We start from the raw sequence: 230,686 nt of genomic DNA on the forward strand, positions 1-230,686 counted from the left end.
AAAGGAAATCCACCGGTTCTCCCTCTCTGATCCTTCTTCGGATGTCGGTGCTGCTGATATCGAGCAACGGGGCCGAACTAAAGCGGATATGTCCGGACCAGGGTTGTAAAAAACCGGGCAAAACCAGATCTGAATAATCCTTTCTGAAAACAATCAAACGGGATTGTTCTATCAACTGCTGCCAGGATTTCCAGGTCGACAAAGAGGCCAGATTATCGGAACCCATCATCAGAACCGGTGCTTCGATCGGATACACCGATTTCAGAATGGCGATGGTGTCGATCATGTAAGATGGCCCCTGACGATCCGTTTCGATGGTGGATATGAAAAAACGGGGCTCGTGAGCGATTGCCAGACCCAGAAGTTCCAGACGAATCGCTGCCGGGGATACACTCTGATTCAGTTTATTCGGGGGTTGCCCGGATGGAAGAAATCCGATTGAATCCAGTTGGAATTCCTCAAGAATATGGGAAGCTACCCTGAGGTGAGCCAGGTGAACAGGGTCAAAGGTTCCGCAAAACCAGGCTGTATTCACTGATCCTTGGCTGCAGCCTCAGCTGCTTCTCTGGCTTCTTCTGCTTCCTTTGCCTTCAGTTCCTCTGCACGTTTCAGAAAGGTATCCAGTGTTGCAAGATTGGCCGACTCGGGATACCGGGTGCGGAAACGTTCCACTTCCTGGTTGAATTCATCCCATCGTCTGCGCTCGAGAAGTGCTTCACATTTTCCCAATGCAGCCTGTTCGGCGAACGGAGAGTCATAATAACGATCCATGACGTACTGAAAATAGACAGTGGCTGATTTATAGTACTCCATTTTCATGTACGTTTTGGCATTCATGTACTCTTTTTCGGCGAGTTTCAGCCTGAGTTCACCAATTTTCTCAACCGCATCGCGAACGTTCGCATGTTTGGGGTAGTAATCAATAAAAGTCTGGAAATCGCTGATAGACTGAAGTGCATACGTCTGGTCCAATGCAGGACGCGGACTCATTTTGTAATAGCAGACGGCTTTGTAGTAGGAAGCATCGGGGACCAATTCGCTGCCCGGAGTGGTTCTGATCATGATATCAAACTGATCAGCTGCATTCAGATATTGCTCGAGCTTATAGTAGCACATCGCCAGGTAAAATTTGCTCTGATCATCGAATTCTCCACCAGCTGCCAGGTAGCTCAGATTTTTGAATTCACGGATGGCATCGGTGTATTCCTCGGCTTTATAGAAACCGACTGCCTTTTCAAACAATTCTTCCGGACTCAGTTGCCGGGTGGCATCATCCGAGCAGGAAATGAAAAAAATGAGGGGAATGGTAAAAAGAAGACTACGCTTTTTCATGTTTTTTTCGATTAGGACCCGCAAAGATACCTTCCGGTTCCACCGGATGCCAACCAGGGAATTAAAAGCGGATGGTAAAAAAGGCAATCATGGTACCAGTGACCACCAGGGCAAGGGCCCAGGGGATCCAGGTTTTTTCCTCATCTGAGGAATGAAGGATCTTCTCTGTTCCCTCCCGGTCTGAGCGGATCAGCTGACGGGATCCATCGGCGATTCGGATCCGGATGGAAGGAAAATTTGATTCAGGGGTAACAACCAGGACATGTTCAGCCGACAGGACTTTCAACTCATCGCTGGTCAGGGACCTGATCTGATCAGGCATCAGGTAAAGTGTGTCGGCCAGAAACGACTCCGGCGGAATTCCTTCCGCCGGATAAGAGAACAAGAACAGCAGACCAAGGAAAAAGATACGGAGACCAGATTTTTTCTCCCGTCTTTTCATCCGTAAATACCACGGATTTTTAAAGCCGTTGCCACCTTGCTGATTGCAAGAATGTAAGCACCGATGCGCAGGCTTTGGTTATGGGTGGTTGCCGTATCATATACATCATTGAAAGCAGCACGCATGGCACGGTCGAGACGGCGGTTCACTCTTTCAAGTGACCAGAAATAGCCCTGTTTATTCTGTACCCATTCAAAATAGGAAACAGTTACCCCACCCGCATTGGCAAGGATATCGGGTATCACCATGATTCCCTTGCTGTTCAGAATCGGGTCGGCTGCTGCCGTTGTCGGGCCATTGGCGCCTTCTGAAATGATCTTTGCACGGATTTTATCCGCATTTTTCTCGGTGATCTGATCTTCCTTGGCCGCGGGAACCAGAACGTCGACTTCGAGGGTCAGCAGTTCCTCATTGGTGATCGGTTCACCACCGGTCCAGCCATGAAGCGTTCCTTTATTCTTCTCGGAATAACGCATGGCATCGTAGACATCGATTCCCTTTTTGTTAAAGTACGCTCCGGATACATCTGAAATGGCAATGACTTTACAGCCCTGGTCATACAGCAACTTGGCGCTGATGGAACCGACATTTCCAAATCCCTGAACGGCCACGGTTGAATGGTTCGGATCGAGATTCAACCGCTCCATGGCTGCGAGCGTTACATCCATCACGCCGCGTCCGGTGGCTTCTTTGCGTCCCAGAGATCCGCCGAGAATAATGGGTTTTCCGGTTACCACACCCGACACCGTCTGGTGTTTATGCATAGAATAAGTATCGACAATCCATGCCATAACCTGTTCGTTGGTTCCCATATCAGGGGCCGGAATATCGCTATCCGGTCCAAAAATATTGATCAGGTTTGCGGTATACCGTCTTGTGATCTTTTCAAGCTCGGTCTGGGTCAGCTCGCGGGGATTACAGATGATACCGCCTTTTGCTCCACCAAAGGGAACATTGACCACGGCACATTTCCAGGTCATCCAGGCGGCGAGTGCTTTTACTTCGTCAAGTGAAACGTCGGGAGCATATCGGATTCCTCCCTTTCCCGGTCCCATGACATCATTGTGAATGACACGATAACCTTCAAACACTTTAATGGTACCATCGTCCATCTGAATGGGGATCGAGACGATGTGCTGACGCATGGGGGTTTTGAGAAATTCACGGATTCCCGGTTCGAGGCCAAGAATATCGGAGGCCACTTCAAAGCGGGCAAGCATATCCTGAAAGGGATTATGCGGAGTGGGAGCAGTCATAGGAAACCTTCATGATAGTTAGTGAACAGAGGTGGCCTTACTGGTCAGTGAAAGGCCATTTTCTGACTTGTGAAGATAGTAATTCGGGTTCATTTATCAACATCCGGCCAAACAGCGCACCCATTTCCAATCAAACTCTCATTAAATAAAAAAGGGCCGGAAAACCGGCCCTTTTAATGGAATCCAAGATTACTCAGGGAAAAACGCCACGTAGTTTAACCGCTTCAGCCACGCGCGCAATGGACAGCGCATATGCTCCGTTCCGGTTATGAACCCGATGTTTTTCTGCAGTGGCAATAACAGCATCGAAACTGTCGTCCATGATTTCCTTCAGGTACTTAAGGATATCAGGGGTTTTCCAGAAGAAACTGTAATTATCCTGTACCCACTCAAAATAGGATACGGTCACCCCACCTGCATTTGACAATATATCCGGAATGACAAAAATCCCTTTATCAAACAAAACAGGGTCAGCATCAGGTGTGACTGGGCCATTCGCGGCTTCCGCGATTATACGAGAACGGATTAAGGAAGCATTTTCTTCTGTTATCACGTTTTCCAGGGCGGCGGGAATAAGGATGTCGACTGCCAATTCTAACAGCTCCTCGTTCGATATTTTTTCGGATCCCTTATAACCAATGACGCTTCCTGTTAGTTCTTTATGAATGGAAACATCGGTGGGATTTAAACCGCGTGTATTGAGAATCCCTCCCTTTGAATCGCTGACAGCAATGACTTTGGCACCCAGTTCATACATAAGACGTGCGGCAATCGCACCGGCATTACCGAAGCCTTGAACAGCAACTGTGGCTCCTTCCAGATTAAGACCAAGCTTTTTTGCAGCTTTCATAATCGTATAAACACATCCCTGTGCGGTTGCTTCATTACGGCCCTGCGATCCACCCAACGGGATTGGTTTGCCAGTTACGACGCCCAGAGAGGAATGACCTTTAATCATTGAAAAGGTATCCATGATCCAGGCCATGGTTTGTGAGTTTGTGTAAACATCGGGTGCAGGAATATCACGGTCAGGTCCGATGATAACGGCTATCTCGCTGGTGTAACGACGGGTTACCCGTTCCAATTCAGTCTGGGAGCATTTCTTCGGATCGATAATCACACCGCCTTTTGCACCGCCAAAAGGAATTCCAACCACTGCGCATTTCCATGTCATCCAGGAGGCTAGTGCCTTTACTTCATCAAGAGTGACCGATGGGTGGAACCGGATTCCGCCTTTTCCGGGTCCGCGGGCCGTGCTGTGCTGAACCCGGTAGCCGGTCACAGAAATCACCTTTCCATTATCGAGTCTGACCGGAAAATTCACGGTTAATTCGCGTTCAGGCAACCGGATGTGGTTCCGGTAATTGTCATCAAGATTGATCAGATCAGCCGCCTGGTCAAAGTTCCGCAGAGCACTTTCAAACGGGTTTATCACGGTACGGGTTTCCATAGTCTTTCCTTTCGGCAGGTTAAATTAATACGGCGTAAACGTACCAAAAAACCCACACCCTGACAACAGACCCAGAACCCGAAAATCATCTCTAATTATCTTTTAATGACATTTTCTTGACTTTACTTTTTTAATAAAAACATTAAGCATTTACAATATGATGGGGGGGGTTTATTCACAATGCAATCAAATCACCCCGGACCAGATAGTCCGGGATTAATTTGTAAGGTGAAAGAAAGGAAAATTGGTGTATAAAGTGGTTTCGGTCGCAGAAAAAATTTGGTATGAACGACCGGTATTGCGGTCAGTCGCGGATGATGGATGACCAGGTACCACCCGTCATCACGTCCTTTACACCCTCACCCGACAGAAAATCATGAGGAAAACCGAGGGGAATCTGACTGACCTGATTCAGAGCAGTCATGTCCTCATCATCCAGAGAAACCGACAGGCAACCCAATGCATCTGAAAGCTGGTCAGGGCGACGGGCCCCCACGATGGGAATGGATTTTTTCACTTGTTGTCTGATCCAGGCCAGCGCAACCTGAGCCGGGGTTACGTTCCATTTTTCAGCCACGGAAAGCACCTGTCTTGCAATGGTCTGATTCCGTTCATTCAGCCGTTCGCTGGTTGGTGCGAGACGACCCGGCTTTTCCTCACCCTTAAGGTATTTTCCAGTTAAGGCACCACCGGCCAACGGGGCCCAGGGTGTCAGGGTCATTCCGAAGCCAGCGGCCATCGGGATGAGCTCTCTTTCGGGTGTTCTCTGTATCAGGCTGTACTCGACCTGAAGCGCCGCAAAGGAAGTCCAGCCCTTTAATTCTGCCAGCACATTTGACCTGGCCACCACCCAGGCGGGTGTATCAGAAATACCCAGATAATGGACTTTCCCTGACCGGATCAGATCATCCAGAGCTCGCATGATTTCCTGTTCAGGGGTTGTTGAATCCCAGGCGTGGACCCACAACAGATCAATAAAGTCGGTTTTCAGTCGTTTCAGACTTCCCTCGACCGACCGGATCAGGTTTTTTCGGTGGTTTCCCGAGAAATTCGGATCGCCTTTGCGGTCATAGAGTGTGTATTTGGTCGCCAGGACAAAATGATCACGGTCGGATGCGATAAAATCGCCCACCAATCGTTCACTGGTTCCTTCTGTATATCGGTTGGCCGTATCAATAAAATTTCCACCCGCCTGTGCATAGACTTCAAAAATGGACCGGCTGGTGATTTCATCGGCCCCCCAACCCCACTCGGTCCCGAAAGTCATGGTACCCAGCGCAAGTTCTGAAACCCGGCAACCGGTTTTTCCTAATAACTGATATTTCATTGTTACCACTCTATTGGTTTTCTATCGCGGAAAAATCCGCCGGTGGGGGGATTTTCCATGGTTGCCAGCCAGATGGCCGTATCAGCACCGGTTTCCACAGACCGGTGAGCCCCTGCTCCTCCCATGTCGGTTTTTACCCAACCCGGGCACATGGAATTGATACTGATGCCATCGCCTGCAAGTTCTCTTGAAAGGATTTTAGTCATCCCGTTCAAGGCCAGTTTGGATAACCGGTAAGCCATGTGTCCTGTTCCCATTCCGTGAAGTGCTCCCATTCCACTTGACAGATTCACCACACGCGGATCGTCAGACTGGCAAAGCAGCCGGTGGAAAGTCCGGATCATCATCCAGCTTCCTGAAACATTCGTGTCATGGGTATCGTTGAGGATTCCCCGTGTAATGGTAATAGAGGACGATTCATCCACCATGATGCCAGCATTGTTTATCAGGACATCCAGATGTCCGAATCGGGTTTCCACCTGTTCTGCAGCCCGCAGGATGCTTGTATCATCGGTCAGGTCCAGTTGAATCGGGATAATGGATTCGCTTTGAAATTGTCTTTCAGAAGGCTGACGCATACCGGCAAGGACTGTAAATCCGGCCAGGGCCAACCCATCGGCAATTCCTTTTCCGATTCCACGGTTCGCACCGGTTACCAGGGCAATTCTAGTTTTCATTCTGCTCCTTATCCATGGGCGGCGGCCAGATCGGCCTGCCGGATAAATTCCATGGCTTGTTCAACATCCCTGGTGGACCCGATCAAAAGGGGAACCCGCTCGTGCAATTCTTTGGGGTGAATATCCAGAATACGCTGATATCCGTTGGTGGCTTTTCCACCGGCCTGCTCAACCACCATCGCCAATGGATTGCATTCATAAAGAAGGCGCAACTTTCCATTGGGTGATTTGGCCGTGCCGGGGTAAATGTAAATTCCTCCGTAGAGCAGGTTTCTGTGAAAGTCGGCCACAAGCGATCCGATATACCTCGAAGAATAGGGACGGTTGGTCTGTTTATCGGATTGTTTCAGCCAGGTAATGTAAGCCTTTGTAGGTTCGTTAAATGAATCCCAGTTGCCTTCATTGATGGAATAGATGGCCCCCTTTGCCGGCGTCTTCATATCGGGATGGCTGAGCAGGAACTCACCGCAGGTGGGGTCATAAGTAAACCCGTGAACCCCATTGCCGGTGGTGTATACAAACATGGTGCTCGATCCGTACAACACATATCCTGCACCCATCTGCTTATAACCCGGCTGAAGAATATCGCGCATTTCGGCAACATGCCCAATGGGACTCTGGCGTTTAAAAATGGAAAAAATGGTTCCGATTGACACGTTTGCATCGATATTGGAAGAGCCATCCAACGGATCAAAAATGACGACATACTTTCCGTTTCTGGATTTCTTATCCAGCTTAATCAGATCATCTTCCTCTTCGCTTGCCATGGCACAAACTACGCCATCATGACTGAGGACCGACTTGAAAACCTCATTGGCGTAGACATCGAGCTTTTTCTGAACATCCCCGGTGGCATTCTGTTCGCTGGTCACTCCCAGAATATCCACCAGACCTGCTTTTCTGACATCGCGGGTGACAATTTTTGCCGCAAGGGCCAGATTATAAAGAATTTTAGTAAACTCTCCGGTTGCTGCCGGAAACCGGCGTTCCTGTTCAATAAAATGCCGGTCAATGGTAACAATACTCTGAAATTTCATGGTTGGTCCTTTTTTATTGCAATATACTCACATTCCCGGCTGGTTGTCAGTAGCTGCGGATCACGACAGATGGATGATAATCAATGAGATAGAGGAAGAAGCGCTTCCAACACGTTGACGGAAAGGATTTCCTGCAGAAATCAGGACCTGCCTGCTTACCGGTTCCCCGATTCCTGATCCTGGTATTGTAACTGATAGAGGCGGTGGTAAATTCCGCCAGCCGTCATAAGTTCACGGTGAGTTCCCGTTTCTTTCAGTTCACCTTTATGCATTACAAATATGCGGTTACAAATACGGACCGTGGAAAGTCTGTGTGCAATGATGATGGCGGTCCGTCCGGTCAGAATGGTTTCGGTGGCCTGCTGAATACGGTGTTCGGTATCGGTATCGACTGAACTGGTCGCTTCATCCAGGATCACCACCGGTGGATTAAACAGCAGGATCCGGATAAAACTGATAAGCTGTCTTTGTCCGGCCGACAAATTTCCTCCCCGCTCGGTCACCTGAAACTGATAACCACCAGGAAGGGCTTCAATAAAGGAATGAGCCTGCACCCGCCCGGCTGCCCGGTAAACTTCTTCTGGCAGAAAGTCATCCCGGCCCAGAGTCAGGTTTTCATATACAGTCCCCGAAAACAGAAAAACATCCTGCAGCACCACTCCGACCGAGGCGCGGAGTGATTTCAGGTCATACGCTTCAAGCGGGTGACCATCCAGATAAATCTGACCCTGCTGATAGGGATAAAACCGGTTTATCAGACTGATTATGGTTGTTTTTCCTGCACCTGTTGCACCCACAAGCGCAATTTTCTCGCCAGGTGCCACATGAAAACTGACATCTTTCAATATCCAGTCATTCTCATTATACCGGCTCCAGACATTCTGAAAACGGATATCACCTTGCCAGGAGTCCGGTTTCAGTGTCCCTGACTGGCGTTCGACATCCTCCTGACGGTCAAGCAGCTTAAAGATCCGTTCAGAGGAAGCCATGGCCCTCTGTAAAATGTCATACTTTTCACTCATATCGCGGATCGGTCTGAAAAACATTTCCACGTACTGAATGAACATAAAAAGGATTCCGAAAGTAAGGGAGCCCTGAACCACTTCTCCTCCCCCGTACCAGACAATGAGTGCAATGGCCAGCGCGGAGAGGAAGTCGATAGCCGGGTAAAAGACACTGTAATAATAAATTCCCCTGACGTGTGCATCACGGTGATCGCGGTTAATCTGGGCAAATTTACGCGCTTCCCGTTCTTCCCGGTTAAAAATCTGGACAATGCTCATTCCGGTTATATGTTCCTGCAGAAACGACATGAGCCTTGCCACATGTCCCCTGACCTCGAGATAAGATTCTCTGGCCTTCCGGCGGAAAAGAAACGAACCATAGATCATCAGCGGGAGAACGGAAAGGGTTACAAGGGACAATTTCCAATCGGTATAGAACATCAGGATCAGAATGATGATCAGCTTGAACAGATCACCAAATACAGCCACAAGGCCCGAAGAAAACAATTCATTCAGAACTTCAACATCACTGGTAACCCTTGCGATCAGTCTTCCAATCGGGTTTCGGTCAAAGAAACGAAGATTCAATGTCTGAAGAAATGAAAAAACCGTTTCACGTAACCCAAAAATGGCCTTTTGGCCCAGTAATTGAGTCAGATAAGTGAGGGCGTACTGAGCAATGACATCGAGAATCAATAAAAGCAGAATCAGTGAACCAATCAGGTGCAGGCCTTCCCAGTCTGCTGTTGCAATGTGCTGATCGATGGCAATCTGAGCAAGCCATGGCCTTAGCGGCCCCAGCACACTGCCGGCAACCGAAATCAGAACACCGGCCACCACCAGTTTTTTGTACGGAGCAATAAAAACCAGGAGCCGGCGTAAAAGGGACAGGTCGAAGGATTTTCCTGATACTTCGTCATCACTGACCGGCTGGCTCATGGTTGATGCCCTCCCAGAGTCAGTTTCATGAAATCATCCCCCAACCGCGTCGTTGGAAATTCAGACCGGGCTTCGTTGAGCAGAGGAGTCAGATCCTGATACCGTGCACTGTAATGGAACAGAACCAGTTCTCCTGCAGAGGCTTCCCTTGCCACTTTTCCAGCCTCGCGGGCGGTCGAGTGACCCGTTTCTTTGGCTTTTTCGGTCAATTCATGAAGATAGGTTGCTTCATGCATCAGCAGGTCGGTTTCCCTGGCCAGATCAACCGACCGGCTGCAATACCGGGTGTCGGTGACATAGGTGAAAGATAAACCCGGCAGATCTGGGCCAATGACTTCACGCGGAGAAACCCATTCACCCTTTTTATTCAGTACCGGCTTCCCCTCTTTCAGGTCCTTAAAGCTGGGGCCCGGTATCAGTCCCAGAGCCTCGGCCTTTACCAGGTCGATATGACCGGGCCGCGTCTTTTGCTGAAATCGGTATCCGAAAGCTGGCACCCGATGGTCCAGACTGACCGTCAGAAGCTGCCAGAAAGGTGTATCCAGGATGACAACAGGTTGGTTGGTAAATTCCAGTTCTATGATGTCGATTGGAAAATCCGCAAAAAATTGCTGATGCCGCTGAGCCGTTTCCAGAATGTCGGCAATTCCCTTTGGCCCGATGACCGTCAGCTTATCGGACTTATTCGAATAATTAATGCTGCTGATCAATCCCGGAAGTCCGAAACAGTGGTCACCGTGGAGGTGAGTGATGGCAATGGTATGGATTTTTGTGGGATGAAGCTTGATTTTTTTCAGTTGAAACTGAGTTCCTTCCCCGCAATCAAACAGGATGTATTCATGGTCCAGACCCAGAACAGTGGCCGACAGATTCCGGCGGAGCAACGGTACAGCAGAACTGGTTCCTAAAATGGTTACTTCCATCAGGTTATGGCCTTCAGTTCATCTTCAAGTTTCTGTTTTTCCCAGGTGGCGGCATACAATCCGTTTGCTGCCAGAAGTTCGCTATGTGTTCCCTGTTCAACCACTTCACCGCCAGACAGGACCAGAATGTGGGTGGCATTCCGGATGGCACTGATACGATGGGAAACAATAATGGTCAGCCGTGACTCTGCATGTTCCTTCAGCCTGTTCAGAATCAGGTCTTCGGTCTGCGTATCCACCGCTGAGAGGCTATCATCCAGGATTAAGACAGACGGTTTTCTCAGCAGAGCACGTGCAATGGCAGTTCTTTGCTTCTGCCCGCCAGACAGGGTAATTCCCCGCTCACCTACAAACGTATCATACCGCTGGGGAAAATCCTCAATATTTTCCCTGATGGAAGCCAGATCGGCAACCAGTCGAATTTCTTCCTCACCAGCCGATTCAACTCCGAATCCGATATTATTGGCGATGGTATCACTGAAAAGAAAAGTATCCTGAGGCACATATCCAATGTGTTTCCGAAGGACCTTGAGAGGAATTTCACGCAGTGGCCGGCCATCCATCAGAATCGTTCCACTATCAGGATCAAACAGACGCATCACCAGGTTGACCAGCGTTGATTTTCCTGATCCGGTCTCGCCGGTAACAGCAAGTACCTGTCCGGGTGTGACCGAAAAGGAGATGTCTTTCAGGACAGGCCGGTCGGGCTGATAACCAAAGGAAACGGATTTGAAAGTCAGAAACCCTTTAACTGATTGAATTTCAGGATCGGTTTGGGGTGTATCCCTCACCTCAGGAACCTCATCCAGAATTTCATTGATCCGCTTCTGACTGGCCGAAGCCTGCTGAATAATGTTAATAACCCAACCGAGTGCAATCATTGGCCAGATCAGCATTCCGACAAAAATGACAAACTGAGTCATTTCACCCAAAGTGAGTTTACCTGCGATGACCAGACTTCCGCCATACCAAACCACCAGCACGACACTCAGCCCGATCAGAAGTGACATCAGGGAGTAAAACAATGCCTGATATCGGACGAGCCGCAGATTTTTCAGCATGTAAGTCCGGTTTAACCTGGTGAAGGTCATGATTTCCCAGGCTTCTCTCACATATGCTTTAACCACCCGTATTCCGCTCAGATTTTCCTGAACCCGTGTCGTCAGGCTTGAATAGTGAGATTGTATATGGGTGTACTGGTGATGAATTGATTTTCCCATTCTGAACACCATATAGGACATGACCGGCAGCGGAAGCAGGGCGACGAGTGTCAGTTCCCAATTTACGTAAGCCATTATTGGAATGATAAACAAAAAGGTGGCCAGTGTATTCGCCGAATACATGATACCCGGGCCCAGAAAACTTCTGATTGCATTCAGATCATTGGTGTTTCGGGCCAGAATATCGCCGGTGGAACGGGTTTTATAATATCTGGTGGATAGTCGCTGGATATGCTGATACAAATCGTTCCGGATATCCTGTTCGCAATCCCGGCTGACAACAATGATGGTTTGCCTGACCATAAAGAGAAACAATCCGCGACCAGCAGCCATGAGGATGATTAACAGCCCATAACTGACCAGTTGAGCAGAAGAAAAATCCGATTTCAACCTGTCAATGGCCGAACCAATCAGCAGGGGACCAAGAACATTAAACAGATTGGTCAGTAAGACGAAAAGGAGTCCAAGCAGGAGCTTGTTTCGGTAGGTCAGTAAATAAGGAAAAAGACGGGCAAGCGGATTGGGAGTATTCAGAATATCCATCCTTCTGATTACAGGGAGGTCATCTTCTGATCTTCCTTTTCCCGGTGGGCAATCGACTTTCTGATCGAATCCCCCAATTGGCGGAACTGATCAGGACCCAGCTTATCTTTTAAGATCTCCAGGTGACGGTCGATACCTTCGACCAGCAACACCAGATTGTTCTTCTCTGCCAGTGAACGCGACAGAAGATAGTATTTCAGAGCATCGCCGAATTTACCGGTTTCGGCCTGGAAAAAGGCGATATGCGAAAGGGTGAGTGAAATCCCCTGCTGAAAGGATAGTTTCTTAAACAAGTCGAGTGATTTTTTAAACGATTCGTAGGCTGCGCCAGAATTGCCGGTTTGCTGATAGACCACACCTGAATTCAGTATGGCCATGGCTTCCAGCTCGACTTCTTCAATTTCGCGGGAAAACTGGGTTGCCTGCTTAAGAGACTCAAGGGATCTGTTGAGCCGGCCGAGGGACATCTGAATCACACCAATGGTAAGAAATGAGATGGCCAACCCTTTTTTGTCATCCAGTTCCTTCCGTATCCTCAGGGCTTCTGCAACCATATCCAACGCCTTGTCATAGCGGTTCCAGTACAGATAAATCAAAGCCATCTGATTCCGGTATTCTGCCACGGTGTAGATATTGGTTTGCCCTGACCGGATACACTGTTCGTAACATTCGAATGCTTTTTCATACTGCATGTGATCGAAATAATTACGGGCAAGTGTCTGAAGAACATTGATGTACTGATAACCACCCAGGACCGACAATTTTTGTTCGGTAAGCTGGTTTTCAAGGATCGAAATCGTATGAGTACGAACCTTTTCAGGGGTGGGAGGATGTAATTGGTGAGGAATTGCAACCGGCAGGTTAAACTGGTCCTCGAACCGGATATGCTCCCAACATGCTTTCAGCAGCGCAGGACCATCCTGGTAAAGGGCGTCATAGATATATCTGGAAACCCAAAAGACGAAGGGAAACCGTTGAATATGAAAAACGGCCACCGACCGTTCCAGAAAGGCTGCAGCTTCCTTCTCGGATGAAAACTCGCTGAAAAATGCTTCGGTATCGGTGAACTGAAGCACAAGTTTATGATCAGGATTGCGGCTGCAAATCTCTTCCAATTGCCGGTCGAGCGGTTTCTTACTCGTCAACCTGATTTCAACCGGCAGGTAACCAAAGCGCAGGACGCGTTCATTAAACAGGTCTATTGCTTTTTTCCGCTGAACCGGGCTGCTGATTTCAATCAGAACCCTGGTTCCAAGTGGCTGGGCCTTAAAAACCTGCAGTACTTTATCGGAAACCCGGTTGAACTGATAATTGAACATCAGAGTTAATTGGTGGACTTGGTGGCGTAGGGTGAGTTGTCTTTCCTGTATTTAAATCCACCGGAAACCGTCCGGAACACTTGCCGGTTAGAGGTGACGAGCGTTCCGGTATAGGAATTATAGAAATGGGAGCCAATCACCAGGTCAGAGGTAAAGACCTGCTGAGGATCCCAGCTTGCTCCGCCGGTTTTCGTATAGAGAACCATGCCATTATTTCCAGTCACAATCCCGTTGGTGGCATCCTGGAAGAATAAACTGATCAGGTTGGCATTGGTCACACTCGCCTGCCGGGTCCAGGTCAGTCCGCGGTCATAGGAGACGGCAATCAGTCCATTTCGGCCACAGATAAAACCAGTCGAATCATTCACAAAAGTCATGTCATTGATTTCATCGGTGAATCCGCTCGGAATAAACCGCCATGATTCCCCACCATCCTGAGATTTCAGCATGGTTCCGCCGGTTCCAAACGCATAGACAGTTAACTGATCAATAAACCGGATTCCATTGATGCGGGTCCTGGACGTAGAGGCAACCTTTTTCCAGGTTTTACCTCCATCAGAGGTTTTAAACACAATTCCATCATCGGTCACGGTGACCCATGTCTGGTTGTTCAGGGCCCCAACTGACTGCAACCCAGAGGTGGTTCCGGGAGACAACCCGGACCAGGTATCACCCGCATTGGTTGAAACCAGTAACATTCCCTTTTCGGCTGCACCGATCACCGTATTCCCAAATCCGCTCAACTGATTAATCTGAACTGACAGACCAGTATTGACCGGAATAAAAGTCAGCCCACCATCGGTAGACTTCATAACCGATCCGTTGTTTGTAGAAACCAGAATGGCACCGTTTTCGGTGGCACGGAAAGAGGTGTATTGAAGGTCCGAAATCAGCGGAAAGTACTTCCAGTCCTGATTGCCGGTATTGGTGTAAAACACGGCATTTCCATCTGTCAGCAGCCAACCCCGTTTCCGGCTTGTGTAGTCGGCCTGCAAGACGGTTGTGTTAGGTGTGGTGGTGACCCTTTCCCAACTGTAAGCACCATCGATGGACTCATAGATCATTCCGTTGCGTGCAACCAGGATCACATGACTGGAACTGAATGCCTCGGCATGGACCAGATCGGGTACCACGAAACCTGAATCCTGTGGATTGGGCAGTGGAACTGCATTCCAGGTAACACCAGCATCTTCTGAGAAGTAGGCCGCATTCATATCGCCGGCAACCAGAATTTTGTCTTTATTCAGAAAGGTCAGTGCATGCAGTTTCACCGGAACAGGTAAATTGGTTTTATTCCAGAATGATCCGCCATTGGTGGTCCGCAACACCGCGCCGCCATCGGTCAGGGCAAAGCCCAGATCCTGGTTCATAAATCTGATCTTTTGTATCCGTTCTGAGGTAGCAGACGCCTGAGGCATCCAGGTAAGACCTCCATCGGATGATTTGGCAATAAATCCGTTGGTTCCACCGACAAAAATGGTCCGTGAGTCGAGCATATCAATGGTGGTGAGGGTGGCATTAAACAGTCCGGATTGTTTCCAGGTTTTACCCTGGTCGGTGGTGATAAACAAACTTCCATCCATTCCGCCAACCATTCCCAATGTGGTATCGCAGAAGGAAACGGTATATAAATCATTTTTGGTCGGAGCGGACCGGTTCACCCAGGTCTGTCCGCGGTCCGAAGTAAACAGGACCATTCCCTCTGATCCGACAGCCCATCCAAGGTCTGCTGTGAAAAATTGAATGGCTCCGATGGTGGCCAGACTTTTTCCGGTCAAAAGCAGCCAGTTTACGCCGCCATCGTTGGTTTTAAGCATGGTACCGTTCCGTCCGAAGGCATAGCCAACCAGCGGGTTCATCATCTGAATCGATTCGATTGTATTCTGAGTCGGGCTGTTCTGGATGGTCCAGGTGGCACCACCATCGTTCGTAAACAGAATGGTTCCGTTAGAACCAGCAACCCACCCGGTATTCGAATCAAGGAAATGAGCAGCAAGCATATTTTCATTCACTGGAAGGGACAGTACTTCCCAGGCTGTGGCCCCCGGACGCATGGCGATGGCAAATCCATTATTTCCAAAGGCAAAGGCGGCTCCGAAAGAGGGGGTAACCAGTACCCGGACGGCCTGATCAGGAACGGGGGATTCTTCAGGTGTGAAGGAAAGACCACCATCGGTGGTGCGGGAAATCAGGCCCGCTCTGCCAGCAATCCATCCGCTGAGGGAATCGGTAAATCCAAGAGACAAAACATCGTTGTAGACATCAGTAGCAAGCAGCGTCCAGGAGTTTCCACCATCATTGGTTTTTGCAACTCCACCCTGAGGAAGAGAGATCAATGCACGGTTGTAATCAAATACTCTCACAGAGTAAACCGGACTTTGTGTCCCACTCTGGACTCTGGTCCAGCTTGCACCACCATCGGTGGTCCGGAGAATGGTACCCAGATTTCCGACTGCAAAGCCAAACTGCCGGTCCACAAAGTGAACATCAAGTAAACCTTGTGTGGTGCCCGAAGTCTGTTGTTGCCAGGTAAGTCCACCATCATTGGTTTTCAGAATGGTACCGAATCCGCCAACCAACCATCCCTCCATTTCTGATACGAACCAGGAAGAGGTGAAATGCACACCGGTCGGTCTCGGCGAGACCCATTCCCAACCCAGTCCTTCTTCAGGCGCTGAGGCAGGCAGCGCACTCATAAAAGGAAGCCGGGGAACTTCCACTTTTACGGGTCCGGAGGCGGTTCCACAACCATAGAGAACATAACCGATCACTAAGACGGGCAGAAGGCGGAGGGAGTTCAGTTTGAAAGACACAGTGTTTCTCCGGGAAATACTAAAAAATTTTAAGTATAATTGGCTAATAATACAGCTAAATTCATGCTTTTTCAAATCGGGTCCACTCTTCTGTGCTATGATTAATCACTACGTCACACTGGTAAAAATCGTTGGTGAACTCGGCAGCCACCTGCCCGGAAGCCGGTTTGTGGGGGCCATCAGTTTCAGGAAAAATGAATTTCATCTTCTTTTTTCGGGGAACCGGTCTGTCGGCGTGTACCTGTACCCTTCCCGCCCTTTTCTGTTTCTGGATGCTCATCCCGGACTCCCGGGTAAAAATGTGGCTCATTTCTTTGAAACGGCCATCGGTCAGGAAGTTCAATCGGTTTCCATCCATGAATCGGACAGACAGGTTGCCATCCACCTCAGCAATGGATTCACGCTGGTCATCCGCGTATACTCTGCCTCAAGCGGAACCGGACTTTATCAGCAAAATCAGTTAATTGAAAGCATCCGGACCGTTGAACCACTTTTATTGCCGGATGTCTGGATCAATCCTCTGGATCACCAGAATCTTTGGCCATTTCTTATCACCAGTTTCCAGAATCTGTTAAAACGATTCTCGCCAGCAATCACCGGTGAAACACCCCCTCTTTCCGATCTGAGACCTTGGGATCATTACCGGATCTATGGCCACCCCGATAAACCCGATTCCCTTTTGATTTCGCCTTTGGGAATTTCGGGGCTCAGGGAAATCCGGTTAATTACTGATGGCAGCCGTGAGCTCAGGAAGGCTGAACTGGGACGACGTCAGGCCGATGAATTCAAGAACCGGAAAGCACAGGCCATCAGGCAGGTACAGGATCGGTTAAGCCGGCTCAAACAAACCATTCTTCAGCTTTCATCTTTTCTGGAAGATGATTCAAAACATACTGCTGAAGCTCACCTGGGACATTTGCTTCAGTCCTTTCCCGATCAGGAACTCCGTGGACTTGAATCGGTCCGCATTTCTGACTGGACCACTGACCAACAGGAACCCAGGCTGATCAGACTGAATCCGACCCTAACCATCCGTGAAAATGCGGTACGGTTTTTTGACCGGTCTAAACGGATGAAGCAAACCCTGGGGGAAAAAAAACTGATTCTGAAGAAAACCATTGAGTCGGTTTATCAGATTGAACAGCTTCTTGCTCAACTGAACAATACTGAAAATGGACGGGAACTTCAGTCATTGCTCAAACAACTCCCCATGCAAACCGGTCCGACACCTTCAGGAGATGCACCGGAACCTTTTCACCGGTTTCCATCGAAATTCGGATATGAAATACTGGTCGGCAAACATGCGAAGGGCAATGATTTTCTGCTGAGCAAAGTGGCTGGTAAGAATGACATCTGGTTTCATTGCCGCGGTGATTCGGGAAGTCATGTGATTCTGCCCAACCGGCAACCCGTCTATCCGGGAAAAGCACAACTTGAGGAAGCAGCCGCGTTGGCCGCCTGGTTTTCCAGACAGCAAAAGTCGGATTGGGTTCCGGTCAGCTACACATTTGTCAAATACGTCAGAAAACCCAGACAGGCGGCACCGGGTGCCGTGATTATTGAACGGGAAGAAGTGCTGTTCGTTTCTCCCCGTGCGTCCTCCTGAGTGTTACTTCTGGTTTGAGGAATAATAGTAGTAGTAGTTCCCCTGACTGGACAGGTGGTTTTTCCTGACTTTATTCAATACAACACCCAGAACCTTCGGTCCAAACCGGTTTGCGATAGTACGGTATTGCCGGATAAAATCACGCTTATTCACCAGCTCGGCACCACTCACATAGATCAGTCCATCGGCATGCTCTGCATAGATGTACACATCACCCACCGAGAGGGATGGAGGCGCATCCATGATGATATAGTCGTACTGGGCCCGGAACTTATTAATATGGCTCATGAACTCTTCACTTGAGATCAACGGAACCGGAGAAACCGGAATCGTACCGGAAGCGATGACATCAAAAGTAGCTGAGTGAAAGGATTCTACTTTCTGAACGCCGGACAGGTCACCGTTAAGAATAAGCTCGGTCAGACCGGGGAATTTACGGATTGGAAGGTGTTTGTCAACCGTCGGACGGCGCAAGTCACCATCAATCAAAAGAACTTTATAACCCAGGTCAGCCAGTGAGCCAGCCATGAGGATTCCGGTAAAGGTCTTCCCTTCCTGCGGAATGGTACTGGTGGTCAGCAGGAAAAGGCCATTTTCGCGACCTTTACGGTTCAGAATATAATTGATATTAATCGATATCTGACGGTGCATTTCCTGAACAATGGCAGAGATATCCTTAATGAGGTTGCCGGTAGCCAGGCGTTCCTCATCCACTGGCACCTGACCCAGAATCTGAATGTTCAGTTTTTCAAGATCATCCAGTTTGTGAATCCGGTTATCCATCTTTTTAAGACCGATCGACAGACCCAGTCCAACCAGTAATCCAAGAACCGTCAGTAAGGAAACCATTCTGGCGCGCTGAGGCTCAACAGCAACAAAATCGGGGATGGCAAGGTCAATCACCTTGATATTGGTGTTGATCTGCAATTCAGAAATGATGGCTTCCTGATATTTTTTCTCCAGGATCAGATACAATTCTTCGGCAGACCGTCTTGCTCTTTCCAGGCGGGCATACTCAACATTTTTTGTCGGAATGGCCTGAAAACGTTTTTCATAATCGGCTAACAGGGTCTGTAATTTTTCAATCTTAAAGTTCTCAATGACGATTGATACGGTTCCAACAGCGATTTTATTCTGATTTTGCCGAACCAATTCCATGGTATTGCTGCCTGGCAACTCACTCTGGATGGATTCTTCTATACGTTTTTCCAGCAGTTCACGAAGATTTTTGGCTTCACGCTCAAGACGTTCCATTTCGGCTTTTGCGGCTGGAGCGGCCGTATCAAGCGTCGCACGCTGTATATCGCGACGGCTTTCCGTTTCGGCAATTTTTTGCTGAAGGATTCTGATGTAGGAATCAGAATAGCCGCTGAATTCAACCGAACTTGATGGTTGAAGCGTTTTAAGTTGTTCACGGGCTATCCGGATTTCTTCCTCAAAAATTCCAATCTGTAAACGGGACTCATTGATGCGGGCTTCAAGAGAAGCAATGTTGCTCACCACATTTTGTGATTCACTCGAAACGGTCACAATCCCACTCTGGACCATGTAGGTCTGAATATCATTCTCACTTTTCCGGAGGTCCTGAGCTTTTTCATCCAACTGTGTTTTGATGAAGTTTTTCACAATGGATTGAGTGGTCCGGTTGTTGGTAAGGTCATTGACGATATACACATTCGCAAGAATGTTCGCGATGATGGCTGCCTCTTCCGGATCGGAACTCATGAAGGAAATATTGATAATGTCGAGTGCCCGGGGAGAGGTGGCGTTTCTGTTAAGAAGGACGGTTCCGAGTACTGAATAGGGGTTCCCTGTTCCCTGAATGGTTGAAAAAAGAGGAAAACGGGCGAGGGCCGGATTAACCCGAAGGCTTTCTGCCATGGCTGTCACCACCAGTTCGCCGAACTGGCGGGACCGGATCAGTTCGAGTTCATTGCCAAGCGCCCGGCTTTGGTTTGATCCGAAATTGCCCGAAAACAAGGACACTTCCTGAGTGGTTTTTCCATACAGCAACCGGACCGTTGATAAGTACACGTTCGGCTGATAGTAGTAGTAGATATAGCTGACGGTAAATGCCAGAACGGTGGAGGAAATGATAATCCATTTCCACCTCCTGACAGAATCCAGAAAATCTTCAATGGTAAGAAATTCGGTTCCGGTGGTCTGGTTTGTCGGTATTTGTTCGTTACGTTGTTCCATCAGCTCTTAAGATATTGGTTCAATTTCCTGTTGATTCAACCGGTAGGCCTGACCGCAGGACCTGCAGGTCGCCGGGAAGGTTTCCGGTAATTTAACTCCGCACTGGCACATCCATCCGCGCTGTCTGGCCGGATTTCCGGTCATTAGTGCATAGGCAGGCACTGACCGTGTGACCACAGCCCCGGCTCCGATAAAGCAAAAACGACCCAGCGTTATGCCACAAACAATGGTCGCATTGGCACCGATACTGGCCCCTTTCCGGACCAATGTGGTCTTATACTCTTCCTTTCGGGAAACGGCAGATCTGGGGTTGATCACATTGGTGAACACCATGGATGGTCCCAGAAACACGTCATCCTCACAAATAACACCGGTGTAAACAGATACATTGTTTTGAATTTTAACATTCCGTCCAAGTCTGACACCGGGAGAAATCACCACATTTTGACCGATATTACAATTCTCGCCGATCACCGAATCCTTCATTATATGACTGAAGTGCCAGATTTTGGTTCCGGGGCCGATTTCACAAGGCAGATCGACATAGGAGGACTCGTGAATAAAAACCTGATCCAATTGGGGTGATTTCATGACATTGGGTGCAAAACTGTTAAAGTTAGCCGATGAATCAGGCAGACTCAACCGGACCGGTGGTTCTGTGCGCCTGATCAAAAAGGAAACAACCGGCTCCGGCCAGGGTGGAAAAGCCAAGATTGAGCAGGTGAACCAGGGTTGCAAAGCTGACGGCCTCGGCCTGATTCACCCCGAAAATCTGAATGAGAGCCATGCTGCAGAACCAATGATAGGTACCGGTTCCACCCGGTGATGGAATCACCATTCCGATCGCAGCTATGGCCATAACAGCCATTCCTGCAGGGAATCCCAGATTGGCCGATTGCTGAAAGGGAAATGCAAACATCGGCAACCAGGTTCCTGCAATGTAAAGAAGGAAAATCAACAGGGATGATACCAGAATGGCTGGTAAGAAATGACCATTCCGCAGGGCAGAAACACCCTCAAGAAACCTTCCGGAAAGGTCACCGATTTTTGCACTTAGTCTGCTGCCCAACCATCTGGTAAACCAATGAATCAACACTTTCGATTTTTCAACCGGGAGCAAGGTGAGAACCAGCAGCATTCCGACCAGCGAGACAGTTAACACGCCGGCTCCGACACCCAGACCGGGAAAATGGCGGTCAATGTCCTCGGAAAACCACAGCATGGAAAGACCAAACACGACAAGAAGAATCAATGAATCGATCAGGCGCTCCAGAACAACTGTACCGAGTACATGAGTCTGGGACCGGTTGGTCATTCTTCCAAGATAAATGGCCTTGGCCAGTTCCCCGCCCCGGGGCAATGCATTATTGACTGCATACCCCACCATGGTGGAACTGAAATACGGATAGAGCCTATCCGATTCCGCATCGTGCCCGAAAAACAACCGCCACCGCCACGCCCGGACGTAATGACTGAGAACCATCACCACAGTGGTGGGTACCAGCCACCACCAGTTAACCGAACTGAGGATATTGGTAATGGTGGATAAATCCATGCCATAAAAGGCCGCATAAAGCGTAACCGCTGAAATGAGGGCTCCCAGGAGGAGTTGAAACAGGCGGTTTTTCATTCAGCGGAGATCAATCACATCAACGCCTTTGGGCGGTGTAAACTGAAACCACTGATCGGGCAGTCCGGAGTTGATCTGCAACTGCCTGAGGCGGTAAGTGGTGGTTGACCCGTTAATATCGGTCACTTCCACCTGACGAATAAACCATTCCTTCTCATCTGCCCAAAGGGACATGGCCTGAATAAAATTGTCGGGATTTTTCGGAGTGAGGTTCAGCTTCCATGTCACCATGCCACCAATGGTTTCCCGGCCAACGACAGTCATGATAAAGTCCTTTGGGAATTCCAGAAAAAACCGGGAAGGAGACAATTCAGAGCTGGTTGGATCAAAATGATCAATGATCACTTTCTCATTAAAAACCGAATAAGTCCAGGCAGTTTTTCCATCGGTCACCAGAATCTGTTCTTCGGTTTCAAGCCTGAGCTTATCCTGTTTCTTGACCGAGATCCGGCCGGTGAGTTTCTGGTTCAGCCGGGTAACCTTATAACTGACCATCTGGTCAAAGTCTGCAGACGCATCTTTGATGGAATCATAGGCTTTTCTGACTTTTTCGAGAACATCACTGGCATTCTGAGCCTGAAAGAAGGCCAGTACACCCGAGATCATTAAAGTGGTAAACATGGAAATCATCTGGCTTCCGCTTTATTTAATATTCAGAATATCGTTTAGAGTGTCGGGGTCATCAATCATCACCTGACGTGCTTTGGATCCATCGGGAGGTCCCACGATGCCCAGGATTTCGAGCTGGTCAATAATCCGTGCGGCCCGGGAATAACCGATTTTCAGTTTTCGCTGAAGCAGGGATGTGCTTCCCTGATTGTGCTGTACAATTACCTGTGCGGCTTCTTCAAGCATATCATCCCAATCATCCGTCTGTTCAATCTCCCCTTTTTTACCCGATGTCTTTCCGTTTTTATCGGGCGGAATGGGCAGGCGGTAGGCCGAGATGAAACCTGGCTGCCTGGCAATGTGCTCAATAATGGCCTCGCATTCCTCAGTTGAGACGAACGCATTCTGAATCCGTTCAGGTTTGGGAGATCCGCTGGGCAGGTAAAGCATATCACCATTCCCCAGCAACTGTTCGGCACCATTCATATCCAGAATGGTACGAGAATCAATTTTGCTGGTCACCTGATAGGCGATCCGTGCCGGGAAATTGGCTTTGATAATACCGGTAATCACATCAACCGACGGTCGCTGAGTGGCCACCACCAGGTGAATACCCACTGCACGGGCCAGCTGAGCCAGGCGGGCAATGGGCTCCTCCACCTCTTTTCCCGATGTCATCATCAGGTCGGCCAACTCATCAATAATCACCACAATAAATGGCAATTTGGTGTAAGGATCCCCCGCATGTGATTTTATTTCACCCGATTCCACCTTCCGGTTAAAGTCCTTCAGGTGACGAACGCCGACTTTGGCAAGCAACGTGTACCGGTCATCCATTTCCCGTTCAACTGCCCGCAGCAAGGTCACGGCCTTTGACGTATCGGTCAGAATGGGTTCATCCAGCTCGGGAAGAACAGCCAGAAAGTGCTTTTCCAACCGGCGGTAAATGGAAAGCTCAATCTTTTTCGGATCAATCATCACAAACTTGATCGTGGCCGGATGAGCAAAATACAACAAGGAACAGATAATGGTATTGATTCCGACCGATTTACCCGAACCCGTCGTTCCCGCAATCAGCAGGTGAGGGAGTTTGGCCAGGTCTTCCAGATAAATGCCATTATTGATCGTCCGGCCAAAGGCAACCGGCAACAGCATGCCGTTCTCTGCCGCTTTCTGGAATTTTTCTGACTCAAGAATTTCCCGTAAGAAAACATGAACCGATTTTTTGTTGGGAATTTCAACCCCGACCACCGGTTTTCCCGGGATGGGCGCCATGATGCGGATTCCACGTGCAGCCATGGCCAGCGCAATATCATCGGCCAGGGCGGTAATGCGACTCACCTTGATTCCCTCTGCCGGTTTTATTTCGAAAAGGGTCACCCGGGGGCCGACGGTCACCTCTGGTTTGCCATCAATCTGAATCCCATAGGTTGAAAGTTTGTGAACAAGCTTGCGGGCATTCTCTTCGAGTTCAAGCGGATCAATAACGTTGGTAACGGTATTCGGATTGATCTGCAGGAGATCGAGTCCGGGTTTCCGGTATCCGAATTTGAAAATCGGATCGCGGGGAAGTTCTGCTTTCTGTTCCTCTACCGTGGGTTTCAGAATCAGTTCGATTTCCTGTTCGCCATCCACCGCAACCGGAATGGTTTGCACTGCACCGGGGTGAGACTCAGGTTCCGGCTCTCTGATTGGTTTGGGTTCTGATGAAAGGGGTGGCGGAACCGGGGGTTCAGAATGAACCGTTTCGGATCTGGTTACCGGCGGAGTTATCGTTTTTTCTGCGACAGGTTCTTCCCTTTTTTCGGGAGTGTGGGGAACCGAAGTTGTTTCCTTTTCGGGCTCCTTAACAAAGGCCCTGAAAAAGGTCAGACCTTGTTTTTCCTGAGAAGGAGATCCGGCGGGTGTCTCGGGACGAGAGTCCTCGGTGACCACGGGTGCCGGACCGGATTCCATTGTTCCGGATTCCTCAGGTTTTTCAGATTCCGGTCCAACCGGGATAAAATTCTCGGCTTCGGTACGAAACTCATCGGTGTGAAGCACCACTTCGGGCGGGGCAACGGATTCTTCTCTGGGTGGAAGAATCTCTTCAAGCGGTATACCAATCGGTTTTGATGCCTTGCGAACGGTGGTGACCGGTTTGGGTTCCTCCTGAATAACCGGCGGTGGTGGCGGGGCAGGCTGGGATCTGGTAACCGGTGGGTCCCATGGAGGTGACTGGTCTTCCTCCTCAGTATCCTGTTCCGTTTCATCAGCGACAGGTTCATCCTGTTTCACAACGATTTTTGATTTCGAAGTCAGCCACCCCTGTATGCGTGAAGCGGTTGCCTTCAGATCCAGATCAATAAAAAGGACGACCAGGATAAACAAACCAGTCAGAATTAGCAATGTTCCGCCGATTCCGCCCAGAATGGTATAGATCATTGAGGCGATGAAAATACCCGCCAGCCCCGACCAGGCATTTCCCAGCAGAGAATAATCGGACAGAATCGACAGAAAACCGAAAGCTGTGGAAAGGCCCAGAGAAAACAACAAGCCATAGATGGTGAAATAAACGGGCTTCGAAAGTCCGTGATGCCTTAGCATCACCCAGCCCCAGACCATAACCAGTAAACAGGGAATCAGAACCGGATAGCCCAGCAGATTGAAAATGAGGTGGTGAGAGAGGAACGCACCGATCACACCAAGCCAGTTGCCAATGAGGGAGGCAGGCGGCTGGTCAGGTGAAAAATAATCCCCGGGTCGCATGGTCGTGATGATGGAATAATCAGCTTCCTTGCTTGACAGTACCGAGAGAACCATGATGAGCCCGAAGACCATCAGGATTAATCCGGCAATTTCAATTTTTCTTTCCGGACTGATTTTCCGGTTACCCCCAGATTCAGGGGCAGGAGAGGAAGGTGTTTTTTCCTTTTTTTTCGCCATCAGACCTGGGTCCTGCCGGTAGTCTCGGTTTGCATCCGTTTAATTTTGCTCGATTCGGCCAGCACGGGAACCACATCATACTTATCGATGTCGGTGCATAAATCGATATCAGATTCGAAACCAAGAATCCTTAACGTATTGCCGTGGTCAGAATCACGAACTGCCCTCCGTAATTGATCCTTTTCCCTTTGCCAGGTGAACAGAGAGACCTTGGCCGCATCGTTTAACTGAGGAGTCGGTGTGCCCTCTCCTTCCGTGAGACGATCGATGAGAGCGCCGGCACAGAGGCTGTCTTCCAGACTGAAGTGATGTTCCCTTCCCCCGCAGATGATGTACAACTGTGAGGGAGACACCGACTGAAGAACCGATGTAATGGCTCCCAGATTCAGGAAGCCGGTGATCAGGACCTTTTCTGCATGCCGGGCTTTAACGATGGCACCCGTTCCGTTGGTGGTGGCAAAAACAATCGACTTTCCCGACACTTTCTCTGCCGTGTATTCTCTTGGTGAGTTACCCAGATCAAAGCCTTGAATCCGCTTCCCACCGCGTTCACCACCCAGAAGAAACTGACCATCGAATAAGTTGGAGGCAATCTTCATTCCGTAGTCAACCGAGGCAACCGGAATAATTTCCCGTGCACCATTCACAAGTGCCGTGCAGATGGTGGAAGAAGCCCTCAGGACATCAATCACACAGACCCATTGTCCCTTCAGGGTCGATTCATCCACCAGCCCCGAGTCGAAATAAACATCGATTTTCATCAGAATCTGTCAGGCCTTCCGGTAGAAAGGAAATTTCTGTACGGTACCCCATTGCGGCTGGTTCCGGATCATTATACCCACCACGGTTCCCTCTGCACAATACTCAGGTTTCAGATAGGCCATGGCAATTCCCTTTTCCAGTGAGGGGGAAAACGTTCCCGAGGTCACTTCTCCAATCACATCACCGTCCTGATTCACCACCTGATAGTGGCTTCGCGGAATGGCCTTTTCACGCAGGACAATGCCGGTCAGTTTTCGGGAAAGACCGTTGTTTTTTGCATCGAGAATGGCTTGCCGGCCGATAAAGTCGCCTTTATCCAGTTTGGTAATCCAACCAAGACCTGCTTCGAGCGGATGGGTGGTATCTGAAATATCATTGCCGTAAAGGGCATATCCCATTTCGGTACGAAGGGTGTCGCGGCAACCCAATCCGACTGGTTCCAGTCCGGAAGGCTTTCCTGCTTCGAGCAGGGTGTTCCAGACGGAAGCGGCATGCTGTGTATAAAAGTACAATTCAAATCCGGGTTCACCAGTATAACCGGTACGTGAAATATACATTTCCACACCAGCCAGTTTACCGATGGCAAAGCCGTAGTAAGGGATCTCTGCAAGGTTGACCGGGGTCAGTGCCTGCAGGATGGTTTCAGAAGCAGGCCCCTGAACTGCCAGCAGGGCGGTTTCATCCGATTCATCACGCAGGGAAACCGAAGAATCGGCATGGGATTTCATCCAGGCAAAGTCTTTGTCCTTGTTCGAGGCATTAACCACCACCATGTAGTATTCGGGAAGCCGGTAAATAATCATGTCATCGATGATTCCACCCTTTTCATTGCACATGGCTGTGTACTGTGCCTTGCCAACGGTGAGTTTGGTGACATCATTGGTGGAAATCCGGTTTAAAAAACCCTGGGCACCGGTGCCTTTGACTTCGATTTCACCCATGTGGCTCACATCGAACAAGCCAGCCTTTTGCCGGACCAGCTGATGTTCGTAAACAATGCCTCCTGCATACTGGACGGGCATATCCCATCCACCAAATTCAACCATCCGGGCACCTGCTTTCAGGTGCATTTCATGGAAAGGGGTTTTCTTTAACATGGTCTTTTTCCTGTATCTCTGGTCAGATTATTTTTTTCTGGACACCGCGCGTCTGGCTGCATCGGCGATATCGGAAACCGCAAGACCAAACTGTGTCAGCAATTCATCGGGAAGGCCGGATTCGCCAAACCGGTCATTAACGGCCACGATTTCCAACGGTAACGGCAGCCGGGTCGAAAGCACATGGGCAACCGCATCACCCAGTCCGATATTTTTCTGATGTTCTTCCACGGATACACCACATCCGGTTTTCGAAAAGGATGTCAGAATAGCCTCCTGGTCAAGAGGCTTGATCGTATGCATATTGATTACCTCGGCTTCAATGCCTTCCCGTGCAAGTAAGTCGGCTGCCTCCAGTGATTTCCAAACCATGATCCCACAGGCGACAATTGTCACCGAGTTACCTTCCCGCAGTTTAACCGCTTTTCCAATGCGGAAATCACGGGTCCGTTCGGTGAAATTGGGTTGGTTTGGTCGTCCGAACCGCAGATAAACAGGACCTTTGTGTTCCGCAACGGCCAGGGTGGCAGACCAGGTTTCGTTGGCATCACAAGGCACAATCACCGTCATATTCGGCAAGGCACGCATCAGACCGATGTCTTCCAGGGCCTGATGGGTGGCGCCATCCTCACCCAGCGTCAATCCGGCATGGGAAGCACAGATTTTTACATTCAGATTTGAATAGGCAACCGATTGCCTGATCTGGTCATAAACCCGACCTGTACTGAATTCAGCGAAGGTGGTGGTAAACGGAATTTTTCCGCCGATGGCAAGTCCGGCAGCCGTACTGATCATATCGGCCTCGGCGATTCCCAGGGAAAAGAAGCGATCGGGGAATTCAGATGAAAATTTTTCCAGTTTCAGGCTTCCGGTCAGATCTGCACAAAGCGCCACCACATCCGGTCGGGTTTTCCCAAGTTCAACCATGGCCTCACCAAACGCATTTCTGGTTGGTGTCTGATCATAAACTTTAAAAGACGGCATCAGTTCATCCTCCCAAACCAATCAGATGGTACCACTCTGGCTGCAGGATCATCGTAATCCTTCCAGTCTGTGGAAGGCAGGTGATCGGTCAATGCGCGTTGTTCAAGTTCCTTCGTTGGTGGTGTTCCGTGCCATTTTGCAAGGTTTTCCATAAACGGAATTCCCTTGCTCATCACCGTATTGGCAATGATCACTGTGGGCTGTCCGCTTCCCCGGTTGGCTTTTGCCTTTCTGATGGCGGTCATAATTTCCTGATAAGAATGGCCGTCGATTTCGATAACATTCCAGCCAAAAGCCATCCACTTCTCAGGGAAAGGATCCAGTCGTTTAACTTTCTCGGTGTCCCCATCAATCTGGATCCGGTTACGGTCGATAATGGCAATCAGGTTATCCACCTGTTGGTGAGGTCCATTCTGGGCTGCTTCCCATATCTGGCCCTCATTGCATTCTCCATCGCCCATCACCACGTATACCCAATCGGTGCGCTTATTCAGTTTAAGGGCCATTGCCGCCCCAATAGCCACCGACAGCCCCTGACCCAGTGAACCAGAGGCCACCCTGATGCCAGGAAGTCCTTCCTGAGTGGCAGGATGTCCCTGCAACCGTGAATGAATACGCCTGAGGGTTCCTAATTCGGCAAGCGGAAAGTACCCCGCTCTGGCCAGTGAGGCATACCAGATGGGGGCAATATGTCCGTTGGAAAGAAAAAAGAGGTCCTGACCACTGTGATCAGGCCAGGATGCCGGGTTGTGCTTCATTGCATGAAAAAACAAGGTGGCGAAGATGTCGGCCATTCCAACCGAGCCACCGGGATGTCCCGATTCTGCATTGGTGATCATCCTGATACAATCCCGGCGAAGCTGCCGGGCAAGGGTTGCTAATTCCTGTTCGATCATTAAAATCCTTTTAAAAACAGACTATAAATTTACAGTATTTCCCACGCAGAACCAATCTTGAACCTATGGCTACGCTGAAAGACCTTCCGGCAGGATCAGCCCCCGGCCGTTATACATAAAAAAAGCCAACCCGGACACCCGGGTTGGCCCAGTTCAGATTCCAGCAATTCAGGAATCAGTAGACAATCACCATTTCATCCAGCAGGTTTTTTGCACCTGAGAATTTATCAAGGACAAAAAGGACATAACGGCTGTCTACGGCAATGGTACGGTTAATGGAATTTTCAAATTTCCAGTCACCGGTGAGTGCTTCCCAAACGCCATCGAATGCACAACCGATCAGTTCACCATTTCCATTGATCACAGGACTTCCACTGTTTCCACCGGTGATATCATTGGTTGTCAGAAAGGCAACCGGAACATCCTTTAACCTGTTATCGACCCATTTTCCCAGATCTTTATTCTGATACAGGGAAATCAGTTTCGGATGGTTTTTAAATGGCTCTTCTCCAGATTCCTTATCGATGACACCTTTGAAAACGGTTTGGGATTTGTAAACCACCGCATCGCGTGGTTCATATCCTCTGACCGATCCGTAAGTAAAACGCAGAGTAAAGTTCGCATCCGGATACAGGTATTCCCCTCTGAAACCGGCAAGCGCATCGATGTACTTTTTGCGCAGGTCACTGATTTTTAAATTGAAGTCCTGCTCGAATTTGGAAAAGGCACTGGTTTCAGCATTCAGTGCACGGGCCAGACGGACAGCAACCGGAACGGCCTCGCCGCCTTTCACAACTGCATCGATAAATGATATCACTGAAACCGAATCAGCCGAAGGCAAACTTTTAACAACGGCAGATGCAAGACCGGCAACAGCTTCTTCCATGGATTTGCCGGTTCCCAGCAAGGCTTTCATGTCGGCAGACTGCTGATCGGCAGGCAGGGAATAATAAAGGGTCAGAACATTCCGAAGCACATTTTTCTCGAGTTCCTGACGCACCATGGCTGCACTGCCCGTGTATTTCGCCACCAGTGAGGATTTTTCAGCCGGAGTCATTTCCTTTCCGGTGACGGCCTTATCAAGACCATTGGCCAACGGAAACCATCTGGAACGGGTCGGCCACCTTGCAATGGTCGACTTTTTATACATCGGGCTCATTTCTTTATACAATGCATCGATATCGGAAAGAATGGTGCCATACTTTTCCTGTCTGGCCTTGTCTTTGGAAACCCACTCGCTGAACGCTTTTTCAGACTGACGTTTTTCTTCAATCAAACCGTTTTTCTTAAGACCAGCCACATTTCCCTGAAAATTCTTAATGGTGTTCAGGAATCCTTTGATGTTGCTGGCATATTCGATTTCCAATTCCACATTGTTTTTCGTGGCCTCTTCCATTCCTTTGATGGAAGCATCGAGAAGGCTGATGGTTACCGGATAGTTATAATCCAGTGCAAACGCCGTTTCAAAAGACGTCCGGTAACGGGTGGTCCGGCCAGGATATCCCATGATAAAGGTGAAATCCTCATCCTTGATGCCTTTGGCAGAGATTTTCAGGAAACGTCCGGGCACGTAAGGTACATTGTCTTTGCTGTAGGCGGCACTGGTTTTTCCATCAGGAGACATGTAGGCACGAAGGAAGGAGAAATCACCCGTGTGACGTGGCCACATCCAGTTATCGGTTTCGCCGCCATATTCACCGATCGACCGGGGAGGCGCGTACACCAGCCGGATATCATTGAAGAAGCGGTAAACCACCAGCGTGTATTCGTTGCCCTCATTCATGATCATTACATCAGCGGTGCGTTCGGGGAACGAGGTGTGAGATTTTGCCAGGCTTTCAAAAATGGCTTTTCTGGCAAGGGCTGGTGTGCTGAATGATTTGGCGGTATCGAGCGCAGCCAGCACCTTCGCTGTCACATCCTCCATCCACTCGGTAACCTGCCCGGTATAAGTCGATTTCAGTTCACCTGAAATCGTGGCGGCATGGAATCCTTCCTCGAGCAGATTCAGTGACTCGGTTGAATTTTCACGAATGGCCCCGAATGCAACGTGATGATTGGTGAGAATGAGACCTTTTGCAGATACGAATTCACCGGTTCCGCCAATGTTCAGTCTGATGATGGCGTGGTTCAACCCTTTCTGTGAATCGGAATTCATGATTTCATCGGCTTTCAGATTCAAGCCCATTTTCTTCAATTTTTTCCAATCCAGTTTATCCAGCCGGTTCGGAAGAAACATGCCCTCATCGGCCAGTGCAACAGTCAGATGCCCGACCAGAATCAACAAGAGGACCAATCCTTTTTTCATAAAACAGTCTCCAGGTTTAATAGAAAAACCGGCTCACAGATATCCTGATCTGGGTTAAAAACCGGTTTGAGCCTGTAAAATTAAAAAAAAAGGCTCATTTTAGTGGTTTATCCATCATTAAAAGATCTTAGTGTACATGGCCGGACGCACCGAAACTCCCCTGATGGCACAATATGCCTCGATCAAGGCAAAATATCCCGACGTGGTTCTCCTGTTCAGGGTGGGAGATTTTTACGAAACCTTTGAAGAGGACGCCAAAACCTGTTCACGGGTCCTTGGAATCACGCTGACCAAACGATCAAACGGGGCTGCAGGGGAAACACCTCTGGCCGGATTCCCTTTTCATTCGGTGGATACTTACCTGCCAAGACTTGTCAGTGCCGGTTTAAGGGTTGCCATCTGCGAACAGCTTGAAGATCCAAAGCTGACAAAAACTCTCGTGAAAAGAGATGTTGTGGAGGTCGTGACTCCGGGTGTTACTTTTTCAGACAAACTGCTCGATCACCGCTCCAATCATTACCTGGCTTCCCTGACTCCCGGACCTGATCGCTCGGGTCTGGCTTTTTGCGATGCCTCCACCGGTGAATTCTTCTGCTATGAAGGGACCAGCGACCAGATCAGTGGTATTCTTGAAATGCTTCAGGTCAAGGAAATTCTCATTCCGAGACGCAGCAAACTGGTTCCTTCCCTGTCTTATAAGACTGTTCAGACAGAAAGGGATGACTGGATCTTCACCCCTCAGTTTGGCAGGGACGAGTTGATCAGACATTTTAAAACGCATTCCCTGCGGGCATTCGGACTGGAAGAATTGCCGCTTGCAACCGCTTCTGCAGGTGCTATCATTCATTACCTGTATGAAAATCAGAAAGAAAACCTGGGGCACTTCAGGAAACTGGCCGTCTACCATCCGGAAGCATATATGGTGCTCGATGGTTCCACCAAACGAAACCTTGAACTGATCTCTTCCATGGCCGATGGTCAGACCTTCGGAACCCTGATTTCCATCCTGGATGAAACGGAAACCCCCATGGGTGCCCGGATGCTGAAAAAATGGCTCTTTCAGCCTCTGATTCAGACTAGCCCGATACAAGCACGTCTCGATTCGGTTCAGGCCTTTTATGAAAATAAAACCCTGAGGAATGAAGTCAGGGCTTTGCTCGCGAGCATTGCCGACCTGGAACGTTTGGCTACAAAAGTCAGCATGGGGAAAATCACCCCACGGGAACTGGTCACCCTCAAACGGTCCCTCTCCGAACTTCCCCTTCTGAAAAAAACCCTTTCAGATTCTGCGTCAGCCTTTATTTCTGATCTGGCCACTCCGCTGACCCTGTTTCCGGAACTGGTAAACCGGATCGAACAAACCCTGGTGGATGATCCTCCTGCCAGTATCACAGAAGGCGGACTGATCCGCCCGGGATTCAGCAACGATCTGGATGAAATCCGTGCCATGGCCAATGACGGGAAAGCCTGGATATCGCGGCTGCAGCAGGAAGAGCGGGACCGCACCGGCATCCAATCTCTGAAAATCAACTTCAATTCAGTTTTTGGTTATTACATCGAAATCACCAAAACCCATCTCGAGAAAGTTCCGGCCAGTTACATTCGCAAGCAAACCATGGTGAACGCAGAACGGTTTATCACACCCGAGCTGAAAGAAACCGAAGAAAAACTGCTTCATGCCGAAACACGAATGAATGAATTGGAACAGTCCCTCTTTCTTCAATTACGACAGGAAATTGCCCAATCAACAGAAGCACTTCAGCAAACGGCACATCAACTGGCCACCATCGATTGTCTGGCTAATTTTGCCCACATTGCTGTCCGTCGTCATTATACCAAACCGGTGGTTAATGACAGCGATCTCATCGACATAAGGGATGGTCGTCACCCGGTCATTGAGACCCTGCTTCCGCCCGGCGATTCCTATGTTCCCAATGATGTGATTCTGAAAGGAACGGAAGAGCAGATTCTGATCATCACCGGCCCGAACATGAGCGGAAAGTCGAGTTACCTGCGGCAGACCGGTCTGATTGTCCTGATGGCTCAGGTGGGCTCGTTTGTGCCGGCATCATCGGCCTCGGTTGGTGTTGTGGACCGGATTTTCACCCGTGTGGGAGCAAGTGACAACCTTGCAGCTGGCGAGTCAACCTTTCTGGTCGAAATGAACGAAACCGCCAATATTCTCAACCATGCCACCGACCGGTCCCTGATTTTACTGGATGAAATCGGGAGAGGAACCTCTACCTATGACGGATTGTCGATTGCCTGGAGCCTGTGCGAATATCTGCACGACCACTCCAGGGCCCGGACGTTATTTGCCACACACTATCACGAATTAAACGAACTGGCAAGCACCTTCACCCGTATCCGCAATTTTAACGTGGAAGTGAGAGAATACGGTGACAAGGTCATTTTTCTGAGAAAAATCATTCCGGGGGGTGCGGACCACTCATACGGGATACACGTGGCCCAGCTGGCTGGTCTTCCGGAGCCCCTTATTTCCAGAGCAAGGATTATTCTGCGTGAGCTGGAGGAAGGCTCTTTTATCAGTCACCAGACCTCATCAAAAAATCCCCCGGCAGATGGAGGATTTCAAATGACCCTGTTTGATGTGCGTGAAGCACCCATTATTGAAGCACTGTTAAAAACCGATGTCAACCGGTTGGCACCGGTCGAGGCATTGCTCAAACTGAATGATCTGATCTCCATGGCCCGCGCAGCCATGAAGAAAAAGCGGAGTTAAGGTTGGGCGGGTAACTGTCCGTTTGTCTGGGCTGTTCTGATCAATCCGCCTATCATGCTGAAAAATCCATATAACAATGAAAGAAACAACACCGGAATCAGGACATACGGAAAACTGAATAACTCGGCCAGGGGCGGCAATCCTGCATCTGCTCCGGTCATTAACCCATATTGAGTAAATGCCTCTTTCATCTGTGTTTCCACCTGACTGAAACCAACCAACTGCATCAGAGCAGAGGTGATTAGAGTATAGATAACGGCCGCCACCACCCCGCTTAGCACTCCGGTCAATGCACCTTCCGATAAGGATAACCGGTCACCTGTGAACCGCTCTCTGAAATAGACAGCCATGTATCCCCCAAAAATGTAGCCAGCACAAAACAGAAAGTTTATCAGGTTGATCACAGGCAAAATGGCAATCAGCGTTGAAATTCCACTACCGGCCAGGATGGCCTTGGTCTTCTGGTCAAACATAACGGACTTCCCTTTTTAAACGCTGAATAATCACCATGCCGGTTAACAGACCAAACAAACTCCCGGTCACGATTCTTAGCAGCAGATCAGGAGATTTAATCTGGAGAACATTCAGGCCGACATCCAATCCCATGAGGATGCCTGCACCTGTCATCCATGCCGGCGAAAGTAACGGCAGGTTGGCTGCAAACCAAACCACGGCCGTCCCGGTCAGAAAACCAAGATACATGGCGGTGCAGCGGCAGCAAACAGGAAGGAACACCTCATTCAGCTGGCAGCTGGCCTCTGGCAGTTGATGGCAAACCGGACTCAGAAAGAGACGCACCCAACCGGCCCATTCCGCAGAAATGAAAGGAACCGACCAGATGAGACCATTCAGAACCAACCAGGCAATGACCCAGATGGGAACCCATGGCACCATTATCTGCTTAGAGAAGTTGCCGGGCATGGATTTCCTTTTACCTTGTCTTTATACCCGAAAATAGCGAATTTGAACCTATGATTAAATCTGCACTTACCTTCAGCTTTCTGATCGCCTGCGCATCAGGACTTCATGCACAGTCTTTTACAAAATATGCCGGTGAGTTTATGGCCGGTGGCACTGGTGCCCGTTATCTGGGGATGGGTAACTCGGCCGTATCCCTTACCAATGATGCCTACGCGGTTTACTGGAATCCGGCCGGATTGATCCACGTGAACAACACCCAGCTCGCGGTCATGCATGCAGAACGGTTTTCTGGATTGGTCTCCTTGGATTTTGTGTCGGTGGCAGTGCCCTGGCAGGAACGGTACAGCATTGGTCTGGGTGTTCTCCGGTCCGGAGTGGATGATCTTCCTGATACCCGCGATGGATGGGACTTTAATCTGAACCGGCCCAAAACCGGATTTGTACCAAGTTATTTTAATGCCGCAGATTATGTATTCTATGGTTCCTTTGCTGCTCAGGACCTGATGTTCTGGCCGGTGGGATTTACCGCAAAATACATCTACCGTTCTTACGGTTCAGTAGCGGGCGCATGGGGCATCGGCCTTGATGCCGGAACCCAGAAAAAGGGCGTGTTTTTCGATAATCTCACTGTCGGTATTGTCCTGCGTGATATTACTTCAACCCTGATTGTCTGGGAATCGGGAACCAGCGAACTCATACCGCCTTCTGCTGAGACAGGCGTTTCTGCTGAATTCGACTTACCGGTTGGCTCCCTGCTGGTGGCCGCAGGTGTAATCAACCGTCTGGAAAACCGACGCTCAACTGCACAATTTAACTGGGGCGCACTTTCCCATGATTTCAAGGCCGGGGCTGAATGGCAATACAGGCAAACGCTGGCACTCCGTGCCGGATACAATGAACTTGAGCGGGTGAATTTGGGCGCCGGGTTCAGGTTGCAAACCCTTTGGATTGATTATGCCTTCGAACATTTTTCCGGTGATCTCGATCTGGGTAACAGCCACCGGATCAGCGTAACATTTGACCTGAACCGATTGGGTCCCACACGTAACGTCGAATAAAAAAAGGCCGGTTACCCGGCCTTTTTTATCATTTGTGTTTCATCACATACACGCCCGACCAATCTGCGCCCGGCGGGTTCTCCTTAAATTCCTTCGACCGTTTAATATACGTTTTTGAAGGACCATCCTCGGGTTCAATCGTTAAGGCCTCCTGGAATTTTGCAACTGCAGCATCCCATTGCTGTGAATAGTACAACCGGAGTCCATCGTTGTAAACCTTCACCAGAGCATCCATCTGAGTATATTCACCACCATCGGTCCGGTCGGCCATTAGCTCATAAACGGTAACCGGTTTGGTTTTTCCTTTCACCTGCAGCAGATCGAGCTGACGGCAGATGAACTCTTCCTTGACGTACTCATAGGTGAATTCAGAAATCATGACCAGGGTATCAAATTCCTTGTTCGCCGGTTCGAGCCGTGCAGCAAGGTTGACCGAATCGCCCATTACCGTGTAGTTAAAACGGCTCGAAGAACCCATGTTTCCAACGACCATCGCTCCCGTATTGACCCCAAAGCGTGCAATGAGACGGGGAAATCCCTGTGCCACCCACTGATCGGCAAGCAGCCTCAGTTTGGCCTGCTGTTTCATCACAGCACGGCAACAACGGATTGCATGGTCCTCCTGAGCAATCGGCGCACCCCAGAAGGCCATGATGGCATCACCAATGTATTTATCCAGCGTTCCGCCGTCTTTCAGGATGATTTCAGTCATCGATCCGAGATATTCATTCAGAAGATCCACCAACGCCTCAGGTGTGAGCATTTCAGAAATGGTGGTGAACCCAGACAAATCCGAAAACATCACCGTCAGGGTCACTTTCTCTCCGCCCAACCTCACCGCCTCTGGATTTTCCAGCATTTTGTCAACCACTTCCTTGTTCACATAATGGCTGAAAACACCTTTGATCACTTTCTTTTGCTGGCTCTCAGTCAGATACTGATAGGCAATTGACCCGACATATCCCAGAAAGATAGATGCAATAAGTGGTACAATTTTCATCATGACCAGGTATTCATTAAAAACAAACTGGGCCAGTACCATTACCAGCCAGGAAGCAAGAACGACAAACAAAATATTGGCAAACTCGGTTGTGACTTCATGGTCGAGTTTATTACGGTGAAACATCCAGGTGATAAAACCAGCCAGTACCCCTGCAACCGAATACGGGATCATAAAATACAGGAAGGATTTCAGGGTGGCTGGTTCGATCCAATAGGGGAAGAGAATCATATCCTCATACTCCATAATCATCACCAGAATGATATAGGCGGCCAGATAAATCACTGCATAGACAAAAACGAAATTGACAATATTGAAAAACCACGTACTCTTGACCTTCAGGTGCTTGATTCCGGTGGTCGCAATAAAAATCAGATAGGCGGCAATAAACAGGACCAGGAACAGGACCCAATCCGGCATCGGTCGAACATTGTTTCCATCCAGCAGATTCTGAACAGCCGTTGCGTGGATCTCCACTCCATAGGTCAGGTTGGATTGGCGTGCATCCCCTTTCCTCATTGGAATGGCAAGCATGTCCTTGTCTTCCGGATTCGCTGACCCGACCAAAACAATTTTGTTTTTCAGAACCCCCGACTGAAGAATGGCCAGCTGATCATAGGCTGCAAGATCTTCATCAGTCAGATCCTCAAGAGCCTTCAGTTCCTTCGGACGGTTGGGATTGGCATTTCGTGACGACCATTCCGGATAGAGGCTTTCATCCTGCAGAATATCAAGAACATCGGCTTCCATTTCATCGGCAAGCGCCTGGACCCGTGCCTTTTCGGCAGGCGTGATTCTTGAAGGATCGTTCAGAAAGGAATTCAGACTGTATTTTGAAGCCAGCCTTTTCATTTTGCTGTTATCGAAAAGGTCTTCGGCCCATTGGTTGTACAAGGTCTCATCGGCCAGAACAGAATCCTCGTGCACACCAAACTCATCTGCCAGAACTTCGGCGTTGATGCGCTCGTTCTTGGTAATCAGCAGAGAGTCATCCAGAACTTTATCCAGACCAATGTAGGTGAACGTCTGGGCAGGACCGTAGTAATTCAGAAAAACAGTATAGCCATCCCAGTTTGGTGCAGAATACTTGCCGACCTGAATCGTTTCATCCGTTTTATTGATGATGAATTCGTTATGATTTCGTCCCGATTCAATGTTGTCGATATATTGAACTATTTCGAAAGCAAAGGTGGGGAAAATCTGACCATTATTTGCCTGGTGAGTGATCGCATACCGCCGGTAAATGTTATCCCGGTCGGGTGGAACGTAGATCAGTCCAAGCTTGACACCAGCATCAATGTCATAAAAAATATTCCGCAGATACAAGGAATCCGAGGTCTTGATGTCATACCGGTCACCCGAAACACTTTCGGTTTCGGTCCGGCCGGCCAATACCACATTCTTATAGGACAGGAGGACTTCTCTGAGCAAGGAATCACTGGTGGTATTCGACATATCCACCCCGTCAAACAAAATATCAATTCCGATGGCAGAGGCACCAGCCCGGTTCATGTTTTGGATAAAGCGCGCATAGTAGGCGCGGGGAAACGGATAGTTATCGGGAATGTTGTCGATGGACTGGTCATCAATCCCGACAATCACCACGCGGGCCTGTTCGGTGAATCCCTGTACCGTACCCCGGCCTTCAAACCGTTGATCCACCGACTTGTTTTCAATGGTTTCAAATATGGTGGTAAAAGTAAACCAGTAAGCGATCAGGACAATTCCGATACTGATCAGCAATCCGGTAAAATATAAATTTTTAAACAGGTTACCCGGTTTTGATGCCATGGTTGTCTCCTTGGTCAGGATGAAAAAAAACCCCGGTGGTTGCCGGGGTTTCTAACTAATTGTATCAGGTCAGTAGTTGAATTGAAGTCTGAAGTTAAATAAAAGGTCGTTATCAACCCCTTCATTCAGAACCATGCTGAGGTCAGACATGGCAATCAGGTTCGGAAGTATGTTGTACTGGGCAGAACCGCCAAAAATGTATTGGTTAATGTCACTGAAGGTCATATTCGCCCTTGCTCCCACTCTGACATTATTATTGAAGAAGCTCTTAAAGGCACTGGCTTCGATAATATTGAAGGTGATTTCCCTTTCGTCTTCCGAAGCAAAGGTGGCAGATTGACCAGGATTGATCGTTCCGGCCTGTGCAGAATCTGACAACACGGTTTCTATGTTTGTGGAGGACGCAAAGTTGTAACTGACGTTCAGTGAAATATCATCGCCAATGTTGGTTCCATAGTTTGTGATGATTGAGTTACTGTTTTGCTGGTAACTTCCCAGACCATAGCGGTACAAATAAATGGCTTTATCCCGATTGTCCACTTTATCGGTGAAGGAATAGGATAATCCAAGGGTGTGGAAGGCATTCGCCAGGCTAAAACTGTAGTTTGATCCAATGATATAGGTACTTGAGGTGAAATCGGTCGATGCAGTGGCAAAGTCAGGAAGTTCGTTTTTGTTTGCTGCATTGATGTAGTCAAATGAAAGAGACGGATATTTGGCACCCGGGAAAAAGGCAAATCCGGCCCGAACGGTTCTCCGGTTGGTGGTTCCATCATATTCATTATCATTGTCATCTGTGTAGTTTTTCGATTCCCCATCCAGGTTATCCGACAACAGATCCAAACCAAGGTTCAGGAAGAGCTTATTGTCATAAAGCCGTAACCGGTCATTCAGTTTCAGCCCCTGAATATCCCCCTGATAGAATGGAAGCCCATCGGAGCGGTAGGAAGCACCATTCCGGATGTATTCAATCTTGAAATAGTTATTCCAATAATTAAGTTTTAACCCGGTCTGAATGGCAAAATAATTCATAATGACACCTATTTCCGTAGAGGCAGGTGCCTGAATGTTGGCAGAGAGGGGGAAGAAAGAGTTAAGGGCATCGTAGGTGCTCTGGCCCAATTGATTGACAATTTCTTCCTTCAGTGTTGGGTTTTGAGCTTTGGTATCCGAGTTGTAAACCGACATTGCAACGTCGCCGTATAATTCAAAACGGCCGTTGTCCTTCCGGTATTGAGCATCATAGCCGACCACGAGGTTTGCTGTCGGAAGTTCACCAAAGTCGTTCGAGGTCGTGTCGTCTTTTGAGAGAAGGAATCCAAGACCTGTATTAAATCCATCGACTTTTGAACCAAAGCTTAACTTGGCTGCCATCACTTCTTTGTCAAAGGCACCAGCATCAAGGCGCTTCTGGAAATAGGCCTTCCCGCCAGCACGCCTTACCTCAAAGTAATCCTCACCAAGCAGCACGTTGATGCTGTCAGTGTCGCTTGCATCCACTTCAATCACCTTAGCATCAAAGGAGGCATCTACTGCGCGGTTAAAATAACCGGTTGCCACATCGATGTTGATGTAGTCACTTTTAAAATTGACTTCCAAACCACGAACCCGGCTTCCATTCATAATCAAACGGCTGAAGGATGGATAAACATCACCTACGCCAAGGTCCAGGTAAGGGGTCGTCAGCTTCATGGTGTAGCGGTTCGAGGCTTGTTGTTTTTCGTCCTCTTCTGATGTCACGTAAACATTGCCACTGTAACCAAACCAGTAATAGCTTCCATTAAGTGAGGTATTAAACCGGTTGATGGTATTCGTTGTTGATGAGGCAGAATCCACACCACCAATCGATTCATACCGGAATTCATACCAGGAATTTCCGCCAAAAGTGATGTTCTCATCAGCCTGGGCTTCCTCTTCTGCTTCCTCGGCAGATACAGCCTGAACGGTCCAGGAGACGGGTCCGACGGCAGTGCCATTTTTGAGTTTTGCGGTGAAGGTGAAGGCCTGTGCACCACCGGCAGGAGCTGCCTCAGGAATCCAGGTTAACGCATCCGCGCTGACCGTGGCTTCTTTTGTAATATCTTTTCCATTCAGAGTCAGTTTAATCGATGCCACATCGATGACTTCAGAGATCTGGTAATACGATAACATGATCATCAGGTCTTCCACAGCCATTTTCTGGCCGGGTTCACCCATCAGGAATGCAACATTCTGATCGATTTTTTTAGGATTAATGGTGATCTGGGCGGGAGCATCCTTGTACCCGGCATTTGGATAGTACTGGGTTTCACCTGCCGATGTGGTGGCAATGATATAGTAATCGAGGGATGGAGCGATGGAAAATTCACTTTTTACAGCGAACACCCAGGTCCCATTCTGGAATTGCATTTCCTTTTGGTCGTATTGGTCATTGGGCTGTCTGTATCCAATGGTCATTTTGCTGAAAGTGACCGTTGGGTTAGAAGATGTGGCCTGAATGGTGAACCCTTCACCTTCCACCGGGGAATGATCCGTCCGGACGGTAAGTTGAGCGGGGGCCTGTGCGTACAGGGAACCTGCCAGCAACAGGAACAAAAAGATGGCAGCGGAGCGGATCATGGAACTGATTTTCATGAGAACTGGTCCTCGTCTGTGTTATTATTACCCCTCAAAAATACAAAACCAGGGCAGTAAAGAAACCACCCTGGTTAAAAGAATATCCGATTAAACCGGCCGATTATTCTTCGATCTCAATCTCAAGACTTTTTTTCGAGCCGTCTGGCATTTCAACATCAATCTTGAGGGTTTTCACAGCGCCATCAGCATCAGACTGAAGACCGGTGAGCTTCTGTTTATCGGCGTCTGTCATGGTTCGTTTATCGAGAACGCCACCCTTTTTATCAAGAGCACCCACCTGACCGGAGCCAACTTCCACCGATTGGTTGTTTGCTTTGTTGGTAAGGGAGGCCAGACCCGAGTTTACGAACAGCATATCAAAGTTGTCATCGATGGAATAACCGCCATCGGTTCCACGGATGGAAGCGACCGAGGTTGGAGAACTGAAGCTGAATGATTCTTCTTTCCGTTTCCGGACATCAAATCCGACAGCACCCACATCGATCTGAACCTGTTTATCGATTTTGGTCCCGGCACGGTCTGCGTAAACTGCCAGTTCGCTGTTCGGACGGATACGAAGAACCGATCCATCTTTAAATTTGAGAACAGCAGTGGCTTTTTCACCGGTTCTCAGATTATCCCCATTGGCAAGCCAGGAGGCCTTCTTTGCTTCCTGCCAGTCGCCTTTTTCTGTTTTGACTTTCACATCAGAATAGATACGGGTAATTACCGCTACTTCCTTTTCCGATCCCATGTAAAATCCGCTGAACAGGGATACAGCCAGGAAAGCGCTACCTGCAAGTATGGTTGTTTTTTTCATATTGATAACCTCTGTCTGAAATTGTGGTTAGGGTTTAACCCGAACGCTTTTAACGGTTGCCTGTCCAATCTGGATTTTCTGACCCAACTCCATGAAGTCACGGGTGGACATCCGCTGACCATCCAGTGTGGGATCGCCGATGACTTTACCACCCTGAAGTTTTTCGAACTCGCCCGCATACTGATCACCGACCAATGCCTTCAGATTTTCAAGAAACTGGCTGCTGGCCGATTCACCAGCCGATTGCGAGGCCTGTACTTTGAACTCGAGAGGAGTTGCAAATTGTTCTTCAGGCTTCTTCGATCCCATGGTGTTAACCTGGGAGGCAAGCAGAATCACATAGGTTTTACCTGGCATCAGAGGGGTCACACCTGCTGATGGGTAACGAACAAAACGAGCTTTGGTGGTGGTCTCAAAATTGGCTGTTTTCGAAAGCAGATCACCAACCGTTTTATCATTCGGACCTTTTTCAACAACCTTAAGAAGGAATCCGGGAGCATCACCAATCCAGGTAATGACCGGCTGACGGTCCATGATCACCATGGGCTCACCTGCTCCGAATGTTGATCCGGGGCCAATCAGTTCCACATATCCGGTCGGATTTGACAGTTGAATACTTGAACTGGCACCATCGTTTTGTGCCCCGGACAAGGTCAGGATGAATGTGTATTCACCTGCAGGAAGTGGTGCACCCGGGTCAATAGAGCTGAACGAAGCATCATCACCATATAAGCTCTTTACAATGGCGTTTGCATCAAAACTTCCGCCTTTGATTTTAAAACTGAAGCGTGAATCCGCTTTCAGGGCGTTCAGGTTATTCAGACTGACGACTTCACCGGCACGAAGAATGACATCGCGGCCGTTTGTAAAGCTGGTAATACCTTTACCATTAAATTTAAAAGCCAATTCCACAGCGTTTGCCTTTATGGAAACAGGCGCTGATGTGTTGGTATTTCTGATTTCGATGGAAAACAGAATGCGGGACGACCCACCACTGGCAGCCGGGTCAAACTTGGCCAGATCGGACAGTTTGATCCGGTCAACAACCGGGGGTGGGAAATTGACGTTCAAGGCGATATCCGGGTAAGTTGCAGGCTGGGCATTTGCCAATCCACTGACCAGTACCAAGGACACCACACTGAATCCGATCAGTTTGGTTAGTTTGCTTAACATGAGTTTGGTCTCCCTTTTTTCAATGACTCTGATACAAAACTATTGAGAAGCCCTGAAACCCGTCATGATAGCTGTCACAATAGGCGTTTTTAGGCCTTGATTGTGTGACTCTCATCATCCGGAGCAGAAAATCCCGCTATTTGTCGGTGAAATATGCACTCTTTTGTTCTGAAATTCAACAGGGTCGGGTGTTTAAACCCCGTTTAAATAAAAAACCCCGGCTGAAAAGTCAGTCCGGGGTTTTCAGACAAGGGTATCTGTGACGCTTACATCAGCAGACCAAGCAAGATACCTGCGGCCACTGCCGAACCGATCACACCTGCCACGTTCGGTGCCATGGCATGCATGAGCAGGTGATTTTTGGGATCATACTCAAGACCCACCTGTTGTGACACACGGGCACTATCTGGCACAGCAGACACTCCGGCATTTCCTATTAAGGGATTGATATGATTTTCCGGTTTCAGAAAAAGATTCATGATTTTCGCAAAACCGACTCCCCCTGCCGTTGCCACAATGAAAGACAATGCTCCCATGCCGAAAATCAGTATGGATTTGGCAGTCAGGAAGGTGGTAGCCTGTGTCGAAGCACCAACCGTCACTCCGATCAGAATGGTGACAATATCGATCAATGGACGTGCGGCTGTTTCTGCCAATCGTTTGGTAACTCCACTTTCTTTTAGCAGGTTTCCGAAAAAGAGCATACCAAGCAGTGGGAGTGCAGATGGCGAAATGAAACAGGTCAGAAGGATTCCAACAATAGGGAACATGACTTTTTCGAGTTTCGATACCGAACGGGGTGGTTTCATCCGGATCACACGTTCCTTATTTGTCGTCAGAAGCCGCATGATGGGAGGTTGAATCAACGGTACCAAGGCCATGTAGGAATAAGCAGAAATAGCAATTGCACCGATTAATTCTGGGGCAAGGCGTGAGGCAAGAAAAATGGCGGTTGGCCCATCAGCACCACCGATGATGCCGATGGACGCAGCTTCTTCGGGGGTAAAACCAAGGGCCAATGCCCCCATCAGCGCCGCAAAAATTCCGATCTGTGCAGCAGCACCCAGCAAGATCAGCCTTGGATTTGACAGCAAGGTAGAGAAATCGGTCATCGCCCCGATCCCCAGAAAGATCAGGGGAGGGTAGATTCCCTTAAGCACACCGAAATACAGGTAGTTCAGCACACTTCCCTGCTCGTAGATCCCAACTTGCAGATTCGCGCCTTCAAGAAAAGGGATGTTCCCGATGATGATTCCGAATCCGATGGGAATCAGCAGCAAAGGTTCATACTCCTTCTTGATAGCCAGATAAATGAAAATGATCCCGATGGTGATCATAATCAGGTGACCGGGAGTCACATTGGCGAACCCGGTCAGACTCAGAAATTTGTAAATGCCATCCATACGGGTCAGTCTCCGATTTCGATGAGAAGATCCCCTTCAAGGACGGAATCTCCCTTGCCAACATGAATGGCCTTTACCACACCAGCTTTATCCGAATTGATGGTGTTCTCCATTTTCATGGCTTCAATCACCAGAAGCTTGGTGCCAATTTTCACTGCATCACCTACACGGCAATCAATCTCAAGAATGGTTCCGGGAAGGGGTGACTTGACAGCACCCGTTCCTTTTTTCTCGGTTGGTTTTGCCGTTTTCGTGGTAGCCTTATCGATATCGGTGGACGGAACGGCATCCTTTCTGACCAGAACGGGGGTTTTAACCTGTTTGACAGCTTTATCAATTTCCACTGTGTAGGAAGTACCGTTTACTTCAACCTGAGCGGTGTTGCCTTCCACCGATTGAATGTCAACCTCGTAGTGATTGCCATTGATGGTAAACTTGAACGTTTTCATACGAATCATTGTCTCCTGTACGTTTGTTTTTGCGGCAATTGCCTCAGGTTATAAATTTTCGAATTCCATGGTGAATAGGTCCGGGCCACTTTTCTGATGGTGAGAACCAGATTTTCTTCATCATGAATCTCGTTCAGGTGCAGATGCAGGGCCATGGCAATGGCGGCATTCACCTCGCCTGAAACATCCAGGTCAGTCGATTTTACGCCAGCCCGCTCCTTTTTAGTTTTGGTCCGGATCAAATTAATCCAGGCAAGTCCTTTTCCGATTCCTTCAAAAATCAGATAGAGAAGGAAAAGAGCCAGAAACACAACACCCATGCCAACTATAAGGAACATAATGGAATTGCCATTGCCATGGATATTGACATCCGTCAACCGGGACAGATCGAAAGAAACATGAAACTCCTGCGCCTTATTAATCAGGGTGGTATCGGCCACTTGTGCGGCCGTCTGCAGGGTATCCGTTAAAAGTGAGTCAGTCATGATTGGCTCCCTTACAGCGGAATGTTTGCATGTTTCTTGGGAGGCGTGCTGTCCTTCTTGGTGGCAAGTGACTGCAAGGCCCTGATGACGCGGAACCGGGTGTTGCGGGGTTCGATGATATCATCGATGTAACCCAACCGGGCTGCCACATACGGAGTGGCAAATTTATCGCGGTACTCCTCTTCCTTTTTAGAAAGAAATTCGGCCTTCTCCTGCGGATCGGTTATCGAAGCCATTTCCTTCTGGTAGAGGATTTCGGATGCCCCTTTTGGACCCATGACCGCGATTTCTGCCATCGGCCATGCATAATTGATATCACCGCGCAGATGTTTGGAACTCATCACATCATATGCACCGCCATACGCCTTACGAAGAATAACCGTTACTTTGGGAACAGTGGCTTCGCCATATGCAAAAAGCAGCTTTGCGCCATGCAGAATGATTCCGCCATATTCCTGTGCCGTTCCGGGAAGAAAGCCGGGAACATCGACCAGAGTTACCAGCGGAATGTTAAAAGCATCGCAGAACCGCACAAATCTTGCACCCTTGCGACTGGCATTGTTATCGAGCACACCGGCCAGGTACTTTGGCTGATTGGCAACGATACCGACCGAGGTTCCGTTAAAGCGTGCGAATCCGGTTACAATATTCGGGGCATAGTTTTCATGAACTTCCAGAAACTCTGCATTGTCTGCGATGGAGTGAATCACATCTTTCACATCATAGGGTTTGCTGGGATTATCTGGAATAATGTCATTCAGATGGTCATCGAGCCGGTCAATAGGGTCTTCGGTCGGTACAAACGGGGCTTCTTCCAGACAGTTTTGCGGCAGATAGGACAGCAGTTTTCTGATGAGAAGGATCCCTTCTTTTTCCTCATCCACCGCAAAGTGACAGACCCCCGATTTGGTGGAATGAATACTGGCGCCGCCCAATTCTTCCTCATTCACATCCTCACCTGTTACCGTTTTCACCACCTTCGGTCCGGTGAGGAACATGTAGCTGGTGCCTTTGGACATGATGATGAAATCGGTCAGGGCCGGTGAATACACGGCACCACCGGCGCAGGGACCGAAGATTGCAGAAATTTGCGGAATCACACCAGAAGCCATGATGTTCCGCTGAAACACATCGGCATACCCTGCCAGACTTTTTACCCCTTCCTGAATGCGGGCGCCGCCTGAATCGTTAAGCCCCACAACCGGAGCTCCGGTTTTCATGGCTTTATCCATCACTTTACAGATTTTCGATGCAAACATTTCTGAAAGGGATCCGCCAAAAACGGTAAAATCCTGCGCAAAGACATAAACCATCCGACCATCAATGGTTCCATAACCGGTCACCACACCATCGGTCAGAAATTGTTGTTTTTCCAGGCCAAAGTCGGTCTCTCGATGCGAGACGAACATGTCAAATTCTTCAAAACTGCCTTCATCCAGCAGAAGATCAATCCGTTCCCGTGCAGTCAGTTTGCCTTTGGAATGCTGAGCTTCGATCCGTTTTTCGCCGCCACCGAGACGGGCTTGTTTACGGAGCTCTAATAATTCTTTAATCCGGTCTTGTATCGTCATAAGCTTGTTACCTTACGCTGTACTGAATGGTTGTGGTGAAAACCGCCTGAAAAACGGAACTTTTTGAAGAATCCGAATTCTCTAAGTCAGTAGTTAAAGTTACCACGAATCAGTGAAAGGGCTTGTCACGATGGCATGAGGGTTTCATTAAAAAACCGGACTAAACGATCTGCCTCTCCTTTATCACAAAAAAGGGTGACAAAAACTTAATCAGATTTTAAGAAAATGTCAGAGTAAAAAGTGGTATAGGAAGGAAAACAGAGGAAGGAACGGAATCAGGCGGCGACCGGGTACCCCGGCCGCCTCTGATTCAGAATTATTTACCAAGGATGGCGAGCAGAATACCGGCAGCAATGGCCGTACCCACCACACCTGCCACATTCGGACCCATGGCATGCATGAGCAGATAGTTGTTCGGGTTGTATTCCTGACCCACGTTGTGGGACACACGAGCCGCCATTGGAACAGCCGACACACCGGCCGACCCAATAAGCGGATTGATTTTTCCACCCGAGGCCTTATACATGAGCTTACCGATAGCAAGCCCCCCTACAGTAGACATACCAAAGGCAACCACACCCAGTCCAATGATTTTAAGAGTTTCTATTTGAAGAAACGCGTCAGCGGCCATGGTGAGTCCCACACAGGTTCCCAGGAAGAAGGTGACAATGTTAATCAATTCATTCTGGGCCATATTGGTCAGCCGTTCCACCACACCACTTTCCCTCATCAGGTTCCCCCCCATTAGCATGGCAAGCAGCGGTGCGGCTGGCGGTACAATAAAAACACCGACGACGGTCACTGCAAGCGGAAAAATGATTTTGATCTTTTTCGAAACCGGTTTAGCCGTTTCCATGACTACCATCCGTTCTTTATCGGTTGTCATCCAACGCATGATCGGGGGCTGAATCAAGGGAACCAGTGCCATGTAGGAATAGGCCGCAACGGCAATCGGACCCAACAAGTGAGGTGCCAATTTTAAGGTCAGGTAGATGGCAGTCGGACCATCTGCACCGCCAATGATCCCGATCGCTGCGGCTTCCTGGAGGTTGAATCCAAGCAAAACGGCTGCAAACAACGCAAAAAACACCCCGAACTGTGCACCAGCTCCAATCAGAAAGGTTGCAGGACGTGCCAGTAACGGACCAAAATCGGTCATGGCCCCGATACCAAGAAAAATCAGTGGTGGGAAGATTTCCAGTTCAATACCCTTTGACAGGTAATAATACAATCCACCAATGCCATGTTCACCGACAGGTGCAGTCAGCAGCCCGTTACCGGGAAGGTTGGTCAGAAAGGCTCCCAATCCGATAGGAAGGAGCAACAGGGGTTCGAATCCCTTATAAATCGCCAGCCAGATGAGCAGGGAAGCAACCCCCAGCATCAGAATCTGGCCAGGTTCCAGCATCCAGAACCCCATTCCATCGATGAAACGGGTGAAATTTTCAAACATGGTGGTAATCCTTACTCGAAGGTGACCAATGCCTGGCCCGCTTCAATGGTATCGCCGACTTTGACATGAATGGTTTTAATAACCGCTTCGAACGGACAGGCAATATTGGTTTTCATTTTCATGGCTTCCATCACCAGTAACACATCTTTTGCCTTCACTGCTTGTCCCTCTTTAATCGGAATTTCCAGCATGACACCGTTCATGGGTGACTGAAGGGTTTTGTTTTCAGCGGAAAGAGGAACGGGTTTGGCAGCTGGCCTTGGAGCAGACGGCGTTGCAGCAGGAGCAGGTCTGCCGGCAACCGGATTCACGTTGTAAGCAGTGGGAGGATACATGGGGGCGGCTTCAAGTGCGTCGTCATCGGAAACAACTTCCACATCGACTTCATAGCGTTTTCCATTCACAGTAATCAATAACTTTTTCATGACTCATTTCCTTTGATTTATAGTGTGCGAACTCATTATGGTTTGGCGACCATGCGATTTCCAGGCATTGGAACCCGGTTTTCCGAACAGGGCAATCCTGCGAATCACAATTCCCTTTCCAAAGGTAGATTCCACTGCAGCAGAGAGGACCGCAATGAGTTCATCATTGAGTTCATCTTGCTGGGCTGGCTCCTCTGCCAGTTTGGTGGCGTATTTCCTGATTTTTCTGGCATTGGAGGTTTCATCCCACCAACGGAACCCAAAAATCATGGCAGCCAGCAAAAGCAGGGAGGCAAACACACCAGCCATCCCGACCACCATCAATAGTAATGCTTCAATCAGTTTTTCAGACATGGTTCACCTTTATTACATCGGGATCAGACCGTGCTTTTTCTGAGGTCTGAGTTCACGTTTACTGCGAAGACTGGCCAGGGATACACTCAGGTAGGACCGGGTATATTTCGGTTCGATCACCGAATCTACCATTCCCTTGGCGGCCGCTTCGTAGGGGTTTGAGAATTTTTCTTTATACTCGGCAATCAGTTCGGCCCGCTTGGCCTTGGAATCAGCAGCCGACTTGATCTCGTTGCGGTACAGAACCGACACCGCACCTTCAGCACCCATAACCGCGATTTCTGCGGTGGGCCAGGCCGCAACACGGTCGGCGCCGAGGGATTTGGCCATCATGGCCAGGTAGGCGCCTCCGTAGGCTTTTCTGACGACGACGGTAATTTTTGGAACAGTGGCAGCCGACAAACTGAACAACATCTTTGCTCCGTGCCGGATAATTCCGCCAAACTCCTGTTCAACTCCCGGCAGATATCCCGGGACATCGACAAAACTGATCAGCGGAATGTTGAAGGCATTGCAGAAGCGGATGAACCGGGCCGCTTTATCGGACGCATCGATGTCAATGGCCCCGAACTTTTCCTGAGGCTGATTGGCAAAAATGCCGACCACCTGTCCATCTACCCGTGCAAAAGCTGTGATCATATTTTTTGCATAGTGGGCATGCACTTCGAACAGACTTCCCTGATCAAAAACACGATTCAGTACATCGAACATGTCATAACTGTCGCGGGGATCATCGGGAAGCAGTGTATTCAGGGTTTCATCCTCAACAAGGGTAAGACCATCGGCAGAGTAAGCGGGTGGATCTTCCATGTTATTGGAAGGCAGGTAGGACATCAATTTCTGGACAATTTCCATGGCATCAGCATCATCCCGTGCAATAAAGTGCACATTGCCGCTTTGAGCTGCCTGAGCAAAGGCACCGCCCAACTCCTCGGCAGAGATCACCTCTCCTGTGGCCTGTTTAATAACTTCAGGACCGGCAATAAACATCTGACCGGTTCCCTGCACCATCACAATAAAGTCCATCAGTGCAGGAGAATAGGCGGCACCACCTGCACACGGTCCGGCAACCACTGCAATCTGAGGAACCACTCCGGACAGCAAGGTATTGTAGTAGAAAATGCGGCCATATCCTTTGAGGGAATCCACCCCTTCCTGAATGCGTGCACCACCTGAATCATTGATCGAGATGTAGGGGGCCCCTGCCTTTAGCGCCATATCCATAACTTCACAGATTTTCCAGGCGTGCATTTCGCCCACGCTGCCACCCATGACCGTGAAGTCCTGGGAGGATGAATATACCAGTCTCTGACCGATCGCTCCCAGACCGGTCACGACCCCATCGGCAGGAATAGGCTTTCCAGCCAATCCGAAATTAACGGCCCGATGCTCAACAAACCGGAACAATTCATCATAGAATCCGTTGTCATACAGCAGATGCAGACGTTCCCGCGCGGTCATTTTACCGGCATCATGCTGCGCCTTGGTTTTATCAGGTCCGCCACCTGACAACAGCCGGTCGGTTTTATCACGTAACTGTTTGATTTTTTCATTAACACTTTTCATGGAGTTTTCCTGTGGAAATAAGAGGGGAAGGAGAAACGATTGAAGAAGAGAGACACCTGGAGGCCCAACAAAACAAACAATCTTAACAGGACTGCAAGGTCGGGATTTTCTGAATAGCTACCAAAATAAAAGAGATTAGGGTTTTATTATAAAAAACCGCTTTCACCACTCAGATTAAGGCACTTTTTCAGTTTTAAAACACCACATCAATGGAAAAATTCACAAAATCAGCCAGCCGGATCTGACCCATGGTGCAGTGAACCGATTACAGGGATATATTCACACCCATTTTCCAGCTGGAGCTATTCAGATTCATGTCCATCCATCCCATCCTTTCTGTACTCTGTTCCGGACTTGTATTACTGATGTCAGTTCGATCAGGTGCGCAAACCTCCTCACCGGCTGAACCCCTGCTTCCCCCGGTAAAAACCTGGAAAGCCAGAGACCTGGGTCACCCGGCCCAGACCTGGGCACTGGCTCAAGGATCGAACCACTTCCTTCACGCTGGCATCATTGGCGGGATTCTGACCTGGGATGGGTATCGGTGGCATTTCACACCCTCACCAGATAACCGGACGGTTCGTTCACTCGTATCGGGACCAGACGGAAAGCTTTACTGGGGAACCAACAATCAATACGGTTTTCTTGCTACGGATGCTGCAACTGGCAAGCCAGCTTTTGTCAGCGTCTCTGACAGCCTTGACCCTTCCCTGTTTCCATTCGGGACCGCATGGAAAATGGTATCCGGTACACAATCGGTTGCTGTAAAACTGAATCGACGGATTGATATCATCACCCCTGATACCATTTTCACCACTCCGTTAGCCAGAAACTACGATTTTCTTGGCTATTCGAACAATCAATTCATAGGAAATGCCGATCAGCTCGGTTTTTTCACCATTTCCGATACCACCCTGCAGTTTCTGCCTAAGACCCAAGCCCTTTCAGCCGATTACATCGAGTACATTGAACCCCAGGGGCAGGACCACTATTTTTTTGCTGGCCGAAAGACCGGATTGGGAACGATTCACACCGGTACCGGAACGATCACTTTCTGGAAGGATGGCAAACATCCGCGATTGCTGAACAGCACGCTGAACGGGGCCATCAGACTTTCTGATGGATCTCTTCTGGTTCATTCCCTCGGCGACGGGATTTTTGATTATTCTCCTACCGGGGTTCTGACAGCCCATTACGGCAAAAAAGAAGGTCTTGCGTCGGACAACATTAAACGATTGCTGGCCACCCCGGATGACAATTTCTGGGCTGCAACCGAATCGGGAATCAGTTTTATTGAACGATCCTCCCCTTTTCGTTACATCGATGAACGACTGGGGGTCGATCAATTGATTCATTCCGTGATCCGCTTTAACGGAGATCTGGTGATTGGCTCGGGGAATGGCTTGTACCGGTATGACAAGCCGGAAGGATCTTTTCGCGTTCCTTCCGGCTTTCACTATCAGGTTTTTGATCTTAAACAGGTTGGAAACCGTCTACTTGGTGCCACCGGCGGGGGAATTATTGACTTCACCACCGGAGAAAAGGTTCTGGCACCCAACCGGTCCAGATTCCTGTTTCAACCAGCAGAGGCCCCCATGTTTCTGATGGCCGGAACCATTCATGGTGTGTACACTTTCAAACAGACAGCCGGAACCCTTCAACCTCATTTCAGAATACCGGACTTTGATTTTGATACCGCCGGCTTATTGGAAACCAATGGCCGTTTCTGGATCAATACACATCAGGATGGTGCCTATGTTTATCCCCTGATCCGAGATACTCCTGATCCCTCCCGCCGGCCCTTTCGTGTGGGATCCGGACCTGGCTTTGAATCGGGTTTCAGTCATTTCTTTATCTGGAAAGACCGTTTGTTGCTGCAAAACTCAGCCGGGGTTTTTCATGTGGCCGATTCGGTGAATGTCAGCCCCATCGAGTTGTCACTTCCCGTGGACCTGAGACCAATCAGTAAAATACGCCTTTCGGCATCAAACACCTGGTTTTTGCTATGTTCGGATGGACAACGCCGGGTGAGGATGGTGATTGGTGATCCTGATTCAGGATGGGACTATATTCAACCAGAAGGATTGTCTCCCCGTCGTTACGACTTCACCTGGATTGAAAATGACTCTACCTGGTGGGCCGGTGGTGATGATGGTCTCGTCCGTTTTAACCCGGCCAGGCTGACGGGCTCTGCCTCCGCACAACGAACCGGGCTCTCCATGGTCATTCTGAACGATACCGATACCTTGTGGAATGGTCTTTTTACCGGTATTCAACCGCCGCATATCGGTCAGATTGAGAAAAATAATATCCTGACTGTTTACCCGGCCATCAGATTCAGGTTTTCGGAAGGAAGTCCGGCCGTTCAATACACCACCAGTGATGATGATCCGAGGTGGTCGGGATACCTGTCCCTTTCCTCCCTTCGCTTTCAGCCCGGGACCACGGGTCAGAAGGATCTGGCTTTTCAGGTCAGAAGTCCCGATGGCCAGGACTATCAGCCTGCCATTATTCACTATGAAGTGCCCATTCCCTTTCACCTTCGGTGGTGGGCCTGGCTTACCTACCTCCTGCTGACAGGTTGGCTGCTCTTTCTGATGCTGAAATGGCAACGTCGCAGTTATCTGAGACGGCAGGAAAAACTTGAAGCAGAAATAGCACGGCAGAGTGCTCAGCTGGCTACCCGGCAGAAACTCACCGCCATTGGCCAGATTTCGGCAGGTCTTGCCCATGAACTCAACAATGCACTTGCCATTATTCAAGCCAATATGGACCTCTCCGATCTTGCTATCCGACCTTTGGCAACCAGCGGACATCCTGATCTTTCTGCCGATGAACTTGCCGATTTTAAATCAGCTCTGGGTGGAATACGGTTGGGTGCCGAGCGGATTGAAAGTATTGTCAGAAGCATGCAGAAGGCCTCTAATCCTCATCAATCCGATGTCATTCCCTCCCAGATTAATGAAATTGTCCGAATGGTCATCGATTTTACACAGCCCCAGTATCCATCCTACGGAATCGTATTTGAACCCGATCAGACGATTCCGGTGATTCTGACCAATCCTGCAGCTGTGAATGTGGCAGTTTACAATCTGCTGATCAATGCCATTGAAGCAACTGCCCGTCGTACTCAATCAACCGGATACTGTCCCCCGGTCAGAATCCGTACACAAAAGGACGAATCTGCTCAGGAAGCACTGATTTATATTGATGACCATGGCGATGGAATTCCTGCAGGACTGGAAAACCGGGTATTTGATCCGTTTTTCACAACCAAACCAACCGGAAAAAACAGAGGAATGGGACTGAATGAAGCCTGGGAATTGCTGAAACTGGCAGGAGGAACCTTTGAGTTGAAAAACCGACCGGAAGGGGGTACCCGGGTGATCATTCAGATTCCGCTGGTCAGCCGTTCAGAATAAAAAAAGGGCGGAAATCCGCCCTTTTAATAACAAGGTACAAAAATGGTTGCTCAGGGTTTGGCGCAAAACTCGGTGAGTACACCAAAGGTAGATTTTGGGTGAAGGAATCCGATATTGAGCCCTTCTGCACCACGGCGGGGGGCCTGATCGATCAGTTGAACACCCTTTTCTTTAACAGCGTTCAGACTGTTTCCCACGTTATCCACTGCAAAGGCAATGTGGTGAATACCTTCTCCCCGTTTCTCAATAAATTTTCCGACAGGACCTTCAGGATCGGTTGATTCCAACAATTCAATTTTGGTCTGCCCGACCTGGAAAAAGGCTGTTTTTACTTTCTGGTCACGGACTTCTTCGATGCCATAACACTTCAATCCGAGAATGTCCTCATAGTACCGGATCGATTCTTCAAGATTTTTTACTGCGATTCCGAGGTGTTCAATGTGTGAAATCATACTGCTTTCCCGATAAGTTTGTCTTTTTCAAAGTTACAGAAAAAGGGGCAAACCGTTAAAAGCGCTTGCATGAGGATTTAATTAAATCTGACCTGAAGGTCCGTGTCGCAAATCAGATCTGGTCGGAAACCAGGACAAACCGGTCAATCTGAACGTCAAATTCTGACCCGTGCTGATCAATCATCCGGTAAGATCCTTCCATGGTTCCCCATTCGGTATTGAGCGGGCAGAAACTGGTGTATTCGAAGGTTTCTCCAGGTTCTATCAACGGGGTTTTTCCGACGACTCCGGGACCGGTTACTTCTTCACGGTCCCCTTCCGAATTGATAATGATCCAGTGGCGGCTCAGCAACTGAACCGGTACATTGGTTTCATTGGTGATGGCAATGGTGTAGGAAAAGAAATATTTTTCCTCTTCAGGCCGACTGTTCTCGGGTATATATGACGGGACGGCTTTCACGCGGATCCCGGAAGTCACCATTTCAGAAAGGATACATTTTGACATTGTGTTTCCGTTTTTCATCAGAAAACCCAAATCCGGTAAAAAGTTCCAACTTGTAATGGGTACTGGTTGAATTCACAGGTTTGAATCAATATTTTCACTTCGGTTAAACTTTTTCAAATACCAGTGGCAAAGAAAATACTCATTGTTGATGATGAAGAGATGATACGCGAGCTCCTCGCAGATATCATCGATTCAATGGATCTCCAGCAGGTTTCTGCCGATAATGGTCAGGATGCCATCCGGCTGGTTCAGTCCGATCCTGATATCGGTCTGGTGATCCTTGACATGAACATGCCGCTGATGGATGGAAAACAGTGTTACCAGCAGATCAGAACCACCCATTCCAGTCTCAGGATCATTCTCAGTTCAGGTCGGGATCAGTCAGACACGGAACGGCAGTTCGGGCCCGATCCGCATTTGTTTTTCATCCAGAAACCCTACTCGCTTCAGGCCATCACCGATATCATCAATCGCTTATTACCGGCTGACTGATTTCAGGAAAGTCTCCATGGTAGACGGTTCCGGTGTCAGTCCGGATAAACGGCCATCCCCCATCAGAACATCAATCAGTTCGGCAATCACCAACCCGGTCATCCCCCAGATTACTTCATTGTCATAACGCCAGAAGTACATGCGGGTGATAAATTTCTGCCGTTCCCATTGTTCCACACGCACCCGTTCCGGATCTGACAGCCAGGTGAGCGGAACGGTAAACATCCGGTCAATTTCCTCATTTGTAACCGTCAGCCAGCCGGGATCCGGATCGCGGATCCAGCCGCAAACGGGTGTGACAACAAAATCAGAGATGGTCAGACGGTCATTCAACCGGCCCAGAATCTGAATCCGGTCGGCCGGAATCCCGGTTTCTTCCTGTGTCTCCCGAAGTGCGGTCTGTTCTGACGAACCATCCATGGGGTCTTCTGCACCGCCCGGAAAGGCAACCTGCCCTTTGTGACTGTTCACCCGGTGGGTACGGCGGGTCAGCAACAGTTCCGGGCCGTCTTTTGAATCAAGAATCAAAACCAGAACCGACGCACGCCGGAATCCATCGGGTAACACATCAATTTCTGTCCGGTGGTACCGGGACAGAATCAGTTGCATCTGGTCACTTGTAAGCATGGACAAAGGTACCATGAACCCTGGTGCATAAAAAGTGGATGATCGGCCTTCATTTATCTAATTTCGGGCATGCTCACACTATCCGAACCGCTGGTCCGGCACCTTCATGATTCACTTGGTGATGACACCCGGACTGTTTTATTTACCCAACAGCTAACAACCGGACTTGAGTCCCATCCCAATCCGCAGAAAAGCCTGAATCAGTTTGAGAGAATACTGAATGCGTCCCTTTCCCGGGTAATTCTGATCAGACAACTGAGTGAACAGCCCCAGCTGCTCGATCTGTTGCTCATGATCATTCTCAAATCGGATTTCTATGTGGATAACCTCGTCAAGGATCCCCATCTCTTTTCCTGGCTGATCAATACCGGAATAGTGGGCACCGGATTCAGCCAATCCCGTCTGGAAAAGGATGCGGACCGGGCTGTGCAGGGATCGGATAAGGCAGATATGTCGATCAGGTTGCTGAAGCAATTTCAGCGGAAATATCTGGTTGCCATCGGTGTACGCGATCTGACTGGCACCGATGGGGTACGCGAAACCACCTCTTTTCTGTCGGCACTTGCCGATGTGATTCTGATCAGGGTGGCTTCGCTGGTCAACCGGGAATTTTTTGGTACGGAGGAACCGCCCCATTTCGCGGTTTTTGCTTTGGGTAAGCACGGCGGAGCAGAATTGAATTATTCATCCGACATCGACCTGATGGCCATTTGTGCCTCCCTCGATACCGTTTCCTGGCGCGGAAGTGATTTACCAGTCACCGATCTGATGGCACGCTGGGTGCAGCGATTTGTCGATATTCTGACCCGTCAGGATGATCAGGGACAATTTTACCGGGTTGATTTCCGGCTGCGACCCGATGGCGAATTTGGTCCGCTCGTACCCACCGGACAGGGTGCGCTGAACTACTATTTTTCCCGCGGCCGTCTGTGGGAACGACAGATGCTGCTTAAAATCAGACCTGTTTTCGGTCATGGGGAGTTAATCACTTCTTTTTTGGATGGTCTCCGTGGATTCATCTTTAATCCTTTACGACCGGTTTTTGGCATCGAACACCTGCACCAATCGCTTCATGCTGTTCACGAAAACCAGAAATTCAATGAACGGAATATTAAAACCACACCAGGCGGAATCCGGTCCATCGAATTCCTCTGCCAGACCATTCAGTTGGAAATCGGTCAGCGTGAACCGGATATGTGGTGCGGTAACACCCTCGAGGTTCTCGACCGGTTTGCCAGACATCAGTTTCTGCAACCTGCCGACCTGGAATCCCTGAGGGAGGCATACTGTTTTTACCGGCAACTGGAGCATCATCTTCAGTTTTACCAGAATCAGCAAACCCACGAAATTCCCAAACCCGGACCCGAGTTTGCCGACTTTGCCCGCCGGTTCTCCACAGAACCCCCTGAAACGACCTGGGAACAGATTCAGACTCACCGGAATCGGGTGACCAGTATCATCAACTATTACTTTCCGGAACCCAAAAAACCCAGCCGTCCCGACCACCCGGTGCTTAATCTGCTCAGTCCGCTGACGGATACCACCCGGCGTGTTCAGGAAACCATTCTTCAATTTCCTTATCAGGATCTGTCACGCACCACCAATTCCATTGACCGTATTTTCAAGCAGTTTCCGAATCCGGCTTCACTGGCTGCCTTGTGGGTTTCCGATCCCACGTACCTGCGCGACATGTTAACGCTGGCGGACCGGGCACCTGTTCTTATCCCAAAATTGCTCTCCATTCCTGAATTGTGGGAATTGCTTGTTTCTAAACCGGATCAGTCCGGCCTGTTGGCGCGTAACCGCTATCTCTTCCAATTCTACACCGAAACCCGGGAAGCATTGCTTTATCTGAGCGGCAGACAGCGATTTGCTGATTACGGAGAGGGTCTTGCACAAATGATGCAAACCCTCATTGCTTCAGTGTTCGATGGACTTACCGGCCTTTCGATCATTGCTGTCGGCAAGGTCGGTTCGGGAGAACCCTCACCCGGCAGTGATGCAGACCTAATTGCCCTTTCAGAAGGCACTGCCTCTGTTGATCTGGTTCAGGATTTTACTGAACGAAACCGGCAATTTTCTGTTTACACGCCCTTTGGCACTCATTTTCAGGTGGATTACCGGCTGCGTCCCGAAGGAAAATCCTCACCGATGATTCAGGACGATCAGACTTTGGAGTCCTATTTTCTTCATCGCGCCGATTACTGGGAATTTCAGACCTGGCTGCGGGCACGACTTATCACTGGTGATGAAGACCGGTTCCGATCGATTCTTCAGCACCTTTCCGATGCCTTTGAACAGCGAAAGTCGACGTTTTCGGGGCGTCATGCAGCCTTGCGGCAGAACCGGTTGGCCCAGCACAAAACTGAACCGGGGAGTGTCAACCTCAAAAAGGACCGGGGAGGCATTCTGGATATAGAAATCACCATTCAGCATCTGGCACTGATGGTTCTTCGGGATATCTTAAAAACCCCGGGCTACTCACTTCCTTTACTGACAGACCTGTTGATGAAAAAGATGGATTATAAACCACTTGCCGATCTGAAAGGTTATTATCAGCAATTCCGGTTATTTGAAACCGAGCAAAAACTTGCGGATACTTACCGCAGTGGTATTTTTTCGAACCGGATCATGCCTTCATCCGTCCATTTCAAAAATTTTGACGACCTCAGACATTGTATTCACCATTCCTCTCAACTGATTGATTCGATAACCAGGGAACATCCATGAAACGACTCCTTCTTCCTGCTCTCCTTTTTCTGACTTCCATTTCGGTAACGGCCCAGCCCTCCGACACAGTGGCTGTCCTGTTTTACAATGTTGAAAATCTATTTGATACCATCGATCAACCCAATCCGTATCAATCGGAGGGTGGTGATGATGAATACCATCCGGGAGCGAAAAAGGAATGGACAACCGACCGGTATGAAGCAAAACTGAAAAATCTGGCCCAGGTGATTAACTCGGTAAACAACGGCAAGGGACCCGATCTGGCCGGATTTTGTGAGGTAGAAAATCAATATGTTCTCTGGGACCTGATCAACCGGCATCTGGTGAACAAGAATTTTGGGGTGGTTTACAAGGAAAGTCCTGATGCAAGAAGCATCGATGTGGCCGTGATCTACCGGCTCGACCGGTTTTCGGTCCTGCAATCTACCGCTTACACCATCTCGCTGGAAGGATTCAAGCCCACCCGTGATATTCTTCGTGTCGATCTTACAGCGGGGACGACGCCTTTAACCGTTTTTGTGAACCATTGGCCTTCAAAAAGTGGGGGTGCAGAAAAATCGGATCCCTACCGGATGGCCGCCGCCAAACGCCTGAAAGAGGTAACCGCTCAGATTCAGAATGAACAACCTCTAGCGGATTTTCTCATTCTTGGTGATCTGAATTGCAATCCCGATGAAAGTCCGATCAGAGAAGGACTGGGGATCATCAAAGGCGCCACCAGCCCACTGGTCAATCTGACAGAGGCCATCTGGAATCCAGAGACAACCGGAACACTTCAGTATCGCGGAAAATGGGATCTGATTGATCAGGTGATTGTTTCCGACGGATTGTTAAATCTGTCCGGATTTTCAGTACAAACCGGCTCCCTGCGCATTCTGAATGATCAGGCCTACCGCGAACAGGAAGGCAAATTTGCCGGTTCACCCTTCCGGACGTATGCAGGAGATAAGTACCTGGGCGGATTCTCGGATCACTTTGCAGTGACTTTGAATCTGATTTTGAAGCGGTAGGAAAAGCCTGGCAACATAACCATGTGACTTGCTTGTTGGTCTGACCCGTTGCACTTTTGTGTCACTATTGTGCCACGGGAGAATAAAAATGCCAACCACTTACCTTTCGATCAGAGATTTGCGAGAACAATCATCACGAATTTTTTCGGGAAACAACACTGATGGTGAGTATATCATCACCAATAATGGTAAACCGGTAGCGGTCCTGACCTCGGTTTCTGAGGAAAACCTGGAACCGGTTCTTCAATATGTTCGTCGCGCAAAACTGACCAGAACCCTGTCCGAAATCAGAAAACGGCACCAGCAGCTACCCAGTGGGCCGCTTTCTGAATTAGAAATCGCCGAAGAAGTGAAGAAATCGCGGAAAGAACGGTGAGAATCGTTCTTGACACCAATGTTTTGATCAGCGGTATTCTGAATCCGGACGGAAATCCGGGTAAAATCCTTGGGTTGCTGATTAATGAACAAATCCGGTTGGTTACTGACAGTCGGGTCTCGGACGAGTATCACCGGGTGCTTAAGCGCCCAAGGTTCAGGTTGACAGATTCAGAGGTTTCTGTGCTCATGGATTTCATTGACTCGGTTTCGGATGAAGTGGTGACGGGTCCGTCCACTCTGACGGCAAATGACCCGGACGACCAGAAATTTCTGGAAGTGGCACAAACTGCTCAAGCCGACTATCTCGTTACCGGCAACCTGGCAGACTTCCCTGTCTCAGAAGCCACCGGATTCAGCATTGTTTCACCTGCCGATTTTATCCGGGTTTGGATTGAGTACCAAACAAAAAAGTCCGGCGACTGACCGGACTTTTTTGTTTTAACCAGTATTAAATTCTCAGTGTCCACCACCGCCACCCGAGACCACTGTTCCCCCAACGGGTTTCTTGTAGGAAACCACAGTCAGCGTCAGTACAGCGGCTAGTAACATGGAAAAGCCACCCAGCGCAAGGGCATTCATTGGTTCATTGCCCAGGAAGGTGTGAAGGACCCACCCGAGACCTGCAGAAGCGACCACCTGTGGAACAACGATAAACAGATTGAACATTCCCATCATCACTCCCACCTTATCAGCAGGAAGGGATGAAGTCAGCATGGCGTACGGCATTGACAAAATGGATGCCCAGGCGATTCCGATGGCCACCATGGAAATCAGCAACTGCTCCGGACTCGTCATCCACTGAATTGAAATCAGACCGAGACCACCGATGGCCAGGGCAACCGCATGCATCAGTTTGGCACCGGTGTATTTCGTCACCCAAAGCAGCACAAAGGAGAAGAGAAAGCATACCAGGTTATACAGAGCAAAGGAAAAACCCGCCCATTCCGTGGCAGCCGCCATTTCAGGGGAGCCGGCTGCTGCCTGATAAATTTCTTTGGTAATAGCCGGCGAGAAGTACACCCACAAGCAAAACATCCCCACCCAGGTAAAAAACTGTACGACACCCAGCTCCCACATCCGTTTTGGCAGATTCATGGCCGTTCTGAACACATCTCCCAAACCAAGTGACCAGTCAAAAGGCCGGTTTTTCATGTCTTCCAGTTCTTTATCAGAAGGCGGATACTCGGATGTACTGAAAACCGTCCACAAAACGGCCCCTAAAAAGGCCACCGCACCAATGTAAAAGGATATGGTTACCGACATGGGAATTTTCCCTGCCTCGGTGGCATCTGAAGCCAGCCCAAACCAGTTGGTCATCATCCAGGGCAGTGCCGAGGCAATGGTTCCGCCCAGACCAATAAACAAGGACTGAATGGCAAACCCCTGACTGCTTTGTTCTTCGGGTAACTTATCAGCAACCAATGCACGGAAGGGTTGCATACTGGCGTTGATGGTACCATCGAGAACCCAGAGAAGGCCGGCAGCAATCCAGATGGTTGGAGAGTTGGGCATCAGAATCAGCGCAACAGAAGCCAGAATAGCGCCAAATAAAATGAAAGGCCGGCGCCGACCAAGCCGGGTCCAGGCGCGGTCACTCCACTGCCCGACCAGGGGCTGAATCAGTACACCAGTTACCGGTGCGGCCAACCACAACAGGGCAATTTCATCGGGATTCGCACCCAGATAGTTGTAAATGGCACTCATGTTGGCCATTTGCAGTCCCCAGCCAAACTGAATGCCGAGGAATCCAAAACTCATGTTCCAGATGGACCAGAAGGAAAGTTGGGGTTTTTGCATACCAATCCTTGTTTAAAAATGAAACTTTAAGGTAACCCCCTGTCACGATTTTTTCAACCAGACCGGATAAAAAGCGGTTTCAGTCTGTTTTAGTTCTATATTTCTGAAACAATCTTAATTTTCATGCCGTAAACTGACAGGTCTCGCTTTTATTAACCATTCCGAGGTATCATTTATGCGACGATTATTGCTTGGCTGTTGTCTCCTGGTTTTTGCCGGATTGGCTTACACCCAATCGTTGACTTTAAAATTGAATCAGGTTCATTTTCAGGATGAACCCCATTTCTATAATACCGGCCATGGAATTGATCTGCTGGTTTCACTCCCCGTCAATCAAACCATCTCTGTTGATGGTGGTTATCGGTACTCAGTAACCAGCGTACATTCCGGTAATTTTATAAGAATATTTGGGATGAACCCCTCCATTTATCAGATTGAATCCTCTATACCATACACCCAACTTTACGCCGGGATTCGTTTTTCCATACCAGACAAGCCCATCCATCTCAGTGTCGGTGTTGGCAAAGACAACTTTGAGGCTTATGATATCCGCCTGAAAAACATTGAAACAGGGACAACAGGCAGCAAGACCCGGTTAACTCCGGTAACTGAAGAAAGCATGTTTTTGTATGCGGGCGCCGAATGTTACTGGAAGTCGTTTGTTGCAGGAATTAACTATAATCACTTTCTAAATAAAGATTCAGTTCCCACCGGTGTGATTAACTTTTCGATCGGGTATCAATTTGATCTTTCAGGAGTATTGAAATGAAAACGATTTTATCCATTCTGTTCCTTTGTTCACTTTCTTCCAACCTTCATGCTCAGGCTGGCGTGACCGCTGTCCCTTTTCTCACAATCAGCCAAAGTCCGCAACTCACAGCGGTTGGCAGCGCAGGAGTTGCTTTTCAATCATCCGACCCGCTGATGGCCTTGCAGAACCCCGGGCAGATTCATGCGTTTGAATCAGACCTTTCTCTGCGTCTATCCGGCTATCATTCAGATTGGATGCCAGAATTGAGCGGTGACTTGTTCCTGGATACCAAAGGTCTCTTGGTGGGCTACCGGCTGGAAGGCCTTTCCGGTCTTCCGGTAAGCGTTCAACTAACCTTGAATGAAGTATACCTTGATCTGGGTGAAGATGATGAGCACAATAACACAATAGGCCAATTCGTGTCGTGGGAACGCGCCAGAACTGCTACTGTTTCACTGAATTACCGATGGATTGCCGATTGGTCAGTGGGGTTCAGTTTGTCCAATGTGTACAGCAAACTTGGCAGGACGGAATCCGGAAAGGATAAAATAGCAGACGTCAATACAACAGGATTTGGAGTTTCAACCCGGTTGCCCATTCATGAATGGTTTGAAACAGAACGACCATCCGGCTCCTACGCCGAGTATTTTATCACGCTTGGCGGCTCTGTCATAAATATCGGCGATATGGTACATTATGTAGATGAAAATCAAAAAGATCCGCTGCCCACCCAGGCCAAGATGGGTTACAGTTGCCTGTTCAGGTATCACGAGAAAATCCGGGACCAGGATTTTACCCTGTTTGAAGGTCAGTGGACGGCAGAAGCAAGCGATTTGCTGGTTAAAAAGAAAGACTCGGTGACGGCGGTCTATGATGAGTGGCCCGGTGATTTGCGGGTGATTGACCATGTGGTGATGCTTCAGGATGGCCCCAGGGTCCGGATCAGTCAGGGATATGCATTCGGTTTGTTTGAAACGATCACTGTATTCGGTGGGCGTTACGATGAAGATGGGTATAACGGATCCGTTTATTCGGAAGGATATGAACTATCCTCCCGTGGGTTCTTCAAGTTGCTTTCCAGTTATGTCGACCAACCTGTTCTTAAACAGATACTGCTGACCACCCACGTGTCATGGGCTCAATCAAAATTAAGTCATAAGGAAGCGTATCATCCGTTGCAGGATACCCGGATGAGTGGTCTTCAATTGTCGACCGGGTTTACGTTCTGAGGGAAAGAATCTGAGAAAACCGAGCAGGCTGCCACCGAACGGAAGCAGCCTGTCATTTTTCACATGTCGTAGCGGTTCGATTCCAGTTGTCGGCGGGCAATCCGGCGACGGGCATCGCGTGTATTCACCGGTGTCCAGCGGGTGAAGCGTTTCAGGCCCGAAAGAAGCATTTTCATGTCATCCCCTTCCGACATGGATGCAATGGCGGTTTTTCCCCAGGAGGCGATCCGGTCCATGGCATCATTCACATACACACTCACTGCATCCACCAGATGAGCACAGGCTTCCCTGCCTTCGGCCGCAATCCGTTTTTCGGTGCGTAGGAGCATGGATTCCATGGCGTAGATATCCATGATGATATCGGCCACGTTCATCATGATTTCCTGTTCATCGGCAATTTTATCCATGTACTTCTGAACACCGAAACCAGCCACCATCAGAAAAACCTTTTTGGCATTGGCGATGGCCTTCTTTTCGGCTGCAAACAATTCACCCGACTCTTCTTCCAATCCACCCACCGACATCAGTTCACCTTGTACAGCCATGGCCGGACCCATCAGATTCAACTGACCTTTCATGGCGCGTTTCAGCAGCATGCCGGGAATAAGCAGCCGGTTGATTTCATTGGTTCCTTCAAAAATCCGGTTGATGCGGCTGTCGCGATAGGGTCGGTCCATGGGGTACTCGGCACTGAATCCATATCCGCCCAGAATCTGAACCCCTTCATCAGCCACATAATCCAGTATTTCAGATCCGGCCACTTTCAGAATGGAACATTCAACGGCGAATTCTTCTATTCCGCGAAGAACTGCTTCTGCTCCCTCGGGAGTGGTCGCCTGGTGTCCGTGAGTGGCCGCATCGAGGTGACCAGCCGTCCGGTACAACATGGAATCACCTGCATAATTCCGGATGGCCATTTCGGCGATTTTATGCTGAATGGCGCCGAAGGTCCCGATGGTAACACCGAACTGTTTGCGTTCATTGGCATATTTAACGGCTTCAGTCATGACGTATTTCGATGCCCCGATGGTTGAGGCCCCCAATTTGAAACGACCGACATTCAGGATATTGAAGGCAATTTTGTGGCCCTTCCCGATTTCACCCAACACACGATCAGCCGGTATCACACAATTGTCCAGCTTGACAACGCGGGTCGAGGATCCTTTGATGCCCATTTTCTTCTCTTCAGCGCCCAAAGAGACCCCGGAATCGGTGCGTTCCACAATGAAACCGGTGAACTGTTCCCCATCCACTTTGGCAAAAACCACAAATACATCGGCGAATCCTGCATTGGTAATCCACATTTTCTCACCATTGAGAATCCACGATTTCCCATCTGCCGATTTTTCTGCCTTTGCTTTTGCTCCCAGTGCATCAGACCCTGAACCCGCCTCGGTCAGTGCATAGGCGCCCAAGTATTCACCCGAGGCCAATTTTGGGATATACTTTTTCTTTTGTTCCTCTGTTCCGAAGTATAGAATCGGGAGGGTTCCGATTCCGGTGTGGGCTCCGAGTGAAACCGCAAAAGAGGCACCTTTTCCCGAATAATCCGCAATGATGATCGAGGTGGTTTTATCCACTTCCATGCCACCGTACGCCTCTGGAACCGACACCTGAAACAAGCCTTGTTCACCTGCCTTTTTCATGATACCTGCCAACAGGCCTTCTTTCATTGCATCGATATCGTCGAGGTGAGGCATGACCTCCTGCTCAACAAATCCATTCACGAGTTCGGCAATCATGTTGTGTTCATCCGAAAATTGTTCCGGTGTGAAAACTTCTCCGGCAGATACTTCTCTTATCAGAAAATCGCCGCCTTTTATTGAAGAGTTACCCATGTGGAATTCCTTTTATAAATTGTCAAAGTGTCCTGATGTCTGAATTTGTTCTGATTGGATGAAATCACTGACAGAACGAACAGTTTAACTCCACCCTTTCCGTCCGGTCAGACGCGCATCTTCCATGAAAACAACTCATTAAAAAAAGCAGGGGTTTGAGTTCATCATTCATCGCTTTTACCCAGAAAACCAGTCAACAGACCCTCACCCCTTCCCTCTCCGGCGGAGAGGGTGAATTTCCATATTCCGGTCCCTGAGCGGAGCCGAAGGGCTGAATTCTGAATTCCTTCTTCTGACTCCTGCCTTTCTCACCCCAGTCGTTCAAAAATGCCGGCGACTCCCTGTCCTCCACCCACACAGGCGGTAACCATGCCGTATTTCACCGACCGCCGCTTCATCTCATTGATGAGCTGAACGGAGAGCTTGGTGCCGGTACAACCCAGCGGGTGACCGAGAGCAATGGCTCCTCCGTTGACGTTCACTGTGTCCGGATTTAACCCTGCCTGACGGATGACAGCCAGCGATTGAGCTGCAAACGCTTCATTCAGTTCGGTCAGTCCGATATCCTGAATGGATAAACCAGCCTGACGGGTAGCCAGAGGAATGGCTTCGACCGGACCGATGCCCATGATTTCGGGATGGACACCCGCCACCTGATAACTTACCAATCGCGCAACCGGAGTGAGGTTTAATTCCTTAACGACCTTTTCTGAAACAATCAGAACGGCGGCTGCCCCATCCGAGGTCTGACTGGAATTACCTGCCGTTACGGTTCCTCCGGTCAGAAAGACCGGTTTCAGTTGGGCCAACCGTTCTGGTGTGGTATCTGCACGGGGTCCTTCATCGGTCTGAACAGTCAGTGTCTCTTTTGCCAGCTTCCCTTTGTCATTCAGCCAGGTTCGTTCAAGTGTTATGGGGACCAGTTCGGCGTTAAATACACCGGACTGAATGGCAGCAAGTGCTTTCTGATGACTCTGGAAGGCAAACTGATCCTGATCTTCACGGGAAATTCCATATTTCGCCTGAACCAGTTCAGCAGTCAGACCCATTCCGAGGTAATAATTGGGAATGGTATCAACCAATTTCGGATTCGGGGCGATTTTAAATCCGCCCATGGGAACCAGACTCATGCTTTCTGCCCCACCGGCAATAACCACGTCGGCCATTCCGGCGCGGATTTTGGCAACGGCTATGGCAATGGTCTCCAATCCGCTGGCACAGAACCGGTTTACTGTCATTCCCGGAACCGAAATCGGAAGGTCGGCCAACAGAGACACCATCCGGCCCATGTTAAATCCCTGCTCAGCCTCCGGCATGGCGCATCCGATGATGATGTCGTTGATCCGGGCCGGATCCAGTGCGGGTACCGACCGGACCAGTTGCCTGACCACGTCTGCTGCCAGATCATCCGGTCGGGCAAAACGCAGATTTCCTTTTCCCGCTTTTCCTACCGGTGTACGTAAACCGGCAACGATATAGGCTTCGGTCATGTTGATATGTGGTAAATGGTGAATAGTGATTGAATGTTACCTGTTACTGCCTGTTCGAAGGTGACCTTCAAACCCTAATTTCTGAGAGGTTTTCCTGTTTTTAACATGTGCTGAATGCGCTCGAGCGTCCGGCGGTCTCCGCATAAACTCAGAAAGGCTTCCCGTTCCAGATCGAGCAGATATTGCTCGGAGACTCTGGTTTCTTCGCTGAGGTTACCACCGCACATGATGTAGCCCAGTTTTTCGGCAACGACCTTGTCATAATCCGTGATCTGTTTGGCCATCCACATGAGATGAATACTCATTTTAACCGTTGCAAGCCCTCCCCTGCCCGGTACCCGGATATCGGTACGAGGAGCCGGTTTATGGTAACCGGCTGCAGCCAGGGACATGGCACGACTTTTTGCATCGGCCAATTGCCGGTCTGCATTCATGGTTTCACCATCCGACGGACGCAGAATACCCATTTCAAGTGCCTCTCGCGCACTGGTAGCAACCTTTGCCGTTCCCATCACCATAAAGGCATCGCGCAGATTCTGCAGATAGACACCGCCATCGGCCACTTTGTCCATGGCGCGCATCATCATTTCTTTGGTGCCACCTCCGGCGGGTATCAGTCCAACACCGACCTCGACCAGCCCGATATACGTTTCGGCCAGCGCCTGCACGTGGTCGGCATGCAGAACCAATTCACAGCCACCACCCAACGTCAGATGATGGGGAGCAACCACCACCGGAACCGACGAATACCGGACCCGCATGGTCATTTTCTGGAACTGTCTGACCATCAGATCAATTTCGTCCCATTCCCCTTCATTGGCGGCCATGAGCAGCAAAGCCAGATTGGCACCAGCCGAAAAATTCTGTCCCTGATTGCCAATAACCAGCCCGTCAAATTCCTTCTCAGCCCGGTCAATTGCCTTGATAACCATAGAAACGGTATCGGGACCAATGCTGTTCATTTTCGAATGAAACTCCAGACCGAGAATGCCATCACCCAGATCGATCATCGAGGCAGCAGCATTTTTCTCAACCACATGCGAGGAACGGCGATCATCCAGCAGGAGGTATTTTTTGGATTCCGATACCTGATGTATCGTCTTTCCGGCTGGATGGTACACAACTCTTCCCGTGCCTTCACGTCGGTAGAACGTGGTTTGTCCCGATTGGACCATGTCACGGACCCATCCGGCTGGTGTGACACCTGCCTTGTCCATATCGGCAAGCACCTTCTGAACGCCTAATACATCCCACAACTCAAACGGACCCAATTCCCAGCCAAATCCGCCCCGGAGGGCAAGATCAATATTCTCGGGTGAATCTGAGATTTCCGTAATGCGGTTCGACGCATAGGCAAGCAGGTCGAGAGTTAGTCGCCGCCAGGTTTCAGCCGCCTTGTCCATGCCACCGTAGATCATTTTCAGGCGGGTTCTAAGGTCATCCACCGGTTTGGTCATCTCAATGGTTGGAAAGCTGACTTTCTTTTTTGGATGATAGGTAAGCGTTTCCAGATTCAGGGTATGAATCTCTGATTTGCCTTCAGCCGATTTGACCTTTTTGAAAAAACCCTGTCCCTTTTTATCACCCAGCCAACCGTTGGCCACCAGGGTGGTTAAAAAGGCCGGAATGTTAAACACATCCCGCTTCTCATCATGAACCAACACCTCATGCAGGTGCGACGCAACCAATACCAGCGTATCGAGGCCGACCAGATCGGCCGTTCTGAAGGTTGCCGATTTCGGGCGTCCGGTCAGCGGACCGGAAATGGCTTCGATTTCGTCGATTCCCAAACCAGTTTCTGCCATAACCCTGAACGTATTCATCATGCCGAATACCCCGATCCGGTTTGCAATAAAATCGGGTGTATCCTTGCATTCAACCGTTGATTTTCCCAGATAGCGGTCGCCGAAGTCCAGCACAAAATCGACCACTTCCCGTTTGGTAAAAGGAGTGGGTACCACCTCGAGTAAACGCAGATACCGGGGGGGATTGAAAAAGTGAGTTCCCAGAAAATGAGCCTTAAAATCCTCTGAGCGGCCCGTCAGCATCTGATGTACCGGAATTCCACTGGTATTCGTCGAAACCAGACTTCCTGATTTGCGGTATTGATCCACCCTTTCAAAGACCGATTGCTTAATGTCGAGTCTTTCAATCACGGCTTCGAGAATCCAGTCGGACTCTTTAATCAAAGGAAAATGATCATCGAAGTTTCCGGTTTTCACCCGTGCAGCAAGGGATTTCGAGTAAAAGGCGGCCGGATCTGATTTGCGGGCATTTTCAAGTCCGGAATCAGCCAACCGGTTTCTGACGGATGGATCGGTCAGGGACAGTCCCTTTTTTTCCTCATCAGGGGTCAGAGAAGAAGGGGTGATATCGAGTAAAAGCACGTCTATCCCGGCATTGGTCAGGTGGGCAGCCAGCCGGCAACCCATCACCCCTGCTCCCAAAACGGTTGCGTGGCGGATGATCCGCTTCATGGAATCTCCATCAATTAGGTAATCTCCGGGTACTTTCCCGGAATGGTCAATCGGGTGGGCCTGTGAAATCGCAGGGCCGGAAGGGAAAAGAACCGGCTGGTAAAAACCAGCCGGTAAAAGGCAAATATACTATCGGTCCGGATTATTTACGGATGATCTTATCCGTTAATTCCATTTAATCAGTGCTCTGACTCGGATCCGGCATAAATCTCGGCTACCTGAGCGGCATATTTTTCCAGGATGACCTTGCGCCTTGGCTTCAGGGTGGGTGTCAGTTCACCACTGTCGATGGTCCATTCATGGTGCAGAAGTCGAAACTGCTTAATCCGCTCGGATTGGCTGAGGCGTTCATTCACTTTGTCAATCTCGCGCTGAATCAGGTCAATTACTTCAGGTGTATGCGTCATTTCATAATTATCAGGCAGTTTAGTGTGCTTCTTTTTCAGGTAATCGGTCAGCTGAACAAATGAAGGCACGATCAGTGCAGCAGCAAAATTCTTTCCTTCGCCGATCACCATGGCCTGTTCAATAAACCGGCTGGCTTTCAGTTCATTTTCAATGGGTTGAGGGGCAATATACCTTCCACCCGATGTTTTGAACATTTCCTTCTTTCGATCGGTGATAAACAGGTACCCATCCGAATCCAGGTGACCGATATCGCCTGTGTAAAACCAGCCATCCCTGATAACCTCGGCGGTTGCCTCTGGCTTTTTGTAATAACCCCGCATGATGTTCGGACCCCGGGCCAGAATTTCACCTTCCCCGGAAATCATCACCTCCACTCCCGGAACGACTGGTCCGATGGATCCCATTCTGTTTCGTTTAATGGTATTCACACTGATAACGGGAGAGGTTTCGGTGAGGCCGTAGCCCTGAAGCACCTTGATCTTTCCGGCTGAAAACACACGTGCCAGTTTTGGTGACAAGGCTGCTCCGCCTGCCACAATAAACCGGATGTTATCACCCAACGCTTCACGCCATTTCGAAAAGATCAGTTTATTGGCCAGGTGCAGCTGGAAATTGTACCACAATCCCATGTTGGTTTCCGGATCATACCGCTTTGCCAGATTGAGGGCCCAGAAAAACAATTGCTTTTTAAGCCCCTTCAGCGCAGCACCTTTGGCTACGATTTTGTCATAAACTTTTTCGAGTAACCGCGGAACAGTGGTAAACAAATCCGGTTTCACTTCTTTCAGATTGTCGGCAATGGTATCCATGCTTTCCGCATAATAAACACCCAGACCTGTGTACTGGTAGAAATAGTTCACCATCCGCTCAAAGGAATGGCACAGAGGCAGAAAACTGAGTGTTCGGTCCTTGCCGGGCTGAACGTCTAACACATCCTGACAGGCCAATACGTTACTGACGATATTGGCATGAGTCAGCATGACCCCTTTTGGTTCGCCGGTGGTACCAGAGGTGTAGATCAGAGTGGCCAGATCTTCGGGCGTTACCTGAGCCTTTAATTCCTGGATCAGATGAGGTTTCTCACCTGCAAGTTTTTCTCCTGCATGGAGCACATCCTTCCAGAAAGGCATCCCCTCAATGTTATTGATGGTATAAACCGTTTTGCAGGTTTTCAATTGTTTATACGAGGGGGAAAACCGTTCATGAAGCACTTCACTGCTGACAAAGAAATATTTGATTTCGGCGTCGTTTAGAATGTACTCCATCTGTTCAAGAGCCGAGGTCGGATAAACCGGTACCAGGACGGCCCCGATCGATTGACATCCCAGATCGATGAAGTTCCATTCGGGTCGGTTTTCAGAAACCAGTCCGATGGTATCCCCTTTTCTGATTCCGAGTGAATACAACCCGAGTCCGAAAAATTCTGACAATCGGATACACTCTTCGGTGGAATACCGGATCCATCGGCCATTGACTTTGTTACAAATGGCATCGAAGCGGTTGTGGCGGGTTTTTGCAAATTCGAGAAGTTCAAACAACCGGGTCGGTTGAGCAGACATACATCACCTCTGAAACAAATTCGTTACGGATTGCGATTTGCAGAAGAAAGAAAGCAACCGGAAAACCGGCAGAGGATCATCCTCTGACTTTCCATTCAGTTTCTGAGACACCGGACTGAAGATTCACGTACCGGGCGATGATGAAAAGAAGATCTGAAAGACGATTTAAATATACAATGATATTTTCAAATTCCGGAGAGGATTCAGAGAGTTGAACCACGATCCGTTCTGCCCGACGGCAAACCGTTCGGGCAACGTGAAGATGAGCAGCCAGAGGAGTTCCTCCGGGAAGGACAAAAAACCGGAAAGGCGGACAGGCAGCCTGATAAAAGTCGATTTGTTTTTCGATTTCCCTGATATGATGATCCGAGATCCGTGGAACCTGCGAGGGTCCTGAGGCGGTCACGGGTGTGGCCAGATCTGCGCCCAGAACAAACAGGTCATTCTGGATGGATTTCAGCAGTTCATCTTCCCTTTGAAAATCTGCTGCAACGGTCCGGCCCAATCCGATCACCGAATTGGTTTCATCAACGGTCCCATAAGCTTCAACACGGAGAGATGCTTTGCTGACCCGCTGCCCTCCGAAAAGTGAGGTGGTTCCCTGGTCTCCGGTTTTGGTATATAATTTCATGATCTGGTCAGGTCCGGTTTCAAATGATTCCAAATTAATAACAACCCCAGGCCCATTAAAGTTGCACCAGCCCAAAGAGGTAATCCCGGAGGTCCTGCCGTAAATGCCAGCCCACCGGTCACCGGTCCGACAATCCGGCCCAGACTTCCGAAACCCTGAGAAAGGCCAAGGATTTTGCCCTGATCATCCTGATGGGTCATTCCTGAAATCAGTCCATTCATGCTGGGCGAAAAAAGAGCCAGACCAAAGGAGTAACTCACAATTCCGATGTATAGCAACCACAGCGAATCCGGACTCATCAGGGATAAAATTACCAACGACAACATGGTAAACCACAATCCGCTGATAATTAAAAACCTGTTTCCGAAGCGCTGTGTCAGCGGACCAATCAGCACACCCTGAACCACGGCCGTAACAATGCCGATTACGGTAAAGATCAGGCCAAATTCGCGGGCACTGAATTGAAGCACCGATTCAAGTATCAATGCAAACGTTCCTTCAAACATTGCATGCCCGGTTATCACCACCCAGACAATCAGGATGAGGAAAAACACCGGATTCCGGTCCTGCCGCAACCGGAGAAAGTCGGTGAACGGCCGGTGGACAGCCAACCACTGAAAAGGTTTCTGCCGGTTTCGTGCGCGTACTGCCGGTTGCTGGGATTCCGGAAGAAACCACCAGGCAAAAACGAAATTGAGGACTGAAAGTGAGGCGGCCACCAGACCGGGGACCATGTAGCCAAAGGGAGAAAGCAGCCCTCCCAGCGCCGGTCCAACAATAAATCCGAGTCCGAATGCAGCACCGAAAAGCCCCATTCCCTTTGCCCGGTTTTCGGTGGTGGTAATGTCAGCAATATAGGCCTGAGCCGCCCCAAAATTGGCGGTAAATACGCCACCAAGCAACCGGGCCATAAACAAACTGGTAAGGGAACCTGCAACGGCAAACCAACCATAGGCACAAGCCGTACCGGCAATGGAAATCAGGAGGACCGGCCGGCGACCGAAACGGTCACTAAGCCCACCCCAGAAAGGAGAGAACAGAAATTGCATCAGCGAGTAAATGGTAGACAGGAAAGTCACCATCAGGGGTGAGGCATCAAATGCCAAGGCATAATACGGAAGCAGCGGAATGATCATTCCGAATCCGATCAGATCGATGAAGACCGTCAGAAAAATGATCAGAAGTGAAGGTTTGGACCGCATGTGTTCCCGGTTATTCAAAGGGCCAAAGATAGCCTTCCGCCTTGCTTTATAAAATTGACCAGATGGGTAACCATCCGAAGAGACCTGACGGACCATTCCGGTGGGTCTTGAAATGAAATCAGCAATTGTTCATCTTACCGGTTTTTAAGGAATGACCGATGATCAGCACGGCTCCCTCTTCAGTTTCCACCATACCCGACCTTTTCCATCAATCGGCTGCACGGTATGCAGACCGGCCCGCACTTGCCATGATTAACGGACCGACACTGACCTATCTGGATGTAAGCCATCGGGTCATGCAGCTTGCCAAAATGCTTAACGATGAGGGAATCACCTCGGGTGACCGGGTGGCCATCTATTCAGAAAATCACATGAACTGGGGCATTGCTTACCTTGCCATACAGGAGGCGGGCGGTGTGGTGGTACCGATTCTGCCTGATTTTCACACGGGTGCCGTCAGCCATATTCTCCGTCATTCCGAGGCCAGGGCTGTTTTCACTTCACCACGTCTGTTAAACCGACTCGACGAATCTCCAGCCAAATTCACCATCAACCTGGAAACCTTTCAGATATCGCGGGGAGGCAAAACCTGGGAGACTCTGCTTCGTCTTGGTGAAGCGGCCCTGACCAACCTGAAAGCACGGGCACGTCGTTTTCTTCATTCAGCGCATGAAAAGGAATCCCCCTCGCTTGCAGTGATCATTTATACGTCTGGCACCACCGGACATTCAAAAGGGGTGATGCTGACCCATCAGAACCTGATTGCTAACATCCAGAGCGTCAGGAAACTGGTCCATATTGTTGAAACAGACCGCTTTCTGTCGCTTCTGCCATTGGCACATACTTTTGAGTGCACCCTTGGATTTCTAACGCCGCTCTCTGCCGGTGCCAGTGTTCATTATCTTGACCGGGCCCCGACCGCACCTGTGCTTCTGCCGGCACTGCAAACCGTCCGTCCCACGGTGATGCTTTCTGTACCGCTGATCATTGAAAAAATTTACAAGCAAAAAATCATTCCCGCTTTCCATGGCAATTTCATCATCAGAAATGTGTATGGGTTGCCTCCATTCAGGAAACTGTTAAACAAGAAAGCCGGAAAAAAGCTCTTACAGACCTTTGGCGGAGAGTTGAAATTATTTTGCATTGGTGGAGCGGCCCTTGCCCCGGATACTGAATTCTTCTTACGGGAGGCAGGCTTTCCCTATTGCATTGGTTATGGACTGACTGAAACATCACCGCTTGTTACCGGGACTCCCCCCGAAACCACACGACTCCGGTCGGCCGGAAAAGCCATTCTGAACGTACAAGTCCGGATTGATCACCCCGATCCGGTAACAGGTGCGGGTGAAATCTGGGTAAAAGGGCCAAATGTTATGGCCGGGTATTACCGTGATCCGGAAAAAACAGCCGAGGTGCTTTCTCAGGATGGATGGTTTCACACGGGTGATCTGGGATATATTGACGAGGATGGTTACCTGTTCATCAAAGGACGATCAAAGAATATGATTCTTGGTCCTTCCGGCGAGAATATCTATCCGGAAGAATTGGAGTCCCTTCTGAATGAACATGATTGGGTCTCGGAAAGTCTGGTTCTTGAAGATGGTAAAGAAATCGTTGCAAGGGTTTTTCTTAACTCTGAAATTATAGATCAGGAATTGGCAAAGCACGCCACCAATGAAGCCGGAGCCAGGAAACGAATTCTGGCCTTTTTTGAGGAACTGAAATCTGCTGTTAACCAACGGACTTCAAAATTTGCAAAAATTGCCCGGATTATCGAACAACCAGAACCTTTCGAGAAGACCCCGACTCAGAAAATCAAAAGGTTTCTTTATACTACAAAATCGGCTGGCGGAGATCCATCAATGTAAGCCCCTGCAAAAAAAAAAGGGCCATCCGACAGAATGGCCCTTTTCATTTTTTATCAGGCAGACCTTATTTACAAACCACTGTCATGAGTGTCTCTGCAGGTTTCCCACCGAAAATATCTGCATCGGTTACCCTGAGAGTAAAGACATTTTCACCCTGTCTGACCGTGGCTGAAGCCCGTTTTCCATAGGCAACGGTCTGACCGTTCAGGATCCATTCGTAAATAACATTCTTATCTTCCGGGCGGTTGATTTCAGGTGCAACCAATTCGACAACCGGGTTGGCCGGATTCCAATCGAGATCCTTGCGTGAGCCAGCCAGTGATTTAAAGGCGAGTTGCGGCCAAACTTTTGTTTGCTTATCCACCTGTTTCAGGATTTCCTTACGTGGCTGCCAAACAATCCGGACGGTGCGGTCCCCCAATGTATCGGCCACCCAGGTAGACTGTGATTTTCCGCGGACATGGAATCCGGTAAACTTTGGTAATCCCATTGACTCGGCGGATACAATGGTTCCCTGACTGATCTCGGCAGGGAAAGCCGGATTGATGTCCGGTGCCGGGCTCACGGTAAGCACCTGCTGAATACTATCCACCGAGTTGGTTTGTCCTTTACCATCATTCTGGATGAGCGTGATGGTGTAGTTTCCACGTTCCAGATTAATGGTAGGAGAAGGAACCACTTTTCCGTTCAGTTTCCAGGTGGTGGTCAGGTTATCCTTATCACGATCAATCACTTCAACCGAACGCAGAGTAACCGATTCTTTTTCGTAAACCGGTAAATCGATGGCAAGTTTGGGAACAGGGGCTGCATTCACCAATAACCTCTGTTTAACAGAGGCCGCATTATTTTTGGTGGGCGAATTATCAAACACCCGAAGTTCCAGATCATAGACACCGAATTTCGGAGATGGAACCACCACATAAGGATCAGTTCCGACAAGACGGTTATTAATCCGCCATTCGTACAAGGTGATAATTCCATCCGGATCTACTGACGGACGTCCATCCAGAACAATCGGATCACCCTCGGCAACGATTTCAGGAACCACCCATTGAGGAACAGGGGTGGCATTGACCGTCAATTCTTTTACCGTCCGGTCATCGCTGTTCACTTTATCGAGATTGCTGATGGTCAGAATAACTTTATACTTTCCGGTATCCTTGAACACATGGCGCACAGACGGACCTGTGTACAGAACCGAATCTTTGGCTCCAGGTCCTTTAATGACCCAGCTGAATCCACGGATCGTAACAGGAGATAAAGAACCACCTCCGTCAAACGTGATAGTTTCATTCGGTGAGGCCCATTCTGGACCTCTGATCACGGCAACAGGTCCGTTCAGAACTTTAACCGTTCCCTGAATGGTACTGACAGGCTGATCGGGTCCGGGGTCACCACCTTTAATGGTGAGGGTAACGGTGTAAGAACCGGCCTTCATGTATTTGTAGGCGACAGTGGGACCATAGGCCTTATCCCCGTTCCCAAAGTCCCACTCATAGTAGGTGATCCGTCCGTTCTGATACTCGCTTTTTGCCGAGCTGAACATGAATTCCTTACCGAGAAATGCACTGGTATCTCTGAATCCCATGCTGGCAACCGGGTAGCTTTCCACTACCACCGCTACAGTGGTGATAACGGGTTTCGCAGAGAAACCATCTTCCAGACTTACATAAACCGGATAGAATCCCGGACGCTGCCATGTAAAGGCGGCTTTATTATCCTTTGATTTGAAAGGTTTCCGGTCGCCAAAGTCCCAGGTGATTGAAACCGGGTCTCCATCAGGGTCATAGGACAGGCTGGCATCAAACTCCACAGGTTTTCCGGCTTTGACCACCTTCAGGCTATCCATCACGGCAACCGGCGGACGGTTCACAACAACGGTAACTGTGTCTGATACCACGCTGTTTTTCCGACCCTGACCATCATCCAGCGTTACCAGAATTTTATGAATTCCACCTTCTGGCGCATACCATTGTACAAGGGGTTTTTCCGATTTGCTGCCATCCGGGAAGGTCCAGGAGTAAATCAATTCCTGACCATCAGGATCTGCAGACCGGGACGCATCCAACTGCACACGACGGGAATTGGATTTAATGCGTTTCTGCGTGACCAGACGCGGGCTGGTATTCACCAGTACAGTCAGGTTCTGCAAAGTTGTTACCGAATTGGAAAATCCTTCACCATCATCGACACGAAGGGTAAATTTCTGAAGTCCCGGTTTGGTAAACAGTTTGGTTACGGTGTCTCCATTCATCACCGTTCCATCGGTGAAGGCCCAGGTAAAATTCTTAATCTTTCCATCCGGATCCTTTGAACCGCGGGCATCGAGAAGCACTGGTGTCTCGGGATCTGTTACCAGAGGCACCGATGCAAACGAAGCCACAGGAGCCTGGTTAACGAAAATCCGCTTTGAGGCCACATGAACGGCGTCGTCAAAACCAGAATCATCCTTCACCTTCAGTGACAGGACATGGGCTCCTGGTGATTTTACATTGATCTGAGCACGAACCTGGTTTGAGAATGGAACGCCATTCAGGAACCATTCATACGAAATAATTTTGCCGTCTGCGTCCTTGGATTGATCGGCACTGACAACAAGTGGTTTGGATGGATCCTGACGGTCAGGCGCTGTGATCACAGCAACCGGGTATTGGTTAATCACGATGGTATGAGAGGTGGACTGAACCGAGTTGGCCAGTTTCATTCCATCATCGACTGTCAGGCTGACTGTGTAAGTTCCCGGTTTCTGGAAGGTGTGGTAAACTTTGTTTCCAATGTCTCCGCTTCCATCGCCGAAATCCCAGGTATATTTAACAATACCCTGATCCTTATCGAGGCTGGAATCGGCGCTGAACAGTTGATATCCCTTAAAATCACGCGTTTTGGCTGCAATTTTGGGTACAGGAGGGAAGTTGACCGAAATGGTCCTTTTCAATTCCTGAACTGAATTTTTTGTTCCCTCGGTATCATCCACTTTCAGGTTGATGGTATACTTTCCGGGATTGGAGAAGGTCAGCGTGGAAGTAACTCCATTCAGAGTTCTTCCATCGGAAATTTCCCAGGTGTACTTCAGGTTTTTATTATCCGGATCGGTTGTCCGCTCGGCATTGAGAACCACACGCTGATCGGTGGCCACGATTTCAGGAACGTCGAAGGACGGAACCGGTGCAGCATTGACTTTATACTTAAAGGAAGTTTTATAAGTCGAGTTTGAAGCTCCGATCGGGTCATTAATCGTCAGGGTGACTTCATAGTTTCCGAAAGCAGTATGACGGATGGAAACTTTATCTTCGATTGCACTGCTGACAATTCCCGGACCTACCCAACGGTACGCAAGTGGTTGCTGATCCTGGTCATCGGTGTTTTTGGCCTTAAACGTGACCTCTTCTCCCTGAGCAATTTTTTCCATTCCATCAATTTCAGTGTAGGGCTGTGAGTTCACAATAATCCGTTTGGCGGCTGTATCTGAGGCACAGGAGGAATTGGTGGATTGGTTGCTGACCACCAGTTTGACGATGTAGGTACCGGGAATGATACTGGAAAAATCGAAAGAGATGTCTTGCTTACGAAGCTGGTCATTGACATACCAGAAATATTTCAGACCGGCTTCCTTTCCTTTCGGGGGCTGAAGGGCCGCGAATTTGAGCACTTCGGAAGGAGCCATGCTTTCACGATCAGAGATAATTACTGCGTTCGGTTTTTCACGGATCGTCACTGTTGTCTCATAGGTCCAGTACTGAGGAACATATACTTTCTGGGTCGGATAAATCACATTGACCTTATAGGTTCCCGGACCGCCAAAATTGATGGTGGCTGATGCGCCTTCCACAAATTCATTCTCGCCGTAAATAAAAGCTGCTCGTGCTTTCAGCGCATTCTGATCGGGAGGAACCTCGAGGCTGAATGCCGTTGAAAAGCAATCCTCAACGGTTTGCTGAACCACATTAATACTGGGTTTGGTCAGAATGGAGGTTGAAATAAAATTCATATTCCAGAGAATACTTTTATCCCGACCGTAAATTCCCAGGGTGTTGCTCACATTGCTCGATCCGGTAATGGTCAGTCCCCACTGGTTCTGAATTCCGAAGGCATTCACATTCCAGGCCACTTTATCAGAACCAACCCGGAATGCATTACCGAAGTAATCCTTTACGAACACCCGGGAGTCATCTGCGCCCAGAATCTCCATAACCGGCGGCTCAAATTCGGAGTCAAAAGCAGGGATGAACTGAATCTCATCACGCGGATTCAGATTGAAAATGGTCAGTGATAAATCATTTGCCAGCAGCGTCCAGTTTGCAGAGGCATTGAAATTACCCTCGCGATCGGTTACCAACACCTTGAAGTTATTGATATCATCTCCATCGTTGGCATATACCCGTAGAATGTAGCCATTGGCATTGGCCGATACCTGTTTAAAAGTCACCCAGCGGTTGGCAAACTTACTCTCGGTCCCTGCCACCAATTGTTCAATTGGTTGCTGATTAGAAGGCTTTGGAACCAGGTCAGACCCGTTGAGGTCATACAGGGTTTCAAAATTGTAAAGTGAATAAGTGAAATTGGTATTGGCATCACCCGATACCTCATCGGTCACCCCGGCAATACCAGCGTCGAAAATCTGAATGACTGCATTGCCAGCGCCCTGTCCTGGACGGATCCAATAGTCATAAAGGTGATGTTTGTCTCCGTTGGCTGGCTTAACCTTCGAACCTGAAACAGAAAGGAACACATCGGACTGAGCAGAAGCCACAGCCGGCAGGAAAAGAATTCCGGTAAGTAAACCCATCCAGAAGCGGTTTTTTGACGATAACAGGTTATTCATAGGACCTTCAGGCATTAAGTGACAACAATGAATCTATTGTAAAATCGGGTGAGAGCGGTTTAACGCCGGTTCATCACAGACATTTTTTGACAATCAAGGCAAATAAACAAAAAATCGCCGTTGTTTTCAAAGCAAATCACCCAATTGGCCCATCAAAAAGACAAAAAAATCAATTAATTATTGATTAGCCCTCCGGGGCCCGGAGTTGGACGGACCTGAGGGATGAGCACTCAGATGAATAAAAGGGCAATTCCGGCTACTGAAATGGCTGCACCGATCATTTCCCTTCCGTTGACTTTTTCTTTCAGGAGGAACACCGAAGGTATAATAATCAGTACCGGGACCGCCGACATGATCGTGGCTGCCACGCCGGCATGGGTGGTCTGAACCGCAAGTAAGGACAGGGATACTCCGATAAACGGACCAAAGAAGGCGCCTGTGGCCATGGCACCCATTGCCGGGGCCTGTCTGATGGCAGCACCCACCGAATTCCACCTTTTCAAAACCGTCACAATCAGGGTAAATCCTGCAATACCGGTGATGATTCTGATCTGAGTGGATGCAAACGGATCATAAGTTCCCATTCCGATTTTACTCAGAATCAGTCCGGCAGCCTGGCCAACGGCCCCACCGAAGGCCAGCAAAATTCCCTTAACGGAATAATGAAAATCCAGTTTTCCGCCTTCTGTACCCGGACGTTTCAGCACCACAATGGCGATACCTGAAAGAGTCAGGGCCATACCGGTCAGTTGGATGAAAGTCAGTGTCTCTCCCAGAAACATCCAACCTGCCAGAGCCGTCATGGGAGGGACCAGGGTCATGATGAGCATGGCAATTCTGGCAGTCACCTCCAGATAGGATCTGAACAGGAACAAATCGCCCAGTACAAATCCGACCAATCCTGAAAGAGAAAGCCAGAGCCAGGCATGGGGAGTGGCATCGACCGGAAAGAACAATCCGCGGCTGGCCCAGGTAAACAGACTGATAAAAATCATCGCCATGATCAGACGAATCCAGTTGACTGCCAGCGAGCCAACGGCACGACTCGCTCTTTCAAATGCAAGGGCAGTTACCGTCCAGCATACGGTCGTTCCCAGTGCAGCCCATTCACCTGTATTTGATACTATCATGACTTTCCTGTCGGGTTAATTGATGAGTCAGTGCACAAGACGAATGCTGTCGATTCTGACATCGGCCAGCGGCCAATCGGCCGGATCCACCGGAACGGATGCAATCCGGTTAATCACATCGAGACCTTTGGTTACCTGGCCAAACACGGTATGCTCACCATCCAGGTGGGCGGCCCCGCCGGTGGTTTCATAAAAAGTGCGTTCTTCAGGTAAAAAAACCCGCTTGTTATCCTTTTCAATTTTATCCAGATCCCACCGGGTGACCGTCTTGCCATGCACCAGATAAAAATCGTAGGGAGATGAACGCTTTTCCGGATTGTTATCGTAGTCCCTTGTGGCAGCCAGGGCTCCGGGCCGGTGAATCAGACCGGGGCGGAATTCGGAAGGCAGCGTATAAACCCCGTATTTCTTTTTAAGGTCTTTTCTGGCAGGATCATCACTATCTCCTCCCTGAAGCACAAACCCGCGGATGACCCGGTAAAAGACAGTCCGGTCGTAAAAACCGAGATCAATCAACCGGATAAAATTGGCCCGGTGAACCGGTGTGTTCTCATACAACCGGATTCTGATTTCACCCATGCTTGTATAAAGAATGAGGTCATTGCCCGGATGTTTTTTTCCATAATCGAGCAGATAACTGACCGCATTTCGGTCATCCAGATACCGGAAATGGGGCTGGGTTTGAGTTGAACCGGAAATACTATCCGGAAGGACTTCCTTTGCCGAAGGGGTTCCTGGCTGGTCAGGACCGCAGGCAGTAAAAACGACCATCCAGCCTGCAAGAATCACAAAGGAGACTGATTTCACTTTTTTTCAGTTTGTGAATGAGTCGTGTCTTGATCGGGAGGTGGTGCCTGCTGGTCATCATCCTCATCAAAAACCTGATATTTGGTATCCTCAGTGTCTTCGAACTGACCAGTCCGGGCTGCCCAGATATACAATCCAAATCCTGCCAGGGCAATCAGAAGCGACATGATGATGAGGGCGTACTGTGAAGTCATAATTCTAAAATCGGCATCTGTCTTCAGGATTTCCAGCGAAGGCTGACAGAGTTTACAACCACCGATACCGAGCTGGCTGACATGGCCGCGGCCGCATAGATCGGAATCAGAACCCCTGTCATGGCAAGGGGGATCATCACCACGTTATAAACAAGCGCCCAGAAGAGGTTTTGCCTGATTTTCCGCTGGGTGCGTGCAGCCAGGAAAAGCACACGACCAATGGAATGAAGGTGGTTGTTCAGAAGAACCACCCCCGAGTTGTCGAGGGTGATCCGGTTTCCCTCGCCCATGGCAATTCCCACATCGGCCAATCCCAGCGCGGGAGCATCATTAACTCCGTCGCCGATCATGAGGATGCGGCTTCCATTCCGGCTGAATTCCCTGATCTTTTCGAGTTTATCATCAGGCGACTGTTCATACAGACAGTCCGCCCGGTCAAGTCCGAGTGAATGGGCCAGGCCCAGCACATTTTCCTTCCGGTCACCCGAAAGGACAGTGATCCTGTATCCATTTTTCTTCAGATGTCGAATGGCATCTGCTGCCTCGGGGCGAATGGAATCTTCCACCAAAAAAACAAACTGAAGGGTTCCGTTGATGGAAACAAAGACCGGTACACTTCCGGGAGCTCCGGTAAATTGATCCAATCCGTAATCCTGAGGGAACAAAACGGATTGTTCTTTCATCCAGCTCATGTTTCCAGCAGCAACCCACAGGCCTTCCACCTGAAACCGGATTCCACGGCCCGGGACACTTTCAGGATTGGAGTAATCACCATACCGGCCAAACTGCTCGAGCCCCCAGGAACTGATTGCTTTTGCAACCGGGTGAAAAATTTCCGTTTCGGCATGAGCCAATGAGGACAGGACCGGATCGGTGATGGGTCTTTCACCCACCCTCCTGACTTCAGCCACACGCATCACCCCGGTTGTTAATGTGCCAGTTTTATCGAAAACGATATGATCGACCTTAACCAGATTTTCAAGAACATCTCCCGATTTGATGAGAAGTCCTTTACCCAGGGCAACTCCATTACCCACCAGGATGGCCATGGGAGTGGCGATGGCCAGTGCACAGGGACAGGCAATCACCAGCACTGCCACAGCCGTCAGAAAAGGAGAAATTCCCGTCCCGGCCAGATGGTGATAGAAGCCAGTCAAAGCTGCAAGAGCCAGAATTATGTAAATAAACACTGCCGACACCCGGTCCACCAACCGGCTCAGGGGGGATTTGGTGAGTTGTGATTCCTCAATCAGTTCCATCACGCGACTCAGAACGGTTCCCTCTCCGGTTCCGGTTACCCGGATGGTAACCGTCGAAACCAGGTTCCTGCTTCCCGAAATCACCGCATCGCCCTTCATTTTTTCGACAGGAACCGACTCTCCGGTCAGCAGTGACTCATCGAAGGCAGACACCCCGGTCATCAGAATGCCATCCACTGGAATGCGGTCTCCGGGATAGAATTCAAGCTCATCCCCAAGACTTACCTGGTCCATGGCAACCGTTTCCCGCCCGGAACCGGAAACACGGGTGACCGATTCCACCCTGAATTCATCATACTTATCCGATTCCCGCAGCACCATCCGTTTAACTTTAATCTCTACATACCTTCCAAGCAGGATAAAAAAGATAAGCATGTTGGCTGTATCGTAATAGGTTTCCCCTTCCCCGGTGATGGTATGAACCGTACTCAGGAAAAACGCTGACAGGGTTCCCAAGGCAATGAGAAAATCCATGCCTGGTTTTCGGGCCTTAATGTTCTGCCAGGCACCGAGAATAATGGGTTTTCCTGCATAGAATACCCCTGGGATGGTCAGAACCAGGTTAATCCACTGAAGAAATCCCTTCATCACAGGGTCGATTCCCTGGAAAAAGCCGGCATATAAACCGATGGATATCAGCATGACATTCATCGAAAGGAAAGCTGAAGCCCCCAACCGTATGGTCAGATCCTTCGACTCAGCTTCCATGGTTGGTTTTTCGGCGGTCGGGTTAAAAGGATAGGCGTAATATCCGATGCCAGAAATGGTATTCAGAATGGTGGGAATGGTCACCAGCCGGTTGTCCCAGCGGACACGTGCCCGGTGGGTGGCCGGATTGATCGAAAAATCAAGCACACCGGGTAACCGTCTGACCACTTCTTCACTGGAAAACACACAGGCCGCACAGTGAATTTTCTCGATTTTAAGATAAACCAGCTTGATGTAACCGTCACCCCGGACAAATTGACGGGTCATTTCATCCAGTTTTTTTTGCTCCTCAGGGGTCAGTTCAATCGGCGAACGGTCCTCTGGAAGACCAAACTCTTTTCTCTGGAGGTTATAAATATCATCATACCCCAGGTTTTTTAAAGTTTTCCATGAAAATTCACATCCGGGGCAGCAAAAATGCCGGTCCACTCCCTGCAGACTAACGGTGGTCAGTTGTCTGGGGGCGGTCAGTTTTGAGCAGTGATCACAGTAAAAAAGGGAACCTTTCTGCATATCAGCGAATGATCATCCTGAATTCTTTTCGGAAATCGAAGGATCCGGCGGGCACGGTGGTTCGGATGAACCATTCACCTTTTTCTGTGAATTGAACAGGAATGACCCAGGTGGAGTCAGTTGAAGGAAGTTGCAGAATTTTCTGGTCAGGTGTGGTCCCGGTGGCCCTGTACAGGATAATTCTGGCGGTATCGGTTTCCAGATTCAACATTTTTGATGGATAAAACGAAAGACTCAGGGTTTGGGGACCGGTCGTCAGGGAACTGACTGCCATTTTCAGATCCAAACCCGATTTTTCCTGAATCTGGCGACGATCCGATTCGGGTTGAAAAAAGTCCTGCTGGGTCTTGTAGTCATCCTTAACCGGCGGAATGAACAACTCTTTTCCAACCCACACGATATGGACCAATCCGCCAATGAGAAGAATGAAAAAAAAGACAATGGTGGCGGGCCACCAGTTAATTCCGTTTTTACTCACGTGTAAATCCCTGATTAAAGTCTGTCGTCTGAAGTCTGGTCTGAAGTCTGATGGTCACCGTCTGAACAGAATCTGTTTCCCGGCTGCGGATCATCAGGGGCAACCGGATGCGCTCCCCTGCCTGAACCAGAACCGAATCGATGGCAGGAATCATGCTGAAGCGTTGGTCCGGAACCGAAATTCTGATCCATTCCGGGCTTTTTCCATGATTATCAGCCGAAATCCAATATCCGTTCACTCTGTCTTCACCTACCTGCCGTGCCACCATATCGGTGTTTCGGGTCACCGTCAATTCGACGGTTTGGTGGGTAACCACAAAAAAACCTGTCAAAAGTAGCAGAACCACACCACCTGCTCCAAATAAGGTGGCATTATCATGCAGCAGGGACTGACGGGTTTCCCTCGAGTGATAACTGACCAGGTTTTCTTTTCCCTTTCTGGTCATGATAGGCTCACATGCATCAATACAAGCCCCGCAGGCAATACAGGCCATCTGCAATCCATCCCGGATGTCAATTCCGGCCGGACAGACGCGTGAACACATGGTACATTGGGTGCAATCATTTTCACGGCTTTTATCAAAGCCGATAATCAGTGTGGTGGGCTTAAAAATGGCACTTTGTAACTTGGCGTAAGGGCAGATGTATTCACAGAAAGACTGCCGTACAATGGCAATATCCAGAAACAGGACCAGAAAAGTGACGATTAGCGATCCGGCAAGAAAGACAGAAACCGAACCGGATGACAAACGGTCAGAAAATTCGTATGGGCTGATAAAGTACCAGATAATATCAAGGGTCACCAGACAGATGAAAAGAAAAATGGTGAACCAGGTTCCTGCCATTCTTAAGGCACGTTCGGTTCCCCGGATTGATTGACGGGGCATCCAGAATTTTTCAAACCATCTGACGAAGTCTGTCAGAATGGTTTGCGGACAGATCCATCCGCACCAGATCCTTCCCCAAACCATGGTTACCCAGATCAGCAAAGCGGTCAGTGCCAGGGTGAGTGACAGGAAAATATGGAAATCGGTAAATGAATAAACCGAGAAAAATAAATGATATTCCATCCGTTCAACATCAAAACGGAAAAAGCTGATGCCATCGGAAACTAAAAACGGAATGCCAATCATGATCAGAAAAAACAAACTGATCGTCCACCGTCTTCTGGCTGCAAATTTGCCTTTTTCAGGGTAATAGTAAGGGACCTTGCGCATGTTATTTTCCTCTGTTTTCTTTCAGAGGATTCTTTGAGTGGGTGGTGTCACCGGACAGGATGAGAATCCGGTTAAAAAAAAGCCGGTACCAGAACCTGATACCGGCTTTTGTGCTCAATTGCAGAATAGCTCAGGGCTTGACAGACAGCGAGTGCACAAAGGCAGTCAGTTTGAGTAAATCATCCTGGCTGAATTGTGTTTTGTAGCCGGGCATGCCTTTCGGACGACCAACTTCAATGGATTTGTAGATGGGTTTCGGGTCACCACCATACAACCACTCTGCATCATTCAGGACAGGACCGATTCCGCCTTCACCTGCAGCGCCATGGCATGGAGAACAAGTTGCTGCGTAGGTGGTTCCTCCTGCTGCAATTGCCTCGGCAACACCATAGTACATATCATACTGAATGGTATCCGCAGTGGCTGCTGCTTTTTTCTTTTCATAAACAGCCATGGTCTCTTTAAACTCACCTTCCTGAGTCCATCCGGAAATTCCCGGCAGGTACTGCGGAATGTAATAAACACCAAAAGCCAGCAGAATCAGGGCAAGTACAATAAAGCTGAAGGGCAATTTGTGCTTGCTTTCATTCCGGTATGAAATATCATCGTAATCGGATTCAGGTTTTGGTTTTTCCTGATTTTCCATTTGAAAACTCCTCGTCATCGTTTAAAATATCGTACTTCGGCTGCTCGACCGATTCTTTTACAGAATTTCTGTAATAATAAATAATGATCCCGATCATGATCAACCCGAGTACAACCGTAAGAATTACATATGCCATTTGGTTTTTGATCCTTATTGCACCTGAGCGGAATCGGATGGGGCTGGAGCCGGTGCAGGTTCTTCGATGGTTTCCACGGGTGCTTTGGCAATCATGGTACCCAAAACCTGAAGATAGGCAACCATGGCGTCCATTTCCGTTTTTCCATCAAGTTGTGCAGGAGCGGCTGCAATTTCTTCATCCGTGTATGGAACACCCAGCGTTTGGAGGGCTTTCATACGGGCGGTGATAGAACCTGCATCGGCCGGACGGGTTTCGAGCCAGGGATACGCCGGCATGTTCGAATCCTTCACGATTGACCGCGGATCCTTCATATGCTGAACGTGCCAGCTGTCGGGATACTTACCTCCGATCCGTGCCAGATCCGGGCCAGTCCGTTTGGAACCCCACAGGAAAGGCCTGTCATAGGCAAACTCACCCGATTTGGAGAATTCCCCATACCGTAACACCTCATCCCGTAAAGGACGGACCGTTTGAGTATGGCAATTGTTGCAGCCTTCGCGGATGTAGATATCGCGGCCTTCAAGTTCGAGCGCTGTGTATGGCCGGACTGTATCGATTTTTACTTCCATGGATTCCATGAAAAGCGGAATGAAGGCTGTAATCACGCTACCAATGAGAATGACCAGTAAGGCCAGTACAATCATAAGGAGCGGTTTACGCTCGACGATGTTAACCGATTGATCACTCATATGGCACCTGCTGTCTTGACTGAACCTGCTGGTTCGTTTTCTTTAGAACTTTGAATGGTTTTATACATGTTCCAGGCAAACACAATAAATCCGGCAATAAAGATCACCCCGCCCACTGCGCGTAAATCCCAATAAGGATACGAGGCTGTGATGCTGTCCTGAATGGTGTATTTCAGACTTCCATCCGGATTGGTGGCTTTCCACATGGCGCCCTGCATGATGCCGGCAATCCACATGGTGATGGAATAAATAATCTGTCCGGTAAAGACGAGCCAGAAGTGCAGATTGGCCAGCCGGACCGAATACAGGTCGGTTTTATATAATTTCGGAATCACATAGTAGAAGGAAGCCATAATGGTCATAGCAAACCATCCCATGGTACCCATGTGAACGTGTCCCGGAACCCAATCGGTGTAATGGATCAGGGATGAAATGGACCGGATGGCCTGAGAAGGTCCCTGAAGGGTCTGCAGACCATAGAAGGTGATACCCATGATAAAAAACTTGGTCAGATAATTGGTACGCATCTGTTCCCAGTTTCCATTCATGGTCAGATAACCGTTGATGACCGATCCCCAACTGGGTGCAATCAGCATGATGGAAAAAGCAATGGCCACCGTCTGAATCCAATCGGGAACCGGTGTCCAGATCAGGTGGTGGGCACCCGTCCACAAATACAGGAAGATCAATGACCAGAAAGCCACCAGGCTCAGACGATGGCTGTAAAGCGGAAGACCCGTGACTTTCGGGAGGAAGTAGAAAAAGATGGCCAGAATCGGAGCCGTGAAAATCATGGCAACGATGTTATGACCATACCACCACTGCATGTTGGCATCATTCACACCTGCGTAGAGTGAATACGATTTGAACAAACCTGCTGGCAATGCCAGGTTGTTGAAAATATACAGGATGGCCACCCCAAGTACCGAGGCGATGATGTACCAGAGTGATACATACATCTTATCGACGGTTTTGGTAAAAATGGTACCCAGCATGTTAATCGCATACATGACCCAAACCAGCACGACCATGATGTCGACCGGCCATTCGAGTTCAGCATATTCCTTGGAACTGCTGTAACCAAGGCTGAGTGTAATCACAGCCACCACGATGGTGAGGTTGTAAAACCAGAACATGGCTTTGGCAATTCCCGGTGCGAAAAGCGGTGCCTTGCTTAACCGGGGAACAAAGTAATAGGTCAACGCAAAAATTCCAGAAAGACCAAAACCGAGTGCAGAGCCATTGGTATGGATAGCCCGGATTCTTCCATAAGTGAAATATTCGCTGAAATTTAATTGGGGATAGACCATCTGGAGAGAAATCAGCACACCATATAACAGGGATGCCAGACCCCAGACAATCATTGACACAGTGAACGCTTTCACTGGCCAACTGTCATAACGTTCTTCCATGAGCTCCTCTTTCGGTTTGAGTTCAGTCCTGCTGATCATCCGGCCGCACAAGCCCCGGGATTCATCAGGTACGGCTGCAAATATTTGCCTCGGTTCCTCTGATTTCTACTTTTTTTGTAATTTTTTCTGATTTCTAATTCTGCTCTAATAAAAGTCTCCATTTTTTATAAATCTGATTGGTGTTAACCCGATATACATATTATCAGGTCTTTTTTTCTGCTTGAATCACCCGGGGAAGTTAAGAGAAAGTTGTGTATCCTGATCAGGGTCCTTTTTTACCCGATTCAGGCGGAGGAGTCGTTCCAGGTCGGGATGGCATGAATGACAACCTGTACCAGCCAATGTAAAATGTCCCAGCATTTCCACCGAAGAGGCTCCCCGGAGGATGGCTGCGACCACCTCCTGTTCCCCCACAGATTGACAAAAGCACACGAGAGACATTATTTGTTCAGACGAATGGTGGATCCGTTGATGGCCGAGCCGGCCGGACTGATGAGAAACTCTATAAGCGCGGCGATTTCTGCTGGTTTTATCCATTTGTCAAAGCCACCATCGGGCATTGCTGTCCGGTTGGATGCGGTATCGATGATGGCTGGAACAAGGGTATTCACAGTAATTCCTTTGCCACCTGCTTCACGTGCCAGTGTATCGGCCAGATAATGCAAAGAGGCTTTGCTGGCGCCATAGGCACCATAACCGGGGGAAGGAGACAAACCAGCTTCGGCTCCGATGAAAAGGACCGATGCATGAGGACTGTTCTTCAGCGATGGAATGACCAGCGGGACCAGATCAGAGGCCGAGAAAAAATTCATCTGCATCATATGATGCACCTGTTGCAGGGGTGTCATTTCCAAGGTGGAGCCTCCCCAGAAACCACCCGCCAGGTGAAACCAGGCCATCAGATCGCCTGTTTCATATAATCGATCTGCAAGTTTCTGTTGTCCGGAAAGGTCTCCGGCGGTCCATTGGACCCACTCAACCATCGGATGAACCAGACCGGGTTTCTGCCCGGACCACGTTCCCAGCACCCGGTACGATTTTGATGAAAAATGTTGAACCAGAGGTAACCCCAATTGACCGGATGCACCGGTTATCAGAATGGTCTTCACCATTATCGCTCCCAGTTTCTGCGTGTTTCTAGCCAGAAATCTTCATAATTGGCGAACCGGTCAAAAGTATACCCCACTATGACATCATCCACCCGGATCGGAGTGAATATCAATGGAATGTTCTGGCCCACCCGACGGTAAAAATAGTACCAGGTCAGTTGGGTGGGAGTCCATTCTACCATGACCGGAGGCCCAAGGACAATGTAGGTCATGCCCAGATCGGTGCGCCAACCCGGTTTATATCCTGAGAAAAACCGGTTGGCTTCTTCTGCCCGCTCATAGAATTGGGCAATTTTGCGTTTGGCAACGGCAGGGTTGCCTTCAGTCAGGTTCAACCAGAAAGCATCAAAGTTGGATTTCAGCAGGGAGTCTCCCCCGGAAACAATCCGTTCAAATTCAGAAGTGGTTGCCAGATAACGAACGACCGACACAGCATCATGAAGGTTTCTGATGTAGGGATGAGTTTCGGGAAAAACGTGGAACACTTCCTTTCTGGATGTATACGTCTGAACAGATGTCTTTACAAGCAATGTGGCATAATAAGTGCCCAGCTTCAGTGTATCGGGAAATGGAAGGTTTAACGAAAGAGTCCCTGTTGAATGAAGGGTCAGGGATGAATCCAACAGGGTGAACTGATAGAGCGGATCGGTCAGTTTATAGCCCCGGGTTTCAATGGAGCCCATAATGGGATTCAATCCGTAAAGGGGTCGTGCAATCACGGTATCACTTTTAACCCGGGTGATCATCAAGAGTATTCTGGCATCCAGCGAATCGAGACCTGAATGACCAATGTCAAAAGAGATCTGGGCTTCCCTGCCCGGTCCGATTGGAAGCTGTTTGGTCACAGATACATCCCCGAAGTTAGGAGAATCGAGAAACCGGATGGAAGAGAGCTGAATTTTGTAGTCTTTCGGGTCGATGGTGTAAACTGTGGTAATCTTATAATCTGATCCGGAAATTTCATCGGTCACCAAACCTTCGACCCGAAATCCACCTGATTCCAGAGGAAGTCCGACCTGAATTTTCTCAAAGACCTGTTGCTGGGTTTCCTCATAGGATTTCAACTGTCTTGCGATCAAAATGGTGGTATCGAGTACAACCGTTCCCGTTATTTTACTGACCTGGAGTCTGAGCTGAAGGGAACCATGGTACGAATCCCCGTTTTGCGCAAAGGTGATTTCGTTCCGGGGAATCTGCAGAGAGAAATAGATCCGGGATTGATTATCCCTGATCATTGAATACAAGGCGTAATTGATATGTTTGCGGGTGAAAGGATTCATCTGATCAGAGATATATTCTCTGACCGAATCGGAAGGTGCACAGCCCTGAATCAGGCCTGCCAAGATTGGCAGACTCCATGCAAGGCCCTTCAAAACTCGTTTCATGACCACCCTCCGTTCTTAATCACTACAATCTGCCTGTGTAAGTGGTTTCATTGCCTTTTCGGTCACTGACTCTGATGACCGCAAGATACTCATCGGCTGGTTTAATCCGCTCGGGATGAACAACGGCCACTTTTCTCTCCGGATCGAGATCGGCCCGACACCAGACGCCATTGATCAGAACCTGAAAAGATGAATAATCAATTCCCGAAATCCGATCCTCCAGATCGACCAGAAAAAGAGTCCCTGGCTTCCAGTTTTTCTTTTTCCGGACAGAGAGCACCGGTGGCTCGGTATCTTTACCGGGAGCAAAATAACCCGATCCGCCGACTGCGGCAGTCAGATACCCGGATTGAGACGATCCTCCTTCCCAGGCCCAGTCATTTCCAGTCCAGGTCATCAGTCCCCAATCAGAGGGGGACGGCACCGGAATCCGGACGGAAATGGACGACAGAAATGGTACCGTTTCCGGACCGATGAGGATCCGGTAAGTTTCCGGCTGTTGTGGTGAGCCAGATTCCCTGATGAACAGCCAGGAATTTTCGAACCGGCTGTTCTGACGAATGGTCAGATCTGTTCCGGATGGAAGTTCGAGAAGAATTTCGTCGGTGGTCGCCACCCAATAGGCATTCACTTCTGATGAATAGAGACGGCCCGTTGCATGATAGACCGAGGTTCGGATGGATATCACCCGCTCGCCTGATGGAACGGGATACCACAACCATACACCCTGCTCATTGCTTTCTGCAAAATCAGGCAAGACAAAACGACCGTTCAGTTCGGTGGTTACCGTCATCATCCGCTGATGCAACTGGTTTCCCCGGAGTCTGATTCTGAACTGATCGAACTGACTGACCACCTCTATACTGTCAATTTCTCCCGACCGGACCCAACCCGAACCCGCGGCGATTTTGTATCCGTTTTTACCAGCATCGGTATTTTCGCGCTGAAGTCCGGGCAGCAGGGCCTGAGCACGTACCGGAACAGGTTCGGTATCAGCCATCAGGACCGATTCCCGTTTGATCAGCACCGGTTGCTGTCGCCTGATTTCATTTCCGTGAAAATCTTTCATGCTGATCTGAAGGGTGTGAACCCCATCTTCCAACTGACCGAACCAGAACTCAGGATCCTGAGTCACCGGTTGAGTGACCGGATTATCCGGAACCGGAAACAGCCGTACCGGACGACCATATCCCATACGGATACTTTCAAAATCCCGATGAACATGGATGAATTTTGCCAATCCGATCGGGTAACTGTCATAAACCGACTGATACAACAACCGGTCACCGACCGAAAGGGTCATCTGATAAATTCCAAGCCGGTTGGTTCCGTTGGTTGTATGATCCTGTCCTTCGGCCAGCACACCAAACGGACCTGTTATCACCGGGATGTCAGATGGGGTGGTTTCAGGATCGAACGTGTCGGTCACATTCAACCGGTGAGTAAGCCGTGAACCATTAATGGTGGTTTCCCGGGAGAGCGGAACCAGAGCCAATCGTTTTATTTCGGGCGGCCTTGTATCCTGAACTTCACTGCCATGTGCAAAAAGCGGATTGATGACCCGGTCTTCCTTGTCACGGATTTCATAATGAAGGTGAGGAGTCCCGATGCCCGATTCCCCTGTAAAGGCGATCAGATCTCCCCGTTTCACAGGAAATTCTTCGGGGCTGAAGGACAGGTTCAAACTGTTTTTCTGAAGCCGGTAGTGTTCTCTGATAATTCGTTTCTCTAAAGCACCGTTAAATCGTTCCAGGTGGGCGTATACGGTGACAAAACCACCCGGGTGCGTCAGATAGACCACCTTGCCGTATCCGGTGGGAGAAACCCGTATTCTGGAAACATAGCCACGCTCGGCGGCAAACACCTTATACCCGGTTTTATTCCAGGTTTTCACATCAAGCCCGTAATGGAAGTGGGTGGACCTGAATTCCATAAATGAGGAAGTGAGTTCCGTGCTTGCATCGGTCGGCCAGAGAAAATCCAATCCGTGTTGCAGCCAACCGGGCTGATTCAGTTGCAGAAGAAGTAGTAAACCTGTAACCATCAGGAACCAACCGTAAAGACAGTCTCTCCGATTTCAGAGATGGAAACAGACACCACATCACCGGAATTCAGGGGCCCTACTCCATCGGGCGTTCCGGTGAAAATGAGATCACCCGGCTCGAGTGTAAAAATGCCAGACAGATAGCTGATCAGAACCGGAATCGGAAAAATCATATCGCCGGTGTTGCCATCCTGCCTGCAGACCCCATTGACCTCACAACGAATCCGAAGATTCTGCGGGTCAGAAACGCTGCGGGTAAAAAGTCCGATGGGAGCCGATGCATCAAAGGCCTTTGCCAGTTCCCATGGCAAACCGCCCGACTTTAACTCCTGCTGAACATCACGTAAAGTCAGATCGAGTCCGATGCCATAACCAGCCACATGATCAAGGGCTGCCTCTGCCGTTATATGTCGCCCGCCTTTTCCGATAAGGACCACCAATTCGGCCTCATGATGCAATTCCTTTCCATGTCGGGGAAAGGGGATGGGTTGGTCTGATGGCCACAACGCGGTGAGGGGTTTCATAAACACCACCGGTTTACCAGGAACCTGATTTCCAAGTTCCCGGGCATGCTTCGCATAATTCCGGCCAATGGCGAAGATTTTGCGTGGTTGAATGGGGCTGGCAGATGGATGTAACGTTATTTCCATGGACAATCCTGCTGGGGCAAAATGACGATCAGTGAGCTGATCCGGGGCATAAAACAAGCTGCTTTAAAGATACACAACCTTCCTGTTTCAAGTCCATTCAATCCGCTCAGGAACGGTTTTGATTTCTCGGTTAATTTTAGTTTCTTATTTATAACCAATCTCAAAAAATGTCACAACCCATTTCTGCCGGATTATTGATGTACCGCGTTCGTGAACGCCAGTTAGAGGTGTTCCTTGCGCATCCCGGCGGACCCTATTTTAAAAACCGTGAATGGGGAGTCTGGAGTGTCCCGAAAGGATCGGTGGAGCCCAATGAGGAATTGCTTGAGACCGCCATCAGGGAGTTTCAGGAAGAAACCGGTCTGACTGTTCATACCAATGAACTGATTCCGTTGGGTTCGGTGATGCAACGGGGCGGAAAGACGGTACATTGCTGGGCCTTCGAAGGAAATGTGTCTGCAGAAACACCCATTGTTTCGAACACCTTTCAGGTTGAATGGCCCCCCAACTCGGGACAGATTCAGGTGTATCCCGAAACCGACAAGGCCCGGTTTTTTCACTGCGAAATGGCAAAAAAGAAACTGAATCCCGCACAGGCTCATTTCGTTGAACGGCTTCATGCCCACCTGAGAACCCGCAACCGGATTTAGGGATAGAAGTGGTATAACCGGCTTTCTATCCTGAAATCATTCAGGGCCTTCATTTCCTCCTCCGTTTCTTCCACCGACCGGCTTCCCAATAACTGAAAAAGATAAGGTTTGATGGTCAATGGTCTTCCGGCTGATTGAAGGGACAGAATCACCTGCCGTATTGATTGCAGCACAGAACGGTCCCCTGTAATGGATTTCATTGTGAACCCGGGCAGCCGTTCGTTTTCATATTTCGGTTTATGGGCCCTGCCTGGAATGGAAACCGGTGTTTTTTCGTCATACTGAACCCGGATTCCAGACTGATTGAACAGAATGGAATCGGCTGGATTTAACCAGGGAGCACCGGTCCAACGGAAAGGAAGATCGGTCCCGCGTCCTTCTGACAGATTGGTTCCTTCAAACAGGCAGGTACCCGAATACCAATACAACGATTGGAACGTTGGTAGGTTTGGGCTCGGAGGAATCCAGTCGAGTCCGGTGGAGGGCCAGAGCATGCTTCGTTTCCAACCGTCCATCCGGATGACGGTCAGTTTCAGGTCTTTCATGAGAGGAAACCAGTTTTGATGCTGAGCCATGGTAAACAACTCTCCCACTGTGAGGCCATAGCGGACCGGAACCGGTAACGCACCCACAAAACTCATCAGGGTTGAATCGGGGATGGGGCCTTCCGAAATTAAACCACCGAGTGGATTCGGACGATCAAGGATGATAACCGGGATACCTGCCATGGCAGCCGATTCCAGGCAGTACCGGATGGTTGACAAATAGGTGTACCACCGGAGCCCCACTTCCTGAATGTCGATCAGAAGTGTATCAGCCACCCCAAAATCGGATGTCAGGGGCTTCTTTTTGTTTCCATAGAGAGAAACCACCGGCCGGCCCTTGTATTGCTCATCGGTTGAATGGACCCCATCGGGCAGATTGGTACCAAAACCATGTTCCGGACTGAAAAAAACAGCCGCTCTTTCCGTTTTGATGAGTGAATCGGCAAGATTGAACAACCGTTGACTGCTTGAATTTGTCAGCAGTGCATACTGATTTCCTGATAAGCGTCCAGATTCCCAGGCCAGTTCAGAGGCCAGCCGGACCCTGCCGGAATCCGTTGAAGAATAATGATCTCCTGCCGGTGGGAAGGCTGTAAGGCTCAGAAAGGTCAGAAGAGAGGTCACCATTTACATATCCCGGTTGTCTGGTGGATCGTGAGAAAAAGCAGGTATCGTTCCTGATCAGGCTACCCAACTTACAACAAATTTAACAATGAAACAGCGCACACTGGAAAATGGATGGGGTCCTGAAGTCTGCCAGTTACCATAAACAAAAAACCCCGCACAGAGCGGGGTTTTCGCAATCTGAAAAATTCAGATCAGAATCCGTAGTTGGCTACCAGATCGGCTGCGTTGAAATGATAGGCAATTTCGATGGCGGCATTTTCGGTGGAATCGCTGCCATGTACAATGTTTTCGCCAACCGAATCGGCATACAGTTTCCGGACGGTTCCGGGTTCAGCATTGGCGGGATTGGTTGCTCCGATCAGTTTACGGAAATCGGCCACTGCATTTTCCTTTTCAAGAACCATGGGAACACAGGGACCAGAGGACATGAAGGTAACCAATTCACCAAAAAACGGACGTTCTTTGTGAACTGCATAGAATCCACCTGCTGTTTCCTGGGTCAGGCGGGTCATTTTCATTGCGACCACTTTGAAACCTGCTTCCTGAATCTGCGCGGTTACTTTACCAATCAGGTTTTTGCGGACACAGTCCGGTTTGAGAATCGCAAGCGTGCGTTCTACTGCCATTTTTACTCCAATTATGATTATTTACCCAAAACTTTTTTCATGGTATCGCCGATAGTGGCCGGTGAATCGGCCACATGAATACCGCATTCCTTCATAACTCTGATTTTTTCTTCTGCTGTTCCTTTTCCACCCGAGATGATGGCGCCAGCGTGACCCATCCGGCGACCAGGAGGGGCGGTACGACCGGCAATAAATCCCACAACCGGTTTTTTCACATGATCGCGAATGTAGTATGCAGCATCTTCCTCATCCGACCCACCAATTTCACCGATCAGCACAATGGCATCGGTTTCAGGGTCCTCATTAAACAGCCGGACAGCATCGATATGACGGGTTCCGATAATGGGATCCCCACCGATTCCGATACAGGTCGACTGGCCGATTCCGAGTTTGGTCAATTGGTTCACTGCTTCATAAGTCAGGGTTCCCGACCGTGAGATGAGGCCGACACGGCCTGGCGAGAAGATGAAACCGGGCATGATCCCGATTTTTGCGATACCGGGCGTGATGATTCCCGGACAGTTGGGTCCGATGAGCCGTGTTTCACGTCCCTGAAGGTAGGTCCATGCCTTCATCATGTCATTAACAGGAATTCCCTCGGTGATACAGATGACCAATCTGATTCCGGCATCGGCTGCTTCCATCACGGCATCGGCTGCAGCAACAGCCGGAACGAAAATGATGGAGGTATTGGCACCGGTTTCCTTCACTGCCTGATCAACGGTATTAAAGACCGGTGTTCCCTCGTGAATCGTTCCGCCCTTGCCTGGTGTTACTCCACCAACGACCGGTGTTCCATACTCCTTCATCTGACCGGCGTGGAAGGATCCTTCCTGCCCGGTAATTCCCTGAACAATTACTTTAGTTGAACGGTCAACAAGCACTGCCATTTTTCTGCTCTCCGGTTTTTAGAATTTGAATGTTTCGATGGCCCTGGCTGTGGTCAGCAGTGTGGCTTCATCAAAGTGGTTACCCAATAACTGAACCCCGATCGGAAGTCCGTCAGAGGCCAGGCCGGCAGGAATTGAGACCCCCGGGATTCCTGCGAGGTTGGCCGAAACGGTAAAAATGTCCGACAGGTACATTTCGAGCGGATCAGTGGTTTTCTCGCCAATCCGGAAGGCAGTACCCGGTGTGGTGGGGGTTAACAAAACATCCACAGACTCAAATGCCTTTTCGAAATCCTGGCGGATCAGGCGCCGGACCTTTTGTGCTTTGGCATAATAGGCATCGTAGTAGCCGGCTGATAACACATAGGTTCCCAGCATGATGCGGCGCTTGACTTCCGGACCAAATCCTTCGCTGCGGGACTTCACATACATGGCATTGAGTGTAGCCGGTTTTTCAGCACGGCTGGTGAACCGTACTCCATCGTACCGAGCCAGGTTGCTCGAGGCTTCGGCTGTTGTCAGAATGTAATATGTGGCGATGCAATAAGGAGTATGAGGCAGTTTCACCGAAGTAACGGTGGCTCCTTCAGACTTCAGCCGATCTGCGACCGCCAGCAAACGGTTTTTAATTTCGGGGTTCAACCCTTCTGCCAGGTATTCATCCGGAATTCCGACCCGGAGTTTTCCAACCGGTTTATTAAGTCCGGCAGCATAACCGGGAACAGGCAAGGGTGCCGAGGTTGAGTCCAGAGGGTCGTGACCGGCCAGCACTTCCATGATCAGTGCTGCATCTTCCACAGAATGGGTAAACGGTCCGACCTGATCAAAGGAGGATGCATAGGCAATCAGACCAAAGCGGCTCACTCGCCCGTAAGTCGGTTTCAAACCAACTATTCCGCAAAGGGCGGCCGGAAAGCGGATGGACCCACCGGTATCGGTGCCAAGAGAGGCCATGGCAAGGCCGGCAGCCACGGCAACAGCCGATCCGCCCGAACTTCCACCAGGAACGCGTTCGGGATCCATCGGATGCCGAACCGGGCCAAAAGCTGAATTTTCATTGGATGACCCCATGGCAAACTCATCCATGTTGGTACGACCGATCAGAATGGCATCTGCCTCGATCAGCTTTTTAACAACAGTTGAATGATAGACCGCCCGATGGTTCTTTAGAATTTTTGAAGCACAGGAAGTGATCTGACCTTCGATGGTTAACACATCCTTGACAGCGATCACCATGCCAGCCAACGGCCCGGCCGTTCCATCGGCAAGCTTTTTCTGTACCTGATCAGCCTGGTTCCGGGCCAGATCATCAAATGTTTCGAGATAACAATTCAGAGCCGCTTTTTCACGGATGGCATTCAAGTAATGATCAACCACCTGGCGACAGGTGAATTCTCCAGAAGTCAGCCTTGACCGGTAATCGCGGTAAGATGAATAAGTAAACGACATCAATCAGTTATCGGTAGTCTTGGTTGGGGGTGGGGTTTTCTTGTCCGTTTTAGCAGGATCTGCTTCGACTTCCTTTTGGATATCGCTTGCAGCTTTCTTGAATTCACTCATGCCCTGTCCAAGCGATTTTGCGAATTCAGGGATCTTCTTACTGCCAAAAAGAATCAGAAATACAATGAGAATGAGGATGATTTCCCCGCCACTCAGTCCGAACATAGTGGTTTCCTTAATAAATCAACGAAAGTAGGTCGGTTGCCAGCCAGAATCAAGAAAACCGGGGGTCAATTACCGCCGATAAATCTGCTTTCGAGCACCTCTCCGGTGGTTGCATCGGCAAAAATCCTGAACTGTGGATTGGGTTTCGTTGGCACGAACACATCAAACTTCCAGACGTAGTGGTAGCGGATTTCGGTCGAGGCCGGGGTCATTTCCTGACCGGGGACGTCGGTTCGCCGGCGGTAAACAACCAAAGCCTGCTGGTCACCACTGCTCAGCTGATCGGCTGATTGGATGACATAAACCTGGTTTTTACCATCCTTCATGTAATCAATCTTATGCTGGACCAGATTTTTGCGGATTTCTTCGGCAGCGACCCATTCGGGTGAAATCATGGGTCGGTCTGGCAGTACGGTTGAACGCAGCATTCCCACTTCACCAAAACGGGAAATCACCACCTGAATGGTATTTATTTCCGGATTGATAAACGGGATCAGGGAAGGAAATGACTTTCTGAAGGTGAATTCGGTAAAATCATAACTCTCTGTGATATTTTCGGTTTGCAATTGACCCGATTTTACCTGAAACACATTGGAATACCGGTCAATAAATTGACGAAAACCGGCTTCCAGACCAGTTACCGGACGTGATGAGTCCGTATCACCGAACAAGCGGATTCCAGGGGAACCGTATTCCAGGGAAGAAAGTGCTGCGGACAGACTGTCAATACGGACCACCTGATAGGAGGCCCCTTCTGCCGTAAGCAACTGACTGATCTGTTGAGACAACAACCGGGAACCGGAAGGGTCCATGCGGACCACGGCCGGATAGGGGAACCGTGGTTCTGCCGGGCTGGTGCCAACCGACGGTCCTCCGGACTGGCAACCAACAGTGACTGCCAGCAGGACCGGCCAGACAAACCGGTTATACCGGGCGGGTTTCAAGAGACCGGATAATTGATTGCAAGAATCCCAAGCCATCGGTTCCTCCCACATTGGTTTCAACAGACCGTTCGGGATGAGGCATCATTCCGAACACATTTCCTTCACGGTTCACAATTCCGGCAATGTTGAGGGCAGAGCCGTTGGGATTACCCTCTTCATTGATGCTGCCATCGGCATCACAATACTGAAATACAATCTGCCGGTTATCCTGCAGACCGGCCAGGACATCATCCTGGGCGAAGTAGTTCCCTTCCCCGTGTGCAATGGGAACCCGGATAATCTGACCAGGCTGATAGGAGGATGAAAAGCGTGTGTTGGCGTTGGACACCTTCAGGTTCACATGCCGGCAGATGAACTTCAGGGATGTATTGGGAAGAAGAACGCCCGGCAACAACCCGGATTCAACCAGGATCTGAAAGCCATTACAGACGCCGGCCACCAACCCTCCCTTTGAAGCAAACCGGACCACCTCCTTCATCACAGGAGAATACTTGGCGATTGCACCGCACCGCAGGTAATCCCCGTAAGAAAATCCGCCGGGCAGGAAAACCAGATCCACATCACCAAGATCGGAATCCTTATGCCAGATGAGCCGTGCCGTTTGCCCGGTCACCGTCCCCCAGGCATGGAGGGCATCATGATCACAATTGGAACCGGGAAACTGAATAACACCAACACGAATGCTCATGCAGAGACCTTTTCAAGGGTGAATTCGAAATTTTCCATCACCGGGTTGGCCAGAATCTTCTGGCAGATTTCCTTCACTTCACGTCGGGCGGTTTCCTCATCAGGCGCATTGATCATCACTTCCACAAATTTTCCGATTCTGATCTGGTCGACCGAATCATAGCCAAGAGAATGAACGGCATGCTGAACGGCTTTTCCCTGCACATCCAGGATTGAAGGTCGCAGAACCACCGTAATTTTTGCTTTATACATAGTATATCCTGTCAAGTCAGGCAATGGGTTTTTTAAAAAATCGGACCGGATATCTGAACAGACCAATCAGGAGGTAACCGGTCATTCCGACGAGCAGTCCACGTTCCCTGAAAATGATAACCAGCAGCAGAAAGATAACAAAGGAAGTAAAGGCCAGTGGTTTCTCCCTGATGGCCCGTGGTGTCAGCTTTGGAATGGTATCATATTTAACGGTGCTGACCATCAGCAGGGATAAAAAGATGACCAGAACCGGTAGCACCACTTTCAGGTCAAGGGGAATCCAGTCGGGATGATTCATCACGGTCAGAACCAGCGAGCAGATCACAACGGCCTGTCCCGGGATGGGAAGACCGCGGAAGTAGTCTTTGTCAAAACCGGTGAGCTGAACATTAAACCGGGCCAGACGAAGTGCACCGCAAATGGCAGGCAGGGCGCTGATGAGAATGCCCCAGAATCCGAAATTCTCAAGACCAAGCTGGTAGACCAGAAAACTGGGTGCGACCCCAAATGTCACCACATCACTTAAGCTATCCAATTCTACCCCGAATTGGGAGGCAGAGTTGGTGAGGCGGGCCATGAAGCCATCGAAAGCATCAAAAAACCCACCAAAGATGATAAACCAGGCGGCGTTGCCATAATTCCCTGCATGTGCCTGAATAATGGCATTGAACCCGCAGAACAGGTTCATGACAGTAAAGAAGTTGGGAATTACCGCTCTGGTAATTCTCATTTCACACCTTCCGGAATCAGGGCCACCACAGTTTCGCCGGCGCGGGTGATGTCCTGTGGTTTAACCTTTATTTCCCAGGAGGCTGGAACAATGATATCGACGCGTGAACCAAATTTGATCATTCCGAACCGGGTTCCCTTGGTCACGGTTTTTCCCACTTCAATATCGGGGTACACGATCCGGCGGGCCACAAAACCGGCAATCTGCTTAAAAAGAACCTTGTTTTTGCCGTTTTCTATTCCGATTTCACTCCGTTCATTTTCCTCAGAGGCCCGGTCTTCCCAGGCTTTCAGAAACAGTCCCGGATGGTATTTCAGCAGTGTGACCGTTCCGTTCATGGGAATCCGGTTTACGTGAACATTCAATGGCGACATAAAAACGGCCACCAGAGTTGCTGGGCCACCGATAAATTCATCGTGATCCAGTTTTTTAATCATTACCACGGTTCCGTCGGCAGGAGAAACAATGGCGGAAGGATCAGAATCGGTTTTACGCTCGGGATCCCTGAAGAAATTGAGGGCAAAACCAATAAAGGCAATGACCAGCAGATCGACCAGCAAGGTCAGTCCGGGAACCCAGGAAAGAAACCAGTGAACCAGTATGGCAACAGACAGAGCAATCAGTACACTCTTGAGGAATGTTGAACGGCCATAGGGGGTGATCATTTATTTACAGCTCCTGTAATGCGGGAAAGTACTTCCTGATAGGTTTCTTCGACAAGTCCAAGATCGAACCGGAACCGGTCTTTATCCATTTTCTCATTGGTAACGGCATCCCAGAACCGGCAGGTATCGGGCGAAATCTCGTCACCGAGGAGGATTTGATTCTTATGTACGCCAAACTCCAGTTTAAAATCGACCAGTTTCAGCCGACGATCAAGAAAGAAAGCCGAAAGAAGCTGATTAATCTGGAGCGCCTGCTTTTTCATCTCGGCCAGTTGTTCCCGGGTGGCCAGATTAAACATGACCACATGATCGTCATTCATCAGGGGATCACCAAGGGAATCATTTTTATAGTAGCACTCAATGATTGGCTGACCAAGCACCATTCCTTCTTTGATGCCGTATCGTTTTACCAGCGAGCCGGCTGCGACATTCCGCACCACCAATTCAACCGGAAGAATGGTCAGGCGTTTAATGAGCATCTCGCGGTCGCTCAGTTTCCTGACGTAATGCGTTGGAATTCCCTTCGATTCGAGCAGCGTGAAAAGGGCCGAGGAGATGGTATTGTTAACCACGCCCTTGTCGGCAATCTGGCCTTTTTTCAGGCCATTGAAGGCAGTGGCATCATCCTTGAATTCCTGGATGACCAGATCAGGATCGGTGGTGGCAAATACTTTCTTTGCCTTTCCCTCATAAATGAGAGTCGTTTTTTCAGCCATGGTTGGTTAGTCTCCGAGTCCGACCCGCCGGAAGATGGCATCCACATTCCGGATGCTTTTGCGGATATCGAACAATGAATCGAGTTCATCTGGGGTAAAATACTTCATGATTTCCTGATCTTCCAGCAGGTAATCTTTAAAGGCGCGGCGGGTTTCCCAGGTTTTCATGGCGTTGCGCTGTACCATGAGGTAGGACGCTTCCCTGCTGACTCCTTTGTTGGTCAGGGCAATCAGCAGTGTTTGAGAGAACGTAAGTCCGTGGGTGATTTCCAGGTTTTTCAGCATGGAATCCGGATAAACAATCAGACGGTCCAGCACATCGGTGATCAGGGCCAGCATATAATCGAGGAGAATGGTGCTGTCGGGTATGATAATCCGTTCCACGGATGAATGGCTGATATCACGTTCGTGCCACAGAGCCACATTTTCCATGGCCGCCATGGCATTTCCACGAAGGACCCTTGCCAGGCCGGCAACCCTTTCACAGGTGATCGGATTTCTTTTATGAGGCATGGCAGAGGAGCCTTTTTGCCCTTTTGAGAAGTATTCCTCTGCTTCCAGAACCTCGGTTTTCTGCAGATGCCTGATTTCGGTAGCAAATTTTTCAAGAGAGGAACCAATCACGGCCAGCACCGACAGGTATTCGGCATGCCGGTCCCGCTGAATGATCTGTGTACTGACCGGAGCTGGTTTTAATCCCAGCCGGGCACAAACTGCTTCTTCAATTTCCGGGGACAAATGCTCAAAGGTTCCTACTGCACCGCTGAGCTTACCGACTGCAATACGTCCGGTGGCAGCCTGAAGGCGCTCAATATTCCGTCTTGTTTCATCGAACCAGAGTGCCAGTTTTAATCCGAAAGTTACCGGTTCTGCGTGGATGCCATGAGTACGGCCAATCTGCAGGGTGTATTTGAACTCCTTCGCCCTGCGTGCAAGCACATCGCGCAGGGTTTCGAGATCCTTCAGAAGAATGCCGGAAGCCCGGACCATCTGCACGGACAACCCGGTATCGAGGATATCGGATGAGGTCATTCCCTGATGGACAAACCGGGACGGTTCACCGATATAACTGTTCATATCGGTCAGAAAGGCGATTACATCGTGCTTAACGGTTTTTTCGATCTCGAGGACCGAGTCGGTATCGAAATTGGCCTTTTCCCGGATGGCACGTGCCGCTTCAACCGGAATTTCTCCCCGTTCGGCCCTGACTTCACAAGCCAGTATTTCGATTTCCATCCAGGCTTTGAATCTGGACTCTGTGGACCAGACTTCACCCATTTCATGACGGGTATACCGTTCAATCATGTTTTACTTTCCATCAGGCCTTCTGGCCAGTGTTACCGTTTTTTTAATGTCTTTTCCATCTCTGACAATATCGAGATCCAGCTTATCCCCAGGCTTGGAATCACGCTGAAAGATCAGCAGATCATTCGAGGTGCGGATGGGCAGATTGTTGATTCGGGTAATCACATCGGCCGGTCTGACGTCGGATTTTTCTGCCGGACTTCCGTTTTCCACTTCAACAACCACAACGCCTTCGACATTTTTCAGGTTAAAGTATCTGGCGACCGCCGGGTCCAGGGTCTGGACTTTCAGGCCAGACCAGAATGACCGGTCCACTTTTCCGGTGGCCTTCAGTTCTTCCACGATAGATTTGGCCCGGTTAATGGGAATGGCGAATCCAAGACCGATGTTACCCTGATTGAACTGACCGCCTGTGTAAATGAAACTGTTGACACCGATGACCTCGCCGAGCGCATTACAGAGCGGACCGCCCGAGTTACCCGAATTGATGGCGGCATCGGTCTGAATCATGTCCCGGTAAATCCGGTTTTCATTCATAACAAAATTCATGCGGGTATTTGAAACCACTCCAACGGTAACCGTTGGCTGGTCGTTGATGTCGAAAAGTCCGAAGGGATTCCCGAGAGCAATGGCCCACTCGCCCACCATTACCTGATCGGAATTGCCCAATTCCAGAAAAGGAAGGTTTTTGCCATCCACCTTCAGCAGGGCGATATCTGAGATCGGATCGGATCCGACGATTTCAGCATCGAATTTCCGGCCACCTGGCAAGGTTACAATGATTTTGCTGGCGTTTCCTGCCACGTGATAGTTGGTCAGAATGTATCCATCGGGAGAAATGATAAATCCGGAACCCAGTCCCTTCACCTCGTACTGCTGTGAACGGCGTTGCTGAAAGAAATGATTGAAAAACGGGTCGTTCCGGAACAAATCGGCAAATGGGTCGCGGTATTCGCGGATTTCGGTCACATTAATTCCTACCACGGCCGGACTGATCGCCCTGACTGCAGTGGTTATCACCGTTTGCCTGGACTCATAGATGACCTGATTAACTGAATCACGGGTCAGTCTGGTTGGTTCGGGCGTGGTAATGACTGTCGCCTCGGGAACACCGGGCTGCTCATGGGCAGGCACGGGTTGTTCCTGTGGCTGACAGGCAAGAAGTAAGGTTAGTAGTGGGGTGAACATCATCGGGTATCCTCTCATGGTTCTATCCTTAAGAAGTGAAGAAAGCACCATTAAGTCCCGGTTTTACTTGTTTTTGTTCCAATCCTTCAGAAAACGCTCGATCCCGATATCGGTAAGCGGGTGTTTTACCAACTGATCAAACACTTTGAAAGGCATGGTGGCCACATCGGCCCCGATCATGGCCGCATCAACGATGTGGAGCGGATGCCGGATGGAAGCAACAAGCACTTCGGTTCTGAAGTCATAATTGCGGTAAATGGTGACAATCTGATGGATCAGTTGCATTCCATCCTGCGAAATGTCATCGAGCCGACCGACAAAGGGAGATATAAAGGTGGCCCCGGCTTTTGCAGCCAGCAAGGCCTGAGAAGGCGAAAAGCAAAGAGTCACATTGACCATTCCACCTTCACCAGTGATGGTTTTACAGGCCTTCAGGCCGTCTTTGGTCAGGGGTACTTTGATGGTGACATTGGAGGCAATTTTCCGGAGAACTTCAGCTTCTTTCATCATTCCGGCGTAATCGGTTGAGATGACTTCGGCTGAAACCGGACCCGGGACCAGTTTACAGATATCGGCGATATGACCGTGGAAGTCCTTAACACCTTCTGCTGCAACAAGAGAGGGATTGGTGGTGACGCCATCGAGAATTCCGAGACTGGCGGCCTCCCTGATTTCATTGAGATTGGCAGTATCAATAAAAAATTTCATGGTGAAACCCGGATTCGTCAATAAAAAAAATCCTGAAGTAAGCTACCCGGTATCACCCAAGTTGTCGACCTGCCGTTGCTTCCTTCCGGACCTGGCGGGGTTCGGTGAGTCCTCGTCGCACCGGACTTACTTCAGGAACGGCAAAGGTAGGAAACCGCGCCGACGGATTCAAATCGGTGCATGGAGTTCATGCGATCGGACCCCGTTAACGCTCCGGAAGCGGTTATTTAAGCCCCAGTTCCTTGCACATCCGGTAGAAGTTTGAAGGAGCCAGCCCCAATTTTTCGGCGGCTCTTGAGTCGGAACTGGAGATGCTGCGCACGTAGGAAAAGTACTTTTTCCTGAAAATCCGTTCCATATCCCGAAAGGGCAAAACCTGCGTTCCGATCAGGTTATCGAAGTTGTTTTCCTCTTTGGATACCAGGTTATTCCTCAGAATCATCGGGTCAGAGACATCGGCTGCCGATATGTAACCGCTGGTATTCAGAACCAGTCGCTGAGCCACATTCCTGAGTTCCCTGACGTTCCCTGGCCATTTGTAATTTCTCAATATTTCCCGTGCCATGTCGTCAATTTCTGGAATGAGGACATTCATATCGGTACAGAACTGTCTGACGAAGTGCTCGAACAGCAGGATGATATCATCTCCTCTGGATTTCAGCGGAGGAATCTCAATCGGGATCACATTGAGCCGGTAATACAGATCTTCTCTGAACCGGTTATTGTTCACCTCGGCTGCAAGGTCTTTGTTCGTGGCAGCAATGATGCGGACATTGACCGATTGCTTCTTTGTACGGCCGATTTTTTCAATTTCCCCTTCCTGAAGCACCCTGAGCAGCTTTACCTGTGCTGAAAGCGGAAGTTCGGCTACTTCATCCAGAAAGATGGTTCCGTTGTTTGCAATTTCGAATAACCCCTGTTTGCTTGATTGGGCACCTGTAAAAGCCCCCTTTTCGTATCCAAACAGTTCTGATTCAATCAGATCATCAGGAATAGAGCCGCAATTGATGGGTACAAAATTTTCATCACGACGATTGCTTTTCAGGTGGATATTCCAGGCCACCAGTTCTTTGCCGGTTCCGCTGGGACCGGTAATAATCACATTCGCGTCGCTTCGGGCATATTTATCAATGGCCTCTCTGACCTGCATGATGGCCCGTGATTCACCAATAATTTTTTTTGCTTCCAACTGGTTTTTCACGTTCTGACTGAGCTTTTTATCTGAGTGTGTTTTATGCTGCTCCAGTTTCTTCCTTTCGTGGGCATTGAAAATACTCAGAATAAAATCGGTCGGCTGATAAATGTAGTCTTCAATATTTCCCGGATACTTGGTACAATACCAATAGGCACCCGACTTAATGAGACTGTTGGCAAAATTATAATCGGTGATATTAATGGTCATTTTGGTAATGACGATAATCTGGATAAAAGGATCAATTCTTTTAATTTCTGAAATTAATTCTTCACCGCGCAATCCACCTGAAATCTGATAATCCATGATCACAATGTCGACGCCATCCGAATTATCTTTCAACCAGTCAATGGCTGCTTTTCCATTGGAAACCACCGATCTGATTTTTAGCCGGTCGGCGTAGTAGTTAAGGGTATTCTTCACCCTGCGGACATCGAAATCCTCATCTTCCACCAATAAAATATTGATCATTTCGGCCACTCCAGCCATACCTACCTCAATGTTTGATTATCATGGTAAACCGACAACCCTCTGGTTGCAGGTTTTCGGCTTTCACAGTCCAGCCACATTTTCCCACGGCTAACTGCCAGGCAATGTAACACCCATAACCCGCGCCGGATGCGGTAACCACCTTGGTTGATTCATTTTCCTGAAATAATCGGGGTACACCATTCTCACCCGGATCGAGCAGCCAGGGTTTGATGCCCACACCATTATCCTGAATGGTAATGATGGTTTGATTCTGATCCCGCTGATAACGTGTCCGGATGAGGATATGAATCTGGGATTTTTTACCGTGGTCGATGGAATTCTGAATAATTGGTTCCAGAATTTCCCAGACCACAAATTCATTTACAGGAATTTTGGGAACGGCCGGGTCGAGATCGGTTTCGAAGGAAAACATTTCATTGCGGGAGGAAATCCGCAAAAAGACATAATCAAGTATAAACCTTACGACCTCATTCACCGAAGTGGAAAACATCGGATTCACAATGGTATTGATTGGCTGGTCATACCATTTCATATCATAAATAATACGGGAAATAAAATTGGCGTAGGTAATGACTCTTTTGCGGGTCTCATCCAGATTTTCAGGACTGATCTGCCTGAGATCCTCCTTGATAAATCCGATGATTTTTTCTGCCTTGTGGTTGGTATGATAAATCCGTTTGGTAAACAGAGATTCTTTTTCGAGCCGAATCTGCCTTGTCAGGTTTTCTTCATGCTCAAGATAAAATTTCTGCTGGGCCTCATTCCGTTCTTTCACGGCCTGTGATGAGACGATAAAAATCCCCAGTAATCCGATAAAAATAAGTGCCGAGTAAAGAAAGGTGACGTTATCGAGTCCGGAGGAAACCTCCTCGGTGATAAAGGAAAAATTTGGTGTGATTTTCATAAAAAGCACACCGAGATATTCCCCATTCGGGACGAAGGGAACCAACACGTGAAAATTTCCTGAGAGGTCTCTCGAAGAAAACAGGACCTCTTCATTTTTCATCCGTTCCTTGTTCTGATGAAACAACTGAACGGCATCGGAATGCTTTCCGGAGGAGTGGCTGTAGGCCGGAAGGTCATTTCTGATAAACTGAGCAAGGTGCTGACCGCTTTCAATCACATAAAGCTGGTGGTGGCGGACCAGGATAAGGCAGATATCCTTCACATTCCCCTGAATGATCTGCTGCCGGAAAACCACGTTCAGCGAGGAAATGATTTTCCGCTCGTTGTGATCACTCAGCAATTTATCGGTGAACATGTTTTCAGAGATGAGTTCCAGGCTGGTGGTGGTCACGATTGCCAGACGCTCTGCGGCATCCTTCTGATACCAGGATTGTGTCTGATCGAGTAATTCGTTAACCGCTGATTTCTGGATAAAAGTAACCCCGATCTGAAAGCCGATCAGGACGAGAAAAAAAATCGTGATATGGGTTATTTCGAACCGGTACTGAAAATATTTGCGAAGGATTTTTTCTTTTAGCATTGAAGTGGACTCAGTAACCGTTTTTCTTTTCCAGTGCTTCACTTCTGATTGCGGAGGAAGCATTAATCAGGGCTTTTTCAACCGGAACCTTCCCCTGAACTGCCTCTGTAAACCATGCGGACATGATTTCTGAATACTTGGTATATTCTTCATGCCGTGGCCGGTGAACTCCGAACCCAATCTTTTTCAGATTTTCTTTCAATTCCGGGTAACGGCTCTGGTAACCAGGATCGGTGTATAAATCACCGATGACCGGGTAATACCCTGCTCTGCTGTACATGAGTTCCTGAGATTCCGTTCTGAGCAAAAACTTGATGAAGTCGATGGCTTCAGCCTTTTTAGAAGAAAATTTACTAACCATCAGATTCCATCCACCGAATACCGAGGCGGGGGTGGATCCACGGAAATGAGGCATCATCACTTTTCTAATCAGTTTCTGCCGGTTTGTATCGATGGGACTGTCCACAAAATCCTTGTCGTAGGTGGGCCAGCCTCTGACAAAGTAGGCATCATTGAGGAGGAAGTATTCGAAACTCGGTAAGTCAGTAAAGTCGGCCACTTTTGTGGGTGTGGCTTTATAGGTATGGATCAGGTCGGTAAGGAAATGAAGTGACCGCCGGGCTTCTGAGGTATTAAAATCGAACCCGTAGTCGGTGAAATAGCGCGGATTCTGACTGAGCAGCAATTCGGTGAAGGTGCAGATAAAGCCTTCAAAGGAGGCGGCAGGGAAAATATAATAAGGCTTTGACTGGTCTGCGTAACGTTGCCAGGCAAGTAATTCTTCCCAGGTTATGCCTGACTCAAGTTTATTAATCAGTTCCGCTGAGTTTTTCATTGAACCGACCAGATCGGTGCGGTAGTACAACACGCCCTGCACCAGATCGAAAGGAACGGCCATCAACTCGCCTTCATAGTAGCAGGATTCAAGCGCAACCGGAAGAATTCTGCCAATTTCTTCGTCGGAAAAATACTGTTCGAGCGGTTCGCTCCACTTCGCGAAGCGCTGAACCCAGATCAGATCAACAGCCAGAATATCAATACCGGTTTCTCTGCCTCTGAGAGACCTTGCAAGTAACTCCTTCCGCTCATTGGTACTGAAATCAAAATTGGGAAAATCGACCGGGATTACCCGTACTTTCCCACTGTTTTCTGCATTGTATCGGGCAATCAGTTCTTCATGAGCCGGTGTCATCCGGTCGGCAAAGAAAAGTTCTGTGACTTTCTGCGGTTCTTCACCATTCTTCATCAGGATGGTGGCCATGTAGATACCCGCCACCAGGATCAGGAATCCGATGGCCAGTAATTGGCGTTTACGGTCTTTAATGTAATTCTGGTTCAATTCATCCATGTTCAGCATACCAGACCTGCAAGGTCATTGTGATGGGGAATTTGCGACCCAACCCCGGATCGGAATCCGGCAAAACAGCGAAGCCCGGTGTTTTATCAAAATAATAAAACACCGGGCCAATCCCTTCCGCCGGAAAACATTATTTCATAAGAACCGCCCTGTGAGTGGCTGATTTTCCGGCAGCAGTCAAGCGAATCAGATAAACACCGGATGGCAAACCAGAGGCATTCCATGCAACAGACTGAATGCCGGCTGACAGAATCCCTGCCGGGATGACCTGAACCCGTCTTCCGAGCACATCAAAGATTTCGATGCTGATTCCGGATGGTTTCTCAAGAGAAAACCTGATCACGGTCGAGGGATTAAACGGATTCGGGAAATTACCGAGCAGATGGAAAGAGGATGGATGGTTGGACACCTCAGCACTGAGAATTTGCCCCAGTGTTTTTGGCGTCGGTTCGCTGCCGTTGTCAACATACTGCCAGGAAGAACCCAGAGGAATGATCGTTGAAGTCTGGGTGTACACTTTTGCATCAAAAGTGGTTACCGTTCCCGGTGCCTGCGCATGGATTTCGATTGCAATGGTATTGGTTCCCTTTTTTAACATGCTGCGCTGTGCCGCTGAAAAAATAAGAATTCTGGAGTACGATCCGGCCGAATTAGGAGGGGTATCATAGGTCACATCAAATCCGGGATTGATGTTGTGTCTGAGCAGTTCTTCGCCATTCAGGTACGCAACAAACCCGCCAAGACTTTTAACCAGCAAGGCAAAGGTGGGCGGAACCGAATCGAGATCGAAATTGGTTCTGAAGTAGGCAGTCTGAACCTGTGAAATGATGGTTTTCGATGCCTGGTCTGTTCCGATCGGAGACTCTCCGAAAGGCCAGGAGGCAATATTGTACCGGGAATCGAACCATTTAACCGGAGCCATCATGGTATCAACAAGGACTGACAGCACAAAGGAATTTTGCATGGTGTTTCCATCACGATCCCGTGCTTTCAGATAAAACTGATTCTGCTGACCCTGAGTTGCCGAAACCGGAATTTCGTGAATCAGACCAAACCCTGATGAAAGAACGGTGTCTTCCATGGAATCGAAGGAAACATCGGAGGTACTCATTTTAACCAGAGACCGGTCGTTTGTTTCCAGACTGATGGTAAAATGGGTTTTCCAGCTCACAAGTGTGCTATCCTGTCCGTTTGTAAATGCAGGTGCCAGGACATCGGCGGCCGGAGGAGCATACATATCGGGAAGGTCCCGTTCGAACAACGTATAGGCATCGTTATAAAATTTCTTAAAATCGGGCACGGATTTATGACCCGGATAAGGTGCGTAATGATGGGAGGTATTGGCATTCCTCCAAACAGCCGCATAAACCAGGTTGGAAGCCAGAGAATCGTATTTAATTGGTGGCAGCAGGATGTCTGAAAACCAATTCGGTGCATCGAGCCCTTCCTGACCGGCTTCGGTGAAACCAACGATTTTCCCCCGGGCCACTGCATGCGAGGCAACGGTTCTCAACCAGGCCGGAACGTCCTTTTTCGTCTGATCAGAAATGACATCGGACCAATAAAAATCGAACCCGAAAATATCGACATAGTCATCACCCGGATAAACATCGAAATAGGTATTGGCATTTCCTCCATGATCAAGATTTGGTGAAATGGCCAGTAACATGTTGTGCACATTCAGGGAATCGATCAGATAATCAACGGTAAACCGCCACAAAGAATTATATTCAGCCGTGGTCCTGTGCCCGGTCCCCCACCAGAACCAGTTCCCGATGTGTTCGTGATAGGGTCTGACGATCACCGGAATATTCTCCCCTTTTGGTCCACGGATGGACTGAAGAAACTTACCGACCTGCCGGAGTTTTGCCTTGTATTCTGAATGACGGGGACCGCCGGGAAGGATGCTGGTTACGATTTTTTCGTTATTCACATCGGTGGCATAAAATCCACGTTTATCAGGATCGAGCTGATGCCAGCAAAACGAAATCACGCCACCCCGGTTGTAGGCACTTTCCACACGGTATTTGCTGCCTGACCAGTCCTCTTCCTTATCGATAAAGGCAAAATCCATGCTGTAGAAAGCCGGGAAGTCACCGACCACATCGTTCACATCCGAGCGGTTGTCGTTTCCTGTCCATCCAACCCCATATCCGGTGGCATCGTGCATTCCGAACATCAGGTTCCGCGTGGCCATTGATTTAAGATTCCGGTACAGGTTTCTGGTTTCCCAGGTGGCCTGAGGATCCACGATGGGCAATACCGGACCATTCACCGATTTTTCGAGATCAACCATGGCACTCAGAAGAACGGTGGCAGCCGAGTCGATCTGACCCTGTCGTTTGGCACCAGAACCGGCGAAAGTTTCAGCCGAGGTAATGGCTGCCTGAAGCGTCGATTTTGATCCTGCAGGGAACTGTCCATCTTCGGTGCCCTCCACGGCTGAAGCCAGGCGGCTTTTTGCCTGTGTTACCGTGCTGTTGAGGAATTTCCAATCGAGGGTGGATGAAACCACCACTGAGTCACCTACCCGCATTTCATCGACATAAATGACACCCGATCTGGAACCGGTCGTTCCGGCATCGAGATACAGGTAAAATTTCGTAATGACCAGTGAGGTAGTCTTTTTACTCTTAAAAGTCAGCGTATGCCATTCATTATCTCCCGGCAAAGAGACGGTGAGAAAATCATCTCCGGACTGGTAAAGTGATTTTACCGTAAAGGCGGTTTCGACCGAGGATTTTGCACGAACAGTCACGGTCTTTGAAGAAGAATTATTAATGGTTACCGGTGGGGTGAAATTGAAATTATCCCACTGATCACTGGAACTTGTCCGTGTGTAGTTAATTTTCAGTTGCTGATTCTCTACGGACAATTGAAAAGTACGGGGATGGTCAGAGACCCATCCGTTCATGTTTCCATCTTTAAAATCCTCTTTATATCCCGTCACCTGAGCCAAGGTCACAGCTGAATGGAGCAGAAAGAGAATAAACAAGGTAACTGGTTTCATGGATCTAACATCTCCCGTTTTGGGGCCCGGGTCACCCGATCATAAAACCGGTGAACGCGTTCCGTATAAAAAATTGCTGAACCGGTATAGCCGGTTTCCGCCAGAAAGGCTTCTTCCGCCTGCTGTTTTTTCTCTGCGAGCACAGCACCCCTGACTGTTTTAACCAGCAGGGAATCTTCGGGGGCGCCCGTCAGAGAAAGTTGATTGGCCGAAAGCCATTTTCCGATTTCCTCACCTGTGACTGAGACGTCTCTGAGGATCAGCGGACGAATGGCTGAAGCCAGAATACGGTCTTCAGCCAGTTTCATTTCAATCTGGTGAGTCTTGCTTTTGGCACCTGACCGGACCGCTTCCCTGTAAACCAGTTCATCTCTGAAAACCAGATCAAGAACCGTTTTAAAATCAGATTGCCAGGCAGATGAAGGTATAAACGGAACCGTTTTCAGAAAGTCCCCCACTGTGAATGGCTGTCCATTCAACGTGGCGAGTACATCATGTTGTCTTTGCCAGACCGGGACCTGTTGGGAAAATTCACCTGTGGGTTCCATCTGAAATTCCTGTTCGGAACCATTGGAAGTTTTTTGGTTCAAAACCGGCCAATACCATTCCTTTAATTCACGTGCAGTGAGCGGATTAATTGTTACGCTGGCTGACCGGATGAGGGAATCGAGGTAAAGGTAGGCCAGATGTTCCCCACGTTTTTCGCGCAACAGGTAGTCTGCTGTTTCGCGCTTCTGTTCATACTCGAAACGGGTGATCAGCGGACGTTTTTTATAATCCCTGATTTTAAGAATATGCCACCCGAATTGTGACCGGACCGGGCGGGAAATAAATCCGGTCCTGGTCCGGAAGGCAGCCATTGCCAATTCATAATCGAGGTCACGCCAATCGACCCAACCCAGATCACCGCCACTATCAGCCAGTTTACCCGACCGGAAAACCTGACTGGCCAGGCTATCGAAACTGGCACCACGATTCAATTCATCGAATGCCTGTTCCGCTGCTTCCTTTGATTTAAAAAACAGGTGGCTGACCAACCGGCTTTCCTGTGTGAAGCGGTAGGCTTCTTCCACTTCCTTCTCTGTGAAGGTTAACCTCGGCGCAATGTTATGATTGTAATGAGCTTTTCTGATGAGGTTTTTCTGATAAGCCTCCATCCGGAACTGAAACTGGCGGGTGGTATCGAGTTGAAGGCGCCGTGCCCCGGAAGCCAGGACCATGATTTTCATCTGATCTTTCAAAACAGCTTCACGCAGTTCGGGGGATTCTTTAAAGGCGGGATGTTTTAATACTTCGATGTAAGCCAACCTGAATTGATTGAGAGTCAGTGTATCCTTTCCGGCAATGGCAACGGCCGAATCCAGAACGGAATAACCGGGATAGAAGTCCCGGTTATTTTCCTGAATGAATAAACTGGTGATCAGCAGAAGAACAAACATGGGTCCTTATTTGATTACAATCATCCGTCCGATGTGATTTCCAACGCCTGGCGCTTCGACATGGTAGATGTAAACACCGTAGGCGACTTCCATGTTATCTTTTGAACGAAGGTCCCATGGTTCCGATCCGTCAGAGGCAGGTGCATCGTGCTCAAGAACCCGCACCAGATTTCCATCGACTGTAAAAATCCGGATGGTACATTTTTTCGGCAGGTTCGTGAATTCCACTTTCCGCTCTCCCCTTCCGGTGCCGGTTGCACTCGGGTGTTCCCAGATTGCAGTCACCACATAGGGATTGGGAACAACCCTGATATTTTTCATGGCCGCCTTGGCCGCCTTGTTATTCACACTTTCGGCTCTTACGGTAAATTCATACCGGCTTAATTTGTAAAACGGATTGTCGGGGTACAGACTGATGTTGTCACCCTCTCCAAGGATTCGTCCATAAATCTTGTTAAAAAGCGTGTCGTTGTTCGATACGTTCAGTAACTGATTGGTAATGACCGTGCGTCCATCACTGAGTTCCTCGAAGAAAATAATCCGGTCTTTGGCACTGAAAAATCCGGCAGGTGCAATTTTAGGCTGAACGTTGGCATTCTCGGTGAAGGCAAACTTCAGTTCTTCACCTGTCTGCTTATCATAAACCTTAAAGTTTACCGGACGGCCAGGCAGCGGAATAGAACCGGTGCCCGTTGCCAGCGGAACCCGGATGGCACTTGAGGTATCTACCAACTGGTTGTAAAACCGGATTTCATACTGCCGCGGATACGGGGTTCCTTTTTTAAATCCACCCTGATCATATTGAGTAAACCTCAGTATATAAGCAGAATCGGCAGGATTTACATTGTTTCCCCATTTCACCCCTTTAAAAATGCCTTCATCCGGGTTGTTGTAAACGCCGGGCATGGGGTTTCTGACCACCACTTCGAGTCCGAGATCATTCATCAGTTTCGAGAAGGTGTGTGGATCCCCATCACGGTCATCATACAGGTTTCTTACAACAATGCTGTCTCCGATCCGATCGACCAGATAAACGGTATCGGTCTTCGATGCCTGCGAAACATTTTTCAACCAGAAGCCCGAGGTTTCTGTCGGGAAAAATTCATCCAGATCCAGGTCATCCAGCACGCCATCCTTGTCATTATCCAATTTATCATTGGACGGATCGAGGAATCCGATTTCATACCGGTCGCCATCACGGATTTTCGCCGGATCGATGATATTAATTCCTACCACACCCGCTGTTTTCAGTTCGCCAACCGGCCGCGGATTGATGTCAAAACCTGCCGATTCGAAACCTGCTGAAGGAGCGGTCGGCGTAACAGCCACCACATTCTGGCTGTAAGAAATTTCACCTGCCTGATTACGTGCGATATAGATCACGCATTCTGATGGTCCGATATTTTTTTCGATATCGCCGGTATCATATGCGGTCAGGCCATAGAAATACTGCACACCATTCTGCACATCGGTATCGACGTAGCGGTGTTCCAGTCCGGTTTCACTTCCCAGATTGAATTGAACGCCGGTACCACCTGTTTGTGGGAAGAAGCCGAAAACGCTATCCACTTTATCCCAGATTGCAATGGGGACATTGTATCGTGAAATGCCATATCCATCGGTAATGTCTCCATCCTCATTAAACTCGACCCAGGAGGATTTATAGAGTTTGTACCCTTCAAAATCATATGTTTTCAGAAACCGGTCATAGCTTGCTTCGGCCTCTTCATCCCAATAAAGCGTCACTTTTTTATCACCGGCTACAGCCGAAAGCGTTGGTTGAAGCGGAGCCACTGCGAAGTTGTAATTTGAGTTATAGATTTCCTGAACGGTCCGTTTATTCCGGATAATATCAAACTCATCGACACCGAACAGGAGCGCGACCGAGAAAAACTCTTCACGACCGGCTTTCAGCGGGAAATACCCCGAGGAAAACACATAATCATGGTCGGCCACCACTGTGGTTTTAAAATCGAAGAATCCGGGATTGGAATAAGCCCACATCTGATCATCGTTGCTGTAGGTCAGTGCGCCATAGACATAGAATTTGAAGCTGGTCAGACCAATCTGATCTGATTCATCTACATCGACCCGATCGATATTGGGTTCACCCGGCAGGTCATTATTACCAGGAGTCGGGCGTCCGTCTCCTTCGCCTTCATCACCAGTTCCCACTTTTCCATCCAGACCCACATCATCAAAGCGGATATCCCAATCTCCATCGTTGTCGATTCCATCATCACGACGTTCGTCAATCATGCGGTTATTCAATCCGGAACCGGTGAAATAATCAATGGCCAGGTAATCCCGCTTATTGTAATCGGAACGGATATACAGAAAGTATTCCACCGAGTCCTTGATGTCGGGATCATACACCTTGGCTCCATCGCTTTCATCGATCAGACCATTCAGGTTATCATCCACCCCGTTTCTCGGAATTTCAATCAGCATCTGGTTGGGCATTTTCTTGTGGGTGATTCCACCGAATTTGAACTCAACGCCAGCCATCGGCATGGTGGTAAGTGTGCGTGGGTAGGCCGGGTTGTTGTAATTAATGGTGACGATCTGCTGACCGATCCGGTATGTTTTTGCAAAATCACCAACTGAAATTACTTTTCCGGTGCCTCCACCCGGTTTGGTCGGATCTATTCCATCGCCATCGTTATCGATTCCATCGAGACCATTACCCGGACTTTCGAGGAAAGCAAACCCCACATACGGAACGGGCGTATATCCGCCGGCCCCACGATTGTCGATGTCATAATTGACTGCCAGGCCTTCTTCGCGGTAGAACAAGGCTGCATCATCTGAATTCTCGTTTCCTCCGCCACCACCGATGAGGGCTCCGCTGGAGGCTCCAACGTTCTCGCCGAAAACAGTTCGGTCAAGGTTTCTTTGAGAAATATTCTGAATTCTGAATAGCCAGAACACCACATCTTCTGCATCAGGATTGGCCCATTGCAATCCACGGATGCTCATTTTCAGGCCGAGTCCACCCCGCCCCGGTTCTGACGGAATCGGCAATGGAAGATTGAGACCCTTGAGCCGTTTTTTATACACGTAATCATCGACAACGAAATAACTTTCCTCGTCTGCGTTATACTGATCTTTACCAAAATAACCGTTCCATTTTCCGGCCCAGCCGGCATCAACCCCGTCAGAGGTTTTATCGGGCCAGAAGGCGGGCCATGTGAATGGCTGATTGCTCATGGCAACTGCGCGGTTTACATTTTTCGCTTTTTGTGTAAGATTCAGATACCCAGGCAGGGGTTCAAATCCCAGAAAACGGCCCAGGGAATCGGATGAAAACACCGAAGGATCCCATCCTTCACCAAAGATGGCCGGTGTCAGATATTTAAAAACCGAGTCACCGGTCGTAGCATCGATGTGCGAAAAGACTCTGACTTCGGACATCACAAACTGTGAGGTATTACCCAGCTGAATCTGACCGGTACCAATGGGCCATTCACCCGGGTACGTTTCAGAGGCATCGCCCCGGACCGATCCCAGGCGGCCATTGTTGTGAATGGTCACACGGACTTTATTTCCCTGGTGAATATTTTTCGCCCGGTTGAGTGCATCACCATAGGTCGACTGTGCTGCAACAGTCACAGGAAGGAACAGGGCAATCAGGCAGGCAGAATAGAGTAATGACTTTTTCATGGTATTCACAGATTAAAAGGTTAGCACCAGGGTAAACTGATTCTGGCGGTCGAGATATCCAAAATCGACATTTGCATAATCGAGCCTCATGCCGATTCCCATCAGGTTATAACTGAAGCCAATTCCCAGCCCCAGCCCCCCTTCTTCATCGGGATCGAACATCCGGTTGTAACCAGCACGAAGCGCCACCATGTCACTGATCGTAACTTCCGATCCCAGATTGACATGCTCATAATCATCATTCGGGTGAACTGCATCGGCAGCCACCACCCATTTAACAGCTTTCGACTCTGTGATAAACGAGGTCAGGTCCGATGAAACTCCTACCCGGAACAAGACCGGGAGCGGAAATTTTTCAGCCGCAAGGAATCCGATAATGGACGGATTGTTTCCGTTGTGTCCCGGATTGATATCATGCTGAATGCGCATATCACGTCCACTCATCTGCATATCTGGTCCGAAATGGCTGATGGACATCCCCAACCGGAACCGGTCGTTCAGAGTGGTATATGTAAGTCCGACATCACCGGCGACGGATGAAGCATACGAATGCCAGAGTGTTTCTCTGATATATTTCAGACTTCCCCCGATTGCAAACCGGTCGGTGAGAGCGCTTGCCCAGGTGGCACCAACAGCCAATGAACTGGCCGATACCTTCTCACCGGTTCCCCCCGGGAGTGACACCGTTGTTCTTTCGATATCGGGCATTCCCAGATAGGTTACGGAAAGTCCAAGCACTCCCAATCCTTCAATCGGAATGGCCACGGCATCATATTCCATATATAAATCGGCCACATAGTCATAATGACTCACAACCGCCTGAATCTTTTCTGTGTAGGCGATGGTTGCCGGATTCCAGAACAATCCTGCCGGATCGTTTGCCAGAGAAACCATGGCCTGCCCCATGGCATTGGACCGGGCATCAACACCGATTTTCAGAAATGGCGCAGCGGTGGTTCCCGCGCGGGTGATGGATTGGGCCTGAACCGGTTGAGAGACAACAAGGCCGGTGGCTGCGACGATCAGTAAGGCATTCAGTATCGTTTTCATAATTTCTTTCTCCCGTTCCGTCAGATCAGCGAAAACCGGATACCAATCTGCACAAACCGTGGGGCCGAGTAACGGCCAGGAGTTGCAGTGTTGTCGCGGATTGTTGATAATTCTTCCAGCCGGGTTCTTTTCTGGAAATTGTCGAGTGTTTCATCGGGAAGGCCGGTATCATTATACACCGCCGTGGCATTCCGGGTATCGAGCAGGTTGGTGACATCGATGAAATATTCCATGGACCATGCATTCATTTTCACTGACTTTGACAACCGCAGATCCAGATTAAATGTCCAGGGTCTTCTTTCGCTGTTTTCAACGATATTCTGAATACCCCCACCCACTTCTTCATTCGATGCAATCCGGGGTGTATAGGGAAAACCAGATGCCAGTTTTCCGATCAGAGTACCTGTCCATCCCTCTCTGGTGTAACTGGCCAGGGTGTTGATGGAATGGGTCTGATCCCAGTTGAGTGTAATCAGTTCAAGACGTTTGGGACGGTTGCTCAGCTGATCGTAATAGGCCTGGGTAACATCAGAGGAGGTTCCCTTTGCTTCCTGATAGGTATAGTCGACGCTGTAATAGAAATCTTCAATTGACTGGTTGGCTGCCAGCGTGATTCCCTTTGCACTGGCGTGGTCCTTGTTCTCGTATTTGTAATAAGTGACACCGGCTGCATACGTGTCGATGGCAGGACCAACCCCGATCCAGTCACTGATATCGCGGTAGAAACCGGTCACAGCCAGATCGAGCGAACCAAACAGTCGTTGCTTGAGTCCCAGTTCATACATAATGGTTTTCTCAGGATTCAGGTTGGCATTTCCAACCAGGTTTTGAGTACCCGATCCGCTGATCCAGAAATTCGGATTTTCGTAGAGGTACCTGAATTCCGGGTTCTGGAAAAAGTGTCCGTAAGAAAAGTGCACAACTGCTTCGGCCGTAACCGGGAAGGAGATTCCGAGACGCGGACTGATCTGATATTTCACATCGGCATCTTTATACCAGAATTTTTCACGCTCGGCCACAGAATATTCGGTCTGACCCGATTCGGGCAGGTTCGGATCATAATTTTTATACTTGTTGGTTGCCAGAAACGGACGGTAAATCTGCGGATCTTTCGGATCGGAGAGCACCCGACCATCCGAGTCAAAGTAATCGAACCGGAGTCCGACGTTGATGATCAATTCCTCATACTCAATTTTATCCTGAATGTATGCCGCCACTTCGATCGGATTGGCATCATATCTTGCCATCGTTGGACTCGATTCGGTAAGTTCTTCGATATCCTGGTCATCGTTGAAATAAACCGAGTAGTAATAGTTATTCAGCTTGTTATGATAGGTGAGGGACACCCCTGTTTTCATCATGTTGTATTTATCGACCTGGCTGGTCAGATCTAGGCGTGTGCCCACATAAGCTGATTGGGTCGAAGCCCGTCCGAGGTCATTTCCATGCACCTGAAAATCATTGTCGATATACTGGACTGCAGAACTGCCAAATCCGGTCAGCCAACTGACCCACTTTCCGGCATCGTTGGGGGTGTACCGGTAATCCATCGGGTCTTCGTACAGATAGCTTTTATGATTGGAGGAGTAGTAATTGGCTTTCAGATCCACGAAAGTCTCGGTGGAAATCACATACTGAGCAGAAACAATATGAGTGAACCGGTCGGTGAAGTAATTTCTTCCGCCATCCGGAACAAACCGGCTTCCACCGCCATAGGAATGATCGCTGTTATAAAACAGTGAATAGCTGGCATCGAACACAGGTGAATCCCAGAACAACTTGGTTTGAGTTGACCAGCCTTTATACCAGTTCAGCGGAACCAATTCTCCATCGGGTTCATCGTATTTTTTATCCGCATTTCTGAACGGACGTACCAAGCCCCATGGCATAAAATACCGGAATCCCATTTCATAGCCGGGCCGGTTCTGATAGCGGCCTGCTGCAAAAAAGGACAGGTTCTTATGGATAAAATCCAGTGGGCCGGATGAATTGAGCTGTAAATCCCAGGTCTGGAACGGATTGTATGAATTCAGATAATTTTCATACGTCATCCAGGGTTTATTTCCCGCAGCAGCGGCTTCACGTGCAGCCTGCGGAGAGGAAAGGCCGTGTTTCGAAAAATCATATCTCATATCACCGCCAAACCGGGTATACCAATAAATGGACTCGGCCCAGTCGCGGTTATTCATAATTCTGTAAAGGTCATTATCGAAGGAGACGTGGTCGCCCAGATAGGCGGTTCCGGAAAGGGAAAATTTATCGCCTCCGTTTTTGGTCACAATATTGACCACGCCGGAAAGAGCTTGTCCATACTCGGCGTTAAAGGTTCCGGTAATGGCTTTCAGTTCGGCAATGGACTGATCATCGATACTGATACCGGCATTGGCCCGATCGAGTGGATTCTGAACCACCACGCCATCGACCATGTAACTGATTTCGGTGGAACGACCACCACGAATATGCAGATTTCCGCCCGAATCGCGGGTAATGCCCGCCTGGGTGCTCAGCATCGAGCTGAGATCACGTGCAGGAAGGTCTGCAATCAGATCCGATTGAAACGTTCTTTCCGAACTGGTCAGGTCTTTCTGAACGACCCGGTCGGCGGTAATGACAATGTCATATCCCAGTTCTACATCCTGCTCGTTCAGTTCGACATCCAGTTTCGTGGTTAAATCGACCTGAATACGTACTTTCTCGACCACCTTGGTGGTAAATCCCACGCTGGAGATCCGGATTGTATACAGTCCGGGAGAAATATTCAGAATAAAAAATTCACCATCCACATCGGTGGCGGCCCCTTTCTCGGTTCCGACAATAAAAACACTTGCACCGATCAGTGGTTCTTTGGTGGCCGCATTGAAAACCTTTCCGGAAAGCTTTCCGGTGGTACCGGCCATGAGGAACCCCGGCAGGAACAGAAGACCCGTCAGGATCAGAGTTGAGAATAAGGATTGGAGCCGCATAGGATTAAATACTTAGAGTGGAAAAAGGAGGCGATCCGGCCATTTGACCGGACCGCCCATCGGGTAAGGTTATTTCAGAAGCATCATTTTAATGGTTTTCGAGAAAGAGCCAGCCTCGATGCGTGCAAAGTACACACCGCTGGTCAGGCCATTTCCGTTAAACTCATAGACGTGATTTCCGGCAGCAACACCAGTCTTCACAAACGAAGTCACTTCACGACCGGTTACATCATAAATTTTCAGGCTGACATCGGAGGTCCTGGCCAGACTGAACATAATGCGGGTAGCCGGGTTGAACGGATTCGGATAGTTCTGCATCAGATCAAACCGGGTGGGTGAGGTTGCAACATCATCCACACCAACGCCACCTTCGCCAACCACTTCAATCAGACCAAAAGTAGCAGGGCGTTTCCAGTGTTCATCGAGAGAAATGATTTCGTTCTGGCTGAAGTAGTCCCATCCACCAAACTGAGCCATCAGGGTACGGGCATCGTCACCAAAGGATGGATCCATGTCGTTGCCATCGATCCGTAATGGCATGACCATTCCGGGTTTCACTTCAATACCACCTTCTGCAGGTGCAAATTTGGCCAGTTCGATACGACCTTCGATGATGTAACCATCGCCGGAAAACTTCTCGAATACGGCTGCTTCCAGACCAGGAACAACGGCGTCATCTCCACCATCCAGTGCAGTTGTGGCACGTGAGGTAAACCCGATCCGCCAGTCACCGGCCGTTTTCGGGCTGCTCTTGCCATGAAGTTCTTTCAGACCATTCACATCATAGAATCCGAAGTAAAACTCGAGCGCATCTCCCTGCCAGGCCTGTGTTGTTTGCGGAGCGCGAACGAGGTCATCATCGGTCACGTCAGCTGAAATGTACAGGTACTCTTTGTCGATGACAAAAGTCACCTTGTAGGAAATGTCAATCGATTCCGGAGTCCAGCCGGCCGATTGTCCGCCATTGGCAGATTCAGGAGTCAGCTGATATTCTTTGTAATCGACAAATTCGTCATCCAATCCATCCAGGCTGAATTTGGCAGCAAAGGTGGTGTCATAGGTAACCTTCAGGGTCTTGCTGGTTTCGATTTCGACAGGACCGAATTTACTTTCAGAAGTGACTTCGGTTTCGGCAGATCCATCGAAGGCTGTGACGGCATAATACAGGGATTTGGTATCACCATTGGTTGACCACGGACGATGAGCCCAGACCTGCGATCCGTGCGGAATGCCGCGAGCAATGTTCTGAACAGCAGGATCATTGATATCTGCAATCGGTGACTCACTTACGTAGACATTGTAAGTTTCGGTACCGAGGGTATTATCAACCCAATCCAGACGGACATATTCAAAAGCACTTCCCGGTGCGGTAGAGACCTGAACACTGCCCTGAATAGCAGGAGAAACCACGGCGCCAACCGGTTTAGGAATGTCGTACAGGGTGAGGTTGTCATAATAAATGGCTCCGACCCAGTTCACATCATCTCCATAACGGAACTGGAATCCGAAATTGCCATTCTTTGTGGTATCAAATACGGCAGAATCGACCAGAGCAGTCAGATCAATTTTCATGGTTGACCATTTACCGCGAACGATGGTGGTGTCATTAATCAGGAACGGTGTTTCATTCCAACTCCAGCCCACTGCATCACCCGTCACCACAAAGCCGATTTGTCCACCCAGAGGTGCATCTGCAGGTACCCATACATCGATAGAGATGGCCGTGGCGGTTTTCTGTGCTTCGATGGAATAGATCGAAAGACCTTCGCGTGCCACGTATACTTTTTTATCGGAAGTTACTTTTGAAAAATCAGTACCAATTTCAAGAACACCTTCACTGCGGTCAGACGGATCGTTTACACGTTTGATCGTGGTACCAACGGTACTCCAGCTGGCCATGATAAAGTTCTGTGCACCGCCGGCAATGGCTTCGAAATCGGCCACGACGAATTTGTCACCAGTTTCAATACCGGCAAATCCGACGTTATCGAAGTAAAAGGTCCCATTCCAGGATTTATCAGATTCATCCCAGTTGGCAATCTGAACACCCGTTTTACCAAGCTTGGCATTTTCATGATCAAAGTTGGCATCTTTTGCCTTTTGAGCAGCCAGATCATAATAGATCGGGAACCATACTTCTTTTTTAATCTGGTAGGCATAGACCAACTGCTCGGTCCATGACCAGTGAGAATCATCCTGTGCCCAGAGGCCAAACTGAATGGAATCGGGTGTATCGGCAGGCAGCCAGATCCAGTAAACCAGCAGATTATTTCCTTTGGAAACGATGTTATCTACCTGGATAACCCCTTTGTCATTGCTCTTGTAATTGACTGCAAGAACACCAGCTGAATTTCCGCTCGGGTCGGCCACTTTGGTTACGCTTCCAAGTCCGGTTCCCCAGCCATTGTCGGCATATCCATCGGTTCCTTCTTCGAAATCGGCAAAAACGGAAGGTTCCACACCAACCAGACTCAGGTTATCAATGTAAATGTTCCCGGCCCAGTTCTTATCGGATACGTTCCAGTTGGCTACTTCAATTCCCATTTTTCCCAATTTGTTTCCATGGTGGTTGAACGACCCGCCTGTGTTCAGGAATTGTTGTTCCATGAAAAAGCTGATCGGATACCATTTATCCCGTGGAATACCGGTGGTTGTGTATAATTTTTCATTCCAGGACCAGTTCTGATCATCCTGGGCCCACAATTTAAGGTCGAGGCTGTCGGGAGTCCCGGTTGGAAGCCATACCCAGAAAGTGAAAGCCTGTGCATCATTCACTTCGACGTTGTCTTTCTGAATCGCCCCTTTTACACCCGATCCACCACCAGCAAAGGAAAGCTGAAGAACGCCGGAACTGTTTCCCGACGGATCGGCGACCCGGCTTACGCTGGTAAACCCTGATCCCCAGCCATTGTCTGCAAAGCCATTGGCATCCGATTCAAAATCGGAAATGACCTGCGCAAATCCGGCAGACGCTGCAAGCAGCATTCCGGCCAGAAGTAGCAATTGTTTTCTCATCTGTTTTCTCCCGTTTGTTGTTTAGGAAAGTCGTTGATTGCCTTGTTCTAAAATCCCCGTGTGAACGGTTTTTTTATCACAGTTGTCATATGATATCACAAACAATGCCAAACTTTTAAAACCGTGTTTCTGCTGGCCAAAAGCCTTGTTTAAGGTGTTTAACATCTGCTTTTCTGATTTTGTATTTATCATAGCGATAAAGTTTATCAAAAAGATAAAGATCAGGCGTTGCTGCCGATGCTTACCAGTTCCGAACGGTTTTTTACTTGTGTCCAATGATTAATTAATGAACGGAGCGAGGACTGATGCTCCAGAATTCCCGGATTTTCTCTCACCACCTCATACTCTGGTCTGGCAAGAATCCCAAGAAGGTTGCTGAGTGCCCGGCCGGTGTGGTAGGTGCACTTCCAGATGTGAGATTTAGGTCCGGTGACAAAATGAGGTTCTTTATCGATTCCGCCTTCGAACCAATCTCCCTTCACCGGATCGAGCACATACCGGGTCACATAGTCCCATTGTTTCAGGAACGTTTCTGCATAGACGGGCTCTTCAGGGAAAATTTCCGACATGATCAGAAGGATGTTGAGGGCTTCTGCCTGGGCCCACCAGTTTTTGGTTGACTTCAGAATGACCATCTGACCATCGATATATTGCCCACCGTCATAGAAACCGCCGGTTTCATGATCGAATCCGTTTAAAATTGAGTGATCAACCATTTTTTTGGCGGTCCACAGGGTTTTATCATCCTGATAGAGCCCCAGAACATGCGAAGCTTCGAGCAGAAGAAAAGCCGTTTCATAGTCGTGGCCGAAGGAAATGTGATCGAGCCGGTAATCGGTTGCAGAATAGCCCGATCTTTTGGTGATTCGTCTGACGGGATTCCATTGACGGTCAAAAAACAGGTTCAGATAGCCCTTTTCGGTGGTCATCCGGTCACGGATAAGAAGCAGCATGGTGGTCAGTCGTGAGCGCAGAACCGGGTGGTTCCAATGCGGCAATAATTCGGTAAACGCTTCAAGCAGGTGAATGCTCGAATTCTGGTCTTTAAATCCTACCTCTGGTTCATCGGTGGCGTGTGACCGGTAAACCGAATTCTGGTCAAAAACCTGTCCATCGCGCTGATAAAACTGAAAATATCCGCCAAACTCATCATCCCATCCCTTTGATTCGAGCCACCGGAACGATTCCTGTGCCAATTGTAAAACCTCAGGATTCCGGGTCTGGCTGTATAATGCAGCCAGTCCGTAAATCGCAAAAGCATTGCCGTAGGCCCGTTTTTCATCCATCCAGCCTTCACAATCAGAAAGCCCGCCATCTGCAGAACGGGCCTGGAAAAATCCGCCATAACGTTGGTCCCACATGAAATTTTTCATAAACGGGAATCCATGAGCGGCCATCTGAAGAAATTGATGACGCTGCTTAAACAAGCCCGACATCCGGGAGAGGGTCCAGATGTGACGTGCCTGAGACACCACCATTTTGTCCTGAACGGGAGGGAGAGTCCAGTCGGCAGTCACATTGGTATAATAGCCACCTGACCGGTTGTCAATCACCAATGGATACCACCGGTTCAGAATGCCTTCTGTAAGCGCTTTATAAATATCCTGATACAATGAGTCACTGTATACCGACTTAAAAGTTGCCATATTGATTACCAATTCATCCATTTTCTGATTTCAGGGGTCAGTTCAGCAGCCATCAACCGGTGATCCCGTACATCGGGATGGCCATCACAACCACGATCGTACCGGCGGCTCCATCTGAACAGCCGGGTGTTTCCGGTCTGGTCTCCCGAGGCCAATACCTGGAGCCAACGGTCGAGCGTTTCCAGTTTTTTTCCCTGCAGAACCGGACTGGAAGTCAGCAGCACCTTAGCACCCGGATTGTTTTTTCTGAGCTTGTAAAGGAAGGACCTGAAAGAATTCACAAATACCGAAGAATCGGGAGCCGGTCGGGCCACCGCCTGATCTCCATCTGAAAAGTCGTTTGTTCCCAGACCAATTACATACAGATCCGGATTCCAGCCATTCAGATCCCAGGGGCGGGCATATGGATCCAGATTCATAAATACACTGTAGTAGACAGCGGGCATGACCGGACCCGGAGAGTTCCAGTTGCGGGTCACTCCGATACCAGATACCGAGGATAGCATCCATTGTGCACTTAACTGACGGGAGGCCAACGGACCAAAGGCATTCCAGGCATGATGCTGGTCGAACCATTGGGCTTTTTTACACGGAACGGGTTCTGAAAGCATTCCCATTCCACTGGTAATTGAATTACCGATGAACTCGATTTTCCGGCTTGGCAGAGCACCATAGTCTCCGATCTGATCCGCCGAAAAATTCACCAGAATCACCCTTCCATTTTGTCCCTCGGTATCCTTGCAAAGAACAAGTGAATGGGAGCCAGGCAGCAGACTATCCGCCAGAATATAGGTCAGCTTTCCCGGTTCAGTCCGGAAACGCCGGACCAATTCGTTATCGACCACCACCGAGAAATAGTTGTATGAAGAGCCGTAAAGGAATTCATCATGAATTTCCGCGCGGATCTGTTTTCCTGTGAATTGAAGAAAAAAGGACACACCCGAGGCGGCAAATTCCACCGTTCCATCGGGAAGACTGACCATGCGCCCCATTTTCTGAATTCGCGGATCTCCCGCCAGAATGGTCACCTGCGTGGCATTTGCCATACTGGTGATCAGCAGCAGAAACAGAAAACATCCTACCCAACTCTTCCCTCTGTTCATGGTTTTATCCCAGATTTTTCTTGATTAGTTCAACACGCTGATCGACGGAACGCCGGCTGGTATATTCATCGGATGGGGTATTGAGGACATAGTCGAGTAACTGATCCACCGACGAGACGGCTACATGCATCCGGGTATCACTTGAAGCGTAATAAATCAGGATTTCCCCATCCGGCTTTTCGATCCAGCCATTAGAGAAGGTAACGTTGGAAACATCTCCTACCCGTTCTTCCCCTTCCGGAGCAATAAAGTGCCCGGCGGGTCTGGCAATTACTTTCTGCGGATTTTTCAGATCGGAAAGGAACAGATATAATACATAACGGAGGCCTGCTGCGGTGTTTCTGACACCATGGGCCAACTGAAGCCACCCCTTGCTGGTTTTAATCGGAGCAGGTCCAAGGCCGTTCTTCACTTCCTTAATCGTGTGGTAAACGCGTTCATCCACGATGGTTTCATCTGTAACCACCGCCGGGTTCATGGAATCAGAAAGTCCGAAACCGATCCCCCCACCTGAACCCGCATCGATAAATCCATCCTGCGGACGGGTGTATAAGGCATATTTCCCATTGATAAACTCGGGATGCAGCACCACATTCCGCTGTTGAGGCGATTTGGTAACCAGATCGGGAAGACGGTCCCAGTTTTTAAAATCACGGGTGCGGACGATTCCGCATTGCGCCACTGCAGAGGATGTATCGAAACGCGGTGCTGCCGGATCTTTCCGTTCGGTACAGAAAAGACCATAGTACCATCCGTCTTCATGTTTTACAATCCGCATATCGTACACATTGGTGTCGGGGACATCGGTTTGAGGCAGAATCACCGGGTAGTCCCAGAATCTGAACTGATCGATACCATTTGGAGACTCAGCCACCGCGAAAAAACTTTTCCGGTCAACGCCTTCGACCCGAACCACCATCAGGTATTTTCCTTCGAAAAGCACGGCGCCTGCGTTGAAAGCGGCATTGATTCCCATCCGTTCCATCAGGAAGGGGTTTGTTTTTTCATTCAGATCATACCGCCAGAAAAGTGGGGTATGGGCAGCGGTGACCACGGGATACTGATACCGGGTATAGATACCATTGCCCGGAAGCACCGGCGAATTTTTCCGGTTGATTAATGCTTCATGTTCGGCCTTGAGGGCAGCCAACCGGGTTTGAAAAACAGTGCTCATGACAAATCCAGATTAAAATTTAACAGTTAATTTGAGGAACCAGCCGCCCGTCTTGCATCCAATTCGGCAGTGATGGCTTCCATTTTCTTTTCACTCAGTGGATAGATCAGGATAAACACCACCGAAAGAACGGTTCCGATGGCCGGGAAAAAGGAAAGCATCAGCTTAATTCCATCCTGTGCCTCTGTGCTCTGAACCTCATTGGCCTGGAAGCCATACCAGGCCAGAAGCCAACCGGTCAGGGCCCCACCGAGGGTCCAGCCAAATTTTTGCGACATGGAGGAAGAGGAAAAAATGAGACCGGTTGCCCGCCGTCCGGTTTTCCATTCTGAATAATCGGTGATATCGGCATACATGGACCACAGGAGAGGGAAAATGCTGCCTGCACACATGCTGATCAGGGCCTGAAAAACAAGGATCATGGTCATATTAGTCCCATCGATCCAGTAGAATGAAATGCTGAAAATCGTAGCCAGAACCATGGCCCACAGGTAAGTTTGCTTTTTACCGATTTTATTCGAAACCGGAGTCACAAACAGAATTCCGACAATGTTAAACGCCTGACCTAAAACCAGATACCATGAAATCAGGCTCTGATCGCCAACGTAATATTTAAAGTAATAAATGGCAGCGCCATCGCGGATCGAATTAAAAATGAGGGCCGAAATGCCCGATCCCAGCAAAATCCACCAGGGGTAGTTCACACCCAGGTCCCGCAAATCTTCCCTCAGTCTGGGTTTTTCGTCACTGATGGGTTGGACCCGTTCTTTCGTCCAGGCAAAATTCAGCCAGAAGAAAACCACAGCAAGCACCGCAAAAACGCCGGCTGTCATTTGCCATCCCATGGCCGCCTGTGCGGTATCTCCGCCAGTAAAAAACCGGACCAGCGGGTCTACCAGAGCAAGGGCGATGATTGAGCCGATAAAGGCAAAAATCATCCGGTAAGAAGACAGCTCTGTACGTTCCTTCCCGTCGGATGACATCACACCCAGCAGGGATGCATACGGAACATTGATCAGGGAATAAATCATCATCATAATCGAGTAAGTCACGTAGGCATAGATGATTTTTCCGGTCACATCCATTTCACCCGGGGTGGTAAAGGTGAGCACACCTGCAATGCCGAAAGGAACGGCCACCCACAGAATATAAGGACGGAATTTACCCCATCGGGTCTGTGTGCGATCAGCCAGAATCCCGACAACCGGGTCGAAAGCAGCATCCCAGATACGGGTAATCAGGAACATGGTACCAACCACCGACGCGTCGATTCCGAAAATGTCGGTGTAAAAAAACATGAGGTACATCGAAAACAACTTCCAGAACATGGAAGAGGCGGCATCGCCAAAGCCGTATCCGATTTTTTCGCGGAGGCTCAGCTTTTCTGTGGTCATGGGGTTTCTCTTTCATTAAAATGGTTATCTCACTTTATTCACAAATTGTGCCAAAGGAGAAAAACCGGTTTAACGGTCCTTTTTGCGCGGTTTTATCAACTTTGTAAAAGGCTTGTTTATCTTTTTGATAAAGGCCGTTTTGTGGTTTGATCAAAATGATAAAACCGGACCCATGAACGTGCAGTGTCTCCGGAACGGGCAGAAAAGACGGATGGAAGCATGTCGGTTGAAAATGGGAGGCAACATTCCGGCAGGTAACTTTTTCAACCTGCCGGAATCTGTCAATCAGAGAGGATCAATCGTTGGAGAAATGCCTGGTATTAAAACCTGATTGGTTTTTCGGGTTGGGCCAGGGTTCGGAACTGCAACTGCGCTCTGAGGTCCGTTTCGGAGAGATCAGATGTAAACAAAACGGTTTTCTTTTCACCCGGCAGCAAGTCGAACCCGTTGTCAGAAAAGCGGATCATTTTTCCGGGGACCTGCAAAAGAAGGGCCCTCAGAAGGACCGGTGAGCTGACCACCACCGAGTACTGTCCATTCCCTTCATTGTTCAGCAAGGCCTGAATGACCGGATCGGGCAGTTTCATGTTTTTCGTTTCCGTAAAAAACAGGTGCGAAGACAGGTCACCAGCAGATGATTTCAGACGGATATCTGCCACCACAGACATGGGGTCCGCGGACCGCAGCAGTTCTTTTACCGACATACGGAGTAATTCGGTGGATTGGTTGGCCTTAAGGGTTACCGGAACCCGGATCACCTGTTCTCTGACACCATCAAATGAAACAAGATCAATCTCCAGATTCCCCTGAATCGGTTCCATCCGATCTGTCACGCCTTTCAGAATAAAAAGACTATCCTGCCGGAGGGGAATGAGACAATTTTCCCGGTACAATTCACGGGCTGTGTAATGAAGCACCTTCCAGTTTCTGTAGTAGTCCACCGAACTCCAGGAAGCCACCGGCCAGCAATCATTGATTTGCCAGTACAATGTCCCCATGCAAAACGGCTGATTTCCCCGATGTGCATAAATGGCCTGCCGGACTCCCTCGGCCTGTTGTACCTGGGCCACATACACATACGATTCAAAATCGGCGGGTGTCTTGTATTCCTGTTCCATGTAGGTCTGAATCAGCCGGTTGCCATATTCACGGTCCCGGCGTTCATCGGCCATGCACCGCTGATGAGACAGCATGACTTCTGAATGCAGGTGCCGGTCTTCGGGTTTGGTGAAGGCTTCAATCGCTGCCATTTCAGGATAAGACTGGAATCCGTATTCGCTGACGAACCGGGAAACATTCTGATGGTACCGGCTGAACGGTTCTTTGCCATGCCAGACTCCCCAATAATGAATATCACCGGTTTCATATCCCTTGCCAGCAAAACCAGCCACCGGACTGGATGGTGTGTAAGCACGGGCCGGATCTGCTTCTGCAATGGCTTGTGGAATGGTCTGATCAAACAGCCGTGCATAATCAGCTTCATAAATGGCCTGTGTGCCGGCATCGTATTTCTCCTTCCAGCCCCAGGCTTTCCAGGAAATCTCGCATTCATTGTTTCCGCAGTAGAGAGCCACACTCGGATGGTTTCTGATCCGGGTCACATTGTCAATCACTTCCTGCCGTACACTGGCCAGGAACGTACTGTCTGCGGGATACATGCCGCAGGCAAACATCATATCCTGCCAGACAAGGATTCCCTTTTCATCGCAAACCTGATAAAAATCATCGGTTTCGTAGATTCCTCCCCCCCACACCCTGAGCATGTTCATATTGGCATCCACCGCATCCTGAACAATCGATTCATACCGGTCTCGGGTCACCCGTGACTGGAAATTATCCTGTGGAATGTAATTCGCTCCTTTCATAAAAACCGGTCTGCCGTTAAGCCGGATAAAAAACGAACGGCCCAGTGAATCGGGTTCACGCACCAGTTCCAGAGACCGGATGCCAATGCGGGTTTTGCGGGCATCGGTGACCCCGGTTTTCGTTTTCACAATGACCACATGATCGGTAAGAGAAGGCTTACCAAGTCCGTTGCTCCACCACAGATCGGGGTTTTCCAGTACACCATCCAGATTGAGGATGGTGGATCCTGGTTCCAGGTCAGCCTCCCGGGTGGCAAGTTCCTTTCCATCAACCTGAACCGATATGGTCACGGTTTCTGGTTTGACGGTCTGAATGGTGACCGCTGTTTTTATGGTTGCCTCTTCCCCGGAAACAACCGGTGTGGTTACATAGACATTTTCGACCCGGAATCCGGACCAGGATTCAATATAAACCGGCCTCCAGATACCAGAGGTAACCAAACGTGGTCCCCAATCCCAGCCGAAATGAAATTGTGCCTTCCGGTTATAAACCGCCACCATGGTATCGGCCTGATCATTGTTTGGAAACGCCTGCAACCGGAAAGGCGCTGTTTTCCACTTCGGATAGGATTCATCAAATACATTTCTGAACCGGATCTGCAGTTCATTTTCGCCAACCCGAACCAATGGTTTCAGGTCAACCTTCCAGGTTCGGAACATGTTGTCGGTAGTCAGAACAGTATCTCCATTCAGCAACACGTCTGTATGGGTATCCAGTCCGTTAAAAACCAGCATCAGATGATCGGCTTCAATCTGTTCAGTGGTAATCCGGAACTGCGTCCGGTAAATCCAGTTCCGGTATCCGATCCACTGAAGTTGCTTTTCATTCAGCCCGAAGAATGGATCGGGAATCCGGCCGGCAGACAGTAAATCGGTATGAACAGAACCAGGAACCGTGGCAGGAAGCCAGGATGAATCACTTTCCATCCGGAATTCCCAACCGATGGTCAGTTCCTGACGGGAAATGGTAGAAACGATTGGATCGGGCGAGCAGGCAGTCAGTCCGGCGGCCAGCGACATCAGAAGCGCTGAAAAATACCGGTACATACGGGAGGATTTTTTTGCGGATAACATACAGGTGATTTCTCCATCAGATAAGTCAGTGACCGGGAGGTTGATAAAGGCGCGGTACTTCGGAACCATTCAGTATATCGGGTTTTTGCATCAGCCTGATAAAATCGGCAGAGGCCCGATGGCCCGGATACGGAACATAGTGGTGCTTTTTATCGGCGTTTCGCCAGAACATGACAAAAGAAATGGCAACCGACTCTGATGTGATTTGCGGATACAAGGTTTGTGTAAACCAGGTTGAATCGGGAATTCCTTCCAATCCGGTCTCGGTCAACGCGGCAAGTTTTCCACGTTCCTCTGCAATCCTCGAAAGTATTCTGAGTTTTTTCCTAACACCTTCCAGCCCCGCCCCATCTGGTCCGAAATCCCAGTAATTATCCATACCAATCAGATCGGTCAAATCATCGCCCGGGTAGCGCTCAAGGTAGTCTTCTTCAGAGTTAAAGCGGCAATCCGGACTGAATGCATACAGAAACTGATGCACTTCCCTGATATCCCTCAGGTAGGTGACCGTTTCATGCCATAGTTGTTTAAACTCTTCCGGTGTGCAAAAACGGGCTCCCCACCAGAACCAGTTTCCATCCATTTCATGATACGGTCTGAAGATGACCGGAATGGGAGTTCCACCCTCCGTTTTCAACTGGAGAACCCAGGCTGCAATCCGGTCCAGTTGCTGACGGTATTGATCGTGATGGCTTCCGCCTTTCAGAATGGCTTTTACCGCCAGCGTGGTATCGTAAAAACTGCCACCAGTGACGGGATTTCCGTTATGCCAGCAGAAAATATTGACCCCGCCTGCATTCCAGGCCTGTCTGACCAGTGTTTTCAGTTGACCGGCTGATGCGGTATCCCTGCCAGATGCAATGCCGGCAAAATCCCAGCCATAAACGGCCGGATGGGATCGGGTTACCAGCTTCCAGTCGGACTGATCAGGCACTCCCTTCCATCCGACTCCGTATGCAGTCGGATCCTGGTGACCAACCAATATGGCTTTACCCTGCAGGTTTGTGAGATTTTGAAACAGGTATCGGGTTTCGGGGGTGGAAAGAGAATCCACCAGCCGGATATCCAACCGGCCCCGGGAGGAGGTTACCGGAGGGGTTGAACATCCGCTGATGAACATCGCGATCAACAAACCGGCAGCAGCAATCCATCTCATTTGCTATCGCTGCCGGGGAAAAGATTCTAACCGTTTACTGTGGTTCAGGATTAACTGAAGGGTGGATTCATCTCCGGCAAATACCGAGTTCAAACCCTGGGGTTCCTGCGGAGGGTCGCCCACAAACGGATCACCGGGTTTCCAGATGGCATCCGGACGAGTTGCCGACGCCACTCCTCCCCAGGCCCAGATATTGGTTCCGGCCAGAGGGGATCCGGTTTCGAGACTGTCTTCAATCAGGTTGAAAATGAAATAAAAGTATTGATCACGATAGGTTACCGGGGTACCCAACCCGGTGAGTTCTCCATCACGACCCAAACCAAATTCTTCGAGAACAAGTGGTTTGTTGAGTTTCCGTGCCATGGCAATATGCGAATTGATGTAGTCAGCGGCCCGTTCCCTGGTTCGCGGAAACGTGGTTTCCATACTGTCTTTTTTATACCAACCCCAGTTTTTGGCCCACAAATGAAGGGTGGCATAATCGATGGCGGGCGAATCGTGTGCATCGAGGAAAACATCTTCACGCAGAATCGATCCCACCGTGCCTTCCGACCCGGTTGAGACCAGATGATTCGGATCAAGGGTTTTGATGTAACGGGCAGTCTCATCAATCCATTTTACATAGGAAGGAACATTCACACTGCCATCCTGATCGGTGCCCGGTCTGGGTTCGTTGGCCAGTTGCCAGGCCATGATCACCGGATCGTCTTTGTATGGAAGTCCGGTTATCGAATTCACGCGGCCAACCAGCCGGTCAATGGTTGCCCTGTATAATTGCTGAGCCTGCGGATTGGAATAAAAGCCAGCAGAAAAATTCATGAATCCGCGCCAGTCACCGAGTGAAGGATCTGGCATGTGCCCGGCCCCGGTCCATTCGTTGTAAACAGCCATTCCACCCGACCACTCCCAATAATTGGTGAGGTAAAGGACGGCCTTCATGTTTCGCTTTCCCATTTCTGAAAGAAGAAAATCGAGACCAATGGCAAGGCTGTCGTTAAATACACCGGCTGCAGGCTGAAAGACTGGCTTTACTGATTTCTGATGTGAAGCTGCTTCTGCCGAAGCAAGAATACGTAGGTTGGTCATTCCGTTTGCAGAAAGAAGATCCAGTTCCCTGATCAGACGATCACGGTTACCGGCCGGACTCTCCTGCCCCAGCCATGCGCCATACCACAGATTGGCTCCTGCAAACCGGTAGGGTTTTCCATCCAGGAAAAAACCGGTACCGGAAACCGTGATGAAACCAGGTTTAACCGTGGAAACTGGTTCCGAACACCCGGCACATGCCAGCAGGCCGATCAACAGCAGGGTCCCGATACGGTTGTTCATGCATTCTCCCCAAACAGACAGCCGTACAAACTGCAAGGATTGTACCAAACAGGAAATGTGGGATTAAAAGCGGTTTTTACCGGGAAGACTCAGCAGGGCCGGATTATCAGAATTATAAAGGGGGGAAAAGTTTTATCATAATGATAAAACTTTTCAGCGAATTACCATACCGGAGACATCGGATGTTTTAACCGGGAGATACTCTTTTGAGGAAGCCGGAGTGACCGATTGTTCCATGATCAATCCCTGAACCTTTGTTGCCTCAACACCATGTGTCATCCATGGTTGAAGGGTGCCTGGCCATTCAAGAGAAAAACCCGACAGGTAAACACGGCTTGCATGTTTGATCAAAAGACCAGGTAAATCGGATTCAAATAACTGCATCTCTCCCATACAACCGCGCAAATCGATGTTTCCGCCTGCAGATGATGCAAGTTGACTGTCTTTCCAGCGGAATGAAACATTCTCGAATCGGATACGATCAAGCGGACTCTCCTCTGATCCAAAAAGTAACAGACCCGATTCACCTGTGCAGGTGACATCGCGGAAGGTGATATTCCTGATTTGTCCCAAACGGACAGACTCTTTTCCTCGGACTGCGGAAACATGTATCGGCTCGCCATTTCCCCACCAGTCGCCGGTGAATAACCTCGTATCAATAACGGTATTGGTAACCACCACATTCTCAATGGATCCTTCATCCCTGAGAAAAATTCCGATACCCCGATTCGAATTGGTGATGGTCACATTAGAGATAAGTACATTGCGGATGGTATTCTGATCAAGAAATCCGATTCTGATACCACTTGAACTGGACTGAAGAGTACAATTGGAAATGGTAATGTTTTCAGATATCCTTCTGATTCCAGAGAAGCCGGGAAGTTCAAAATGATGCGCATACCCGGTAATTGCTATGGCATCATCACCCGTTCGTATATCGCAGTCAGAAACCCGTATGTTGGAACAGGAAGTCAGATCGAGTCCATCACTGTTTGGCGTGAGCGGACTGGTATGAATCCGGATGCCCGCAATGGTTGCATCGTCACAATCGGCAAGGTGGAGGGTCCAGAATGGAGCCCTGTTTATGGATACATCACGGATGGTCAGCCGATTACATTCAGAAAAAATCACAAGTTGTCTGGGACGGTCCCTGGGTACCACGGGGCCGTCTCCAATTCCACTTTCAACCTTCCGGAAGCCCTCCTTTTGTCTGGTATGAATGGTGCCGCCCCATTCAATACTCTTTGCCCGGGTCCAGTCGAAAAAGGCCGCCTCATTGCCATCAATTTCACCCGTTCCGCTGATGGTTACACCAACTGCCTTCCTCGTATAAAGTATTCCAAAATACGTTTTTCCGAATCCGGGTTGATCCACCCACTGATAGTCGTTCAGGTCTGGGCTCCCCCGAAGAACCGATCCGGCTTCAAGTACCAGATTGACATGACTTTTCAGATTCAGAGTCCCTGTCATAAAAACCCCGGTAGGAACTACAACCCGACCGCCGCCACCTGATGAACAACTGTCAATTGCTTTCTGAATAGCTTTGGTGTTGATGGTTGTTCCATCTGATTTTGCACCAAACCGGGTAATCAGAAAATCCTCTGCCATTGCAGAACCGAAAAAGCTGACAAAAAGGAAGGTGAAACCAAAACTGGAAAGACGATTCATGGATCTGGTGCCGTAATTATTTTGATGGGTTAATGGAATTCCATGCACGCGCCGCCTGAATTCCCATATCCAGATAGGCAGGCGAATCGTAATGGTAAGGATCGGAATAGCCATAGGAATCGGTCGTGGTAACGAGAACGGCATGCCGGTCCGATTCCACATACCGTTTCTGAGCCTCACGGACCACATCGCCCCACTTCCAGACCTTACCCGATTCATGCTGATGGGACTCTGAAATGCGGATGATCACCACCGGAAGGTCATCGGTACGAAGCGATGCACGAAACAGATCCATCATCCGCTTCAGATGAGTCTGGTATCGGTTGGCTATCTCTTCTGTAAAGGCGGCATCACTTTCACCCTGCATCCAGATAATGCCGGCGGGAATCAGTGTATCCGGTTCCCCGTCTCCATTGATATCAGCTACCGAAAGTCCATTCCGTAAGGTTGCAAGAAAATGATCGTACTGATTGTTGCCATTTCCCTGGCGGTAATCGGGATCCCAGCATCCCCAGGTGGAGGCTGCATTGGTATCGAGTGAACTTCCCCCTTTCGGATATTTGATCAGGGCCATTTTCTGGCCGGGAAGCAACCTGTTTAATTCGCGACCGAAAGTGAGCTCCATCCCAAACTTATCCGAGTACTGATGACTTCCGTTCCAGCCATAACCCGAACCATGGCCAGGCTGAAGTTGCACCCATTTTCCTGTTCCATTCACTGGCGCCTGATCATTTTGCATGGTCGATTGAAAAATCCAGACATCCGATAGCGTTTTTTTCAGGGAATCGGGCAAGTCAGCCACCTTTCCGAACCCTTCCATGTTGGACTGACCTCCCAGGTAAAAGAGTTTCCATTTTTCAGCGTGGCCTTCAGACATGAGGAAAATCGACAGGAGAACTGTCAGTAGTGTGTATTTCATGGGTTTAACCTGATTATTGGTTGAAATCGCCTTGACGTTCATGCAGCGTAATCGTTTTTGGAAGAACCTTCCGGATTGAATCAGCCAATCAGGACTGTATCATTTTGATAGGCCCTTTTGTGCGTTTTCGCCTATCCGGATTCTGGTTACCAACAAGAAAAAGTACGGGGCCTCTGGTTGTTTTCCTATTCGGAAAAAGGAAGAAAACTGCCCATTCCTCCTATTTACCCGGTTGCCCCGAACTCTGCAACGTGCAGTATGAAAGAGCCGGAATACTAAATTCTGCCTTTCCATTGCGGATGATGACTGGTTTTGATGGTTCCATTCCTTTTTCAGCAGTGGTGACAAAGACTTGTAAAGAAGTCACTTCAGCCGGAAGTCCTGCCAGTTGGATGGGTCGTTCGGGTCCGCTGTTAACCAGATGAATGGTCCATATCTGTTTTGAAAGACTTGCATTGGCAGCAACGGTTACGGTTGAATCGGAAGATTCTGCGGGAATCCAAAAGGACCCCGCCGGGGAAGAGCCCAATTGGCGGAGATTCCAGAACCGTTGTGTGGGGCGAAGAGGTCCGTGATCGTTATACAAGCCGTTCCCGGTAAGAACCGAATAATCCGAGGTCAACTGCCAGGGCATCAGGGTCTGGGGTTGGGCGATATTCCCTGTCCGGATGTACATATCAATTTCATCCAGCTGAAACCAGGGCTCCAGAAAAACCATCGGATACCGGTGTGCAGCTGAATTGGTTCCACCTTCTGTAAGCATCAGGGGCAGATTAACCAACTTTGCAACGGCGACCCATTTCTTTAAATCATCATTCGTATTGCCATGATAGGAATGAAAGGCAATGGCACCGGCAAAGCGGTGCAGGTCGGGATCCTTTTTAACCGAATCCAGTAAGGACAGTGCATAATCGGTACAAGCACCGGTATCAGCCAGCAACATTTTGGTTGGAAGACCAACCGAGGCGAAGTGAAGACCGATTGAACGGTATAAAACCTCGTGGTCTTTGGCTGTGTGTCTGACATCAACACCATAATCGGGTTCATTGAATGAAAACAACCGGGCCTCGACTCCATACGTTCTCTTCAGCCAGAAAAGGTAGGATGAGATCGATTCCTGAATTTTATCCAGTTTATTGGTATCCAGAAAGTACCCCTTTGGGGCGGGACGGTTTCTGTCAATGGCCCATTCCGGTGCCCACCAGACCGACACAATGACCGGAATTCCCCGGGCGGCCAGTTTTTTTGCCAATTCCTGCTGCTTGTAAAAATTGGCACTTAGTGATCCTGATTCGGCTTTTTGAACCGGGTTTGTGTTTTCCCCGGGTTGCCATTCATTCCAGGAGAAGTTAATCCGCCCCCAGGTCACCCGTAAACTATCCAGCAGATAATCGATCACTGCAGGGTCTTTATCAGGAAATTGCCACCGGTAATTTCCACTGATTCCATCGAAAGATCTTCCGGGTAATTCTGGATTCAGCCGGATGGATACGGGTCCCGGCTTATTGGTACTTGTGCATTCGATCTGCACAGACAGGGAATCTGAAAATCCTGGGGTCAATGATCCATTTCTGATTTCAATATAAAGCTGATAGTCAGCTGTTTTTTGCAATGAGCTTGTTATTGCAAACTGCTGAGTGGGCCACGGATCATTCACATGATGCGGCGTGCTGATAAATTGTTTTTTCAGAATAACCGTTCTGGCCTTATCAATGTTAATTTTCCAGGTTCTCGTTTTAGTGGTGATAAGCACCTGATCGGCCACCCGTGAATCAATTGCCTGATTTCCAGCTTTGTTTTTTTCGGAAAGAAACAAACTGCTGGCTTTTTTCCCGTTGCTCAGAAATTGAATTTCTCCCGACTGTAACACCTGGTACGGAAACTCGATGCAGTAATACAACCCGCTGCCCTCAGCGGAGGATTCTGCGGATACTTTAAATGTCTGACTGGCAAGCCCACGACCTTCATCTACCATGATGGTGGAAAAGGAAACCGGAAGGTTGAGAAGTTTGTGAGATACTTCCCGTTTGTTCTGAAATACGTTGTATGTCTGGTTGCCTTCCCAATTGTACTTTTCCGTTGAAGTGTATCCGGTCCAATTGCTGTTGATAAAACGCAGAGAAGTTTCAAATGGAATCAACTCACCGTCTATCCGGATTCCCTTCATATTTCCCCAGGGACGCCATTCCGGTTGCCCTGCAATCGGTGAATTGAATATCAGTACGGATGCGACTAGCAGGAAAAATCCTGACTGGGATTTACGGAACATTTTCATTTTTCCTTTTACATTCAAAAACGTCACTGGTATCAGCGGAGAAGAAAAAAGCGACCACCGGATGTTTGATCCCGGAATGTCATTTGCCACAAATAAATCCCGGTTGAAAAAGTCGTTGCCTTCACCGGAAAAAAGGATTCCCCGGCCGGAAGGAAGTAATCGGATTGATGAACGGTTTGTCCAATCAGATTAACAATCTGAAAGGAAACCATTCCTGCTTCCGGTAAAAAAACAGGAATGGTCGTTTCGGGATTAAACGGATTCGGGTAAGCATGTCCCGTACGGAACCGGTTGGGTACACCGGGATCGTGGTCATCAATACCGGTCTGGGTACCTTCCGGGACCGGTACCACATCAGGATCGGCTTGTCCGGAGGCTTCGATTTCACGGATTCCGTATCCGGTGCCATTCCGTGAAATTCCCCAGACTCTGACATAGCGCCCACCTCCCAATAACTGGTTGACCGAATCGGTGCGTTCACCTGCTGGCTGATCGGTAAAGGTGCGTACCGTGGTCCATTTCACTGCATCATTGGACATATCGATCCGGTATGATTTTGCAGAGCCGGCAGACCAATAAATCCGGACCGAGGTGATCCGGTGAGGAGTACCCAGGTCAACGGCCAGCCACTGTGGATCGCGGTCGGCACTGAGCCATCGTGTGGAAAGCAATCCGTCGGTTGCCAGATTTGCATGAGAGCCGGTCAGAATATCCACCGAAGAAGCGCGGGCCGTTTTATTCAGAAAAAGGGAGGGTGTGCGGATGAGGACTTCATGCGTCACATCATGTGTTTCAAGACTATCGGTGGTGACCGATAAGGTGAACGAATGGGACCCAAGAGGCAATTCGATTGCAATGCTGTCGGTTTCGGAAAGCAAATCACCATTCAGACGCCATTCATAGTGGGTGATTTTCCCTCGATTGGTGAAGCTTGACGACCCTTTCAGTTTTACCAGTTCCTTTCCATCCCCATCGAAATCGAACAGAAGTTTACTTCCGGTCACAACAGCCTGCGGACCGAAGGACATGCGGTCGAGGGTGATGACCCTGGGATCGTTATAAACCTGATTCAGCCAGTCACGTGAATTTTTTCCATCCTTATGCTGATCGGTATCGAGTACCATGTACGCCCAGGTGAGAAAATACAGCCAGCCCTGGGTGGTTAAAATATCCGGATTGGTCAGTGTTCCATCCTCACCGATTCCAAACAATTTCCCCTTGCCACCAAATAATTGGTTGTACTGTTTCCAGCTGCCATTGGTCCCATAATCAGGATAGTCCCAGACAATCAGGTCAACGGTTGAATCGCCCGGATACCAGTTGGGCTTGGTCGTCCCGTAACTGGTCCAGACCCAGATCAGATTGTTCAGTTTGTGGTAATGGGTATGCCGGTCGTATATCAGATTCCAGAGTTTTTTACAGGACTCTCCGCCAGACATTCCCCACCAGAACCAGGCTCCTTCGGCTTCATGCAGAGGCCGCCAGAGAATGGCGATGCCCGCATCCTGCATTTTCTTCATTTCCACTGCCACCCGGTCAATATCCCGGATGATGGCCTTGTAATTGGCGCTGCCGGTATCTGCCAGTGCAGCGGTCAGGTCAAAATTTTTATAATAAAAATCCCCTTTCCCATCCGGCGAATTCCAATGCCATTGAAACTGGGCAATGCCACCTTTTTCCTTGACCCATTTAATGGCCTTGGCTGCATCGTTGTTTCCGCCCTGCCCGGGTGAAAGGCCGTTAAAATCATATCCCATCATGGCTGGTTCTTTTCCACCGGTGTTATCCCTGATGTACTGCAGATACCCTTCATCCATCTGCCCGGCAATTATTTTATGACCATAAACCATATCGAGGAATTTTTTAAGGTCCTTCGCAGCCGGTGTAGCGTTGGGATTCACCAAAGGCTGAGAATGAAGTCCGGAGGATAGAAGCACTCCGCCCAACAGTAAAATGGTTTTAAAAAATGGTTTCATACCCGACCGTTTCCTTTTCATTTATTGATACCAGACCCGGTTTGTACCCACCATGGTCAGCCGGATTCTGGCATCGGCGGTCTGGTCTGCGTGATAGATCCTTGCCGTTACTGTTTTTCTTTCACCCGGAAGTAAGCACAGGTAATTATCAGACCAGAAAACAGGAGTGAATTCAACATCACTTTCTGCACTGACCACCTGAAGGCGAGCCATAAATGCAACGGTTTTTCCCGTATTGGTGAGTGTCACCTGATAATGGTTTTCATCGGCTGTCCGGGTCTTCGCTACGTTCATCGAGATGGTTGGTTCAGGCAGGACAGCCAGGAACCTGAAATCATTTTTGGGATCGAGCCAGTAAAAATTCTGAGCAAGTACCAATTTGTTCTCTCCGGTACCGGTGAGTTTCAACCAGGTTATCTCCTGCTGTTCCGGAATGGTGATTCCGGTAAGGGTCACACCATTCGAATTCACCCGAACCGACACCTGTTTGTTCCATACTGGTTTTGCATCCTTAGTATAACCGGTGGCCGTAATCTCAACCGGATTGGCTGGTGACCCGGAACCATTCAGCCAGGAGACAGAACGGTCATCTCTGTTTAACTGGATATGCTGCATACCCGCTGCAAGCCGGGTTGCATAAAATCCGGCATGAGCATGCAGATACCAGTCATAAATCTGCCAGGCAAGACTTGGCCAGCTCGAATTGGATTTCCACAGAAGAATCCCGCTCGAGTTCGACCACAACTGCCGGTTGATGGATTCAATCGACGCCCTGTAAACATCATAGTTGATGATCTGAGCCTTGCGGATGTAATCGGCAAACCCGGCTTCGGCGTTCGAGGTGTCTGGCGAACCGTAATAGTGTCTTAACTGGTTATCATATGCGGTGAATTTTCGCGTATCCTCACCCGGCCAGTCATTGGCATCATGGAAAGCCCAGGTACCATCCAGCGGAAATCTGCCCGGTAACCAGTTCTGTCCCCTTTCCGGCATGAAACGTCTGACCTGCTCCACTTCAGGGAGTCCACTGGGACCAATTTCACTTGAAAAACCGTTCAGTTTCGGGTGGATAAAATACTGCCAGGGTTCCATGGTGTGATACGGTCCGCCACCATGCAATCCATCCCCATCGGATTGTTTCAGATAAAAACGGCCAGAACGGGAATCTTCCTGTTTCAGAATCGTATTCACTATCAGGTCCTCTCTCGGATTCGGACCTTCATTTCCACCGCACCACATGATCAGTGAAGGGTGGTTGCGGTATTTTCTCACTATGCCGGTTGTGGCTGTTTTAAATAACGACTCGTCGGGTTGGTACCCGGGTGTGTTTTTAAACGTTCCCCAGAAGTCATTCAGAAAATCCTGCCAGAGCAGAATTCCCATTTCATCCGCTGCCTGATAAAATGGTTTCGGCGCCACGCCGGTGGGTCCCCATACACGAAGAATATTCAGATTGGCATGTTTCGTTAGTTCAATTTCATGACGGTATCGGGAGGCCGTCCAGTTGAGCATCATATCAATGACCCAATTGCCACCTTTCAGATAAATATCCCGTCCATTGATCCTGAAAACCCGTTCCTTCCTTCCGATAAAGGTTTCCACCTGCCGGAATCCATACCGATGAGAAACAGTGGCCTGATCACCTGTTGTGGTCCGTGCATCCAGACTGACATGATAAAGGGGTTGTCCTCCATATCCGGCAGGCCACCAAAGCCTGATTCCCTTCAGTTTCAGCGAGGGAAAGTCAGAGGGAAAAAATTCAACTGTTTTGCTTTCTCCCGGGCTGACAGAATAGGGTGCAGAAACCATCAGTGCGAGCCCCGGTCCTGTTACAGTCAGATTCACATTTCCGGCAAGAGCGGTTTTCCCGGCATTAACCAGACGGGCCGATACCATCAGATCAGCGCGGTTGGTATCCGGAAGAAATAGCCGGGAGGTCACGTACAAATCTTCCAGCAGCAGATCATCGCTGCTGTCAATCCATACATCCTCAGTGATACCCATGTCACGGTCACGAACCGGCGGTTGCCAATCCCACCCCAAAACATCCCATTTGGTATAATTCTTACTGATCATCCCATCTGCCATGTTGGTTCCGGGATCGGCCAGCGGAGTAACCGGATCAGGAGCCGGTTTACCCGGTTGGTCGGGAGGCCAGATCATGATGGCCATCCTGTTTTTTTCACCCGGTTTCAGCAAAGCAGTCACCTCAATCCGGAATGTTCTTTCCATTCCAATGAGCTCTTCAGGACCCGCGATTTGTGTACCGTTGAGCCAGATTCCGGCTTTATAATTGATTTCTCCCAGGTTCAGCCAGAAGCGTTTTCCGGGCTGTCCGCCAGACCAGTCAAACGAGGTCACATACCAGTAAGGCCGGTTCCATGGATTTTTTCCCGGCAGGTGACTGTATTTCAGTAAGCCGTTTTCCCGGTTATAATCATCATTCATATCGGGAATCAGCATATTGTTCATCCCAATAACCGGATTCGGATACACACCGTTTCGAACATAAGCCGTCAGGACCGTTGCCGGAAGGGTGGTTGGCTGCCATTCTTTCCCGGTGAAGTCAGTGGTCGTGAGTTCCATACCGGAAACGGATATTTCAGAAACCGGTGCAACCCGCCAGTTGTACCGAAGCAAGGTGGCAGTGGAAGGGACCTCAGAGAGCGGCAGGTCATCCACTGTAAAGGTGAAAGTCTCTGACTGGATGCGTTTGTCTCCGGTAACGGCCACCACTTTCCACCGGTGTGTGCCAAATGACAACGCAAAGGGCACCGTGGAATGATCGGCAGAAGGCAATGCTGCCATTAACCGGTCATTGATAAAAACCTCGTAACGGTCACAGGAAACCGGTGTCCAACTCAGAATCGGCATGTTGGTTGACAACACTTTTCCATTCGATGGAGTCACCAGTTTGGGATGGGTAACGGCCGGTAACTGAGTCGTTACCAGTAGGGCTGTAAGCAGGATTAAAAACCGTCTGGTCATAACTTACCCTGTCTGTTTTCTGATTTGGTTGTGTTCAATTCCGGAAATTGATCGGATTACTGTGTTTTAGAATGAAACGTCAAAGGGCCTCAATCAACACAAAATCGAGATAGGCCAGATTAGCACCCTGATTATACTTCAGGGTCAGAAGTTGTAGACCCGCTGCAGGAAAAACCATTTCTCCGATCGTGGCCTGAGTCCAGATATGCCAGTTTCCGGTATCAACCGGCAAGGAAAGCTGAACGGCTTTTGCACCATTTAACCACAATTCGGACTGATTATCCTTGTTGCCATAAACCGTGATGATCTTATAACGTCCCGGGACTTTCACATCGACCGTGTAATTCGTCCATTCCCCATTTTCCTGCCAGCCGATATATAACTGATTCACCTTCGGATCGACCGGATTCGGATGGTTGAAATCGGCCCAATCCTTGGTATAACTGATATCAACCCCTTCGTTTTCCCTGAAAAAGGCAATTGAGGCCGGTACTCCGGGCCGGTGATGACCGGGTGTCCGGTTTAAAGCAGAGCCATCGTTTGTGGGTGTGGTGTCGTGGTAGGCAACGCCTTCTCCGCCGAGATCATAAAACGCCAGCTCCACCCGACCCGGAATGGCTTGGGGCCCGCCGTTTCCCAACGAATCGCGCCAGGTCGTTCCCTTGTAGTCAACCGGAATCTGGGCCTCTCCGATCTGAAAGACCAGCAGGTTAATTAAAAGAATATGAGGCGTTTTCATGGGGTTTCCTTTAAATGCTCGGTTAAGGGAATCAATCGGTCTTCCACATTCCATCCTTCAACCTTGAGTTTGAATTCAGGACTGATATCAGATTCCAGATCCATGGTCACTTCACGGCTTTCTCCGGGCATCAGGCCAATGAAATTGTCTGACCAGAAAACCGGTAAAACCCGTTCACCTGTCTTTCCGTCAATCAGGGAAAACCGGACCATCGGAGCCACTGCTGAACCTGTGTTTTTAATCTTAATTTTTCCCTGGCCACGCTTACCGGTCTGGTATGCAGATACCTGAATGCTTGTCTGACCCATGGATGCCAGATCCCGGTAATGTCCATCCGGTCGTTTCTGCCAATAAAAGTTGGAAGCCAGCACTTCACCTGCTTTTGAAAGCAACCGCAGCCGGATGAACCGGGTGGCCTCTCCATCATACTTCAAATGAAGTCCCGAAACGGATGCAGTCATGTTTTTTTCAGCAGTTATCGGATGGGTGGATTCGGAAACAATCCGGCCTGATAAATCAACCACCAGCACCTCGATCACTCCATCTACCAAGGGTCGTTGTAAATTGTTTGAAACATGAAGCGTCCCATGCGAAGGGTGCATAAACAGATGCAGGGGAGAGGAGGCCGTTTTCATGGCAAAAAAAGCCGATGTGGGTTCGAGCCAGTAGTCATAGGTCTGACAGATCAGGGATGGCCAGGCCGGATGTGACATCCAAAGCAACACACCTGGCCCCCGGTGATATTGCCAGCTTTCCACCATTCCTTTCGGACCTTCCATGTTCATAAACCAGGCCTTGCGTGTAAAATCCTTCAGATTAACCGGCTTTCCGTAAAGGGAATCCATGTCCCGCTGGTAAATCCGCACACGCGGTTGAGTCCAGTCATGCTTCCCCCACATGTCATTTACCGGCCAGAGAAAGCGTTCCGGCATCATGGCCTGAAAACTTTCCAGCACAGGCGGGGCCACAATGCCTTGTTCACTGTGAAAACTGGTTCCCCGGTTTTCGAAATACCAGTCGGGACTTTTGTTTTCATACGGACCCAGACCGGTAACCGGCCGGTCAGCCGAACTGGACAGGTAGTGCCGGGTATGATCGGTTTCCTGCAGCAGAACACGTAAGGCAGAATCCAGTATGGCAGGCGGATATCCTTCATTCCGACCCACCCACAATGCCACGGATGCCCGGTTCCGGCGGTTCAGGACTTTATCGCGTGCATTGGCCATGAACAGATTTTCATCGGCAGGATGCGGACCATCCACCGGATTGGCCAGCCAGAAATCATCCCAGATTAACAGGCCGTACCGGTCACAGGCATTATAAAAGGCATCGTTTCCGATCATGCCGACCCAATTGCGGATCATGTTGAAATTCATTTCCTTATGCAGGCGGACGGCCCGGTTAAAATCGGTATCGGAGTACCGCATCATCGATTCAGCCATGCCCCAGTTTCCACCACGAATGATCAGGGGAACCCCGTTAATCTGTAATCGCAGATGGGAATATTCGTAGAGGTAACTGAACTCACGATAACCAAATACCACCTGTTTCCGATCTGAGAGACCGCTTTTACCGGTTACAGAAAAAACCAGCGTGTCCAACGGCTGATTTCCATATCCATTGGGCCACCAGAGCGGTGGATTCTGAACCTTAAGAGCCGGGTGTTTTCCCGGGTCGGCACGGATCACTTTGCTTTCACCAGGATTCAGGGACAGGGGAATGGTAAATCGGAAATGGGATGCCTGCCCGGTTAGCTCACCGGCCCAGGAAGTGGTGCCATGATTGGTAACCGTGATGGCTGTCTGAATGTTGACCTGACTGGTATCCGGAAGATCAAAATCGGTGATAATAAGTGGATCGGATAGTGTGACTCCATCGGTGGTTTCGATCCGGACCGGTGCCCAAATTCCTGCATTCCGTCCGCGAATGGTAGGCATCCAGTTCCAACCGATGCTGGCCAGAATAGAGGGGCTATCGAGTCCGATGATTCCTCCATTGCCATCCGGATCATTCAAGTGTTGCTCGGTTACTGCTCCCGGATTGTCATTGGGCTGAATGCGGATGGCGATGGCCACCCGTTTTCCAGGTGTGACCAACCGGCTGATCTCCATTTTTCCGCGGATGTAGGCGCCATCAACCCGTCCGGCTAACCCGCCGTTGACCCAAACTTCCGCCTTCCAGTTAATTCCATCCAGATGCAGCCAAACCAGTTTATTTTTCCAGGCTTTGGGAGATTCAAATTCAGTCCGGTACCAGAACGGAGCCGTAAAAAACCAATCCGAAATCATCAGCTGCTGATCGCCAAATACCGGATCGGGAATGGCACCTGCAGCCAGGTAGTCGGTTAGCGGCGTCCCGGGAACGGTTGCAGGTATCCAATCTTCTTCAAAAAAACCTGGTGTCGATAGTTGTACCCGATCTGCCCGGATAAATGACTCCCGCTTCACCTGCCAGACCGAACCGTTCAACTCGGGCCCATTGCTGGTGAATCTGACTTTTCCCGTCGGTCGGATGGAGGGTCTGACAGGTTTTCCATACACCTTCAGCGTATGAATTTCCGGATGCCGGGAAGAACCGGAAAGGGAAATCCGCACAAATCTCGCAGGAACCTCCGAAAAGCGTACGGAATCCGTTTTCCCCGACACCCTGTTTTGGGTTCCGACAGAAATCCACTCTTCTGGTTGATTCGGATGTCCCTTGCCGGATACTTCAATCCTGAACGATTCCGGCTGTTCGTTTCCCCACCCGATCATCACCGATGAAACCGGGGTGATTGAACCCAGATCGGTGTAAATCCATCCCTCACTCGTTTTGGATTTCCAGTAAGTGGAAGGCCAGGGATCGGTGGTCAGATGACCCGTGTGATCATAGTCGGCTGCTCCCGACTGCCACACCGCCCGGTTCAGTGCCACATTCATGTCGGTCTGTGTAAATCCCAAAACAGGCAACAGCAATGCAACGGCAACAATGAAAAGCCAATGACGGGTTAAGGAAGAGCGATTTCTCATCCGGGTAGCCGCAAGATTGTTTCAATCGACGCCAGTTCTGCATCGGTAAGGCTACCGGCAGCTACCGATGCCACACAATCATCAATCTGACTGGTTTTACTGGCTCCGATCAGTACGGATGTCACCACCGGCGACCGTAACAGCCAGGCGATGGCCAACTGGGCAAGGGTCTGTCCGCGTTGAATGGCTATTTCATTCAGTTTCCTGATTTTTTCCAGTTTTTCCGGCGTGATGGTGCTGGTCTGAAGGTAACCATGTGCTTTGGCTGCACGGGAATCTTCCGGGATACCTTTCAGATATTTATCGGTCAACAATCCCTGTGCAAGAGGCGAAAACACAATCAAACCAGTTCCGGTTTTGGCCAGAACATCGAGCAGGCCGCCTTCCACCCACCGGTCAAACATGGAATACCGCGCCTGATGAATCAGACATGGGGTCCCGAGTGATTTCAGAATGGAAATCGCCTCTTCTGCTTTACCGGCCGGATAGTTGGAAATGGCAGCATACAATGCTTTTCCCTGCCGCACGGCCTGATCAAGCGCCATCATCGATTCTTCCACAGGTGTGTCGGGATCCGGGCGGTGATGGTAAAAAATGTCCACATAATCCAGACCCATCCGCTTCAGACTCTGATCCAGACTGGCAAGCAGATATTTCCGCGAGCCGAAATTGCCATACGGCCCCGGCCACATGTCATAACCGGCTTTTGTGCTGATGACCAGTTCATCGCGGTACGGTTTAAAATCCGCAGACAGAATCCGTCCGAAGTTTTCCTCTGCTGAACCCGGGGGCGGTCCGTAATTGTTTGCCAGATCGAAGTGGGTGATTCCCAGGTCAAAGGCACGCCGGACCATGGCCCTTCCGGTCTCATACAAATCATAGCCACCGAAATTGTGCCATAAACCCAGCGAAATGGCTGGCAAAACCAGACCAGATTTTCCCGACCGGCGGTAGGGCATGGAATCATACCGGTCAGAGGAAGGCAGATAATGACTCATCGGGTCACCTCCATAACAGGGCTGTATCCGCTGTCACCCGATTGATTCACTCCTTTAATCCGGTAGTAGTAAGTTTTACCGGCAACGGCTGTTTCATCGGTGTATAAAATCAGTGCTTCTGATGCCTCGGGACTGTATTCCCATTTCGTCACGTCCTGCAGAATGGAATCATGAAGTCCATCACGCAACACACTGAACGGACCAGCAGGTTTTTCAGCTCGTTCAATGGTGTATGAACTGGCTCCCGTAGAACCACGCCAGGTAAACCCATGCCCGTGTTTCATCAGAATAGGGGCAGGAGAAGGCTTATCAACGGCAGGAACAGGCAATCCGCGGATTGCATAGGCTTCCTGACGAAGCAGATCCAGTGTGCGGATTTCCTCATAGATAAATCCGGCAGGAAAGCCAGGCACGTGGTAGGAATTCACCGGCGTTCCGCCTTCATTGTGATAATACCATCCCCCATCGCGGCGGTGACTGCGGATACTCCAGATCAGTCCACCCACAATCTGTTCCTCACGGATTGTTTTCATGAGCTCACGCAGGTTTTCAATACCACCCAAACCAAATTCATCGACCATGAGCGGTTTCTTTCCCTTGCATTCTGCTCTTCCCTGCTTTGCAAAGGGAGCCAGTTGCCAGGGCCTTCCGCCCATCTTGTTCCAGTATTCGTACAGGTGATCGCTGATAATGTCGATGTTCGGATCCTCAAGAAAATCCTTGCGGTCGGCACCACCGGCTTCCATGATCAGGTGATTGGGATCCACTTTCCTGATGTAGGCCGCCATCTCCTTGCTCCAGGCCAGAATTTTCGGAGACCAATCGTCCCATTTTAAACCCCGGTCACCGGGATAGCTACCAAATTCATTTCCCAATTGCCAGCACAGAATGGCCGGATCTTCCTTATACAACAGTCCGTTAACCGTATTCCGACGGTTCAGTATGAAATCCAGAAAATGCCGGAAATCGGCCTTTACTTCTTCGTCGGTCCAGAACGATCCTTTTGGTTTTCCGGAAAGCGCCGAAAATTCATCCACCCCTCGTATTCCACCAAAGGACTGGGAGGCAATAAACGGAATGATCATCCGGACGTTGTATTCATGACCCAGCGCAATCACCCGGTCCAGACACTGAAAGGCCTCTTCGTTATAGGTTCTCCGGGCCGTGATGTAAACCGGCATGCCATTATCTTCAGGGGTATAAACCGAGAGAGAAAAGGTTCGCGTCGCCAGCCCCCCCATCCGTCTGATTCCATCGAGGATATCCCGTATTTCATATTCATCAGGAAACCGGTTAGCCCGGTCTTTCCGTATCTGTGATTCATTCTGCTGTATGTTCGGTGCGGCCAGTCCGAAAAACCGGAATTCCTTGTCACCATCCACCAGAATATCCCCTTTCCGTTTAATGATGTTGCCAGAGAAACCGTGGTCGCCGGCAACGGAAACCGACGAGCAGGCAAGGAGAAGCAGGAAGGCAGTCGTTGTGAATTTCATAATCAATCCGGATTGAGTGAATAAAATGTGATACACTGATTGGGAAAACACCGGCTACCTGACCAGAAGCAGTCGTTGAGTTCTGACCTGATTTCCGGCCTGAAACACGGCCACATACCATCCGGATGCCAGTTGACCTGCATTCAGATGATAAACAGACTGACCAGCCGGGCGTGTTATCTGATCCATAAACACAAGCTGCCCGGTCACCGAATACAGGCGGATGGAAATGGTGCCTGAATGAAGAAGCCGGAGCGGAATAGATGTTTCCGGGTTAAACGGATTCGGATAGGGTGCACCTACCACAAACCGATCTGGTTGTGAGCTTCCTGATTCAACCGAAACCGGAGTAACCGGATGTGCAAAGACTTCCAGTTCATGTATTTGGATTCCGGCACCAGGAACAGATGAGCCAAGACTGAGAACCCGAAGGTATCTGAACTCACCACTTAATCCGGAAATGCTGTCAATGCCACCCGTTGAAGTGATTCCGGCCCTGATGTTTTTTAATTGGTTGGAAGTGGTTACCCCTTGCAGATTATAACTGGTTGCATGAACCGACCCCCAGTTAATCAGGACAGTCTTTATCTGATATGCTTTCCCGAAATCGACCTGAAACCAGGGCGAAATCCCTGCGCCTGCTTCCCAGAAGGTTGAATCAAGGCCATCCACCCCAAGTGATGGATCGGACAAACGGACCGTGGATGATGCTTTTGCAGGTCGCTGATAGGCCCGGTTGATTTGGTCGGATGGTAACCTGAATACGGTGATGGTATCGGTTGTGGTCACCTGACCCGTTGCTTTAAGAATATAATGAGTGGTGGAATCCGGCTTTACCCACATGAAACCATCGGATTCAACCGTTTTATCATCTATAAGCACCGCCGACCCGGTTGCGGTTGTCCAGGAAATCAGGGCCGAATCCTGATAGCCAAGATCCAGATAGCGTGGAAAAACCGTGAAAGAGGTGATCGTTCCGGGCGCCAGAAACCTCAGAAAAAGCCGTGCGGTATCGGGGTGTTCCCCTGCAGTGATAAGGGTAAAAGTGGTATCAGAGGAAAGGGTGATGTTAACCGTGCCGGCCTCTTCAACAGGCACACCATTCACCTTCGGCGCAGAACCGGGTGTGGTCAGCCAGTTAATGGTGATATTTTCATTCAATTCAGCAGCTTTTGCCGATGAAGTAAACCAGCGGATATAGCCGGAAGGGGATGACAAAATGGAATCTCTTGCAACACCGGCCATGAAAGCATACCCGTTTGTATTCGGATGAATCCCATCAGTAAACCATCCTTCTTTATCCAGCATTGCTGTATAAAAATCGATGGTCTCCACACGGGCCATCTGCATGACTGAATCGATTTTGGGGAGCAATTCATTCAGGAGAATAGCACCGGAAATTCCGAAACCATCCTGAAAAACAGGAACCGGCCGGCAAGCATAAATCTGAATCTGCGGATTGACTTCCCTGAACTCGCCGATGATTTGCAGGTAATCGGAAACAAACTCGTTCTGGTAGATCCAATTCTGGGGTTTGGTATCATTCGTTCCCAGTTTGATAATCAGAATATGTGGGTTAAAGGCCAGCGCGTTCTGATAAGCCGCTTCCTTACGAATGGGAAAATCACCTTTGTTTAACAGGGTCCGGCTTCCAACCCCGAAGTTTTTAACCGAATAACCGCTCCCCAGCAGGCTGCCCAGTTGTTGCGGGTAGGCTGAAGCATCGTTGCTGCCCTGTGTGATGGAATTGCCTATGCAGGCCACACGGAGCGGTTCATCCGGCTGGGCCCTGAGTCCAACCGGACTCAGGATCACCAACCCGATAACAATGGCCGGAACAAGGTAAACCGGTTTCATTATTGATACATGGCGGGCAGATCTTCCAGAAACAAGGTCATGGGATCTGCTTCAAATTTTTTAAAATCAGGAACCGACGGATGTCCGGGATAAGGCCCGAAATGATGTCCGTAATCGGCATTTCTCCAGACCAGCATGTAGGTTATCCGACGGGCATACGGGTCGGCGAGGATGGGATTCAGCCATTTTTCGGTCCAGAAAACCGGATCCTTGATCATGTTGGACCCACCTTCAGCGAGAGCCGGAATTTTACCGCGCTTTTCAGCAATCCGGACCATCAGACTCAATTGTTTAATCCGGTCCGGAGTCATCTCGTTGTAATAATCCACCGAAATGATATCAACAAAGTCATCACCCGGGTACCGGCTCAGCCAGGTGGCTTCATCAGGGATCTTGCCCCAATTGTATGCATAAATCAGGTTATGAACACCCTTCACATCCCTCAGGTAAGTTACGGTAAACTTCCAGAGCGCGATATATTCTTCGGGCGTACAGACATTCACACCCCACCAGAACCAGTTTCCTTCGTTTTCATGCCATGGCCTGAAAATAACCGGAACCAACGTTCCGTCTTCTGTTTTCAGAGATAGAAAAAAGGAAGCCACCCGATCAAGCCAGAGTTTTAGCAAGTCATGTTTCTCGCCACCGGGAAGAATGGCATACAGGGCGGGGGTCACATCCCAGGCCGTTTTCCTGGTAACCGGATGGTCGGGGTGCCAGGAAACGGTGTTCACGCCCCCCCGTTTATACGCTTCAATGATCCACTTCTTCATCAGTTTGAAGGAAACCGTATCAATATTATACCAATTGCCGTGTTCCAGCTTGCCAATTTCCCAGCCAAACATGCCGGGATATTTACCCACCGCATCCTTTACATCCGACCGGAATTCCTCTGCATCCCAGGTCATCCCGTAGGCAGTGGCATCCTGATGCCCGAATAAAATTCCTTTTCCAGAGAGGGCCTTCAGATTGGTGAATAGTGCACGGGTTTCAGTTGTGGCCTTATTATCTGTCAGATCAGATTGGGCTTCGGCCGGCCCTGCTGTGCAGGACAAAAATGAAATGGCAAGCAGGCAGGTGACTAACCTTTGTCGATTTATCATCAGTTTCCTCATTTAATCAGCAATTTCCCGCCAGATCAGGGCAGCAGCGCCCAGGATGGCAATATTTCCATCGGCTAAGCCGGAGAGTTTAATTTTTATTTTATTCCGCCAGAGAGAATGAACATGGGCTTCAAAGGATTCACGGGTTGGTTTCAGAATCAGATCACCTGCCTTTGCCAATCCTCCTACCAGGATAATGGCTTCCGGTGCCGTATAGGCCACTGCATCGGCCAGACCCATTCCCAAAATATCGCCTGTTCGTTTAAAGGCCTCCAGAGCAAGCTCATCACCATTCTGAGCGGCTTCAGCAATTCGCTTTCCATTAAGATCGGTAAACGGAATGGCCCTCAGTTCACTGGTGATGTTTAAATCTGCCATCAGTTCAACGGCTGTCCGTCTGATGCCCGAGGCAGACGCATATGTTTCCAGACATCCGCGGCGACCGCACCCGCACTGGCGACCACCTCTGATCACCACGGTATGCCCCACTTCACCCGCAAACCCGTCAAACCCATAAATCATATCACCATTGGCCACAATTCCGCTGCCTAAACCGGTACCAAGCGTAATGACCATGAAATCTCTGAGCCCCTGTGCCCCTCCGAATTGTAACTCGCCAAAAGCGGCAGCATTTGCATCATTCGTCAGGCGGATGGGAACAGAATACCATTGCTTCATTTTTTCAGCATACTCAATGGTTCCCCAATTCAGGTTGGGCGGATTAACGATGGTACCCTGATAGAAATTTCCATTCGGAGCCCCGATCCCGATTCCCTCAAGGGAATAAGTGGCATGCATCCGGTCCCAGGCCTCCTCAATGGAGTAATGGAGCCGCTCCAGATGCAATTCACCTGGTTCGAAAGCCCGGGTGGGAAACGAGGCTTCATAATGAACCTTTCCATACATATCGACAAAGCCAAAATTGGTGGTCGTTCCACCAATATCCACGCCGAGACAAACCCAGGTTTTTTCCACAATTCACCTTGTTTTTATAGTTGGTTACTTTTCACCACACGTAAGCTATGCAGGAATTGTGCCGAGCTACCTGATTTTAAGAACAGCCAAAAAAAGCATGCAGAACCGCAGAAAGATCCGCAAAGGGTTTCTTTAGTCAGGTAGGTGTTTACTAAATCAATAAGAATTTTATCAAATTGATAAAGTTAATCAGGAAGTTGAGAAGAAAGGTGGGTGGAAATCGGTGTTGAGAAAAAACCTGCAAGGAGAACAGAAACCTGTGATCAGTTTAAACAAGTGAATGGTGTTGAAAAAACCCGGACCCTGAGGTGAAAGTTTACCCCGATGAAGTCGGGGAAGGAACAAGGGTTTTTCCAGTAATCAGAAACGAGTGATCAGAAATCAGTTGAACCCATGATCAGATGTCATCCCGGCGCAGGCCGGGATCTCTGAATGCAAAGGATGCTCGGAGGCCAACTTACAGGGAATAATATTCCGCTTCTCCATCAGTGCCCGACTTACAACACCAGGAATGACTGCCTGCAAAAAATGCCTGTTTTTCCAGCAAAAAACAGGAAATAGACCCTCTCCCCTTTCCCTCTCCGGCGGAGATGGAGTCATTCCACATTCAGGTCCCCGTGTTTATTGACAGGATGTATTCCGTATTCTGAATTCTGAATTCTGAATTCTGAATTCTGAATTCTGTCTCCTGTCTCCTTTCCTCAGGCCTCCACCCATTTTCCATGGTCCCGGATCAGATCAATCAGGGTTTCATCGGCCTGTTCCTGCGGTATCCCCTTTTTCACAAGTTCTTTGCCAACATAGAGGTCAATTTTTCCCGGACCCGATCCGACGTATCCGAAATCGGCATCTGCCATCTCACCGGGACCGTTCACGATACAGCCCATGATGGCAATTTTAACCCCTTTCAGATGACCCGTTTTCGATTTGATCCGCTCAGTGGTGGACTGAAGATTGAACAATGTGCGTCCACAGGATGGACAGGAAATATACTCGGTTTTCACGGTCCGCTGACGGGCTGCCTGAAGAATGTTGAACATGACCCGTTTCTTGTCACCCGCGGAAGCAGGTCCGCCCAGCAGAACCAGATCTCCGAAACCATCGGTCAGCATGGAACCGGCCCTGACCGATAAACCCAGCACATCGTCTCCGGATAATCCGGGTGATGAAAGGGAAAGAACCAGCGGCATTTCCTCTCCGGTAAGGTGACGGCACTCGATCAGTTCCCGATAAAAACTGATCCAGGAATCATCGGTTTCACCCGATAAAAGCAACGAAGTCACCCCGTTCTGTTTCAGAATGTCAATCACATCCTGCAGCACACCCGACCAGTTCCAGTTCCCCTGCCTGACTGTCAGAATCAGAGGCCGGTCGGTCACCCGGTAACGGGCGGCACCAGCCAATACATCTTCATCGGTCAGAACCCAGTTTATAAACCGGATCTGATAAGGCAGATGCGCCGGAACCAGATCGGGATTTTCAACCCGGATTCCCATTTCGGGCACAACAGGGAGGCGTCGGCTTTGGGCGGCCAGCTGAAACACATCCAGTACATCGGCTTCGTTTCTTACCGGAAATTCAATCATTTCCAGCACGGGTTCATCACCCGGTCCGGAAGGTCCGTGTTCGGTCAGCAAGGCAACAAAATCTTCCGGAGAAGGAAGTGAATCGAGGGAAACCCCGGCACGGATCAATCCTTTTTCTCCGAGATTTAACCGGTTACCCTTCACCTGATCGGACGGTTTCCGGGTAAAATCCATGAAATCCCGGACGGTATCCGATTCCATTCTGATGGCATATTTTTTCGTTTGCGGTGACTGATAAGTGGCCGCTATGGCACGCGCTACCGGTATCTCATACCAGGCATCCTCGGTCAGACTCACCCGGATGGTATCTCCGATTCCATCTTCAAGCAGAGCACCAATTCCGATAGCCGATTTGATGCGACCATCTTCGCCATCGCCCGCCTCGGTCACACCGAGATGTAACGGATAGGTCATTCCCAGACCGTTCATTCGGGCAACCAGCAACCGGTAGGCCTGAATCATAACCTGTGTATTGCTCGATTTCATTGAAAGCACAATGTTGCGGTAATCGTACAACTCGGCTACCCGCAAAAACTCCAGAGCGGATTCCACCATGCCTTCCGGGGTATCACCATACCGGTTCATGATCCGGTCAGACAGCGACCCGTGATTGGTCCCGATCCGCATGGCCACGCCATTTTCCTTGCACTTCTTCACCAGCGGGGCAAATTTTTCGTGGATGTAATCCAATGCTTCCTGATACTCGGATTCAGTATAATCCCTGACTTCAAATTTTTTCCGGTCGGCATAATTTCCCGGATTAATCCGCACTTTATCCACAAACTCAGCTGCCTTCATTGCAGCGTTCGGGGTAAAGTGAATATCGGCCACCAGCGGCACCGATAATCCCTGCCGTTTCATCTCGTCGCGGATGTTTTTCAGATTCTCGGCATCCTTGATGCTTGGTGCGGTGATCCGCACAATTTCACATCCCACTTCAATCAGTTTGCGGACCTGTTCCACGGTACCTGCTGTATCCATGGTATCGCTGGTGGTCATGGATTGAATCCGGATGGGGTTGTTGCCACCAATCCCGATGCCGCCAACCAGGACCTCGTGGGTCTTCCGGCGTGTTCTCAGGTAGGGATTTTCTATATAGCTTAATCGGACAGGATGTAAACTCATGGTCGTTTCCAGGGAATCAGTTCAAAACTTTTGTCGTCACGCGCCGTCTCTGTCAGAAATCTGGCTTCATCACCCAGATACCGGTCCACCGCCCAGTGCGCGAAGTAAATGACAGGTGTAATCGATAAGGCAATTAAAAATTTATAAATGTAGTTGGTCAGCCCGATTGAGGTCAGTTCTGACAGAGCCATCTGTGAGCCAAAGGCGATGTACAACACCACCAGCGAATCCACCAGTTGTGAGACGATGGTAGAACCGGTGGCCCGCAGCCAGATATGGCGGTTACCGGTTCCCTTTCTGATGAGATAGAATACCTGTATGTCGATCATTTGCCCGATCAGGTACGCAATCATCGACCCGATGATCACCATCCCCGAATTCGCAAAAACCATGCGGAATGCCTCATCAGATACGGGTGAATTCGGGGCAGCCGGAATATTCACATCAATCATGATCAGGGCAAAAACCACAACCAGCATGACCATACCCACCAGGGTAACAAACCGGACACCCCGGCGGCCATAGTACTCGTTCAGCAGATCGGTGATGATAAAGGTGACCGGGAATGGAATCACCCCCATGGTCATGGTGAATCCGGCAACCTGAATAAATTTGGAAGCAGTCACTTCAGCCATGATCAGGAACGTGAGGAACAAGGCCATCAGAATCAGAAAAAGTCGTTGTCCTTTGGTCACAACCCGGATCTCCGTTTTTGGGGAAAGAACAAAAGTAGCCCGAAAATAATTCTTTCTCTACCCGCGACTGATTTCATTAATCACCCATGCTCCCGACGGACAGTTGGTACAGTTTTGGCATATCGGCCAGACCGGTTTTTAACTGAAAGCGAAACTGTTTACCTTTACCCGTTTAAACTCAGGAGATAACAAATGATCAACCCGGGAATTTTCCGCGAATACGACATCCGTGGAATCGTTGACAAAGATCTGACCGATGCCACCGTGACTCTGCTGGCAAAAGGAGCGGCCACCTACTTTCTGAATCACCAGTGTAAAACAGTAACCGTGGGACGCGATGTCCGGTTAAGTGGAAAACGATTCCGTGATATCGTGGTGAATGAATTTGTCAATGCAGGACTCCATGTCATTGATCTGGGCGAAATCACCTCACCGATGTCTTACTGGTCCACTTTCAAATTACCGGTCGATGGCGCCATCATGATCACTGCCAGCCATAATCCTGCCGATTATAACGGATTTAAAATTTCGGTCGGAACCAATTCCATTTATGGCTCCCGCATTCAGGACCTGCTTAAACTCATCCAATCCGGTCAATTCAAAACCGGCAAAGGGTCGGTCGTCGAAAAAAACATTAAACCAGAGTACATGGCCGATATCGTGTCCCGCATTAAACTGGGACGCAAAATGAAAGTGGTCACCGATTGCGCCAATGCCACCGGGGGGCTGATCGCTCCCGAATTTTACAGAGCCATCGGTTGTGAAGTGATTGAACTGTACACCGAGCCCGATGGTCGTTTTCCCAATCACCATCCCGACCCTACAGTGGATAAATACCTGGTCGATCTGATTGCCAAGGTGAAGGAAACCAGTGCCGATATGGGAATCGGTTTTGATGGAGATTCAGACCGGATTGGAGTGGTTGATAACCTCGGCCGTGTCATCCGGGGAGATGCGCTGCTCGCCATTCTCTCAAGGGATGTTTTGAAACGGAATCCCGGATCTGAAATCGTTTTCGATGTAAAATGTTCTCAGGGCCTGATCGAAGACATCGAGGCACACGGCGGAAAACCAGTCATGTGGAAAACAGGTCACTCCCTCATCAAAAATAAAATGAAGGACATCAACGGACTTATTGCCGGTGAAATGAGCGGTCACCTGTTCATTGCCGATAATTACTATGGATTTGATGATGCCATTTTCGATGGCGCCCGTGTAATTGAACTGGTTTCCCATTCAAAGGAACCCTTATCGGTCCATCATGATCAGTTCCCTAAATACTTCTCCACACCCGAAACCCGTCTTGATGTCGCCAATGATGACATCAAGTTTAAAATGGTCGAACAGGCCGTCACTTTCTTTAAAGCCAATCACCAGGTCATTGATATAGATGGAGTTCGTGTTCAGTTTGGCGACGGTTGGGGTCTGATCAGAGCATCGAATACACAGCCGGTTATTGTCGTCCGGTTCGAGGCCCGCACACCTGAACGCCGCGATGAAATCAAGGACTTCATGCTGAATAAACTGGCTGAATACGGCGAGTTTCATGAAGGACACGGTCACTGAGTTGAAAACCGGGAATCTGCCTCACAATGGCGGGTTCCCGGACTTTTCCGGACACGTGCTCCTTAAAAAGGATTCGCGCGGGTTGACCGATCTGAAGATACCTTACTTTACCAGCACCAGTTTGATCATACTGGTCTGATTGCCTGCCCTTAACACACAGAAATAAACACCGGAAGCCTGCGAAACCGGATTCCAGGAAATCTGATGATGCCCGGCGGGTAACTCTTCACGGACGAGGGTGGTGACTTCCCTTCCCAGCATGTCAAAGACCGACAGCTGAATGGCATGGTCATGGCCATTGTAAAACTTCAAACGAACCTGTCCGTTAAACGGATTCGGCCAGGCAGGAAACAAATGCAGACAGTCGGCATGCAACCCATCCGGCAAGTCGGCACCAAGGGCCGTTTCGCCCCAATCATTCAGTATGGCGGAAAGAAACAGCTTTGCATCGGCCGGTTTGGTGTAATAAAGCGGATACGTCAGAACCACTGCCGAACCGGGTCCCTTTCCGGTTCTGATTGCCACCGGTAATCCTTTCAGTTTGGCAGCTGCAGTCCCATCTGCATACCCTGTGCCGTACACCTGTAATATTTCTGCTCCTTCGGCCGGTTGCATCGTGGTGATGTTGTTCAGATGGTATTTCATAGACGATTTGGTTTTGGAAGAATCCAGATGAACGTCATTCATTCCCGGATCAACCGCCACCGCATGATTAAAATACGTGCTGTTCACATGATATATTTCCTTCACACCCAGTTTTTCCAGCATGAAGGATTCCTCCGGCAGAGTAACCGTGTTGGATGGGTTGTCATAAAAGGCACGCTCAGGCTTATAACCAGAATATACAAAATGGCCACCTGCCTGCAGATAGGAGCCGATATCGTCTGCTGCAGCAAAAGCCATGGTCTGGTCAACAAGATCGTCCCCTACCCATATCACTGTTGAATAACGACCCAAATCAGCCAGTTTGGCGCCTTTCATTTCATCGGCATCATGAAAAGTCACCGACCAGCCAGACAGGGTTTCCGAGTAAAAATCATCCACCTGATCATCGGAGGGTTGCAGCAGAACACCCGTTCCGTTCAGCGTTTCATCAACCAGTAAGATGCCGGGGTTCAGTTCAATCAGCCGGCTTCGGACCGGTTCACCCTCATGGCTTTCATTTCCATCACCATCCACCGAAACCACCCGGTAATACCAATACCCATCGGTAGATCCGGGCTCATCTTCATAATATGTAGTGGTGATCAGGTCACCGGAAACCAGATCTCCTTTTTCTTCAAAGAGTCCGGAACGATAAACGCGGTAACCGGTTACATCCAGTTCGGGAGAGGCCTTCCAGGTCAGGTGAATAGAGGTCTGATCCGGAGTATCAGCAATCTCACTGACAGCAGAGGGAATGGTCCCTGGTGTTCCGGTTACCTGTGACGGGAATCCAAAATCCTCTGCTCCCGTGCGGGGAATGATTGTGATGGTTGTGAATTGTCCTTCTGTGAGTCCGGTGATCAGGACCGAAGGCTGGGTTGTTTCGACCGAATCGGGCTCACGGCCGGGTTGCTCAAATTTCACAACCCAGGAACTGGCTGGTCTGCCTGATCCGGGTGTCCAGGAACAATGCAGGGACTGACCATCCCCTCCATCGCGCACCACCGTATTCCTGACAGGCTTCGGCAGCCATTGTTCACCAACCATAACTGCGCCGGTTATCTTAACCACTTCTTCCATGTAGTCCGGATTGCAGGCAGACAGCAGGTCACCAGAGGTGTGGTAATTGGGGTCGGAATCACCAATGAAAAAAAACAGGGAAGGAAATCCATTCAGGACAAAGGGAACGTGATCTGAACTGCCACTGTAATCGGGTACGACCTGAATCCCTGCATACAAGGGAGCATATTTCTGCGCCACTGCCGGCATGGTATCCTGTGCACCGTAGAAATACGCAAGAACCGACCAGTTGGGTCTGGACCGGCGCTCAACGGCAATCATATCCATGTTCAGCATCAGACTTACTTTTTTACCCTGATTTTTCAGAGTATTGGCCATGAAATAGCCACCATACAATCCCAACTCTTCAGCTGCAAATGCCACAAACTTCAGGGTAATATCCGGTTTAAAACCCGTTTGCATGACCACCCGTGCCAGTTCAAGCGTACCTGCTGTTCCACTGGCATTGTCATTTGCACCCGGGGCCCGGTTCAGATCATTCATGTTGATGCTGTCGTAATGGCCGCCAATCACCATCAGTTCATCAGGATTCCGTGTTCCGGGAATGGTGGCCACCACATTGGCCTGCCAGTAGGCGGTCCCATTCCGGTTAATTACAAAGGAATCGAGTTTCACATCGGTGATCCCCATATCCAGAAAACGTTTTTTCAGATAGGCGGCCACTTCCCACCGGTTCCCATTCAGGCAGTATCTCGTTTGAAAGGCCTCCAGATCCCGGACGGTGCGGATCAGGCTGTCTGACCGGATGGATTCCAGCAGACCATTTATCGTGGGATTCTGACCATACTGAATAGGCTGTGCAGCAATCAGAAGAGGAAAAATCAGCAGAAGAAAAGTAAGAGGAAGGAACAGAAACCGTCTCATGACCACTCCACCCAACTATATTACGGATAAAAAGATACGATAATAATTAATTATAAACCAGCCACTCTGCACAAAGGAAATCAGTCAGGCAATTTCAGCCAGATTGATCAGGGCTTGATGAGAGGTGACTATCTGAGAGCGAAGCAATGCATGGCTGGGTTTTCTGAGGTGGGGATCATCGGCCAGAATTGCCCGGGCCAGCTGTCCGGACAGTTGCAGGATGGGATAATCCCGGGCCAGATCGAGCAATTTCATGTCGGGTAATCCCGATTGCCGGGTTCCAAGAATATCACCGGCTCCCCGTATTTCCAGGTCTTTTTCGGCAATTTCAAATCCGTTGTTGGTTCTCTCCATGGTGGTCAGCCGTTCTCGGGCTTCTGAGGTGAGTTTATCTGAAATCACCAGAAAACAATAGCTGGCCTCGGCTCCGCGTCCCACCCGACCCCGAAGCTGATGCAATTGTGACAGACCAAACCGGTCGGCATGCTCAATAATCATCACGGTGGCATTGGGAACATCTACCCCCACTTCGATAACCGTGGTGGAAACCAGTATCTGAATCTGGTTGGCTTTGAAGGATGCCATGATTTCATCCTTTTCCTGAACAGGTAACCGGCCATGCAGCAAACCGACTTTGTAAGCGGGAAACCACTCAGAAATTTCACGGTGAGCATCTGTGGCAGCTTTCAGATCCGATTTTTCGGATTCTTCAATCAGCGGGTACACAAAATAAACCTGCCGTCCCCGGTTGATCTGATCGGCGATGGTGCGGTTCAGTTGCGGACGGTCCAGATCCCTGATGATCACGGTTTTTACCGGTTGCCGACCCGACGGTAACTCGGTGATCCGGCTGACTTCCAGATCACCATAAACGGTCATGGCCAGAGTTCGGGGAATGGGAGTGGCCGACATGACCAGCACATGCGGCATCAGCCCCTTGGCGCGCAGCATGGCTCGTTGAAGAACCCCAAACCGATGCTGCTCATCGACCACAATCAGTCCCAGGTTTTTGAATATAACCCCCTCGCTGATAAGTGCATGGGTTCCGACCGCCAGTTGGGCCAGTCCCGATTGCAACATGCCCGTTCCGGTGGTTCTGCCGGCGCTTTTCAGACCACCGGTTAACAAAACCACATCCAGACCAAGGGGTTTCAGATAGCGAGTCATGGTCTGATAATGTTGTTCGGCCAGAATTTCAGTCGGTGCCATCAGTGCTGCCTGGTAACCATTGTCGACCGCCATCAGCATAGACATCATTGCCACAACCGTTTTACCACTTCCCACATCCCCCTGAAGCAGGCGGTTCATGGGATGCGGCTTCTTCAGATCATTCCGGATGTCTCTGAGTACATCGATCTGTCCCTGAGTGAGTTTGAAAGGCAATCCCTGATAAAACTGACGGGTATACTGATCGGGTGCAGAAAAGGCGAGTCCCCGGTCACTGGTTTCTGTCTGGAGTTTTCGCAGTTCCATGGCCAGTGAAAAAGACAGGATGTCATCCAGCTTCAACCGACGGGTGGCAAGTTGCAAGTGCTCTGGCGATTGGGGGCGGTGAATCCACTGCAGTGCAGAAGCCCGGTCAGGAACCTCAGCCATGGCCCGCCACTTCTCATCGAGCGGGTCGCTGACGGTGGCCCAGTTCAACCGGTCCATGACCTTCAGAATGGTCCGGCGGAATCCTCGGGAATCGAGCCCCATCCGTTTCAACAGGTCACCCGAAGGATACAGCGGAATGATGCCACCGGTATTCAGTAATTGCAGTTCATCCTGATCATCCTTCAACGCATCATAATCGGGATGAACCAGAGAAAACCGGCTTCCGAACACATCGGGCTTTCCCGAGACGGCAAAGGATCCCCCGATGGAAAAAACAGATTTCAGGTAATTGATTCCCTGAAAGAAAATGAGTTCGACCACGCCGGTGCCGTCATCGAGCATGACCGAGAACCGCTGACCACGGTTTTTGTTTTTAATCAGGTCGGCACGGGTGACGGTTCCCATCAGAGTCACCACACCCGTCTGATGCCGCAGATTCCTGATCTTACAGATTGCAGACCGGTCCAGATACCGGCGGGGATAGGTTCCCAATAAGTCAGCCACGGTTTCAATCCCGGCCTGACGCAGTGCTTTCGCACGTTCCGGACCTATTCCGGGTGCAAACTGGATATCGGAGGAATAGGTGAGATCCATATCGGAAGGATGACTGAACAGAAGATTACACGCACCAGGCGAACGGGACCGGTAAACCCGGATCCCTCAGCCAAATCCAGTTCCCTTGCCGGGGGTCCATCAGACCGGTCCTCCAGCCTCGGCCACCGGTTTCTGGTCGGCAAGGCGGGCCAATACTTCCTCGGGCTTAGCATGCTCCGGAAAGAAGTCGAGCAGCCGGAGAATCACACCATCCAGCGTAGAATCGGGACAACTCGCACCAGAATTCATCAGAAAGGTGGGAATCCGGTTTTTTACAGGAAGCCATCCGGCGGTTTCCTGCAAGGTTTTATTCCGCCAGTCAAAATGATGGATTCTGGTTTCTGACCGGATTTCTGTACGGTCCTTAATGAAATAAGTGGGCATCCGGTGTTCACACAGCTCAACAAGATGAGAGGTGTTAGATGAATTGTAGCCACCCACCACAAACGCCACATCAGCCGGATGGTCCAGAGCCGATAAAGTGGCTGTCTGGTTTTCATTGGTGGCATAACAAAGGGTATCGGCGGTATCGGCCCAATGCATTCTGACCTCAGCGGTTCCCCAGCGATCGGTGACGGCCTGTTTCAGCACTTCCATAATGGACTTCGTTTCGGTGGCCAACATGGTGGTCTGATTGATCACACCAAATTTTTGAAGGTCCGTCTCCGGATTAAATCCGGGTGTTGCCTTACTTCCCAGCCGATCCTGAAACGCCTGAACCGATTGGGTGCCCCTGATCACCGATGCCAGGAAATTGGCTTCTTCCAGATCGAGAATGACCACGGCAGGGCCTGCTTTTGATACATGGGAAAGGGTTGCACGGGTTTCCTCGTGATTATACTTTCCGTGAATGACGTTGGAGTACCCTTTTTCACCCAGTTCAATTCCTTTTTTCCATACCTTTTCCACAAACGGACAGGTGGTATCGAACCGGTATGGATTGATCCCCCGCTTTTCAAGATCAGATTGGATTTCAAGCGTGGTTCCAAAGGCAGGAACCACCACGATATCATCGGGAGACAACTCATCGAGGGGAATTATCTGCCGTCCGTTGGGTTCATAAATAAAACGGACTCCCTTTTTCTGCAGATCGGTGTTCACGGTCGGATTGTGAATCATTTCAGAAAGAAAAAACACCCGTCTTCCCTGGTTTTCCTCGATGGTACGGTATGCAATTTCAATGGCATTCTGTACCCCATAGCAAAAACCGAAATGACGCGGGATTACAAACCGGACCGGTCCGAAATCGAGCAGGGTCGGCGTAAAATTCCGCCGGCGGGGATCCCTGGCTGTCTGAATTTCCTTCACACGGGTAATGATAACCGACCGGTATATATCGGGAATATCAAATTTTTTCATAATGGGGGCAGTTTACCAAATTCTGTTTACAAGTCCAACCCGTTTAAACAGAGTTGAGCCGCCTTTCATTCCGTTTCACCGGGAAATCAGTTTTTTTTCAGATCCAGTTTCAAGCCAATGTCAAACCGTGAAACATCCGCAAAAGTCGATTTCTGGAAAAGGAACAAGGTGCCTTCTTCGTTCAGCCGAACCTCGAACTCGATGGCAGCTGTTCCACCGGTGGTATAAAAGTCATCCATCAGCCGGCCCCGGGTTCCAATGGCAGGATCAGTATGGTTCAGGTAAGCCCACAATTCCAGCCGGTTTTCCCATTCTGGAGTGATCCAGGCAAGCAGGTCTGTTTCAGCAGTCAGACCCACAGAACCTGCCCGGTCAGTAAGATTGACCAGCGCCTCGGCTGTTAATTCGATCCATCCGGGCCCCGACCCGTTCAGCCGGTGACGGTATTCACTTCGGCCATAGGTAGTCCGGTTGACTTGTTCGGCTGATACTTCAAAACTGATTACCTTACTGGTTCTGAAGGAAAGTTCCACTTCCGCATAGTTGGCCCGCATTCTGCGTTCAAAAAAATTAGGGTTGGTCACATCGTACAGACTCCCGGCCACCATCTCGGCAGTAAGCGATTCAAAACGATAGTCAGCCCGCATTCCATCAATCCAACCGTTGCCCCCCAGACCGGTACTTGACACAAATCCCTTCACACTCGGAATGGCTCCGGCCTGAATCCGCCAGTTTTCTCCGGTCTGGAGCCAGAACAAATGGCGCAGATTCATCGTGAAGGGAAATCGTTGACCGGGAACCTTGAAATCACGAAGGTCGGCCCAGCGTGAAGTGTAGGAATTTCCGGTGGAAATCAGTCCGGCCACCGATCCGTTTCCGGTCACCTGAACTTGCCAGTTCAAACGCAACGCTCCCTGAATCCGGTTTTTGTCCCTTCCGGAATCAATATTATCGTATCTTGACTCGGTTATCAGCCGGACAGGCCCAAGAGACTGACCAGCGCCTACAACCGGAAGAATGATGAAAACGAACCAGATGAAAAACCGGTTCATCGCAGATTCTGGTACTCGCTCAGGTGTGAGGGGTCGGCAGACTGAAGCAACCGGTAAACCTGTTGACGGATTTCTGGTGGTGATGCAGCAAAAAATTCACTGATCTCCTTATACTTCGCATCGAAGAACAACCTTCTCCAGATCGAATTGGGATACTTCTTGTTCGTTTCTGCAATGAGGCTCAATCCGTCAATAACTCCCTGTTCGCCCGTCAGGGGGTTCAATTGCATCACATCCAGCCCATCGTAATGAAATTTAAAGAAACCATTTCTAAAATTGATATATTTTGGATCCAGAAACTCATCTATCAGGACTTTCCGGCTGTCAGAGGTTGTGGTGGAAGGAAGCCAGCCAATGACACTGGTTACGCCTGACAGTGAAGCGATCCGTTGAGCACGGGCGTAATAAATCTGCCCACCCTGCGGATCATAAGAGTCGGCATCCAGACCCAGAATCAGATAGACATAGAAATCGAGCAGTGAGGAAAGCGACTCAAAAGCCTGCTCGGTATGCTGTGGCTGATACCCTGTGTAAAATTCAAATTCCACAAGTTTATCGGTATAACGGATCAGACTGGTTGGTTTTCCTGTTCCAAAAACCGGCCGTGAGGCAGCCACAAACATCTGTCCGGTAAATTTCCGGTTCATCGAGGCGGTTTCAATTACAAAACTGAGGGTCAGTCTGATCTGATTATCAGGAGTGAAGGTCGGATCACTGGTATACCGGTACTGACCGATGTAGTCCCGGATGGCTTGTTCCAGACCGCCCAATACCTGACGGTCTGCATCATTGGTCAGTTTCTGCACATTGACAGAGACATCGACCTGAAATTCCTGTGCCCGCGTCTGACCTGCGATCATCAACAGAACCAGAACTGGCAAAAAAATGGAACGGAACACGCCTACCCCTCTTGATATCTGCTTTTTTATACAGTACATTTACATACAGTAAACATTTATACAGGAGTTTCCATGGCAGAAGGACTGACTGAACGTCAAAAACAAATCCTCCATTATCTCCTGCAATACAAATCCCGTACGGGGTTTCCCCCTTCGTTTCAGGAGATTGCAGCCCAGTTTCAGTTTGCCTCCCTGACGGCCGTCAAAGATCATTTAAAGGCGCTGGAAAAGAAAGGTTTCATTAAGAAATCGGGGTTTAAAGCCCGTGCCATCGAAGTGGTCATGCAACCGGGTGATCCCGATTTTATGCCTGATGGAATACCGATTATCGGCCGTGTGGCTGCCGGAACGCCCATCCTGGCACAGGAGAACATTCTCGGTTACCTCAATTTCGGAAACTACTTCGCCGAGAACGGAAATATTTTTGCCCTGAAGGTTCAGGGAGATTCCATGAAGGATGAAGGCATTCTTGATGGGGACCTTGTCATTATCAAACATCAGGATACCGCCCGAAACGGTGACATTGTGGTGGCCATTATTGACGAGGAAGCCACCGTAAAAACCTTTTTCCATGAAGGAGAACAAATTCGTCTTCAACCGCAGAATCCTAAATACAAGCCCATTTATGTCGGCGAAAACCAGAGTTTCCGTATAGGTGGCAAGGTCATTGGGGTTGTCAGAAAAAGTGGATCGGCCTATACACGTGCCTCCTGACCGCTATGATACTTCATCTGGATCTGGATACCTTTTTCGTTTCGTGTGAACGGTTAGTGAACCCTGAACTGATCGGTAAACCCGTCATCATTGGCGGGTTGCCGACAGAACGGGGCGTGGTGGCAGCCTGTTCCTACGAAGCGAGACAGTTTGGGGTCTACAGTTCCATGCCGCTTCGCTGGGCGGCAAAAGCATGTCCTCAAGCCATTTTTATGCATGGCACCCGCGGACTGTACAGCACCTACTCGAAAAAAGTCACTGCCATTATCCGTGACTTTGCTCCACGGTACGAAAAGGCCTCGGTCGATGAATTTTATCTGGATATTTCTGGTCTTTACCAATACATTTTCAGGTCACCTGTCGAAGTGGCCAGACTACTTCAGAAAAACATCGATGATCAGCTTGGCCTGCCTTCTTCCTGCGGAATCGGCCGAAACCGGCTGATTGCGAAAATCGGCTCGAGACTGGCCAAACCACATGGCATTTTTTTCGTTCCCCCTGGCTCTGAAGAGGAATTGTTATCTCCCCTTCCCATCAGCATCATCCCCGGAATCGGAGACTCCATGGAATCTTCCCTGCATAAGCGGGGAATCCGGCTGGTCCGTGACCTTCAGGCCATTCCAGAATCCACCTTGATGGATTGGTACGGAAAATACGGCTCCGAATTGTTTCAGAAGGCTCATGGGATCGGTCGTGCCACCATCGATGAAGAGCAGGAACGCAAATCAGTTTCCTCAGAGACAACCTTTCATGAAGACTCCAGTGACCCGGTCTATATCAGAAAACAATTTCTGTCTTGCGTACAGGAAACCGGATTTACCCTGAGGAAACATCAGTTGAAGGGCCTTACCCTGACCCTGAAACTGCGCGATTCCACCTTCGAAACACATACTTACGCTCAGACGCTCCCCTACGCTATTAATGACGATTATACCCTGATTAACCGCGGACTCGAACTTTTGCAGACTCACCTGACTCCTGAAAAGAAAATCCGTCTGGTGGGTTTCGGTGTTTCCAGATTGGTTCATGCCAATGATCAGGCAGATGATCTGTTTTCCGGGCAGGAAACCGATCGGTTTAACCGGTTATCTCATCAGATCGATTTACTGAAAACCAAATTCGGAAAACGTTCCCTCGGGATGGCCGGATAAATACCTGTGCAATTCCTGCAGCAGCCACTTTTTTTCGGGGTCTGAATTTGTAATCTTCACTCATGGATTTTTCAATCGGCAGCATCCTTTACCCGCTTACCATCGCCCTGCTGGGATCGTTGCATTGCATGGGCATGTGTGGCGGATTCTCTGTTCTGATAGCCAATTCTTCTTCTGCACCATTCCGGTACCCGCTTTATCAGACAGGCAAAACCCTGGCGTATATCCTGTTGGCATCCGGAATCTATTTTCTGACCATGGTAATCACCCATGCCGGTGCCATGACCACCGCCCGGTATGGAGTTACCCTGATCGCAGGATTGGCCATGGCTTGGCTTTCACTGACAGGTTTGTTTAAGGGACGATATCCCGGAACCGGAATCTCCCTGCCTTCCCGCTGGCTTCAGAAAGCTGTTTCAAGACCCATTGTTTTTGGTTTTCTCAATGGTCTCATGCCGTGTGGACTGGTTTACATGCTTCTTGTCGCCATTCCGCTTGCAGATTCCTGGCCCGAGGCTTTGCTGCTTGCAGCTTTATTTGGGTTGGGTACAGTTCCATCTCTTGGCCTGGTGTATTGGGGTTCCTCACTTCTGAAGACCTCCCACTGGCGCTGGATAGAAAAAGTCCTGTACCTGTTTCTTCTTCTTTTTGCACTCATCACCATCCTTCGTGCCATTCCGGCTACCGAGAAAATGGTGCATAACTGGTTTCCTCACAGCATCAGAGAGTTATTTTTGTTTTGAACCAGACAGTCCGTTTCTGTGGTGGCTGAAAAACCTGTTTCCAGATCATCATTCACTAAAGCTCATCCAATGACCGCTTCCAATCATTATCAGATCATAACCGACCAACCTCTGTCGGTAACCGATGCCTTTTCATTCATTCAATCACCCGTTGCCGGCGGACAGGTGCTCTTCACCGGAACCATCCGCAATCACCACGAGGGGAAAACAGTCCTGTCACTCGAGTATCATCTGTTCGGAGACATGGCTGAGAAGGAGATTACCCGGATTATTGCAGAGGCCAATTCCAGATGGCCGCTGACCCGGGTTTACGTGGCTCACAAGACAGGGCACTGTAACATAGGAGACCTCGCTGTCATTGTTGCAGTCAGTTCGGTGCACCGGTCCGAAGCGTTTGAAGCCAGCCGGTTTCTGATCGATGAAATTAAACACCGGGTTCCCATCTGGAAAAAAGAGACCACCACCGAAGGTGTTTTTTGGGTGGAAGGCTGCAATCATGTTCATTCCGGTAGTAACCACGGCACACAGAAAAAATAAACCAGCATGTTTCATCCCGCCCTTTCCGATTATCTGAATTCCCTTTTCCCGGTAGATTCCCCTAACTTTTCTTCCTGGATGGAGCTTGCCAGACAGGAAAATTACCCGGTAATGGATCAGGATGCTCTGTCTTTTCTTCAGGCCTTTGCCGGTATTACCCGCCCGGCCACAATTCTTGAACTGGGCTGCGGATTCGGAATGGTTTCGTTTCACTTGCTGCTTGCCACTCCTGGGTCAATAATCACCGGAGTTGATTACCGGGCAGACAATCATCAGCGCTTTCTTCAGCTGTCCAACGGATTCACCGATCCCAACCGGTTCAGATTTGTGGCTGGTCATGCGGTTGGTTTTATCAGGGACTCAACCGACACCTATGACTGGATTCTGGTAGATATCGACAAACGGTTTTATCCAGAGATTCTCGAGGACTGTATTCTCCATCTGAAACCGGGAGGCTTCCTCATTGCCGACAACGTTCTCTGGAAGGGCTGGATGTGGGAACCTGAAACATCGAAAAATATCAGCCCAATCCTGGAATGGAACCAGAAAATTTCGAGTGATCCCCGCCTGGAAAGCAGAATTATTCCGATTGGCGATGGCCTGTCTGTTTCAAGGAAAAAGAGTCTTCCCGAAGACCGGTTTAACCTCCTCTGAAACAGGTCTGATTTACCACTCGTCTTCTTAATTATCTTTGGCACCGATTCCCTTGCTTTTCAGTTTTCAGGAATCGTATATTTGCAGTTCTTAAAAAAATCGAGCCCATTCCAGGGGCAGGAGAATATAAAATGGCAATGCGTTGTGATATCTGCGGAAAAGAACCGGTATACGGCAATCATGTGAGTCATGCCAATAACCGCGCCCGCCGCCGGTGGGTACCAAACCTGCAGAAAGTTCGTGCCGTTGTTGAAGGCCGTCACACCCGGATCAAGGCCTGCACCAACTGCATTAAATCCGGGTTGGTCGTCAAACCGGCCTGAGAAATAAACCCAGAGGAAAGGCCGGAAAGGCCTTTTTTCATTTTCAGACAATTGCATGACCGGTCATCCACTGCTTTCCCTTCCTAATCAGTTTACTCTGCTCCGGATCTTTCTGACCCCGGTCTTTTACTTTTTTTTCTTTGATGAATCGGTAACCGGCACCCTGTTATGTGCCTTCCTGTTTGCGGTTGCCGCCCTGACCGATTGGTATGATGGCTACCTGGCACGCCGGTATAACCTGATCACCCGCTGGGGAAAGTTCCTCGATCCCCTGGCCGATAAGATTCTTACCCTGACCGCCTTTTACGCCTTTTACAAATCGGGCCTCATGCCCGGTTGGATGCTCGTCACCATTGCCGGAAGGGACATCCTCCTGACCACCTACCGGCTTTATCAGGAATCAAAGGGATATTCCATCCCTGCAAATCAGATTGCCAAATGGAAAACGGCCTCCCAACTGGTCATGATTATTCTGGTACTTTTCTCAGTTCTTTATCCTCGGTTATTCCCCGGTGATCCTGTCATCAGTCCCCTTTTACTGATGTTTCAGGAAAGTATCACCCTCGAAATTCTGTTTGGCCTGCTGACGGCCTATACCGTTTTCAGCGGAATTGTATATCTGATAGAAGATGCAGCCATGCGGAACTCCCGCAATTCGTCCTGACCCGGTTTATGCCCAAATTCAGGTTATCACCTTCCTTCCACCGGTTCGCTGGCAGTCTGGCCGGAATCGGCTATCTGAAACCAGCACCCGGTACCTGGGGCAGTCTGGCCGCAACCGGGGCCTTTCTGGTTTTACAGTCTTCCTTCATATGGTTTTTCCTGAGTTTGCTGATCCTGAGTCTGATTCTGTCGGTCTGGTCGGGTAATGAGGTGACCATCGGAGGCCATCAGGATCCTTCCTGGTTTGTTCTGGATGAGTGGGCCGGTCAATCGATCACACTTCTGCTCATACCTGTTGTTACCTGGTGGAGTGTCCTGCTTGCCTTTTTATTGTTTCGTGTGTTCGATATCCTGAAACCAGCCGGAATCAATCGTCTTCAGGATCTGCCCGGCGGATGGGGAATCCTGATGGATGACGTTTTGGCTGGTATTTATGCCGCTGGCGTTTGCTGGCTCGTCTGGGGGCTGATGGGATGAAAGCAGCCATCCTTTCCATCGGCGATGAACTCCTCATCGGACAGGTCATTAACAGCAATGCGGCTACCATCGGCCGGATTCTGACAGAGGAGGGATTTAAAGTTACCTCTGTCCTCAGCATTGGCGATGATGCTGATCAGATCAGACAAGCCATCAACGATTTGCTCGATTCAAATCAGGTCGTTATCTCAACAGGAGGTCTTGGCCCCACCCATGACGATATCACCAAGCAGGTCCTGCTGGGACTGTTTGGAGGAACCTGGATTCAGTCACCCGGTCAGTTGGAAATTATCCGGTCCATTTTCGAAAAACGCGGAAGAACGGTTTCGGATCTGAACCGCCAGCAGGCAGACTACCCTTCTTCTTCGCGCCCCCTGATTAATGAGGTCGGGACGGCACCCGGTTTGTGGTTCACACGCGGCGATTCTGACTTGTTTGTGCTTCCCGGTGTACCTGCCGAAATGAAATTCCTGATGGAAAACCGCATCAGACCCCTGCTAAAAGAGAAAAACAAGGGGCGGTTTATTATACAGCGCACACTGCGCACAACGGGAATAGCCGAATCCACCCTGGCAGAAACCATCGGACCTGTATCCGGCTTCCTTCCTGACGGAGCGACCCTGGCTTTCCTTCCCGGATTTGGTGGCGTCCGCCTGCGGATCATGATTGCGGGAACCGACCGCCAGTGGATGACAGAGCAACTAAACCAGATTGCAGATTTTCTGATTGAAAAGGCAGGAATCCATTACTTTGCAGAAGGAGACGATGATCTGGAAGATGTGATCGTTGATCTGCTGACCCGCCATCAACAGACACTGAGTCTTGCTGAATCCTGCACTGGCGGGTTAATCTCAGACCGTCTCACGAATGTACCCGGGGCCTCTGCCATTTATCTGGCAGGATTGAATGCCTATTCAAACGACGCCAAAATAAAATGGTTGGGCGTCACGCCCGAAACACTCCGCCAGCATGGAGCGGTCAGCGCAGAAACCGCATCGGCCATGGCAGCAGGAATCAGGCAGGCAACCGGCTCCACTTACAGCCTTTCTGTAACCGGTATTGCAGGACCTTCCGGCGGTACCCCAGAGAAACCTGTAGGCCTTGTTTTCATTGCCATTGCAACTCCTTCAGTCCTCCACACCTTCCGGACCATCATGCCCGGTGACCGGCGACAGTTCAAGGAAAGAGTGTCTTCCTGGGCCCTTAACCACCTGAGGGAATGCATTCTGAACCAGTTGAAATCCTGAAATCAGATTCCTACCTTCAACACAGGCTGATTTGTCACTGACACCCGGCCGATCCCGATTTCAGACACCCACGTACTACTGTTTTTTTTTACAGGTTTTCTGTTGATTTTAACCAGATTGACCTGCATATTTGTTTAGTAGTTATGAACCCCGAAAGGATTGCACAATGAGCGCAGAAATCAACGACGGCAAATTAAAAGCATTAACCGTTGCCATGGAGCAACTGGACAGGCAATTCGGAAAAGGAACCATCATGAAACTGGGTGATCGTCCCCAGGTTCCGATCCGGACCATTTCTTCGGGGAGCATTTCTCTGGATTCCTGTCTGGGAATCGGTGGATTTCCCCGTGGCCGGATAGTTGAGATCTATGGCCCGGAATCCTCTGGTAAAACCACACTGGCCATTCACGTGATTGCAGAAGCACAAAAGCAGGGTGGCCTGGCAGCCATTATCGATGCCGAACATGCCTTCGATCCGCGTTACGCAGAAAAATTGGGTGTCGACATTAAAAACCTGCTGATTTCCCAACCGGATAATGGCGAACAGGCACTTGAAATTGCAGAAACACTGGTCCGCTCCGGTGCATTGGATGTTCTGGTGGTCGACTCTGTAGCGGCACTGGTACCCAAGGCAGAAATTGAAGGAGAGATGGGTGACAGCCATGTGGGGTTGCAGGCCCGGCTTATGTCTCAGGCTCTCAGAAAACTGACGGGAACCATCTCGAAAACCGGTTCAGTGGCCATTTTCATTAATCAGCTGCGTGATAAAATCGGAGTGATGTTTGGAAATCCAGAAACCACCACAGGCGGTAAGTCCCTTAAATTTTATGCTTCCATCCGCCTCGATATCCGCAAGATCGGCCAGATCAAGGAAGGCGAATCGGTGGTTGGTTCCCGCACAAAGGTCAAGGTGGTGAAGAACAAGGTGGCTCCTCCCTTTATGGAATGCGAGTTTGACATCAATTTCGGTGAAGGAATCAGCAAACTGGGAGAAATTATCGACCTCGGTGTTGATCACAAGATCATTGGCAAAAGCGGATCCTGGTTCAGTTACGGCGAGGAAAAGCTGGGGCAAGGTCGGGATGCTGTTAAACGCCTCCTGATGGAAAATCCCGATCTGAGTCAGGAGATAGAACTGAAGATTAAACGTGCCATGAATTTCCCGGAACCTGAAATTGTTGCAGAAACAGGAAAAACCAAAGCCCGTTAACGGGATCATCACAGCCATCGACACCCAATCGGCCAGAACCGGTCGGGTGTCCGTTTTTATTGACGGCAGTTTCTTCTGTGGCCTGAATGCTGCAACCGCTGCCCGGATGCGGCTGAAACCAGGCAGACCGGTGGATGAAGCTTTCTGCGTGGTTTTGCTTTCCGCAGCTGAACAGGATTCCGCTCTGAACCTGGCCCTGGCCTCCCTTTCCCGCGCTTCTCAACCTGCTGACCGGATTCGGAAGAAACTGGTGTTGCGTGGTTTCAGCGAACAAACCGCTGCATCCATCATTTCTCGTCTCCGCGAAGAAGGCTACCTGAATGATGACGAATACGCCCGCAAATTTGTGATGGATGCGATCCGGCTGAAAAAATGGGGTATGATCCGGATTAAAAAAGAACTGTCCAAAAAAGGCATTCAGCCGGATAGTATCCAAAAGGCAGTGGATCTTCAACCGGAAACCGGAACGGATGAAATAGTCCGGGTGGTCCTGAAAAAATTCGGGCAGCAACCCGATACGGTACGGGTCACACGTTTTCTTCAGTACAGAGGCTATTCCTGGGAAGAAATCAACCGGATTATCAGGGTAGTCCGGAAAACCAGTAACGATCAGCAGTTACCGGACGGGGAAGATTTTCCCTGAGGCCAGACCACTCACCGGTCAGGCAGAACCAGTTCGGTCTCGTTTCGGGCAGGCTGCTCCGGCTGAGGACGCTGCATTCGTTCCACCATCTGGAAATACAGATAGAAAATCAGAACGATCATTCCACCCGTCACCACGGTCAATAAAAGCGTGAACCACTCAAAATTCCGATAAATCGGACTCCTCCGCTCCTGCTCAATGCGATTGATTCTGTTTTTTAAACGATTATCGAAAGACTCTGAAACTCCTGCCTGAGGTATCGATCGGAATAATTGCCTGAATGCCAATTGTTCATCCAGACTTTTCCTGCAAATCACACAGCCGGATGTGTGTTTCCTGATTTTATCCAGAGCATCCGGTCCAGGTCTGTGCAGAAAGGAAAGGATCTGCTTTTCCCAATGTTCTGAGCAATAGGTCGAGTTCATCGGCGGTCCATCTCCTGCCGGATAAAATGCTTCAGCATGACTCTGCCACGGTTTATTTTGCTCTTCACTGTTCCCAGGTTCAGATTCATAATGGCGGCAATTTCTTCGTACGTGCAACCTTCCATATCGCGCAGAATCACGGCTTCCCTGAAAACCGGATTGATACTGGCCAGCGCCCTTTCAATGATGTCGGTCTGACTGGTTGCATCCGAAATATAATCCGGCGACAACGATACATCGGCAATCTGGTCAAAATAGTCGGACTGATCATCTTCCCGCATCAGCGAAGAACCCAGAACCACCCAACGGTGTTTTTTTTGCCAGACCGACCGGGCCAGATTCAGGGTGATGGTGTAAATCCAGGTGGTGGCTTTATAGGAGGCATCGTAACGGTGAATGTTGATGTAAACCCGCACCATGGCTTCCTGAACCACGTCCTCGGCATCTTCACGGTTGCCAAGATAGCGCAACACAAGGTTCATCAGTTGGTTTTTAAATCGTGCAACGACTTCATCGAACACAGACTGATCCCCTGCCTTCAGTTGTAACAGCAATTCTTCATTACTGACATCACGGGTGATCACAGTTAATCGATGCTCCTTCCGGTCCGTCACCGGCCGTCTGTTGAGTAGTGGTAGTGGTCGCATGTGTCCGTTGCGGGTGCCTGCTTTCTTATTCAGATTGTACCAGACGGCAGGACCAATGTTCCCGCTCAGGACTTAATCCTCGCGGCGATCCACATTACAGACATCTGAAATGTAGGCACAAAATTGGATGTCAGGTGGCAGCGGACTGAATCCTTTCAAGCCAGCATCCAGATCGGCCAACCGGTCAATGAAATGTTCAATTTTTCTTGCAGCGCGTGGACCCAGCGCTTTTACCTGTTCCAACTCGATCTTTTCGGGATAGCGCTGGGGAGGCGGCATGTTTTTATCGGTAGCCAGTTGCCATGATTTCATCCACATGGATTTAAAGGAAACGGCCAGACTGGCTGCCATTCCAACCGGATTGTCTCCGGACTGAATCATTTTTGTGGCAATGAGCTGGGCACGGGCTTCATCACCCTTAACAATGGCATCCTTCAGTTCCCATGGGTTCCATTCACGCCTGATTCCGGTCAGGTCGGCCACCACTTCGGTGGTAAGTTTTCTTCCCGGGATGTCTGCCAGTGACATCTTCTCGAATTCTGCCGCAATCATGGAAACGGCTGTTCCCATCGATTGGATAATGAATTCAACCGCTTCTTCGTTTATTGACAATTGCCAGGCAGAAGCCAACTGAGGGATCCATTCCCTTACCTGGTTTTCGTAAATGGCTGGCTGTTCAATCACTGCATCCTTCGGCACCGCACGCCAGGGATTGGTGGTCCGGTTCACCTTGGTGGCCATGAACAATAAAAAGGTAGAAGAAACCGGTTTTTTTATGTACCCGGCCAGAGCATCCTTTTCCTTAAGCAGTTTATCGGCATCCCGCACAATGACCACTCGTCTTTCTGCCATCATGGGATACGCAGAGGCGAGTCCGGCCACCTCAGATCCACTGGTTTCAGAACCATACAGAACCTGATAATTAAAGTCTGGAGCGGTCCCGTCATAAAACCGCTGGACCAACTGTCGTTCAATTTGTTGCTGGAGATAGAATTCATCGGAAACCACCAGCATCACCGGCGCAAAGTCAGCGCGGGATGCCCAGCGGATCATGTCGGTAAATGATCGGAAATCCATGGAAGTAATAATGGCAATCGGGACATTAACAATCAAAAAGCAACGCCTGAATCCATACACTTTAGTGGCCTACGGGCCGGTTATTCCATGTTTTCGGCCAGTAATCTCTTATCTTTGAACCGCACAACGGAGGTTAACATGGCACTGCTCGAAGAATTTGAACAATCGGGAAACTGGCTCTTCAGATACCGGACCTACCTGCCGCTGGTGTTAGTGGCACTGGCGGTTCTGGTCATTTTCTTCGATCCGTCACCTGTGTTTTCCCATCAGGACCCGGTTTTCACTGGTATTTGTATCGGTCTGTCGCTTTTCGGCCTGATCATCCGGGCCATTACCATCGGGTACGTTCCCCGGCTGACCTCGGGAAGAAATACCAAGAAGCAGGTTGCCAACTACCTGAACACTGAAGGCATCTATTCAACAGTCCGGCATCCGCTGTATGTTGGCAATTTCTTTATGTGGATCGGAATTGTACTGTTCAGCGGGAATATCTGGTTTACAGTCGCCGTCATTCTGGCCTACTGGCTTTACTATGAGCGGATCATGTTTGCCGAGGAACAATTTCTTCGCGGAAAATTCGGACAAACCTATCTGGCCTGGGCCAACCACACTCCTCCGTTTATTCCCAATTTATCAAAATGGAAAGGTCCGGATATGGATTTTTCCTGGCGAACCGTCATCAAGCGGGAAGACAATGGCTTTCTTGGTATGGTCGTTGCATTTGCCTTTGTAGATCTGCTGAGAAATCTTAAGGACGGCGAAAAGTACCTTCTCTCCGATTTCTGGATGTATACTCTCGGATCCAGTGTGGTAATTTATCTGATTACCCGTACGCTCAGAAAAACAACCTCACTTTTAAATGCCGAGCGGAAGCCCTCGGCCTGAGACAGATCATAGCAACTTTTCGATAAGAGGTCTTAACTGCCCGGGTGACATGGATGGACTGTACCTGCCCACTACTGTTCCGGTGCGGTCAACAATAAACTTTGTGAAATTCCACGGAATCCGCTGAATTCCCAGAAACCCTGTCTTTTCTTTTTTTAACCATTTCCAAAGCGGAAGTGCCGTTTTTCCATTGACCTCAATTTTTTGGGACAATGGGAAGGTAACCCCGTAATTGATTTCACAGAAATCTCTGATTGCTTCCTCATTCCCGCTTTCCTGGCGTCCAAACTGATTGCAGGGAAATCCGATAACAACCAATCCCCGATCACCGAATTCCATCCAGAGAGATTGAAGTTCCTTGTATTGTGGTGTATAACCACATCCGCTGGCAGTATTGACCAACAGCAGCACTTTCCCCTGAAAGGACTTCATGGAAATGGTGGTTCCACCAATGCTGTTAAATCCGAACTGATAAATTGTTTCATTCATAATGTCACTGAACAACTTACCGGAAGGAAGCGGTTCCGTTCAGGCAAGCATTTACCGGAAGTCTTTATGGACTTTTCGTATCTTTGTGTCTTGTTTAAAAGGATTGTTTTATGCCATTAATGGTCAGTATTTCGGGGATTCGGGGGATTGTCAGTGATGGACTGACTCCACAGGTCATTGTTGATTTTGTTTCTGCCTATGCAACATGGGCCCGTCAGGCATCCCAAACCGACCAGCCTACCATCATTCTTGGCCGCGACTCCCGCGTGACGGGTAAAATGGTGTCCGAATTGGTCAGCTCCACACTGAATTGGTCCGGATGTCACGTCATCGACCTGGGTGTGGTTCCAACCCCGACGGTTCAGGTGGCAGTTGAACATTTCAGTGCACAGGGTGGCATCATTGTTTCAGCATCTCACAATCCTGCCGAGTGGAATGCCCTGAAACTGCTCAATGGAACCGGCGAGTTTATGTCACCCGAAGAAGGAGAAACACTCCTTGCCATTAAGAACACAGGGAATTTTCACTTTTCCGCCTGGAACCAAACCGGTTCTTTCAAGAAAATACGCGATTTCCATCAACATCATATCGAAACCCTGCTATCATTCCCCTTTATTGATTATTCAGCCATCAGGAAGGCCGGATTCAAGGTGGTGGTGGATGGGGTTGAAGGCGCCGGATCGGTTGCGCTTCCCATGCTGCTTGAGAAACTGGGTTGCACTGTGATCAGAATGAATTGCGGAGCCTCGGGCCTGTTTCCGCATACACCCGAACCATTGCCGCAAAACCTGACCGGATTAATGGAACGCGTCGTTTCTGAAAAGGCCGATCTTGGGCTGGCCCTGGATCCCGATGCAGACCGACTGGCTGCCATCATGGAGAATGGCGAACCTTTCGGAGAGGAATACACCATCACTGCAGCCACTGATTACTTTCTCAAACATAAAAAAGGCGATGTGGTCGTAAATCTTTCCACCACAAGGGCGGTCGCTGACGTGGCCAGACGACATGGGACCAAATGCCACTATTCAAAAGTCGGCGAAATAAATGTAGTAAAAATGATGCAGGAAACCGGCGCTGTTATTGGTGGCGAAGGGTCGGGCGGAGTCATTCTTCCCGATTCACATTATGGCCGGGATTCACTGGTGGCGGCTCTGTTGATCATCGCCTGGCTGGCTGACGGTAAAAAGCCTGTGAGCGAATTAAGGAAGGGACTACCCTTCTACGAGATGGCAAAGAAAAAAGTGGATCTGGGCACTCAATCACCCGATCCGGTCATTGAACAGGTACGGAAATCCCTGCAGGGAACTCCGATGGATACACGCGATGGGCTGAAAATTGATTTTCCGGACCGGTGGGTTCATCTGAGAAAATCGAATACAGAACCGATTATCCGGATTTACACCGAAGCACCAACCGCAGCGGAGGCAGAAAAGCTGGCAAGTGAGTTCGTGGAAAAAATCAGGAGCCTGGTTCAATCATGATTCTATGTAAAGTTACCGGAACAGTGGTCTCTCCGGTTAAAAAGCCTGAATTGAATCCGTTAAAATTACTGGTTGTTCAGCCCATCAAGCCCGACGGGACTCCCGATGGCGCAGACATGCTTGCTATTGACTACTGTCAGGCTGGTATAGGTGACCGGGTGCTGGTGGCGGTTGAAGGGGATGTGGTGAAGCAGGTCACCGGCTCGGCGGATGTACCGGCCAATACCATCATCATGGCGGTGGTGGATGATCTGGATATCACAATTACGAAATAAAACCGGAGCAATTATGACTCGGACCTTTTTTTTGCTGCTTTTCTTCCTGCTTCCCTTTTCATCAACTGCACAGCAGATCCCATCTGAACGTAAACAAGCCAACCCTCCCATTTACATTGCTTTCTTATGGCACATGCACCAACCAATTTACTGGCCGTATGAATCGATTGTTCAGACCGAATCGCGCGGAGCCTACAGTTATTCTGTCTATTCAATTCACAACAGCCGCTCCGGACCTTACACCACCTGGCCTTGGAATGCCGTTCAGAAGGGTATTTCGGCCGGCCTCGGTCATTTTGGAGCTCAGGTCAGTTTTTCTGGTAGTCTGATTGAGAACCTGAACAATCTGAAAACGGCCGGACAAACCAACTTTTCCAATTGGACCAGTTCATGGGTGACTGGTAAAGCTGCACAAACCAGTCTCGGGAATCCGAGACTCGACATGATCGGATTTGGTTACCATCACCCGCTGATGGGACTGATCCGGTACGAGGATATCCGCAGACAGATTGCTGCCCATCGGGATTTAACGGTTGCTACGTTTGGAGGGTCGTATTCCAAGGGTATTTTCCCGCCCGAAAATGCCTTTGCCAACCGAATGATCCCAGCGTTGGCCGATGAAGGAATCGAATGGGTTCTGGTGGATAACATCCACTTTGATCGTGCTGCAGCAAATTATCCGTGGAACAAGGGCGGCAGTGTGGTCGAACCGAATCCGGCCGACCAGTTAAACGCCGATCCGGGTGACTGGGTTCAATTAAACGGCTTGTGGGCTCCGACCAAAACTTCCGCCCGTTGGGGTCGTCAGCCGAGATATGTTTCCTACACGGATCCGGCAACCGGTGTAACCTCCAAAATAATTGCCGTTCCCACCGACCGGTACATGGGAAATGAAGATGGAAGAGGAGGTTTCGGCGCCCTGAATTATGAATCGGTCATGAGCCAGATCGAATCTTATAACACCGACCCCGATCACCCGATTCTGATCGTGCTTCATCATGACGGAGACAATTTTGGCGGAGGAACGGAAAGCTATTATGGCAGCAATTTTCAGAGTTTTGTCGATTGGGTTAAATCGAACTCCAGCCGGTTTGTCTGTACCACTGTTCAGGATTATCTGGAACAATTTCCACCCAATCCCGATGACGTTATACATATTGAAGCCGGAAGCTGGGCCGGGGCCGATGCCGGTGACCCAGAGTTTAAAAAGTGGCTCGGAGATCCTTCAGGTGGTTACAGTCCCGATTGGAACAGCTGGGCATCCATCACTTATGCTCAAAACCTGGTCAGCACTGCCGATCAGCAGGCTCCTGGTTCTCCTTCAGCTCAGAATGGATGGAAATACCTGATGAACGCACAGGCCAGCGATTACTGGTACTGGGATGGAACGGAAATGTGGGATTCCCACCCGACCCGCGGCGCCAATCTGGCCGTCGAATCGGTGCTTCCGGTGATTTCTGAGCAGTCTGACCTGACCCCGCCAACCATCTTTGTTCCCCAGCGTGAACCGTACAATCCGGGTGGAATGGAATGGGAAAAGATCCAGCCAAAGACTTTTACTGTGACAACTCTGGTGGCCGACTTCAGCGGTGTGGAATCGGTCGTATTAAAGGTGCGCCAGGATCTTGATGGTAAAAACGGATCTTCAACCCAAAATGAAACCTACGCCGGTGGGTCTGAAGTGGGTGACTGGATTTCCCTGCCAATGGTTTCCACGACCAGGGTTTCACAAACCGATCCCTTGCCACTCGGGCAGGCGACCTATTATGAGGCAAGTGTAACCGGGTATGAGAATGCCCTTCTCGACTACTACGTGGAAGCGACAGATAAAAAAGGTCATGTTGCCAGGTCTCCCATTCTTCATGTCTGGGTGGATGATGGTGAAACCGACCCGAATCCGGTTGATGGCCCGGTGACCATTTCGCCCGCCGAGCCGACTATTAATGACACGATTACCATTCAGGTGAAAAAGGCAACCATTGGAGGCAAACTGCATTGGGGTGTCAACAACGCCGGCAGTAACTGGCAAAAACCCGATCAGGTGTATTGGCCGGAAGGGTCTGCACTGTTTGGAGGCACAGGACCAGCGGTTCAGTCTCCCTTCAGCGGTCCTGTCGATTCTGTCCTGACCATCAAAATCGGTCCATTTAATCATTCCAATCAGAAAGTGTACCGCGTTGCCTTTGTTTTAAACTACAACAACGGAACCTGGGATAACAACGGCGGTAAGGATTTTGGGTTTGAAGTGTCAGGAAACGACACTGGCACCGACAGCCTGGTGGTTCATTTTTATAAACCGGTCAACTGGGGCTCAGCGTGGTGTTACTACTGGAATTCGGCAGGTGGACCCGGACCAGGCTGGCCCGGAACTGCCATGACATCGGAAGGAGAAGGCTGGTACCGGTTTGTTATTAAGAACACCACTCAGGCCAACCTGATATTCAGTGACAATGGCAGCAAGCAGACTGCCGATCTCTTCCGAAGCTCTGAAGGCTGGTATTACAATGGGGCCTGGTACAACAGTAAACCGGTGGTTGTTTCTGCCTCGAGCGAAACACCGCTGTCTTTCTCACTGGGCAACCCATGGCCCAATCCTTTTAATCCGACTGCCAGGATTCCCGTGACCCTTCCCACCAGTCAGAAAATACGGCTGGAAGTATACGATTTGCTTGGTAAACAGGCAATGGTTCTGGCAAACGGCGTGTATCCGCGTGGGAAATATGAGTTCGGAATCAGGGCCACCGGTCTGGCATCAGGAATGTATATCGTCCGGCTGACCGGAGCAGAGGGAATCAGGACTCAGCGATTGGTTTTAGCCCGCTGATCAGAACGGGACCGGGCCCTCGGGAGGAATTCCGAAATCGGCCGGGTTGATTGGTGCCTCGGAGTGGGCTTCCGGTAGCGGAGGCCTGTCTCCGTAATCAATAAACCGGTTTTCAAAGGCCGCAAACTGCTTCACAAACTGCAGAACGACTGTTCCGGTGGCTCCATTCCGTTGTTTCCCGATAATGATTTCAGCCGCACCTTCCACGTCACCGCCACCTTCAACTTCCTTATCGCCGTAATACTCGGGTCGGTAGATAAACATCACCACATCGGCATCCTGCTCGATGGCACCCGACTCACGCAGGTCCGAGAGAATTGGCCGTTTCGGACTTCTGGTCTCGACCTGTCTAGATAACTGGGCCAGAGCGACCACAGGCACATCCAATTCCTTTGCCAGGTTTTTCAATGCCCGGCTGATGGATGAAATTTCCTGTTCACGGGATGCCGAATTTTTGGGTCCGTGTACAAACTGAAGGTAATCGACCACAATCATGTCGATATTTTTTTCGTATTTCAGACGGCGGGCCTTCGCACGGATTTCCATCACCGTCAGACCGGGAGTGTCATCGATATAAATAGCAGCTTTATCCAGTTCCCCTGCCGCTTTCACCACCTTGATCCATTCAGAATCATTCAGCCGACCGGTCCGGGCCCGTTGGGCATCGACCCGTGCGGTTGAAAACAACATCCGTTCAATCAGTGAGACACCAGACATTTCGAGGGAGAAAACCAACACCGCCTTTTTAAACTTCAGTGCGGTGTTCTGAGCAATACTCATGGCAAATGCAGTCTTGCCCATGGAAGGCCGCGCAGCAATGATGATCAGATCCGATTTCTGAAATCCGCCGGTCATGCGGTCCATTTCAACAAATCCGGTGGGAATTCCACTGATCCCGTCACTGGATTCCTGAATCTGTTGTAAACGGTTGATCGCTTTATGAAGCAGATCATTGATGGGAACGGCACTTTTCCGCAGGCGTTCAGCACTGATTTTGAATAACTCCTGCTCGGCTTTATCGAGCAGATCAAAAGCGTCATCCTCTTCTTCAAATGCATTGGTGGAAAGTTCTGATCCGATGCCAATGATCCGGCGGAGAATATACTTTTCGAGTACGATCCGCGAGTGGTATTCGATATTGGCCGAAGAGGAAACCTGTGCCGTCAGTCCGGCCAGGTAGGCTGCTCCGCCTACGGCTTCCAGTTGATCCCGCCGGCGCAACTCTTCTGATACCGTTACCAGATCAATGGCCTCATTACGTTCAACCATCTGTGTGATGGTGGCCATGATAATTTTGTGGGCCGGCCGGTAAAAACAGTCGTCATTGATCAGATCAACGGCTTTGAAAAACGCATCCGGATCAATCAGGATAGCACCCAGTACGGCTTGTTCCACCTCGGGGGCCTGCGGGGGAATGCGGCCATTCACCACATCCGGAAGGTCTTTTGCAAAGGAAGACAAGGAACCCCGGGCTGTTTTCTTTCCAACCCCGGCTTGTTTGGAGTCACTCATGTTTTTTGGGTCAGCCGGCGGCTGAATCGTACAGTTTACGGAGGAATTTCACATCCTCCCAGGTGGCAGGTTTCCGGTTCGGATCCCGGAGCAGAGCGGCAGGGTGGTAAGTTACAACCACCGGAATTCCTTTGTATTGGTGCACTTTCCCTCTGAAATCACCAAGTGAAGTCCCTTTTCCTAACAGGCTGGTTGCGGCCGTGGATCCGAGTGCTAATATAATTTTAGGTTGAATGATTTCAATCTGACGGTTCAGATGATTCATACAGGAAGAAACTTCATCCGGTTCAGGAGCACGGTTTTTGGGAGGCCGGCATTTTACAATGTTTGCAATGTAAACATCCTGACGCGAAAACTGAATGGCTTTGAGAATGGCAGTCAGTAATTGCCCTGCTCTGCCTACAAACGGATAACCGCTTTCATCTTCATCGGCTCCCGGGCCCTCACCTATCACCATCAGGCGGGCATCGGCATTGCCACTTCCGAAAACCAGATTTTTCCTGCCAGTCCCCAGTTTACAGGACAGGCAACCTGCAATCTGCTGCTGGAATGCTGTCAGACTGGCCTGTTTTTCACTGATCACTGCCGGAGTGTTTTCCTCTGTTGCCGCAGGCAGTGTGGATCCGAACAATTCTTCCTGCTGGGTCAGCCAGTCTTTGCTGATTGCAAATAATTTTCTGAGTTCTTCCGGGGTCCAGTTTTCCATCAGGCTTTCATTTTCCGGGTACAATAGGCCAGAATGTCCCTTGCCACTACCGATTTGGGTGCAAGCGAAATCACCTGTGTATCATCGTGGGTGATCAGGGTTACTTCATTGGTATCGGTATTGAAACCGGCACCGGGGACCCGCGGGTTGTTTAAAATGACCAGATCCAGATGTTTCGATATCAGCTTCTGACGGGCATTCGCTACATCGTCATCGGTTTCCAGTGCAAAACCAACCAAAAACTGGTTAGTTTTTTTCTGACCCAATCCTTTCAGAATATCCGGATTCGGAATCAGTTTCAGAACGGGATCATTCGTGAGTTCACGTTTAATCTTTTTTGAGGATGGACTTTCAACGCGGTAATCGGCAACCGCGGCGGCCATCAGAACCAGATCTGCCTTGTCGAACACCGATTCCATGGCGTCCTTCATTTCCAGAGCTGTTTCCACCCGGATGAGGTGAACACCGTCGGGAGGATTCAGTGCAACCGGGCCGCTGACGAGCGTCACCTGAGCTCCGGCCAGACGGGCAGCTTCGGCAAGGGCATACCCCATTTTTCCACTGGAATGATTTGAAATGAAACGCACAGGATCAATGGCTTCACGGGTCGGTCCGGCTGAAATCACAACCTGCTTGCCTTCAAGAGGACGGTTCGTGGAAAAGTGTCCGGATAAAACCTCGACCAGTTCAGCAGGTTCAGGCAACCGTCCCGGACCCGACAGACCGCTGGCGAGGGCCCCTTCAGCCGGTGATATGATCTGTGCACCGCGCTGTTTTAACAGAGAAAGATTGTCCTGTGTCGCCCGATGCTGCCACATGTCAGAATCCATGGATGGAGCAAGAAAAACCGGTGTGGTTGCAGGTAAGGAAAGGTACAGCGCCCCGAGCATGGTATCAGCCATTCCGGTTGCCAGTTTTGCCAGCGTGTTTGCTGTTGCCGGGGCAATGAGCATGGCGTCTGCCGATCGGGCCAGATGGACATGAACCGTCCAGCTGCCATCACGGTTATCAGGAAAAACCGATTCCAGAACCGGATGTTCCGAAACGGTTCCAAGAGTCAATGGGGAAACAAACCGGGTGGCAGCAGGAGTCATGACCACATGGACGTCTGCCCCCGTCTTTTTCAGCAGTCTGACAAGTTCTGGTGTTTTATATGCAGCAATGCCGCCCGTTACACCCAGAAGAATCTTTTTCCCGGTCAGTGAACTCACGACTTATAGTGAAATTCGAAATCTTTATCTGATTTTTCGATAATGGATTGAACAGTTGGCTTGTTTTTCATTTCATATTCAATGCTGATACGCGCCTGCTCAACATTTACTTCATTCTCTTCTTCGCTTTCAACCAACTCACTGAAAAGAGAAAGTTTATCATGAAGCTCTGCTCTGATTTCATCATTGATGTGACGGGCACGTTTGGCCAGAACATTGATGGCTTCATAGATATTGGTATTCGACCCAATTAACTTATCGGTATCAACCGGATTGATTGGCATAAATGGCTCCTTCTATTCTTTTTCTAAAAATTGGCTGATGATCCTGGTACAATCAGCAATGGCTGTTTCCAGTTGATCATTGACGACCCTGACGTCAAATTGTTTACCCAGTTCCATTTCCATGGGAACCCGATCCAGTCGCCGGCGGAGTGACTCTTCACTTTCAGTATTCCGGGCTTTTAACCTGGCAATTAACACCTCCAGATCGGGAGGTTCAATAAAAATGGTGAGGGCCCGGTGCTGAAACTGTTTCTTGATATTCAGCCCACCCTTGACATCAATATCGAGAATGACGTGCATTCCCTGATCGATCATGTCGCGCACATGTGAAAGAAGCGTCCCGTACAGATTGCCGAAAACTTCTTCCCATTCAATAAATTCCTGATCTGATACCCGTTTCATGAACTGATCACGGGTCAGAAAAAAATAATCAACTCCATCCGCTTCCATGGGACGGGCAGGACGTGTGGTTGCCGAGACGGAAAAATGCAAGGACGGAATGGCTTTCTGAACCGCCCGGGCTATCGTGGTCTTTCCGGCCCCGCTCGGGGCACAGAACACAACAATTTTTCCGGTCATGATCACTCCAGATTCTGCAGTTGTTCTCTGATTCGCTCGAGCTCTTCCTTCATCAAGACCACCAATTGGGAAATATCGGCACTGGCCGACTTAGATCCGATGGTATTGATCTCCCGGTTTATTTCCTGCACAAGGAAGTTCAGTTTTCTTCCCACCGATTCATGACCATCAAGGGCCGTCAGGAAATAGGCCAGGTGGCTTTTTAACCGTACCTGTTCTTCGGTTATATCCATCCGGTCGGCCAACAATACAATTTCAAGTTCAAGACGGTCCGGATTGATTTTTTCCTCACCAATCAATTGGGCCACCCGATCATGCAGCTTTTGTCTTTCAACAGGCAGGCGCTCATCAGTGAGCACCCTGACCTGCTCGGAAATAGACCCAATCGACTCAATGCGTGAACGCAGATCACCGGTCAGGGTCTCCCCTTCCCGTTTTCTCATTTCTTTCAGCCGGGAGATGGCCTGCAGCAACGCAGGCTGAACGGCTCTCCATTCCGGCTCACCGGAATCTCCGGTTTCGGGTGCTTTAAAAATTTCACTGAACCGCAGCAGGTGATCCATCCGGATGGGTTCCTGAATTCCCGCCTTTTCCCTGACTTTTTCAAGCGTTGACAAGACCGACGACAAGGCCTGTTCATCAACCGTCAGTGCCGTTTCAGGTGAGGATTCCCGCTCAATCACCACGGTCAGCTGAATTTTACCGCGCTGAAGTTCCCGGCGGAGAATATCCTTTATTTCTGCTTCACGGTTTTGAATGGATTTCGGCAACCGGCTGTTCAGTTCAACAAACCGGTTATTCAGCGACCGGATTTCAACCATGGCATTGATTCCATCGGACCAGTGTGTTCCGGTCCCAAATCCGGTCATTGATTCAAGCATAAAACCTGCATTTGAAGAAACCTGCAAAAGTACGTTATATTCGGTCTGAATTCAATGACTGACATCAACTTAAGCCGTCTGCACCGCTGGGGTGAAGGGATCTTCACCACCCTTCTCATTCAATCGGGCCATCCCGTCAACCTGGATGCCCATCTGGTCCGCCTGAAACAGGCTGGTCAGCTCATTGGCCTGACCCCTGCTCTGGACCGCGAATTTTTTTTGCAGCAGATATCCCGGCTGTCTCATGGAACCAATTGTGTCATCCGTTTGGAATTCAGTGTTCCAGATGATCTCACAGACCCACCTCAGGTGTCCTTATCGGCCCGTCCATTACCAAAAGAGTGGTCTCAGTTACCCGAAACTGGTGTTTCACTGGTGGAATCAGCCATCAGCTATTCGCCTCCGTTTCCCGATGTCGGCTGGATAAAATGGAATGCCTGGCAACCCTGGGCCATCCTCAGACGCCAGCTTCAGTCAGAATGGGATGTCATCGTCACCGATGGTTCTGAATGGCTGGAGACCACCCGGGCAGGTCTGGTTGCTGTGAGAAATGATGAGTGGTTTACCAATCAATCCGGCGGCCGGTGCCTGAAGAGCACCGCCATCGCGGCTGTTAAAATCTGGAGGGAAACTCTGGGCCTGACGGTGCAGGAAACTGTATTCACCCGTGAATTCTGCAACGAGGTCAGCCAGTGGTTTGTGGCCAATGCAGTGATTGGTCTGGTTCCTGTGGTTTCCATCACCCTGCGTGACGGGTTGGTCCGGTCGTTTCCGCCTGCAAACGGCCCGGCTCATGAGTTCCGGACATGGTACCTGAACCGTTGAATCTGAACAGGCGTCCCCGGTTGACGGAAATCAATCCGGCCGGAATACCCTTCGGTACTTCGCCGTCTTTCTACCTTTTCTCAGCCAATCATCAGGATCCGCGCAGCCGTTTTCACTGGATCGCCGCCCATCCGACCCGGTGGATTTTCCTGTATCCAACCCATATTGAAACCGAATCGGGAATCCTTCCCGTCCGGCATCCCTCAGACATCCGGCATTTTCTGAAATCAGTCTGGCAGGTGCCTCCTTCCCATTCACCCTGGCTTTCCGGGTGGTTTTTCCTGCTTGGGTATGAACTTTCCTGGTATCTGCAAGAAACCAACCTGCAACCGCCGGCTCTTCCCGATGATCACTGCCTGGGTGTGCTCATGCAGCCGGGAACCCTGCTCCGGTCCCCAAGCAGCAACCCTGACTGGACCGGGCACCTGGCTCATTCATCCATACAGGTACCTGCAGATCATCCTCTTCCAACGAACCCTGGAGTTCTTTCCGGCTCAACCGGACTTTCGTATGCTGATTATGAATCAGCCATCAGGCGTATTCTTTCACACATACGCGACGGTCAAACCTATGAAGTGAATTTCTGCTATCCGGTTCATCTCACCGGACTAAAGGAAAGCGACCAGATTTTGTTCAACCGGTTGGTTACCACAGCCGGGTCCTCCTTTACCGCCTACGTCAATCTTGGCAATCGAAGCATTCTTTCCGGCTCCCCAGAGCGGTTTTTCAGCCTTTCTGACAACCAGATCACGGTTCAGCCCATGAAGGGAACCCGCAAACGATTATCCGATCCTGTGCTCGACAGGAAGTTGCGGCAGGAATTGAAAGCATCAGAAAAGGACAGGGCCGAAAATCTGATGATCGTCGATCTGATGAGAAATGATCTCGGCCGAATCTGCCGTGCGGGTTCGGTGCAGACCACAGGGTTGTTCGAAATCGAAAGTTACCCGACTGTTCATCAGATGATTTCGACCGTTTCAGGCACAGTTGAACCTTCCGTCACCTTTTACGATATCCTTTCTGCACTTTTTCCGCCGGGTTCCATGACCGGTGCACCCAAACGAAAAACCATGGAGCTGATTCACGATCTGGAGGCTTGGCCCCGGGGTTTTTATTCCGGGATACTGGGATACTGGGATGGTTGTTCCGAAGCCGAAACCTCGGTACTGATCAGGTGCATGGACAGGCAGGGTGAAAAAGCGACGATTCAGGTTGGGGGAGGTATTGTTGCAGACAGCAAGCCGGAAGAGGAATACGGGGAAACGCTGATTAAACTGAAGAGTACATTAAATGCGTTGGGAGCCGGATCCGATGCCATTCATGGAATCGGACCCGGTTGGGTTGAAAATCTCAGGTAGGATCAGATTTTTTTCGTTTTTCAAACGATTTGAACAAAATGTGAACGCCAAGCCAGATAATCAGAAGCGGCCAGTAGGTCCTGATTGCCTCGTTTACTTCGGGCCAGTTCACTTGTTTCCACCAGTCAGGAATCAGGAAAATCACGCCAAGAATCACCAGCAGTGCTCCGTTGATAACTCCTCCTGCCTTTCCATCCCGTATACCATATAAAATGACCAGCAGTCCCTGAACGGCGGAAATGGCACCACCCAGTTGCCACCAGGTCAGGTATAACACTCCGGTGCGGTCGAGCAGCAGATCCGTTCCTGCCAGAATCAGAATGACCGCAATCAGCGGTATGGTCGGCAACGACTTCATATAATATTATCCTCCTTTGGCGTCATCAGTGCAAGGATCAGATAGATCACCACAGAAGCCCCCAGACTGATAAAGGCGCTGATGATGAAACCGATTCTGACCAGCACAGGATCAATGTTAAAATAGAGGCCCAGCCCACCGCATACGCCGGCAATCCATTTGTCCTTACGGGTCCGGATCAGACGTCTGGGGTTCTCATTTTGTGCTGTTTCCATGGTATCCTCTTTCTTTTTCCTGTTAAAGGAGTAATATAAAATGGCGGTTCCGGCCAGAATCAGAATAACCGGAAACCGGTATGGATCGATGGTTTCGAAAAACTGGTCCACATAATAAAGCTCAAGATTTTCAATGAACCATATCACCCCGATTCCGACCAGAAACAATCCGGCAATTTGCTGAACCACCGAATAATCTCTCGAAACCGGCACCTGAACCTGATCGGGATCCGGATTGACCGGAACGATAATCCACAGGATCAGATAGGCGATAATTCCAACACCTGAAAAGGCAAGTAAAATGATAATCACCCGCCAGAGTACGACATCCAATCCGGTATAGTCTGCCAGACCCGCTCCCACTCCTCCCAGGACCGAGTGTTTTTTATTGCGGTAAAAGCGTTTTGGCATGTTCGTGGCGGTTTCCATGGTATCCTCCGTTTTGCAGAGGTTTACGCAGAAAGTAATGACCGTGTTTCAATGAACATGCAGGAAGGTTCCGATGAACCAGAAGAGGATCATCCCCCCGAAAAGAGTGAGCGAGACCTTGCGGTTACTGGCATGGTTGACTTCAGGAACCAGGTCTGTGGCACCGATGTACAAAGCCACTCCGCCAGCCAACCCCATCATCATTGCCGAGAGTTCCGGGTTGATTTCGGTAATAAATAGGGTGATCAGCAATCCGACCAGACTGGCGCTGGAAAGGACCAAAACCATTTTTTTTGCAGACCGGATGGGGGTATCGCCAGCGATGGCCACTGAGGCAATGGTAAATCCCTCGGGAAATTTATGAAGAAGAACCCCGAAAAAGGTCAAAAGCCCAATGGCCGGATCGTGCAGATAGAAAACGGAAAGGGTGAGTCCATCAAACATGGAATGCACATACAATCCGATGAGGGTTCCCCAGACCAATTGTTTTCCTCTGGTATGAATATGATGATGTTCTTCCCCGAAATGCATGTGCCGACTGACGGTATGTTCCATAAAATGGAGCATACCAAATCCGATGATGACATAGAGCGGCGCGTTATGACTCATCTCCAGCGCTTCAGGAATCAGATTCCCGATAACGAGAGTGATCAGAAATCCGGCGGATAAAGCCAGAAAGTAATGCTGGTATTTTTTTATCCAGGGACTACCTGCAAGGGCCAGGTAACCACCTGCCAGTTGGGTAAGTACCAGTACCAAAACCAGTAAAATCAGGGTGGGAAGTTGTTCAGTCTGAAATGTCATTGGGCGAAGCTTTCTTTTTGCCGTTTTAACAGAGAGATGGCTTCCTCGCGCAGGGACCCTGAGGCTTCATCAGCCACTTGTTCCCAGAGCAGGACGGCCTCATTTTGATGGCCTTTCAATGTCAGGTACCGGCCGGTTTCGAGCATGGACCGGAGGTACCAGGTCTTCATTGGCAGTTGGGGTCTGTTTTTGTACAAGTTCATCGATTTTGAAAAAGATTGAATGGCCTCTGACCAGGCCCCATCGGCTTGCAGAACCATTCCATACTCATACCAGAACCGCGGCGACAGAAAAGACTGATACCATCCGGGGCTTGCTGCAAGCCGGATCATTTCTGCGAACATGGCACGACTTTCTGATAGTTTCCTGTTTTTACCCAGGGTAATGGCATGTTGCTGATGAAACAATGGATTCGAGGGAAACCGCCTGAAAAGTGAATCGCTCAGAATTAAGGCCTTTTTGGGATCGGGTTGCCAATCCATGTAAATCTGTAGTAAAAAATAGGAGGCCTCAAACTGAGTGAGGGTTCCCTCTCTGGCTGCAATGGTCAGGTCGCTGAGTCCCCGTTCCCGATCGGCAGGAGGAAGAAAAAACAGAAACCGGCTCAGAAAAGGAAATCGTTCAGGAACCCACGATGCATAATACAGAAAAATGCCGGTACCAAGGCGTGCATCCGGAAAAGGGGTGGACTGAAGCAAATCAGTAAGAATAGGATAGGCGTGCAAACCGTTGGTCGCAGCCTCAATCCACTCCTCTTTCTGTGCAGCCAGCCTGGCCTTAAATCCATAACATCCTGCCAGATAAAACCGGATGGAAGCTTCCTTGTCGGGATTTAACTCCATCAGTCGCTCTAGTTGAGCGATGGTCTGATCCATTTCATCAAGAAAGGTCTGATCCCATTCACCGGTCTGTCTGGAAAGAAGAACCTTCCACCAGAACACCATGGATTCCATGAAATATCCTTCAGGCTGGTCGGGATGGTTTTTCTGATAGGTTTGAAAGATCTGGCGGGCCTCATTGAACCGGGTCTGATAGATCAGATCCGCCCCCGTCTGTAATTGACCGAGATCTGGTGGCCGGTGAACTGCCGGCATGACCATTCCCGCAATCAGGAGGAGAGTGACCGCAACCATCGGGTTCTTTCATAACTGATCAGCAGAATGATGAGAATGGTGGTCATCACGGACCCCTCAATACCACTGTCATTACCTGCCAACCATGAAGAATTGCCCATGACGGTAACGGGAAACAGCGACCAGAGGGCCTCATCTGACCAGACACCGGAGTAACCAAAAATCAATGTTTGGGACAGGTTCCAGCCAGTATGCAGCCCCACCGAGTACCACAAGGTTCCTGCAGCGAGGGTGGCATAGGATAACCACAATCCCATGAGGAAAATGTTTATGTAGGAAAGCCAGAAATACCCGGGATTGCCGGAATGAAGCAGAACATACACAACCGACAGAACGACCAGCCAGGACTCGGGGTAGGGCTTTCTGGTCATGGATTGAATCGGAAAACCTCGAAGCAGCAGTCCTTCGATGGCAGCGGTCAGAAAAATCACCGAGGCGGTATAGACAGAATAAAAGGCAGTTGTTGGCGGGCTGAAGGAACCAAACTGAATCAATCCGGCCGCATAAATCAGCAGAACCAACAGTACCACGGCCCCGGCCGAAAGCAAACCACCTGAGACGCCTTTAAGCCAGCGATGGTTTTTAAATCCCAGGGTCACCGAGCCGGCATCGTCACCGTACCAGAGCCAGGCCAGAAAGGTAGCCGCAATAAATCCGAGGAAAATGGCACACAGACCCGCCCACATGGCAAAGCGGGTTTGCCCGGACACCAGGAATGGAGTCAGGAGCATCCCTGTAAAAGCAAGTCCTGCCAACAGGCTCAGAAACCAGTAGATCAGAACCCGGACAACAGGGTGGGACGTTTGTAATAATTTGGAAAGCCAGGACATGCAGACCTTAAGATACAAAGGACCAATCGCAGAATTAAGTCAGATTGATAAAATTGTCTCGGGAACAGAAGACAGACGGGTTTCGGTAAACAACCGGATTTCGGGAAAGGACGCCTTTTCAAGGATCAGGATCCATTCTGACGTCAGCGAAGCCAGTTCACGAACATCGCTCCGGTTGGATAACCCGGGAATGGATTGAAATTTAGTGAGGGCTTTCCGTGCCTGACTGATGGCTCCAGAAGGATGATTATTCAGCGCATGATATGCAGAAACCGACAGTTGGATCATCGCCTGCCAGAACATCCGCCGGTTTCCTGACATCTCCTGCCAGGCTTCTTCCCACTGATCATGGGCCTCGAAGAAATCCTGGTTTTTAAAGAGGTCCCAGCCGGAAAGGATCAGGTCTTGCATAAAACAAAAAAGTCCCGGTTTTGGCCGGGACTTTCTCACAACACACCAGTAAAAAAATTACTTTGTGGTATCAGCAGCAGCAGAGTCAACAACGGCAGCAGCGGAATCAACCGTTACAGCAGTAGAATCAACAGTAGCAGCTTCTTCAGCTTTAGGAGCACAAGCAACAACACCCATGGTCAGTGCAAGAGCGAACATGATAACAACGACGAGATTTTTCATTTGGATTACCCTTTTGTGTTTAATTTTTTGACTGTCCTGAAGACAGTTCCCTATTAAACAACTTCTGTGCCAATTTTATTTCCATGGAATATCGCGGATTATTTCGTGATGAAAAATGGAAAAAGATTCAATCTTCGCGTACTTCGATCATAATATAGACGAATAGAACCGCTTCCAACTGTCTACTATTCTGATCAGTGTTCTTTTCTGAATCCAGTCAAATAGAATCCATCGGCATCCACATGCGGAATGGACTCGAACCGGTAATCGGGCTGGTCGACCAAAGGAAGTCCGTGAAAGTCAATGGCCGCCTTGAAAGAGGTTGCAGAAAAGCCTGGTGATTCCTGAAGGAATTTCTGCCGGACTGATTCATTTTCTGACTGAAACACCGAGCACGTTGAATAAAACAGGAAACCACCGGGTTTCACAAAAGCAGAATAGGTTTTGAGCAGGTCGAGCTGAACAACCGAGCTTCTGTCGATCTGTTCCCGGTTCATCCGGTAAATCAGATCCGGGTTCCGCCGGATGGTTCCTGATCCTGAGCAGGGGGCATCGACCCAGACCTGATCAAACAAACCAGCTTCCAATGATCCGGGATTGGTGATGAACCGAATGTTACTGAACCGGTTTTTTCTTGCCCGTTGTCTTGAGTTAGCCGCCTCTCGTTCATTCACCGATAAAGCGGTGATCCATCCGCGGTTTCTCATTAATCCGGCCAGAGTCATGGTTTTTCCGCCTGAGCCGGAACAGGCATCCAGAACCTTAAAGGTGGGTTTTGGATTGACAAGCAGGGAGGCCAGCTGACCCGATAAATCCTGCACTTCGAAGCCACCTGCTTTAAACCAGGGTTCACCGAAATCTCTGATTTCTGATTCCCATACAAGTGCACCTGGAATGCCCTTAACCGGCTTGGTTCCGGGAGGAATGGGTTGGGCCGGATTGAGTTGCCTGAGAAACACTGGCCTTTGCTGAACCGACCGGTACAGAAAGGATGGACTGGTTACTGCCCCCGGTTGCCACCAATCACTTTTATAAACCGGCGGCAAACCAAACTGACCGGGATCGTGAGGACCCATAATCGGGAGAGCAAGCAGACTGCCTGCGAGTTCTTCAAAGTCGGTGGTTTTCAGAATCCGGTTAATCTCGGGTAACGGAGGTTTCCCGGAAAAAATATCCAGGCCGCGCCTGGCAGCGGCCACAGGAAACAAACGGACCATCCGGTAGACTTCATCGGTAATGGCCCCCTTCTGGTCCACCGGTATGCGTCCCCGTTTAAATGTCTGATGAATCAGCCAGTCCAGCCGGTCGCCGGTTTTAAAAAATTCTGAGGTAATGGTCAGGCTAAGCGGATTTCTGGTCATGGGACTCCAGTTGAATATGAATTCTCGTTTTCATGACGGCAGCAATGACTCCGTCTTCCAGGACCATCCGGCTTTCATGCCAGACATCATACCGGCCGTCCCTGTCAAGGCCGGCAAAGGCATTTTCAAGGTCGGTTTCGGTTAAGCAATAGTGAATGGTACAATCCGATCGGGCCGGAACACGATATCGGATGGAGGCTTCTTTCAACCACACCCTGACATGCCGGTTCCGGTGACGGATGGCCTGCCAGTACATGAGGGCAAGGACCGGATCGCCTGCACTGAAAAGACTTCCGCCAAAAACGGATCCCTGAAAATTTCGGTTCAGCAATGAATGGCGGATTTTAACCGTTGCGGTCATAAAATCATGCCCAATGGAAACGACACGGATCCGGTTGATTAAAAATGGAGGAAATCCATTCAGCAGCCATTTCAGCTGCCAGGGTCGGAGTTTCATAAGGCCGATATCTGACCGGTCAGATCAGACGATGATAATCTTTCCTGTCCAGAGTCCAGACTCTGATTCCACAAAAGCGATCCCCTTCCGGACAGACGGGTCTGGTCTTACTGAGGATTCTTTGAGAACAGGGGGGTAATAAATAGTTTCCCAGACGAGGGTGTATATCCGAAATCTGTAATGCTTCATCCAGCGAGGCTCGCCAGATTTCTTCCTGGGCATTGTAGCACAACCGCATCTGATGTTTATGATGCAGATTCAAAAGATCTGCCGATTCGGTAAAACGGACCGAGACGGCATTCGGCAACAAATAATCTGCAGCTTCCTGACTGGCACCAGCGCTGATCAGCGCGGCTCGTGCTGTCCATGCCAGGTCCATGGCTTCTTTGTACAGTTTTTCGGACGTTTGATCTTCAAGCACAATGGCAGGTGTGATATAATCCGGGTCATCCGTCAGATGGGTGGCCAGAATGGGCCTGGAACCTGGTGTCATCCGGTGCCGCTGATCCTGTGAATCGGCTGCATGACTGATTTTCTTCCGGAAAGTGTAATGGGCATGAACCATGGCCCGGGACACTTTTGAATGGGTGGTCAGATTCAGGTTTTCACCAAAAAGGGAATTCTTTGCCGGATTCATTACAAGGTCAATGGCATCATCATCGGAAAGGTAATCTGATGTGGCGCCATACACTTCCCTGACCGAATCGGCAACGACGGCCTCGGCATTCTGGGTCCAGGAAACCAGTTTTGAAACCTTCCCTTCCAGAGAGGTATCGAAGGAACGGATAAAACCAGATCCACCGGACCGTTTTGAATCGAGCAGATTCAGGTGCATGAATTCGGGGGTTTCTTCCGGCAGAAGCGGCTCCTGAATGATTTCTCCAAATTCAGGATCATGATCCAGAAGCAGTCTTACCATGGCCTCGGTCAGGTCACGGGTTTCTGCCGGTGTATCAAACTGCCGGCAATATCTCCAGTAACGAAGCAGCGTGACTCCGCTGACCGTGTGATAGAGATAAGCAAACGTGGAAACCGGCAGGACGTAACGGGCAATTTCCTGTGTTTTTTTCTTAACATCCCGCTCTATCTTTTTCTCGTCCTTTTTACGCGCCGGGAAACGGTCCAGATAGGCACGGGTGGTTACGCCGGTCAGACTTTCATTGATCCGGTGATAGTAGTCCATCAGCCGGTCATGTGCCTTCAGATAAATGTCGAGTTGTGCGGCGTTCAGATCGGGAATATGAAACGTACCGGGTTTCACTTCAACATATCGCTGACTAACCTGTTCAGAGTTGTAAAACGGATGGCTGTGAAGGAAACTCCAGATTGCATGACGGGATAAATCGGTGATGGCAAACTGGAAATAGGCATGCTGAAGGGTCGTATGATGACCGGCCTGATAGGTGGAATGCGCAATATGAAAATGCTTTTCAGACACATCGCGGTCGGTTATGATACCCTTTGAAGAATAGCAGGTCCGGGCCGTGGCAATGGCATTCCGGAATGGCTGATCGAAGGATTTCATCAGACTGACTTTGGGAACCGTCCGGTGCATCAGGCTTTCTCCGTATTCAGAAGCAAACGGGATACCACTTCACCGCCATCAATATGAGACACCATGATTTCCCTGATGTCATCAGCCGTGCGCGGTGCATACCAGACACCTTCAGGATAAATCACCATGCAGGGGCCTTGTTCGCAGTAATCGAGACAACCGGCTTTATTGGCTCTGATGATCCCTTTAAGGTCTCTGGCGGCAATCTCACTGCTGAGAGCAGCACGCAGATCGGGACTTCCCTTCTCTGCACAGGAGCCGCGCGGGTGTCCCGGTTCGCGCAGATTTTCACAAACAAAAATATGATGGCGGTACCCGGGAAGGGACATGCTTAATTCCTTTTCTCGGGAGTAATAACCGACCGGATTTCCTCGCTGCCGCGCTTGTAAATCAGTTCAACCGTTCGGCCGGGTGTCAGTTCACTGAGGGCACGTGTATAGTCATAAATATCGGCCACTTCAAAAGGTCCTACTTTCAGAATCACATCGCCTGGTTTCAAGCCTGCTCTTTCTGCAGGAGAACCGGCATTCACCCCGGTGAGTTTTAAGCCTTTTTCTGTGCTTGCATAGTTTGGAATGGTTCCGAAATATACATTAAAGGCCATGGCACGTGAACTTTCGGGCCGGGCCATCTGAATGTAGGCAGGTCGTTCGGGTAAACCGGCAACGGTAAGCACCGTTTTAAGGGACAACTGAAGCAGGTTGGTCATGCCCTGATAGTTCAATGTTTCTGCATCATCGGTCGGACGATGGTAATCAGAATGCAATCCCGTGTGGAAAAAGAGGACAGGAATTCCTTTGGAATAAAAGACGGAATGATCGCTGGGACCGTATCCTTCCGGCTTGTGAGTAAGCACCAGACCGGTTCCCGAATTGAGGGAGTCCAGCATAGATGAGAAACCAGGAGAAGTCCCCGTTCCATAAATCACCACCTGACCAAGGGAATCGAGGCGGCCAATCATGTCGAAATTAAACATGGCCACCACCTGATTCAGCGGAACCGGAAAGGAATCAACCAGCGCCGTGCTTCCCAGCAATCCCAACTCTTCCCCACTGAATGCAGCTGCAATTATCGACCGTTTTGGCAGGTTTTTTCCGCCAGCAATGGCCTGAATCAGTTCAATCAGACCGGCCGTTCCAGATGCATTGTCATCGGCCCCGTTGTGAATCTGAGGTTCCGGTCCACGATAAAGGGAGCCTTGCCCGCCCATGCCGAGGTGATCATAATGTGCACCAATCACCACGTACTCATTTTTTAAAACCGGATCGGTCCCTTCAATCAGTCCAACCACATTGACAGCTGGTTTCTTCACCAAAACAGCTGAAACATTCACATCCAGCCGGACTCCGGGCACAGATATGACTTTTCCCGGTTTGGAAGGGGTGATCTGTTTTTCAAGTGTTTCCAGACCTGGCTTTCCGGCGGTTTTCAGCCAGCTGTCTACCACGGACCTTTTGATGTAAACCACCGGTATATCCACCATGGCACCACGGTCATAAACCGGTGCAGGTAACTGATCAGAGAGATTATCCGGGTTAAACGGATTGACCACCAACAACGCTGCGGCACCTTTGGCATCTGCTGTTCTGGCCTTCACACGAACCGATGAGGATGAAGAGGAAGCAAACAGGGAATGCGGATTCGATTTATCGGGATTTCCTGAAAAAACCACCACGGCTTTACCAGTAACCGGTTCACCGCCATATTCTGAATAGGATCCGTCGGGCAGATCGAGCCCGAAACCGGCAAAAGCCACTTCAAGATCACGCAGGGAAGCGGAACCGGAAAACGCAGCCGGCTGAAAATCGGCCGGTCTCAAAAGGGCTGTTCCGTTTGCAACCACCGCGGTGGAAGGTTTCATTTCCACACCTGATACAAATGGCCAGGACCTGAAATAACTGCCGGAATCGCCCAGAGGAACCAGGCCGGCCTCAGAGAAACGATCCGAAATCCAGGCAGCTGCTTCCTGAAGCTGATCGCTGCCGGTTGCCCGGCCCAGCAGAGAATCACTTGCAAGGAATCCGACCGATGTCTGCAGATCTGCCTCGGTTATTTCAGGATTGTATTTCATGCAGCCGGTAAAAAATCCGGCCAGTAAGATCAGGGAAAGGGCAGGTTTCATGGTTCAGTCCAATAAGATGCAGGTTTAATAAACCGATCAACCAGATAATCGTTCACGCTCAAAATTTTTGCTGATCCTTCCACCACCGCCGCGTACGATAACTGTTCGGGTATTTTGTAGAAAGAAACGGCTACCTGTCCGTCTGGGCCTGTTGCGGTCACTTTAACCGATTGCGGCCAGGTTGCCGGTATGGTGGTTACTGTATCCAGAATGGAAAAACCATCTAATCTGGACAGATTCTGGCTGAAGGGCAGAAACACATCCTCCTTCACTTTTTTTCCAGACAGAAACCAGCCGGTTGAATCACGGTTAAAGGTAAGGCTTTCGCTGATTGATTCCACCCTGACTGCTGACAGGGTATTCACCTTCAGCCGGAAGATGGATTTATCACGGTAATCATTCACAGTTCCAATCAGATTGGATATCAGACCTGCCACCGACCAGACTTCCTGAACCGATTCGTTCTGAATAAATGTGGAAGCATAATCCGGGCCTGTCTTTCCGATCCTGAGTGAAGTGGTTTCATCCTGAGCGGTCAAGCGGATAGTTCCGGAAAGTGAATCGAGTCCGAACAAATGAAATTTGGCGGGATTTCTGCTGACCGGTGCCAGCAGTCGGGCCTCACCAAACACGCGGAAAAAGGCATCGAGTTTATCCTGATCCACGCGGTCTATTACAGGAGAAACCAGGTTCCAGACGGAATCGGTCCGTTCAAGCCGGAAAGTTCCTTTGTCCGAGTTCATTTCAATGGCGGTCAGATCATTACGATCGGGTCCGACCAGATTTCCGGCTTCAAAAGTTCCGGATACCGGCCGTGTGAAAAACCAGATCAATAATCCAATAAAAAGGATCAAGGCCCCAAAAAGCCCAAGAAAAAGCAAGGTCCGTTTGTTCATGTTGCTCCTCAGGATTCTGCTAACCGTTTCCGTTGTCTCCAGCGCAAAACTCCCCATACCAGTACAAGAACCGGCGGAATCAGCAGATTGGAGTATTTCAGAATTTGTTTCAATGCCGGTGATAGTTCAGGAAGCGGAACCATGAAGTCCTTCTTCGATGGAATAGCCAGCAAGCCATCATCGGGAGAAATCCAGTAAATCACATTCAGGAAAAACGGAATGCTTGCACCATTCTGAATGTACTGATCAGAGACAAATTCACCATCGGTCATCAGAAGCAACCGTCCGCTTTCAGGACCATTTCCAAACCGGCCTTCCAGAGTCACAGCCACGGGCAATTCCTTGTCGGTGAAGGAATCGGGCACATATTCCTGAAAAGGATCCAGATTATAGTACCCCTCGGTCCGCCGGGATTTTGAACTGGTTTTCAGCAGTTCCACCACGTTGAATGAATCGGCCACCGATGTCAGCGAAATTTCTGAGGCGAAAATCGGTGTCACCACGTTGACTCCTCTGGCCAACGGAGAACCATCCGGAAAGGAGGAAATAACCGGCAACCAGGGAAATTCCACCTGATTGTTGATGGTAATAAAACCCAGATTCTGAGGAACACTGATCGAGGCACATTGAAGGTCCTGTACCAGATTATCCGAAATGGTAACTCCATATCGTGCAAACAAGCTATCGAGTCCACTTTCGACCGGCTGAGCCGACTGCATTTGCGGATTCACGCGGACACGGTCAAAAAACCAGGCCAGGCGGCCACCCCGGGCAAGGAACGCCTGAATCACCGAATCGGCCCGGGAAGACACTTTCGAAGAGGGAGTAAACAGAATCAGACTGCTTACCGAATCAGGCACCGGATTTTCAATGGAAAGGGTGGTTAGCTGGTACTGCTTCTCAAGATATTTCTGAAGCCCCTGTTTATCACTCCAGCCAGGCATGCCGAAATCGGTGGAAGTTGCCAGCACCGGCAATTTTTTATTTACCATCCGGTTGATGGTGGTGGCCAGATCAAACTCAAAGTTATCGAGCTGCTGAAGAACAGGAAGGCTTTCGGACTGATTTTCATAAAGAACTACCAACCCCATGTAGGCTTTCTTTACTTCCATCCGCTCATTTTCGAATACCTGTACCTGAAGTGCGGGTATCTGGTACTGCTCCGTTTCGGCCAGAAAGGTTTCATTTTCAGACGGATCAATCATCTGGAAATTGAGCATCCCATCCGACAGCGAACTTAATTCTTCCAGCTGATCCTGAATGTAGGTTCGGTTGGTTGAATAAGGGGCCGGCAGATTATCGGTAAAATAAACCTTGATCGTCACCAGATCATCCAGCCGGCTGATCATAGATTTGGTGGCGGGTGAAATGGTAAAGATTCCATTTCTGGTAAGATCCAGACGGAAAAATGCCAGAGAAGCGAGGAGATTAACCAGCACCAGTCCGAGAATAATCAGGACGGCCGTCTGTACGGCAGTAAGGGATTTCAGAAGTTTGGTGATCATTTTTCCCTCCGGTGAGTCAGAACCATCCAGGCCAGGGTCAGAAAGGTGGTTACCATGCTGATTGCATAGACGAGATCGCGTGTATCGACCACACCCCGCAAAATGCCCCGGATGTGATTATCGATGGAAAGAAAATCGGTGATCATCGCCAGCGGTTGCGGCAGGAACATTGAAAAATTACCGGCAATGTAAAACAAAAACGAAATAACAAAACCGGTGATGAAGGCAATGATCTGGTTATCGGTCAGGGTCGATGCAAAAATGCCGATGGATGCGTAGATGGAAGCGAGCAGAATCATTCCGAGATAGCCTCCTGCTACCGGACCCCAATCGAGCGGAGCCAGGGATGAGACCAGGACGACACAAAGCAGGGTCGGTGCCAGGAAAACAGCCACCACTGTTAAAGTAGCCAGAAACTTACCGGTGATAATTCCGGTGAGCGATACCGGCTTGGAAATCATCAGATCATAGGTGCCCGATCGCAGTTCATCCGCAAAAACCTTCATGGTCAGTGCCGGCACAAAAAACAGAAAGGCAAACGGGGTGACTTCAAAAAGGGTCCGCACCGTAGCGGCATTCTGAAGAAAAAAGGTGGAATTGAAAAACCATCCTACAAAGAGCAGGAAAATGATGGTGGCGATAAAGGCAACCGGTGTATTGAAATACAACCTGATTTCACGCCGGTATATTGCCAGCATGGCCGAATACATGGGTCCTCCGGAAAGTAGAATTAGTTGGGGGAAACGGTTAACTGTCTGAAGATGTCTTCCAGGTTGGTATCCTGACGGTACAACTGAAGAACATCAATCTGCTGATCAGCACAAAAGCGGAACAGACGCTGACTGAACCGGTGATCATTGATCGTGGTGAATTTGATCGTGTTGGGCAGGTCTTCTTGCCCTACTGACAGTACCTCCATTGGCACTTCGGGAAAAACAGACCTGAATTTCACCTGAAAGCCTTCAAGCGAACCCAAGAACTCGAGAAGGAAGCTGGTGCCTCCCTGAAAGCGGATCTGAAGTTCGCCAGGGGTCCCGTCGGCAACCAGGTTTCCATTGTTAATGATCAGAACCCGGTTACAGATCGCTTCCACTTCCTGAAGGATGTGAGTGGAAAGCAAAACAGTCTTTTCCTTGCCCAGTTCTCTGATCAGGTCCCTGATTTCCTGAATCTGGTTCGGATCGAGACCTGTGGTTGGTTCGTCAAGAATCAGGACCGCCGGATCATGAATGAGACTCTGGGCCAGTCCGACCCGTTGCCGGTATCCCTTCGAAAGGGTACCGATGGGTTTTCTGAAAACTGCGGAGAGACCACAGACATCGATCATGTCTGAAAGCCGGCTGGTGATCTTTTCCTTTGGAACACCGGTGACCTCGGCCGAGTAAGCCAGATATTCGGTCACCGTCAGGTCGGTATACAGCGGATTGTTTTCGGGCAGAAAGCCGATCAGTTGCCTGACCCGGTCGGTCTCGGACAGTAAATCGGCACCGTTGATGGTGGCCGATCCGGCCGATGGTTTCAGTATACCGGTCAGCATTTTCATGGTGGTGGTCTTCCCTGCTCCGTTCGGTCCGAGGAACCCGACCACTTCACCAGTGCGGATTTCAAAAGAAACCGATTTTACAGCTTCAAACTCACCATATTTCTTAGTCAGATGGGTGGCAATAATACTCATGTTTCAGGCGGTTTTCTGGATAATGATTTCAAAAAAGCGCTGTTCGGACGTTTCTGAATAGCGGATGGTTCCAGCGGCAGAATCAAGAAGAATTTTTGCCAGACTTAAGCCAATCCCTTCATCCTTGCCCTTGCTGCGAGTGGTAAAAAACGGATCATACATCCGCGATTGGGTTTCCACAGAGGGACCGGGAGATGACTGAATGAACCGGATACGCAGAAACTCGCCCCGGTTCAGTTCAAAATACGGTAAGGCATAATAATAGGGCTGACTGATCTGATCGAACCGGATCGTCAGTTCAGAAGCCGGATCATTTTCCCAGACATTTTTTAGCAGGCTGTTAAACAGATCGCGTACTGATTCTTCAAAAAAGGCCACCTTGGACTGATAGTCACCGTTCACATGTATGGACAGGCCAGGAAATTTTTCATGCGCCTCAGATATCACCTCGTTCACATAGGGTGCCAGATCAAAAAAGCGGATCATCGATCGGGGTGAACGGCAAATGCTGGCCACCAGATTGGCATAGGCATTCAGTCCATCCATCCCTTTCATAGAAGCTGAAATATATTTATGATTTTTTGCTTCGGGTGAACTGAACATCTGTGCCGCTTCCATGTTGGGCAACAACACCGTCAGGTGATTGTTAAAATCATGCAGAAAGGTGCTGAGCACCTTACGGATCGATGGAATCTTGTAGTCATCGATCAGGTAATCCTGATAATCGGGCAGGGATATCAAAGGCAGAATGGTAACCTGCTTTTGTGCAGGGATAAACCGGGCCAGGTAAAAACGGGTGATCAGATTGGTGGAGAACTTCAGATTCCACTCAAAGGGTTGTCCCTTGTCATGTTCCTGAATAAAGTCGCCGAGATCGGAGGAATGCACCCAGCTCTGAATGTCTGCCGTTTTTCCGAAGCCGGCAAGTATTCCTGACCACCAACTGGTGGGTTCACAAATAAAGGTATCCTGATAGCTCATTACCGGAAAAACCGAATGCATGATTCACCTCGTTTCCAGACAGGTTTTCATCTGTTGCCAGACCTGTTGATTAATCTGATCCCGGTCATCATAAGTTTTGCCAGCCACTGAAACCGGTGGCAGAATCCTGACCCGTACCGGGTGCGATGGATCAATATGGATCGATCCTTTTTTCATGACCTGATGCGTACCGGAAATCACAACCGGTAAAATATCAAGCTGATGGTCGATAGCCAGTACAAATGCACCTTTTTTAAATGGAAGCAGGTTCCCGTCTGCAGAACGGGTTCCTTCCGGAAATATAAACATGCTGACACCCTGTTTAATAATTTCCCGGGTCAATTCCAATGCACGGATGGCCGCTTTCGAATTTCCGCGGAAGATCGGTATGAATTTTCCATGATGGAGAAACCGGCCGAAAACAGGTATTCTGAATAATTTATCTTTGGCTGCGATTCTGAACGGAACCGGAATGGAGTAAAAAACCACCGGTATATCCATCTGACTCTGATGATTGGCCACAATCATATATACACGGTTCTTTTCGATGTGCTCCAGCCCTTCCACGTGCACCTGAAGACCCCAGTAACCAATCATTTCATCAAAAAATTCATGAATGATCCGGTTTTGGGACACCAGGTTGTTGGTCAGGATAAAACTCCAGCCCCGGCGGGCCATTTTCAGGGATCCTACTGTAAAGATCCAATAATCCCGCAGTTTAGAAACAAAGGAATTCACCGCTTATTCCATCCTGTTCATCCGGCCGGATCAGCTAACCACCTGACCGAACAGATCAAAATCTTCAGCATCGGTTATTTCCACCTGGTAAAAGTGACCTGGGGTCAGTCCTTCTCCCTCCACAATGACCTCATTATCCACTTCGGGGGCATCCGCCTCTGTGCGGCCAATGTAGAACCCGCCTTCCTGCCTGTCAATGATTACCCGCTGAACCGTTCCGATTTTATCTTCGTTTTTTGCCCGCGAGATCTGCTGCTGAAGACTCATGATCCGTTGCTGCCGCTCTTCCTTCACACTGGCAGGAACCGGATCACCCAATGGCACTGCGGTGGTATTTTCTTCAAGGGAATAGGTAAACGTTCCCAACCGGTCAAACTTCAATTCCTGAATGCCTTCTTCAAGTTCACGGAATTCGGCCTCTCCCTCGGTCGGAAAGCCGACAATCAATGTGGTTCTCAGGGTAATTCCGGGAACCGCCTTCCTGACCTCTTCAATCAACTTTACCGTTCTTTCCCGGGTGATGCCACGGCGCATGTCTTTCAGAACCGATGATGAGAGGTGCTGGATTGGCATATCGAGATAATTGCAGATTTTAGACTCGGTGGCCATGACCTCGAGAACCTCCATCGGGAAATGATTCGGGTAGGCATAATTCAGGCGGATCCATTCAATTCCATCCACACCGGCCAATTGTCTTAACAGGGAGGCCAATGACCGCTTCCCATCCAGATCCATTCCATAATAAGTCAGATCCTGAGCAATCAGGCTGATTTCACGTACTCCCTGTTCAGCCAGAAAGCGAGCTTCCTTCACCAACTGGCTGGCTGGTTTGGAAACATGTTTTCCCCGCATCAGCGGAATGGCACAGAATGAACAGGGGTGATCACAACCCTCAGATATTTTCAAGTAGGCATAATGAGAGGGTGTCGTCAGCCGTCGTTCACCCACCAGTTCCTTTTTATAAACCGCTCCCAACTCTTCCAGAACGGCATTCAACTGATTGGTACCAAAAAACCGGTCTACTTCTGGAATTTCCTTCTCGAGGTCTTTCTGATACCGTTCGATCAGACAACCGGTCACCAGAACTTTCCGGACCGATCCTTCTTCCTTCAGCCCCACCGCATCGAGAATGGTGTTGATCGATTCCTCTTTTGCGGCATCAATAAACCCGCAGGTATTGATGATAATCACGTCGGCCTTTTCGGGTTGATCACTGATCCTGAAATGATTGCCCTGAAACTGACGCATCATTTCTTCCGAATCCACCAGGTTTTTCGAACAGCCCATGGTGATGACCGAAACGGTCGGGGTTTTCCCCTGCTTGATTTTCTTTTTAATCGAGGTGGTTTCCATCAGCGTGCATTCTCCAGTCCGTCGAAAAGCGCCGACACAAACACATCCGGATCAAACGGACGTAAATCATCCATTTTTTCACCGATTCCGATAAACCGGACCGGTGTTTTCAGCTCATGACAAACCGACAGCACAATCCCCCCTTTAGCCGTTCCATCCAGTTTGGTCAGAACCAGACCGGTTAAACGCGTCACTTTTGAAAACTCCCGGGCCTGTACCATCGCATTCTGTCCGGTGGAGGCATCGAGTACCAGCCAGACATCGTGCGGAGCCGAAGGAATCACTTTTGAAATACTTCGTTCTATTTTATTTAATTCTTCCATCAGGTGGGTTTTGTTATGCAGCCGTCCGGCAGTATCAATCAGGACCACGTCCTCTCCCTGAGCCACCGCTGACTGAACCGTATCGAAGGCCACAGCGGCAGGATCTGCACCATCCTGATGGGTGATAAAGCGGGCAGAGGAACGGGTCGCCCAGATGGCCAGTTGTTCAGAGGCAGCCGCCCGGAATGTATCCGCTGCACCAATAACCACCTTAGACCCCGCCGATTTAAAATGAGCCGCCAGTTTTCCGATGGTGGTGGTTTTTCCCACCCCGTTCACACCCACAATCAGAATCACATGGGGTTTGTTCACACTGGCCCGTTCCATCCAGGCCGAGGTTGAATCCACTGCAGATTTGTCTGCGGAAAGCAATCCGGCGGTTACCATGTGCAAATGGGAAAATAACTCTCCGTCTGTGGAAAAGGTTTCCTTTGCCACCCGTGTCTTCAGACGATCAATAATATCAAGACTGGTTTTTACACCGACGTCTCCGGCAATGAGGATTTCTTCCAGTTCATCCAGAAACGCATCATCAACCGTTCGTTTGCCCAATAAAAAGGAGTGCAGGCGGCCAAACATCGATTGACGGGTTTTTTCCAGACCCTGTTCCAGACGTTTTGACTCATCGGTTTTGTTCCACCAGGCTTTCATCATCTGAGGGCCGCCATCATCCGTTTTGCATAATCAATCAGTGAAGCCACCACAAAAATGGTGCTGATCACCATTCCCCACTGTAAACCAGCCTCCCATTGCAGGGTTGCGAAAATCAGCGTGATCCCCATGACCGTGACAGCCACTTTCCCTACCCAACTCGACACAGGAATGGTTTGCAGGCGGGCTGTCATGAGAGTGGCCGCTATAAAAATGGCAACGTCCCTGAAAACCAGCAGAATCAGAAACCAGAGAGGAATATCGCCGGTGACGTACAAAGCCACCACGGCCAGTGCCACCGATACTTTATCGGCAAACGGATCGATCACTTTTCCCCATTCCGAAACCTGATTCAGCCATCTTGCTATCATCCCGTCGACGGCATCGGTCAGGGCGGCAAGGACAAACCAGAGGGTGGCCCAGAGTCTGGCATGTTCACCAGTCTGAAACAGCCACCAGATTCCGGGAAGCACAACGAATACCCGTGATAAACTGATGATATTTGATAAAGTCCAGAACCGCCCGCCAATCTGCATATCAGTTTCCAGCCTCCAGATTGGGATAGTTCAGTCCAAACCGGTAGTGATAATATAATTTCAGCAACAAGCCGTTCACCACCAGCAAAAGTGCAAATACCGGAATCCAGAGCGCAACTACCAGACCCAGCGTCAGGAAGGACCATTTCACCGGTCCGAAAAGGTACAATCGTCCCTTTTTAAGAATCAGCAGATAAAAAGGAAGGACCGGAAGAAAAGCCAGAAGAAAAGGGACGGATGGTACAAAGGCGGCAACCACACCGGCTGAAACAATTAACCAGACCCCCACATGAAGAGCCGGTTTCTCACCCCAGGCCACTGCCGGGGAGCGTTTTCCGGTTTCCCGGTCGCCGGCCGAGTCGGCCACCGAAACCAGGGTATATACCCCAGCCCAAGCCAGGGCATAAGGAACCGCCTGAATCAGCAAATCCTGAGAAAAAGGTACCAGGGCCAATGCGCCAGACATAAAACAGGCCCCGCCGCCGATCACATGAACCAGCAAGGCCATAACGGGCTGGTCTTTCCATCTGGCAGGCGGAAAACTGTATGCAACTCCGATCAGGCCGCAGATAAGGAAAAGAGTCAGGATGGATTTGCCCAGAAACACCCCGGTTGCAAGGGTGGCAGCTCCCAGCAAATGACCCCAGAGAATGGCTTCGGAGGGTTTTACAAGTCCCATCGGAATGATGAGGAGTTTGTTGTTCATCCGGTCGGTGGTTGCATCAGCGACCTGATTGTAAATAAAAACGGCCCCGCTTCCCATGGAAACAGCCAGCAGGGTTAACCAGAAAGTCTGATTAAAAAAATGCGTGAAGGATGGAACCGGAGTCTGACTAGCCAGCATAGACCCATAGCCGGCAGCCAGTGTGGCCCAGATCGGGAAAAATTGGGACGGTCGCATCAGTGCAACCAGATCGGCGGCAAACCAGGAACGGCTTCTTTCTGCAGAAACGCTCACGTTCGGTGTATTCATACCGGGTTAGTCGTTCTCATCCTTGCTGGTGTTTTCTTCGACGGGCACCGGATACTTTCCACTGAAACAGGCTGTGCAAAATCCCGATTTTTCAACCGGACCTTCAAAGCCGCAGGCTGATACCATGCCTTCAAGTGAAAGATAGGCCAGTGAATCCACCCCGATTTCGCGGGCAATTTTGTCAATATCTCCCCCGCACTCATTGGCAATCAGTTTTTCAGGATCCGGAAAGTCCAGACCGTAATGGCAGGGGTACTTGATGGGTGGCGAGGAAACCCTGAAATGCATCTCACGTGGTTTGGCTTCCCTGATCAGTTTCATCAGGTTTTTCGAGGTGGTCCCTCTGACGATGGAGTCATCCACAATCACCACCCGGCGGTTTTCGATCACACCCCGGACCGGATTGAATTTCGTCCGAACTTTCAGTCCGCGGTTCACTTCATCGGGATGAATGAAGGTACGGCCCACATAGTGATTTCTGATCAGTCCCAGCTCGAAACGGGCCGCAATGCCCAGTTTCTGACTTTCGGTCACGTAGCCGAGCGTCGCGGTGTTCGATGAATCGGGAACCGCAACCACCACGGCCTTGTCATTTTCCTGTCCCGGAACCGGGTGCTCGGTTGCCAGGTTTTTACCCAGTTTCCGTCTGACTTTATCAACCGATTCCCCGAAGATCCGGCTGTCCGGACGGGCAAAATAGACAAATTCAAAAATACATTTGGATGTCTGAGAGGGTCTTGGCAGAAAGTAAGAAGTCAGCCGGACCGACCCATTTTCATCCTTGTCGATCACGAGCATTTCACCATGCTCAATTTCTCTGACGTACTCGGCCCCAATGATATCAAAGGCGCAGGTTTCACTGGCCACAACCCACGAATCACCCAATTTACCAAGATTCAGCGGACGGAACCCATTGGGATCGCGGACGGCGACCAGCTTGTCCTCGGTCAGCATGACCAGGCAAAAGGCTCCGCGTGTCTGTAAAAGGGCTGACCGGATCTGAGAAACCGGGTCGTTTTCGAGGGAACGAGCAATGAGATGAAGAAAAATTTCGGAATCGGTGGTGGACTGGAAGATGGTTCCTTCCTGAATCAGCCGGTTTCTGAGTTCACGGGCATTGGATAGGTTTCCGTTGTGCCCCAACGCCAGCTGACCTGATCGGTAATTGACCTGAAAGGGCTGAATGTTCGACAGGCGGTTCGAACTGCCGGTGGTTGAATACCGGTTGTGCCCGATGGCCATGTCCCCCTTCAGCATTTCTTCAAAAATTTTCGGATTCCGGAAGACGTCGGTTACCAGTCCCAGGCCTTTGTAGGCATTCATCACCGGCTTTTTCCGTTCGGTATCCTTTTGAACAGTCACAATTCCGGCTGCTTCCTGTCCGCGGTGCTGAAGCGCATGGATGCCATAATAGGTCATGACGGCGGCGGTGGGATGATTGAAAATCCCAAAAATTCCGCAATATTCCCGTGGTTTATCTGTCGCCATAGTCCCTGTCCCTGCGTCTGAAGGCTGGTGGTTCTTGAGTAAAATTTAAAATCCCCGAAGATACGATCTGGCACCAAGGTTTAAAAAGCCGATGCCCGGTCCCACCGGTTTAAAGAAGGGTGATCGGATTGCTGTAAATCCAGCCGGTATCGTTAAACCATACCACCGAACGGTAAACGCCCGGTCCCGCTGCCGGCAAGGTGAGGTGATCGGTATCGGTGACCCGCGCAATTTCCACCCCATCCTTCAGAAGCGTGATGGTTCTGATTTCAGGGGAAAAGATTTTGAACACGCCGGGTTGGAAAGCCTGACGGTCACCCATCTGCAGCTCTGATCCGCTCATTTCATACCAGAAACGGAATCCCTTGCCAGATCCGCGGTAATAGTTGACAAAGAAACAACGACCGGTCCTGAGGGCCTCGAGTATTTTTGCTTCTGAGGTGGCAAACGGATCGGTCGGACTGAGAGGTGTTTCGAGTAAAACAGTGGTCCTGATGGCCCTGAAAGCCACTTTGTAGGGAAACACCTGTACTTTTACACCCAGAATTTCCTGTTCAAAGGCATGGCAATCCGAACCGCCAATTCCCACCACCAGCCGTTCACGGTTCAGTTCATCCCATTTGGCAAGGGTTTCATCGGGAGGGATGGTCAGTGATTTTAACGGGTGAATGAACCGCTGATATTTATTCTCTTCAGTCAATCCCTCCATCCAGCTCGACATATGATTCCATATCTCCATGCCGGTGAAGTCGCGGCTTTCCCATGCCTTCCAGGGATAAGGAGGATATTGGGGTAACTGATCCCGTTTTTCATGAGGATGGGCCAGGAAGCAAATGCCGCCGCGATCCACCACCTCGGTCACATATTCGGTGGCCGGTTTGTTCTTTGCGGCCAGTTCATCGATTCCCATGGCCAGCAGATGATTTTCATCATTCCGGTCATTGATCTCCATCCCGATAATGGCCAAAACCGATCCATACCATCCTTCCCACCCATCCTTGAGTGGTTTAAGCGTGTTATGATCGGTGAAAATGATAAAATCGAGCTGCTGATCAGCAGCGTCTTTCATGATATCGGGAATCTCACCGCTCCCATCGGAATACTTGGTGTGCAGGTGAATAATGCCATCGGCATCGAAAAAGGGCTGATGGCTCATGGATATACCACCAGAAGCATAAGAGTCACACCAACCAGATCAGCCGTCAGATCTTTCCAGGAGAAATAACCGCCGGGCTTGGCCGTGTCGGCCAGTTCTTTACCCAGACCAATGAGAATAACCGATGGAATCACCACTTCCCGTGCCCGGGAAGAAGACCCGGTCTGGTGCGAGGCCACCAGCAATCCGGCACCTGTCAGCCAGGCACTGACCGCCGCATGCTTCAGTTTGTCCTCTCCGAGCCATGAATCGGTTGAATCGGCCTGACCTGCAGCAAAAAGATTACCACAGAGCAACAGGCTGACCAGACAAAGAATCCATTTACCCATTCAACACCGCAATCCGTACACCGGCAATCCGTCTTCCGTCCATCTGTTCAATGGTAAATTCGAATCCATCCCGCCTGAGGGTGGCCTTTTCTTTTGGGATGGCGCCGATGGCGTTCAGCAGGTAACCTGCCAGTGTTTCAAAATCTCCGTCAAGTGACAGATTGCTTTCCAACTCGGCTTCCAGTTCACCAATGGGAATTTTTCCATCTGCATACCATTGGCCTGCGGCAGTCTTTCTGATAAGGGGTTCTGCGGCGGGCTGATCTTCCTGATAGTCACCAATGATTTCGCCAATCACATCATCCATGGTTACCAGACCGGCCGTTCCTCCATACTCATCTGCCACAATGCCGATGTGCATCCGCTGTGACTGAAATTCCTTCAGCAAATCGTAAATCCGCTTCCCTTCCGGAATGTACAGGGGCTGTCTGACCAGTTTCGTGAGGTCGAAAGCAGTGACCATCGGACCGGCCTGAAGAAAAGGGATCAGGTCCTTGGCATACAGGATCCCCGAAATGTTATCAAGTGATTCATGATAAACAGGAATTCTGGAATGTCCGCTTTCCCGCACAATGGCAAGCACGTCATTAAAATCTGCATCATCCGGTATAGCGACCATGTCCATACGCGCCACCATGATTTCACGAACCGTCCGTTCAGAAAAACCGGCCAGTGAGGTGATCATTTCCCGTTCCTTCTCCTCCAGCACATCGTGATCATGAGCCACATCCGCCAGGGTTTTCATATCCTCACCCGACATGGCGGACCGGTCACCCAGTGAAACTTTCAACCAGGAGGTGCTCAGAATAATTCCTTTCACCAACCATCCGGTCAGCAGGTAAATCACATAGAGAAAAGGGGCGGCCACCGCGGCAAACCGGACCGACAGATGAGCTCCGATAATTTTTGGAGTGATTTCGGTCAGCACCAGAAGAACAAAAGTCAGCACCACCGACATGATCAGAAAAACGGCCCAGGGTTCGATTGGGAAATAATCCAGATAGGAAGCCGTCAGGGTGGCGGCAATAATCGAGGCGGTGACATTCACCACATTGTTCATTAGCAGAATGGTGACCAGCAACCGGCGGGAATCATCCATCAGTTTGGTGATAAGCCGCTCGGTGAAATCGGATGATTTGCTCATCCGTTTCAACTGCTCTGGTTTCAGTGAGAAAAAGGCGACTTCCGTTCCGCTGAAAAAGAAAGAAAGTGCCAGACAGGAAAAGAAAATAAACAGCTGAGGTAGGTAACTATCCAACGATGGGATATCCGGACTGGTAAAACATAATGGCGCAAAGGTAGATAAAAAACAACGGGAAGCCCACTTCCTGACAGAAGCGCCGGCTTCCCGTCTGTACCGTTTCAGAACGGAAGGTCATCGTCCTCGGCCACGTTGTAGGTCGGTTCCGCCGCATATTCCGATTTAGGAACCTGATTACCGGCCGGCACGTCTCCTTCACCGCCCCCTGCCTTGGGAGTCAGCAGCATCAGATCGGTAACCACGATTTCGGTCTTAAAACGCTTCTGATTGGTTTCCTTATCATCCCATGAACGGGTCTGAATGCGGCCTTCCACATACAGACGATTGCCCTTTTTTACATAATCACGAACGATTTCGGCTGTCTTCCCCCAGAAAACCAGGTTGTGCCATTCGGTTTTTTCAACCGTCTGACCACCCGCATCCTTGTAAGAATCGGTGGTGGCCAGCGTCAGATTGGCAACCACTGCACTCGATGGGGTGTACCGGACTTCCGGATCTTTTCCAGCGTTTCCGATCAGCATCACTTTGTTTAAACTTCTTGCCATGGTGAACTCCTTTTTTTCAATTTACTCGATTTGTTTCGGAAAACTCAATGGATATCCATTGAGAAAATTGCTGACGGAAAGTCGCTTTTTTCCTTCTAACTGTAAATAACGGACCCGAAGGACTCCGTCCCTTACAGCAATGATAATGTGGTTGTCTGTATACCCGGTGATCAATCCGAAAGCAGTTTGAGGATACGAAGATCCTTTTTCAAAATCAACCTGAAAGAGTTTTAATACTTTGCCATCCAGCAGGCACCACGCACCCGGTGAATCCTCAAAGGCACGGATCCGGTTACGGATGGCATCACCGGGTTCATCCCATCGGATCCGGGAATCTTCACGAGTGATTTTCCGGGCCGGTGTTGCCAGCGTATCATCCTGCGGCACAGTCCGGACGGTTCCGGTATCGATCTGTCTGACAGTTTCCACCACCAGTTCGGCTCCCAGTTCGGAAAGGGACCGGTATAATTCCGTACCGGTCATGGTTTCGGGGATGGACAGTTTTTTCTGACCAATCACCGAGCCTGTATCGACCGATTTCTGCAGGAAGAAGGTGGTTACGCCGGTTTCGTTGTCCCCATTGATCAGGCACCACTGAATGGGAGCAGCTCCCCGGTACCGGGGTAAAAGGCTGGCATGCAGATTGAACGTTCCTTTTGAAGGAAAGGAAAACAGGCGTTCGGGAAGAATTCTGAACGCCACGACCACCAACAGATCGGGACGCAGCTCACGAATCTGGCTGAACAACTCATCTGAAGTAGGTGAATCGGTTTCTATTATCGTTTCGATGCCAAGTTCAATTGCTTTTTGCTTGACGGGGGTAAATGAGAGCTGCTGACCACGGCCCCGTGGTTTATCGGGGCCCGTCACCACGGCCACAGGCAAAAAACCAGCCTGAGCCAATGCAGTCAGGGAAGGAACCGCAAAATCGGGGGTTCCCATAAAAATCAGTCGCATGTCAGTAATTGTAAGCCGGTTTGGTTGGAATGGTATCCGGTGAATCAGACACCGGTTTTGTCGGCAATGACGTAATCAACATCGACATTGCCTTTTTGTATGTTTCGGAATTTCCCTTTCAGCATGGTTTTTCTGAAAGCCGAGAGGTAATCAACAAAGAGGGTTCCGCGTAAATGATCATATTCATGCTGAATGACCCGGGCCAGCATGCCATCAAAAGTGGCGGTCCGCTCACGGAACTGGTCATCCAGATATCGCAGGGTAATGATCTCGGGCCGTTCCACCAGGTCATTGATTCCGGGAACCGACAGGCAGCCTTCTTCCATGGAACAGGAACCCTGTTTATCCAGAAATACCGGATTGATAATGGCCATGGGGTCGGTTCCTTCCCCATCTTCCAGCATGGAAATATCCAGGACCAGCAGATTGATGGATTTTCCCACCTGAGGGGCCGCCAGACCAATTCCATCGGCCTGATACATGGTTTCAAACATGTTTTTGATCAGCACATCGGTTTCGGGTGTGCGTTCATGCAGATCCACCGCTTCCCGGCGAAGCACCTCATCTCCCATGGTGTAAATCGGCAAAATCATTCAATCTCTCTCATTTTTTCACGATAACAACTGCAAAGGTAGGAACATTCCGGATGAAGGAGAAACGCGGGAACGGGTGGTGGATCAGCGGACCTGCCGGTCCAGAAAACTTTGCAAAATTTCGGCGGCTGCCCAGGAATCGACCTTCCCCTTCTCTTCCCGTTTTTTCTTTGGCATCCCCGATTCCCTGATTTTCTGTCCGGCTATCACGGTTGTGAACCGTTCATCTACCATGTGGATGGGTAAATCGGGAAAGGCTACCCTGATTTTTTCCACCATCGTTTCCACCCATTGGGCTTTCTGGGCCGTTTCTCCCTTCAGATTCACCGGGTGACCGATCACAAGCCCCTTGCAGGCTGGAAGGTGGGTACGGATGGCCGATTCAAGTTCGCGTATGGGAACAAACGGAAGCGGTGTTGCAAATAACCCGAGCGGATCCGATTTGGCAAGTCCGACCCGGACGTCGCCCAGATCGAGTGCCAGATAATAACCGGTCATTCCTCTTCCATGATTTCACGGACCTCGGTATCGGTCAGTGGTTGCTGCAGGCTTTCCCTGATGAGTTTACTTGGTTTAAAGTGGGTTTTTTTCCGCCAGGGTATATAAACCGTATCGCCGGTTTTCGGATTTCTTGCTTTGGGTTTCGGCCGAGTGAGCTTCACCTCGAACACACCAAAATCCCTGATCTCGATTCTGATTTCTTCCTGACTGTTCAGCATCATATCCCGCAGAGCCGTGAAAGTGGCATCGACCCACCGGGTGGTATGGTACAACCGTTCATCGTGGTCATCGGCCACCTTTTTTGCCACATCTTTTTTCGTCAGTGTCCGAACTCTGGGTTTCATGACAGTCCTCCCGATGATTACTCTTCTAACCGGGACAGGTTTTTCACCCCGGGCACCCGTCTGATCCGGTCCATCAGACGCTGCAGGTGATCGATATCCTTCACATAGACAATGATGGAGCCATCAAAAACGCCGTCACGGGTATTGAAATTGAGTCCACGGATGTTGGTATTCATCGAGGAAATCAGTTGGGTCACATCCGAGACCAACCCTTTCCGGTCATCTCCGGCAATTCTGATTCCGGCCATAAATTCATCTTCTCTGCGGATGGGCCAGTCCACTTCGACCAGCCGGTTCACATCGGCCCCACCGGCCACGGTCACGTTCCGGCAGGTCTTACGGTGAACCTTAATGCCTTCTCCGACAGTCACATAGCCGATGATGTCATCACCGGGAACCGGTGAACAGCATTTGGCATAAGTCATCTGAATGTTGGCAGACTGTCCTTCAACCATCACCGAACGGGTCTGCTGCCGTGTTCGCTTCAGAAAATCGGGTAAGGATCCGAATTCGGGTTTTTCCTCTTCCTTCTCCTTCTTAGGTGCACTCAGCCGCGCCTGCAGTTTTTCGACGAAGTCATCCACATTAATCTGATTGTCACCAATGGCATAGAAAAAGGAGGATTGATTGGAATACCGCATTTCCTGAATGATTTTATTGAACTCCAATTCATTCAGTTTCAGGCGGGCCTTCTTCAGACGCTTTTCCCACAGGTCTTTTCCCAGATCGGTCAGATTCCGGCGCTCTTCATTCAACCAGGCTCTGATTTTGCTTTTGGCTTTGTGGGTGACCGCAAACTTTTCCCAGGCCGGATTCGGTTTCTGGTTCTTCGAGGTGATGATTTCGACCTGCTGACCATTCTCAATTTTTGTGTTCAACTGAACAATTTTGCCGTTGATCTTGGCCCCAATGCAATGATTCCCCACATCGGTGTGAATTTCATAGGCAAAATCGACGGGAGTGGCTCCGATGGGTAAGATTTTGAGATCCCCTTTGGGAGTAAAGACAAAAATTTCATCCTGAAACAAATTCAGTTTGAAATCCTCGATAAACTGATTGGGATTATCGGTGGAATCGGCCTGTTCGAATATTTCGCGCACCCAGGAAATCCATTCCTCATTGTCAGAGGCAACCGATCCGTTGTTTTCCTTGTAGGACCAGTGGGCGGCCACACCCTTTTCAGCAATTTCGTGCATCTGACGGGTTCTGATCTGGACTTCCACCATTTTTCCCTGCGGTCCGAAAACGGTGGTATGAATACTCTGATAGCCATTGTGCTTGGGAACCGAGATGTAATCTTTAAACCGGACCGGTACAGGAAAGTAGATATCGGAAACAATCCCATAAACAGTAAAGCAGTCATATGCCTTGTCGGTATCGAGAATGATTCTGACCGCAAACAGATCATAAATTTCCTCGAAAGGCTTGTTCCGTTTGACCATCTTATTGTAGATGGAATAAAAATGCTTGGGACGCCCGCTGAGTTCGAACCGGAATCCTCCAGCCTTCAGACGCTCAACAATGGGTTGGGAGAAGTTCTGAATGTACGATTCACGTTCTTCGCGGCGGGTATTCACCTTCCGGTAAATGTCTTCATAACTCTCGGGATGGAGGAATTTAAAACTGAGGTCTTCGAATTCCCATTTAATCTGCCAGAGTCCGAACCGGTGGGCCAGCGGGGCATAGATATCCATGGTTTCGCCTGCCATTTTCCGCTGTTTGGCTGGCGGCAGGTATTCCAGCGTACGCATGTTGTGCAGACGGTCGGCGAATTTGACCAGAATCACCCTGATATCCTTGATCATGAACAGCATCAGTTTCCTGAAACTTTCCGCCTCGGTCACCTCATGGCTTTTAAACATGTCGGTGATTTTCGTCGCACCATCCACCAGATTGGCAACGGTGGGGCCAAACTCGGCCACCATGGTATCGAAATCGTAATCGGTGTCTTCGAGGATATCATGCAGAAGCGCGGCTGCAACCGAGATATCATCCAGAATCAATTCCTCTGCAAGAATGGTGGCTACCGCCAACGGATGAACAAAATAGGGTTCTCCACTGGCACGCTTGATATTCTGATGGGCCTGCAGGGAAAAATGATAGGCCTTCCGGATCATGTTGTCATCAACCGATTTCAGATTCCGGTGACAAACATCCAGCAAGTTCTTTAGTTGCTGATCATCGTCCGTTTGTGGGTGAGCGTCCTGCATGGTTCCGGTTTTTTTTTAACAAGCCTCATGTAATTTACAAAGAAAATCATACTTTGCAAATAGTTTAAAATCATGGACTTGTGAAAAATCCGACCAACGCTAAATGGTATTCCGGTGTTGAATCAACCCATGGTTATTCAGTTTTTTCTCACCGGACCGGAATGGCGGCACCACCTCCGCGGTGATCTGCCGATCCGGAAAACGTCCCGCCTTCAAGCCGGATCAGTTTGGTTCTTCCGTAGGCAAAGGGTTGCGGATCTGCCACTTTCCAGCCCCAGGCTTTCAGCCGGGCAATGACTGAATCGGGAAGGGCACCCGGTTCGAGAATCACCTCATCAGGAATCCACTGATAGTGAATTCTGGGATGGTTAACGGCCTCATGGGGTGACAGGTCAAGAAGAATGGAATTGATCAGAACCTGACTCACACCGGTCGGAATGCGTGATCCGCCAGGTCCTCCGGCAATAAGCCATGGCTTACCATTGCGTAATACGATCGTTGGAGTCATCGAACTTAACATCCGCTTTCCGGGAGCGATGGAATTGGCCCGGGACCCGATCAGGCCATACAGGTTTCCGACTCCGGGACGGGTTGCAAAATCATCCATTTGGTTGTTGAGCAAAAAGCCGGCCCCATCAACCACCAGACAGGATCCGAATCCGCCATTCAGTGTGTAAGTTACCGAAATGGCATTTCCAAGCGAGTCAACAATACCAAAATGGGTGGTTTCTCCTGGTTCATATCCGCTGATCATTCCCGGTCCAACTTCTTCGGAAGACGGATGACGATCGGATGGAATGGAACTCCATCTTTTCCTCCAATAGGATTCAGACAGCAGGGTGTCCCAGGGAATGGTAACGAATCCGGGGTCCCCCAGCCAGGCCGACCGGTCGGCATAGGCCAGTTGCCAGGTGGTCAGTAACCCGTGAACAAAAGCTGGATGGTTCCACCCGATACTATCCGGGGAGGTTGCATTGAGAAAGTGCAGGGTCTGTGCCAGTATCATTCCACCCGATGAGGGGAGACTCATGGTAATAAGCTGCAAATCACGCCAGGGCAGTTTCAGAGGTTCCCTCCAGACTGGCTGGTAACCGGCAAGATCTGCTTCCCCAATCCATCCACCATGTTTTTTCATGGTTTGCAGAATGAATCGCGCGGTCTCTCCCAGATAAAAATCTTCAGGGCCACGGTCACGGAGCCTTTCGAGTGTACGGGCAAGATCGGGTTGAAACAAGGTATCACCTGGTTGCCATCCGTCCGATGAATCCTTCACGTAAATGACTGCGGTTTCGGGATATCTGGATAGCGATTCCCTGGAAGCATTTAATTGTCTGGCACCCGATGGGGTTAACCGATGAGCCTTAGCCAGACGAACAGCCGGTTCAGCCAACCGACTCCAGGATTGGGTACCGAACCGGCTTCGCAAAGCCTCAAGCCCTCTGATGGTACCGGGAACCCCAACAGACAAAGCCCCGAACACCGACGCCTGATTCTGAACCATGCTGTCAGCCATGAACATGTCCCGAGTTGCCTTACCCGGGGCCGTTTCTCTGAAATCGAGTGTAAATTGCCGTCCATCGGCCAAATGAATCACCGCAAAACCACCGCCTCCAATGTTTCCGGCCGAGGGATGTACCGATTGAAGAGCCAACCCCACCGCCACTGCAGCATCGAAGGCATTTCCTCCTTCTCTCAGAATCTGAATACCGGCCTGAGAGGCCAGCGGATGAACCGAAACCACCATTCCGCCACGACCGGATGCAGACAGTTTGTCCTGTGCAACGGTTTGTGCTGAAATGACCGGAGCAAAAAGGCAGATTAAAATCAGAAACAGAAGCAACGTGCGGATCATGCTAATTAACTTGAGAATTCATTGGGAGGGGCAGGAATGGAATAGGCAGCAGGGATTCCGGCTTTCGCCGGAAATTCCCTGAACCAGACATTTCCAATTTTACAGAGTGGTTATCCCGGGTGTGAACCGGAACATGATCCTGTCCGGGGAAAAGACAGGTCATTCTTGCCGTTTACCTGAAATTCAGCGGGACAATTTCAAAGCGGATGGGCTTGTCACCTTTCGGGAAGGTCCAGCGGGTGACTTCGCTCATCATACACTCTTCCAACTGCGGACCGAAGGCAGAGTCGAAGGTGGAAACCACAATCTTATGATCGCCAACAGTGCCATCCTCTTTCACAACAAAATCGACATAGAGGGTCCCCTGCAGGGATTCATCATACCGGCGGGCGGCTTTAAAGCAGGAATACAGATCCCGGTAATATTCGAGTTCAATCTTGGTCAGAATATCATCGCGGCGCAGATCGGTGGTATAATCTTCTTTTTTAACACGATCGTAGTTATAAACGGCCGTTTCATAACCCATCCATCCATTCACGATATCCGACAGGTTCAAGTTAAAACCAACCTGAATAAAGAAGGGGCTGTAATTCATGGCACTGGTGGTCGGCTGAGGATAACCGTACAGGGCGCCTTTGGTATAATCGGTTTCATCGGTATATCCCAGCAACAGAAGATCAGCACTGGCTCTGAGTTCCCACAGGTCAAACCGATAGCTTACTCCCCCGTTCAGATAGGCATAGGATTCACGCGAATAAATGATCGGGTCTGGTTGTTTGAAAAATTGTTCGCCCCACAATTCACCCGAAAACTTCCAGGCACCAAACGGATACTGGTAACCCAGCATGTATTTGATTCCAACCGACCGGCCCGGGATCTCGTAGGAAGTGGTGTTATTTGAATATTCCAACTGATTTTCATTATGGGTGATCATCCCGATATTCAGGTGAACACTCTCACTTTGTTTGATCAGTTCGGTATTGAAATAGTAGGACCAGTAATTCCAGAGTCCAAATTCGAGTGCGCCAGAGTAATAAGGATTAAAAAGGATGTTATTCTGCTTGCCAACCGAAAAAGTAGATGTAATTAAAAAGCCGGTTCTAAGTGCAGAATTCATAAACTCAATGTTACCCAGTTTAACCGAAAAGGTAACCGGTCCCAGTCCCGTGGTGGCTTCATCAACAAACCGGTTCATCTGGAAAACATTAAACCCGAAAGTGGTCATTGCAAAGTCAGAAATGGCATAATCAAACAGCAGGTAATTCGAGGTGATGGGTCCGTTGCTGAGTGATTTATCGGTGTAAGTCACGGGAACAAAGGAGGAGAATGACTCGATACCAAGAAAGTAATTTCCCTGCGGTGGCATAAACGAGGTCACGGTATGCGACAGTTTACCATGTCCGCCATAGATCTGGGAAAAGGCAGCAGGGCTGACCGTGGTAAGAAGAAGGGCAATTATCCAGATTTTTTTCATTCAAGTCCTCCGGGCATCAGGCTGAGACCCCATCCGGTTTTCACCAGATGTCGATATCCAGCTTTACGGGTTTGGTTCTGATGTGGTTTAAAAAGTGGTTCAGTGTATCGACAGTTGCTGTAAATTTGGTTGCAAAGGCCGGATCGTAAATCAGTTTTGAAGCCAGTGACTGATTGTTTTGCAGTGTTTCAAGATTGTTGCTCAGTTTCAAAACGGCTTCATTCAGTGTGCGCATGGTCAGGGTGGTGGCCTCAAGTGTGGTTCCTGCTTTCGGAGTTATTTCGGTCACGGCCTGATTCAGTGTGGTACTCAGCAAGGTCAGTTGTCCGATCAGTTTTCCGAATGAATCACTGTTATCATTCAGCTTGGTGGTCATATCGGCCAGATTGGTGCTGGTCACAGCCAGCTGATCCACCAGTTTGCGGCTGTTCTGCTGAAATTCCTTGTCAGTCAGGATGGAGTTGAGTCCTTCCAGCGTTTTATTCATGCTTCTGATCAGGGTTTTCAGGTCATCACTGACTTCATTCACCTGACTGAGCATAACCGGTATGTCAGCTCCGATGGATCCGCGGATCACACCGCCTTCCGCAAGATCGATTCCGCTGATGCCGGGAATCAGATCAACCTTTTTTCCCGTCAGAATTTCAAGCATGCCGATTTTTGCAGACGCATCGGTGTAAACCGGCACATCGGTTTCGACCGATAGTCTGACCGATACATGATCAGGGGTGACTTCAATCCGATCCACTTTCCCAACCTTCACGCCACGGACAAAAACCGGATCGCCTTCCAATAAACCAATGGTATCGGCGAATTCGGCCACATAGACACGTGAATCCCGTGAAAATGACCAATCCTTCAGCCACATTAAGCCGCCTATCAGAATCACAAAACTGAGGAAAACAACGAGGCCGACTTTTAAATCTTTGGTCATGAAGTTAAAAATAAATTATAAAAATACATCTGCCGGGCCCGAAAAGAAACCGGTTCCGGATGCATGAAGCCATTTTTTGGTTACCGGTCACATGCCGGAACTCCGCGGATGAAACTGCCGGTGGATTTCTGTGAGGTATTGCCGGTCGAGATGGGTATAAATCTGGGTGGTTGAAATGTCTGCATGACCCAGCATTTCCTGGACGGCACGCAGATCGGCACCACCTTCAAGCAGATGGGTGGCAAAGGAATGTCTGAATGTGTGAGGAGTGACTTCCTTATGTATACCAGCGAGTCCGGCATAGGTTTTTACCAGAGTCAGAATGGTCATGCGGCTGAGTCCGGTTCCCCGCTGATTCAGAAACAGGGTGTCTTTGCTCTTTCCAAACCGGGCATGAATCGTTCTTGTTCCTGTCTGATAACGACGGACATAGTGAATGGCACCTTCACCTGCGGGCACCAGACGTTCTTTACTGCCCTTTCCGAATACCCTGACCAGACTCAGGTCGAAGAACAACTGAGACTGTTTCAGGCTGATCAGTTCGCCCACCCGCATGCCGGTGGCGTACAGGAGTTCCAGAATGGCACGGTCCCGCAATCCGATCGGATGCTCCGGATTGGCCATGGAGAGCAGTCTGAGCATTTCATCCACGGTCAGAATGTCGGGGAGTTTCCTGGGAAGCCGGATGGAATCAATCAGCTCGGTGGGGTCTGAACCAGTGACCGACTCGGCCACCAGAAACTTGTGAAATCCTCTGAGAGTGGAAATATTACGGGCCATGCTGGCCGGAGCAAGTCCCACATCGTGCAACTGTCCCATAAAGGATTCAAGATCGGCAAGGGTAATCTGGCTGAGGCTTTGTATGCCGGAATCGGACAGCCAGGCCGCGTAACGGATCAGATCGAGCCGGTAGGCATCCAATGAATGATCAGAAAGGTTTTTTTCGATCTGCAGGTATTGCAGATACTTTTTAAAAATGACCGGAAAAACCCGGAATGGGGTCAGATTGATCATGGTCATTTAAACATCCGACCGGTCACTGATCCCAGAAACTCCATCCGTGTGAATCGTAATCCATTTTAAGAAGACCGGCAGCCACTCCAACCAGACCGGTAAAGGCAATGGCCAGATCATACCGGTTGAAAATAAAGCAGGCAATGGCGAACAAGGTACCGTAAATAACCGTGATACCCAGAATCCACAACTTAAACAGTCGGCTGAGCGGAATGCCCACTCCTTCCAGGTTCAGTTCATTTCTGAAACGGGTCCAGCCCGGGCCCAGCGGACGGGTTTTCCGATAAAAGGCGGTCAGATGCTGATGGTTAACCGGTGGTGAAATCAGCGTCACCAGAATCCATGAAAGCGTGGTTACGGCTGTGGTGACCAGGGTGGTGTACGGAAATTCCAATTGAAAACCCAGGGTCAGAATCGGGTAAACCACCAGCGGGGTCAGCATAGCCGCCAGTTCTGACCACGCATTGATCCTCCACCAATACCAGCGAAGAATCAGTACCAGCCCCATTCCGGCCCCGCAGTCGATGATAAATTGCCAGGCCCCGGCAATGGTTGACATAACGTTAAAGGTCATCCAGAATGAGATCAGCATGATGACCACCGTCACCAGCCGGGAATACCAGACCAATCGCCGGTCGGATTTATTGGGCACCACAAACCTTTTCAGCATGTCATTGACGACATAACTGGCTCCCCAGTTCAGATGGGTCGATATGGTGCTCATGTAAGCAGCCAGGAAGGCCGCCAGTAAAAACCCATACCAGCCGGAGGGAAGAACTTCCTTCATCACCATGACAAATCCCTTTCCCTGATCCGATTCGGGAAGACCGGGAAACATCACCAGCGAGACAAGAGCCACGAGGATCCATGGCCAGGGACGAAGGCAATAATGGGCGATATTGAACCACAAAGTGGAAACAAGGGCGTGGGTCTCATTTTTCGCCGACATCATCCGCTGAGCGATGTATCCGCCTCCGCCAGGCTCATTTCCCGGATACCAGCTGGACCACCAGATCACGCCGATGTAGGTAAAAAAGGCAGCCAGACTCAGACTCAGAACCCCCGACACCGATGTATCGGTTATCCGGGGCACCATTTCGAACGTAGACGACAACAGATTGGATTGCAACCCTTCAATTCCTCCGATTGAGGGATGGTCAAGTGCAAACCAGGCCAGAACCACACAACCGGTCATGGCAAGAACAAACTGGAACGTATCGGTAACCGCCACACCCCACTGGCCGGACAGCGAGGAATAAATAGCCACAAAGACCATGGCTCCCAGGATAAAGCCTTCCGGGGAAAGACCGGGAAGCACCACGGTCACAATTTTTACCATGGCCAGATTGACCCACCCGATGATCACCGCATTCATGAACAAACCGAGATAAACCGCGCGGAAACCGCGAAGAAAGGCCGCAGCCGGTCCGTCATAGCGAAGTTCCGTAAACTCCAGATCGGTGAGCACCCCGGCACGGCGCCAAAGCGGAGCAAAGAAGAAAACTGTCATCATCCCGCCTATGGCCATGGACCACCACAGCCAGTTACCCGAAATACCATCCCGGGCAACCAGTTCGGTGACTGCAAGAGGCGTATCAGCCGCAAAAGTGGTGGCCACCATGGCCGTTCCTGCAATCCACCAGGGTAACTTGCGTCCGGAAAGAAAGTACTCCTCGGTGCTTTTTCCGGCCCGTTTAGAGTACACCAGTCCAATAATCAGGGACAATAACAGAAAGGATCCGATCATGACCCAGTCAAGGGTCGACAACAATCGCTCATTCATAGGTAAACCGGGTCAGTAATCCGCAGAAGAAGGTGAAAAGTACCAGACCGGAAGC

191 protein-coding genes, 1 other RNA gene and 1 pseudogene (2 of these 193 running past the window's edge) are annotated in these 230,686 nt (G+C 49.6%); 31 read left to right on the forward strand and 162 right to left on the reverse strand.

Annotation, left to right across the window (positions count from 1 at the left end):
* From nadD to HUU10_01855, 13 genes are all read right to left on the reverse strand, one after another.
* Positions 1-535 carry the 5' portion of a nicotinate (nicotinamide) nucleotide adenylyltransferase gene (gene nadD, locus HUU10_01795; protein NUQ80317.1) on the reverse strand. Its footprint begins 50 nt before the window's first position, so only the first 535 of its 585 coding nucleotides appear in the window; it begins with the start codon at positions 533-535; the stop codon falls past the left edge of the window.
* Positions 532-1,332 (reverse strand): outer membrane protein assembly factor BamD, encoded by an 801-nt coding sequence (bamD, locus tag HUU10_01800; GenBank protein NUQ80318.1) that lies wholly within the window; start codon positions 1,330-1,332, stop codon positions 532-534. The genes nadD and bamD overlap by 4 nt, the downstream gene beginning before the upstream one ends.
* Positions 1,333-1,393: 61 nt before the next feature.
* Entirely contained in the window at positions 1,394-1,774 is a 381-nt protein-coding gene (locus HUU10_01805; GenBank protein NUQ80319.1) for a hypothetical protein, read from the reverse strand.
* Positions 1,771-3,030, reverse strand: coding sequence for a Glu/Leu/Phe/Val dehydrogenase (locus HUU10_01810; GenBank protein ID NUQ80320.1), 1,260 nt, complete (start codon positions 3,028-3,030; stop codon positions 1,771-1,773). The genes HUU10_01805 and HUU10_01810 overlap by 4 nt, the downstream gene beginning before the upstream one ends.
* A 193-nt stretch (positions 3,031-3,223) precedes the next feature.
* Complete coding sequence (locus HUU10_01815; protein ID NUQ80321.1) at positions 3,224-4,480, reverse strand: Glu/Leu/Phe/Val dehydrogenase; 1,257 nt, start codon at positions 4,478-4,480, stop codon at positions 3,224-3,226.
* 304 nt (positions 4,481-4,784) lie between these two features.
* On the reverse strand, positions 4,785-5,807 hold the full coding sequence (locus HUU10_01820; protein NUQ80322.1) for an aldo/keto reductase: 1,023 nt from the start codon (positions 5,805-5,807) through the stop codon (positions 4,785-4,787).
* Positions 5,808-5,809: 2 nt separating this feature from the next.
* Positions 5,810-6,484 (reverse strand): SDR family NAD(P)-dependent oxidoreductase, encoded by a 675-nt coding sequence (locus tag HUU10_01825; GenBank protein ID NUQ80323.1) that lies wholly within the window; start codon positions 6,482-6,484, stop codon positions 5,810-5,812.
* Between the two features lie 8 nt (positions 6,485-6,492).
* Positions 6,493-7,521, reverse strand: a complete 1,029-nt coding sequence (gene fbp, locus HUU10_01830) for a class 1 fructose-bisphosphatase (protein NUQ80324.1) — start codon at positions 7,519-7,521, stop codon at positions 6,493-6,495.
* A 155-nt stretch (positions 7,522-7,676) separates the two neighbouring features.
* Positions 7,677-9,464 carry an ABC transporter ATP-binding protein gene (locus HUU10_01835; GenBank protein ID NUQ80325.1) on the reverse strand — a complete coding sequence of 596 codons (1,788 nt, stop codon included), beginning with the start codon at positions 9,462-9,464 and terminating at the stop codon, positions 7,677-7,679.
* Positions 9,461-10,387: a ribonuclease Z gene (locus HUU10_01840; GenBank protein NUQ80326.1), complete on the reverse strand. Its 927-nt coding sequence runs from the start codon at positions 10,385-10,387 to the stop codon at positions 9,461-9,463. The genes HUU10_01835 and HUU10_01840 overlap by 4 nt, the downstream gene beginning before the upstream one ends.
* Entirely contained in the window at positions 10,387-12,150 is a 1,764-nt protein-coding gene (locus HUU10_01845; protein NUQ80327.1) for an ABC transporter ATP-binding protein, read from the reverse strand. Before HUU10_01845 ends, HUU10_01840 begins: the two co-directional genes overlap by 1 nt.
* Positions 12,151-12,158: 8 nt before the next feature.
* On the reverse strand, positions 12,159-13,469 hold the full coding sequence (locus HUU10_01850) for a tetratricopeptide repeat protein (GenBank protein NUQ80328.1): 1,311 nt from the start codon (positions 13,467-13,469) through the stop codon (positions 12,159-12,161).
* 5 nt (positions 13,470-13,474) lie between these two features.
* The gene (locus HUU10_01855; GenBank protein ID NUQ80329.1) at positions 13,475-16,282 is read right to left on the reverse strand and encodes a hypothetical protein; all 2,808 of its coding nucleotides are present in this window, start codon (positions 16,280-16,282) and stop codon (positions 13,475-13,477) included.
* Positions 16,283-16,379: 97 nt separating this feature from the next.
* Here HUU10_01855 and HUU10_01860 point away from each other — a divergent pair, with 97 nt between their 5' ends.
* Positions 16,380-17,888, forward strand: a complete 1,509-nt coding sequence (locus tag HUU10_01860; protein ID NUQ80330.1) for a fibronectin/fibrinogen-binding protein — start codon at positions 16,380-16,382, stop codon at positions 17,886-17,888.
* A 3-nt stretch (positions 17,889-17,891) separates the two neighbouring features.
* On the opposite strand, the gene HUU10_01865 is transcribed toward HUU10_01860, so the two are convergent.
* The 11 genes and pseudogenes from HUU10_01865 to HUU10_01915 form a co-directional block, all read right to left on the reverse strand.
* A complete protein-coding gene (locus HUU10_01865; GenBank protein ID NUQ80331.1) occupies positions 17,892-20,087 on the reverse strand; it encodes a polysaccharide biosynthesis tyrosine autokinase in 2,196 nt (731 codons plus the stop codon).
* A 6-nt stretch (positions 20,088-20,093) separates the two neighbouring features.
* Positions 20,094-20,678, reverse strand: a complete 585-nt coding sequence (locus tag HUU10_01870; protein ID NUQ80332.1) for an N-acetyltransferase — start codon at positions 20,676-20,678, stop codon at positions 20,094-20,096.
* 37 nt (positions 20,679-20,715) lie between these two features.
* Positions 20,716-21,717, reverse strand: coding sequence for a flippase-like domain-containing protein (locus HUU10_01875; protein ID NUQ80333.1), 1,002 nt, complete (start codon positions 21,715-21,717; stop codon positions 20,716-20,718).
* The gene (locus HUU10_01880) at positions 21,718-22,347 is read right to left on the reverse strand and encodes an outer membrane lipoprotein carrier protein LolA (GenBank protein NUQ80334.1); all 630 of its coding nucleotides are present in this window, start codon (positions 22,345-22,347) and stop codon (positions 21,718-21,720) included. It abuts the gene before it with no gap.
* Between the two features lie 12 nt (positions 22,348-22,359).
* Positions 22,360-24,750, reverse strand: coding sequence for a DNA translocase FtsK (locus tag HUU10_01885; protein ID NUQ80335.1), 2,391 nt, complete (start codon positions 24,748-24,750; stop codon positions 22,360-22,362).
* Positions 24,637-25,251 (reverse strand): annotated as a pseudogene (locus HUU10_01890) (DNA translocase FtsK 4TM domain-containing protein). Before HUU10_01890 ends, HUU10_01885 begins: the two are co-directional and overlap by 114 nt.
* Complete coding sequence (locus tag HUU10_01895) at positions 25,251-26,012, reverse strand: 2-phosphosulfolactate phosphatase (protein ID NUQ80336.1); 762 nt, start codon at positions 26,010-26,012, stop codon at positions 25,251-25,253. Before HUU10_01895 ends, HUU10_01890 begins: the two are co-directional and overlap by 1 nt.
* A 9-nt stretch (positions 26,013-26,021) precedes the next feature.
* Positions 26,022-27,110: a glycine cleavage system aminomethyltransferase GcvT gene (gene gcvT, locus HUU10_01900; protein ID NUQ80337.1), complete on the reverse strand. Its 1,089-nt coding sequence runs from the start codon at positions 27,108-27,110 to the stop codon at positions 26,022-26,024.
* Positions 27,111-27,137: 27 nt separating this feature from the next.
* Positions 27,138-28,094, reverse strand: a complete 957-nt coding sequence (locus tag HUU10_01905; GenBank protein ID NUQ80338.1) for a transketolase family protein — start codon at positions 28,092-28,094, stop codon at positions 27,138-27,140.
* The gene (locus HUU10_01910) at positions 28,094-28,990 is read right to left on the reverse strand and encodes a transketolase (GenBank protein ID NUQ80339.1); all 897 of its coding nucleotides are present in this window, start codon (positions 28,988-28,990) and stop codon (positions 28,094-28,096) included. The genes HUU10_01905 and HUU10_01910 overlap by 1 nt, the downstream gene beginning before the upstream one ends.
* A gap of 175 nt (positions 28,991-29,165) precedes the next feature.
* Positions 29,166-31,298 carry a S46 family peptidase gene (locus HUU10_01915; protein ID NUQ80340.1) on the reverse strand — a complete coding sequence of 711 codons (2,133 nt, stop codon included), beginning with the start codon at positions 31,296-31,298 and terminating at the stop codon, positions 29,166-29,168.
* Positions 31,299-31,461: 163 nt separating this feature from the next.
* Here HUU10_01915 and mutS point away from each other — a divergent pair, with 163 nt between their 5' ends.
* Positions 31,462-34,041, forward strand: coding sequence for a DNA mismatch repair protein MutS (gene mutS / locus HUU10_01920; GenBank protein ID NUQ80341.1), 2,580 nt, complete (start codon positions 31,462-31,464; stop codon positions 34,039-34,041).
* Here mutS and HUU10_01925 read toward each other — a convergent pair.
* Positions 34,038-34,514, reverse strand: a complete 477-nt coding sequence (locus HUU10_01925; protein ID NUQ80342.1) for a hypothetical protein — start codon at positions 34,512-34,514, stop codon at positions 34,038-34,040. The two genes, mutS and HUU10_01925, sit on opposite strands and share 4 nt — an antisense overlap.
* Complete coding sequence (locus tag HUU10_01930) at positions 34,507-34,962, reverse strand: DUF2085 domain-containing protein (GenBank protein ID NUQ80343.1); 456 nt, start codon at positions 34,960-34,962, stop codon at positions 34,507-34,509. The genes HUU10_01925 and HUU10_01930 overlap by 8 nt, the downstream gene beginning before the upstream one ends.
* A gap of 50 nt (positions 34,963-35,012) precedes the next feature.
* Here HUU10_01930 and HUU10_01935 point away from each other — a divergent pair, with 50 nt between their 5' ends.
* Positions 35,013-36,020, forward strand: a complete 1,008-nt coding sequence (locus tag HUU10_01935; GenBank protein ID NUQ80344.1) for a PorV/PorQ family protein — start codon at positions 35,013-35,015, stop codon at positions 36,018-36,020.
* 28 nt (positions 36,021-36,048) lie between these two features.
* Here HUU10_01935 and HUU10_01940 read toward each other — a convergent pair whose 3' ends face one another.
* From HUU10_01940 to HUU10_01995, 12 genes are all read right to left on the reverse strand, one after another.
* Positions 36,049-38,811 (reverse strand): adenylate/guanylate cyclase domain-containing protein, encoded by a 2,763-nt coding sequence (locus HUU10_01940; GenBank protein NUQ80345.1) that lies wholly within the window; start codon positions 38,809-38,811, stop codon positions 36,049-36,051.
* Positions 38,812-38,880: 69 nt separating this feature from the next.
* On the reverse strand, positions 38,881-41,424 hold the full coding sequence (locus HUU10_01945) for a hypothetical protein (protein ID NUQ80346.1): 2,544 nt from the start codon (positions 41,422-41,424) through the stop codon (positions 38,881-38,883).
* 103 nt (positions 41,425-41,527) lie between these two features.
* The gene (locus tag HUU10_01950; GenBank protein NUQ80347.1) at positions 41,528-42,226 is read right to left on the reverse strand and encodes a FecR domain-containing protein; all 699 of its coding nucleotides are present in this window, start codon (positions 42,224-42,226) and stop codon (positions 41,528-41,530) included.
* 27 nt (positions 42,227-42,253) lie between these two features.
* Positions 42,254-43,399, reverse strand: coding sequence for a hypothetical protein (locus tag HUU10_01955; GenBank protein NUQ80348.1), 1,146 nt, complete (start codon positions 43,397-43,399; stop codon positions 42,254-42,256).
* A gap of 266 nt (positions 43,400-43,665) precedes the next feature.
* Positions 43,666-44,802 carry a sodium ion-translocating decarboxylase subunit beta gene (locus HUU10_01960; GenBank protein NUQ80349.1) on the reverse strand — a complete coding sequence of 379 codons (1,137 nt, stop codon included), beginning with the start codon at positions 44,800-44,802 and terminating at the stop codon, positions 43,666-43,668.
* A gap of 5 nt (positions 44,803-44,807) precedes the next feature.
* Entirely contained in the window at positions 44,808-45,251 is a 444-nt protein-coding gene (locus tag HUU10_01965) for an acetyl-CoA carboxylase biotin carboxyl carrier protein subunit (protein ID NUQ80350.1), read from the reverse strand.
* A gap of 5 nt (positions 45,252-45,256) precedes the next feature.
* Positions 45,257-45,736: an OadG family protein gene (locus HUU10_01970; protein NUQ80351.1), complete on the reverse strand. Its 480-nt coding sequence runs from the start codon at positions 45,734-45,736 to the stop codon at positions 45,257-45,259.
* Positions 45,737-45,747: 11 nt separating this feature from the next.
* Positions 45,748-47,307 (reverse strand): acyl-CoA carboxylase subunit beta, encoded by a 1,560-nt coding sequence (locus tag HUU10_01975; protein ID NUQ80352.1) that lies wholly within the window; start codon positions 47,305-47,307, stop codon positions 45,748-45,750.
* Between the two features lie 316 nt (positions 47,308-47,623).
* Complete coding sequence (locus HUU10_01980; GenBank protein ID NUQ80353.1) at positions 47,624-48,760, reverse strand: sodium ion-translocating decarboxylase subunit beta; 1,137 nt, start codon at positions 48,758-48,760, stop codon at positions 47,624-47,626.
* 11 nt (positions 48,761-48,771) lie between these two features.
* On the reverse strand, positions 48,772-49,185 hold the full coding sequence (locus tag HUU10_01985; protein ID NUQ80354.1) for an acetyl-CoA carboxylase biotin carboxyl carrier protein subunit: 414 nt from the start codon (positions 49,183-49,185) through the stop codon (positions 48,772-48,774).
* A gap of 3 nt (positions 49,186-49,188) precedes the next feature.
* Positions 49,189-49,539, reverse strand: a complete 351-nt coding sequence (locus HUU10_01990; GenBank protein NUQ80355.1) for an OadG family protein — start codon at positions 49,537-49,539, stop codon at positions 49,189-49,191.
* Between the two features lie 12 nt (positions 49,540-49,551).
* Complete coding sequence (locus tag HUU10_01995; GenBank protein NUQ80356.1) at positions 49,552-51,105, reverse strand: acyl-CoA carboxylase subunit beta; 1,554 nt, start codon at positions 51,103-51,105, stop codon at positions 49,552-49,554.
* Between the two features lie 365 nt (positions 51,106-51,470).
* On the opposite strand from HUU10_01995, the gene HUU10_02000 reads away from it, so the two are divergent.
* Positions 51,471-54,527 (forward strand): HAMP domain-containing histidine kinase, encoded by a 3,057-nt coding sequence (locus tag HUU10_02000; GenBank protein ID NUQ80357.1) that lies wholly within the window; start codon positions 51,471-51,473, stop codon positions 54,525-54,527.
* 50 nt (positions 54,528-54,577) lie between these two features.
* Here the strand turns inward: HUU10_02000 and mce are convergent, their stop codons facing one another.
* Both mce and apaG read right to left on the reverse strand, forming a co-directional pair.
* Positions 54,578-54,979 carry a methylmalonyl-CoA epimerase gene (mce, locus tag HUU10_02005; GenBank protein NUQ80358.1) on the reverse strand — a complete coding sequence of 134 codons (402 nt, stop codon included), beginning with the start codon at positions 54,977-54,979 and terminating at the stop codon, positions 54,578-54,580.
* Between the two features lie 112 nt (positions 54,980-55,091).
* A complete protein-coding gene (gene apaG, locus HUU10_02010) occupies positions 55,092-55,484 on the reverse strand; it encodes a Co2+/Mg2+ efflux protein ApaG (protein ID NUQ80359.1) in 393 nt (130 codons plus the stop codon).
* Positions 55,485-55,607: 123 nt separating this feature from the next.
* Here apaG and HUU10_02015 point away from each other — a divergent pair, with 123 nt between their 5' ends.
* Positions 55,608-55,976, forward strand: coding sequence for a response regulator (locus tag HUU10_02015; protein NUQ80360.1), 369 nt, complete (start codon positions 55,608-55,610; stop codon positions 55,974-55,976).
* Here HUU10_02015 and HUU10_02020 read toward each other — a convergent pair.
* Positions 55,962-56,603: a CoA pyrophosphatase gene (locus HUU10_02020; GenBank protein ID NUQ80361.1), complete on the reverse strand. Its 642-nt coding sequence runs from the start codon at positions 56,601-56,603 to the stop codon at positions 55,962-55,964. The genes HUU10_02015 and HUU10_02020 overlap by 15 nt on opposite strands.
* 69 nt (positions 56,604-56,672) lie before the next feature.
* On the opposite strand from HUU10_02020, the gene HUU10_02025 reads away from it, so the two are divergent.
* From HUU10_02025 to HUU10_02040, 4 genes are all read left to right on the forward strand, one after another.
* Positions 56,673-59,333, forward strand: a complete 2,661-nt coding sequence (locus HUU10_02025) for a hypothetical protein (GenBank protein NUQ80362.1) — start codon at positions 56,673-56,675, stop codon at positions 59,331-59,333.
* A complete protein-coding gene (locus HUU10_02030; GenBank protein NUQ80363.1) occupies positions 59,330-60,343 on the forward strand; it encodes an endonuclease/exonuclease/phosphatase family protein in 1,014 nt (337 codons plus the stop codon). Before HUU10_02025 ends, HUU10_02030 begins: the two co-directional genes overlap by 4 nt.
* 88 nt (positions 60,344-60,431) lie before the next feature.
* Complete coding sequence (locus tag HUU10_02035) at positions 60,432-60,719, forward strand: type II toxin-antitoxin system prevent-host-death family antitoxin (GenBank protein NUQ80364.1); 288 nt, start codon at positions 60,432-60,434, stop codon at positions 60,717-60,719.
* Positions 60,716-61,144, forward strand: a complete 429-nt coding sequence (locus tag HUU10_02040) for a putative toxin-antitoxin system toxin component, PIN family (protein NUQ80365.1) — start codon at positions 60,716-60,718, stop codon at positions 61,142-61,144. Before HUU10_02035 ends, HUU10_02040 begins: the two co-directional genes overlap by 4 nt.
* 33 nt (positions 61,145-61,177) lie before the next feature.
* On the opposite strand, the gene HUU10_02045 is transcribed toward HUU10_02040, so the two are convergent.
* Positions 61,178-62,518, reverse strand: coding sequence for an MFS transporter (locus tag HUU10_02045; GenBank protein NUQ80366.1), 1,341 nt, complete (start codon positions 62,516-62,518; stop codon positions 61,178-61,180).
* A gap of 175 nt (positions 62,519-62,693) precedes the next feature.
* Here HUU10_02045 and HUU10_02050 point away from each other — a divergent pair, with 175 nt between their 5' ends.
* Positions 62,694-63,287, forward strand: coding sequence for a hypothetical protein (locus HUU10_02050; protein ID NUQ80367.1), 594 nt, complete (start codon positions 62,694-62,696; stop codon positions 63,285-63,287).
* Positions 63,284-64,498: a hypothetical protein gene (locus HUU10_02055; GenBank protein ID NUQ80368.1), complete on the forward strand. Its 1,215-nt coding sequence runs from the start codon at positions 63,284-63,286 to the stop codon at positions 64,496-64,498. Before HUU10_02050 ends, HUU10_02055 begins: the two co-directional genes overlap by 4 nt.
* Positions 64,499-64,557: 59 nt before the next feature.
* Here HUU10_02055 and HUU10_02060 read toward each other — a convergent pair whose 3' ends face one another.
* The 6 genes from HUU10_02060 to HUU10_02085 all read right to left on the reverse strand — a co-directional run bounded on the left by HUU10_02060 (position 64,558) and on the right by HUU10_02085 (position 74,103).
* Complete coding sequence (locus HUU10_02060; protein ID NUQ80369.1) at positions 64,558-66,336, reverse strand: acyl-CoA dehydrogenase family protein; 1,779 nt, start codon at positions 66,334-66,336, stop codon at positions 64,558-64,560.
* 308 nt (positions 66,337-66,644) lie between these two features.
* The gene (locus tag HUU10_02065; GenBank protein ID NUQ80370.1) at positions 66,645-67,826 is read right to left on the reverse strand and encodes an acetyl-CoA C-acyltransferase; all 1,182 of its coding nucleotides are present in this window, start codon (positions 67,824-67,826) and stop codon (positions 66,645-66,647) included.
* 74 nt (positions 67,827-67,900) lie between these two features.
* A complete protein-coding gene (locus tag HUU10_02070) occupies positions 67,901-70,303 on the reverse strand; it encodes an enoyl-CoA hydratase/isomerase family protein (GenBank protein NUQ80371.1) in 2,403 nt (800 codons plus the stop codon).
* Between the two features lie 179 nt (positions 70,304-70,482).
* Positions 70,483-72,270: a long-chain fatty acid--CoA ligase gene (locus HUU10_02075; GenBank protein NUQ80372.1), complete on the reverse strand. Its 1,788-nt coding sequence runs from the start codon at positions 72,268-72,270 to the stop codon at positions 70,483-70,485.
* 76 nt (positions 72,271-72,346) lie between these two features.
* On the reverse strand, positions 72,347-72,901 hold the full coding sequence (locus tag HUU10_02080) for a cob(I)yrinic acid a,c-diamide adenosyltransferase (GenBank protein NUQ80373.1): 555 nt from the start codon (positions 72,899-72,901) through the stop codon (positions 72,347-72,349).
* Entirely contained in the window at positions 72,898-74,103 is a 1,206-nt protein-coding gene (locus tag HUU10_02085; protein ID NUQ80374.1) for an MFS transporter, read from the reverse strand. The genes HUU10_02080 and HUU10_02085 overlap by 4 nt, the downstream gene beginning before the upstream one ends.
* A 158-nt stretch (positions 74,104-74,261) precedes the next feature.
* On the opposite strand from HUU10_02085, the gene HUU10_02090 reads away from it, so the two are divergent.
* A complete protein-coding gene (locus HUU10_02090) occupies positions 74,262-75,971 on the forward strand; it encodes an AMP-binding protein (GenBank protein ID NUQ80375.1) in 1,710 nt (569 codons plus the stop codon).
* A 64-nt stretch (positions 75,972-76,035) separates the two neighbouring features.
* Here HUU10_02090 and HUU10_02095 read toward each other — a convergent pair whose 3' ends face one another.
* The 16 genes from HUU10_02095 to HUU10_02170 form a co-directional block, all read right to left on the reverse strand.
* Positions 76,036-80,793, reverse strand: a complete 4,758-nt coding sequence (locus HUU10_02095) for a PKD domain-containing protein (protein NUQ80376.1) — start codon at positions 80,791-80,793, stop codon at positions 76,036-76,038.
* Positions 80,794-81,023: 230 nt separating this feature from the next.
* Entirely contained in the window at positions 81,024-81,923 is a 900-nt protein-coding gene (locus HUU10_02100) for a DMT family transporter (GenBank protein ID NUQ80377.1), read from the reverse strand.
* A gap of 27 nt (positions 81,924-81,950) precedes the next feature.
* Positions 81,951-82,730, reverse strand: a complete 780-nt coding sequence (locus HUU10_02105; protein ID NUQ80378.1) for a peptidylprolyl isomerase — start codon at positions 82,728-82,730, stop codon at positions 81,951-81,953.
* Positions 82,727-82,924, reverse strand: coding sequence for a cbb3-type cytochrome oxidase assembly protein CcoS (gene ccoS, locus HUU10_02110; GenBank protein NUQ80379.1), 198 nt, complete (start codon positions 82,922-82,924; stop codon positions 82,727-82,729). Before ccoS ends, HUU10_02105 begins: the two co-directional genes overlap by 4 nt.
* 23 nt (positions 82,925-82,947) lie before the next feature.
* The gene (locus HUU10_02115) at positions 82,948-85,404 is read right to left on the reverse strand and encodes a heavy metal translocating P-type ATPase metal-binding domain-containing protein (protein ID NUQ80380.1); all 2,457 of its coding nucleotides are present in this window, start codon (positions 85,402-85,404) and stop codon (positions 82,948-82,950) included.
* 1 nt (position 85,405) lies between these two features.
* Positions 85,406-85,882, reverse strand: coding sequence for a FixH family protein (locus tag HUU10_02120; GenBank protein ID NUQ80381.1), 477 nt, complete (start codon positions 85,880-85,882; stop codon positions 85,406-85,408).
* Positions 85,875-87,098 carry a 4Fe-4S binding protein gene (locus tag HUU10_02125; protein ID NUQ80382.1) on the reverse strand — a complete coding sequence of 408 codons (1,224 nt, stop codon included), beginning with the start codon at positions 87,096-87,098 and terminating at the stop codon, positions 85,875-85,877. Before HUU10_02125 ends, HUU10_02120 begins: the two co-directional genes overlap by 8 nt.
* A 130-nt stretch (positions 87,099-87,228) precedes the next feature.
* Positions 87,229-87,744: a c-type cytochrome gene (locus HUU10_02130; GenBank protein NUQ80383.1), complete on the reverse strand. Its 516-nt coding sequence runs from the start codon at positions 87,742-87,744 to the stop codon at positions 87,229-87,231.
* Entirely contained in the window at positions 87,716-87,880 is a 165-nt protein-coding gene (locus tag HUU10_02135) for a CcoQ/FixQ family Cbb3-type cytochrome c oxidase assembly chaperone (protein ID NUQ80384.1), read from the reverse strand. Before HUU10_02135 ends, HUU10_02130 begins: the two co-directional genes overlap by 29 nt.
* A gap of 14 nt (positions 87,881-87,894) precedes the next feature.
* The gene (gene ccoO / locus HUU10_02140; protein NUQ80385.1) at positions 87,895-88,572 is read right to left on the reverse strand and encodes a cytochrome-c oxidase, cbb3-type subunit II; all 678 of its coding nucleotides are present in this window, start codon (positions 88,570-88,572) and stop codon (positions 87,895-87,897) included.
* Positions 88,569-89,984 (reverse strand): cbb3-type cytochrome c oxidase subunit I, encoded by a 1,416-nt coding sequence (locus HUU10_02145; GenBank protein ID NUQ80386.1) that lies wholly within the window; start codon positions 89,982-89,984, stop codon positions 88,569-88,571. Before HUU10_02145 ends, ccoO begins: the two co-directional genes overlap by 4 nt.
* 225 nt (positions 89,985-90,209) lie before the next feature.
* A complete protein-coding gene (locus HUU10_02150; GenBank protein ID NUQ80387.1) occupies positions 90,210-90,425 on the reverse strand; it encodes a (2Fe-2S)-binding protein in 216 nt (71 codons plus the stop codon).
* A complete protein-coding gene (locus tag HUU10_02155; GenBank protein NUQ80388.1) occupies positions 90,425-91,096 on the reverse strand; it encodes an SDR family NAD(P)-dependent oxidoreductase in 672 nt (223 codons plus the stop codon). The genes HUU10_02150 and HUU10_02155 overlap by 1 nt, the downstream gene beginning before the upstream one ends.
* Entirely contained in the window at positions 91,096-92,478 is a 1,383-nt protein-coding gene (locus HUU10_02160; protein ID NUQ80389.1) for a GWxTD domain-containing protein, read from the reverse strand. Before HUU10_02160 ends, HUU10_02155 begins: the two co-directional genes overlap by 1 nt.
* A gap of 22 nt (positions 92,479-92,500) precedes the next feature.
* Positions 92,501-94,522, reverse strand: coding sequence for a M23 family metallopeptidase (locus tag HUU10_02165; GenBank protein ID NUQ80390.1), 2,022 nt, complete (start codon positions 94,520-94,522; stop codon positions 92,501-92,503).
* Entirely contained in the window at positions 94,522-95,172 is a 651-nt protein-coding gene (locus tag HUU10_02170; protein ID NUQ80391.1) for a fumarylacetoacetate hydrolase family protein, read from the reverse strand. The genes HUU10_02165 and HUU10_02170 overlap by 1 nt, the downstream gene beginning before the upstream one ends.
* A 167-nt stretch (positions 95,173-95,339) precedes the next feature.
* On the opposite strand from HUU10_02170, the gene HUU10_02175 reads away from it, so the two are divergent.
* Positions 95,340-95,822, forward strand: a complete 483-nt coding sequence (locus HUU10_02175) for an NUDIX domain-containing protein (GenBank protein ID NUQ80392.1) — start codon at positions 95,340-95,342, stop codon at positions 95,820-95,822.
* On the opposite strand, the gene HUU10_02180 is transcribed toward HUU10_02175, so the two are convergent.
* From HUU10_02180 to HUU10_02400, 45 genes are all read right to left on the reverse strand, one after another.
* Entirely contained in the window at positions 95,819-96,994 is a 1,176-nt protein-coding gene (locus HUU10_02180; protein ID NUQ80393.1) for a DUF1343 domain-containing protein, read from the reverse strand. The two genes, HUU10_02175 and HUU10_02180, sit on opposite strands and share 4 nt — an antisense overlap.
* Before the next feature lie 191 nt (positions 96,995-97,185).
* A complete protein-coding gene (gene ndk, locus HUU10_02185) occupies positions 97,186-97,620 on the reverse strand; it encodes a nucleoside-diphosphate kinase (protein ID NUQ80394.1) in 435 nt (144 codons plus the stop codon).
* Between the two features lie 17 nt (positions 97,621-97,637).
* Complete coding sequence (sucD, locus tag HUU10_02190) at positions 97,638-98,510, reverse strand: succinate--CoA ligase subunit alpha (GenBank protein ID NUQ80395.1); 873 nt, start codon at positions 98,508-98,510, stop codon at positions 97,638-97,640.
* Between the two features lie 18 nt (positions 98,511-98,528).
* Entirely contained in the window at positions 98,529-99,959 is a 1,431-nt protein-coding gene (gatA, locus tag HUU10_02195) for an Asp-tRNA(Asn)/Glu-tRNA(Gln) amidotransferase subunit GatA (GenBank protein NUQ80396.1), read from the reverse strand.
* A 3-nt stretch (positions 99,960-99,962) separates the two neighbouring features.
* A complete protein-coding gene (gene tatA / locus HUU10_02200) occupies positions 99,963-100,175 on the reverse strand; it encodes a twin-arginine translocase TatA/TatE family subunit (protein ID NUQ80397.1) in 213 nt (70 codons plus the stop codon).
* Between the two features lie 65 nt (positions 100,176-100,240).
* The gene (locus HUU10_02205) at positions 100,241-101,119 is read right to left on the reverse strand and encodes a PepSY domain-containing protein (GenBank protein NUQ80398.1); all 879 of its coding nucleotides are present in this window, start codon (positions 101,117-101,119) and stop codon (positions 100,241-100,243) included.
* Positions 101,100-101,801: a phosphoribosylformylglycinamidine synthase subunit PurQ gene (gene purQ / locus HUU10_02210; protein ID NUQ80399.1), complete on the reverse strand. Its 702-nt coding sequence runs from the start codon at positions 101,799-101,801 to the stop codon at positions 101,100-101,102. The genes HUU10_02205 and purQ overlap by 20 nt, the downstream gene beginning before the upstream one ends.
* A gap of 2 nt (positions 101,802-101,803) precedes the next feature.
* Complete coding sequence (gene purS / locus HUU10_02215) at positions 101,804-102,058, reverse strand: phosphoribosylformylglycinamidine synthase subunit PurS (GenBank protein NUQ80400.1); 255 nt, start codon at positions 102,056-102,058, stop codon at positions 101,804-101,806.
* 16 nt (positions 102,059-102,074) lie between these two features.
* A complete protein-coding gene (gene pssA, locus HUU10_02220) occupies positions 102,075-102,788 on the reverse strand; it encodes a CDP-diacylglycerol--serine O-phosphatidyltransferase (protein ID NUQ80401.1) in 714 nt (237 codons plus the stop codon).
* Complete coding sequence (locus HUU10_02225) at positions 102,785-103,453, reverse strand: phosphatidylserine decarboxylase family protein (protein NUQ80402.1); 669 nt, start codon at positions 103,451-103,453, stop codon at positions 102,785-102,787. The genes pssA and HUU10_02225 overlap by 4 nt, the downstream gene beginning before the upstream one ends.
* Complete coding sequence (locus tag HUU10_02230; protein ID NUQ80403.1) at positions 103,450-104,169, reverse strand: phosphoribosylaminoimidazolesuccinocarboxamide synthase; 720 nt, start codon at positions 104,167-104,169, stop codon at positions 103,450-103,452. The genes HUU10_02225 and HUU10_02230 overlap by 4 nt, the downstream gene beginning before the upstream one ends.
* A gap of 6 nt (positions 104,170-104,175) precedes the next feature.
* A complete protein-coding gene (locus HUU10_02235) occupies positions 104,176-105,474 on the reverse strand; it encodes an adenylosuccinate lyase (protein NUQ80404.1) in 1,299 nt (432 codons plus the stop codon).
* A gap of 3 nt (positions 105,475-105,477) precedes the next feature.
* Positions 105,478-106,680, reverse strand: coding sequence for a trypsin-like peptidase domain-containing protein (locus tag HUU10_02240; protein NUQ80405.1), 1,203 nt, complete (start codon positions 106,678-106,680; stop codon positions 105,478-105,480).
* A gap of 45 nt (positions 106,681-106,725) precedes the next feature.
* Entirely contained in the window at positions 106,726-107,370 is a 645-nt protein-coding gene (gene fsa, locus HUU10_02245; protein ID NUQ80406.1) for a fructose-6-phosphate aldolase, read from the reverse strand.
* Between the two features lie 32 nt (positions 107,371-107,402).
* Positions 107,403-107,502, reverse strand: an RNA gene (gene ffs, locus HUU10_02250) — signal recognition particle sRNA small type.
* 91 nt (positions 107,503-107,593) lie between these two features.
* A complete protein-coding gene (locus tag HUU10_02255; GenBank protein NUQ80407.1) occupies positions 107,594-109,051 on the reverse strand; it encodes a sigma-54-dependent Fis family transcriptional regulator in 1,458 nt (485 codons plus the stop codon).
* Positions 109,052-109,058: 7 nt separating this feature from the next.
* Positions 109,059-110,540 (reverse strand): histidine kinase, encoded by a 1,482-nt coding sequence (locus HUU10_02260; GenBank protein ID NUQ80408.1) that lies wholly within the window; start codon positions 110,538-110,540, stop codon positions 109,059-109,061.
* A 10-nt stretch (positions 110,541-110,550) separates the two neighbouring features.
* Positions 110,551-111,888 (reverse strand): extracellular solute-binding protein, encoded by a 1,338-nt coding sequence (locus HUU10_02265; protein NUQ80409.1) that lies wholly within the window; start codon positions 111,886-111,888, stop codon positions 110,551-110,553.
* Positions 111,889-112,027: 139 nt separating this feature from the next.
* Positions 112,028-114,907, reverse strand: coding sequence for a T9SS type A sorting domain-containing protein (locus HUU10_02270; GenBank protein NUQ80410.1), 2,880 nt, complete (start codon positions 114,905-114,907; stop codon positions 112,028-112,030).
* A complete protein-coding gene (locus HUU10_02275) occupies positions 114,904-116,346 on the reverse strand; it encodes a peptidylprolyl isomerase (protein NUQ80411.1) in 1,443 nt (480 codons plus the stop codon). The genes HUU10_02270 and HUU10_02275 overlap by 4 nt, the downstream gene beginning before the upstream one ends.
* 6 nt (positions 116,347-116,352) lie before the next feature.
* Positions 116,353-120,009, reverse strand: coding sequence for a hypothetical protein (locus HUU10_02280; protein ID NUQ80412.1), 3,657 nt, complete (start codon positions 120,007-120,009; stop codon positions 116,353-116,355).
* A gap of 12 nt (positions 120,010-120,021) precedes the next feature.
* The gene (locus HUU10_02285; protein ID NUQ80413.1) at positions 120,022-121,059 is read right to left on the reverse strand and encodes a PorV/PorQ family protein; all 1,038 of its coding nucleotides are present in this window, start codon (positions 121,057-121,059) and stop codon (positions 120,022-120,024) included.
* 20 nt (positions 121,060-121,079) lie between these two features.
* Positions 121,080-124,022, reverse strand: coding sequence for a carboxypeptidase-like regulatory domain-containing protein (locus tag HUU10_02290; protein ID NUQ80414.1), 2,943 nt, complete (start codon positions 124,020-124,022; stop codon positions 121,080-121,082).
* A 69-nt stretch (positions 124,023-124,091) separates the two neighbouring features.
* Positions 124,092-127,037: a T9SS type A sorting domain-containing protein gene (locus HUU10_02295; protein NUQ80415.1), complete on the reverse strand. Its 2,946-nt coding sequence runs from the start codon at positions 127,035-127,037 to the stop codon at positions 124,092-124,094.
* A 221-nt stretch (positions 127,038-127,258) separates the two neighbouring features.
* Complete coding sequence (locus HUU10_02300; GenBank protein NUQ80416.1) at positions 127,259-128,704, reverse strand: AGE family epimerase/isomerase; 1,446 nt, start codon at positions 128,702-128,704, stop codon at positions 127,259-127,261.
* On the reverse strand, positions 128,689-129,786 hold the full coding sequence (locus HUU10_02305; GenBank protein NUQ80417.1) for an SGNH/GDSL hydrolase family protein: 1,098 nt from the start codon (positions 129,784-129,786) through the stop codon (positions 128,689-128,691). The genes HUU10_02300 and HUU10_02305 overlap by 16 nt, the downstream gene beginning before the upstream one ends.
* 4 nt (positions 129,787-129,790) lie before the next feature.
* Positions 129,791-130,960 (reverse strand): glycosidase, encoded by a 1,170-nt coding sequence (locus tag HUU10_02310; GenBank protein ID NUQ80418.1) that lies wholly within the window; start codon positions 130,958-130,960, stop codon positions 129,791-129,793.
* 26 nt (positions 130,961-130,986) lie between these two features.
* On the reverse strand, positions 130,987-132,354 hold the full coding sequence (locus HUU10_02315; GenBank protein NUQ80419.1) for an MFS transporter: 1,368 nt from the start codon (positions 132,352-132,354) through the stop codon (positions 130,987-130,989).
* A 320-nt stretch (positions 132,355-132,674) separates the two neighbouring features.
* The gene (locus HUU10_02320) at positions 132,675-135,293 is read right to left on the reverse strand and encodes a glycoside hydrolase family 2 protein (protein ID NUQ80420.1); all 2,619 of its coding nucleotides are present in this window, start codon (positions 135,291-135,293) and stop codon (positions 132,675-132,677) included.
* 25 nt (positions 135,294-135,318) lie between these two features.
* Positions 135,319-136,449 (reverse strand): beta-mannosidase, encoded by a 1,131-nt coding sequence (locus HUU10_02325; protein ID NUQ80421.1) that lies wholly within the window; start codon positions 136,447-136,449, stop codon positions 135,319-135,321.
* Positions 136,450-136,452: 3 nt separating this feature from the next.
* Positions 136,453-137,778, reverse strand: coding sequence for a cellulase family glycosylhydrolase (locus HUU10_02330; protein NUQ80422.1), 1,326 nt, complete (start codon positions 137,776-137,778; stop codon positions 136,453-136,455).
* A 153-nt stretch (positions 137,779-137,931) separates the two neighbouring features.
* A complete protein-coding gene (locus HUU10_02335; protein ID NUQ80423.1) occupies positions 137,932-139,446 on the reverse strand; it encodes a right-handed parallel beta-helix repeat-containing protein in 1,515 nt (504 codons plus the stop codon).
* Between the two features lie 16 nt (positions 139,447-139,462).
* On the reverse strand, positions 139,463-140,365 hold the full coding sequence (locus tag HUU10_02340; GenBank protein NUQ80424.1) for a hypothetical protein: 903 nt from the start codon (positions 140,363-140,365) through the stop codon (positions 139,463-139,465).
* Between the two features lie 220 nt (positions 140,366-140,585).
* Positions 140,586-142,634: a hypothetical protein gene (locus tag HUU10_02345; GenBank protein ID NUQ80425.1), complete on the reverse strand. Its 2,049-nt coding sequence runs from the start codon at positions 142,632-142,634 to the stop codon at positions 140,586-140,588.
* A 38-nt stretch (positions 142,635-142,672) separates the two neighbouring features.
* A complete protein-coding gene (locus HUU10_02350; GenBank protein NUQ80426.1) occupies positions 142,673-144,616 on the reverse strand; it encodes a discoidin domain-containing protein in 1,944 nt (647 codons plus the stop codon).
* 21 nt (positions 144,617-144,637) lie between these two features.
* A complete protein-coding gene (locus tag HUU10_02355) occupies positions 144,638-147,604 on the reverse strand; it encodes a hypothetical protein (protein NUQ80427.1) in 2,967 nt (988 codons plus the stop codon).
* A gap of 79 nt (positions 147,605-147,683) precedes the next feature.
* On the reverse strand, positions 147,684-148,343 hold the full coding sequence (locus tag HUU10_02360; GenBank protein ID NUQ80428.1) for a carbohydrate-binding protein: 660 nt from the start codon (positions 148,341-148,343) through the stop codon (positions 147,684-147,686).
* Positions 148,340-151,351, reverse strand: coding sequence for a discoidin domain-containing protein (locus HUU10_02365; GenBank protein ID NUQ80429.1), 3,012 nt, complete (start codon positions 151,349-151,351; stop codon positions 148,340-148,342). Before HUU10_02365 ends, HUU10_02360 begins: the two co-directional genes overlap by 4 nt.
* A complete protein-coding gene (locus tag HUU10_02370; protein ID NUQ80430.1) occupies positions 151,348-152,349 on the reverse strand; it encodes an aldo/keto reductase in 1,002 nt (333 codons plus the stop codon). Before HUU10_02370 ends, HUU10_02365 begins: the two co-directional genes overlap by 4 nt.
* Positions 152,346-153,842: a cellulase family glycosylhydrolase gene (locus HUU10_02375; protein NUQ80431.1), complete on the reverse strand. Its 1,497-nt coding sequence runs from the start codon at positions 153,840-153,842 to the stop codon at positions 152,346-152,348. The genes HUU10_02370 and HUU10_02375 overlap by 4 nt, the downstream gene beginning before the upstream one ends.
* A gap of 54 nt (positions 153,843-153,896) precedes the next feature.
* A complete protein-coding gene (locus HUU10_02380) occupies positions 153,897-155,699 on the reverse strand; it encodes a T9SS type A sorting domain-containing protein (protein ID NUQ80432.1) in 1,803 nt (600 codons plus the stop codon).
* Positions 155,699-156,802, reverse strand: a complete 1,104-nt coding sequence (locus tag HUU10_02385; GenBank protein NUQ80433.1) for a beta-mannosidase — start codon at positions 156,800-156,802, stop codon at positions 155,699-155,701. Before HUU10_02385 ends, HUU10_02380 begins: the two co-directional genes overlap by 1 nt.
* 12 nt (positions 156,803-156,814) lie before the next feature.
* Entirely contained in the window at positions 156,815-157,777 is a 963-nt protein-coding gene (locus HUU10_02390; protein NUQ80434.1) for an ROK family protein, read from the reverse strand.
* A 701-nt stretch (positions 157,778-158,478) separates the two neighbouring features.
* The gene (ispG, locus tag HUU10_02395) at positions 158,479-160,488 is read right to left on the reverse strand and encodes a (E)-4-hydroxy-3-methylbut-2-enyl-diphosphate synthase (protein NUQ80435.1); all 2,010 of its coding nucleotides are present in this window, start codon (positions 160,486-160,488) and stop codon (positions 158,479-158,481) included.
* A complete protein-coding gene (locus tag HUU10_02400) occupies positions 160,485-161,150 on the reverse strand; it encodes a queuosine precursor transporter (protein NUQ80436.1) in 666 nt (221 codons plus the stop codon). Before HUU10_02400 ends, ispG begins: the two co-directional genes overlap by 4 nt.
* Before the next feature lie 225 nt (positions 161,151-161,375).
* On the opposite strand from HUU10_02400, the gene HUU10_02405 reads away from it, so the two are divergent.
* Positions 161,376-162,749, forward strand: a complete 1,374-nt coding sequence (locus HUU10_02405; protein NUQ80437.1) for a phosphomannomutase/phosphoglucomutase — start codon at positions 161,376-161,378, stop codon at positions 162,747-162,749.
* 102 nt (positions 162,750-162,851) lie between these two features.
* Here the strand turns inward: HUU10_02405 and HUU10_02410 are convergent, their stop codons facing one another.
* The 5 genes from HUU10_02410 to HUU10_02430 form a co-directional block, all read right to left on the reverse strand.
* Positions 162,852-165,338, reverse strand: a complete 2,487-nt coding sequence (locus HUU10_02410; protein ID NUQ80438.1) for a M20/M25/M40 family metallo-hydrolase — start codon at positions 165,336-165,338, stop codon at positions 162,852-162,854.
* Between the two features lie 84 nt (positions 165,339-165,422).
* Entirely contained in the window at positions 165,423-167,528 is a 2,106-nt protein-coding gene (gene recG / locus HUU10_02415; protein NUQ80439.1) for an ATP-dependent DNA helicase RecG, read from the reverse strand.
* 99 nt (positions 167,529-167,627) lie between these two features.
* Positions 167,628-168,887: a 4-hydroxy-3-methylbut-2-enyl diphosphate reductase gene (gene ispH, locus HUU10_02420; protein NUQ80440.1), complete on the reverse strand. Its 1,260-nt coding sequence runs from the start codon at positions 168,885-168,887 to the stop codon at positions 167,628-167,630.
* An 86-nt stretch (positions 168,888-168,973) separates the two neighbouring features.
* Positions 168,974-169,939, reverse strand: a complete 966-nt coding sequence (locus tag HUU10_02425; GenBank protein ID NUQ80441.1) for a hypothetical protein — start codon at positions 169,937-169,939, stop codon at positions 168,974-168,976.
* Positions 169,936-170,838 carry a DUF4835 family protein gene (locus HUU10_02430; GenBank protein NUQ80442.1) on the reverse strand — a complete coding sequence of 301 codons (903 nt, stop codon included), beginning with the start codon at positions 170,836-170,838 and terminating at the stop codon, positions 169,936-169,938. The genes HUU10_02425 and HUU10_02430 overlap by 4 nt, the downstream gene beginning before the upstream one ends.
* A 72-nt stretch (positions 170,839-170,910) precedes the next feature.
* On the opposite strand from HUU10_02430, the gene lexA reads away from it, so the two are divergent.
* From lexA to HUU10_02485, 11 genes are all read left to right on the forward strand, one after another.
* Entirely contained in the window at positions 170,911-171,552 is a 642-nt protein-coding gene (lexA, locus tag HUU10_02435; GenBank protein ID NUQ80443.1) for a transcriptional repressor LexA, read from the forward strand.
* A 5-nt stretch (positions 171,553-171,557) separates the two neighbouring features.
* The gene (gene dinB, locus HUU10_02440) at positions 171,558-172,703 is read left to right on the forward strand and encodes a DNA polymerase IV (GenBank protein ID NUQ80444.1); all 1,146 of its coding nucleotides are present in this window, start codon (positions 171,558-171,560) and stop codon (positions 172,701-172,703) included.
* 62 nt (positions 172,704-172,765) lie between these two features.
* On the forward strand, positions 172,766-173,446 hold the full coding sequence (locus HUU10_02445) for a sulfite exporter TauE/SafE family protein (GenBank protein NUQ80445.1): 681 nt from the start codon (positions 172,766-172,768) through the stop codon (positions 173,444-173,446).
* Between the two features lie 69 nt (positions 173,447-173,515).
* Positions 173,516-173,983 carry a molybdenum cofactor biosynthesis protein MoaE gene (locus HUU10_02450; protein ID NUQ80446.1) on the forward strand — a complete coding sequence of 156 codons (468 nt, stop codon included), beginning with the start codon at positions 173,516-173,518 and terminating at the stop codon, positions 173,981-173,983.
* A gap of 6 nt (positions 173,984-173,989) precedes the next feature.
* Positions 173,990-174,637 carry a hypothetical protein gene (locus HUU10_02455; protein NUQ80447.1) on the forward strand — a complete coding sequence of 216 codons (648 nt, stop codon included), beginning with the start codon at positions 173,990-173,992 and terminating at the stop codon, positions 174,635-174,637.
* A gap of 131 nt (positions 174,638-174,768) precedes the next feature.
* A complete protein-coding gene (locus tag HUU10_02460) occupies positions 174,769-174,960 on the forward strand; it encodes a 50S ribosomal protein L28 (protein ID NUQ80448.1) in 192 nt (63 codons plus the stop codon).
* A 55-nt stretch (positions 174,961-175,015) separates the two neighbouring features.
* The gene (pgsA, locus tag HUU10_02465; GenBank protein ID NUQ80449.1) at positions 175,016-175,624 is read left to right on the forward strand and encodes a CDP-diacylglycerol--glycerol-3-phosphate 3-phosphatidyltransferase; all 609 of its coding nucleotides are present in this window, start codon (positions 175,016-175,018) and stop codon (positions 175,622-175,624) included.
* A gap of 8 nt (positions 175,625-175,632) precedes the next feature.
* A complete protein-coding gene (locus HUU10_02470; protein NUQ80450.1) occupies positions 175,633-176,100 on the forward strand; it encodes a phosphatidylglycerophosphatase A in 468 nt (155 codons plus the stop codon).
* The gene (locus tag HUU10_02475) at positions 176,097-177,347 is read left to right on the forward strand and encodes a CinA family nicotinamide mononucleotide deamidase-related protein (protein NUQ80451.1); all 1,251 of its coding nucleotides are present in this window, start codon (positions 176,097-176,099) and stop codon (positions 177,345-177,347) included. The genes HUU10_02470 and HUU10_02475 overlap by 4 nt, the downstream gene beginning before the upstream one ends.
* A 166-nt stretch (positions 177,348-177,513) precedes the next feature.
* A complete protein-coding gene (gene recA / locus HUU10_02480; GenBank protein ID NUQ80452.1) occupies positions 177,514-178,557 on the forward strand; it encodes a recombinase RecA in 1,044 nt (347 codons plus the stop codon).
* Positions 178,523-179,200, forward strand: coding sequence for a RecX family transcriptional regulator (locus HUU10_02485; GenBank protein NUQ80453.1), 678 nt, complete (start codon positions 178,523-178,525; stop codon positions 179,198-179,200). The genes recA and HUU10_02485 overlap by 35 nt, the downstream gene beginning before the upstream one ends.
* Positions 179,201-179,211: 11 nt before the next feature.
* On the opposite strand, the gene HUU10_02490 is transcribed toward HUU10_02485, so the two are convergent.
* The 3 genes from HUU10_02490 to holA form a co-directional block, all read right to left on the reverse strand.
* A complete protein-coding gene (locus HUU10_02490) occupies positions 179,212-179,625 on the reverse strand; it encodes a hypothetical protein (GenBank protein NUQ80454.1) in 414 nt (137 codons plus the stop codon).
* Positions 179,622-180,272, reverse strand: coding sequence for a sigma-70 family RNA polymerase sigma factor (locus tag HUU10_02495; GenBank protein ID NUQ80455.1), 651 nt, complete (start codon positions 180,270-180,272; stop codon positions 179,622-179,624). Before HUU10_02495 ends, HUU10_02490 begins: the two co-directional genes overlap by 4 nt.
* A gap of 72 nt (positions 180,273-180,344) precedes the next feature.
* Positions 180,345-181,385 (reverse strand): DNA polymerase III subunit delta, encoded by a 1,041-nt coding sequence (holA, locus tag HUU10_02500; protein NUQ80456.1) that lies wholly within the window; start codon positions 181,383-181,385, stop codon positions 180,345-180,347.
* A 102-nt stretch (positions 181,386-181,487) separates the two neighbouring features.
* Between holA and HUU10_02505 the strand changes: the two genes are divergently transcribed.
* Positions 181,488-182,234: a DUF1295 domain-containing protein gene (locus HUU10_02505; protein NUQ80457.1), complete on the forward strand. Its 747-nt coding sequence runs from the start codon at positions 181,488-181,490 to the stop codon at positions 182,232-182,234.
* Positions 182,235-182,240: 6 nt separating this feature from the next.
* Here HUU10_02505 and HUU10_02510 read toward each other — a convergent pair whose 3' ends face one another.
* A complete protein-coding gene (locus HUU10_02510) occupies positions 182,241-182,723 on the reverse strand; it encodes a glutathione peroxidase (GenBank protein NUQ80458.1) in 483 nt (160 codons plus the stop codon).
* Between the two features lie 110 nt (positions 182,724-182,833).
* On the opposite strand from HUU10_02510, the gene glmM reads away from it, so the two are divergent.
* The 3 genes from glmM to HUU10_02525 are packed head-to-tail and all read left to right on the forward strand — an operon-like array spanning position 182,834 to position 187,306.
* Complete coding sequence (gene glmM / locus HUU10_02515) at positions 182,834-184,207, forward strand: phosphoglucosamine mutase (protein ID NUQ80459.1); 1,374 nt, start codon at positions 182,834-182,836, stop codon at positions 184,205-184,207.
* Positions 184,204-184,482: a EutN/CcmL family microcompartment protein gene (locus HUU10_02520; GenBank protein NUQ80460.1), complete on the forward strand. Its 279-nt coding sequence runs from the start codon at positions 184,204-184,206 to the stop codon at positions 184,480-184,482. Before glmM ends, HUU10_02520 begins: the two co-directional genes overlap by 4 nt.
* A gap of 13 nt (positions 184,483-184,495) precedes the next feature.
* A complete protein-coding gene (locus tag HUU10_02525; GenBank protein ID NUQ80461.1) occupies positions 184,496-187,306 on the forward strand; it encodes a starch-binding protein in 2,811 nt (936 codons plus the stop codon).
* Here HUU10_02525 and dnaB read toward each other — a convergent pair whose 3' ends face one another.
* The 6 genes from dnaB to HUU10_02555 are packed head-to-tail and all read right to left on the reverse strand — an operon-like array spanning position 187,307 to position 192,479.
* Positions 187,307-188,818, reverse strand: coding sequence for a replicative DNA helicase (dnaB, locus tag HUU10_02530; protein NUQ80462.1), 1,512 nt, complete (start codon positions 188,816-188,818; stop codon positions 187,307-187,309).
* Between the two features lie 10 nt (positions 188,819-188,828).
* Entirely contained in the window at positions 188,829-189,524 is a 696-nt protein-coding gene (locus tag HUU10_02535; GenBank protein ID NUQ80463.1) for a uracil-DNA glycosylase, read from the reverse strand.
* Positions 189,524-190,735: a bifunctional phosphopantothenoylcysteine decarboxylase/phosphopantothenate--cysteine ligase CoaBC gene (gene coaBC, locus HUU10_02540; GenBank protein ID NUQ80464.1), complete on the reverse strand. Its 1,212-nt coding sequence runs from the start codon at positions 190,733-190,735 to the stop codon at positions 189,524-189,526. The genes HUU10_02535 and coaBC overlap by 1 nt, the downstream gene beginning before the upstream one ends.
* The gene (locus tag HUU10_02545) at positions 190,732-191,019 is read right to left on the reverse strand and encodes a DNA-directed RNA polymerase subunit omega (GenBank protein ID NUQ80465.1); all 288 of its coding nucleotides are present in this window, start codon (positions 191,017-191,019) and stop codon (positions 190,732-190,734) included. The genes coaBC and HUU10_02545 overlap by 4 nt, the downstream gene beginning before the upstream one ends.
* Positions 191,020-191,031: 12 nt before the next feature.
* Complete coding sequence (gmk, locus tag HUU10_02550) at positions 191,032-191,598, reverse strand: guanylate kinase (protein NUQ80466.1); 567 nt, start codon at positions 191,596-191,598, stop codon at positions 191,032-191,034.
* 2 nt (positions 191,599-191,600) lie between these two features.
* Positions 191,601-192,479, reverse strand: a complete 879-nt coding sequence (locus HUU10_02555) for a YicC family protein (protein ID NUQ80467.1) — start codon at positions 192,477-192,479, stop codon at positions 191,601-191,603.
* Positions 192,480-192,533: 54 nt separating this feature from the next.
* On the opposite strand from HUU10_02555, the gene HUU10_02560 reads away from it, so the two are divergent.
* Together HUU10_02560 and HUU10_02565 are read left to right on the forward strand one after the other, a co-directional pair.
* Positions 192,534-193,304: an aminotransferase class IV gene (locus HUU10_02560; GenBank protein ID NUQ80468.1), complete on the forward strand. Its 771-nt coding sequence runs from the start codon at positions 192,534-192,536 to the stop codon at positions 193,302-193,304.
* On the forward strand, positions 193,286-194,662 hold the full coding sequence (locus HUU10_02565; protein NUQ80469.1) for an anthranilate synthase component I family protein: 1,377 nt from the start codon (positions 193,286-193,288) through the stop codon (positions 194,660-194,662). The genes HUU10_02560 and HUU10_02565 overlap by 19 nt, the downstream gene beginning before the upstream one ends.
* On the opposite strand, the gene HUU10_02570 is transcribed toward HUU10_02565, so the two are convergent.
* The 38 genes from HUU10_02570 to HUU10_02755 all read right to left on the reverse strand — a co-directional run.
* Positions 194,655-195,020 carry a hypothetical protein gene (locus HUU10_02570; GenBank protein NUQ80470.1) on the reverse strand — a complete coding sequence of 122 codons (366 nt, stop codon included), beginning with the start codon at positions 195,018-195,020 and terminating at the stop codon, positions 194,655-194,657. The two genes, HUU10_02565 and HUU10_02570, sit on opposite strands and share 8 nt — an antisense overlap.
* A complete protein-coding gene (locus HUU10_02575; GenBank protein NUQ80471.1) occupies positions 195,017-195,664 on the reverse strand; it encodes a PspC domain-containing protein in 648 nt (215 codons plus the stop codon). Before HUU10_02575 ends, HUU10_02570 begins: the two co-directional genes overlap by 4 nt.
* Before the next feature lie 48 nt (positions 195,665-195,712).
* Positions 195,713-196,468: a ZIP family metal transporter gene (locus HUU10_02580; GenBank protein NUQ80472.1), complete on the reverse strand. Its 756-nt coding sequence runs from the start codon at positions 196,466-196,468 to the stop codon at positions 195,713-195,715.
* Entirely contained in the window at positions 196,465-197,562 is a 1,098-nt protein-coding gene (locus HUU10_02585; GenBank protein ID NUQ80473.1) for a hypothetical protein, read from the reverse strand. Before HUU10_02585 ends, HUU10_02580 begins: the two co-directional genes overlap by 4 nt.
* Before the next feature lie 14 nt (positions 197,563-197,576).
* A complete protein-coding gene (locus HUU10_02590; protein NUQ80474.1) occupies positions 197,577-198,431 on the reverse strand; it encodes a CPBP family intramembrane metalloprotease in 855 nt (284 codons plus the stop codon).
* A 39-nt stretch (positions 198,432-198,470) separates the two neighbouring features.
* The gene (locus HUU10_02595) at positions 198,471-198,842 is read right to left on the reverse strand and encodes a DUF309 domain-containing protein (protein ID NUQ80475.1); all 372 of its coding nucleotides are present in this window, start codon (positions 198,840-198,842) and stop codon (positions 198,471-198,473) included.
* A 57-nt stretch (positions 198,843-198,899) separates the two neighbouring features.
* Positions 198,900-199,064, reverse strand: a complete 165-nt coding sequence (locus HUU10_02600) for a hypothetical protein (GenBank protein ID NUQ80476.1) — start codon at positions 199,062-199,064, stop codon at positions 198,900-198,902.
* Between the two features lie 194 nt (positions 199,065-199,258).
* Positions 199,259-200,425 carry an RsmB/NOP family class I SAM-dependent RNA methyltransferase gene (locus HUU10_02605; GenBank protein ID NUQ80477.1) on the reverse strand — a complete coding sequence of 389 codons (1,167 nt, stop codon included), beginning with the start codon at positions 200,423-200,425 and terminating at the stop codon, positions 199,259-199,261.
* A complete protein-coding gene (locus HUU10_02610; GenBank protein NUQ80478.1) occupies positions 200,406-200,882 on the reverse strand; it encodes a YiiD C-terminal domain-containing protein in 477 nt (158 codons plus the stop codon). Before HUU10_02610 ends, HUU10_02605 begins: the two co-directional genes overlap by 20 nt.
* A gap of 19 nt (positions 200,883-200,901) precedes the next feature.
* A complete protein-coding gene (locus tag HUU10_02615) occupies positions 200,902-202,437 on the reverse strand; it encodes an FAD-dependent thymidylate synthase (GenBank protein NUQ80479.1) in 1,536 nt (511 codons plus the stop codon).
* Positions 202,437-202,766 carry a (2Fe-2S) ferredoxin domain-containing protein gene (locus HUU10_02620; protein NUQ80480.1) on the reverse strand — a complete coding sequence of 110 codons (330 nt, stop codon included), beginning with the start codon at positions 202,764-202,766 and terminating at the stop codon, positions 202,437-202,439. Before HUU10_02620 ends, HUU10_02615 begins: the two co-directional genes overlap by 1 nt.
* A 2-nt stretch (positions 202,767-202,768) precedes the next feature.
* On the reverse strand, positions 202,769-204,559 hold the full coding sequence (locus HUU10_02625; GenBank protein ID NUQ80481.1) for a M28 family peptidase: 1,791 nt from the start codon (positions 204,557-204,559) through the stop codon (positions 202,769-202,771).
* Positions 204,556-205,455 (reverse strand): DUF4340 domain-containing protein, encoded by a 900-nt coding sequence (locus tag HUU10_02630; protein ID NUQ80482.1) that lies wholly within the window; start codon positions 205,453-205,455, stop codon positions 204,556-204,558. The genes HUU10_02625 and HUU10_02630 overlap by 4 nt, the downstream gene beginning before the upstream one ends.
* Before the next feature lie 8 nt (positions 205,456-205,463).
* Complete coding sequence (locus HUU10_02635; GenBank protein NUQ80483.1) at positions 205,464-206,960, reverse strand: GldG family protein; 1,497 nt, start codon at positions 206,958-206,960, stop codon at positions 205,464-205,466.
* Complete coding sequence (locus HUU10_02640; GenBank protein ID NUQ80484.1) at positions 206,957-207,670, reverse strand: ABC transporter permease subunit; 714 nt, start codon at positions 207,668-207,670, stop codon at positions 206,957-206,959. Before HUU10_02640 ends, HUU10_02635 begins: the two co-directional genes overlap by 4 nt.
* A 20-nt stretch (positions 207,671-207,690) precedes the next feature.
* Positions 207,691-208,635, reverse strand: coding sequence for an ATP-binding cassette domain-containing protein (locus HUU10_02645; protein ID NUQ80485.1), 945 nt, complete (start codon positions 208,633-208,635; stop codon positions 207,691-207,693).
* A gap of 3 nt (positions 208,636-208,638) precedes the next feature.
* Positions 208,639-209,637 carry a HAMP domain-containing histidine kinase gene (locus HUU10_02650; GenBank protein NUQ80486.1) on the reverse strand — a complete coding sequence of 333 codons (999 nt, stop codon included), beginning with the start codon at positions 209,635-209,637 and terminating at the stop codon, positions 208,639-208,641.
* Between the two features lie 3 nt (positions 209,638-209,640).
* Positions 209,641-210,354 carry a 1-acyl-sn-glycerol-3-phosphate acyltransferase gene (locus HUU10_02655; GenBank protein NUQ80487.1) on the reverse strand — a complete coding sequence of 238 codons (714 nt, stop codon included), beginning with the start codon at positions 210,352-210,354 and terminating at the stop codon, positions 209,641-209,643.
* A 30-nt stretch (positions 210,355-210,384) separates the two neighbouring features.
* Positions 210,385-211,707, reverse strand: coding sequence for a 30S ribosomal protein S12 methylthiotransferase RimO (rimO, locus tag HUU10_02660; GenBank protein ID NUQ80488.1), 1,323 nt, complete (start codon positions 211,705-211,707; stop codon positions 210,385-210,387).
* A complete protein-coding gene (gene ftsY, locus HUU10_02665; protein NUQ80489.1) occupies positions 211,707-212,684 on the reverse strand; it encodes a signal recognition particle-docking protein FtsY in 978 nt (325 codons plus the stop codon). The genes rimO and ftsY overlap by 1 nt, the downstream gene beginning before the upstream one ends.
* Positions 212,681-213,217: a CDP-alcohol phosphatidyltransferase family protein gene (locus HUU10_02670; protein NUQ80490.1), complete on the reverse strand. Its 537-nt coding sequence runs from the start codon at positions 213,215-213,217 to the stop codon at positions 212,681-212,683. Before HUU10_02670 ends, ftsY begins: the two co-directional genes overlap by 4 nt.
* Before the next feature lies 1 nt (position 213,218).
* Entirely contained in the window at positions 213,219-214,190 is a 972-nt protein-coding gene (locus HUU10_02675) for a UbiA family prenyltransferase (protein ID NUQ80491.1), read from the reverse strand.
* Positions 214,191-214,196: 6 nt separating this feature from the next.
* Positions 214,197-215,678: an amidophosphoribosyltransferase gene (locus HUU10_02680; protein ID NUQ80492.1), complete on the reverse strand. Its 1,482-nt coding sequence runs from the start codon at positions 215,676-215,678 to the stop codon at positions 214,197-214,199.
* Between the two features lie 109 nt (positions 215,679-215,787).
* Positions 215,788-216,834 carry a PHP domain-containing protein gene (locus HUU10_02685; protein ID NUQ80493.1) on the reverse strand — a complete coding sequence of 349 codons (1,047 nt, stop codon included), beginning with the start codon at positions 216,832-216,834 and terminating at the stop codon, positions 215,788-215,790.
* The gene (locus HUU10_02690; protein ID NUQ80494.1) at positions 216,831-217,163 is read right to left on the reverse strand and encodes a hypothetical protein; all 333 of its coding nucleotides are present in this window, start codon (positions 217,161-217,163) and stop codon (positions 216,831-216,833) included. The genes HUU10_02685 and HUU10_02690 overlap by 4 nt, the downstream gene beginning before the upstream one ends.
* A complete protein-coding gene (locus HUU10_02695) occupies positions 217,156-218,421 on the reverse strand; it encodes an HlyC/CorC family transporter (GenBank protein ID NUQ80495.1) in 1,266 nt (421 codons plus the stop codon). The genes HUU10_02690 and HUU10_02695 overlap by 8 nt, the downstream gene beginning before the upstream one ends.
* A gap of 104 nt (positions 218,422-218,525) precedes the next feature.
* Positions 218,526-218,969 (reverse strand): single-stranded DNA-binding protein, encoded by a 444-nt coding sequence (locus HUU10_02700; GenBank protein NUQ80496.1) that lies wholly within the window; start codon positions 218,967-218,969, stop codon positions 218,526-218,528.
* A gap of 21 nt (positions 218,970-218,990) precedes the next feature.
* Entirely contained in the window at positions 218,991-219,926 is a 936-nt protein-coding gene (locus HUU10_02705) for a methionyl-tRNA formyltransferase (protein ID NUQ80497.1), read from the reverse strand.
* A gap of 44 nt (positions 219,927-219,970) precedes the next feature.
* Positions 219,971-220,519 carry a peptide deformylase gene (gene def / locus HUU10_02710; GenBank protein NUQ80498.1) on the reverse strand — a complete coding sequence of 183 codons (549 nt, stop codon included), beginning with the start codon at positions 220,517-220,519 and terminating at the stop codon, positions 219,971-219,973.
* Positions 220,520-220,603: 84 nt separating this feature from the next.
* A complete protein-coding gene (gene ruvX, locus HUU10_02715) occupies positions 220,604-221,017 on the reverse strand; it encodes a Holliday junction resolvase RuvX (protein NUQ80499.1) in 414 nt (137 codons plus the stop codon).
* Complete coding sequence (locus tag HUU10_02720) at positions 221,014-221,364, reverse strand: HU family DNA-binding protein (GenBank protein ID NUQ80500.1); 351 nt, start codon at positions 221,362-221,364, stop codon at positions 221,014-221,016. The genes ruvX and HUU10_02720 overlap by 4 nt, the downstream gene beginning before the upstream one ends.
* Before the next feature lie 17 nt (positions 221,365-221,381).
* Entirely contained in the window at positions 221,382-223,574 is a 2,193-nt protein-coding gene (locus tag HUU10_02725) for a bifunctional (p)ppGpp synthetase/guanosine-3',5'-bis(diphosphate) 3'-pyrophosphohydrolase (protein ID NUQ80501.1), read from the reverse strand.
* A 148-nt stretch (positions 223,575-223,722) separates the two neighbouring features.
* Positions 223,723-225,426 (reverse strand): gamma-glutamyltransferase, encoded by a 1,704-nt coding sequence (ggt, locus tag HUU10_02730; protein NUQ80502.1) that lies wholly within the window; start codon positions 225,424-225,426, stop codon positions 223,723-223,725.
* A gap of 172 nt (positions 225,427-225,598) precedes the next feature.
* Positions 225,599-226,900, reverse strand: coding sequence for an AgmX/PglI C-terminal domain-containing protein (locus HUU10_02735; protein NUQ80503.1), 1,302 nt, complete (start codon positions 226,898-226,900; stop codon positions 225,599-225,601).
* A gap of 40 nt (positions 226,901-226,940) precedes the next feature.
* Positions 226,941-227,834 (reverse strand): MCE family protein, encoded by an 894-nt coding sequence (locus HUU10_02740; GenBank protein ID NUQ80504.1) that lies wholly within the window; start codon positions 227,832-227,834, stop codon positions 226,941-226,943.
* Between the two features lie 87 nt (positions 227,835-227,921).
* Complete coding sequence (xerD, locus tag HUU10_02745; protein ID NUQ80505.1) at positions 227,922-228,848, reverse strand: site-specific tyrosine recombinase XerD; 927 nt, start codon at positions 228,846-228,848, stop codon at positions 227,922-227,924.
* Between the two features lie 22 nt (positions 228,849-228,870).
* On the reverse strand, positions 228,871-230,631 hold the full coding sequence (locus tag HUU10_02750) for a Na+:solute symporter (protein NUQ80506.1): 1,761 nt from the start codon (positions 230,629-230,631) through the stop codon (positions 228,871-228,873).
* On the reverse strand, positions 230,624-230,686 hold the final stretch of the coding sequence (locus HUU10_02755; GenBank protein NUQ80507.1) for a sodium:solute symporter. The gene runs 1,374 nt beyond the window's last position; the window shows 63 of its 1,437 coding nt (coding positions 1,375-1,437); its start codon lies off the right edge, out of view — the gene reads right to left on this strand; its stop codon occupies positions 230,624-230,626. The genes HUU10_02750 and HUU10_02755 overlap by 8 nt, the downstream gene beginning before the upstream one ends.

It is taken from the genome of Bacteroidota bacterium, assembly GCA_013360915.1.
Lineage (GTDB): Bacteria > Bacteroidota > JABWAT01 > JABWAT01 > JABWAT01 > JABWAT01.

Bases quoted from the DNA above. Each gene is read 5' to 3' on its own strand.
- HUU10_02175 (NUQ80392.1), top strand. From the start codon at position 95,340: ATGTCACAACCCATTTCTGCCGGATTATTGATGTACCGCGTTCGTGAA.
- HUU10_02685 (NUQ80493.1), bottom strand. From the start codon at position 216,834: ATGAGCCATCAGCCCTTTTTCGATGCCGATGGCATTATTCACCTGCAC.
- HUU10_02305 (NUQ80417.1), bottom strand. From the start codon at position 129,786: ATGAACAGAGGGAAGAGTTGGGTAGGATGTTTTCTGTTTCTGCTGCTG.
- HUU10_02080 (NUQ80373.1), bottom strand. From the start codon at position 72,901: ATGAAATTATATACCAAAACCGGAGACCAGGGAACCACCTCACTTTTC.
- HUU10_01945 (NUQ80346.1), bottom strand. From the start codon at position 41,424: ATGAAAATCAGTTCCATGATCCGCTCCGCTGCCATCTTTTTGTTCCTG.
- HUU10_02155 (NUQ80388.1), bottom strand. From the start codon at position 91,096: ATGGTGAAGACCATTCTGATAACCGGTGCATCCGGTCAATTGGGGTTA.
- HUU10_01880 (NUQ80334.1), bottom strand. From the start codon at position 22,347: ATGATTTCCATGTTTACCACTTTAATGATCTCGGGTGTACTGGCCTTC.
- HUU10_02020 (NUQ80361.1), bottom strand. From the start codon at position 56,603: ATGCTTACAAGTGACCAGATGCAACTGATTCTGTCCCGGTACCACCGG.
- HUU10_02610 (NUQ80478.1), bottom strand. From the start codon at position 200,882: ATGAAACTCCGACCCTGGCAGCTGAAATGGCTGCTGAATGGATTTCCT.
- xerD (NUQ80505.1), bottom strand. From the start codon at position 228,848: ATGATCAATCTGACCCCATTCCGGGTTTTTCCGGTCATTTTTAAAAAG.
- HUU10_02645 (NUQ80485.1), bottom strand. From the start codon at position 208,635: ATGAGTATTATTGCCACCCATCTGACTAAGAAATATGGTGAGTTTGAA.
- HUU10_02350 (NUQ80426.1), bottom strand. From the start codon at position 144,616: ATGAAACCATTTTTTAAAACCATTTTACTGTTGGGCGGAGTGCTTCTA.
- HUU10_02025 (NUQ80362.1), top strand. From the start codon at position 56,673: ATGCTCACACTATCCGAACCGCTGGTCCGGCACCTTCATGATTCACTT.
- HUU10_02615 (NUQ80479.1), bottom strand. From the start codon at position 202,437: ATGCACCGGACGGTTCCCAAAGTCAGTCTGATGAAATCCTTCGATCAG.
- HUU10_02090 (NUQ80375.1), top strand. From the start codon at position 74,262: ATGATCAGCACGGCTCCCTCTTCAGTTTCCACCATACCCGACCTTTTC.
- HUU10_01950 (NUQ80347.1), bottom strand. From the start codon at position 42,226: ATGAAAAAAACAACCATACTTGCAGGTAGCGCTTTCCTGGCTGTATCC.
- HUU10_02410 (NUQ80438.1), bottom strand. From the start codon at position 165,338: ATGAGACGGTTTCTGTTCCTTCCTCTTACTTTTCTTCTGCTGATTTTT.
- HUU10_01930 (NUQ80343.1), bottom strand. From the start codon at position 34,962: ATGCCCGGCAACTTCTCTAAGCAGATAATGGTGCCATGGGTTCCCATC.
- fbp (NUQ80324.1), bottom strand. From the start codon at position 7,521: ATGAAATTTCAGAGTATTGTTACCATTGACCGGCATTTTATTGAACAG.
- HUU10_02680 (NUQ80492.1), bottom strand. From the start codon at position 215,678: ATGGCGACAGATAAACCACGGGAATATTGCGGAATTTTTGGGATTTTC.
- HUU10_01805 (NUQ80319.1), bottom strand. From the start codon at position 1,774: ATGAAAAGACGGGAGAAAAAATCTGGTCTCCGTATCTTTTTCCTTGGT.
- HUU10_02340 (NUQ80424.1), bottom strand. From the start codon at position 140,365: ATGAAATACACACTACTGACAGTTCTCCTGTCGATTTTCCTCATGTCT.
- HUU10_01970 (NUQ80351.1), bottom strand. From the start codon at position 45,736: ATGACTGACTCACTTTTAACGGATACCCTGCAGACGGCCGCACAAGTG.
- HUU10_02600 (NUQ80476.1), bottom strand. From the start codon at position 199,064: ATGAAAAATCTCGTCGTTGTTATCATGTTCGCTCTTGCACTGACCATG.
- HUU10_02425 (NUQ80441.1), bottom strand. From the start codon at position 169,939: ATGAACCGGTTTTTCATCTGGTTCGTTTTCATCATTCTTCCGGTTGTA.
- HUU10_01825 (NUQ80323.1), bottom strand. From the start codon at position 6,484: ATGAAAACTAGAATTGCCCTGGTAACCGGTGCGAACCGTGGAATCGGA.
- HUU10_02060 (NUQ80369.1), bottom strand. From the start codon at position 66,336: ATGGGTAACTCTTCAATAAAAGGCGGCGATTTTCTGATAAGAGAAGTA.
- HUU10_02505 (NUQ80457.1), top strand. From the start codon at position 181,488: ATGGCACTGCTCGAAGAATTTGAACAATCGGGAAACTGGCTCTTCAGA.
- HUU10_02525 (NUQ80461.1), top strand. From the start codon at position 184,496: ATGACTCGGACCTTTTTTTTGCTGCTTTTCTTCCTGCTTCCCTTTTCA.
- HUU10_02705 (NUQ80497.1), bottom strand. From the start codon at position 219,926: ATGCGACTGATTTTTATGGGAACCCCCGATTTTGCGGTTCCTTCCCTG.
- HUU10_02450 (NUQ80446.1), top strand. From the start codon at position 173,516: ATGACCGCTTCCAATCATTATCAGATCATAACCGACCAACCTCTGTCG.
- ccoO (NUQ80385.1), bottom strand. From the start codon at position 88,572: ATGAGTGATCAATCGGTTAACATCGTCGAGCGTAAACCGCTCCTTATG.
- HUU10_02690 (NUQ80494.1), bottom strand. From the start codon at position 217,163: ATGGGTAAATGGATTCTTTGTCTGGTCAGCCTGTTGCTCTGTGGTAAT.
- ndk (NUQ80394.1), bottom strand. From the start codon at position 97,620: ATGGCAGTAGAACGCACGCTTGCGATTCTCAAACCGGACTGTGTCCGC.
- HUU10_02255 (NUQ80407.1), bottom strand. From the start codon at position 109,051: ATGGCTGGAGTGGCCGAAATGATCAATATTTTATTGGTGGAAGATGAG.
- HUU10_02675 (NUQ80491.1), bottom strand. From the start codon at position 214,190: ATGAATACACCGAACGTGAGCGTTTCTGCAGAAAGAAGCCGTTCCTGG.
- HUU10_01915 (NUQ80340.1), bottom strand. From the start codon at position 31,298: ATGAAAAAAGGATTGGTCCTCTTGTTGATTCTGGTCGGGCATCTGACT.
- def (NUQ80498.1), bottom strand. From the start codon at position 220,519: ATGATTTTGCCGATTTACACCATGGGAGATGAGGTGCTTCGCCGGGAA.
- HUU10_02300 (NUQ80416.1), bottom strand. From the start codon at position 128,704: ATGGATGAATTGGTAATCAATATGGCAACTTTTAAGTCGGTATACAGT.
- tatA (NUQ80397.1), bottom strand. From the start codon at position 100,175: ATGTTCGGACTGAGTGGCGGGGAAATCATCCTCATTCTCATTGTATTT.
- HUU10_02535 (NUQ80463.1), bottom strand. From the start codon at position 189,524: ATGGAAAACTGGACCCCGGAAGAACTCAGAAAATTATTTGCAATCAGC.
- HUU10_02405 (NUQ80437.1), top strand. From the start codon at position 161,376: ATGATCAACCCGGGAATTTTCCGCGAATACGACATCCGTGGAATCGTT.
- HUU10_01885 (NUQ80335.1), bottom strand. From the start codon at position 24,750: ATGATCTATACCATTCTGGGCGGAATCGGCGGAACATTGCTAATTCTG.
- HUU10_02375 (NUQ80431.1), bottom strand. From the start codon at position 153,842: ATGAAATTCACAACGACTGCCTTCCTGCTTCTCCTTGCCTGCTCGTCG.
- pgsA (NUQ80449.1), top strand. From the start codon at position 175,016: ATGACCGGTCATCCACTGCTTTCCCTTCCTAATCAGTTTACTCTGCTC.
- HUU10_02145 (NUQ80386.1), bottom strand. From the start codon at position 89,984: ATGGAAGAACGTTATGACAGTTGGCCAGTGAAAGCGTTCACTGTGTCA.
- HUU10_02065 (NUQ80370.1), bottom strand. From the start codon at position 67,826: ATGACCGAAGCCTATATCGTTGCCGGTTTACGTACACCGGTAGGAAAA.
- apaG (NUQ80359.1), bottom strand. From the start codon at position 55,484: ATGTCAAAATGTATCCTTTCTGAAATGGTGACTTCCGGGATCCGCGTG.
- HUU10_02700 (NUQ80496.1), bottom strand. From the start codon at position 218,969: ATGGCAAGAAGTTTAAACAAAGTGATGCTGATCGGAAACGCTGGAAAA.
- HUU10_02720 (NUQ80500.1), bottom strand. From the start codon at position 221,364: ATGAAACCCAGAGTTCGGACACTGACGAAAAAAGATGTGGCAAAAAAG.
- gmk (NUQ80466.1), bottom strand. From the start codon at position 191,598: ATGACCGGAAAAATTGTTGTGTTCTGTGCCCCGAGCGGGGCCGGAAAG.
- HUU10_02470 (NUQ80450.1), top strand. From the start codon at position 175,633: ATGCCCAAATTCAGGTTATCACCTTCCTTCCACCGGTTCGCTGGCAGT.
- HUU10_02750 (NUQ80506.1), bottom strand. From the start codon at position 230,631: ATGAATGAGCGATTGTTGTCGACCCTTGACTGGGTCATGATCGGATCC.
- HUU10_01975 (NUQ80352.1), bottom strand. From the start codon at position 47,307: ATGACGATACAAGACCGGATTAAAGAATTATTAGAGCTCCGTAAACAA.
- HUU10_02285 (NUQ80413.1), bottom strand. From the start codon at position 121,059: ATGAAAACGATACTGAATGCCTTACTGATCGTCGCAGCCACCGGCCTT.
- HUU10_02165 (NUQ80390.1), bottom strand. From the start codon at position 94,522: ATGGTTACAGGTTTACTACTTCTTCTGCAACTGAATCAGCCCGGTTGG.
- pssA (NUQ80401.1), bottom strand. From the start codon at position 102,788: ATGAGAATTACCAGAGCGGTAATTCCCAACTTCTTTACTGTCATGAAC.
- HUU10_02545 (NUQ80465.1), bottom strand. From the start codon at position 191,019: ATGCCAATCAATCCGGTTGATACCGATAAGTTAATTGGGTCGAATACC.
- HUU10_02625 (NUQ80481.1), bottom strand. From the start codon at position 204,559: ATGAAACCTGCCCTTTCCCTGATCTTACTGGCCGGATTTTTTACCGGC.
- HUU10_02330 (NUQ80422.1), bottom strand. From the start codon at position 137,778: ATGAACAACCGTATCGGGACCCTGCTGTTGATCGGCCTGCTGGCATGT.
- recA (NUQ80452.1), top strand. From the start codon at position 177,514: ATGAGCGCAGAAATCAACGACGGCAAATTAAAAGCATTAACCGTTGCC.
- HUU10_02000 (NUQ80357.1), top strand. From the start codon at position 51,471: ATGTCAGTTCGATCAGGTGCGCAAACCTCCTCACCGGCTGAACCCCTG.
- ccoS (NUQ80379.1), bottom strand. From the start codon at position 82,924: ATGACTTCACAGTACGCCCTCATCATCATGTCGCTTCTGATTGCCCTG.
- HUU10_02355 (NUQ80427.1), bottom strand. From the start codon at position 147,604: ATGACCAGACGGTTTTTAATCCTGCTTACAGCCCTACTGGTAACGACT.
- HUU10_02385 (NUQ80433.1), bottom strand. From the start codon at position 156,802: ATGATAAATCGACAAAGGTTAGTCACCTGCCTGCTTGCCATTTCATTT.
- HUU10_01940 (NUQ80345.1), bottom strand. From the start codon at position 38,811: ATGGCATCAAAACCGGGTAACCTGTTTAAAAATTTATATTTTACCGGA.
- HUU10_02590 (NUQ80474.1), bottom strand. From the start codon at position 198,431: ATGTCCTGGCTTTCCAAATTATTACAAACGTCCCACCCTGTTGTCCGG.
- gcvT (NUQ80337.1), bottom strand. From the start codon at position 27,110: ATGTTAAAGAAAACCCCTTTCCATGAAATGCACCTGAAAGCAGGTGCC.
- HUU10_02225 (NUQ80402.1), bottom strand. From the start codon at position 103,453: ATGATCACCCCCTATGGCCGTTCAACATTCCTCAAGAGTGTACTGATT.
- HUU10_01840 (NUQ80326.1), bottom strand. From the start codon at position 10,387: ATGGAAGTAACCATTTTAGGAACCAGTTCTGCTGTACCGTTGCTCCGC.
- HUU10_02380 (NUQ80432.1), bottom strand. From the start codon at position 155,699: ATGAAACCGGTTTACCTTGTTCCGGCCATTGTTATCGGGTTGGTGATC.
- HUU10_01965 (NUQ80350.1), bottom strand. From the start codon at position 45,251: ATGAAAACGTTCAAGTTTACCATCAATGGCAATCACTACGAGGTTGAC.
- HUU10_01845 (NUQ80327.1), bottom strand. From the start codon at position 12,150: ATGGATATTCTGAATACTCCCAATCCGCTTGCCCGTCTTTTTCCTTAT.
- HUU10_02560 (NUQ80468.1), top strand. From the start codon at position 192,534: ATGACTGACATCAACTTAAGCCGTCTGCACCGCTGGGGTGAAGGGATC.
- HUU10_02365 (NUQ80429.1), bottom strand. From the start codon at position 151,351: ATGAGAAATCGCTCTTCCTTAACCCGTCATTGGCTTTTCATTGTTGCC.
- dnaB (NUQ80462.1), bottom strand. From the start codon at position 188,818: ATGAGTGACTCCAAACAAGCCGGGGTTGGAAAGAAAACAGCCCGGGGT.
- HUU10_01925 (NUQ80342.1), bottom strand. From the start codon at position 34,514: ATGTTTGACCAGAAGACCAAGGCCATCCTGGCCGGTAGTGGAATTTCA.
- glmM (NUQ80459.1), top strand. From the start codon at position 182,834: ATGCCATTAATGGTCAGTATTTCGGGGATTCGGGGGATTGTCAGTGAT.
- HUU10_02275 (NUQ80411.1), bottom strand. From the start codon at position 116,346: ATGTTTGTTCTTCTGCTGATCACCAGTTTATTCATTCAGGAAAATAAC.
- HUU10_02345 (NUQ80425.1), bottom strand. From the start codon at position 142,634: ATGTTCCGTAAATCCCAGTCAGGATTTTTCCTGCTAGTCGCATCCGTA.
- HUU10_02260 (NUQ80408.1), bottom strand. From the start codon at position 110,540: ATGCTAAAAGAAAAAATCCTTCGCAAATATTTTCAGTACCGGTTCGAA.
- HUU10_02595 (NUQ80475.1), bottom strand. From the start codon at position 198,842: ATGCAAGACCTGATCCTTTCCGGCTGGGACCTCTTTAAAAACCAGGAT.
- ispH (NUQ80440.1), bottom strand. From the start codon at position 168,887: ATGAAAAAATTTGATATTCCCGATATATACCGGTCGGTTATCATTACC.
- HUU10_02585 (NUQ80473.1), bottom strand. From the start codon at position 197,562: ATGCCGGCAGTTCACCGGCCACCAGATCTCGGTCAATTACAGACGGGG.
- HUU10_02280 (NUQ80412.1), bottom strand. From the start codon at position 120,009: ATGAAAAAGTCATTACTCTATTCTGCCTGCCTGATTGCCCTGTTCCTT.
- ftsY (NUQ80489.1), bottom strand. From the start codon at position 212,684: ATGATGAAAGCCTGGTGGAACAAAACCGATGAGTCAAAACGTCTGGAA.
- HUU10_01985 (NUQ80354.1), bottom strand. From the start codon at position 49,185: ATGAAAAAGTTATTGATTACTGTGAATGGAAAACGCTATGAAGTCGAT.
- HUU10_02640 (NUQ80484.1), bottom strand. From the start codon at position 207,670: ATGTATTCGGCCATGCTGGCAATATACCGGCGTGAAATCAGGTTGTAT.
- ggt (NUQ80502.1), bottom strand. From the start codon at position 225,426: ATGATCCGCACGTTGCTTCTGTTTCTGATTTTAATCTGCCTTTTTGCT.
- HUU10_02495 (NUQ80455.1), bottom strand. From the start codon at position 180,272: ATGCGACCACTACCACTACTCAACAGACGGCCGGTGACGGACCGGAAG.
- HUU10_02035 (NUQ80364.1), top strand. From the start codon at position 60,432: ATGCCAACCACTTACCTTTCGATCAGAGATTTGCGAGAACAATCATCA.
- HUU10_02670 (NUQ80490.1), bottom strand. From the start codon at position 213,217: ATGCAGATTGGCGGGCGGTTCTGGACTTTATCAAATATCATCAGTTTA.
- HUU10_02295 (NUQ80415.1), bottom strand. From the start codon at position 127,037: ATGAGAAAACAATTGCTACTTCTGGCCGGAATGCTGCTTGCAGCGTCT.
- HUU10_02160 (NUQ80389.1), bottom strand. From the start codon at position 92,478: ATGAAACGAGTTTTGAAGGGCCTTGCATGGAGTCTGCCAATCTTGGCA.
- HUU10_01905 (NUQ80338.1), bottom strand. From the start codon at position 28,094: ATGCCGTCTTTTAAAGTTTATGATCAGACACCAACCAGAAATGCGTTT.
- HUU10_02460 (NUQ80448.1), top strand. From the start codon at position 174,769: ATGGCAATGCGTTGTGATATCTGCGGAAAAGAACCGGTATACGGCAAT.
- HUU10_02570 (NUQ80470.1), bottom strand. From the start codon at position 195,020: ATGAAGTCGTTGCCGACCATACCGCTGATTGCGGTCATTCTGATTCTG.
- HUU10_02475 (NUQ80451.1), top strand. From the start codon at position 176,097: ATGAAAGCAGCCATCCTTTCCATCGGCGATGAACTCCTCATCGGACAG.
- mutS (NUQ80341.1), top strand. From the start codon at position 31,462: ATGGCACAATATGCCTCGATCAAGGCAAAATATCCCGACGTGGTTCTC.
- HUU10_02030 (NUQ80363.1), top strand. From the start codon at position 59,330: ATGAAACGACTCCTTCTTCCTGCTCTCCTTTTTCTGACTTCCATTTCG.
- HUU10_02580 (NUQ80472.1), bottom strand. From the start codon at position 196,468: ATGACATTTCAGACTGAACAACTTCCCACCCTGATTTTACTGGTTTTG.
- HUU10_01990 (NUQ80355.1), bottom strand. From the start codon at position 49,539: ATGTCTGAAAAACTGATTGAAGCATTACTATTGATGGTGGTCGGGATG.
- HUU10_01955 (NUQ80348.1), bottom strand. From the start codon at position 43,399: ATGTTAAGCAAACTAACCAAACTGATCGGATTCAGTGTGGTGTCCTTG.
- HUU10_01865 (NUQ80331.1), bottom strand. From the start codon at position 20,087: ATGGAACAACGTAACGAACAAATACCGACAAACCAGACCACCGGAACC.
- HUU10_01910 (NUQ80339.1), bottom strand. From the start codon at position 28,990: ATGATCGAACAGGAATTAGCAACCCTTGCCCGGCAGCTTCGCCGGGAT.
- HUU10_02740 (NUQ80504.1), bottom strand. From the start codon at position 227,834: ATGACCAAAGATTTAAAAGTCGGCCTCGTTGTTTTCCTCAGTTTTGTG.
- purS (NUQ80400.1), bottom strand. From the start codon at position 102,058: ATGTATAAAGCAAAAATTACGGTGGTTCTGCGACCTTCAATCCTGGAT.
- HUU10_02130 (NUQ80383.1), bottom strand. From the start codon at position 87,744: ATGGAAAATCAGGAAAAACCAAAACCTGAATCCGATTACGATGATATT.
- HUU10_02455 (NUQ80447.1), top strand. From the start codon at position 173,990: ATGTTTCATCCCGCCCTTTCCGATTATCTGAATTCCCTTTTCCCGGTA.
- HUU10_01995 (NUQ80356.1), bottom strand. From the start codon at position 51,105: ATGAAAAGTGTTAATGAAAAAATCAAACAGTTACGTGATAAAACCGAC.
- bamD (NUQ80318.1), bottom strand. From the start codon at position 1,332: ATGAAAAAGCGTAGTCTTCTTTTTACCATTCCCCTCATTTTTTTCATT.
- HUU10_02085 (NUQ80374.1), bottom strand. From the start codon at position 74,103: ATGCGGTCCAAACCTTCACTTCTGATCATTTTTCTGACGGTCTTCATC.
- HUU10_02135 (NUQ80384.1), bottom strand. From the start codon at position 87,880: ATGGCATATGTAATTCTTACGGTTGTACTCGGGTTGATCATGATCGGG.
- HUU10_02370 (NUQ80430.1), bottom strand. From the start codon at position 152,349: ATGAGTCATTATCTGCCTTCCTCTGACCGGTATGATTCCATGCCCTAC.
- HUU10_02055 (NUQ80368.1), top strand. From the start codon at position 63,284: ATGAAAACGATTTTATCCATTCTGTTCCTTTGTTCACTTTCTTCCAAC.
- HUU10_01875 (NUQ80333.1), bottom strand. From the start codon at position 21,717: ATGAAAAACCGCCTGTTTCAACTCCTCCTGGGAGCCCTCATTTCAGCG.
- HUU10_01895 (NUQ80336.1), bottom strand. From the start codon at position 26,012: ATGAAAATCGATGTTTATTTCGACTCGGGGCTGGTGGATGAATCGACC.
- HUU10_01835 (NUQ80325.1), bottom strand. From the start codon at position 9,464: ATGAGCCAGCCGGTCAGTGATGACGAAGTATCAGGAAAATCCTTCGAC.
- HUU10_02315 (NUQ80419.1), bottom strand. From the start codon at position 132,354: ATGACCACAGAAAAGCTGAGCCTCCGCGAAAAAATCGGATACGGCTTT.
- HUU10_02095 (NUQ80376.1), bottom strand. From the start codon at position 80,793: ATGAATAACCTGTTATCGTCAAAAAACCGCTTCTGGATGGGTTTACTT.
- HUU10_02180 (NUQ80393.1), bottom strand. From the start codon at position 96,994: ATGGTGACCTCTCTTCTGACCTTTCTGAGCCTTACAGCCTTCCCACCG.
- dinB (NUQ80444.1), top strand. From the start codon at position 171,558: ATGATACTTCATCTGGATCTGGATACCTTTTTCGTTTCGTGTGAACGG.
- lexA (NUQ80443.1), top strand. From the start codon at position 170,911: ATGGCAGAAGGACTGACTGAACGTCAAAAACAAATCCTCCATTATCTC.
- gatA (NUQ80396.1), bottom strand. From the start codon at position 99,959: ATGTCGTTTACTTATTCATCTTACCGCGATTACCGGTCAAGGCTGACT.
- HUU10_02265 (NUQ80409.1), bottom strand. From the start codon at position 111,888: ATGGATGAATTGAACCAGAATTACATTAAAGACCGTAAACGCCAATTA.
- HUU10_02125 (NUQ80382.1), bottom strand. From the start codon at position 87,098: ATGCGCAAGGTCCCTTACTATTACCCTGAAAAAGGCAAATTTGCAGCC.
- HUU10_01860 (NUQ80330.1), top strand. From the start codon at position 16,380: ATGATTAATCACTACGTCACACTGGTAAAAATCGTTGGTGAACTCGGC.
- HUU10_02335 (NUQ80423.1), bottom strand. From the start codon at position 139,446: ATGAATCGTCTTTCCAGTTTTGGTTTCACCTTCCTTTTTGTCAGCTTT.
- HUU10_01935 (NUQ80344.1), top strand. From the start codon at position 35,013: ATGATTAAATCTGCACTTACCTTCAGCTTTCTGATCGCCTGCGCATCA.
- HUU10_02725 (NUQ80501.1), bottom strand. From the start codon at position 223,574: ATGCAGGACGCTCACCCACAAACGGACGATGATCAGCAACTAAAGAAC.
- HUU10_02100 (NUQ80377.1), bottom strand. From the start codon at position 81,923: ATGATAGTATCAAATACAGGTGAATGGGCTGCACTGGGAACGACCGTA.
- HUU10_02400 (NUQ80436.1), bottom strand. From the start codon at position 161,150: ATGGCCTTGTTCCTCACGTTCCTGATCATGGCTGAAGTGACTGCTTCC.
- HUU10_02310 (NUQ80418.1), bottom strand. From the start codon at position 130,960: ATGAGCACTGTTTTTCAAACCCGGTTGGCTGCCCTCAAGGCCGAACAT.
- fsa (NUQ80406.1), bottom strand. From the start codon at position 107,370: ATGAAATTTTTTATTGATACTGCCAATCTCAATGAAATCAGGGAGGCC.
- HUU10_02170 (NUQ80391.1), bottom strand. From the start codon at position 95,172: ATGGAAATAACGTTACATCCATCTGCCAGCCCCATTCAACCACGCAAA.
- HUU10_02240 (NUQ80405.1), bottom strand. From the start codon at position 106,680: ATGAGAGGATACCCGATGATGTTCACCCCACTACTAACCTTACTTCTT.
- HUU10_02050 (NUQ80367.1), top strand. From the start codon at position 62,694: ATGCGACGATTATTGCTTGGCTGTTGTCTCCTGGTTTTTGCCGGATTG.
- HUU10_02070 (NUQ80371.1), bottom strand. From the start codon at position 70,303: ATGAAGCGGATCATCCGCCACGCAACCGTTTTGGGAGCAGGGGTGATG.
- HUU10_02445 (NUQ80445.1), top strand. From the start codon at position 172,766: ATGGATTTTTCAATCGGCAGCATCCTTTACCCGCTTACCATCGCCCTG.
- HUU10_01810 (NUQ80320.1), bottom strand. From the start codon at position 3,030: ATGACTGCTCCCACTCCGCATAATCCCTTTCAGGATATGCTTGCCCGC.
- sucD (NUQ80395.1), bottom strand. From the start codon at position 98,510: ATGGCAGTGCTTGTTGACCGTTCAACTAAAGTAATTGTTCAGGGAATT.
- HUU10_02320 (NUQ80420.1), bottom strand. From the start codon at position 135,293: ATGTTATCCGCAAAAAAATCCTCCCGTATGTACCGGTATTTTTCAGCG.
- HUU10_02230 (NUQ80403.1), bottom strand. From the start codon at position 104,169: ATGGCTGAAAAAACGACTCTCATTTATGAGGGAAAGGCAAAGAAAGTA.
- HUU10_01980 (NUQ80353.1), bottom strand. From the start codon at position 48,760: ATGTTTGAAAATTTCACCCGTTTCATCGATGGAATGGGGTTCTGGATG.
- mce (NUQ80358.1), bottom strand. From the start codon at position 54,979: ATGATTTCACACATTGAACACCTCGGAATCGCAGTAAAAAATCTTGAA.
- HUU10_02270 (NUQ80410.1), bottom strand. From the start codon at position 114,907: ATGAAACCAGTTACCTTGTTTATTCTCTTTCTGCTCCATTCAGCTGTG.
- HUU10_02650 (NUQ80486.1), bottom strand. From the start codon at position 209,637: ATGCATTCGGTTTTTCCGGTAATGAGCTATCAGGATACCTTTATTTGT.
- HUU10_01870 (NUQ80332.1), bottom strand. From the start codon at position 20,678: ATGAAATCACCCCAATTGGATCAGGTTTTTATTCACGAGTCCTCCTAT.
- HUU10_02490 (NUQ80454.1), bottom strand. From the start codon at position 179,625: ATGAACTCGACCTATTGCTCAGAACATTGGGAAAAGCAGATCCTTTCC.
- HUU10_02605 (NUQ80477.1), bottom strand. From the start codon at position 200,425: ATGACCAGAAATCCGCTTAGCCTGACCATTACCTCAGAATTTTTTAAA.
- HUU10_02575 (NUQ80471.1), bottom strand. From the start codon at position 195,664: ATGGAAACCGCCACGAACATGCCAAAACGCTTTTACCGCAATAAAAAA.
- HUU10_02635 (NUQ80483.1), bottom strand. From the start codon at position 206,960: ATGATCACCAAACTTCTGAAATCCCTTACTGCCGTACAGACGGCCGTC.
- HUU10_02075 (NUQ80372.1), bottom strand. From the start codon at position 72,270: ATGTCTGCTCAACCGACCCGGTTGTTTGAACTTCTCGAATTTGCAAAA.
- ispG (NUQ80435.1), bottom strand. From the start codon at position 160,488: ATGAGTTTACATCCTGTCCGATTAAGCTATATAGAAAATCCCTACCTG.
- HUU10_02045 (NUQ80366.1), bottom strand. From the start codon at position 62,518: ATGCAAAAACCCCAACTTTCCTTCTGGTCCATCTGGAACATGAGTTTT.
- HUU10_02565 (NUQ80469.1), top strand. From the start codon at position 193,286: ATGGTACCTGAACCGTTGAATCTGAACAGGCGTCCCCGGTTGACGGAA.
- HUU10_01820 (NUQ80322.1), bottom strand. From the start codon at position 5,807: ATGAAATATCAGTTATTAGGAAAAACCGGTTGCCGGGTTTCAGAACTT.
- HUU10_01850 (NUQ80328.1), bottom strand. From the start codon at position 13,469: ATGTTCAATTATCAGTTCAACCGGGTTTCCGATAAAGTACTGCAGGTT.
- recG (NUQ80439.1), bottom strand. From the start codon at position 167,528: ATGGATCTCACCTATTCCTCCGATATCCAGTTTGCACCCGGAATAGGT.
- HUU10_02555 (NUQ80467.1), bottom strand. From the start codon at position 192,479: ATGCTTGAATCAATGACCGGATTTGGGACCGGAACACACTGGTCCGAT.
- HUU10_02520 (NUQ80460.1), top strand. From the start codon at position 184,204: ATGATTCTATGTAAAGTTACCGGAACAGTGGTCTCTCCGGTTAAAAAG.
- HUU10_02360 (NUQ80428.1), bottom strand. From the start codon at position 148,343: ATGAAAACGCCTCATATTCTTTTAATTAACCTGCTGGTCTTTCAGATC.
- HUU10_02115 (NUQ80380.1), bottom strand. From the start codon at position 85,404: ATGCAGAAAGGTTCCCTTTTTTACTGTGATCACTGCTCAAAACTGACC.
- HUU10_02630 (NUQ80482.1), bottom strand. From the start codon at position 205,455: ATGAACAAACGGACCTTGCTTTTTCTTGGGCTTTTTGGGGCCTTGATC.
- HUU10_02735 (NUQ80503.1), bottom strand. From the start codon at position 226,900: ATGAAAAAAATCTGGATAATTGCCCTTCTTCTTACCACGGTCAGCCCT.
- HUU10_02235 (NUQ80404.1), bottom strand. From the start codon at position 105,474: ATGATTGAACGGTATACCCGTCATGAAATGGGTGAAGTCTGGTCCACA.
- HUU10_02325 (NUQ80421.1), bottom strand. From the start codon at position 136,449: ATGAGATGGATTGCTGCTGCCGGTTTGTTGATCGCGATGTTCATCAGC.
- rimO (NUQ80488.1), bottom strand. From the start codon at position 211,707: ATGGAAACCACCTCGATTAAAAAGAAAATCAAGCAGGGGAAAACCCCG.
- HUU10_02290 (NUQ80414.1), bottom strand. From the start codon at position 124,022: ATGCGGCTCCAATCCTTATTCTCAACTCTGATCCTGACGGGTCTTCTG.
- HUU10_01815 (NUQ80321.1), bottom strand. From the start codon at position 4,480: ATGGAAACCCGTACCGTGATAAACCCGTTTGAAAGTGCTCTGCGGAAC.
- HUU10_02150 (NUQ80387.1), bottom strand. From the start codon at position 90,425: ATGTCTCTCGTGTGCTTTTGTCAATCTGTGGGGGAACAGGAGGTGGTC.
- HUU10_02620 (NUQ80480.1), bottom strand. From the start codon at position 202,766: ATGTCCCTTCCCGGGTACCGCCATCATATTTTTGTTTGTGAAAATCTG.
- HUU10_01960 (NUQ80349.1), bottom strand. From the start codon at position 44,802: ATGGATGGCATTTACAAATTTCTGAGTCTGACCGGGTTCGCCAATGTG.
- ruvX (NUQ80499.1), bottom strand. From the start codon at position 221,017: ATGACCGGTTATTATCTGGCACTCGATCTGGGCGACGTCCGGGTCGGA.
- HUU10_02510 (NUQ80458.1), bottom strand. From the start codon at position 182,723: ATGAATGAAACAATTTATCAGTTCGGATTTAACAGCATTGGTGGAACC.